We start from the raw sequence: 229,829 nt of genomic DNA on the forward strand, positions 1-229,829 counted from the left end.
TTTTCCTGTACGGCCGTTTCCAGTTTGGATTTCATCCAAGATAAGCATCCAGTCATGTTGTTCACAAAGTTTGACCAGAGAACGAAGATAACTTTCTTCTGCCGCATGGATCCCACCCTCTCCCTGAATTGGCTCAAGCATTACCGCAACAACATCTTCTCTATTTGCTGCAATAGTATGAATGGCATCCAAATCATTAAAAGGAGCGCGAATGAAGCCTGGCACCAAGGGTTCATATCCCGCTTGTACTTTTCGACTTCCTGATGCGGTTAAGGTTGCCATAGTACGGCCATGAAAGGCTCTTTCCATAACAATAATTGAAGGAGTTTCAATTCCTTTTTTGTGGCCAAAAAGACGGGTCAATTTAATCGCTGCCTCATTGGCTTCAGCACCAGAATTAGCAAAAAAAGCCTGCTCCATACCCGTCATGGTTATCAGCTTTTCAGCGAGTAATTCTTGTTGTTTGATATGAAAGGTGTTTGATGTATGGATTAGCTTGGCTGCTTGTTGTTGTATGGTTTTTGTCACATCCGGATGAGCATGTCCTAATCCGCACACTGCTATCCCGCTTAAACCATCAAGATAGGCCTTGCCCTGCTCGTCATACAACCAAACTCCTTCTCCATGTGTAAAAGTTATTGGCATAGGATTGTAACTAGTAATTAAAGCCATAATATTTTCCTTAAAACTGAAGGATCTCCACCCAAAAATATCTCTCCTTATTCATGGAGAGACAGGGGTGGCCACATTATAGCCATAACTTTCTTTGCTGCGCTATACGAATGGAGAAATCCTCAGTAAAAAGAATTGTTTTATTTCATATTGCTGGTTGCAAAATCCCAATTTACCAATTTCCAAAATGCAGAGATATAGTCAGGACGTGCATTACGATAATCAATATAATAAGCATGCTCCCATACATCACAAGTCAATAGTGCATTTAAGTCTTCAGTCATTGGAGTGCCTGCATTACTGGTACTGATTATTTTTAAAGCCTCCGTATTATCCTGCACAAGCCATGCCCAACCCGAGCCGAAAGTAGATATTGCAGTTTGTGTAAATTGTTCTTTAAATTCGCTAAATGAGCCAAAATGCTTGTTAATTGCGTCAGCCAATTTGCCTTTGGGCTCACCACCACCATTAGGACTGAGGCAGTGCCAGTAAAAAGTATGATTCCAAACTTGTGCAGCATTATTAAACATGCCACCTTTTGATTTTTTAATGATCTCTTCCAGTTCCATGGATTCAAATTCGGTGCCAGGAATTAATTTATTTAAATTGTTAACGTAAGTCTGATGATGCTTGCCATAATGATATTCTAGTGTTTCACTGGATATGTGGGGCTCCAATGCATTCTTGGCATATGGTAATTCAGGCAATGTAAATGTCATCCTAATCTCCTATTATTTTATTCTGTGGGATAAGTTTAGCAGGAAGGACATGATATTCAATGAAGATTAATTATAATCCTCATACTAAAAGGTAATTTTACCTATGGAATACTGGATCACTGCAATAAAAATGCATGTTTGTACTTGGAAGAATGCTATTTTCAACTGTTTTTTGATTATTATTAGATCAAATGGGGCATTAGTTGGCTTTTAAGGTAAGATCTGCTATCCTATTCTACTAAAAATTTATTGGTTGCGGGCTTTACAGGTTTTCGCGATAATGGTGATAATTAATTTATTATTTTAAGGTGTGTGAGTGGATACTTTAGAAAAAATTAAAAAGCAAATAGCAGAAAATGCCATCCTGCTTTATATGAAAGGCTCGCCGAAGATGCCGCAATGTGGATTTTCTGCCCGTGCAGTACAATGCATAGAATCTTGTGGCGTAGATTTCGCCTATGTCGATGTTCTTGCTAATCCTGATATTCGCCAAACATTACCGCAGTATTCTGATTGGCCTACTTTTCCGCAACTCTATGTGAAGGGCGAGTTAATCGGTGGTTCTGATATCATTGCTGAATTATTCCAGCAAGGTGAATTAGAAACAATGCTGCGTGATGCGATTGCCGCATAATATAATGAGTTAATACCATAATAATAACTATAATGATGGAGATCATAGAATGAGTGTATTAGTGGGACGAAAAGCCCCTGATTTTACCGTTGCGGCTGTTATGCCAAATGGTGAGATTATGGATAAGTTTAATTTACACGAGCATATAAAAGGTAAGTATGGCCTCGTATTTTTTTATCCTCTAGATTTTACTTTTGTATGTCCTTCTGAGTTGATTGCTTTAGATCATCGTATTGATGAATTCAAAAGCCGTAACGTTGAAGTGGTTACTGTTTCTATTGATTCACACTTTACTCATAATGCATACAGAAGTACTCCAATTAATAAGGGCGGTATTGGTCCTGTTCGATACACTATGGCTGCAGATATGACTCATAGTATTTGTCAATCCTATGGAGTTGAACATCCATCTGCAGGTGTTGCATTCCGCGGTGCATTCATTATTGATACCAATGGAGTAGTTCGTTCACAAATCGTTAATGACTTGCCTATAGGTCGTAACATGGACGAAATTTTAAGAATTATTGATGCAGTTCAGCATTTTGAAGAAAATGGTGAAGTTTGCCCTGCTGGTTGGGAAAAAGGTAAAGCGGGAATGAAGGCATCTACAGAAGGTGTTGCTGCTTACCTAACAGAACATTCTGACTCATTGTAAAATTTAACCCGGGCAGCGCGAAGCGTAGTCCGGGAAATTTCTGCTTTTTTATCTGAATTACTCTTGACCCAAAGGTCTATTTACATTCGCTAGCTTGAGCCAAACTGCCCAGATAAGAAAAATGGAAACAGACCTAAGTATTTTCCTGCATGGTTTTCCACATGTTGGTCATGTGGCAAAATAAATCGGCGGTTTTTTCTGCATCATAAATGGCTGAATGTGCTTCCTGAGCGTTAAAAGGAATTCCTGCTGCTTGTGCCGCTTTCGCTAATACAGTTTGCCCATAAATAAATCCACCTAAAGTTGCTGTATCAAAGCAGGTAAACGCGTGAAAGGGTGATTTGATTCCAGTTCTTTTTATGGCTTCCTTGATAAATAACAAATCAAACCATGCATTATGGCCGACTAAAACAGCACGCTGGCATTGAGTTTTTTTAAGTGCCGCAAAAATGGGATGAAACAAATTTTCTAAAGCAGTTTTTTCATCTAAAGCAAAGCGCAGTGGCTGATAAGGATCAATTTGATTGAACTCTAGAGATTTTTGATCCAGCTCAGCTCCAGGAAAGGGCAAAATATGTTCAAAATAACTTTCTCCACGGTAAAGATTGCCTTGTCTATCCATAAAAACTAATACAATGCACATTTCTAACAATGCATTTCTATAAGGATCTATGCCTGCGGTTTCTACATCAACTACTACAGGTAAAAAACCACGAAATCGTTCTCGTAAATTCATATAAAATAAATTATCGCTTGGGTTCATGAATGCTCCATTGAATGATTTCACCTGCAGCGATTGGAACAACTTGGCTGGAGCCTAATGGCAAATAATTAGGTATTGTTTGTGGGGATTTAATCAATTCAATGTGGTGTTGATTGATGGGTAGTTGATAGAAGTCCGCACCAAAACGACTGAGAAAATGGTTGAGTTGTTTTAATTGATTCAATTCATCAAATACTTGTGCATATAAAGCAAGCGCGAATGGAGCGGAATAAATTCCTGCACAGCCACAGGCACTTTCTTTTGCACTGACACTATGAGGCGCGCTATCTGTTCCGGCAAAAAACTTTGGATTTCCGCTGCAAGCAGCATTTTGTAATGCTTTTTGATCTTTTTCATGCTTTAAAATAGGCAGGCAATAATAATGAGGCCTAAGTCCGCCAACGAGTAATTTATTTCGATTATATAATAAATGATGGGGAGTAATCGTTGCAGCAACCGTTGCAGGGGCTTCTGTAACATATTCGACCGCAGCTTGTGTCGATATATGTTCGAGGACTATTCTTAGTTTGGGAAAATTTTTAACGATTGGTTTTAGATACTCATCAATAAATAAGGATTCGCGTTCAAAAATATCACTATGAGTGACTTCCCCATGAATTTGGAGTACTAGGTTATTATTTTGTAATACTTCAAAAAGAGGATAAAGATCTTTTAGTGATTTTGCTCCTGCTTCAGAGTTGGTTGTGGCGCCGGCGGGATAAAGCTTTGCGCCGAGAATATAAGAAGTATTTGCTGCGTGCTGTAATTCTTCGGCACTTACAGAATCATTTAGGTAAAAAGTCATATAAGGTTCAAAAGCATTGCCTTTAGGCCGTGCAGTTAAAATCCTATTTCTATACTCATTAATGGATGCCAATGTCGTTAGTGCTGGTTTAAGATTCGGCATAACTAACACACGCGCAAAATGTTGCGCGCTGTCTGCCACTGTATGTTGTAACATCTCATTATCCCTAAGATGGACATGCCAATCGTCAGGGCGATTAATCATTAGCGTTTGCATAATAAAGATTCCTGCATTTTTGCCGATAACTAAGAATAACATGAAATAAGTCGCAGGAATGAATAAAAGATGGCATTTGGGGAGCAGAAGGGACAATTTATAGCATGTATTGCACTAAGTGCAGTACTTACAATGGACACTGGATACACAATGACCCAAGTTCATTTTGCAAATCCGCTAGGCGCAAAGGGATGGCGCGTGAGCCGTAACCAAATTCGTTGTGGATTATCCCTTACGATTCCTAATTATGGTATTGCCTATTTTGAACAGTATGCAGCAAAACCGCCTCATTTTATTTTACGTACCTGGGATGAGGTACAACGATTTTTACCTGCAAAAATTATTGTAACAACTCCTAACTGGAAAGCGGAAAGGCCACCTATTCTAGTAGGGCAGCTTACGGTTAAGCCTGGGGAGTATGGAATTTATCTAAGACGAGATGGCGCTTTAAAATTACTTACTTTTCTATCACAAGGCTACGAGCCAAATTTTACTTATCGTGCGGAAACCGGATTTAACACGATGGTTTCATTGTCACCCGTTGGTTTTCAAAAACCATATTCTCGCTATCAAGAATGCATTGGAAATCTATTACCATTTGGTTATGAGCAAGTTAGAGAAAGTATATTTCATTATAAAGAAGATAGCAGAGAATTGACTGATGAAGATAAACAACAATTACGTCGTATTGCTCGATATGTAGAGGCAGATGCACAAATAAAAGAAATACGAGTTATTGGTTATGCTGATGCAAATGGTCGTAAAGGTTATAACAATGCAATATCTGAAGAAAGAGCACGAACTGTTGAAAAATATTTACTAAAACTTGGTGTACCTAAAGAACAACTCTTGGTGACCTGGGTAGGTGAGCTCTATCCTATTGCGAGAAATGATACCGATGCAGGTCGGGCTGCAAATCGAAGAGTCGTGATTACTCTAATAAAGAAATAAAGTTGATTAGCGCATTAATGGAAGCTGGCCTAACTCATTAAATGTAAGGTTGCAGATTTTAATAGATATTTTATATTCCCGAATATATTATTCTTGTTCTTCTTGAAGAGTAGTGAACACAAATCGTTTTTTGCACCCAAAATCAAAAGAATCACCATCCTGCCCAAAAAAGATATTCTTCGTGCAAAAAAGGCATATCTAATTGAAAAATATTAATTTTTTTTTGCAAAATTTCTTGACTTATTCTATTCCACTGCTAATACTCACACTGTTGCATGCATCGACCCTGAAGCGACGAAGGCATGCTAATGACAACTCCTAGTAGAGAGTTATCAATTAAAGAGGAACTAATAATAATTTATGCGGAGACATAAGCATGTTAAGTTTAAAAAAAACCACTTTAGCAATTTTAGCTTTAGGCAGCAGTGCAGTATTTGCTGGCACCATGGGTCCAGTTTGCACTCCCGGTAACGTCACTGTTCCTTGCCCAGCTACTGGGTGGAATGTTGGCGGACAGGCATTAATTTTACAAACAATGACCGATAACGATATTTCATTAGATATCGCTAGTACTCCAACAGGTGTTGCTATTAATACTGAATTGGATGCTCAATGGAACTGGGGATTCCAGATTGAAGGTTCTTACCATTTCAATACTGGAAACGACATCAATGTGAATTGGTATCATTTAGATACAGGTTGGAACAATACTGAATTCGCTCCTGCTTTTGATCCAGAGACATTAATTGGTTTTGGTCACAAAAACAGATGGGATGCAGTAAACGGTGAATTCGGTCAATTTGTTGACTTCAGCGCGAATAAGAAAATCCGTTTCCATGGCGGTTTCCAATTTGCCAGCATCAAGAGAAGCGTACATGCGTTTGCAACAGACTTTGATGGCGGTATCCCTGACTTCACAGTTGGATTCAATGGTAGCACTCAGTACAACGGATTTGGTCCACGTACTGGTATTGATATGAACTACGTATTCGGTAACGGCTTTGGAATTTATGCTAAAGCAGCTGCTGCAGTATTAGTTGGTTCACAAAAACATGGTTATGATGTTGGCTTCGTTGATCCAGATGCTTCTGTTGCTGGCGTTAGTGTTTTCACAGTTGATGTGAGTGGAACCAGAACAGCAATCGTTCCAGAATTAGAAGCTAAATTAGGTGCTAGCTATGCTTATCCAATAGCGCAAGGTGACTTAATTCTGGATGCTGGGTACATGTGGTTTGACTACATCCATGCGTTAAACACAACTGTGTTGCCAGTTACTTCAACTGACTTCGCTGCTGCTGGTCCTTATTTTGGTCTGAAGTATATAGGAAACATTTAATTCGTTATCATTTTAAAAATTTAATCAACACTGTTGACTTTATAAGGGTCAGGTAAGATAATTGAGCAAGGTACGCTCTCGGTATAGAGCGAATATGCGTACCGTTGCTCAATTTAAAATTGGTAACGAACGGAAATAATAATAAAAAAGTGGAGATAAGCATGTTAAATTTGAAAAAAACAGCGTTAGCTGTTCTTGCTTTAGGTAGCAGTGCAGTATTCGCTGGTACCATGGGTCCAGTTTGCACCCCAGGTAATGTCACTGTTCCTTGCCCAGCTACTGGATGGAACATCGGCGGACAAGCGTTAATTTTACAAACAATGACCGATAACGATATTTCATTAGATATCGCTTCTACTCCAACAGGTGTTGCTATTAACACTGAACTGGATGCTCAATGGAACTGGGGATTCCAGATTGAAGGTTCTTACCATTTCAACACTGGAAACGACATCACTCTGACTTGGTATCACTTGGATACAGGTTGGAACAATACTGAATTCGCTCCTGCTTTTGATCCAGAGACATTAATTGGTTTTGGTCACAAAAACAGATGGGATGCAGTAAACGGTGAATTCGGTCAATTTGTTGACTTCAGCGCGAACAAGAAAATCCGTTTCCATGGTGGTTGGCAATTTGCTAGCATCAAGAGAAGCGTACATGCGTTTGCAACAGACTTTGATGGCGGTATCCCTGACTTCACAGTTGGATTCAATGGTAGCACTCAGTACAACGGATTTGGTCCACGTACTGGTATTGACATGAACTACGTATTCGGTAACGGCTTTGGAATTTATGCTAAAGCAGCTGCTGCAGTATTAGTTGGTTCACAAAAACATGGTTATGATGTTGGCTTCGTTGATCCAGATGCTTCTGTTGCTGGTGTTAGTGTTTTCACAGCTGATGTGAGTGGAACCAGAACAGCAATCGTTCCAGAATTAGAAGCTAAGTTAGGTGCTAGCTATACTTATGCAATGGCACAAGGCGATTTAACTCTGGATGCTGGATACATGTGGTTTGACTACATCCATGCGTTAAACACAACTGTGTTGCCAGTTACTTCAACTGACTTCGCTGCTGCTGGTCCTTATTTCGGCCTGAAGTATGTAGGAAATGTTTAATTTCTTAATTGATTAAGATCTTATGAAAGCCCGTCTTCATGATGGGCTTTTTTTTTCTAATGGAGTATTCATGTTTAAGAAAGCAACTATAGCTGTATTGGGATTGGCAGCAAGTGTAGCTACTGCCGGAAGTATGGGGCCAGTTTGTACCCCAGGTAATGTTACAGTTCCATGTGCGACAAATCTTTGGGACTTCGGTGCGCAAGCACTCTATTTAAGATCAATTTATGGCGCTGACAAAGCATTTCAACCTGGGACAGTACCTTTAAATAAAGAATTAAAAAATGATTGGAACTGGGGATATTTTTTAGAAGGTTCCTACCACTTCAATACAGGAAATGATATCACTATCAACTGGATGCACTACAGCACATCCGCAGGGCCAACAGAACTTTTCGGGTTTTTAACTATCCCAGCAGTAGATGTTCCAGAAATACCAGCGCCATTTGAATTCATTAACCGAAATAGAATTGATCAAGTTAATGTAGTGATGGGCCAACATACTGATTTTAGCATAAGAAAAAAAATACGTTTCTATGCTGGTTTGCAATATGCAAATGTACAATCAACGGGTAAAAATTATTATGTGACCTCAATAATTCCTTCACTTGCAAGCAATCCATTTAGTAAATTTGATAATACTGATTATAAAGGTATTGGACCTGTGGCGGGAATTAATTATGCCTATTACATTACGGACTCATTAAGTGTTACCGCAAATGGAGGGGGCTCTATTCTCTATGGAACAAATCGCTATCATGCTGGCTTCGTCGCCTCTCCCGTTCATGCTATTGTTGAACAGGTATCCTTCCGCAAAAATGGTATTGTTCCAAGCTTGGAAGCAAAACTTGGTGTCAATTATGCTCATGCAACTCCTATAGGTCTTGCTAATATTCAAGCAGGTTATCAAGTTGTCAATTATTTTCATGTGTTGGAAGAGCAAGCACTTCCTAATCTATTTGGACCTGTTCGCGCAGTTGATTACGGGGTCTATGGCCCATACTTTGGCCTGAAGTTAATCGGCAACGCATGATCAAATCATCATAGGCAGTATTCACTAGAAAACCCATACTTTGGTATGGGTTTTTTTATACAAAAAAGTTACAAAATTTAAGCAAATTTGTAAAAAAGAGGCTAGCCACTCCTTGTTTACCAAGCTATAATTTTCTGCCATTCCGATGTGGAAGTAAAAATAATGAACAGGAGTACCGCATGCAGTATAAAAAAATAATATTGGCCCTAGTCTGTTTGTCATCGCCACTCTATGCGGAACATGATCAACAGTTGCAACGTCAAATAGCTCATTTACAAAAACAAGCACAACAATTACAAGCTCAACTAGACTCGTTACAAAGGGAAATGGTTTCTCAGAAAGTGAAACACCAACCCAAGTCGAGCAAAAAAGAAACAAAAAAACAAGAGTCCAAACCTCATGTAAAACATGGAAAAAAACATGAGCATGACCAAATAATACAAGATAACATGGTCAAATATCATTCATCGACGCTGTCGATACATACACCTGAAGAGCATCCAGAGTCAGTAAGATTTTATCCAACTGCTTTAGTGGCTGAGGGACGGGTTGTTACCTATATTGCGGGAACACCGGTGGTCGCTTCTCCATACTTGGGGGATAGGCCCGCATTTGATGGATCAGATTATATTGTTAATATCTCGAGTATCAATCGCGATATCCGTTTGATGCAACAACGTCGAAAATTATATAGAGCATATCGGAATATGGGCTACCCAATTCCTGACAGACCAATCATTGCACTTAGTGGTAAAGCCGAACCTGTAGGCATGCTCAATAGTGATTATGTTGGGGGTACAAATGTTGATTTAACTCTTGGCTCTAGTGAACTCGATGTTGCTGCTGCATTAAACCAAAACGTTGAAGCCTACATAGCAATCGCATATGATGCAAGCCCCCCGGAGGTTGGTCCAAGAATTAATAATTCCGCATTTAACCTCAATATGGGTTTTGTCAACATTGGTAATTTGGACAAAACACCATTTTATTTTACCGCAGGGCAGTTGTATGTACCTTTTGGTCGTTATTCCAGCTCTATGATCAGCTCTCCATTAACTTTAGATATGGGGCGAACAAAAACAAGGCCTTTTATAATAGGTTATAAGTCTCAAGAAGATACCGGACCATTTGTTTCAACATACATTTATCGAAGTGATACCACACTGGGAAGAGCTGGAGTTGGTGGTGTGAATGGCGGTTATGTCTTTGGATTTGACAGAATGAGTGGTGAAATAGGTGCCAGTTATATCAGTTCAATTAATGATGCAGCTGGAATGCAAAATACTGCAGCAAACCCTGGGACTTTTGGTGGCTTTGGTTCTTTACTCAATGGAAATGAACTGGTGCGTAAAACGGAAGCTGTAGATGTATACGGCAATATGGCTTACGATCGATTTAACTTTGCCGCTGAGTGGGTTGGAACTATTGAGGCATTCAGAGCTCAGGATTTGAGTTTCAATGGCCATGGTGCAAAACCACAAGCATTACAAACAGAAATTGATATGACATTCAGGGTATTCAATAGACCTGCGTCTGTTGGTGTTAGCTATCAACGGACTCGAGAAGCACTTGCACTCAATTTGCCAGAACACCGATTTATTGGGGTATTTAATATTTCTATTTGGAAAGATACTGTAGAAAGTATTGAATATCGGCATGAAATTGATTATAGCTCCAATGATTTTGCCAATGGCGCTGCGCCTCCTGGCCTTGTAAATGCGCCAACCATAGGAACTGGAGGCAGTGCGGATACAGTTTCTGCACAAATTGGTGTTTATTTCTAAAAAGCAATCCTTATGAATCTGAAGAGGCCCGGGTAATGTGAAGCGGAACCTGGGCTAATCTGCAAGAAGTGCCCAAGTGATACTTTCATTCATGCAGCAAATACATGCATTTATCAGCCCAAGAGCTTACCCATAAATGAGTAATAAATAATGCAAACTGTGCTATCTTTTATCATATAACGTATTTTCATAAAGGAAAGGAGCATGTGTACACCTTACAGCATGCCAAAGTCCATATTCTCACCAGCTCAGAACCTATTTTTATCTCGATTAGGTGTACTTCTTATCCTTTTCGTCATTTATGCTTCCAGTTCTTATGCAGCAAAAATCATCGAACTTAAAATCAAAGGAGCAATCGGACCGGCCACAGCGGATTACATTATTCGTAATATTGATAATGCACAAGATGCAGATTTAATCCTGATTACTCTTGATACTCCTGGTGGGCTTGATGAGGCTACACGAGCAATTATTCAAAAGTTTTTATCATCCAACGTTCCCATCGTGACTTATGTCAGCCCAAATGGCGCGCGTGCTGCAAGTGCGGGAACTTACTTACTCTATGGCAGTACCATAGCAGCTATGGCACCAGGGACTCAATTAGGAGCAGCAAGTCCGGTTAATATTGCCTTGGCTGGTTTTGCTGAGGAAAGCAAATCAAATAAGCAGACAACGATGGAGAAAAAAATAACTAATGATGCGGTGGCAACCTTAAGGTCTCTGGCGCAATTGCGGGGACGTAATCCGGACTTTGCGCAAAAGGCAGTTTTGAACGCTGAGACTTTAACATCCACAGAGGCTTTAAAGGAAGGAGTTATAAATTATATTGCACATGATGAGCATGACTTACTTTCTCAGTTGAATGGCATATCAGTAACGCAAAATAATCAAAAAATAATACTCAACACCAGTAATGCACACATCGAGTTAATCGATCCGGATTGGCGCACACAATTTTTATCAATAATTACTGATCCTACGGTGGCTTATCTCCTTCTTTTATTGGGGATATATGGTATTTTCTTCGAATTAGTGAACCCAGGTCATATATTTCCTGGAGTAATCGGCGCTATATCAATGTGTATCGCGCTCTATGCACTGCAATTATTACCGATTAGCTATGCAGGTTTCTTCCTTATTATATTGGGAATAGGATTTATTATCGCAGAAGCATTTGTCCCTGCATACGGTTCTTTAGGTATCGGAGGCACAATAGCGTTTATTATCGGATCCATTATGTTAATTGATAGCGACAATCAGACCTATCAAATCGCATGGTCGGCAATTGGGGCAATGGCTTTAGTGAATATTCTTTTCTTTGTGATCGTACTTGGGATGGTGGTAAAAGCGCGACGACAAAGTGTGAAACATGGTTTAATTGTTTTGATAGGGGCCAAAGGCCGTACGCTTGGTGATATTAATCTTGACGGGCAGGCGTTTATTCGTGGTGAGATTTGGAGTGTACATTCGAAAAAGTTTATTGCAGCAAGAAAGCCAATAAAAGTAATCGGAACCTCAGGACTCGTGTTAGAAATTGAAGAAGATTTAGATAATCAAGGAGGGTAAAATGGGACCTTTTTTCACGGTGATCATCATTGCAATTGTATTGCTTTTGATCTCAGCAATTAAAGTATTTAGAGAATATGAGCGCGGTGTTGTATTCATGTTGGGGCGCTTCTGGAAAGTTAAAGGACCTGGATTAGTGCTTATTATTCCAGTGATCCAGCAAGTGGTCCGGGTCGATTTACGTACTATAGTTATGGATGTACCAAGCCAAGATGTTATCTCCAAAGATAACGTTTCAGTAAGAGTAAATGCAGTTTTATACTTTCGTGTTGTGATTCCAGAAAATGCAATTATCCAAGTAGAAAATTACTACGAAGCAACCAGTCAATTGGCACAAACGACCCTACGTTCCGTGTTAGGACAGCATGAGTTGGATGAAATGCTTTCTGAACGTGAACGATTAAATAGTGACGTACAAAAAATATTGGATTCACAAACCGATACATGGGGGATTAAAGTGTCCAATGTTGAAATTAAACGTGTTGATTTGGATGAAAGCATGATACGTGCAATCGCAAGACAGGCTGAGGCAGAACGTGAGCGACGCGCGAAGGTGATTCATGCTGAAGGGGAGCTGCAAGCTTCCGCTAAGTTATTACAAGCATCACAAGTTCTGGCACAACAACCTCAGGCAATGCAATTACGTTATTTGCAGACATTAGCCGCTATAGCAAGTAATAATAACTCCACCATTGTGTTTCCAATGCCAATGGAGCTGGGCGATATTTTGTCAAGTATGGCTGCAAAGAAAAAATAGATAAAATGATAAAGCGCCTATTTCTGGACAAAAACAAAGCATTCTTGCTTTTTGTCCAGAATAAGCATCATGGACTAATACACTTTTCGGCATCTTAATATAGGCATCTTAATATAAAAGAAATTCGCAACAAGAAGATTAGAACCGTCCCCTTTCTTGAAAAATATGAAAATTAATCCACAGAAAAAACAGGATTATTAACTTAAACTTTCGTTTAGTTCGCTTTTATGATAGAACACTTATTTTCAAAGAAGTCATGAGGTTTTTATTGTGTCGATTAAATCAGATAGATGGATAGAAAAAATGGCGCTTGAACATGGAATGATATCTCCATTTCAACCCGGACAAGTGCGTGAAAATGACAATGGAAGAATTATTTCATATGGCGTATCCAGCTATGGATATGATGTTCGTTGTGCTAATGAATTTAAAATTTTCACCAACATTAATTCTGCTGTTGTGGATCCTAAAGCTTTTGATGAAAACAGCTTTGTTGATGTGCAGTCAGATGTGTGTATTATTCCTCCCAATTCTTTTGCATTAGCAAGAACCGTGGAATATTTTCGTATTCCACGTAATATACTGACTATTTGTCTTGGTAAATCGACTTATGCGCGTTGCGGCATTATTGTTAATGTGACTCCTTTGGAGCCCGAGTGGGAAGGTCATGTAACTTTGGAGTTTTCAAATACGACGACGTTGCCCGCCAAAATTTATGCGCATGAAGGCGTTGCACAAATGCTATTTTTAGAAGCTACGGAAATTTGTGCTGTTTCGTACCGAGATCGCAATGGAAAATATCAGGGACAAACAGGGGTTACTTTACCTCGTACTTGATATGGATGATAAAAAAATTGATGCCTGGGGGACAGCGTACTCAGGTTTTGGTATGAATTCCTGAGTGCAACAAAGCAGTACCCAGGAACTACCCCATTCGTAATGTGCTCAACCCCAATCGTTCGAGTAAATATTCACATGGGGCCTGAGTTATTACTCTCATTCTTCATCAGGTAATTTATATTTATCACGTGATGCATCGACGCGTTCGCGTAATTCTTTTCCTGGTTTAAAGTGAGGACTGTATTTGGCCTTTGTCACAACTTTTTCCCCAGTTTTGGGATTATGAGCGTTGCGGGGCGGTCTATAATGGAGAGAAAAGCTGCCGAATCCCCGAATTTCTATCCGTTGATTTTTAATGAGTGCTTCACTCATTAACTCCAATATTCTATTTATACCATCAGCCACTTGCTTTTCAGTAAGATGCGTCATTCGAGCAGCGATGTGTTCAATGAGTTCCGATTTGATCATACCCACCTCGTGTTGTCGCGTGTTTCAAAGTCTGCTACCAATACAGATTAGGTGCTGACAATTGTCCTTGTTTTATAAGTATAGACTGGGAAAAAAATTATTCAATATTTTCAAGACAGTTAGTCGAAAGTTGTTTTTCGCGTATGGACATAAGCAAACACAACGCCCCAACTCATTTCAACTTTAGTACGTGTCGTTACAGTAAAATGAGTACTGGATAATGTTTTGCTGGTTGTAATTACTGTGTTGAGATGAGGTAAATGATCCAGTTTAGCACATAGTTTTTCCCATGTTGGACCAAAAAAAGCAGTAGAGTTGATAAAAACAAGCGTAGCATCATCTAAATTCACCTTGAGAAAATCCCCCAAAATAAACTGAATTTTTTTGGTTTGTTCGGCATAGTTTTTCATAGCGGCCAATTGATCACGTCGTTTGCAGGAATCGAGGTAGAGCTCTGGAAATAATTCGATGCCAATACTTTTGCATATTGGGAACACCATACCGCAGGCTAATACTGCTTTACCTGTTCCCGAACCTAAGTCATAGAAAACGGTATTTTTATTGGGGTTCGTTAGGGATAGAAGTGCAATAAATGATAAAAATTCGATCTCTCCATAAGCATATTCCATGGCATCATGTACGTGGCGTGCATTTTGAGACAGCATAAAACCATTAGCATCGGTGTAAATTTGGCGGAAAACTTGCGCGTGTTCTTGTAAATTTAATAATTTTTGCCATCGGAGCACATTGATTTGTTTTCTTTTAAATTTTAAATGAAGAAGTAATGTGAAGAGCACAAGGAGCAAACAAATAAGAAAAGATAGCAAGTGGCTCAAGAGTAAGTCCTTAATTTATGTGCTTGATTTAGCAGTGAACCACCATTTTACTTTCTTGACATATTGAGAAGCTACCTTTTTTAAAAAATTAGGAGCTGTTTGTGGTATCTCTTGAATGCAACCGAATCATTTTCTTGATAATACTCTATAAACATTTCCTTAAGTTGTAAATTCCCTATAAACTTCATGGAGTCATCGCGTATAAAATATAAGCATTGTCTTATCGCAGGGTAATAGAGTAAAATTATTGCATGTAGTATAGAATTATAATGTTAAGTACTATTTTATTACTATAATTGGTTTGAAAAATGGGGTTAACTGTAAATTTATATTTCATAATGTTACTACTAGTTAATATTTCCTTAATTTTGTTTCATTAGAATGAAGTTATATTGAGGTTGGGAGAGCATCATGGCGGGTTTTTTTAGTAATAGAGCTTATGTACAGCATGAACCTAGACCACGTGCAGAATATAGTTTTATCAATGTCGGTAATGAACAATTTCATGCCGTTGCTGTGGCTTTGATTGATTCCTTGCAGAGTAGTAGCCAGCGTGGCAATGATGCAACGTTGAAAAAAATTTTGGAGCGCTTTTATCAGCACTTTCCCAAGTATATAAGCAACCAACCGTATTTAACACTTCCTGAGCGTATGAGCATGTTACTTAATAGTTCTCGTAAGTCAGAGTTAGTGGAGTGTATGGCGTACGTATTACGCCAGTTGGCGGTGGATGAGTTATATACCCATCCTTTAAAGTATATTGAAGTATTTGATGGGTTGAGTGCGGAAACACCCAAAAGTTATTTACGCGATCCTGAAGTCAAGCTACCACCAAGTGCTTTAAATGCCTTGGCTCAGACACTAGGAATTACGGTTACTCTATCTTTTAAAGAACTTGGCAAGGAGCTAAGAAAAAGAGAAGTATATGATGGAGAAGAATAATGGCTAATAAAGTTCATTTAAAGATTCAGATTCAAGATGATAAATATTTCCCGGCTGTAACTGATAAAGCAAGGTTTGCCTATGTTGGTCAATTAGCCATTTCTGGACCTAAGCCTGTTGAAAATACAAATGAACAAGGGGAAACCCTAGGTAGTATTATTAATATGATTGCGGAATATAAGAAACATCGTGCGCAATCTCACGACCAATGGTGTAACACTATTTTAAGCATGGTTGCCGCGGGTGAATTAACGCGTGAACAACTCATGACACTCTACATTAAATTCTTACCTGTTCAATTGAAGAATGCCATATCTGTATCTGACTTAACCCAAACAAGACACAATTCTGCTATTGCGGGAGAGCCACAAGAACAAGAAAAATACACAATTGATCTTTTGGCAGACTCTATTGCGGCGTGGATTGTCACAGGGCAAGTTGAGCCTGATGACTTGTTTGATCAATTGGAAAAAGAAAATCAATCAACTATGTCATTGAGATAAACTGGTAGGCCAATGAAGCAGAATCAATTCGGTTGCTGCAATTCTGCTTCGAATGTTCTTACAAAAACCCGTGTTTTTTCATCCATTCATCATTAGCAAATTTAGACATGTAATTACGAATTGAGTCAGGTAAAATAACCAGGCATTTTTGGCCTTTACCTAAGGATTTTGCAGCATGCAGCGCAGCCCACATTGCCGATCCTGAAGACCCCCCGACTAATAAACCTTCTTCACGAATTAAATCTCTTGCAGTTCGAAATGAATCCAGATCATTCGTTTTAATGTATTGATCAATTAAACTATTATCTAAAACTTCTGGAAAGAAATCATAGCCTATCCCCTCTACTGCATAGGGCTTAATTTCGGTTCCACCACCAAGAATCGAGCCCTCGGGGTCAACGCCAATGATTTTAATTTGCGGATTATATTCCTTAAGCCGTTTGGCAACCCCGGTAATTGTCCCGCCAGTTCCTACTCCGGCAACAACCATATGCAAGTCTTTGCCAAAATCATCAATAATTTCTTGGGCTGTGCCGTGGTAATGGGCATTGGGGTTATTAGGGTTAGCATATTGATCAAGAATATAGGAATTGGGGATTTCTGCATTCAGTTTTTTAGCCAAAGAAATATGGCTTTCTGGATCATCATAGGCTGCTTCGGTTGGGGTACGATAAATCTTTGCTCCTAAACGCTCAAGCACCGATTGTTTTTCTTGGCTCATTTTTTCAGGCATGGTAATGATTACTTTGTAGCCTAATACAGCACCCGCTAAAGCAATACCTATTCCTGTATTTCCAGAAGTAGGTTCAATCAGTGTATCACCAGGCTTGATATGACCATCGCGTTCTGCATTGACCACCATTTCATACCCGATGCGATCTTTAACAGAGCCGCCTGGATTAAAAAACTCGCATTTTGCATACAGCTCGCAATCAAGATCATGGCCGAGACGATTAATTTTTACTACAGGAGTTTGTCCTATGGTGGCAAGGATATTGGGATAGATCATAATAAGTCCTTTATTGAAGAGTGGTTTGATTTGATTATATGTTTTTTTAGGTGAAAAAAAAATTCTTAGTGAATTTGGGTGGTGATTTTAAATTTTTTAATTTATATTTATCTTTTGAACTAACAAAGCAGGGAGCTAAATATGAAACTAAAATCACTTAAGTTGGTTTTTGGTATTGCTTTATCCTTAGGATTGGGTGCATGCATGGACATGCAACGTTCAGAACAAAATACCCAGGGCTATGAGAAAATAAATACTCAGGGTCAACAACAAGCAACAAATAAGTCTAAAGCTAAAGCGCAAAAGACCTATGCCTCAAAAGATCCTACTCAAAGATCAACTCCTGGGCCTAAACGCAATAGTGCACCCCAAATCCCAGTAATACAATAATTTTTTAGTATCTGAATTGGCTTTCCTGCTGCAAATGTGGGAAAGCAATGTCGTCGCTTTTTCATGTACTAATGGGTTCAATGTACGAAGTATTTATTAATGCTTCAGTAGAATTGGGGGGAGCAGGACTCAACCCCCGCATACTACAGAATTACCAGGGAGTAAAATTTTTTGTTTCATCTTCCCTGGCTTTATGAACTTCTTCCATTTCTATTTTTACTTGCATTAAATCCAGCCCGTCTTTAATCATTTCATCCCTCACAAATTGTCTGGAAGCACGATCCCCAAAAAAACTCATTTTTTTATTACTTGCTTTTTCGAGGCGTTGATGCGATGTTCTTGCGTTTTTATGATCCGTTGTTTCAGATTTTTGTGCCAAATGAATAATTATTTTTTGCTTCATACGTGAACCTTATTTTCCTATAAGCTTTTTAAGATGTTCGTCCTTGCATTATTTTATAAAAAGCAAAAATCCAGTTTTGCTCCCAAATGAGTTAAATTGATTCAATTTAGTAACTCTCTCTATACGAGAGAGCATACTTTTAAATTAACAGGACCCACTATGCAATAAAACAGCATAGTTTTTCAAGAAATTTTCCTATTGTGGTCCAATCATCTCTTCTGGTCTTACCAGTTCTGCAAAGCGTTCTGCGGTTAAAAAGCCAAGTTTGACTGCTGCCTCCTGCAAGGAAGAATTGTCTTGATGGGCTGTTTTGGCAATTTTAGCTGCTTTGTCATAGCCTATATGTTGATTGAGGGCGGTGACCAGCATTAAGGAGTGATGTAGATAGTAGTCAATAACTTTATGATTGGCCTCGATTCCTTCTGCGCAAAATTCCTGGAATGATCTGCAGGTGTCTGTCAGTAAATTAAGCGAATGCAGTACATTCAAAATAATCACCGGTTTAAACACATTCAGCTCAAAATTACCTTGGCTGTCGGCTATTCCTACAGTTGCATCATTCCCCAGAACCTGGGCACAAACCATAGTCATCGCTTCACATTGAGTTGGATTGACTTTTCCTGGCATGATGGACGACCCGGGTTCATTTTCTGGAATGATTAACTCACCAATGCCACAGCGTGGCCCCGAAGCTAACCATCGAATGTCATTTGCAATCTTCATTAAGGCACACGCCAGTGCTTTCATGGCACTGTGGGCATTAACTAAAGCTTCGTGGGAGGCCAGGGCAGCAAATTTATTATTTGCAGTAATAAATGGCAATTGAGTGATATGGGCGATGTGTTCTGCTACTTTGGTTGCAAATTGGGGATGAGTATTTAACCCAGTTCCTACAGCAGTTCCTCCCGCTGCCAATTCATATAATTCGGGTAAGGCATCCTCAAGTCGACGGATACAGGCATCAAGCTGGGCAACATAGCCGGAAAATTCCTGACCTAAGGTGAGCGGTACAGCATCTTGTAAATGAGTCCGCCCTATTTTAACGATATCTTTGAATGCCGCCATTTTAACAGCTAGGGCAGCGCGTAAGCTCTTTACTGCAGGGATTAGTTTATTATTGAAGGCAATTGCTGCTGCAATATGCATAGCAGTAGGGAATGTATCATTCGAAGACTGGGACATATTCACATGATCATTAGGGTGAATAGGTGATTTACTTCCCATGGTTCCACCGGCTAATTCAATAGCACGATTTGAAATGACTTCATTGGCATTCATGTTGGATTGAGTGCCGCTTCCGGTTTGCCATACATGTAAAGGAAAATGATCGTCCAACATTCCCTTGCTGACTTCGTCAGCCGCTTGAATGATTAAATCTGCCTTATCCTTCGGTAATTTACCCAAGTCTAGGTTTGTTAAGGCAGCAGCCTTTTTCAAGATACCGAAAGCGTGGGTGACTTCACGCGGCATAATGTCCTTGCCTATATTAAAGTGATGTAGCGATCGCTCGGTTTGTGCACCCCAATACCTATCAGCAGGGACAGCGATTTCACCCATGCTGTCAGATTCAATACGTGTTTTGCTCATTATTTTTAATTTCCTTACAGTGTTTAGGCTCTGTTTACAATTCTACTCCCTTGGCCAAAATGCTGCGATTTCCTGCGCTCCGATACTCACATACTTTGTGTATGCTCCGTTTCAGTGCTCTAAAATCGCAGCATTTGACTCAAGCTAGCGCATTGTAAACAAGACCCTAGTGAAATAAAAAATTCTACCACATAGGGTAAAAATAAGTAATTTTTGTTATAGTATTGGGCAAGTACAAAGAGGTAGTTGAATGCAGCTTCGCCGCACTCCATGAGGGTTACACTACCATTAGTTAAAGCAATGCGCCCTACGTCTCGCGGCTTGTCCGAGATATTATTTCTGGATTCCGCGGACAAGCCGCGGAACGTAGCGAGTAAGTTCAAGAACCATTTTATTTAACGTAGCCTCACTACGTTATAGGTCAAAAACACATGAGAGCAGTACGCATTTATCAACCTGGAAACTACCATACAGGTCAACTTTTAGAATTGTCCCCGGAAGCGAGTCAGCATGTCGGTGTTGTTTTGCGCATGCAGGTTGGTGAGCATATTACTTTATTTTGTGGTGATGATCGTGAGTTTGATGCAACAATAGAAGCCGTGAAGAAAAAACAGGTTACTGTAGTCATAGGCTCAATAAAAGCTGTAAGTCGTGAGTCGCCATTAGCTATCCACTTGGCACAGGCTATTTCTAAGGGAGAGCGCATGGAGTTTGTAATGCAAAAGGCAGTTGAGCTTGGTGTTACCAGTATTACCCCCATTATTACGGAGCGTTGTGTTGTGAAGTTAGATAAGGAACGAATGACAAAAAAACTTCTTCAATGGCAGGCAATTGTCATTGCCGCGTGCGAACAATCGGGTCGTAATACAGTCCCCATAGTCCACCCTTCTGTTACCCTAGAACATTATGTCGGTGAGACTCAGGCTCAATTAAAATTAATTTTGCATCCAGGCGAGCATAAAAACTGGAAAGATTACACAATTGGCCCCTCTACAATTGCTCTGCTTATCGGACCTGAAGGAGGGTTTAGTGACTGTGAAGTTCAATTTGCTAGCAAGTATGGATTTCAGCCTTTATCCCTAGGTCCAAGAGTTTTACGCACCGAAACAGCTGCAATTACTGCATTGAGTCTGTTGCAAGCAGTGGGGGGTGATCTATAATAGGAGTTGCAGCCAGTTTCTCTTAATGCAAAAATCTAAGGGCAGTGGATTTGAGTGCAGCTTGAATGAGCAGCCTTTTGACTGAATAAGTATGGCGTGCGTTTTCAGAGGATTTTTCATTCAAGCTATGCCAAATAGGTATTTTGGAATGCAAAGTGAGTTTGGCAATTAACGAATTTTAAACAACCGAGGTTGATACATGAGTGATCTTATTAAAACGATAACAGATGCAAGCTTTGAACAAGATGTAATCAATGCAAATAAGCCTGTATTAGTTGACTTTTGGGCTGAATGGTGTGGTCCATGTCGTGCATTGACACCTATATTGGAAGAAGTAGCTGCTACTCATGGTGAGCAAGTAACTTTTGCCAAAATTAATATCGATGAGCATCCACAAGCCCCTGCAAAGTTTGGGGTGATGAGTATTCCTACATTGATTTTATTTAAAAACGGCCAAGTCGAAGCAGTTAAAATGGGTTTGCTTTCAAAATCTCAATTAAGTGCTTTTGTTGAGAGTCACGTTTAATTTTTTATTTTTCTACATAAAAATGTTGTATCTTTTAGTAAAGCTGTGATAGCCTGTCTGCAATATGTGATATAATGTAAATATGTCACATAGGCAGCAGAATCCTTAGCTGCATTCTTAATAATATTTTTCCCGGATATCCAATTCAATTAATCAACAAATCAAGTGAGAAGTATGAATCTTAGTGAACTTAAGCAATTGCCTATTGCCGATCTTTTTAACATCGCACAAGAGATTGGTGTCGAGAACCCTTCCCGTATGCGCAAACAAGAAATTATTTTTGCCATTCTTAAAGCGCACGCCTTAAAAGGTGAAGACATTCACGGTGATGGTGTTTTAGAAGTCCTGACTGATGGTTTTGGTTTCTTGCGTTCTGCCGATGGCTCTTATTTGGCAGGCCCTGATGATATTTATGTGTCACCTAGCCAAATCAGACGTTTCGGTTTGCGTTCTGGTGATACTATTTCAGGAAAAATTCGTCCTCCTAAAGACAGTGAACGTTATTTTGCTTTGTTGAAAGTTGATGAAATCAATTATGATTCACCTGATAGTGCCAAACGGAAAATTTTATTTGAAAACCTTACTCCTTTATTTGCTACAGAGCGCTTGGTTATGGAGCAAGGAAATGGCAGTACCGAAGATTTAACCGCGCGGGTAGTTGATTTGTGTGCTCCTTTTGGTCGAGGACAACGTGGTTTGATTGTTTCCCCTCCCAAAGCGGGTAAAACATTAATGCTGCAAAATATCGCACGTTCTATAGAAAAAAATTATCCCGAATGTTATCTCATTGTATTATTAATTGATGAGCGTCCTGAAGAAGTAACTGAAATGCAACGCTCTGTAAAAGGAGAGGTGGTTGCCAGTACTTTTGATGAACCTGCAAACCGCCACGTTCAAGTTGCTGAAATGGTGATCGAAAAAGCCAAGCGTTTGGTGGAACACAAACGTGATGTAGTGATTTTACTTGACTCGATTACTCGCTTGGCGCGAGCTTACAACACAGTGATTCCTTCATCAGGTAAAGTACTGACCGGTGGTGTTGATGCCAATGCATTGCAAAGACCTAAGCGTCTGTATGGTGCTGCACGAAATATCGAGGAAGGCGGCAGCTTGACGATTATCGCTACAGCTCTGGTAGACACCGGTTCTAAAATGGATGAAGTGATTTACGAAGAATTTAAGGGAACAGGTAATATGGAAATCCACTTGAGTCGTAATATCGCTGAGCGTCGTGTCTTCCCTGCGATTAATATTAATCGTTCTGGTACACGTCGTGAAGATCTGTTATTGAGCCCAGAGGATCTCCAACGTACTTGGATATTGCGCAAAATCCTGCAATCTATGGATGAGTGCGATGCAATTGAGTTCTTGCTTGAGCGCATGAAGAATCATAAAACCAATGCCGAATTCTTTGATGCAATGAAACGTCAAGAGTAATTTAAGTATTCTAACTGTCTTAAATACAGCCTGGGAAAATTGATGCGAGCCCGGGTTAGGCTGTGCTCACTGCCATTAAGTTTAGGAACTTTGTCATTCCCGCGTAGGCGGGAATCTATCCCTAAATTGGCTTCGGTATTCGATAAAAGTTGGATCCCCGCCCGCGGGGATGACAATTTTATGGAGACATAAACTGAACTTAATTGGCAAGGCGTCTGTGCCTTCACCCAGGCTACTCTAGGGGATTATTAATGAAATACTCTGATCTAAGAGATTTTATTGCACAATTGGAATCACGTGATTTATTAAAACGTATATCTTATCCCGTATCGCCTTATCTTGAAATGACAGCAGTCAGTGATCGGGTGTTACGTTCAGGCGGCCCTGCTCTTCTCTTTATCAATACTCCAAATCATCAAATGCCGGTTCTGACCAATTTGTTTGGTACCGTTGAACGTGTGGCTATGGGAATGGGTGAAGAAAACATCGGTGCATTGAGAGAGGTGGGCAAATTATTGGCTGCTTTAAAGGAACCTGATCCACCCAAAGGATTCAAAGATGCATTTAATAAGCTCCCTTTGTTAAAACAAGCATTAAATATGGCACCAAAATATGTAAGCGGTGCAGAATGCCAAACTCATGTTTGGGAAAAAGATGAGGTAGATCTGAATTCTTTACCCATTCAAACCTGCTGGCCTAAAGATGCTGCGCCATTAATAACCTGGGGGCTTGTAACCACTAAAGGGCCTCATCAACCACGTGAAAACATGGGAATTTACCGGCAGCAAGTATTAAATAAAAATCAATTAATCATGCGTTGGTTATCCCATCGTGGAGGAGCATTGGACTATCAGGCATGGCAAAAAGCTTATCCCGGCGAACGTTTTCCAGTTGCAGTGACATTAGGTGCGGATCCTGCAACTATCCTTGCTGCGGTGACCCCTGTCCCGGATACTTTGTCTGAATATGCTTTTGCTGGATTATTACGCGGCCAACGCACGCGTCTGACGCGATGTATTGGGCACGAGCTGCATGTTCCAGCGAGTGCGGAAATTATTTTAGAAGGTTATTTAGAGCCTGGAGTAGAAGCACCCGAAGGACCTTATGGGGATCATACGGGCTATTATAATGAAGTACAATCTTTTCCAGTGTTTACTGTGGAACGTATCACCCATCGAGATAATCCCATTTATCATAGTACCTATACTGGTCGGCCTCCTGATGAGCCCGCTATTTTAGGTGTTGCGTTAAATGAAGTATTTATCCCCTTATTACAAAAACAATTCCCTGAAATTGTTGATTTCTATTTGCCCCCAGAAGGATGTTCTTATCGTTTGGCTGTAGTCACAATGAAGAAACAGTATCCTGGGCATGCGAAACGAATTATGATGGCAGTCTGGTCTTTTTTAAGGCAGTTTATGTATACCAAATTTGTCATTGTTTGTGATGATGACATTGATGCGCGTAATTGGAAGGATGTGATTTGGGCAATGACTACACGTATGGATCCTGCACGGGATACCGTCATGATGGAAAATACACCGATTGATTATCTGGATTTTGCTTCACCTGTTTCAGGTTTGGGTTCAAAAATAGGAATGGACGCAACCAATAAATGGCCAGGTGAGACACAAAGAGAATGGGGGGAGCCCATTGTGATGGATGAAGAAATACTAAAAAAAGTCAGTGGTTACTGGTCTTCTCTGGGGTTAGGTGAATGAAGAAAAAAACAATTAAAGCGCTTGTAGAAGACATTTCACCCTTGACAGACAGCATCATGCGTTTGATTTTAACTCCTGAAAAATACATTGATTATCAAGCAGGACAATATCTGCAAATTCTTTTTGGTGAAGAAGCATTTAGTTATTCTATTGCTAATGCGCCATTAGGATCTCATAAATATGAGCTTCACATTCGCCATAGCTTGGAAAATCCCTACAATCAGCGATTATTTGCCCATATCAAGAAATATGGTTTTGTGAATATCTGCCTGCCTTTTGGTGAATGTTCCATTAAACATTTGGATCCGCGACGCCCTATATTATTTATTGCTGGTGGTACAGGGTTTGCACCTGTAAAAGCGATGATCGAACAGTTATTATCTACTGCAGACACTCGGAATTTTGAATTATTTTGGGGCGCACGTTTGCAAAATGACTTATACATGGATGAAAAAGTAACAAGTTGGCAGACCCATGTGAGCCATTTTAAATATTTTTCTTCGGTTTCTGAAGACAATACTGTCCCTCTCGCTTCTATTGTACTAAGCAAGCATCCACAGGATCTTGGTGAATGGCAAATAGTTATTAGTGGACCTTTTGATATGGTATACAGCACTCGTGATGCATTATTAAACAGCGGCGTTTCCTCCGCCCATTTATTTTCAGATGCATTTAGTTTTGAAGCAAAATAAGGAAGAGTTTTATGGAAACTTTATATCAAATTCTAGGTCTTATGGGTGCCGGGCTGATCATTTTCATTTTGTACCGCGCAATCAAAGGAAATCCTGGGCAATTTAGTAAAGAAAATTTGAACAAAAGTTTTTTTACTATGGGGGTTTTGGCTCTTGTTTTGATTGGTTTTATTGCACTCTTGGTTTTAATTGTAAGGAACACGTAGATACTGTCTCATGATTAAAATGCTGCCTATTTTTAAGAACTCAAAGCGGATATGAGCCGGTTGCGTATGACAGCGGTAAAAAATTATTTTAAATAATAGGCTTATTATTTTTTTGCGTACAGCGGTAATAAGGGACAGAGCCCCAAGTCCCGCTTTGTTGCTTCAGAATGTATTCATCAGAAATTAGTGTTTAATGGGTAGGACTTACATTACTGTAATGTCCTTCTTTTTCTTTTAAATAAAAGCGAATATGTGGGTTATTAATTGGCCTTTGGCTTGTGTCCGCAATGAGCATGCACTCTTCAACATAGGTGATTTGGCTACTGTCATCAATCAATAAGCGATACCAAGGATTTCGTGTAGCAAATTCACGTTTATGCGCTTGTGGATTATAACGTCCGGAAGCCTGAAATAAAGGGTCAACATCCACTACGATTGCTCTGTAGCGGCTGTTTTTGTGAATCACTAAATCTCCAATATTAAATTGCGCGATTTTATTCATATAAGCCTCTTTGTTGAGCATCTTGAATAATATATCGGTAAAAGTGAATTAAGCTTGAAGCCTATAGAAAATTTAAAAGGAAAAAATAAAGGAGAGTAATAAATATGAGTTAAATAGATGGGTTGTATCGCGAAAAAACTCCATGATAGAATTTTCATTATATTAATTTTCAAGTTATCTTTATGAATTTTATTAAATTTTCTTTAATAAGCTGTATGCTTGGGGTTGGTTCTTGGTCAACAGCAGCACCTGTTCCAGGTTGGACCGGTTTTTATGTTGGAATTAATGGAGGTTATTCAAATACACATAATAAGGATCATACTGATCTTTCCACGGTTCGTACTTTACCCTCTGCTGCTACCACTTCTGCATTAGCAGCTGCGACGTCAGTAACTGCCGCAACATCTTCTTTCTCAGCAAATAATGACAATTTTATCGGTGGAGGACAAATTGGATATTCATACTCTTTGAATCAATTTGTTTTGGGAGTGGAAGCTGATATTCAAGGTATAACGCCTGAAATTGATACGGTTTCTTCACAACAAGTCGTTGCGATTCCTACTTTTAGGACTTCAAGAATTGCTTCGAATCTGTTTCTGGATCAGAGTATTGATTATTTAGGGACAGTACGAGGGCGTTTTGGGGTGCTTGCTACTTCCTCACTACTTTTAGCTGCAACAGGTGGTTATGCTTATGGAGGGGTTCGCTCAGACACTGATCTAACCCAGAGTTATCTTGGAACTGCGAATAATTTAGTGAGAACATTTACCAGTGATGGAAGCTCTTCCTCAACACGGAATGGTTGGACTGTAGGAGGCACTTTAGAATGGAGATTTCAAGGGCAGTGGAGTACAAAATTGGAGTATTTGTATTATGATTTAGGCTCTTTTACCTGTAACGCTACTCCCCTAACCAGCCTGATTAATGACGGCCCTGATGCAGGAAAACCTTTATTTGTTAATGCAGTAAGTACGACTTCACGTTTCGATGGCCACATTGTCCGTTTAGGTATTAATTATTTATTTGCTTAAATTGCAAGCTGACCCAGTATTCCACTCAGCACGAAGGAGTCACTACAAAGTGAAGGCGTGTTCATTATGGAGGCGTTTTCTTTGACTTTGCCATTCAGGATTTGATTGAAAATCAGTGAGCGCAATCGAGTTTATTCCTTTTGCAGCATAAGATTTTTGAACGGTTGTCCATACTTCATCATAAGAACTCATGTTGGGGATAATCAGGTAATGCACGCAGGGATCAAGTACACTTACCTTTTCGCCTGCGCCTGCCAGACCTTCGGCGGCTTGTTGCACACAAATATTGCCGCAGATCCCGGCAATCAATAGTTCGTTATACGCTTTATTTCGGAAAAATTGGAGGAAAGACAGGGCATATTCATCATAAATATTATTCATCTCTTTTAAAAAGCATGGCTCACTTAAATCAATTCCTTCCTTAAGTTTCATTCCAGCTTCAGGAGCAGAGAAATTAATTTTAGCAAAGCGGTAAATCGAAATTTTTTCTTCCAGAATTTTCAGCCGTTCCTCAATAGGTTGGGAAATGGCGGCCCCTATTGTGCCGCATAGGCAATGGATCCCATATTGTCCATTTTCTGGATTAAGTTGTTGTAATTCATGGTGTTCAATTCTGAGGATTCTCTGCGTATGTATTTGTCCATAACCTTGCTTCATAATTTGTGTATCAATATGCTCCTGGGTTCGTCCAAAAACATGGGCATCCTGAGTGGTAATAAGCTCGATTTGCTGACAAAGCTCAGGGTAGTTTGCAATAAGTTCAATCAGTGCATCAAGTAATGCCATATTGCTGATCAATGTATTTTCGCCAGCGGGGGCATATAAGGCAAAACCATGCAATACGAAGTCATTTTGTATATCGATTAAAATAATGGCTAATTGATGAGTTGCACATAATTTTTTGAGAATAATTTTTTTTAATTCTTCTTTTAAGAGAGAAGCTGATTCAGCATATTTTTTATTGATTTCATTAAAGCGGTGAGCTGTGCTTTGGCGTAGTTGCTCTTGAATTTGCAGATGTGCAGCCAGTCTTAATTTATTGGATGTATTCATTTTTGTAATAAAAAGCATTTTACAATGAATAATACAATATAAACGCTTTATTACCCACGAAAAATTGAATTAAATCAAGCATAGCTCCTAGTGTGGATGATGTTACAGTGACATCTGGTCCCTGAGCGCGCTCCACGCGAAATTTACCCTCTACGTACCGTGCATAAAGTGCCGTACGTAGAACACTGAGTATCGTTCATTTAAAAACATAAAGTGACATTCAAATTCCGCGTGGATCGCTCAGGTTTTGTCCGCGGGACTTCGGAATAAGGCCGGACTAGTTTTTCAGCGATATGTAGAAGATTCAGCCCGTAAGCGGGGATCCATTTTTATAGTGGCAATGTGTTCCATTATAAATGGATCCCTGCCTGTGCAGGAACAACAACATTTGTTGCTCCGCTTGGCAGGTATGCCGCTTTATCCAGACTATGCATTTATTTAGATTGTATTAAGACTTAAAAAATTACCTATATCTTCCAGTACTTCATCAACAGGAGCTTCGATTTCTTTTTGATCTTCGGTTTTATCAAAGAAGAAAGATGCTCTTCCTGTTGTCGCTTTCGTATAAATCAATTTACCTATTGTCACGAGACTCAACAAGATATTGGCTACAACTGTTGGCCAAGACGTATATTCGCTCATCACATCATCTTGACTGTGCAATCGTGCTTTAACTTTCATTTTAAATTTTTGATATGCCTCTTTACCTGGAATCTCATCCCGATTTTGATAGACGAATTGATCTACATCTTTTTTAAGATCATCAGCAAGCTGATTTATGATTTCTTGTTCATGTTCAGATAAGGTTTCTGCATAAGTTTTTATGCCGACAATTTTGTCATATAAACCCCGCATTTTCAGGGCATATTCTTTATATCGGCTTTCTTTGCTTTCAAACGTTAAAAGTACTTGCTCCACTTTTCCAGGCAGATCTTCTACCGCCTCAGGTTTTGCATCTGCTTCCATTAACTTAACTACGATTTTACTCAGAGTGGCTTGCATTTTGACGCCTGGAAATTTATCCACTTCTGCAGTAATGTTCTTAAGCACCGCCTCGCTGTTTCCGGATTCCACATATGCTTTTAATAGGCCATTTTTCGCATTACTAATTTTTTTAATGAATTGATCACGAATATCTCTATCATCAGAAATAAATAAATCCTTAGCATAATAATGCTTGTTACGCTCATTGATGTACGCCTCAAGCATTCTTCTAATCTCTTCAGCAAGGACTTCACGTTGTTCTATCCTTTCTTTTTCTTGTTGTTGTCTTTCTAAAGATATTTTTCGATTGTGCTCTTCCGCTTTTTCCCTTCGCTCCCTTTCTTCTTCTTGTTTTTCTAGAATTTTAATTTGTCGATCCAGTTCTGCTGCCTGGTCTGTAAGTTCTTTAATGGTAACTGTTTCTTTTTGGGTTATCTGTTGAGTAAGTAAAACAACTGTTTCAGCGAGGCTGTTTCTTTCATCATAGTTATTAGATAGTTTTAATTTGAGTTCTTCTAATGCTTCTAAAGCAGATGAAATTTCCCTTAGTGTCAGCTCATCTACCCCAAGTGTAAATTGAATGCTTTTCGCTTTGCGAGAGACAGCGTTTGATAAGTTACGTCTATCGGTTGAGTCTAAGGTCCAAGTATATTTGCTTTTCTCTTCCTCAAGGATCTCCAGTAATAAATCAAATCCTATATTTTTAGGACTCTTAGTACTCGTAATACCTGATTGATTAGCAAATTCTGCAAGTATACTTCTGTCATAACCGACAGTTAGGTGCTGTTCAACATTTTGCAGTAATAAATTTAATTTGTTTGTTTTCTCAAAAAGTTTTTTATTATTTTCTTCTGCGTTACGCAAAGCAATCTCTTGGTCTTGGACGTAGAGCAAAACCGCTTGTTTATCTTCTTTATTTAAACTTACTGAGGTACTGGCATTTATTTGCGCTAGCTTTAAAGCTGCTGGTACTTCGTTTTCGATGATGGCTTTATTTTTTTGATTAAGTACTTCTATGGTCTTTTCTTTTTCGCTTTTTTGTTGCTGCAATTGCAACAGCTGCTCTTTTTGTGCCGTGATTTGTTGCTGTTTTTCCAGATATTGGCGGCTTAACTCTTCTTTACTTATCATTTTTACATCTCACATCTAAATGGTTAAAGCATGAGCATCATAAAACACATTGTCTGATTATTAAATAATCAATTTTTTCAATTAAAAATCAAAAAGTTAAATAAAATAAAGTGCCAAAATAATCCCTATTTCATAAAGAAAACAAAGCGGCAGGGCGAGCATGATTTGTGAGAAAACATCCGGAGGAGTAAGTAACATCCCTATAATAAAAGCCCCAACAATGACATAGGGCCTGATTTTTTTTAGCGTTATCACTTCAATGATTTTTAAACGCACCAGTACAAAGCAAATTAAAGGTACCTGAAAGCAGAAACCAAAAATCATAAGCATTCTGGTGATGAAGTCCAAAGCATAAGCCATATCAGGCATATAGCGCACTCCTTTAGGTAAGGCGTGTGCAAAAAAGTGGAACATGAACGGTAAAACCAAATAAAAGCAAAATAAAACTCCAACGAGAAAAAGTACAAGGCTGAAAATTAGAGCAATACGTAGTGTAGTTTGTTCTCTTTGGTAAAGGCCAGGGCTGATAAAACGCCAAAATTGAAATAAAGCGAAAGGAGTGCTTAGTAATATGGCTGCATCAGCGGCAAGTTTTAGGGGAGTAAATACTGGAGAAGTTACTTGAGTAGCAATTAGACCTTCTTGAGCTGAAAGTGTATGCAGCAGTGGACTAACCAAAGCTTGATATAAATCGTTAGCCAGAAAAAAGAAAACAAGAAATAAGCTGCCAAACCATATTAAGGTTTGCAATCCACGGCGGCGTAACTCTAAAAGGTGATTTAACATGGCTTCTTTGAAAATGGTGAAACTTTTATTTTAATCTCTCAAAATTTGTAATGATTCTTGACCTTCCTCCTACGTACCGTGCATAAAGCACAGTACGTAGAGGGATTTTTTAAACTTCAGCAAGTTCCTTAATTTCTTTGGTTTTAATGCCAACTTTTTCGGGTCGAATTTCTCTTAAGCGGTTGAACTGATCAACAAACACTACAGTAGGAACTATATTGGCACATTCTTCTTCCAAGACTTGGGTAAAGGAAGCGATAATGATTAAATCTCCTGGCGTTACCAAATGCGCTGCTGCTCCATTCACGCAAATTTCAGTAGAACCTGGCCTACCCGTGATGGCATAAGTCTCAAATCGAGTGCCTCCAGTGACATTCCAGACATTGACTGCCTCATAAGGTAATATGTTTGCTGCCTTTAGCAGTTCCGGAGAAATAGTAATACTTCCTTCATAATCCAAATCGGCTTCAGTGACACATGCACGATGAATTTTGGATTTTAACATTTTTCTATAAGCCATAACGATCTCAGCCTTGTTCATAGTGGCCGAATTTTACACCAAATTGAGAAGCTTATGCTATATAAATTTGTCACTTGAGTTGCAGGCATATAACGCAACCAGTAAAGGAAAACCAGAATCCTCCCTCGCTTCACCTGGGCTACTTTTTATTGAGGATGCGCGTTATAATTGGCTTTTATTTTATGGGATGGACAAAGGTGAGGCATAGCCCACGCAAGCGGTTTGGCCAGAATTTTCTACAAAACCGCCATATTATTGATGACATTATCCGAGCAATTAATCCGCAAGCAGAAGATAATATGCTGGAAATTGGTCCGGGTTTGGGGGCGCTAACTGAGCCATTGTTGCATCGCTTAAATCATCTATCAGCAGTTGAAATCGACACCGATTTGCAGCAATACCTGTCAGGGCGGCCTATGGCGCAGAATAAGTTGCATTTAATTGCTGCCGATGCATTAACTCTTGATTACAGTCAATTTGGTCCCCATTTACGTGTGGTAGGGAATTTACCTTATAATATTTCCACACCGTTACTCATTCATTTATTACGCTTTGCGCCATATATAGAAGACATGCATTTTATGTTGCAAAAGGAAGTAGTAGAACGTATGGCAGCACAACCAGGCTGTAAAGCCTATGGTCGGTTAACGGTAATGCTGCAATACCATTGTGCTGTGGAGCATTTGTTTCATGTTCCTCCAGAAGCTTTTGAGCCACAGCCTAAAGTAGATTCAGCGGTGGTTCGCCTTACTCCCCATCGCGTTTCTCCCTTTGAAAAAGTTTCTGTAGCGCAGTTGGAGCGTCTGCTAGCGAGTGCATTTGCCATGCGCCGTAAAACACTTAATAACAATTTAAAGGGAATAGTAACGATTGAGCAATTGAGCACTGTTGGTATTGATGGAAGTAAAAGGCCAGAACAAATTTCTATTGCGGAATATGTTCAACTAGCGAAATTTATTTCCAATTAGTGTAAAATTAATCATCATGGACATAATTTATCAATTTGGAGTTATTAATTATTATGGAGATGGCCTTGTTTCATCGTCAACGTCAGCGTAAAGGTTCCTTGTCTACACACGGTAAATCTTTAAAAGATTTAACACGCATTGTTAATGCGAATCTTTTTTTGTCGGAGGACAAGAGACAAATATTACTAAAAAAGATGAGAATGTTATCTGGCTTGGAAACTGCGCGGTATGATAGCTTATGCAGCACTCTTATCAATAATCTAGTTCACTATTGCCAAAATTTACCTGAGACAGCAAACAGTTATTATTCCCAGCAAGGTGGCTTGGTGGATCATGCATTAAACCGTACAGAAGCCGCGCTGAGCCTTTTTCAGGAATTTATGGTGCAGGATCAGCCTGATTTATTATCTGAAGAACAAAAGCTTTGGCAATATGCACTTTTCTCAGCAGCAGTTCTACAAGGAATAGGTAAATTGTTTGTTGATTACCGTGTTAGTTTTTATGATACAAACGGTCAATTTTTAAAAGAATGGAATCCTTTACTTGAAAATATGACGAGCACCGGAATTTATTACTTTTACGAGTTTGAAAAAGAAGCTGAAATTGAATTTCGACGTCGTCTTAATTTATTGATGGCAAAAACATTAATGCCCACAAGTGGATTTGCTTGGATAGCCTCTAATCCAGAAGTTCTTTCAATATGGCTTGCGTTATTGAATGAAGATGAGCGCTCTGCGGGGACTTTGGGAGCTATATTAATTCGTGCTGAAGCCGTTGCAATTCAACGTTATTTACTTGAGTTTATGGTGAAAGGCACTCCAGCTCATAGTGGGGGGCGTTATCGTGCAGGGACTTTTTCTGGTGGCCAGCCAGAGACCTTATTAGAGAAAGAGCAGGCTGTTGGCATGGAGTTTATCCAATGGATGATTAAAGCATTAGATGGCGGCAAGATTATGATTAATAAAGCCCCCTTATTTATGGTTCCTGGGGGTATGTTGATGTGTGCTGAAATGTTTCAATTATTTGTACGTGAACATCCTGAGTATAAAAATTGGCAAGCAGCACAAAATGGATTTTTATCTTTGGGTTTACATAGTCTCGCTGCGGATGGCGGTGTGTTAAGTCGATTTGAGACAAGAAATCAAATGGAGACTGGAATTGTATTTTCCAAGTATGCCCTTGCTTTACCTGAGTCAGTAAAAGTGGTGCACCCAAGTACTGGAAAAGTAGAATCGATGTCCGCTACGGAATTGATTCATAAAGCACAATTTAACAGCCAGTTTATCCAGAAACAAAACATGAGTTTGGCAAGTTCGTTGCAAAAACTGGATGCAGCAGGGAAATGGCAAGTGGTTGAAAACGAAGGGAGTGCGCTAAGGCCAGGAGCAAAAAACGGTGCCTGATTATGCAATTGGTGATGTGCAAGGGTGTTATGAGCCTTTGCAACGGCTGTTGGATTTAATCGATTTTGATGACAAAAGAGATCGTTTGTGGTTTGTTGGCGATTTGGTGAATCGAGGCCCTGCATCTTTAGCTGTCTTACGTTTTGTCAGCGCCTTACCCATTACGCCCAGGGTGACTTTAGGCAATCATGATTTACATCTATTAGGCTTATTATTTGGTGACAGACCGTGGAAAGGGCATGATGACACGCTGCATGAAGTAATAGACGCTGTTGATGGTGAGGTTTTGGGGCATTGGTTAAGGAAACAATCCATTTTGTATCACTCGCCAGAACTTAATGTGGTGATGTGTCATGCTGGAATTTGTCCTTTATGGGACTTGTCACAGGCGATGGAACACGCTAAAGAACTTGAAGAGGTACTTTCAGGGGACAATTATCGTGATTTTTTATCGCATTTATACGGTAATCAACCCGATATATGGTCTGATGATTTAAGAGGGATGGACCGACTGCGGGTAATTACCAACTATTATACACGCATGCGTTTTTGTGATGCGCAAGGACGGTTGGAGTTGGGTTATAAAGAAACTATTGCTCAAGCGCCAGCAAATCTTTATCCTTGGTATGAAGTACCGCATCGTAAAGAAATTGATGTGGATATTGTTTTTGGGCATTGGGCCGCTTTAATGGGGAAATGTCCCAATCCTAAAATTCATGCAATAGATACCGGATGTCTTTGGGGTGGCCAACTTACTGCATTACGCTTGCAGGATATGCAACGATTTGCAGTCTGGAACAAAAAATAATGATGTTAGTAAAAAACTTTAATTCCATACGTTCATCCTGTATGCTTTTTAGGAGCCGGAAAGGTATAAAAACTTTGTTTTTTTGTAATTATTTATCTCTAAGCTACGTCCCGCGGCTTGTCCGCGGGATCCAGGAATCTCACAACATCATTGGATCCCGCGGACAAGCCGCGGGACGTAGGCGAGGGAGAGCAGTTGCGTTTTTCCTAGTCTATTACCTATTTGGCTTTAATGCGTGGTCACTCCCTACTACTGAAGATTTACAGGTCAAACAAGCAGAAGAGCGCTTGCAAAAAGCGATAGAGAATCCTGAGTTTATGCTGCATAACTGGATAGAATTGCCGACTTCTCCTGCAGCCCGCAATAAAACCGTACATCATTTAAGTTTAAGAGAAGCGATTTTATTGGCTTTACGCTATAACCCTAATATTCAAAATGCCGAACTGGATCGAATTGTACAACGTTATCAATTGCGTTTAGCGCACAATCAGTTTGAACTGCAATATGCTTTGGGAGCTTCTGGGGTAATCCAGAAAAGTAAGTTTAATGGGGTTGGTACCGATACAACACGTACATTCTTAGCCAGTCCCGAGTTTAATTTGAAAACAAAGCTAGGAACAGAAGCTAATTTATCGATAAACAATAACGTCAATGACAATAACAATTACAATCCAGTATTGAATTTTTCCTTAACCCAGCCTTTATTACGCGGCTTTGGCAAAGCAGTAAACGAAGCAGCGCTTTTAGATGCCCAGGATAATGAATGGTTAAACAAATTAAACTTGCAGCAATCGGTCGCAGATCAGGTTACCCAAGTTATTATGGCCTATCGAATGCTTATTTTAAGCGGAAATAATTTACAGAATCAGCGCTTGCAGTTAAAAGAAGCAAAAAAATCATATGAAATTAATGAAAAAAAGATAAAAGCAGGTCAATTAGAACCAACAGGCAACATCCAGCAATCCTATCAAATTGAATCTTTAAGTTTAATGGTGGAACAGGCGGAGAATGAATTTCAAACCGCATCACAAGATCTTTTGCAGACTATTGGCCTCGATCCAGAAATGCATATATCAGTTCCTAGCGATGTTGTTTTAGACAAACTTGCAGTTCCCGATTTGCAGCAGTCTATTGAGCAGGCTTTGAATCATAACACTGTTTATTTGGCACAAAAAATGACATTACGCGCGGATGAGCGCGCTTATAAAGTTGCCAAGAATCAACAGCTATGGCAATTGGATGTGTCAGGGAATGTGCAAAGTGGTGTTTTAAATGATGTGACAGGCGCTAACGGAGGAGTTAGGGGCATTTACAATGGAAATAACATCACCGAGGCAGCCCGTTTGACATTAACTGTTCCTTTGCATGACATCAGTCGCCGCAGTCAGTTAATTAATGCTAAAGTGCGCTTGGAAAAAGACCGTTTAAATTTACTTGCAACGAAACGTGCATTAATAACGAATATAACCAATACCATAAACAATATAAAAAGTTTGGCAAAACGTTACCAATTAGCCTTAAAGCAAGTGAAACTGGCAGAGCAATCTTATGCTTTGGAAAAGAAAAAACAACAAGCAGGTATATCCAGTGCGTTGGATGTAAACAACACGCAAAACCAGCTGATACAGGCGCAGTCTGGATTAATTAATGCAAAAATTGCATATCTTAATCAGATATCAAACTTACAAAGGACTCTGGGAACAACGCTGGAGCATTGGCAAATTAAATTAAGGTATGGTGGATGAATAGGTATTTAAACACATCAAAAGTTGTCATTTTATTATTAGCCGTGTTTCTTTTCTCCTCATGTGATCGTCATGAAAAGAAAAAAACGGTTGCGTTACACCAATATAAAGTCGAGGATCAAACAATCCATAAAACCTTGCATTTTACAGGAACGGTTCAGCCTTTACATGAAAATACTATAGCCAGTCCAATGGAAGCGGTGGTTGAAACAATGAATTTTCATTATGGGCAAATGGTCAAAAAAGGTGATGTGATTTTAACGCTAAACTCAACTGAGTTACAAAGGCAGTTTAATGACACATTAACGGAGTACTTAAAAGCCAAAGACAGCTATACCATAGCAAAAGCCAAGTTTGTTGGGACTCAGGATTTATGGGACTCTGGTTTATTATCCAAAAATAATTACATGAGTGAAAAATCAAATGTGGATACAGCTAGGGTAACTTTAATGCAGTCCACACGTAAACTGACAGAAATGTTAGAAAAACTTGATGAAAATAGCCCCAAAAATTTATCGGCATTAAGTTTGGCTGATTTTGATAAGATAAAAAAAATTTTGGCATCCAAGCATAATGTGATTCATTTAAAGTCACCTAGAGATGGAGTGCTACTATACCCTCCTAAAGCAGGCGAAGATAAAAGTGTACGTGTCAATGTGGGATCTACAGTGAAATCGGGCCAAGTCATTGGATTGATTGGTGATTTATCTGGGATCAGTATCGAAATTGATGTCCCGGAAATTGATATAACCCAAATTCAAGCGGGCATGAATGCTGTAGTGAGTGGAGTCGCTTTTGGTAAATATCCATTAAAAGGGCAATTGGTTGCAGTGAATGCCCAAGCATCAAACAACAATGGACTTCCCTTTTTTACGGCTGTAGTAGAAGTTAAGAAATTAACCCCGGAGCAGCAAAAATGGATCAAAGTAGGTATGAGTGCATCCATTGAATTAAGTGTGGATAATGGCAAGCAACTCATCATACCTATTGCTGCGATAAAGCGAGAAAAAGGACAAAGTATTGTTAATTTGCAAAACGATTCAGGTGCTATTGAAAAGCGAGTTATAACAACAGGTGCGGCGCAAGCAGATTCAGTTGTCGTTGAGACCGGTTTAAAAGCTGGCGATGTGGTGGTTTATGGGTGATCTCGTAATCAATGCAAATCCTTTGTCTGAGGATGCAAGTATTCTTGAACGAATTGTGCATCCTGCGATAAACCCACGGCATAAGGGCAATGTTAAGAAGACTCAGCAATCATTAATGGTGCTGACGGATATTGTAAAAACGTATCATCTCGAAGGAATTAGCAGTACCATCTTAAAAGAAGTATCACTTACGGTATATGAAGGAGATTTGCTTGCTATTGTAGGCGCGTCTGGCTCAGGTAAATCTACTTTGATGAACATTATGGGGCTCCTGGATAAAGCAGATGCAGGAACCTATCTATTGAAGAATCGCAATGTTGCTGCTTTGACCGATGATGAAGCAGCAGAATTGCGGAATCAAAATATCGGTTTTGTTTTCCAGCAATTCAATTTATTACCAAGGTTTAGTGCCATGCAAAATGTGGCATTGCCTTTAATCTATCGCGGCGTTGGACCTGCCGAAACTAAAGAGAGAGTGCTTGCTGCTCTTGAGTGGGTAGGCATGCGTCAATATGCACACCATCGGCCTACACAATTATCCGGCGGACAGCAACAACGGGTTGCCATTGCCCGTGCTTTGGTCACAGAACCCCAAGTGATTTTGGCAGATGAACCTACTGGGGCGCTTGATTCACGTACCGGTAATGAAGTAATGAATTTATTTTTAAGTTTGCACGCCCAGGGGCGTAGTATCATTATGATTACTCATGATGAGCAGATCGCTGCATTGTGTCAGCGAAAAATTACTCTTGTGGATGGTGCGGTCATGACGGAGACAGGGGCATGAATCTTGTCGGACATTGTCAGCAAGCATTGGTTAATTTAACCGCTGCCAAGTTGCGTTCCTTTTTAGCCGTTCTAGGCATTTTAGTAGGTACTGCCGCTGTTGTTGCCTTAATTAGTTGTGGTCAGTTAGCTACAGAAAAGGCATTAGCTCAATTCAAAGCTTTAGGGACGGATTTATTGGCAATTTCTGTTTACCCGAAAACGACAGATAAATCTTCTGGAAGTATGGAATCAATCTCTGCAGATCAATGGGAGCAGTTGCCTGAACGAATACCTTATATTGTCGATATGGCCCCTTACAGCACCGCATATCAACCTTTGAGTTTTCAGGGAAAATTAATGCAGGGCGCAGTTATAGGAGCCAACGAGCATTTACCAAAAATTGTTCATATTAAACTCGCTGCCGGACATTTTGTTTCTTTTGTTGAGTCTTATGAGCATTATTGTGTGATTGGCGCAGGTTTAGCGCGGCAAATCAAAGAGATAAGTTTTGATGATCCCATAGGAAAACAATTACGTATAGGACAATCTTTATATACGATTATTGGAGTGGCCGAACCTTGGAAGGAAAATGGCTTTTTCAATGAAGACATCAATCAGGCGGCAATTATTCCCTTGGCTGGGATTAGTATGATTAGCAAGGATGCCAAGGTAAATAACGTGGTTTTGGAGTTGAAACCGGATAGCCCCATAGATGAAGTGATTGAAGAAATAAAACAAATTATTGGCTCAATGGCTCCTAAATTGAGTGTTTTTTCTCGTAGTGCAAAACAAATTATTGCGAGCATGGAAAATCAGGGACAAATTTTTACCTTATTGCTTGGTGTGATCGGTGGTATTTCGCTTTTGGTTGGTGGAATTGGTGTAATGAATGTCATGTTGGTTTCTGTGAGTGAGCGCAAAAAAGAAATTGGCATCCGTAAAGCAGTAGGCGCTAAAAATAGCGAAATTCAAGCTTTATTTTTAGTTGAATCGGTAATGCTTTCTTTGTTGGGAGGCATACTTGGAGTAATCTTAGGATTAATTTTTACGCGTATTTTGGCCTATTTTAGCGATTGGAATTTTTCAATCTATCTTCTTCCTCCCGTAGCAGGATTTTTGGTATCGGCAGCTACTGGGATTTTCTTTGGTTTTTATCCTGCACGACGTGCTGCAAAATTGGAACCGGTAGTTTCCTTGCGCAGTGAGTAATTGAGTTTTTCTCTCTTAAAGCAATTTTTTTCAATGTTTTAGTTTCTACTGTGATAGCGGGATATTTATTGTACCGTCATGCATCAATAATGCCTGTGGCCGTATGGTATCTGGCTATGATCATCATATGCTTTTCTCGTTGGATTAATAGTAAAAAAGTATTAGAGATTACCTTGTAAACATTATATGAAGCGAAAAGAGCAATTAAAATAATTCAGAATATCTAAGAGAAATTTTCTTCATAATGTCTTCAATGGGCAAACCCATCACATTGTAATAGGAGCCTTTTACTTCTTTTATAAATGTATCATATACATTTTGGATACCATATCCTCCAGCCTTATCAAAAGGATCTCCTGTATCAATATAGTTTTGTATTTGTTGCTCTGTAAGTGTGTGAAATGTAATGTTGCTGGTGACACAATCAATCCACCACTGTTGGTCTGGTAGAAAAATTAGCGCATAGCCTGTATAGACCTCATGAGAATGGCCGCTTAACATGCTTAACATTCTATATGCATCTTGATGGTCGCGGGGTTTTTCTAAAATCTGATCCTGGTAGGCTACTGTAGTATCTGCTGCTAGAATGATGTCTGCGGTACCTGTTTCGACTTGTGCCAAAATAGTCTGTGCTTTTTCTCTAGCAAGTCGTGTGACATATATTTTAGCTTCCTCGTCTTTTTGTTGAATTTCTTCAATGTTGGCAGGCATAACCACAGCAGGCAAACCGTGTTCTTGCAAAATGTGCAAACGTCTTGGAGAGGCGCTGGCTAGAATAATTTTTAATAGATGATTCGGTTTCATAAAAAATAGGTATGGTGTTTTAAAGCTAAATTCTAAAATCACACAGTATTTTGGCTTAATCTAGCGAATTGTCAACAGAACACGAATCAGGCTTAAAAATTTATTATTTGGGGTTTTGTTGTGTTGCTTCCAGATTACAGAGATCTGAATTTTTTGATTCTATTGCACTGAATTTATAAGTATTTTATGATGAAAAAATTCTTTTCATCTAAATGGATTTGCGTATGTTAAAAAAATCTTTGGGAGTGATGGTCTTAATATCAGGCATTTGTTCTTTTGCTTTTGCTGACACAGTTCTGCCACAAACTAATCCTTCTAATACGTCGTCTTCTAGTGCATCAGTACCTTCAAGTTATTTACCTGTAGTGATTCATGAGACTTTTGCAAGCATTTTGCAGCGTATGAGCAGCGAAAAACAAGCGATTAATGAGCGGCAGCAAGAACTGTTAAAACAACGTTATGATTTGAGTAATAAGCCTTCTCAAACAGCAAAGATGTCTAATGGCAAACCTGTGCAAGAAGGAGTTCGAGTGAAGTTGCCAGAGGGAGTAACATGGGACCAGCTTGCCAAAATGAGCCCAGAGGAGATTAAAAACAAAGGCCTTTTCCCTCAGGGTTTCTTACCATTGCCCCATCCTAATCATCCTGAGGGAGGGATGCTCTTTCCCAAATTTTCTATTAATGAAATTAAAAAACAAGAAGACAGAGATTTGACACGATTTGATTTGGATTTTGATATTCCCGATCATTTTTTACCACCTCATCCCGCGCCGATTTTTTTAACTACCAGACCTGATCTTGGCGATGTTTCCCAAGGTAAACTGGTTACCATTGAAAATTATTATGAATTGTTTAACGGCCTATTGAATCCCAAACAACTGGAAGGTTTGCGTCTGCTAGTTACTCCATTCCCACAACAACAATTTAACCAGACTGAAGACCGCCGTACTGTAAGACCCAGTCGTGGAGTAGCTTGTTTTGATTGTCATGCGAATGGTCATACGAATAAAGCAACCCATTTGGTTGGTGATATTAGACCCCAGGAGTTTCGTCATCGAATCAATACGCCAACATTACGTGGCGTGAATATCCAAAGGTTATTTGGATCTCAGCGTGCATTAAAAACAATAGAAGACTTCACTGAGTTTGAACAAAGAGCAGCCTATTTTGATGGAGATCCGGTAATTGCGACTAAAAAAGGCGTTAATATTCTGGAGCGTGGCAGCCAAGTTCACTTCATGGCTGAGTTTCAGGAAATTCTTGATTTTCCTCCCGCACCTAAATTGACCTGGGAAGGTAAATTGGATCCCGCTAAAGCGAGCCCAGCAGAGTTACGTGGGCAGGAGTTGTTTTTTGGTAAGGCAAAATGTGCTACGTGTCATGCTCCTCCTTACTATACTGACAACACCATGCATAATTTACAAACCGAACGATTCTATCAACCACAAATGATTAATGGCATGAAAGCGGTTGGTGATGGGCCTATAAAAACATTTCCTTTGAGAGGAATTAAAGATTCTCCACCTTACTTACATGATGGCCGTTTGTTAACTTTGGCAGATACTGTAGAGTTTTTTAACTTGGTATTGCAATTACAGTTAACTCAAGAAGAAAAGGCAGATTTAACAGCATTTATGGAAGCGCTTTAATACTCACTGTATAATCTCCTTTCGTAGTAGCCTGTATTTACTGTAACCTGGGTAGCGCGTAGCGAAACCCGGGTAACTGCGTTGTACAAATTTCCTGGGTTTCGCTACGCGCTACCCAGGCTACCACGAGGCTACTTGTTTTATGATAAATGGTCTATCTTTAAATATTGAGATGGCAATCAAGGTAATAAAAAATCAGGGGGAAAGGCTATGAAAAAATGGGGACTTGCGATAATCGCATACGTTCTGGTACATCATGTTGCCTTCGCACAACAGAATTGGAATGCTTGGGTCGCTGGAGTTAGAGCAGAAGCCTTGCAACAAGGAATATCACCAGAAGTTTTTGATGAGGCGTTTGCAGGAATCCATGAGCCAAGTCATCAAATTAAAGGATTTTTACGTTCTCAACCAGAACATCGTCTCACGTTCATTAAATACCGCAACACACGTGTTGATAATTACAGGATTGCTATAGGACGCAAGGAATTCAAAAAGAATCAGGCAGTATTAGAAGCTGTAGCCAAGCAATACGGAGTAAACCCTTGCTTCATCGTTTCATTTTGGGGAATGGAAACCAGTTATGGTACTTATATGGGGAATTTCCCTGTAGTGAAAGCGTTAGCTACCTTGGCATATGACTCCAATCGCAAGGATTTTTTCCGTAAAGAATTATTTATTGCCTTGCACATCCTGAGTGAGGGACATGTGAGTCTCGCTGATTTTAAAGGTGAGTGGGCCGGCGCCTCAGGTCAGCCGCAATTTTTACCTTCAAGCTGGGTGAAATACGCTGTTGATTATGATGGTGATGGGCGAAAGGATATTTGGAGAAGTAAACCGGATGTCTTTGCTTCAATTGCAAATTATATGAAACAAAATGGATGGCAAACAGGTGAACCCTGGGCAATCCAAGTCAAATTACCTCGTAAATTTGATATGGCTATGGAAGGAAAAAATATTGTAAAACCTGTGAGTGAATGGAATGCGATGGGTGTGCGTACCGAAGAGGGCGAGTTATTGCCTTTCCAAAATCTGCAAGCGAGTATTGTTCAACCATTAGGCGGACCAACTTTCTTGACCTTCCCGAACTATAAGATGATTTTACATTATAATAATTCCATCTATTATGCAGGAGCTATAGGTTATTTAGCAGATAAAATCTGCCAAGGACAACATAGGTAGGTATCATGAATGATTATCTTGATAAAACTGCCAGTTTAACCCCTTTAGCAAAAAGGATAATCTGTGATAAAGCCACAGAGTATCCTCATACTGGGGCATACAATGTTGTCATAACGCAAGGGACTTATTTATGCAGACGTTGTGGTTTGGCCTTATTTCGTGGGTCAAGCCAATTCAGCTCCGGGTGTGGCTGGCCAAGTTTTGATGATAATATCGTTCATGCAGTGAAACAGCTCCCAGATCGTGATGGCCAACGTACGGAAATCCTCTGTTCGCGCTGTGACGCACATTTAGGTCATGTCTTTACTGGAGAGTATTTTACCCAAAAGAATTTGCGTCATTGTGTCAATTCTGCCTCCATTGATTTTGTTGCAGACAGTCAGGTGTTGGATACTGAAGAAGCAATAATGGCTGGTGGATGTTTTTGGGGAGTCGATCACTTTTTAAAGCAAATCCCCGGAGTTCTTCGTGTTGAAGTGGGGTATACAGGTGGTGTTACTTCAGAACCCAGTTATGACCAAGTGTGTCAGGGCAATACAGGGCATTATGAAGCAGTACGCGTTATTTATGATAAAGCTAAAACTGACTACCACCAAGTGCTAAAACGTTTTTTTGAAATCCACGATCCCACACAAAAATCGGGACAAGGTCCAGATATAGGTCAGCAATACCAGAGTGCGGTATTTTATTATAATCAGGAACAATGGGAAGAAGCGGAAACCTTAATCCAAATGCTGCAAAAAAGAGGCTATCAAGTTGCGACTCGCCTTTTGCCAGTACAATCATTTTGGCCAGCAGAAGAATACCATCAGGATTATTATGCCAAACATCATAAAGCACCTTATTGTCATCAACCCGTAAATCGCTTTGATTAAGGTTTTAGGTTGTGAAGGGGATAATATGGAATTTACTTTTCGAATTGCTAAGAAAAAAGATAAAGAAGAAATTTTTGGTTTAATCAAGAAGCTTGCCCAATATGAAAGAAAGAAACCTGAAGAGATTAATTTGACCCTGGACAAAATTGAATCTCATGGTTTTGGTCGAAATAAATATTTTTATATTTTATTAGCTGAACATAAGAAAAATCCCGCGGGTTATGCTTTATATTTTTTCTCTTATTCCGCTCCATCTGGAGCACCTGTTCTTTATGTTGAAGAGCTATTTGTAGATGAACCTTATCGAAATTATGGCCTGGGTACGGCATTGTTATCTAATCTTGCGCAGTTGGCAATTGAGAAGGAATGTTGTCGTATGGAAGGGCATGCCTTTACTTGGAATAAAAAAGCCATTGAATTCTATGAATTTATAGGCGCTCATCCACGTACGGATTTGTTGCAATTTCGTTTATCAGATGAGCATTTAAGGAGTTTGGCGGAACAAAAATAAAAATTGATACCTCATTTTCCGGCGGAGAATTTCTCAGGACTTCTCTCTGGTTATTTCAATTTTTTCATGACAATACCCAAGAGAGGAATCGCCAGCAATTGGATTCCAATCGAAAAAATCACTAGGGCAGTAATAGAAATATCGTAGAGCACTCCCATTACAACACTACCTAAAAACCAGAAAATACCAAACCCGGTATTGAAAATTCCATAGGCCGAACCACGTTTTTCTTTGGGGATCATACCGGCAACGATTGCACGCATTAGCGATTCATGTGCGCATACGCCAATACTCCATAAAATAACACCGAATAAAGCCAGACTGGAATTACCAAAAAAGACTAAGGGAGCAAAGAAACAGGTTAACAAAGAAACGATGACTAAAATAATAAAGCCATAACGATCATAAAGATGTCCAAGGAGCGGGGCGCTTACTATATTAAATCCTTTTGCTATGGCATAAGAAATTGGAATCCAAAGCGGAGATAAAAGATCTTTCTTTTGAAAGTGGTAAGCGATTAATGGAAAATCAGCATAGCCTGCAGCAATAAGTGCTGCTCCTGATAAGTATATCCAAAAAGCTATATTCATGCTCATCCCAGTGACTTCCAAGGTATCGTGATGTACTTCCAAATCTTGCGGGCGTGGATAGAGCCATCGTGATAGCAATAAAGTGCTTAAGGCAAACAACGCGGGTATTAACAGTAAGGCGAAACAGTAACGATATTCCACTTTAAAATAAAGCGCTAGGGCAAGAATTAAAGGGCCTAACATAGCGCCTGTTTGATCTAGTGCTTCATGTAAGCCAAAAGCCCAACCCATTCCTTTTTGATGTCCTGCATGGGCAAGCATGGCATCGCGCGCAGGCATGCGAATGCCTTTACCTGCTCGCTCAGTGATGATGAGCACGGCAGCCACCCACCAATGCCCTGCTATTGCTAACAAAGGAACAGCTAATAAATTACAGGTATAGCCAAAAATAGTAATGGTCCAATATTTATGGGTACGATCAGCGAGATAACCGGAAACCATCCGTAGTGCATAGCCTAATAGTTCGCCAAAACCGGACACAAATCCCACAACAGCAGCATTAGCACCTAATAATGCCAAATAGGGTCCGGTGATACTGCGTGCCCCTTCATAAGTCATATCCGCAAAGAGACTTACAACACCTATGAGGATGATGAATTTGAGTGCAGCATCTTTTGATAGGCTTTTTTGCTGGCGCATAGGTTTGTCCCTAGAGGAATATAAATAGCCTGGGCGCAGCCGAATACGATTAAGTTAATGATTTTTGACTTTTCTCTACGTCCCGCGAACAAGCCGCGGGACGTAGGTAACTTACTGGAAGTGCGGCTATGTTTTCAACAGGCTACAATTTTACAATTCATAAGCCTATTATAAACATCCTAATGGGTATTTAAATACATATGTTCAAATCCTGAAAAAGACAAACTATGATGCTTTCTTTGGGCAGGTTTGCTTGCATCAAGGCATAAAGAAGGGAATTGTGTCAACAGGGCTTTAAAAATATAGCGCATTTCAATACGCGCCAATTTTGCACCAAGACAAAAATGACTTCCATAACCATAACTGAAATGCTGCGTTTTTTGCTTTTTTTCGAGCGTTATCGTGTCTGGATGATTAAAATAATACGGGTCACGATTAATTGCATGCGTTGATATAAAAATTACCTTCCCTTTTTCAATCAGCTGATCACCAAGCATGGTTTCATTTTTAGTGACTCGAAAAATAAAAGTTACTGCCGGATCAAGACGGTTGCATTCCTCAATATATACATCAAGAGCATCGATGTTACTTTTTATCTGCTTCCAGAGTCCTGGCTCATTAAGCAAAATAAATAAATTATTACACAGTTGATCGGTCGTTGTTACTTGACCTGCAACCAGCATCATAATGGCCTGGGAAATGATTTCATCATCAGTTAATCCAAAATGAGCTTGATGTTCCAACAAGATACTTAAAAAATCTTTCCCAGGCTTTAGCCGGCGGTGCGTCATGAGATCAGAAAAGTAATTATATAATTGTTGGGCGCTATGATTTACCTTGATGCCATCTTCATCTTTATAACTGGTTGAGCCGCCAAAAAACTGGGTCATATTATTAGACCAATGATAAAAATCATTACGTTCACTGTCCGGAATTGCAAACAATTCTGCAAGTGTTACTGAGGGAATGTTTTGGGCAAGTTGGCTTACAAAATCAAAAGGTTGATTTTCAGTAAATTCAGCCAGACAATTTGCTATGGTGCGCTGAATCAATGGCTTTAACTGTTCGAGGCAATGGGTACTCAGTCCATGATAACAAATTCGTCTGCGGTCCGTATGCTCTGGCGCATCACTCATCACCATCATTTGACTAACCACTTTGAAAAAATCAGTGATTAATGACAAATTCATTTCGGGCATACGGGAGATAAAAAAAGGCGAGCGGTCACAACTGAAATCTTCGCTTGTGAGCACTTGTTTGGCTAGTTGATAAGAGGTGATAACAAAAAATTTCCCGGGGTCCCACCAGAATAGCTCCCCCATTTCCCGTAAGTGATGACTGAATTGCTCTGGAGTTGTCGTTTGCTTGAGCTGCATTAACGTATAGGATTTCATAATATTTGGATCCTTCTTAAATGTCTTGGACTATGGTAGTGAAATGAATTGCGGCCATGTAAAAGCGAGAAATTATCCGCGAGTAAAAAATCACCTTCTTGCCATTCGTGCTGGTAGAGGTGTTGAGGGATTCGCATGCTCTGGCTTAAAGAGGATAAAATAGCATGTGATTCGTCCTCGCTTTTACCAATTATTTTGACGTGTACAGGATTTAAATAATCTTCCCCTACAGGTTCAGCAAAGCGTAAAATCACCTGTTTCGTATCGGGATGAATATTGATTAAATGACGCGTAATGGCCCCCCCATAATGTGCTAACTTCTCAGTATGAAATGAGAGAGAATAGTGTTGCCATTCATTTTTTTGTGATTCGCTTGCGGTCTTCCAAACCGTCTCAGTGTTTACAAATACGGTTTCGCCACCGTTTCCAACCTTAGGTGCTTGCAGACAATTAAAGAATAAAAAACGAGGCTCTTGATGAAAAGCTCCGTCCCAGTGCAAGGGGACATCCCCTTCAGTAAATAAATAGTTTTTGGGCTGTTTGTCTACTTTCATTTCCATTACCGGCCCAAAATCCCAGGAAAGTAATTGTGCTTGGCTTTGGCAATAATTAAGTAACGCATCGCGCTCAAGAGGTTTGAAACCACGTAAAAGGACAATTTTATGATGAGTTACCTGATCTAAAAGCTTTTTTAACGGTAGAGCAGTCAAATTTGCATTTGTTTCTGCTTGGATCAGATAGGGGGTAAATAATTTTGCATTATTCATTAGCATGCCTCCAAGACATAATGATCATCATTTAATCGAGCTCCCAGCCGCTCCGCGTCCTCTCTTTTTACTAATTGCCATCCTTGCGCGTTTTTAAGTAAAACACTATGCCAGGGAGTGCTCCAACGATTTGTTACAGGAAGAAAGTGAATTCCCATTTTTTCTGAGCCGCAAGGTTGCGGGTGAATCGATAAACGTACGGATTGGGGAAAATAATGGGCGAGCAATTGTGACCATGCATTCGAGCGGCGGATTACCTCATAAGCAATGTGTTTGGCTTCCTGACGTATTCTGTTTTTCGTTTGTCCTGGCTTCAAGGCAAGTTGATCTTCAACAATAAAACGATGAATACCATTAAATTGATAACGCGCACTCTGTGCGGTTGCTATATGTTTTTTTAATTCGCCTAAAGATTGTCCAAACTCGATCATTAATGATTCACGCATGATTTGATAGTTATGATAGGGATAGACATCATCAAGTGAAAAAGTTGCTAAATGGTTTAGTTGATAATCCGCAATGATGTGTTGAATTCCTTTTTGGTACACATCCACATGCAAATCATTCACTAAAACCAAATCATTAAATACACGACCATCAGAACAAATAATTAACTTTACCCCTACTGGATAAACTTCCTGCATGCTTTGACAGAGTTGGTTCAGATTGCTTAAGCCAATAATTTCACCTCGATCGGGTTTCTCTGACAGAGTTTTCTGCCTGTTGGCTGATTTTGCGGGGAAGGCAGGAAGAATTAAAGTAAGTATTCTTTGCTCAGTGACTGCTTGTTGAATTTTTTGCTGTGGATGGCGCGTGCATTCAGGACATAAAATTCCAGAGCACTGTTTTTCGGTTAATTCACTAACTCGTCTTTGATTGAATAATAAGTTTAATAATGCAGTTGTTGTCTTTTGAACGGACCTCATTGACATATTTTGCCTCCAATTGCTTTCCTTGTAGCCTGGGTGCAGCGAAGCGAAACCCAGGGCGTGGGAGTTAGAGTCGCAACCCGGGTTCCGCTTCACTGCCACCCAGGCTACGTTTTCCATTGGAGTAAACAGATTAGGCAAAATCTTTATAAATTGATAATATTAAGTTTTAATAAACTCTATAATATAAATTTATGGATATTGATTTTGATGCCCTGCGCGTTTTTGTTGTTGTCGTTGAATACGGTGGGTTTAACGCGGCAACGCGCGCTTTATTTAAAACCCAACCGGCAATCACTTCGTCGATAAAAAAGCTGGAGGAACAACTCAATTTGGTATTGTTTGATCGCAGCCACTATCGACCTGTATTAACGGCAGAAGGAGAAAAACTGTTTTGTCGCGCTCAGTCTTTAATTGGCCATTGGAAGAACATTAGCCAATTTGCAGAACAGCTCCAGTCCGAGGCGGAAAGCGATATTACGATTGCTATCGATATTTTTTTCCCTTTAGCAAGCTTGAAAAATCTATTACGGCATTGGATTTACAGTTTTCCTAATACACAATTTCATTTTCTAACAGAATCACTTGGCGGTGCTTGTGAGCGCTTATTAAGAAATCAAGCAGACTTAATTATTAGCGAAAATTTGATCACCAAGAAGGCCGTCGAAGTGATACCGCTGCGTTCTGAGTTCCTAATCGCAGTAGCATCTCCTGAATTTATCCATTATTACGGCAAACAATTAGACGATCTGGATACTCTTTCTGAATGCATGCAAGTTATTCTGCGCGATTCATCACAGTCTGATTTTTCATTTGGGGTTGTTGAGCATGCGCGCCGCTGGACAGTAAGCGATGTTATGGCCAAAAAAGATATTATCGTGGCAGGCCTTGGTTGGGGGCGGTTGCCATTACATATGATTACCCAAGAATTAGCAGATGGTCGACTGCAGTGCTTGCAAGGAAATCATTTTGATAGACGATTAATTACCATGGGTGCAATACGATTGCAAAAACCAGCCCGCGGTCCGGTTGCAGAAAAGTTATGGCAGGATTTGAACAATAAAAATATTGTAAAATTTGAACAGTGAACTATGCTGCCTATATTTTAAAATACTTCAATCGATGAGCCCCCAACGGGAAGCAGAGGCCAAACTCTGAGGGATCCAGTTTTATTGCAAACTTTCTAGATCCCGCGGACAAGCCGCGGGACGTAGGAAGATAAACTGACGATACCCTCAGTGCGAAGCCTCAGTAAGAATAAATTTAAGGTGCTTGTTCTTCTTTTTTATATTGCTCATCTGCTTCTTTTGCCTTGCGTTGATTTTCTTGCAACTGCAGAGCATTAAGCTGCTGTTGCCAGATCAAAGCGGCCTGGGCTTTGAGCTGGTTCAGTTTTCTTATTAATAACCCCAAATGTGTTGCCAGCATGAGAAGTTTCTTAGGCCCAAATACAATAAGGGCAACAATAAAAATGACCAGAAGTTCACCACCGCTCATAAGGATTTATTATCCTCTTTTGGTGGTTCATTTGTTTGCTCTTCATTCAAGGCCTTGCGGAAATTTCTAATTGCCTCACCAAGATCTGTGCCTATAGTTTTTAATTTGGAAGTACCAAAAAGAGCAATAACAATAACCAGAATTAATAATAATGAAAGAGGGCTGATGCCGCTTAGTCCCATGTTAGTTCCTCGCACTACGGTTAAAAAGTACAAACAGCCCCGTTAAAATAGCCCCGGCAAGAGCCAGAGGAGCGAGCTGTTTATGGTGGATAAAATGCAAATAGTCCAGCAGGCTTACTAAAAGAAAAGAAAGTCCTGCACCAATTGCAACGCTGTTCCAGTGTACTGCTGGTTTTTCATTTTCTGACTGTGCATTAGCACGCTCTTTATTTATTATTAATTCTTCTTTTTTAAGCTCTAGAAAATCAAAGAGCAGTTTGGGCATATGCGGTAATTGTTCCGCAAAAAAGGGTAGATTCTTTTTTAATTGCGTAAAGAATGCTTTGGGGCCGATTTGATCTCTCACCCACTTTTCGAGAAAGGGTTTGGCAGTGGCCCATAAATCCAAATCCGGGTAGAGTTGACGTCCTAAACCTTCTACCGCAAGCAATGTTTTTTGCAATAAAACCAATTGGGGTTGTACTTCCATATGAAAGCGTCGAGCAACCTGAAAAAGGCGCAATACAACTTGCGCAAATGAAATATCTTTTAAAGGTCGTTCAAAAATAGGCTCGCATACGGTACGAATACTGCTTTCAAATTCATCAACCCGGGTATCACGGGCAACCCAACCGGACTCAACATGCAACTCGGCTACACGTCGGTAATCGCGATTAAAAAAAGCTAAGAGATTTTCAGCTAAATACCGTTTGTCATTATCGTTTAATGTGCCCATGATCCCAAAATCGATGCAGATATATTGCGGTTCTTTGGGATTTTTATAAGAAACAAAAATATTTCCTGGGTGCATGTCTGCATGAAAAAAACAATCACGAAATACTTGCGTAAAGAAAATTTCTACGCCGCGTTCAGCCAGTTTTTTGATATCAACCCCATGAGCCTGTAAACTGGCTATATCGGATACAGGTATGCCATGGATTCGTTCGAGTACCATGACGTTGGAATGGGAATAGTCCCAATATACTTCGGGAATATACAATATGGGGGAATGTTCAAAGTTACGCCTTAATTGAGCGGCATTGGCTGCTTCTCTTAACAAGTCGAGCTCATCAAGTAAGGTGTGTTCAAACTCTGTTACAATTTCCTTGGGCTTTAAACGTCTAATCTCAGGCCAATAGCGATCCGCCCATTTTGCAATAGTATGCATAATGCTCAAGTCTTGCTCAATAATGCGTCGCATGTTAGGTCGAAGCACTTTGACAATCACCTCTTCCCCTGTTTTCAAGGTTGCCGCATGTACTTGCGCCATAGAGGCCGATGCCAAGGGGATTGAATCAAATTCGGCAAAAACTTCATAAGGCGACAAACCATAGACCTTTTCAATAATCGCCATTGCTTTTTCGCTGGAGAATGGCGGAACTTTATCTTGTAATTTGCTGAGTTCAATTGCTATATCTAGAGGTAAAATATCAGGACGTGTAGAAAGTGCTTGACCGAATTTGATAAAAATGGGCCCCAGCTCTTCCAATGACTTACGAAGTGCTTCACCGTGTGTTAGCTGTTCTTTGCGAAACCAGTTCCAGGGATTTAAATATACAATAAACCGGAGGGGTGCAAACAATCTTAACGACACTACTACATTATCTAGCCCATTTTTGGCCAGGATGTAATTGATATGGATAAGACGAATGAGTTTTTTAATGGATTTCATAGCGGCTTATTAGTTGATTTATATGAGCCTGCAAGCGCTCGACACTTAAGGATAACTCATCGACTTCAACAAAAAAATCTTCCAGTTCATATTTTGTAGGAAACAGTCGCAACTCTTCTTGCAAGTATTCAGACATATTTTGACGCATGGAATCATCCAATCTCTTTTTGAATGCCATTCCTTTACGGACAAAAGAACCAATCTGATGAGCAACCACATCACCGGTAAAGTGAGCCAGATGCCCTTCCCAATCGATATCCATTTCATCAAACAGTTTTTTTACGTGTTGCCCTAATTCGGTATCGCCAGTCATGCGGATCTTATCATTAAATAAAGAGCGTGCCTTAGATGCAGGTAATAAACTTAGCCTGATTAAACCTAAAGGATTGCTATGAATGATTGTGTCTGCTCCTCTATCGTAGCTATCCAGCAAGATGATTTCCCCGTCTTTAAAAAGGATAAAAAAATTGACATTTAACGGGCTTATAATCATCTCAAGAGTTTTATTATCAAGCGCTTGCAGCTTGGCCGGCATGTGTTCATCCAGTCTTGCGGCTTTGTTAATGGCTATTTGAAGCGCCTTTAGAGAATATTTTTTTAACATAATGCACTCAATATTTATAGGCAATGTGCAAGGCAACTATGCCGCCGCTTAGATTATCATAATGACAATCTTCAAATCCCGCATGTTCAATCATTTCTTTTAGTTTGGTTTGATTCGGGTGCATGCGTATGGATTCAGCAAGGTATTGATAACTGGCTTTGTCTTGCGCAATAAACCCTCCTATTTTAGGTAAAATATTAAACGAATACCAGTCATAAATAGGTTTTAAGCCGGGAAATGTGGGGGTTGAGAATTCAAGAATCATTAATTTTCCACCGGGCTTGCATACACGATACATCGAACGAAGCGCTTCTTCCTTATCCGTCACATTTCTTAAGCCAAATCCCATGGTAATGCAATGAAAACTATTATCAGCAAAAGGAAGACATTGTGCGTTACCTTGTACGTAATCAATGTTTTTATATAAGCCTTCATCCAATAGGCGATTACGTCCTACATTAAGCATGGCAGAATTAATATCCGCTAGAACAACACGGCCTGAATCGCCGACTTTTTTGCATAACAAACGGGTTAGATCCCCACTGCCTCCTGCTAAATCCAAAACAAATTGTCCAGGGCGTACTTGGCTACGCTCTACGGTATAGCGTTTCCACAGATGGTGGATACCTAAAGACATTAAATCATTCATCACATCATAGTTTTTTGCTACGGAATGAAAAACTTCTGCTACTTTCTTTTCTTTCTCATCCCAGGCAACCGTAGAGTAACCAAAATGAGTTTCTTTTTCTTGATCAGCCATATAGGAAACACGAATTTGTTATTTAATGCTCCATGTTAACTGATTTTAGTCAAGATACCCAGCCCTATGTCTTAGTGTATTGGGTAAAGTCACAATGGGTTTTGATTTTTGTGCTGATTTTTGTAATGAAATTTCTTTTCATAGAAAAGAATCGGTTTTAGGTATGTATTGCTGTAGTTAAAAATATATGGAATATTTTTTGAATAGATATTCATTTTTTAATCTAATTTAAATATTATTTGCTCAAGTTTTGGGGTTTTTATTTTTTAAACAAAGGCGAGGGTAACATTTTATGAAATCAATTATTGAACTCATTTCCATGATGACTGCGGATGGTTCTTCGGCGATTACCGATGTTAAAATCAGAATCAATCAATTAATGGGATTAACTGAAAGTGGATTTAACATAGGCGAATCAACGAGTCGTTCCCATGAGGATGGGGCGTTAACTGATTTGAGGACTGCACATCCTTTAACAACCTCAGACCCTAAGGCAATAGAAATAAGAAGACGTTTAACCTTATTACAAAATAACTACAATCTCATTAAATTTGAAGAAAAAATTAATGACGAGACCAATCAATCTACATTCATTATTACCGATGTTGCTTATCCTGAATTTCTTAATAATACTAAAATTAATTTTCAACTTCCTACAGAAGATATGCATTCTCAAGAGGTCAATTCTGTTATTATCAGAACAGGATTACATAATATTCGTTGTAGCTATATTAAAGTCCTTGTTGGTCAACAAGTAGTGCATCCCATTCAGGATTTGCAAATGCTCAAAGAACCGCCTTCCGAAGAGGATAAAGATGTAATCACCTATAGCAGAAATAATTCTGGTGATAATTTTTCTATCATAGACTTCATTGCATCTCAAGATCAAAAAGATTTTCATGAGATTAAGAGTATGCTAAATCAATTTTGTGATTTGCCGATGACTAATGAGTTTGCACTTTATTTTCAATCCAGTAGTCCAGAATTTCCAATCGATCTTAGAGTTATTCTCGATAAAGAGGATGTAAAAGGAAAAAATGCTCAATTAAAGCTTTCAGGTTTTGTCCAATTTGGAGGCAGTTTAATTTATGAGGTGAAGTCCTCTGAAGATTCTAATCAAATAGCGATTATTATAAAAGCAATTAATAAAGCTCATTTAGAGAAGTATTTTACCAATAAAGAAAAAGTGCGTTTAGAAGGAGAGCAACTTGAAAGAGCTTTTGCTTTAATTAAAGAGCATTTTCCAAATGATAAACACATTCAGGATTTGGTCATTGTTAGTGGGGAAGGAAGTTATACGAGACCTTTTCCGCATATCCGCACCCAAAAGTTTTGGTCTGTATCAATGGTTGATCCAAAAACAATTGCGGCGCTATCATTCCTTGAAGAGTCTGGTTGTATTGATTTTGATCAGAGACCGGAAAATAGATTTACGGTGGAAAAACGCAATAATGCACGTTACCTTAAAGTAGGCGCCGCTCCTGTTAACTTCCAAAATGATAACTACCAATTTATCGTTGTACCTAAAAATCTAAGTCTTTTGCAAGAAAAACTTGATAGGTTAGCACCAAATACATCACTCACATTCAGTTGAAATACTATTTAGAACTATTATTAGGCTCTCCTCGGTTGTTAGCTGTTATATCATTGTGGAGAGCAGCACATGAATTAATATCTATAATTGAATATATTTTTATTGATAAACGATAAATTTTTGTTATAATTTAACAGGAATTTATCAATAGGTATTTATCATGAAAAAAATAAAAAACACCAGTCATATTCTTTACCTGCTATTTCGTACTCTTTGTTGGCTTATTCCTTTAACTACAACGTTCTTAATCTTATTTGAGTTCGATTGGATGTGTTATATAGGATCCTGGTCTTCTTTAATTTCTGCAGAACAAATTCGTGACCCCTCTCATTTTTCCTGGATGCATCGGGTCGTCATATTGGCGATCGAATGGATGCCGTTGACCATTACTATTTTAATCTGCCATAAATTAGCCAAACTATTTTGGCTTTTTGAAAAGGGAAACCTGTTTGAGGAGGAAAATATCAAATTAATTAAACAAGTAAGTATTTACATGATTTTGGGGGAGGTCGTGCAGCTATTTTATCAACCTTTAATGACTGCAGCACTTACCTTTAATAATCCTAAAGGTGAACGCATTGCCAGTATTACCTTGAATTCAGCGAATTTATCTACTTTAATTACGGCTTTTATCATTTTAGTTGCTTCCTGGATTATCCAAGAAGCACATCAACTAAAATCAGAAACGCAATTAACAATTTAAGGAATATTTTCGTGTCAATTATTGTTAATTTGGATGTAATGATGGCAAAACGCAAATGCCGGCTTAAGGAGTTGGCAGAGGCAATAGGGATTACTGAAGCGAATTTGTCTATTTTAAAAAATGGCAAGGCTAAGGCAATACGCTTCGCGACATTGGAAGCGATTTGTGCTTATCTCAAGTGTCAGCCTGGAGATATCCTTGAGTATCAAACAGAACAGCACGATGATTTAGCAGGGCATAAAGAAAACTCATCTTTTCTGTTGATGAAGGAGGGTTAGCATTACTGCCATTCTCCTACGTACTATACTTTATGCCTGAGTGATCCCTCACAAAAGGGTAAAATTTCAGTCAAATGTGAATCCACCTCCCTGCCTTTGCAGGGATGACAGAATGTTATCAGGCTTTATCCGCGGTATGAGAAGTTAAGGTTTTGAGAGTTCACTTTTCACCCGCTTTTCTACTGAAAAATAATTCAAAGGCTGGCTAATGTTTGCAGATACTGCTGTTCATCAGGGGGCATGTTATTTTTTTGTGAGAGCCACAAACACTCGGCTAATTGCTCCATCATTAAATGCTCTACAGATAATGGATCATTGTATTTTTTAATTAAATTTTTATAGATTTCGTGAATCCCTACAGGACGGTCAGTAGCGATTTGCTCTCTAATGGCAAGATGAAGTCCCATATGCAGGAATGGATTTGCTTCCCCTGACTCGGGAAAATAAGATTGCTGCTGAAATTTATTCTGATTCTCAAGTATCTTATGGTACTCAGGGTGAGCCAATATCACTTGCACAATTTCATTTTCTAAGGGTGATAGCAGTTTTTGATGTTGGTATTTTTCCCAACTGGAAAAAAACATTTGTCGTGTTTCTTGGATGGTGTCGCCGTAAAACATGTATTGCTCAATATTTATAAAAGCTTGAGTTTAACTGAAGTGCGTTAGAACAACAATGGAAAATGCCTTTTTGCCAAGTGCTTCTGATTGACATGAATAAATGATTATGAGATATTCGCGTTGCGAGGTTGGACTTGCTATGTGTCATTCCACTGGGTCAATTGGCGACACACTGATTGGCCCTTTCTATTAAATTGATTTCCCAATTATTTCTGAAATTAAGCTTAAACAATCTGTACCGAGTTTAATACCTATAAAAGCCATGAGCAGGCCGCTAATTAGTTCAATTCCTTTCCATACGTTTGCTTTTGTTAAAACGTCGGAAAAATATCGTGCGGTAAATGTTAATGAACTAAACCAGATAAAGCTTGATGTGAGCACACCCAGCAAAAAAATATGTTCTTTGTCTGGATATCCGCTGCTGCCCCCACCTATAATGACCAGTGAATCAATAATAGCGTGCGGGTTAAGTATACTAAACCCTAAGGCTAAGAGAATGATTTGGGTCCTGTTGCGTGGTGGATGTCCATTTTCTGCGTCTTCTGATTGCTTGGAAAATGCGTTGGTTAATGCTTTCGCGGAATAAAAAAGTAAAAAAAGTGTACCCAACACCATCATCCATATTTGCAAAACCGGGCGAAGCTGAAGCAATTCATGCAAGCCTGCAATACTAGAGCAAATTAAAATAAAATCACAGATAAAGCATATAACCGCAGAAAGAATCGCATGATTTTTTTGTGCACCTTGTTTAATCAAAAAGACGTTTTGTGGCCCTAGAGCGATGATCAAGGATAAGCCTAAAAACAAGCCATTAAGATAAACAAACATAATCACGATATAAAAAAAATCAAAGATAGCGATTATAACATTGCAACTTATGCGTTGTGGAGTATAAAATGCGTCGATTATTCTGTCTCCGCAAGAGAAGCGTACAAAATAAGAACAAATAGGAGGGAGCGTGGGCTCTTTGTTACTAAGAAAGCTAATCGTCACTGCAACATTGACGGTGCTTGGTCTAGCAGGTCAATTATTACATGCAGAAAATGCTGCACCTGCCCAACAGAAATTACAAGTTCATGATGGATATTATCCTGTCTATCCACCTACTGCTCCAGCCACAGGTGAGCAACAGACTTTAATTGAGCGTGGAGAATATTTGGCAAAGATGGGAGATTGTATTTCCTGTCATACAAATGTTAAAGCAGGCACACCCGCTTATGCAGGTGGATTGCCTATCGCAACGCCTTTCGGAACATTTTACAGTCCCAACATTACTCCTGATAAAGAAACAGGTATTGGTAATTGGACTGAAAAAGATTTTATTCGTGCACTTAAAGAAGGGCGCGATCCCAAAGGCAGAAATTATTTTCCAGTATTCCCTTATGTCTATTTTTCTAAAATAACCGAGGAAGATGCGCGTGCTCTTTATGCTTATTTTATGAGCTTGCCGCCTGTTAATTTACCTAACAAACCCTTACCTTTCCCATTTAATGTTCCTGGCGCCCGCTTTACACTTTGGGGATGGAACTTATTGTTTTTCTTTCCTGAAGGACATGAATTTCAATATGAAAAAGGCAGATCTCCTGAGTGGAATCGTGGTAAATATATCGTAGATGGTTTAGGACATTGCAGCATGTGCCATACACCATTAAATCCATTCGGCGCGCCAAAGAACAGATATTACCTGACCGGTGGATTTATTGATGGCTACTGGGCGCCAAACATTACTAAGTATGGCTTGGAAAGTGCAACCCACGAAGAGGTCACTGATGTATTCAAATATGACAAGCTCATTAACAATGCAGGCCCAGTAGCAGGTCCTATGGCTGAAGTAAATCGTAACAGTATGATGTACCTAACCGACGAAGATAGAATGGCTGTCGCTACATACCTTAAAACAGTCGTGAGCGAAGAGCCTTTAGGATTACCACCTTCAAATGATCCTCCTTCACTCGATCGTGGAAAGCAAGTTTATTATACAGCGTGCGTGATTTGCCACCAAGATGGCGCAATGAGTGCTCCTTTGTTGGGAAGTTCGGCAAGTTGGTATGAACGATTAAAAAGCAGCGGATTAACTGGATTATATCGTCATGCAATCGATGGATTTAACTTTATGCCTGTTAAAGGTGCCTGCGTGACGTGTTCTGATAATGACATTATTTCAGCCGTTGATTTCATACTCAATGAATCATTGACGCGTACTCAATTATTGGATCTGAAGTCTGGTGGTGCGAAAAAATATCCTGAAAGTGGTGAAGCCGTTTATAACAAGCATTGTGCAGTTTGCCATAATGACGGAAAAGATGGGGCACCTAAAATTGGTGATAAAGAAGCGTGGAAATCCTTGATTGCGAAAAATATGGATGTATTGATTGAGAATACTGTTCATGGAAAAGATCATCCGAAAAACGGCGGCTGTGATCAATGTACAACAAACGAAATTATCGAGGCAGTAAAATACATGGTCAGTAAATCTAAAACTGAAGGAAACTACTCATTGTGGTAGTCTTATTGATTGAATATAGAGCCCTCACATTATTGTGAGGGAAGATCAAAAATAAAAAATGTATAAAAATAAATTGGAGCCAGCTTAGTCTGGTTTCTTGACAAGACGAGGAATGGGGATGTTAAACAGGTTAAAGATCTGTAGATTATTAACGATGCTAGGTATCTGGGCTGCGAGCCAACCACTATTCGCCGTGGATTTTTGGCAATTAAATATGTATCGAGGGGTCACACCCATCAGTAAAGATGCATATTACCTACATATGGTGTGTATGGCGGTTTGCGCCATTATTGGGGTTGTTGTATTCGGCGTTATGATCTATTCCATGATCCATCATAGGAAATCCAAAGGATATAAGGCCGCATCATTTCATGATAATCCCCGCTTGGAAGTAGTCTGGTCGATTATACCTTTCTTGATTCTCGTTGGACTTGCAATACCTGCTACCCGTGTTTTAATTCGTATGGATGATACAAAACAGTCAGAACTAACGATAAAAGTAGTGGGCTATCAATGGCGATGGCAATATGAGTATCTTGATCAGGGAATTAGTTTCTTTAGCACTTTATCCACGCCTTTTGCGCAAATTCAAAATAAACAGAAAAAAAATGAGTGGTATTTATTAGAAGTAGATAAACCATTGGTTGTACCTGTTAATAAAAAAATTCGCTTTTTAGTGACTTCAAATGATGTGGTTCACTCCTGGTGGGTTCCTGAATTAGGCATTAAGCGTGATGCTATACCCGGCTTTATGTACGAGGCATGGGCTACAATAGATAAACCAGGAACCTATAGAGGGCAATGCGCGGAGCTTTGTGGGGTGAATCATGGATTTATGCCTATCGTTGTTGAAGCAGTAAATCAGGAAGATTTTGATAAGTGGGTTGCTACGCAAACAAAAACCGAAGATCAGTATGCCCAAGGGGAAGCCGTTGCTGCAACCCAGAAGACAATGACCCGGGATGAATTACTTGCTTTTGGCAAGCAAAAATATGAACAGTTTTGTTCTCCATGCCATCAACCTGACGGTAGAGGCATACCACCTATGTACCCAGCGCTTCGAGGCAGTTCTGTAGCAACCGGTCACCCTATTTCACGACATATAGATATAATACTCAATGGTATTGCTGGTTCTGCAATGCAGCCTTATAAAGATCAACTTACAGATGAAGAAATTGCTGCGATTGCGACATATGAGCGTAATGCCTGGGAAAATAATACTAATGATGTAGTTCAAGCCGCAGAGGTTGCTACACAACGTCAGAAAGCTAATCAACAACCAACCATGGTTAATAAAGTTCAAGCTGGAGGTTTGCAATGAGTAGTTATACATTAGCGCACGATGAAAAACATGACGATCATGGTCCTGAACAGGGTAAGGGCGTCTTAGGATTTATAAAACGCTGGTTGTTTACTACAAACCACAAAGACATAGGTACACTTTATTTGTGGCTGGCAATGATCAGTTTCTTTTTAGCTGGCGGTATGGCCTTAATTATTCGGGCTGAATTATTTCAGCCAGGTCATCGTTTCGTTGATCCCAATTTCTTTAACCAAATGACCACCCTCCATGGCTTAATCATGTTGTTTGGTGTGGTAATGCCGGCATTTACTGGCATGGCGAACTGGCAAATTCCAATGATGATCGGTGCCCCAGATATGGCGTTGCCACGCTTAAATAACTGGAGTTTTTGGATTTTACCTTTTGCTTTTACATTATTACTTTCAACCACATTTCATGCTGGCGGCGGCCCTAACTTTGGCTGGACTATGTATGCGCCACTATCGACTACATACGCTCCTCCCAGTACCGATTTTATGATTTTTTCAATCCATATGATGGGTCTTTCATCCATTATGGGTTCAATTAATATCATTGCGACGATATTAAATTTACGAGCACCTGGCATGACCCTGATGAAAATGCCAATGTTCGTATGGACTTGGTTAATTACCGCTTTTTTATTGATTGCAATTATGCCCGTATTGGCGGGAGCGGTAACCATGATGTTGGCTGATCGTCATTTTGGTACCAGCTTCTTTAGCGCAGCAGGTGGCGGTGATCCCATATTGTTTCAACATGTATTCTGGTTTTTTGGACATCCTGAGGTATATGTTCTCGTATTACCTGCTTTCGGCGTTATCTCAGAAGTTATTCCTACCTTTAGTCGTAAGCCTTTATTTGGTTATTACTTTATGGTTTATGCTACAGTCAGTATTGCTGTCTTGTCATTTATTGTCTGGGCACACCATATGTTTACAACGGGTATCCCACTGGGCGCAGAATTATTCTTTATGTACACCACGATGCTTATTGCAGTGCCTACGGGCATTAAAGTATTTAACTGGGTAAGTACTATGTTTCGCGGTTCTATGACTTTTGAAACACCCATGTTATTTGCGTTGGCTTTTGTGTTTTTGTTTACCATAGGAGGATTTACAGGACTGATGCTGGCATTAGTTCCTGCAGATTTCCAGTACCAAGATAGTTATTTTGTTGTAGCTCATTTCCATTATGTTCTAGTTCCTGGTGTAATTTTCGCCTTATTTTCTGCTACATATTATTGGCTTCCAAAATGGACCGGACATATGTATAACGAGCTGTTAGGTAAATGGCATTTTTGGTTGTCTGTTATTTCAGTGAATGTAGCGTTCTTTCCTATGCACTTTTTAGGCTTAGCAGGTATGCCAAGAAGAATCCCAGATTATGCATTGCAATTTGCTAATTTTAATATGGTCTCTTCAATTGGTGCCTTTATTTTTGGATTTACACAGCTTCTATTTTTATATAATGTAATCGCTACCATCAGGAAAAAAGGTACTAAAAAAGATATTGCTGCTGCAAGATCATGGGAAGGTGCATACGGTTTAGAATGGACATTACCCTCGCCACCTCCATACCATACTTTTACCACTCCGCCCAAGTTAGATTTATAGGTTAGCTGTATGAAAAAACAAAAAGGGCATCATCGGCTACTCGTTATATTATCCGGCCTCGTGTTGGGGATGTTTGCCTTTGGATTTGCATTAGTGCCCATTTACAACAGTTTATGTAAGTCATTGGGCATTAATGGTAAAACAAATCCTGAAGCGGTAGCATATGATGTAAGCAAAGCTAAAGTAGACAAAAGCAGAGAAATAACTGTTGAGTTTGTTGCTACAAATAATAGTGGTGTTCCTTGGGCATTCTATCCCAAAATACGAAAAATCAAGGTACATCCTGGTGAAATAGCCAAACTGTCGTTTTATGCAGAAAATAAAACTGATCACCAGATGACAGTTCAGGCAATACCCAGTGTCACACCGGGTATCGCTGCTAAGTATCTGAAAAAGACAGAATGTTTTTGCTTTGCGCGGCAAACATTGAATGGACATGAAGCAATGAATATGCCTTTGTTATTTCATCTGGATGCCGATTTACCCGAAAAAGTACAGACAGTTACATTGTCCTATACTTTATTTGATGTAACAGACAAGGGCTAATATAAGGCTGCACATTTGAATGAACGCAATCTTGTGATTACTATACAAGATAACTATGCTGAAAATCAAATTGGCAGATTGAACAAATTTATGTAGATTACGCTCTTCCATTAAAGAGAGCTTTAAAAACAGATTAGGGTTTATTGATATTTCGCTAGTTTGAGCCAAAATGGTTTGGGTTTGAGTACCGAAGCGCAGCATCCACGAAGTATGGGAGCATCGGAATACAGAAAATCAAACTATTTTGACCAAGGTAGTAGAAATGGAAACAGACCCTATTGAAACAGGAGATTAAAATATAATGGGAGGACATGGTACTTATTATATCCCTAAACCAAGCCATTGGCCTTTGGTTGCATCATGCGGGTTAACCACTACTCTTGTGGGCGCTGCATCTTGGCTTCATAATGACTGGTATGGCCCCTACATATTCACCATTGGTTTGGCAATCATGGTTTTTATGTTATTTGGTTGGTTTGGCCAAGTAATTTATGAGAACTCGAAAGGAGTCTATGACGAGCAAGTGGATAGATCATTTCGTTGGGGTATGTGCTGGTTTATTTTTTCCGAAGTTTGTTTTTTCGGCGCTTTTTTTGGTGCTTTGTTCTATACGCGACTTTGGTCTGTTCCGCTTTTAGGTGGTGAAGTACATCCAATTACCCACTTTACACTTTGGCCTGATTTCGTTGCAAACTGGCCTGTACTTGTTAATCCGGACAATCAAGTTTTTGCTGGAGCCCATGAAGCAATGGGAGCTTGGGGATTAGCAGCAATAAATACACTTATTTTATTAACTTCTGGGGTAACCATTACCTGGGCTCATTGGGCTTTAAAATTGCAGAAGCAAAAACAATTAATTCTCGGAATGATTTTAACCATTGCATTAGGATTGACATTCCTGGCGTTACAAAGTTATGAGTATCATGAAGCATATACCGAGATGAATTTAACCTTAGCTTCAGGTATTTATGGTACGACGTTCTTTATGCTCACTGGATTTCACGGGTTACACGTAACCATTGGTACAATAATGTTGATTGTAATCACGGTTCGTTGTAAACGGGGTCATTTTACGCCTGAACGACACTTTGCATTTGAAGGGGTTGCCTGGTATTGGCACTTTGTAGACGTAGTCTGGTTATTCCTGTTTGTTTTTGTTTACTGGTTATAAATGTCCATTAAGCGAAGCAGTAAGCGGATGTTGTTATTTCTATGCAGACAAGAATCCATCCATAATTGAGTACATTGCCACAATAAAAAAGGATCCCCGCCTGCGCGGGGATGACAGAGTTACTTGCGAATTGAATAAGATTAAACTAATGTTGTCATTCTTGCTCAGACAGGAATCCATTCATGATTGAGCCCATTGCCAATATAGAAAAAATGGCTCCCCGTCCACTCTCGGAGAAGGGCTATTTGCGAATTAAGCAAAATGAAACACAAAATACCCTTGACTTGACGGCTATGGTTGGCAAGTCCAGCATGTAACCGTTGCACATCAAACTCTTTTCTCCTGCAAGAGACTGTTGCGATAAATTAGCAAAGCCTGTTTCCTCATACATTGCTCTTCTGGATCTTAATCATCTTACAAACGTGTATTAATCAATAAACCAGGCTGGAATTGAATCTCTTGAATTGTTAATTGGTAGGTAAAGAACGAATGATCAAATTTAATTTCCTGAATGGTTGCTTGGCCACGAAAATGTTTCGCGAAAAAGGAAACCTCGATATTTTTTTCAATATATGCATCGCATTTAAATTCTAGATTTTCTTCAGATAAACTAAGGAGCTGGCCCGAATATTCAGCTTCGCCAATTTTTATTAGAATGTATACAGGTTGGACTGGCTGAATTAACATTGCAGCCTCCAAGCAATATAACCAGCTTATATAATAATTGTAGCCTAAATATTTATTTCTTTCAGAATTTCATTTTTTTCTAAGCCATATTTGGCTCATATTGGGCGAAAAATGAACTGATAAATGCTCACATGCTGATGTATGCTGAGCTCAAATCTTTCCAATATGATTTAAGCAGGTGCGCTGTACTAACACTCGTTATAAATATCTTTCTCGTGATTACATCTCTGCCTGCGCCTTACGGTTTGTTCCTGAGAGACTCCTACACGTACCACGCATAAAGCCTGTACGATCCCCACAAAATTCAAAGAAAGACTGTAGTGGGGGTCTGTGTTGTGGCATTTAGCTCAGAGAGTAGAGGTAATAAATTTTGAAACTGTTTTACTTTGAGAGAGATTCCTTTTTTGAGAGCTTCGCGCCCTAAATAGACCAGGGATAAAATGTTGGTGAATTTTGAAGAGTGAGCCTGAAAGGAAGATGCATATCCTTTACGCTTGGTAAAAATGCCAGCAAGCCAACAAGCAAAAGTAGAGATAGCAGCAATAAGCAGTAATATGCTCATTCTTTGAGGAGAACGAGAAAGACTTTCTTTCAATCCAAACCCATAACGAGTACATTTTGTATCACGAAAATTTTCTTCTATTTGCATGCGTTGCCGATAAATATTCACAGCGTATTCAGCGGTGTTTGTTGAGGTCAATGAAGTGACCAATAACCAAGGCTCACGATGAGCTCTAGTATATCGTTTACTCATTGCATCACGCCTACCTTTCTTGTATTGATTCACTCTATGACGACCTTTAGAGAGGCCTTTATAGAGTATAAAGTGAGCAGGGATTTGTTCTTTCTCTGTAAGAAGGCCCTGCCCCAAGTAGTTAGGTTTGGCTGTGGCTTGTTCATAATAGATATGACTTAATTGCCAAGTTGCTGTAGCCTCTAAATATATCGCATTCTTATGGCGTAATCGGCCTAAAAAATCCCAATCAAGCGCTCGAACATAGGAAAACCAAGGCGCTCTAAATCCCGCATCGGTAACAATAATAGGTTGTACAGAGCTCGGTAAAATAGCTTTTAGATTATTTAAAAATTCTTTATGAGTTTGATGGTTATTTTGTTTTTTCTGTGGATGACATTCTTCGTAAATCACAATCGAGCGTCCTTGCATCGACAAGGAGGCTCTCAATAAATAGAGTTTAGTCTGCGAACATATACAGCTCCAATCAACATGAATCCAGGGGCGTCTTTGTGCTGCTAGTAGATAATGACTCATTGTCCTATAAAATTCAATCGCTTCTTTTTGTAATCGCGTATTCCCTAATAAGCGGTCTATCCTTTTTATATTGCTGCGAGTCTTAACTTTAGTATGAGGCAAATGACGGCCAAGCGATGTCAGCGTTAATTTATTTACCTTAATTAACGTCGATGAAGCCATGATTAAATTGTGTAAGCGTGATTTATGAATAAAAGGTAATTCTTTTGCTAATGTTTTGTGTAATAATTGCATCAGGTGCATGACGTCGATCTCTTATTGTTGTGGAACTCTATTGGATCATAATCCGTCATGCACTTTCAATACCATTATTCCTATATTTCAATGCCTTAAACCAAATTTTTTTGTCTATCTCTCAGGCATAAAGCGCGGTACGTAGAACGTTGAGTATATTTCATTTAACAACATAAAGTGACATTCAATTTTCGCGTGGATTTCTCAGAGCTTGTCGCGGGAGCCAGTGTTTTAGGGCAGATCTTCCAGATCCCGTAGATAAGCCGCGGGACGCCGGAATAGCTGGACTGGTTTTTCAGCGGTATGTAGAAGATTCAGTTGCAAATACACAGTCAAGCTATAAAGTTAGTATGAACTAATGAGTTGATTAATAATATTTTGCAAACTGTGTTCATTATCATAGTGAATGACTAAGGAGCCTTTACCTGATTTGCCAGGTTTAAGTTTAATTGCTGTTTGCAAATGTTGTGAGAGATTTTTCAATTGATCCTGATAGTGAGAAAGATCGGTATGATGCTGTTCATCTTTAGTTTTGCCTGATTTAATTCGTTCCACCAGCTTTTCAGTTTCCCGTACGGATAAGTTTTTTGCAACTATAAGCTGGGCTACTTGATTTTGCTGCTCTTCCTCTAACATCAATAAGGCACGTGCATGCCCCATATCAATATCTCCATGTTCCAAAAGCTTTTTGACCCCGGGAGACAGAGCCAGTAATCTTAAGTAATTGCTTACCGCAGCTCTGGATTTACACAAAAGATCGGCAACTTGTTGATGTGTCAGGGAAAATTCATGCGTGAGCCTATGCATGGCTCGCGCTTGATCCATCGCATTTAAATCTTCACGTTGTAAATTTTCAACTAATGCCATGGCCATCGCGGTTTCGTCATCAACTTGTTTCAATATAACCGGAACTTCCGTGAGTCCCGCTAATTGACTTGCCCGCCAACGCCGCTCGCCTGCAATAATTTCATAGCGGCCATTATTCAGTTCACGAACCAAAAGAGGTTGCAGCAGTCCCTGTTTTTTGATTGACTGGGCAAGCTCCATGAGCGGCGCTTCTTCCATTTCACCACGGGGTTGATATTTTCCGGGTTGCAAACATTCAACCGCAAGTTTAAGCGTTTCCGTTTGCGGTTTTTCATTTAAAAGACTACCACTTGATTGACTTAATAAAGCGGATAAGTTACGCCCTAAACTACTACGTTTTACTGTCATAAATTACCCCAATTATCCTGCAACAGTCTGTTTATTAATCAACTCAGAGGCAAGTACCATATAGGCTGCTGCGCCCGGAGATGTTTTATCGTAATGTAAGGCCGGCAATCCATGACTTGGTGCTTCAGCAAGTCTGACATTACGTGGAACTACGGTTCTATAGACCTTAGTTGGAAAATGTTCCATGAGTTGTTTTGAGACTTCAGAACACAATCGATTACGAGCATCGTACATGGTTCTCAGTAGTCCCTCAAGATGCAAGCGAGGATTTACTGAAGCTTTAACTTGCTCAATAGTTGAAAGTAGAGCCGCTAGCCCTTCCAGAGCATAGTATTCACATTGCATCGGAATAAGAACGGAATCAGCAGCTACAAAAGCATTAATTGTCAAGGTATTCAAAGCAGGTGGGCAATCAATCAACACAAAGTCATAATTACTTTGAATTGGTTGCAATGCCTTATAAAGGAAGGTTTCACGATGATTGCGTTCCATCAGACTTACTTCCGCAACAGTTAAATCATCATTACCGGGTATTAAATCATAACCACTGGTTGTGGCAAGACATGCCTGATTTGCAAGACAATCATGAAGTAAGACATCATTGGTCGTATGCACCAATTGGCTTTTATCGACGCCGCTACCCATAGTGGCATTGCCTTGGGGATCCAAGTCGATCAGCAAAACCTGCTGTCGATTTGCCGCCAAAGAAGCTGCTAAATTAATCGCTGTAGTGGTCTTGCCTACCCCACCTTTTTGATTGGCAATGGCTATAACTTTTGCCATGATTTATTCCTTGGTTAAACCGGAAGCAGCAAACATCCAGGAGTTTAACATTTCTACTATTTTAGCCAAATTAGCCTGATTTTCTATGCTTCGGTGCTCGAAAATCAGGCTCATTTTGGTTCAAGCTTGCGAAATGTTAACAGATTCCTAGGATATTAACTTCTTATCCAGGTTGATTTTCAATAATGACGCAACAACGCTCGCCTTCAACACCTGCTACAGTATAACGCTCTGTCCTGCAACTTTGCTTGATCTCATGCAATTCTGTATCAGGATAACGCCCCTTCATTGCCAACCAAATTCCATTATCAGCAATAAGATGTTGCGTCCACTGAATCATTTGTTCAAGGCTGCTAAAAGCTCGACTTAATACTGTATCAAAACCTTGAGTTGGACGGTAGTTTTCGACTCTAAATTGAACAATTTCAACATTTTTTAAATTAAGCTGTCGCTTCACTTCCGCCAGAAAACGAGTTTTTTTACCATTAGAATCCAATAAAACAAAATTTAAATCGGGTCTGGCCAGAGCAAGAGGAATGCCTGGTAAGCCTGCTCCTGTTCCTACATCGATGATGTGCTTGCCTTTAAGCCAAGGTAAAATAGCCAGGCTATCCAATATGTGTTTACCGACCATAGACTCAAGATCACGAATTGCAGTGAGATTATAAGCTAAATTCCACTTGTTAAGTAAGAATAAATAATCTGCTAAAGAAGCGCTAAGTGCTTCCTTATCAAATTGTTGCAAGCCCTCTATAAGTAGCGGTTGTATTTGTGTTATTTGTTCTTTCATACCTCAATTCGCTGTTTTTTCAGATGCACTAAAAGTAGCGACAAGGCAGCAGGAGTGACTCCTGAAATGCGACCGGCTTGAGCTAAAGTAGATGGTCTTATCTTGGTCAGTTTTTGAATCACTTCATTAGATAATCCTGTTACTTCACTGTAATCCAATGATTCAGGTAGTAAAGTATTTTCATGTTTTCGCATTTTCTCTATATCGAGCTGTTGTCTCTCGATATAGCCTGCATATTTATTTTGAATTTCTATTTGTTCGCTCACTTCCGCGGATAGCTCGGGCAAGTTTAAATCATCGAGCATTAATAAATGTTGATAATTAATTTCAGGACGTTTGAGAAATTCCGCAGCCCTATTATCATGTTGCATGGGATTAAGCAGGATATCTTTAAAAATCTCATTATGGCCTACACGTACCCAAGTATTATGCAGTAAGGTCTGTGTGGATTCTATGGCTTCGCGTTTTGCAGCAAAATGCTGCCAACGCTCCTCACCCACTATACCTAATTCCCTGCCTTTGGCAGTTAAACGTAAATCGGCATTATCCTCACGCAGAAGCAAGCGATATTCGGCACGAGAAGTGAACATTCGATAGGGTTCTTGGGTACCACAGGTGATTAAGTCATCAATCAAAACACCTATATACGCTTCATCTCGTCGCGGACACCAAAGTTCCCTTTCCTGTATCAGCAAGGCAGCATTCATGCCTGCAATAATTCCTTGTGCCGCAGCTTCTTCATAGCCTGTTGTTCCGTTGATTTGACCTGCAAAAAACAAGTTGGAAATGGGTTTGGTTTGCAAGAATGAAGTTAATCCTCGGGGATCAAAATAATCATATTCTATGGCATAACCAGGTCGAGTGATATGGGCATTTTCAAACCCTTTAATTGTCCGTACAAACTGCACTTGGACTTCAAACGGAAGACTCGTAGAAATACCGTTGGGATAGATTTCTTCCGTAGTTAGTCCCTCGGGTTCGACAAAGATTTGATGGGATAATTTATCCGCAAAACGAACAATTTTATCTTCTATAGAGGGGCAATAACGAGGTCCAACCCCTTCAATAACTCCAGCATACATAGGAGACTGGTGCAGGTTATTACGAATAATTTCGTGTGTTGCTTCGGTTGTATGGGTAATATGACAAGACACTTGTTGGGGATGATCGCTGACATGACCCAAATAAGAAAAAATGGGTATGGGTATATCTCCCGGCTGTTCAGTCATCTGGCTGTAATCTAAAGAACGACGATCGATCCGTGGCGGTGTTCCAGTTTTTAAACGGCCTACAGGCAAATCAAGATCGCGTAAACTTTTTGCCAATGCAATCGCAGGTGGATCACCTGCGCGGCCACCCGCATATTGGTTCATACCTACGTGAATTTTGCCTCCCAAAAAAGTGCCTACGGTCAGTACTACAGCACGAGCTCGTAAGGTAAGGCCCATTTGGGTAACAACAGCAGTTACACGTTCTCCTTCGATCAGTAAATCATCAACTGCTTGTTGAAACAGAGTCAGATTTTCTTGCGTTTGGAGTTGTTCTCTAATGGCTTGTCGATAGAGCACGCGATCAGCTTGTGCACGAGTAGCTCGAACAGCTGGTCCTTTAGAAGCATTAAGGGTGCGAAATTGAATTCCTGCCTTATCAGCGGCTTTTGCCATAGCGCCATCCAAGGCATCAATTTCTTTCACCAAATGTCCTTTCCCTATTCCGCCTATGGCAGGATTACAAGACATCTGGCCGAGCAAATCCATGTTATGAGTAAGTAATAAAGTTTGCGCTCCCATGCGTGCCGCTGCTAAAGCAGCCTCTGTGCCTGCATGTCCACCACCCACAACAATGACATCATATAATTTTTCAAGATTCATGACTGATCAATATTTGTGAAACAAAAAGAGGAATTATACACTTTTTTGTCCATTGTCCCAATATTAAAGAAATAGAGAGGCGTTAATTTTGTTTAAAAACTCCACAAAGATGTGGAATCATTGAATGGGAGTTATTTAAATAACATTCGATGCGCGGGTGAACAAGCATATCTTCCAGAAGTAGTTTTTGTTCATCTTTATATCATAATTGCTTGTTATAATATGAGTTAATAAGTAGGCAATTTTTATTGAGATAAGAGATGTTTTTTAATAAAACTGAAGATGAAATTGAACTCGAAGAATTTTCGGCTGCGTATTTAAGAAAAAAATTAAAATCAATGAAGGGTACTAAAGTTTCGCAAAAGTCCATTGCGGCATCTATATTACGGATGCTTCCTTTTTTTAATAAGTTTATGGACTCTGTAGATGGATCCGGGAGTGCAATTACTCATATGGTACAAGTAGCAGGGCACGTAAGTGATTCTACAGAATCTGCAAGCACAGGGTTTCACGTTATTAAGTTAGTAACGAGTATATTAGATTTTATTTATATCCCATGTATTTATTTGGGAGCCTATATAACCAAGCAAGAATCGCCGATTACTTTGTCTCGTAATGCCCGTCTTTTATATTCAGCAGTGATTCTAGGGCTTACTATAACGGCTATCGCATTCCCTCCTTCAGCGCCTATTATTGCCTTAGTTACCTCCATCGCTGCATTAGGTCTAAGTGTAATCACTTTGGCCAAGCTCTATTACAAACGTTATGAACTAAAAGATCAGTTGGTACAGATAGAAAAAGAGATTGATAGCAAAAAAAATTTAATCAACTATTTAATTGATGATTTAGAAAAACTGGAGACAAAAGCAAAAAAAGTGAAAAAAGAAGGGAAGTTAGAGGAGTATGATTCCTTAGAAGAAGAAATCAGGAATGCAAGAAAAGAAATTAAAGCGGATTTAAGTGTATTAAAAAAATTATACGATGATCAGGAACAATGTAAGCAAAAGATAGAAAAATTGGGAACAATGGCTGTTGTAGATAGAACAGTGGGTATTGCTTTTGCTTCTCTTGCGTTCATTGGCGCAGCAGTCTGTATATTCCTCCCTCCGGTAGGATTTGGAATACTTGCCGCAACGGCTTCTTTGGCGCTTGCTTATGTTGTGGGACGTGTTACTTATCCTCTGCTTAAGTCACTTGGAAAGAAAATAGTGAATGCGGTGACAAAAAAACCTGAAGCCGACGAAGGAGATAGTGAGAGTGAAGGCGAAAAAGAGGATCTGAGCGAATCAGAAATTGAGACTTCAGACAGGAAGATTCATAAGGATAAACATAAACTGGAAATAATTGCAGAACGATTGAAAAAAACCGTAGAAGATTATCCGATTATTCCTACAACAGTACCGTCTGAAGAATCAGATCAAGCTTCTCCACTAAAAATTACAAGACCTGAAAAGAAGAAAGAAGAGGATGAAACATTAAAAGAGAATGAACATCCATCTATGTAATGAGTTACAGGTCCATGAAGCATGTTTGAATCTCAGTGAGGGCGGTTGGGCAAAATGACTCAACCTCCCTCACTGAGATTCGTCAGTTTTTTATCATTCTTTCTTTCTGTCTCGCGGCTTGTTCTTGAGCGTTCTTCTCTTTCAATTTTTATACTTAGGTTTTAAAAAAGTAAATGCAACCTAGGAATTGAGCCTATCAAGAAGGATTAATAGGTGGTAGCGCACTTTCATTTTCCTTTTTGTTCGTGTTATTTTTTTTCATTTGCTCAACACTGCGCCATAATTCATCACCTCGCCACATGGTTTTTTCTTTATTTTTATACAAAACTTGTGAAAGAGCTTGTACTTGTTTTTTGAAAGAAGCATCAGTTGAAAGGCGTATTAAATCAGTGAGATTTAATATAGGAGCATCTGACCAATGTAATCTGGCCCACTTCAATAATGCATCGCGCGCGCGTTGAGGATTTCCCTGCATACATGCTTTATGGAGGGTATTTAGTGCAGTTTTATATTGACCTTTTCCTGCATTTTTATTGCGTTTTTGCAATCCCCATAAGACTAAAGTGAGCAGCCAAGCACAGGCAAAAAGTGCGGCAATTGCCCAAGCCCAAACGAATTGTGTTGGTGAACTGGATTCACTTACTTTTTTTGTTGTAGGTTGGGTTGCAACAGCCTGATTTTTAGTTACGTCAGTTTGGTTTGTATTTACTGAGGGTGCAGTGTTCGATGTAGGGGTAACTGCAAATGTTTTTGCAGGCAAAGTGGCTATTTCTTCTTTTCCTGTTTCCGTATTAAACCAGGGAAGTTTAAGTTCAGGGATCGTAATTTTTCCTGCTTTATTAAATAAATAAGTCACTTTAATCTCAGTGCGGCCAATCAGCTCCCCATAAGTAACTCGATTTTTATCTTTTCCTTTCTCAGGATAAACATTAACACCGTCTATTTCTGCAAAATTGAGTGTGGGCAAAAGCTGAGCAGGAACGCCCACCCCTTCAAGAATCACCGTACGAATTAAGGTGTTGCCTTGAGCAATAGTTTGGTCAGAATTTTCATATTGTTCCATTAGTTTGACTTGTTTTGCCGGCAGCCAAACTTTTCCTGAAAATTCTTTAGGGATGGGCTGTACCTCAATATTCATTGGCTTATCAGTGGCTTTAACCCGCTCAGGATTAAAATCATAAATCAGGGCAGTAAACACTGGTGGTTTTATTTTTAAGGGACCACTTTTTTGTGGAAAAATGGCATAATTTTGTTCTTCAACTAGAAAATTCACGCCATTTTTTTGTGTCTGATAACGCTTTTCCTCACCCAAAGGGACGAGCAAAGCATTTTCTACTTGCGGTCCTTGATAACTTGCGTCCAAAAGGTGTTTGGAATTGTATAAGCTTACTTTATAAATAATTTGTTGATTAACATAAGGATTTTTTTTATCAACCGCGGTAGTCAGATAAAGACTCTGATTTTTCTGCGAACTCGCGGAAGTACTGCTGGGAGCATTCTGTGATGTTGTACCAGTAGTTACATCAATTGTTACAGGTTTGGTATATTCTCTGCCAATCTTAATAGGAGGAATTGTTAATTTACCTTCTTTTTGCGGTTTTAACGTGATAGTCCATTCACTGGATGATTGTGTTTGTCCATTGATAATCGAGTAATTCATACGACGTTCGGTGCCGAGAATCATAAAATTTTTTTGTAATGGAGTCAGATCGGGAACACCCCCGTTTTGTAAATTATCTTGAGTTAAAATCAAACTGAATGAATCATCGATACTGACTTGAGATGGATCGACTTGCACTTGTACTGCAGCATGGGCTAGTGCACTGAATAAACAAAAAAAAGCAATAACTATTATTTTTTTCATTGATACCACCCGCGTTCCCTTCGTAAATGGTCACGTAAGAATTTTTCTCGCATTAATCCACCTGGATCATCTGGAATCAAACGCAACCATTGCTCTTTTGCTTGTTGTTTTTCTCGCTCCGCTTCTGACTGAGCCTCATTATTGTTCTGATTATTTTTTATATTTTGATCTTTATTTTGCTGATCTTTATTTTGCTGATCTTTGTTTTGCTGATCTTTGTTTTGCTGATCTTTGTTTTGCTGATCTTTGTTTTGTTGATCTTTGTTTTGCTGATCTTTGTTTTGCTGATCTTTGTTTTGCTGATCTTTGTTTTGCTGATCTTTGTTTTGCTGATCTTTATTTTGCTGATCTTTATTTTGCTGATCTTTGTTTTGCTGATCTTTGTTTTTCTGATCTTTATTTTGCTGATCTTTATTTTGCTGATCTTTATTTTGCTGATCTTTGTTTTGTTGATCTTTATTTTGCTGATCTTTGTTTTGTTGATCTTTATTTTGCTGATCTTTGTTTTGTTGATCTTTATTTTGCTGATCTTTGTTTTGTTGATCTTTGTTTTGATTTTTTTCTTTATCTTTCTTCAACAGTTCTTCAACTAACTTGCGATTATAAAGAGCATCCTGATTTGTAGAATTGATTGCCAATGCCTTATCATAAGCTTTAATTGCATCTTCATATTGCCCCATATGGGCTAAAGCATTTCCTTGGTTATAATAACCTTGCTCATTTTTTAAATCTTGGTACAACTCAGCTGCTTTTTGGTAATCGCCCGCACGATAGGCTGCGGCAGCAGCCCAATCACTACGTGTAAATGTTTCCTTGGCTTGTTTAAATTGATTTTTTGCCATTAAGTCTTGCCCTTGTTGATCCGGAGTGGACCATAAGTCTTGCCAACTAAAGGCATGGGTAGCAAAGGATAAAAACGAGATGAATAAAAAAATAAGGCAACGCATCATACAATTACCCTCTGCATCCAACCACGTCGAAACACGGGCAAAAGTAACAGTAGGGCAGGAATTAAAAACCACCGTCCTTCATCCCGCCAAAGTGGAATATCTTCATCTTTACTTAAAGCAAATTCATTGTTATTACTGGAATTTAGCCATTGATCGATGTCATTTGAATCTGAAGTGTATTTTACCAATTGTCCTCCGCCTGCATCAGCAAAACGATTAAATAGCGGATTTAGGTTCTTATCCGCTTTGACTGGCATAATAGAGGAGTAAATGCCTGCTTCAGCTAATTTTTTCGCCAAGGCAATTGATGCATCGGAAGGGGCGTCTGCTGTTAATACCAAAATTTGTCCCTGTTTAAAGCCCGCTTGTTTGATTAAGTTACTGGCCTCATTCAAGGCACTATCAAGATTTTGTCCAGTTACCGGCATGATATCAGGAGTTAGTGAAGAAAGTAGAGAGGAAATAGTATGTCCATCATCGGTAAGTGGCGAGACAACAAAAGGTTCACTGGTAAAGACTACAAGACCAAACTGACCTACATCTTTGTGGGCAAATAAATCATGTAATTTAAATTTAGCGCGACTTAAACGATTAGGTGTTAAATCATTAGCCATCATATTGTCTGACATATCCAAAACTAAAATTCGGGGTTGTATCGGTTTATAAATCGCTACGGGCAACTTATACCAAACAGGACCGGCAATACTCAAAATCATAAATAGAATGCTTAAAAACAAACAGAGCATCGAGCCCATACGTTGCCCTTGTCCTTTTTTTTGCATGAGATGGCTGAGCAAATGCTGATCACAAACTTCTGTCCACGCATGTAATTTAGGTTTTTGACGCCAAAAAGCTACAGCTAATCCTAATAAAGGAAATATCATTAAAAGCCACCAAGGTCTTAAAAAATGAAAATCTGCAATCATGACTTTAATGCCTCCTGCTTTGGCATTACAGAGCTTACTTTCAGTCTTAAATCTGCTTTTCTAATTAACCAAGAGAAACAAAGCAATAATGCAAAACCGACAAACCAGGGATAATATTCCTTTTGTGGACGGACTGTTGCTTGCTCCTGATTTATAGTTTCCAACTCGTTAATGGTTTTATAAATTGAATGTAATGTTTCAGTATCCGTAGCACGGAAATAACGACCTCCTGTCATGTCAGACATTTTTTTTAAGGTTTCTTCATCCAAATCTGCTGCAGCATTTTGCATCATAAAATTACCGACTAATGCTCTTGAATCCTCTTCAGATCCTAAACCTATAGTGTAAATTTTAATTCCTTCGTCTCTAGCCAATTCGGCCGCTTTTAACGGAGCCAGTACACCAGAATTATTTGCACCATCGGTTAACAAAATAAGAATTCTTCCTTTTGGAGGTACATTTCTCAACCGTTTTACAGCAAGACCTACGGCATCACCTATAGATGTGGTTTTACCTGCCAGGCCAGCCGTAGCATCCTCAAGACGTAGGAGGATGGTATGTCGGTCATAGGTAAGTGGTGTTTGCAAGTAAGCACGCGTACCAAAAAGGATTAAACCAATTTTGTCAGTAGAACGATCACGTACAAATTGATCGGCTGCATTTTTTACAACACTTAAACGGCTTACAGGTCGGCCATGCAGGAGCATATCAGGAATCTCCATGCTTCCAGACAAATCTAAAGCCATCATGATGTTATAACCCTCACGTTCAATAGGTTTGGGTGCACCAATCCAGCGAGGACCCGCTAAAGCAACAACCAATAATAACCATATAATGACTGGAATAAGTAGTGAATATTGTGCAGAAACAGAACGTTTTTCCTGATCTGCTATGTCGACCATCGCGGCAAAAAAAGGTACTTTCAAAGCAGCAGGCAATTGCACTTTGGCTCTGGGCATCAAGAACCAGAAGATTAAGGGTAAAGGAAAGAGTATTAAAACCCAAGGATTAGCTAATTCGAACATGGCACTCCTCTTTGTTTAATCCAAAGTTGGGCGGTGCTGAACAAAGGTTTGAGATCCATGGTTTCTGCTGTTTTGAAGGGTGCATTTAACAGCAAATCTTTTACTGAATTAAAATCAGTTCCTTTACTTGTTTCATTTAGAAAGTTAAGCCACTTTTCTCCATGCAAACTTGCAACTTGCTCCCGTGGATAATAGACAAGCGCTACACGACGTAATAATTCTGAAATACGGGCACTGCTCTGAGTGCCATTATGTTTTTCTTCATATTCTTTTTGATAGGTATTTAATAAAAGCAGTGCATGTTTTTTGGCCAGAGCGTTGCGATACCTCTTATAGACCCCATAAGCAAGTATGAATGCTAAAAGTAAAACCAAACCCAGGAGCACATACCATCCTGGAGCCAATGGCCACCAACCAATTGGCGGGGGAAGATGGATGTCTTTTAACTGTGCCAAGGGATCAGTGTTAGCCACGGGACCTCCTGGGAAAAGTTTGACGCACTAATGGCGCTAAATCATTGTCTGCTGTAACTTGTACATACTGAATATGTAAGCGGCGAAACTGCTCTTGCAGGTGTGCTATGCGTTGTTGGCAATAGTGCTCGTAAGCACTGTTTACTGAGTGCAGGCTGGTATCGAGTATTATTTCTTGCTGTCCATTAGTCATAGCATATTGCTGAGGCTTAGGTGGAGAAAGTTCTACGCGATCACACACATGGTAAGCCAGAATGTCATTGTGGTAGCGTAATCGTTTTAAATGCTTTTCGCATTCACTATCCATAGAGTAAAAGTCACTGATCAAAACCAGGATGCTTCCTGGTCTGACTACACGGCGTAAGCGCACTAAGGCGTCACTAAGCAGTCTTGGTTGCGCTTCGCGTTGTACCTCTGTCTGATCAGTATATCGACTTAAAGAGGCCAGCAAAGGCAGTACGCCCATATCACGGCTGCGTGGGGTAAATTCGCTGTGATCAGTGGCTGAAAAGAATACTCCGCCCACTCTGTCGCCTTCCTTGATTACTGTCCAGGCAAGAAGAGCTGCTAAGCGCGCAGCAATGACTGATTTAAATGCGATACGCGTACCGAAAATCATTGATGGATTAAAATCAGTGAGAATCACTACCGGCCTTTCTCGTTCTTCCTGATAAATTTTCACATGAGGTCTGCCGGTGCGAGCAGTAACGCGCCACTCCATATGGCGTATTTCATCACCAGCTTGATAATTTCTTACTTCGGCAAAATCCATACCACGACCACGTAATTTGGATAAATGATTGCCTGATCGTATTGCTTTACCTTCGGGGCGATAATGAACGGATTGTACATAACGTCTCAGGTCAATTAATTCATTTAATTCTGCAATAACGCCATTCACCATAAAAACCTCGTGTACCTCATATGATCTGTAAATTGGGACTGAATCATCAAATTCAAGGCTGTTATTTGTTTGGCCAGTTATCCTGGGTTGCGCTGCGCTGCACCCAGGCTACGCTATGGAACAGCAACCAAGCGTAATAAGGAGTCAATAAAATCATCACTATTGATCCCTTCCGCTTCCGCTTCAAAGCTTAATAAAATTCGATGTCGTAACACATCATGAGCAATTACGTGAATGTCATCTGGAGTGACATAATCTCTCCCACAAAGCCAGGCATGGGCTTTAGAACAACGATCTAAAGCAATTGTGGCACGCGGGCTGGCACCAAAGCGCAACCAACGACCTAACTCTTCACTGTATATACCAGGATTGCGTGTTGCCACTACTAACTGGACCAGATAATTTTCTAATGCATCACTCGTATGAACATTAAGAACTTGCTTGCGTGCTTCAAATAATGTTTTTTGTGATAATTTTTCTGATGTAACCGGTTTAGTGGCCATAGCCGCGCCTAAGGCTTCTTTGCGTGATAAAGCTAAAATATCATGCTCGATTTTAGCATCGGGATAACTGATTTTTACATACATCAAAAATCGGTCTAATTGGGCTTCGGGCAAGGGATAAGTTCCTTCCTGCTCAATGGGGTTTTGCGTTGCCATTACCAAAAATAATTCGGGCAAAGGATAGGTTTTGCCTCCTATAGTAACTTGTCGTTCAGCCATTGCCTCGAGTAAAGCAGATTGTACTTTCGCTGGAGCACGGTTTATTTCATCCGCCAAAAGTAAATGATGGAATATAGGGCCTGGTTGAAATACAAAAGAACCATTTTGTGGATGATATACATCAGTACCTGTTAAATCTCCAGGCAATAAATCAGGGGTAAACTGGACGCGATGAAAATTACCTTCAACTCCATCGGACAGTTCTTTAACCGCCCGTGTTTTTGCTAATCCAGGTGCTCCTTCAACTAATAAATGGCCATCAGCAAGTAAGGCAATGAGTAACCGTGAAATTAATCCACTCTGACCTAAAATTTGCGAATTTAAGTGATGACTTAACTGTAATATTTGATGTTGCACCGCATTTCCAGTCTTATTGTCTTCTACTTGCTCCATAGTTTCTACCTTAATATAAATAACATCGACAGGATTTAAATAAAAAAACTATCCTAGCGTGAATTGCACGCGATGCCAAGTACTACAGATGATTTTTTGTTTAAAAATTAAGCAAAAATGATGTATTCAGGCTTACTGAATCTGAATGGGGCAATTGTAGACGCGAAAAGGTAATGCCAAACTTTCTACCGTGCGACGCAAATGGAGCTTGAATTTTACGAGTTTTGTTTTTATTCTTCGCCGGTTAACAACAAATGCTGCTGTTCTAGATGCAGGACCCTAGATAAATACTTTTGTTGAATACGATAAAGGAAAGAGTTAGTTTTCCAGATAAAAAGAACGAACAGGAAAAATTTTGGAGATTTAGGAAGTGAAAACAGAATTGGAAATAGCATTAGAAGCGGAGCTCGCGCGGGCTAATGCAATAATAGATAGCTTAACTGAGACAATTTCTCAGTACTTATCTGATGGTGAAAACCAACGACGAGCACTTCAAGACCGCTTAAATGGTTTAATGGAAGAGCGAGTGGTCTTGGCTGATCGTGTTTCTGCAGCGGAAGCAAAGTATGCGCAATTACAACAGGACGTAGAAAATAATAGCGTTTTTTATCAAAATATTCTTGCACAACAAGAGGAGCTTGCAAATAGACTTAACGAGTCGCTTAAAGAACCAACATTCAAAAAAACAACCGTGGGAGAGTCGCTTTGTAGAAATGGTCTTTATGCTACTTCAAACAAGGACAAGGAAATGGTTGAAGAAAAGCAGCAACTCAATCAGACGCATCAGCCATAATTTAATGAGGCTTCAGCTGCACCTCTAATCGGTTGCAACAAAAAGGTAAAACCCCAAAAAACAATGATATATGTTGTCATGCGAAGGCGAGCTCATCTTCTCTTTGGGGTTTTAAATTGACACCTGGCTTGCTTTTAATGACAACCTCTACATTATTGCTGATAGTCAGGGTGAAGCTCTAGTGGCATCATCATTTGTAATTTCTGATAGAGAGAAAGAATCTGTTCACAAAAAACATGAAATTGCTGCTGATTTTCCCATAAATCATAATCAGTTCCCTTAAGGAAAACCTGTTGTTTTGCCAGGGTCTTTAATAAAACGATTTCTTGGTGAGAAAATCCTAAATGGCTATTTAACTCAACCAGCTCCATAAGATTTTTATGCTCTTTGACTGGACGGTGTTCATGCAAACAATAAGCTTTCAATGTTAGTTGAAAGGCTTGATACATTAACGAGGTTACTGGGGTTAACACACTGAGTGGATCCGTTTGTCTGTATGTCCAGTCGGTGATTTGCTGTAATAAATAATCAGCAGCATAGGCATGTTGTGTTGCAATATTGAGCATTTCCAAAGGGGATAAATAACGTTTGTCCATAAAGGAGTTTTCCTGTTTGATTCGATTTCTATTCAACCTAGAAAAATCGAGCAGGTTCGGATCTCTTAGCTTGCGTAGTAGAACTCAAACTACTTTTTCTAGATTCAAGTATGTTAAAATTGGCCCTCATTATATCCATGAATTAAATTGATGCACGCTTTTATTAACAGTTCTTTGAAAATAGGTTCTTTAACATTGCCTAATCGGTTAATCCAAGGGCCTTTAGCAGGTTACAGCTGCGCCCCATTTAGAACATTATTTAATCATTATCGGGCGCCTGCATATTGCGTGACTGAAATGAGTTCTGCAACAGATATTCTTCATAAACATGCTGCAAACTCACGTTATATTTATCGAGCACCCCAAGAACAAACCCTGGCCTATCAAATAGCAGGTACTGAACCTCATATATTGGCGCAAGCAGCACAGCAATTGCAATTCAATGGTGCGGATATTATTGATATAAATTGTGGCTGCCCCAAACCTAAAATACGTAAGAAAGGAGCAGGAAGTGCTTTGCTTGAGGAACCAGAACAGTTAGTGCGCATCGTTCAAGAAGTACGTGCTGCGATTACTATTCCTTTAACCATAAAAATTCGGATTCAAGGTAATGAAAAGGATTTTCTTTTGGCGGAAAAAATTGAAGATACAGGCGCAGATGCACTGATTGTACATGGTCGACGTTGGATAGATGATTATGATGTTGCATCCGACTTACACCAAATCGCCAAAATCAAACAAAGCGTTTCTATTCCAGTGATTGCCAATGGAGATATTCATGATGTTCGCAGTTTACACCAAGCAATAGAAATAAGCGGTTGTGACGCTTATATGATATCGCGTGCTGGAAGTGGTAAGCCTTGGCTTTATCAGGAGTTACTGCAACAAGAGCGTGTGGTTGTGCGTTTAACCGAAAAAATTAATTTATTTATGAATCACTTACACGAATTGGCAATATTAGAAGATGAATATAAATCGATATTGCAAAGTAAATCTTTAGTCCGATACTATTTTGGTAAATTGCTTGATGCATCATTACTCAATCGTTTTTATCAAGTGGATTCTCTAGATAAAATTCACAGCTTTTTGCACGCGTTACCTCCCGATGTCTAGTCTCGATTATGGAGATTAAAATTTAAAGCAAATCACTATAATCTTGATTATAAACAATGAGATGCTGTAGTCGCTCAGCTGCTTTCTTAGCCCCTTCCTGATCGCCGTTTTTAAAACGAAGTTTGGCCAGATAATTGAGATAAAGCTCTATGTATTCTGGAGGGATAGGATAATGAAGACCGGCTTCTAAAACTTCCTGCGCCGGCTGCAGTTCATTTTGCCCTATTAAAAATTGGACAAAAGTAAGCCGAGCCAAACAATAATGCGGGTTATTTTTTAACGTCTTAAGAAAATATTTTTCGGCTTCCCGGGGCTCATTAAGGATTAAGCTTTGCAACAATGCCATTTGAAAATAAGAATGGGCAAAATAAGGGTTCATGATTATTGTTTGATTAATAGCAGCCACCGCTTTTTCCGTCCAGTAACGACGCAAGTAATCCGATGTTGTTTGTTGAATCAATTGCAGGTAAGCATCTATTTGGAGGCTTTGAATTTCAACAAAATGAAATGACTTTAATGCATGGTTACTGTAATTAACTGCTTTACGAAATTGTTTTGCTTGAAGTGCAGCCTCAGTTTTTCCAATATAGTGTTCTAGGATTAAAAAACGAATGAAGTAGCTGCTTATGAGCAAGAGAAAAACCACTAGGCTACTTTGTAGAATCCAAATGCTTTTGCCAGAAGATAATGAATAAATTCTAATACAGCCTTCTTTTTTAAAGAAATAATAAAGATATCCTAAACAACATCCTATGAGGAGATTCATGGGAAATACATAGAAATTAAAATCAATAAAACTATGACACACTAAAGAACCTAGTGCGGCAAAACAGGCAATACCCTGGATACAGGCGATAGGATTCTTATCTTGGTGCGCTAGGTAACGTCTTAAATAGGCGACGCATGTCACCATAATTCCAAGCAGAATAACAATACCTGGAATGCCTGTTTCAATTAATAATTGTAAAAAGTCATTGTGCGCATATTCGAGATTAGAACCATCACCCGGTAAACTAAACGCGGGGTAGTACTGTTTAAAATTGAAAATGCCTAGGCCATACCAGGGGGTCGCTTGCCATAAGTGCCACGCACCTTCCCAAATAACCAGACGTGATTTCTCATGAGCAAGTAAATCCAACCGATGTTGTATGGCAGGTTGAGCAAACAGATACAATGTAGTTAAAGCCAGAACCAGAATTGCTGATAATTGATAAATATTTTTTCTTTCTATTGCGTGACGACACAAAGCAATTTCTAGTGCAGCAAAGAAAATAAAACAAAGAATCACACCGCGGCTTAACGCAGCGAATAATGCAAATGTTATTATGTAAATACTAATTAAAAGAGCAATGTTTTTTATCGTTTTTTGTACTTTGGATTGGTTTATTGCAATTAATTCAGGATGATTTAGCGTAAAGAATTTCCCCATTAATAATAGGTCAACCATCATGAAAAAGGCGGCGGCAGTATTTTTGCTTGCAAAAAAACCAGCAGGCATTGCATTTTTAACTAAGAGCTGAATTAAAGCATAAATGGCACAAACCAAACCCAATATCCAGAGCACTCTGAGGAAATTATTCCATAACCACTCAGGGAAGCGATTCCCATTAAATAAAACAAAGCCAAATATCCAGGCTGAGCATTGAAAAACGCCGAAAAAAGTGGTATCTGGAACCCAGCCCAGCAGAGGTAAAAGAGTTACCCAGACAAGCCAGATAATCAGCCAAAATGTTAATGTAGTGCATTGAATTAATTTGGAGGGCCAAGCAAAGGAAATAGAGCTTATTAGAGCAACAAGCATAAGGCCGTAGCTGATCAGTAAAATGGAATAATCACTTGTTCCTTTAAACAAAAACGATGCAATCAGAAGAAGGAAAAACAGGATTCCCACTGACTTATGAAGACAAAATGTAATAGCTCACCCCCTGCCTCCCGCTCTGGCGTCCATTCATGAACGCCTGGCACCCCCAGCGAACACGTCGTGGGGGCAGGATATAAATGATTGGAAAAAGGGGCTATTGCACTTATTAAAGTACTTTAACATCCAGAAACCCATTTTCCTTTGATAAAAGGACCATCCAGAGAGAAATCATTCTGAGTTACAATCGTTGCGGGATTAGCGTTTCCTCCCGGAGGCAGGAGAAACATATCAAGATAATGTTGCCACATCCAGCCGGCCATTAAGCTAAATTGTCCGCTGCGGGCATACCATTGATAGCTTACTCCTAGTTTCGCTTCTAATTCGGGAATAATATGGGTTCCTTTGGCTTGCACACTAAAAGGATTAACATTGGGGCCGCTTATGTTTGCTCCAGATAATTTTGCCTTTCTTTCACCAAGGAGTATGGAGGTAGCACTTTGAGCAAATATGGCAAAACCATATTTTAGGTCATGAGACATGTCCAACCCAATGCGAGGACCCGCGCCCTGGAATTTAGTATGAGTTACTGATTTTTGAAAAAGAGTATTGGTGGGTTCGAAATCAGTTACTTCAAACTCATAGTCAGCACGCTTAATCTTGGCGTTGACATATTGTCCTCCACCATAAAAACGAAGATTTGTTTTTTTGCCGAAATGGCTCATTTGTGCCAATTCAAGATTGACAACATCAAGATGCGTATCAAATCTCAAATTAGTAGTCTGACTAATAGCTGGCGTATCTGGGTTTGTATCAAAAAGAGTAACACTACCAGAGTGATTTTCATTGAAGTGTAACCAATTTACATTAAGGTCATTTCCCGTATTAAAATGATAGCCTCCTTCCAGCAAAAAACCCCAATCCCAAGAGGACTTAATGGTACGAAACTTGCCATCAGGTAAAGCCAAGATAGGATTTAGCAGGTCTGAATTAGTGTTTGGCTGTAGATATAAAGCGCTTATACCTATCTCCCAGGCATTGCATGGACAGGGAACGGTTACATTATCGGGATTGCATACTTCTCCCATGGTACCAGCCTGTACCGTATTGATATTCAGGGTAATAAATGTAAGGAGTGCTATTTTTTTCATAAATTGACAACTTATCCTTGTTGTTGGTTTCATCCATTATTAAATAAATGATTTCGTTAATCAATTAGAGGTGCACTATTTGTAGTATTAATTAAGTAAACTTCTTCCCCCATCCACTTTGAGTATTTGACCGGTAATATAAGGATTTTCAGCCAAAGCTAAAATGGCCTGAGCAATGTATTCGGGATCGCCATGTTTTTTTAGTAGTGTTTTCGCAATAATTTTTTCTTGTATTTCTGGAGTTAGAGCATTGGCGTGCTCAGGCCAGATAATGGCGCCTGGAGCAATTGCATTAACCCTGATTTCAGGAGCAAATTCACGTGCTAAGCTTTTTGTTTGCATTTCCAAAGCGGCTTTGCTTTGACAATAAACAGAGTATTCTTTCAGTGGTTTTTCTGCATGGGTGTCGCTAACATTGATAATGACTCCTGAGTGTTTCGCTAATAAAGGACGCGCTGCGAGGCTCAGTAAGAAAGGGGCTTTCACGTGGATATCAAAAAGCTCATTCCAATCCGTTTCAGCAAACGCAGTAAATTCAGTGCGGATAAAAACAGAGGCATTATTCACTAATAAATCCAAACGTCCAGCCCAATCTTGAACTGCAGTCATTATTTCAGCTGCGGCGCACGTTTCAGATAATTCTCTTTGTAGAACAAAGGCGCTGTTTGGTCGTTGCTCGTTTAAATCAGCGGCAAGATTATGGGCTTCTTGCAATGAATGATAGCAATGAATCACGACTTTATATCCTGCTGCATGTAGTTTTTGGACTATAGCTGCGCCGATACGGCGCGCACCACCAGTGACTAAAGCAACTTTCACTTCTTGTTTGTTTGTCGGATTCAAGGTATGTTTCCTATTCTAAAATTATCCTGGAGAAACCGAGCGTAGCCCAGGATTTAGTAACAAAGAATTCCCGGGTTTCGCTGCGCTTCACCCAGGCTACACTTTTTAAGTAATTAATTATGAGTATAATACAAACCCTGCACGCATTATTGACTGAACGCCAGGCCATTCCCTTTGTAGAATTCATGCAACTTGCATTGTACGCTCCTGGTGAAGGATATTACAGTTCTGGGCTGCAAAAACTAGGGAAACACGGTGATTTTATTACCGCTCCAGAACTCACTCCTTTATTTGGCAAAACGCTTGCGAATCAGTGTCAGCAAGTATTAAAAGAGCTTGAGTCTCCCGTGTTATTCGAATTTGGTGCAGGCTCAGGCGCTCTTTGTGTTGCTCTCTTAGAACATCTAGCAGAACATAATTCTTTGCCAGAGGCCTATTATATTTTGGAAGTCAGCGCTAATTTATACCATCGTCAACGCGAACTGATTGCACAAAAAATCCCTCATTTAGCGCACTTGGTTACCTGGCTTGATCGTTGGCCGGAAACTCCTTTTAATGGAGTGGTTCTAGCAAATGAGGTGTTGGATGCCATGCCTGTACACCGTTTTATGAAAACAGAACAAGGCATTATGGAAAGTTATATCGCTTTGAATGAACAACAACAATTAACAGAACTATTTAAACCATGTCATAATCAGCAATTGCTCGATTATATTAATAACAGATTATCGTTGCCTAATACTCCTTATCTTTCTGAGGTGAATCTTTTTATTGATGATTGGATCATGAATAACTATCGCATGTTAAAACAAGGCGTAGTGTTTTTGATTGATTATGGATTCCCTCGCCATGAGTATTATCACCCTGATCGTAATCAAGGGACTTTAATGTGTCATTATCAACATCAAAGTCATCCAGATCCTTTATTGCATCCTGGGGAGCAAGACATAACTGCGCATGTGGATTTTACGCATGTTGCAGAAGCAGGACAGCAAGCTGGTTTTCATATTGCGGGATTTACAAATCAAGCCTCTTTTTTGCTGGCTAACGGTTTGCTAAGCTTAATCAATATCTTGGATAGTGAGTTGGACCAAGTACAAGCAAAACAAGCGATAAAACAGCTTACCCTCCCGAGTGAAATGGGGGAGTTATTTAAAGTAATCGCGCTGAGTAAGAATGTGGAAATTTCCTTAAACGGATTTCTATTAAATGATAAACGAGTGAGTTTATGAACAGAAAAAAATACCTGACCACAGTGGAATTACAAAAAGAGTCCATGAAATTTTCTGCTGGCCACACTACTATTTTCTCTGCAACAGAAAGAGAGCCATTACATGGGCATATGTATGGGGTTTATTTGGCACTCACTACTTGGGTTGAAGAAAATGGGATGACGTTTGATTATCGTTATTATAAAGAACGTATTCATAAATTATGCCGTTATTTAAATCAAACATTCCTGATGCCGCAATTTTCCCCTTTTCTGGAATATGCTGAGGATGAGGAATATTATTATTTTACCTTTAACCACAAAAAAATTCCCTTTTTAAAAGAAGACGTGACTTTATTGCCAGTAACCAATATTACCGTTGAAGAATTATCGCGTTGGTTTGTGCATGAGCTCATTAAAGATAAAGCAGAATTGGATCGGCATCGCATTGATACGGTTTTGGTGAAGGTTTTTTCTGCTCCAGGTCAATCAGCCAGTCATCAATGGCAAAGAGCGAATGAATAAAAACGATCACGCTCATCCTATGGGGCGCTCCCTTTTGCCACTTTCTACCGATACATCCTTGGAAAAGATTCGGGAAGGTGGGAACACAGCACCGGAAAATGAGCAAAATGGAAAGACCGTTTACCACGTCTGTATCCCCCATACACACCGTGATTTTTTTGATTATGCAGCAGCAGAAGAAGTTACCCCTTGCATCGGTGCGCGTGTTTGGGTTCCATTTCGTAAACAAACACGCTTGGGTTTAGTCATTGGTAAAAGCGAACCCTCATATAATGCTGCATCATTAAAAAGCATTGATGCAATCATTGATGAGCAACCATTAATTACCCCAGAGACTTTAACTTTATGTTCGTGGATCGCGAGTTACTATCAATCGCCTTTGTCTGAAGTATTGCCGCTCGCCTTACCTAAAAAATATCGATTGGGACAGCTTTGCCAATTACCTATGGGCGATTTTTATCAATTAGCATTGCCTCTCGATGAGGCCAAAAAGCTTATTCCTGCTCGTGCACGAAAACAACTTGAACTGGTCGAATTCTTGAGTACTCAAAAAGAACCGGTTGCCAAACATTGTTTGACGGGAAAAGGATTTAATTCAAGCCAACTCTGCACTCTGCTTGCCGCACAAATTCTTTCTTTATCCCAGCAAATGATACTGCCAGAAAAAGCAAATACTTCACCATCGCTTCCATTAATGCTGAATCCTGAGCAAGCTGTGGCTGTGGCTGCAATTACAGAGGCGCTGCATCAATATCAGTGCTTTTTATTGCAGGGGGTTACAGGAAGTGGAAAAACAGAAGTCTATTTGCACGTTATTGCTAAGGTGCTCGAACAACAAAAACAAGTTTTGATTCTAGTGCCTGAGATAGGATTAACCCCGCAGTTAGTATCACGATTTACCGCACGTTTTAAACATCCCATCGCGGTGATTCATTCCGGCTTAAATGAATCAGAAAGACAAGTCGCTTGGCAACTGGCAAAAGAAGGCAAGGTTAAAATGGTGATAGGAACCCGGGCTGCAATTTTTACTCCTATGCCTGACTTAGGGTTAATTGTAATTGATGAAGAGCATGATTCGTCATTAAAGCAAATGGAGGGGGTGCGTTACTCAGCGCGGGATAGCGCGTTAATGCGTGCCCATTTAGCGAATATACCCATTATTCTGGGCTCAGCAACCCCTAGCTTGGAAAGCATGTACAACGTCATGCAAAAAAAATATACGGTGTTGCATTTAACTCATAAAGCACTCTCGACAACTCCTTTGCACTATCAATTAGTTGATTTACGTTCACAATCACTTCAACATGGTTTGGCTACTACTACCCTACACGTAATTAAAGAACATTTGCTCAAAAAGAATCAGGTTTTAGTTTTCATTAATCGCCGTGGTTTTTCTCCTGTTCTGTTATGCCACCAATGCGGTTGGATGGCTGATTGCCGCGCTTGCGACAGCCATCTGACGCTCCATAAACAGTTAGGACAAATGATTTGTCATCATTGCGGGTTGACCCAAAAAACTCCTGATCGGTGCTCCAGCTGTAACAGCAGGGAATTGATACCTGTGGGAGCAGGGACACAACGCATCCATGAGTTTTTAAGTGCATACTTCCCAGATACGGAAGTCGTGCGCATCGATCGCGATGCCGTGCGCAAAAAAAATGCTTTAGATGAACATTTGGAGCAAATCCATAAGGGCAAGGCGCAGTTAATCGTCGGCACACAAATGTTAGCGAAAGGACACCATTTCCCTCGTCTTTCTTTGGTTGTTGTTCTGGATGCAGATGCTGGGCTTTATAATCAGGATTTTCGCGCCCTAGAACATTTAGGACAATTATTAATGCAAGTTTCAGGGCGGGCAGGACGGGCAGAGCAAGCAGGTCAGGTTTTGATTCAAACCCACGTGCCTGATCATCCGCTACTGAATTTATTGATTCAGCAAGGATATAATGAATTCGCCGATGCTTTATTAACTACTCGCCAAAAAGCCCAACTGCCCCCTTTTCACTATCTGGCTGTAATTAGGGCACAAGGGAAAGCAGTAGGGAGTGTATTAAGGTTTTTACATGCAGCCAAGGAGCAAATCGTAACACATTCCATTACAGCAATGGGGCCAGCGCCTGCTCCTATGCCTCGGAAAGCCAATCAGTATCGCATGCAGTTGTTACTTAAGTCTCCCTCAAGAAAAACTCTTAAAAGCTCGTTAACACAATTGCGTGAATGGCTGGCAGGAAATAAATTAGGGAATGGGGTGCGTTGGAATATTGATGTAGATCCTATGGATTTATCATAACCCTAGAAAAGCAGTTAAAACGTTCAGTTTTAATGTGCTCGCTACGGTTACTGCTGCTTTTTCTAGGATAATGGAGAGATAGAGAAAATGACTGACTCAAAGGTTGAAGTACATAAAAAAGTTTTTCCCATTGCCTGGGGTGATATGGATGCACTGGGACATGTGAATAATGCCCGCTATTTTGATTATTTTCAGGAAGCACGTATTGACTGGCTAAGAGAGATTAATATTAGAATGACTGGAAAAACGGGTCCAGTAGTGATTCATGTTGCGTGTACCTTTTTAAAACCGGTAGTTTATCCTGCAACAGTGACTTTACATTCCAAAATACACAGCCTTGGAAATTCCAGCATGATGATGGATCATGATCTATATCAGGACGAAATCCTGATGGCACAAGGCAGTTGTAAAATTGTTTGGGTAGATTATACCCAAAATAAATCCGTGCCTTTACCTGATGAGATCCGCAAACTTTTTAATGCAGAATTGTAGTCTGGGGGAAGCGCAGCGAAACCTGGGAATTTCTGAAATTCGGTTATACCCCGGGTTTCGCTGCGCTTCACCCAGGCTACAAGGGTATTTTTAAACAGCAATTGGGGCTTTGATTGCCGGATGCGATTGATAATTTAAGAATTCAAAATCATCATAAACATATTCAAATAACGATTGCGGTTTTCGTTTGATATTTAAGGTAGCTAAGGGCAGGGGCTCTCTGGCTAATTGTGTGCGTGCCTGTTCTAAATGGTTTAGATACAAATGGCAGTCTCCGCCAGTCCAGATAAAATCACCTACATTGAGATTGCATTGCTGAGCAACCATGTGGGTAAGCAGTGAATACGATGCAATATTGAAAGGTACGCCCAAAAATACATCAGCAGAGCGTTGATACAACTGACAAGAAAGCGTTTTATTGGCGACATAAAATTGGAATAAGGCATGGCAGGGCATTAACGCCATTTGATCCAGTTCGCCAACATTCCAAGCGCTGACCAGTAGGCGGCGGGAGTCAGGATTGGTTTTAATTTGTTGGATGACGTCACTGAGTTGATCAATGGTGCGGCCATCAACTGTTGGCCAACTTCGCCATTGTTTGCCATAAATCGGCCCCAAATCACCATGACTATCAGCCCATTCATCCCATATGGTAACTCCGTTTTCATTTAAATAGGTGATATTGGTATCCCCTTGCAAAAACCAGAGTAATTCATGCACGATACTGCGCATATGTAATTTTTTGGTCGTAACTAAAGGAAACCCTTGGCGTAAATCAAAGCGCATTTGATAACCAAAAACCGATAAGGTCCCTGTGCCTGTTCGGTCTGTTTTTTGGGCGCCGTGTTGTAAAATATGTTCTAACAAGTTTAAATAAGTTTTCATCGTTTAGCCCACCATAACCAAAATCCCAGCAAGAGCATGGGAATAGATAAAATTTGTCCCATAGTCAACCATCCGAAGGCAATATAGCCCAATTGCGGATCCGGTTGTCGGAAGAACTCAGCAATAATACGACACACTGCATACCCCATTAAAAAAACAGCGGATATCCGACCAACCGGACGAGGTTTGTGTGCATAAATCCAAACAAGAAGAAACAACCCAATTCCTTCCAGACCAAACTCATAAAGCTCTGAAGGATGACGAGGTTGATTGTCTACGTGGCCATAGACCATCCCCCAAGGCATGTCAGTAACCCGTCCCCATAGCTCACCGTTAATAAAGTTACCGATACGTCCAGCACCTAAGCCTATGGGCACCAGCGGCGCAATAAAATCTCCTATTTCCAAAAACGATTTTTTACTTTTGAGAGAAAAAAGCCACAGTGCAAGAGCGACACCAAGTAAGCCGCCATGAAAAGACATGCCGCCTTGCCAGATTTTAAATAAGGACAAGGGATCATGAAGTAACTCAGGGAAATTATAAAAAAGCATATAGCCAACGCGGCCGCCAATAATGACGCCGAGGGCTGCATAAAAGATTAAATCACTGATTTGTTCCGAGGTCCAATCCAATTGGTAGTGCTTTGCGCGCCAATGACCAAGTAGCCAACCACTTACAAAACCAATCAGATACATTAATCCGTACCAATGAACTTGTAATGGACCTATTGAAAATGCAACAGGATTTATATAAGGAAAGGTGAGCATATCTTTATTAAGTTCCTTTTTTATCTACATGTACGCTTCCATAATTTAAGGGATCGTAATCATCGATAGAACGTAGCCTGGGTGCAACGCAGCGGAACCCGGGACTAACTGAGCTCAAAACTCCCGGGTTTCGCTGCGTTGCACCCAGGCTACAATTTTCAATCAGTCTTCTATTCATAGAGACTTTCCAGCCCTAATGAGACTACCCAATCCTTCTTCCTCTAGAGCTTTTTGTAAATGAAAACGTATTTGGGCGGGGTGTTCAAATTCCAGAACCTCGGCAAGAATTTTGCGGGCAGTCGCAATAGAGAAATTACGAATAACCCATTTTACTCGCGGTAAACTCGAAGAGTTCATGCTTAAGGTATCAAAGCCCATGGCAATTAACAAAATAACAGCTAAAGGATCACTGGCCATTTCGCCACAAATACTCACTTCTACTCCTGCTGCATGGCCTCCTTCAACTACTTTTAGTAAAACACGCAACATGGCAGGATGCATGGCGTCGTAAAGACCCGCAACGCGTGCGTTATTCCTATCTACGGCCAGAAAATATTGGGTCAGGTCATTGCTGCCTACAGAGATAAAATCAACACGTTTGGCGATTTCACGTGCTAAATAAGCTGCTGCGGGCACTTCGATCATAACCCCTAACTTTGGTTTTTCAATGGCACAACCTTCTTCTAGTAATTCAGTGAATGCTTGATCAATAAGGTAGGAAGCTTCCTCGACTTCACTTAAATTGGTGACCATAGGCAACATAATTCGCAAATTATTCAATTCTTCGCTTGCACGCATCATCGCACGGATTTGCATCAGGAATACATCGGGATGATCCAGTGTGACACGAATTCCTCGCCATCCCAAATAGGGGTTATCTTCTGCAACAGGAAAATAGGGCAGTACCTTATCACCACCAATATCAAGGGTTCGCATAGTCACAGGGTGTGGGGCAAAGGCTTTCAGTGTTTGTCGATAAATAATCGTTTGTTCATCTTCTGAAGGAAAATGATCACGACTCATAAAAGGGACTTCTGAGCGGTATAAGCCAACACCTTCTGCACCGACACTCATGGATAAGCCTGCATCCATAGCTAAACCGGTGTTCACTTGTAAAGAAACCTTATAGTTGTCAACAGTTTCTGCAGGTTTATCCCGTAAACTAACCAGACTCTGGTTCAATGCCTGCTCTTCTTGCTCCAGAAGCTTGAATTCTGCAAGTACTGATTTTGATGGGGAAATATAAACTTGTCCATAATACCCATCAACAATAATGGCGCGGCGGGAAATCAAATCTAATTTTAAACCACGAACGCCCATAACTGTAGGCACACCCAACGCACGTGCTAAAATGGCAACATGCGAGTTATTGGAACCTTTGGCTGATATAACTCCAGCCAGGCATCCTTCAGGAACTTCTGCTAATGCTGCAGCGGTTACTTCTTCTCCAACTAAAACTGTTCTTTTGGGATAAACAATTTCTTCTTGTTGTGACCATTGTAACGCTGCTAAAACACGGCGTCCCAAATCACGAAAATCACTGGCTCGTTCCCGGAGGTATGAATCCTCCATACTTTCAAACTGAGCGATGTGTTTTTTAATAACCGCTGCTAAAGCAGCTTGCGCTCCAATTTTTTCTTTACGAATTACCCGCTCTACTTCAGTACCCAAACTGTCTTTATCAAGAATGCGTAAATACACATCAAATAGCGCATGCTCTTCTTCTGCAACAACGGATTTCATGCGTCTACTTAAACGGTGCATGTCATCTCTAGTGGATTCCAGAGCTTCATAAAATGCATTAATTTCCTCATCCAAAGTCTCTACAGGATTTTGTGGAACTGCATCAATATCTGCCTGAGGATATACAACCACAGCGGTACCTATTCCAATACCTGGAACAGAGCCTATTCCTGCCAGGGCGGTGGTACCAGCTTCAACTTTTTTGGTAACACCCATAGGTTTGGGTTGGGTTAGTTCAGCCAGCTCTCCTGTTGCTTCAGCATGAGCGATAATTCCGCCAAGTTGGGCGGCTAAGGTAATTAAAAAAGATTCTTCTGTATCATCGAAGTAACGTTGTTCTGTTTGCTGAACAATGAGAACGCCATAGATCTTTCGATGTTGAATAATAGGGACACCTAAAAATGCTTTAAAACGTTCTTCTCCCAATAAGGGATTATGATAAAAATCGGGATGGGCGGGAGCATCTTCTAGATTAATAGGTTCTTCGCGTCGGCCGACAAGACCTACTAGACCACTATCAAAGGAAATACGAACTCGGAATTGTGCTTGCTTGTTTAAACCTTCGGTTGCAATAAGAACATATTCAGCATGTTTGGTATCGATGAGGTAAACGGAAGCGGCCTCTGCATTAATGGCTTTATTAATTTGGTGCACCAGAATGCCAAGTGCTTCTGAGAGCTGCTTGGCTGCAGTGACTTCTTGAACTATCCGTTTAAGTACTTTGAGCATCTACGCTTATATTACCTCTTTTTTCGTTTAATGCCGTAAGGTGTACGACGATTTTTTTTCAACATAGGTTCCAGTTCTTTTAACGCTTGCATATAAACTTGACGTTTAAAAAAGATCACCTGTCCTTCTGGCTCATGAAAATCAACCCAACGCCAGCTATCAAATTCTGGAGAGTCACTTAGATCCAGTTTAACTTTTTGCTCACTGGTAATGAGCTTTAATAAAAACCATTTTTGTTTTTGTCCTATTACTAAAGGTTCACTGCCATGACGCAGATATTGTTTAGGGAGTCTGTATTTAAGCCAGCGCTTGGTAGAACCAATAACTTCTACATCTTCCTTATTCAATCCTACTTCTTCATGCAATTCCCGAAACATTGCTTCTAATGATGTTTCACCAGCAGCCAATCCGCCTTGCGGAAATTGCCAAGCATCATGACCAGTTCTTCTACCCCAAAAAACTCTGTTTTGTGAGTTGACTAGGACAATACCTACATTCAACCGATAACCGGCACGATCAATTACCATGATGTCACTGTTTAGATTAAACTTCTAATAGCCTGATTTTTCCATAAACAGCGAGACCTTGGCAATTAAATCTGTAATTATTATTGAAAAAAGATAACTACTCAATAAAAACTGACTTATCTTCTTTTTCTAGACTTTGTTTGCAGCATCGGGACACCTTTTTTCACTCATTAAAAGTACTACCCTATTTCAAATCATTTAGTTATATAATTGAGAAAAATAGTCTAATTTATAATCCTATGAAAAAGAGAATTTTAATTATTAATACTGGCGGTACCATCAGTTGTATTAAAACAGAAAATGGTTATGAACCTGCTGCAGGTTATGTGGAAACTGCATTGGAACAAATACCTTTGCTCAAACATAAAGACATGCCTGAGTATTCGGTAAAAGAATACAGTCCTTTGCTTGACTCATCCAATATGACCGTATACGACTGGAACCGAATAGCCAGGGATATAGCGGATGACTATGCGAATTTTGATGGTTTTGTTGTTTTTCATGGTACTGATACCATGGCATATACAGCATCGGCTTTATCCTTTATGCTGGAAAATTTAAGTAAACCAGTAATTATTACAGGTTCCCAAATTCCTTTATCGGAAGTACGTAATGATGCGATAGATAATGTGGTTACTTCATTATGGCTTTGTGCAAATCAGCCCATACATGAGGTATGCATTTACTTTAATCAACATTTATTACGTGGTAATCGGACACAAAAGATTAGTTCGCAAGGATTTAAAGCATTTGATTCGCCGAATTATCCACGTTTAGCAGCGATAGGAATAGATATTAAGGTACAGAAAAATCTTTTGCTCAAACAGTCGCGGAAGTCATTTCACTTACAAACGATCGAACCTCAATTTATTGCCAATTTTAGGTTATTCCCTGGGTTTGCTACCGATGTTTTAGCTTATATTTTAAATCAACCCTTATGTGGTTTGATCTTAGAAACATATGGCGCAGGCAATGCGCAAAATAATGACCCTCGTTTTTTAAAACTGCTTAAAGATGCTTGTGCGCGCGGTGTGATCATTATTAACTGCACTCAATGCCAACAGGGCGGGGTGGAAATGAGTCAATACGCTACGGGGCATTCCTTAAAAAAAGCAGGACTGATTAGCGGCCATGACATGACCCCTGAAGCAGCACATTGCAAGCTACTGTATTTGCTCAGTAAACGGTTAGACATTTCCGAAATAAAAAGATTGATGGAAACTGATCTTTGTGGGGAATTGACTGCGTAATCGCGAATTTGAAGACTGAATGCCACGCGTGGACCCGGATTGAAACATTTTTATTTGGTTTCGAATTCCGGGGGTTCTTTGCAAGATTATTGCGGATGAGTATACAAAGAGTTAAACGGTTAATGAGGTTTTTGCTTCTTCACTTACTGATGGACATCGTTCTTTAATTTCTTCAAGCGCATTGTCCATAGCGACTTTTAACCGTCCTCTGCTGGGCTTTATGGTAGGTGCTTTAACTTTAGCCACTGCAATCAAGGTTACTTGTACAGGTATGGAGTCAATCGGTTTTGACTCTTCACAAATCCCGGCATTCTCTCTTTGAATTGCGTCTATTGCTTCAATAACAAAAGTCTTACGTAACTCTTTGTAATTAGGTTTTTCCTTATCTAAACCGTCTAGTTTTTCCTTACATTTGAGAATGTGTTTCATCAGACACTCTTCTTTTTTAGCTCTGATTTCTATTGCTGTAGAATGACTAATAGTATTGGAAACGGTTTCGTATATTTTAGCAAGCATGCCTTCTCCAGGAGGGCAAATAATGTGTTCACCCAGGTAATAAGCTGCATGAGCACAGAGTAAGTTAAACGGATCATCATCATCAGCTACATCGATAAAACTAAATGCTCTCTCATTAAGTGACCGATAAAATCGGTCTATACTGGAATTAAGTTCACTTAAGGTGTCATTCAAACCACCTCTTTTCCACGATTTTTTTGCGCGCAAAAGTTCCACCGCAGTGTCTATTTTACTGATCTGCTCTTTTATCGTCGCTAAATTATTTTTATCTGTGTCTTCCGTTGCAAAATCTGAAATGCATTTTTGCAGGGTACGGGTTAGGCCTCTTTGTTGTTCGGAGTGTTTCGTATCGCGAAAATATCCATAAAACATCCCGTTATCATCGGCAATCGAATCTTCTATTGATTTATTCAAAACGCGATCTATAAGTGCTTTCACTGTTCTCACTAATATTGATGGCATAGCTCTACTCCTTGAACTGTAATTTAGTTATCATACCTCTTTTACCTATTTAATATTGAGGCAGATTGTTTTATTGAAAATCTTTAACTTAGGAACTCATAACTCCATGAATTTACAAATTATTATTTTAGCTGCAGGTCAGGGCAAACGGATGTATTCCAGTACTCCTAAAGTACTTCACCAAATTGCAGGGAAGCCCATGTTAACTCGTGTAGTGGAAACCGCACAGCAACTAAATCCTGATGTAATCCATGTTATATACGGTCATGGTGGTGAACAACTTAAGAACTCACTCCCTGACTTACCTGTGCATTGGGTACATCAGGCAGAACAACTAGGTACAGGTCATGCTGTAATGCAGGCTTTACCTTTTATTCCACCAAAAACACAAGTACTTGTTCTATCTGCTGATGTACCGCTTATTCAAGCAGATACGCTACGCGCTTTAATTGCGCGCAGCAATACAGCAAACGCTCATCAATCCATTTTGTCACTCTTAGTTGCCCATCTTGAAGATCCTAGCGGTCTTGGACGTATTGTTAGAGACAACCAAGGTGAAGTTTCCATCATTGTAGAAGAAAAAGATGCAAATGAGCAAGAAAAGAATATAAAAGAAATTTATTCAGGGATTTGTTGTGCCATTTCTGATGATTTAGAAAAGTGGCTGCCCAATTTGGGTAATGATAATGCTCAATCTGAGTACTATCTTACTGAAATTATTGCCTTAGCTGTTGCCAGTCAAACACCAATTAGAACACTGAGTGTAAAAGATAGCGCAGAAATTCAAGGTGTAAATAACCGATTGCAGTTGCAGCAATTAGAACGAATATGGCAAGTACGACATGCTGAAAAATTATTGCAACAGGGAGTAACTATAGCTGATGCAAATCGTTTTGATGTACGCGGTGAGTTAATCTGCGGTAAAGACGTATTTATTGATGTGAATTGTGTGTTTAAAGGAAAGGTAATTCTTGGGGATGGTTGCTCTATAGGACCTAATTGCATACTTACTGATGTAAGTATGGATGCTGGGTGTTCGATTTATGCCAACAGTGTCTTGGAAGGTTGCAACATAGCAAATAATTGTACTATTGGTCCTTTTGCTCGATTAAGAGCAGGCACTGAATTAGCTGCACATTGTAAGATAGGTAATTTTGTTGAAACCAAAAAAGCTATATTTGATGAAGGTTCCAAAGCCAGTCATTTAAGTTATTTGGGTGATGTGAGTTTGGGGAAAGAGGTTAATGTAGGAGCAGGCACCATTACTTGCAATTATGACGGAGTTAATAAACATAAAACCGTCATTGAAGATGGTGTTTTTGTCGGTTCAGACACCCAATTCGTTGCCCCGGTGACTGTAGGTGCTTATGCAACTATAGGAGCAGGCAGTACTATTCGCAAAGATGTTCCTCCTGGTGAATTGACCCTTACTGAATCAAGACAAAAAACCGTCTATGGTTGGAAGCGGCCAGTGAAAAAGGAATCATAAACTTTTACGCTGTATGACTGAAAAGCCATATTTGGCTCAGGTTCAACCTGAGCTCAAATCTGACTTTTCACCAGGATTCAAATATATTTCCAGAACAGCAAGATATTTATCCTGATCATTACGGTCTCGCGACTTGTTCCCGAGGAGTTCCCCACAAAATTTAACTAGGAAAATACGTATTCTACCGTCTACAGTGATGTCTAAAGAACTGTCATCCCTACGCAGGGAAGACGGGTTGCAGAAAATTAGAGCACTCAATCATACTGTAAAGTCGATGCTTTGTTTTTTTCCATATAGGCACAGAACCATAGAATTAAAGGTAGAAAAACCATTGTCATAAATAATTTGTAATGCCAAACATTAGCTACCAAACTAATAATTTGATCGTAAGGATAAATGCCACCGAATAGTAAACTGTAGTCAATTAAACACAATAAGGAATTAGAACAAAAATTAGCAATTAAGATACGTAATGGTCGGTGTAAGCCCCACTTTGAGTTCTTTAAGTGATGTAATAGCAAAGCATTACTGATGAAGGCAACAAATAATGTCAGAGAAGCAGTAGGCAGCCTTTTTAACATAATGTAGTTGTAAAAAGGATTCAAATTAAAAAACGTTGGCGATGGCAAAGCAACGATCCCTATAAGCAAAATATCAAAAGTGAATTGAGTGGCAATAAGGATTAGGCATAACTTTAGATTGACTCGATAACCCCACAGTTCACCGAGTATTGTACTAATCAATAAAGTAACGGGAAAAAATAATGAGCTGGCTGATAGCACCATATATTTATTAATAATCGTTACTATTCTGTATTCGCAAGCTAAACAAATGAGCATTATGACGATCGCAACGCAAATAAAGTAATGGTATAAGGGAAGTGCTTCCCTATCTCGCTCGAGGTCTGAGATAATAGGCAAATTCTGGTATTTCAGTAAAAAGGTTAGATAGAATACACCAATAATGAGCAGTATGATGGAAGCGATCATGAATGAATCAATAAAAATGTGTTTGAAGCTATGAAGATGAACCCCTGAAAATAAGAGAAAAAAATCCAATCCAAAAAAGCTGAGGCCTCCTAACAATGCAAGCAGCATACATTGTTTTGGTGAAGGTAAAACTTTAGTGGTTTTAGGATAAAATAATAGATGCGGTAGATAGAAACTCAGTGCAAAAGCAATAGTAGTTGCAAAGAATTTTTTCGGGATGTCTTCAAAAATAATCTGGTAAACAGGATTGTTATGCATGTATTCGGCTGCGGGTAAGTTTATGAGTATATATACGCCAATACAAAATACATATAAGGCCAGTAAAGAGATATTCAGCAAATGTCTTTGTTCTTTAATGGTGCAATTTCTTAATGCTAATAAATACAAACCTGCAATTAATGGGCAGATCAAACAGTTCACAGAGAACATCAGCCCTTCTATGAGAACGATTTTGAACGATACATTAATTAATAAGATAAGGGAGGTAATAACGCTTACAGTCAGAAATAAAAAACAGGACTGCTGTGAAGGCAATGATTGATTCATATGCTTAGGATTTCCATAACTTTGATTTGCCAATAATTGCCTTGTAATGAACTAATTCGCGCGTAAATATAACACTATTGCATTTAATATGGCAAGTAGTTGCGGAAAATCCTGAGTAATTTTTAGACTATGTACTGATTTAAAGAAAACATGCATAGATCAAAACATTCATGAGGGTGAGCGGGGCTCCAATTTTTATAAATTCAAAAAAATCAAAACCTCTAACACGGTGTTTCTCACAGTTTTGAATAATAATGACGTTACTTGCTGCCCCTAAAATCGATAAATTTCCAGCAATAGTACTTCCTGCTGCTAGGGCTAATAAACTTGAATCAGAAACAGAATGTTGCATGAGAAGCGGTAAATATAAAGCCACCATAGGAACATTAGATATAAATTGACTCAGAATAATACTGATTATCAAAATAGTAGGGACATGGGCAATCGAAAGATGAAAATGATTGATGCTGGTTTGAAAAAAACCACTATCCCACACACTTTGCATCAGGATAAAAATACTTGCAAAAAAAATCAAAGTACTCCAATCCAAGCGTTTGATGAACTTTCTTCGCTGTTTACTGAGTAAAATAGGTAACGATGAGACAAGTGCTATATGGCTGAAATTTAAGTGAATGGATGATTGCATGCAATCGAAAACTATTTTAAGAATGATTAAAAGACATAAAATCATTAAGCTCAGTTTAACTAGTATTACTGTATGGTGATCATGTACAGGCGAAGGAGTAGGTTTTTCAATGGGTTCGTTTAAGGTTTTTTTATAAACAAAACATATGAATAGATAAGTAATGGCAAGATTTATTAATGTGGGTATCGCCAGCAATCTTATAAATTGGAAAAAAGGTGATGGCATCTCTGCTTTGACTGCAATTAATAAGTTTTGGGGATTACCGATAGGACTGAAGGTACTGCCGATGGTGATTGAAAATGCCAGTGCAAAAATTAAAGGTTTGATTAGTTTTTTATGTAATTGGCACAATTGAATGATAATGGGCGTACCTATGATTGCAATTGTATCATTCATGAGTAAGGAAGTGCTTAACCCAAGGATGAATATAATAATGACCAAGGCCTGTTTCCCATTGTGCGCGTGATAGAACATTTTGTCAGTGAGTTGTTCTAAATAGCCGCTGTCTTCTGCCGCTTGCGCGATGAGAAAAACACCGAACAAATAAAGCATCACATCCGGTTCAATTGCTGCAATTGCACGAACTGGGGTGATTTGTTTCAATAATAGCGCAGCTGCAGCGCCTGCAGTGGTAATAAGCCAAATTGGAATGATAATTCGTGTCATTCTGCGAACGGCAATTCCAATTAAGGTGATCAAAAGAATCAAGACAGCTACATACATTCCTTCGATCCCCTTAACTTACTAACTGTATTCAAATGATGAAGACAGTTCCTCTATGGTAGATGATGACCCAAGTTCCGTTTTTTTGAGCGGTGGATTGTTTCCGAGCGTAGGGCGCTGTTTGGTAGAAAATAAACTATTTGCTGATATTAAGGGTAACGTTTTTTGAGGGATTAACTTTTTGGCTTCAATCACTGTGGAAGTTCGTGATGTTTTTAACTCATTTGCTGGAGGTAAAACTTTGACTTGAGGTTCTGGAGGAAGTTCAATAATTCTGTCTGTTTCATGCAAGCCTACATTAGGTGTTCCTTTAGTCAAGAGTATCTCATGAGATACATTATTTCGCTCTATCCATAATTTAAGTGCCATAACAAAATCCCAAAAATCTTCTTTTTTGCTCAACGATAAAAGAAACTCGGATAGCTTTATGGGCAAACCAAAGCGGTAGTTTAATACGACTGGGAGCGTATATTTGACCGTAGATGCGATTGCCGTAGGCGCCGTTGTTAGGGTTTTAACTGGTTTTGCCGCTTCAACGATTTCTATAATATAGAGCAAATCAGTGCGGATGTCAGGCCAAAATTCCTTAATTACTGGATCATTAACTGCATTTTTGGGGCTATGAAACATACTGGGCAGCAGATACTTTGTTGTTTTCTTAAAAAAACCAGGCGGCGCAGGTTTAACTTGCTCCAAATCACTTTCAAGTACTCTGGTTAGGAACTTGAAAACAGTTGATAAAGGAATAAATGGTTTTGCACCTGGAGGCGGTTTAAAATCAATGGGTATTCTTTGCATCAGTCCTGCAAATACAACATCAACAGCAAAACGTTTGGTGCGATCATAAAGCACTAAAGGATCGACAGGAATTTTATCTTTTGCCGATCGGACCAACGGCAAAGACATGTGCGATGCGACATTAATGTGTGCTAAAAGTAATAAGTGACGCAATGTTCTAAGGTAAAGATATGGCGGTGTGCCTACAGTGGACTCAAAGGCATAATCCATCAAGTACGAGGTTCCAGTATAAGCTAAACCCAAAGACAATATGGATTCAGATTTCATGGCCTTATGCCGCTCACAGCGTTCTGGCGTTGCCATGCGTGTAATGTATTCCCCATAAAAATAGATGGCTAATATCCATGCGATTTGCTCCCCGTAGGGAAGAGATCTACTAATTCCCCAAAGCACGAGATCATTAAAGGCCAATACTAAGGGCTCGCGCAGTGACCCTTTAAATTTTCGTTTGAAATTACAATCCTCCTCTTTTTCTCCACAGAGTGTTGGGGGAGGTGGGTTGAGCTTTTTTTTATGCTCGTTAAAAGCGGAGGAACCTAATGCATCAAGCGCTAAAGTATGTGCCATTAATTTAGGTACCTGCCTGTACGTAAATCCCCATACTGCGTAATTCATTAAAGTCAAGGTAGGTAGAACTGCATAGGACGTCAACATTGCTGTTGGGTCTGTTGGGCGCAAATAATTTTGAATGCTATTATTTGCGAAATGTACTGCGGCGACTGGCAGAACATCATAAAAAAGTATATTTCCCGCTCCATTGACGATTTTCATCACTGGAGGAGTAACTACTGCAGGAACTGCCTCGCGTAAGGCTAAGATTTGTTCGGCTACATAAAACGCTGTATTTGCAGCGTAGCCTGCGGTTTGTTTTATGGCGTTATTCCAAAGCCATGTTGCTCCATCACCAAGTGACTTGGTTCCATCAACTACAGAAGTCCACCAGTTCATAGTATTGCCCTCCCTGCAACAACGAAATTTTATTGTATGAGTAAAAAATTAGAAATGCTAGTCTTTTTCTCATGAAGCCCAGGAAGATTACATGTTGCTACGATTCTATTAAAATTTTTATCTGAATAAGACAAAGTGGGTTATTTTTCGTCTTTCAATTCGACTATGCCGATATCATCGCTAATAAATTGCTTTTTCCACGGTAAATCACGATAGGTTTGTCCTTTTTTAAGCGGTAAAATAGGATATTTAATTACATCGAAAAAAGGTGAAAGATCAAAATCACTTGGTGTGTAAAGACTAGGATTTCTTTGAATTAATGTATAGCCCGTTTTATCTTTTTTAATCACAGGCAAAATAGGATAATTTACGGATTGAAATACATTGGCAATCATCGAAGAACATATGTCCTCTGTTGGTTGTAATGCATTATGCTGGAATAGTGAGGATCGCCATCTACGAGGAAAGAAACTCCAGGGAAAAATAAATCGTGCCAGATCAAAAAGATGTCGCAAGCTGTAGTTTTTACCAATTTTATTAATCGCTGCAGCAATCACTTTTTCTCTATCTTCCGGCAAAAGAGAAGAGGGCCGCAAAATACGTATGTGGTCATTTTTATATTCATCCACACTGGAAATCTGAGTTCCTTCACCCAGTATGCTTTCTATAATAAACTGCGTTGAGGTGAAATTCTGTGTCTGTTTTTGAACGACCTCGCGTAATGAGGGATTGGTGATGTCTTCAATGCGACCAATGTACAAAGCAGCATGAGTCCAGGTACTCTCGGAAATAAGCCGGATAATATTCCCCATCCGTGTGTGGCTTTCTACTAAGAGTACATCCCCAGGTTGTATCTCTTGGGTCATTTGCTCAAAATCGTATAAATAAGTTCTTTTGATTACCTTATCTTCTTTTGATAAGAAGCGATAAAATTTTAATAAGATAAAATTTATAAAGGCATTTTTCTTCCGCTCTTTCATAGTTGTTATCCATAACAAATATTTCTGAATACAGTTTGAGGTAACAAACTGAATCTTCTACATACTTCTTTTTTATAGGTTTTTATCAGGGTACTCACAAAGATCCTGAATGATGCACGTTTTACATTGAGGACGGCGTGCAGTGCATACATACCGTCCATGTAAAACAAGCCAGTGATGCGCATCTTTTAGAAATTTAGCTTCAATATTTTTTATGAGTGCTTTTTCTACTTCTAAAGGAGTTTTTCCTTTAGCAAGGCCAGTACGATTAGATACCCTGAATATATGAGTATCTACAGCCACTGTAGGTTCGCCAAAAGCTGTATTCAGGATTACATTAGCTGTTTTACGGCCTACTCCCGGCAAAGATTCCAAGTCATTACGTTGATCGGGTACTTTCCCGTTGTACTTTTTGACCAGCAACGCACAGGTTTTCATAATATTTTGTGCCTTGCTATTATAAAGACCTATAGATTTTATATAATCTTTAAGTTTTTCCAAGCCCAATTCAAGAATACCCTGGGGGGTGTTCGCTACTGGAAATAACTTGGCTGTTGCTTTATTTACGCCAACATCAGTTGCTTGTGCTGAAAGAATGACAGCAATTAATAATTCAAAAGGAGAATGGTAAACCAACTCCGTAGTTGGATGTGGATTTTGTTCACGAAAACGCACAAAAATTTCATGGCGCTGCTTTTTATTCATGAGTTTTTTTCGCTTTTACACGTGCCAATGCTTGTTGAATATAGTTTTGCTTGGCTTGTAAGTCTTGAGTCTTATCTGTTTTCAATGCAAGTTGGCGCTTTTCTCTATAAGCCTGTTGTTTTTCATGTTCCTCACGTAATAAACGTGTTTGTTTGGCATTAAAGCGCGTGCGTGCTATGTCTTTATCATAGTGTATATCCGGTAAAGTAACCATCTCAATACAATCTACTGGACATGGAGCAACACACAAGCCACAACCGGTACATTCATGGTTGATAACCGCATGCATTAATTTACCACTGCCAATAATTGCATCTACCGGGCAGGCTTTGATGCATTTGGTGCACCCAATACATTCTGCTTCACGAATGACCGCAACAGAGGGTGCCCGGGTATTCGTGCGTGCACTCTGCAAATAAGGGGCAGGATCAATATTGAGTAAAGCACCTAATGCTTTGACGGTAGTAACTCCTCCGGGAGGGCATTTATTAATTGGAGCTGCCCCTTGAGCCAAAGCTTCGGCATAGGGCAAGCAGCCAGGGTAATCGCATTCGCCACATTGAGTTTGTGGCAAAAGCGCATCAATTTCTTTAACTGAGGCCATGGTACACCTGTTTGGATTGCTCCAGCATGGCTTGTATTTTTTCCTTTTCAACACGAACCATTAAAGGCTGGAAGGTATTGAGATGATGATTGAGCAAAGGCTGATTAATTGATTCCCAGTTAAGGGGTTCGCAATTTAAAAAATCTTCAGAGGCTTTTGCCATCAAAGGCAATACGGGTTTTAAATAAGTGATTAAGATCCGAAATAAATTAATTCCCATGGTACAAATAGCCTGGACTTCGGCTAAGCGTCCTTCTTCTTTTGCTAATACCCAGGGTTTATGGGTATCTATATACTGATTCACTTTATCGGCGCAATCCATAATCTGGCGAATAGCGCGTGCATAATCACGAGAAATAAAAGATTCAATCACTTCAGCGCGCACATCAAGTAGTTCTGCATACAATTGTGGATCACTTAAGCTGCTACTTAAACGGTTATCAAATCGCTTATTGATAAAACCGGCACAACGACTGGCAATATTGACTACCTTACCCACGAGATCTGCATTGATCCTGTTGATGAAATCATCAAAATTTAAATCCAAATCATCAACGCGACCGTTTAGTTTGGCGGCAAAATAATAACGGAGGTATTCGGGATGCAGATGCTCCAGATAAGTCCGTGCTTCAAGAAAAGTGCCACGTGATTTTGACATTTTCTGACCATCAACGGTTAAAAAGCCATGGGTGTACACGGCTGTAGGCATGCGATGGCCGCTAGCAGCAAGCATGGCAGGCCAAAACAAAGCATGGAAGTAAACAATGTCTTTACCAACGAAATGGTATAACTCAGTGGTAGAGTCTTTATCCCAAAATTCTGCAAAAGAAATGCCTTGTTCATCGCAGTATTTTTTAAAACTGGCCATATAACCTATAGGGGCATCAAGCCAGACATAGAAGTATTTGTCTGTAGTCCCAGGAATGGGAAATCCAAAATAAGGGGCATCACGCGAGATATCCCATTGTTTTAATCCTGCGGCAAACCACTCATCCAGCTTATTCGCTACTTCAGCTTGCAAATGTCCGCTACGGGTCCATTCTTTTAAAAGCGACTCATAACGGGGCAGATCAAAGAAGTAATGCTCTGAATCTTTTTCTATAGGTTTGGCTCCTGAAATAGCGGATACCGCATCAATCAAATCCGTAGGTGAGTAGGTTGCACCACAGACCTCACAGTTATCCCCATATTGATCGTGAGCACTACATTTGGGACATGTTCCTTTGACGTAGCGATCAGGTAAAAACATTTGTTTTACGGGATCATAAGCTTGCCGTATGGTTCTTTTAATAATAGAACCATTTGCTTGCAATGACTCGTAAATGCCTGCAGCTAAGGCCTGGTTTTCCGGAGAGTGGGTCGTATGATAACAGTCATAATCGATCGCAAACGCTTTGAAGTCATGTTCATGGCTTTGCTTTATTTCGGCAGTTAAGGCTTCTGGAGTAATCCCTATTTGTTCTGCTTTTAACATAATCGGGGTGCCATGCGCATCGTCACCACAGATACTGATGCAATCGATTCCAGACATTTTGTGGGTACGTACCCAAATATCCGTTTGAATATGCTCTACTAAATGTCCAAGATGTAAATGTCCATTTGCGTAAGGTAAGGCGCTGGTGACCAGCATTTTACGTTGTTTCGCCATTAATTCAGTACCTGCTTGTATGAAAATGACAGATTATAACGCATGTGAGCCATAAATGCTGTAGGTAACTGAGTTATGTTATGGAGCAAATCGTAGTGCCATTGCATAAAAAAGAAAATTCTAAAATGTAGGCCTATCGTTTGGTGTTTATTTCATTCCTTTGGGGTTACGCCGTGTAAGTAATTCATTAGAAATAAAAAACGCGGCATGCGCCGCGTTTTGCATTCCTACTTTAATACAGATTATTGGCTGTTGCTCAAAGAGAGTGTGTCTTTATGAACAACTTCTTCTTCATCTTTCTTCTTAGTAACAGTTGTGCTCAAAGGAGATGAGAATTGAGGTACGTCTTCATCACGTTTCAGAGTAACTACAGTGCCTGATGAGCGCTTCTCTGAGCTTACTTCTGAACGCTTAGTTGAAGTTAAGGTCGTGTATGGGTTGCTGGTAGTAGTAAAAATAGTTTGGTCTAAACCAGTACCTTTACCCAAACTGTGTTCATCATCTTCTTCTTCATCGTGCAGTATTTCAACTCTGCTTTTTTGGCTCTTGCTACGAAGACCCTTGCAGCATTCAGCAAGCCAGTTAATTGCGTTACCAGCAGCAGCAGCTACGTAAGTTGCTACAGAAACAGCAGCAGCAGTTAATGCAGCAGCAAGACCGATTTGTGCAATGGTGCTAGCGCCAGCAATTGCAGCAATAGAAAGACCGGCGATTGAGAAAGTAGCAACTGCAGTTAGAGCAGCAGGCCACAAGAATAAAGTAAGTGCAACTGCGCCGGCAGCAAGTAGAGAAAGCCATGCAGCAGTAGCGATTGCTTTTTTATGGTTAGAGAGGAAATCAGCAGTTGAACGGCTAACAATTTTAATACCGTCAGCTATATAACCTACTAAACCAGGTGTTGTTACAGGTTTACCATTGAGATCTGTTTTAACTCTTTCTACGCCGTCTCTACCTTTTTCTTTTACAGTAGAACCTAATAATAGATTAGACAGACCTGTGAAAGCATTCGCGGGGAGGTACGCAATCGTACTCATAACTTCTTTAAATTTCATGTGTTACTCCAAGGTTATAAATCAGGGCAAATAATAGCAATGATTTTGCTACATGTGAATCAAAAATGCTCAATTTGTTGTAACAAAAGTGTAAAAATATTTGATTTTTTTGCGTGAATAGTGTAATAAATGAACAAGATTTATATTAATAAAACCTTAAGGTTTATTTTTGATCAGAAAGAGGTTTGAGCATATTGTAGAGGAAAGGGAACTACACAATTTAATGATAATTCCCCTGTCATTTTGTCAATGATCGGAACGGCGATATAAAGTAGGATCATCAATTCCAGCACCAAGAAAGCCGCGCTTTCTAAAAGTACAACTATCACATTGACCACATGCTTCACCTGCATCATTTGCCTGATAACATGAAACAGTTAAGCTGTAATCTACACCCAAACTCACCCCCAATTGGATCGTTTCTATCTTGCTTAAATGTTGTAAGGGTGCATGGATGGTGAATTGATCACCGCTTATCCCTGCTTTAGTTGCCAAATTGGCTAAATTTTGAAATGATTGGATAAATTCAGGGCGGCAATCAGGATAATGAGAATAATCAACAGAGCTTGCACCGATAAAAATCTCTCTTGCTCCTATAGATTCTGCGAAACCTAAGGCCATAGCAAGGAAAATAGTATTGCGTGCAGGCACATAAGTAACTGGAATGTCAGAGCCCCCCTGAAAAGATGGTACTTCTATATTAGAATCTGTCAAAGCTGAATTACGAAATAATGCAGTATCTAAGGTGACAATGTGATGTGTCGCAACATTATAATACTGAGCAATGCGTTGTGCAGCGAGCAACTCAGCTGAATGCCTTTGTCCATAAGAAAAGCTGATTGTGTAGCAGGAAAAGCCTTTTGAGCGAGCCAAAGCCAGGCAAGTAGTTGAATCTAGGCCGCCAGATAATAGGACTACCGCTTTTTTCATGATCTATAATTCTCCAAATTTACTCATTTTTGTAACTTCTTAAATAAGTCCGGGTAAGAACTGCTGGCTACGTTCTGCGGCTTGTCCGCAGATCCAGGAATCTTGCTCTGAGTCTAGAGCTCTGGATCCTGCGGACAATCTGTAGGACGTGGGCGATTATAATTGCCCAGACTTCTTGGGTAGTTAGCTTTTTTTAGGTTTAAAATGCTGCTAGAATGCGCGCATTATGCCATAACATGGAACTTTATGACGACTACTCTTTATCCCGTTATCCTTGCAGGCGGTTCTGGAACTCGTTTATGGCCTTTATCTCGTAAAAATTATCCGAAGCAATTCTTGGCTTTAAATGGTGAACTGTCCCTTTTGCAACAAACTGTGCAAAGAGCACAGAATCTGATAAATACTCATGCCCTTATTGTAAGTAATGATGCGCATTATTTTCTTTGTCAGGAGCAATTAAATCATTTAACTCATTCAATGACTTATCTGCTGGAGCCTTGTGCCCGCAATACAGCTCCAGCAATTGCTTGTGCTGCTCATTATTTATCGCAAATCGCCGGTCCTGATGCAGTCATGTTGGTACTTCCATCAGATCATTGGATCGCTGATGATGTAGCATGGCAAGAAGCAATGTTACTGGGAACGCAATTTGCTGCAGAGCATCAGGCTTTAATTACTTTTGGTATCCAGCCGGACAGCCCTAAAACTGGATATGGTTATATAGAAGCAGGGTTGCCATTAACTGATAGAGTACAGCAGGTTTTACGTTTCAGAGAAAAACCGGCACTTGAGCAAGCAAAAGAATTTATTGCCAATGGAAATTATTTTTGGAATAGCGGTATGTTTGTTTGCCGGGCTGGCGTATACCTTCAGGAGTTGGTCGAATATCAGCCAGACATTCATTATTTTAGTCAGCAAGCCGTTTTAAAAGCACAACATCACCATGATTTTTTACGTCTTGATTTAGAATGCTTTTCTCGTTGCGAGGCCGAATCCATTGATTATGCAATTATGGAAAAGACGAATAAAGCTGCGGTTATACCTGTTTCCATGCAGTGGAGCGATTTAGGGTGTTGGTCTGCAGTAGCGGATGCAAATACACCCGATCAAGACGGCAACACGGTTACTGGAAAAGTGATTGCACAGCAGAGTTCTAATTGCCTGATCCACAGCACCGACATTTTAGTGACTGCAATAGGAGTACAAGATCAAATCATTGTTGCTACCCAAGATGCTGTGTTGGTGGCGGACAAGCAATATTCACAACACGTTAAAGATTTAGTGAGTTCTTTAAATAAAGATCATCATCAATTGACCCAAGATCACCAACGCGTGTCTCGTCCTTGGGGATATTATGAAGTTTTGGCTGAGGGGGCTTCTTTTAAAGTAAAACGACTCATGGTAAAACCTGGTGCTCGTTTGTCCTTACAAATGCATCAACATCGGGCCGAACATTGGGTTGTTGTTTCTGGAAAGGCAGAAGTAATTAATGACACGCAAACGATTTATTTATCGGTAAATCAATCAACGTACATCGCACAAAATACGCTTCATCGTTTAAGTAATCCAGGCAATGAACCACTTTATGTTATTGAAGTTCAAAGTGGTGCGTATTTAGGCGAGGATGATATTAAACGCTTTGATGACATCTACGCGCGCGAGCTTTCCTAACAGGGTGCTTAAAAATATTTATAGGATAGGGCTGCGGCGGCTCCCAGAGAATATATGACGGAAAACCTTTGTTTCCTTAAGGTAAGCTTAAGCTCTTATTCCTATTTATTATTTTATGCAAATTTTAGTTTCAATAGTGTAAATCAACGAATGCACATCTTGTTTTTAAAATTAGTGCTATGTTATAAAAAAGAACATATTAATTTTTTTACTGTGATTAAATGAATTAGTCGCCGAAATTCATAAGCACAGAGGTGACATTATGGCAACGAGTAGCGCAGTTCTGCAATCCTTTCTTAGAGATGCATTTAAAGATGACAAGAAATTTGCTGATTTGAGCTTCGAGGACTTGCTACAGTACAACCGCACTGAATGTGGCCTTATTCAGCTTGATTTTCTGCCAACAACATTTGCTGAACTTCCTAAATTTTTTACAGAAGATAGAGAAAATAATGATGTAGTCTTTCTCTATGAAAATACACTTTATTATGGAGATAAAAAAGGTAATCGTATTCGTAAGTTGGAACTTCCCAAGGAGCCTGAGAAACCCCAAGAGCCCCCGGAGCCTGTGGCGTTTGAAGAATCTGATGAATTGGAGCAGTCAAAAGCAAAGAAACAGAGAACAGATCCTGAATACCTTAAATATCTTGAGGAATATACTCAATACGAGTCGGCGTATGCTGAATATATTAAACAGATAAATGCTTATAGTAGCCTAAAGAGCTCATGCTCTGGCACCTACAAACGGGCAAGAGGTGAGGAGCTGGATTATATACGGAAATTAACAAACCGTGCTTATACTGAGCGTCGTAGCAATGATTTTCTTCCTTCATTGAATTTTTATTTAGGGATACTGGCTAATACAGACAGAGCTATGCTCCCATATATAGAGCATATTCCAGAACGAAAAGAAGAGTTGATCTTTAATCTGAGAATTACTCTGTTGCTTTTGCTGGCACAAAAACGACACGAAATAGAATATCAGAAAACTGAAAACGTAAACACTTATAATCAACATATTAAACGATGCTCAGAACTTCTTATGCGCTTGGATTCTGAATATCAACAACGAATCAGGATGCATTATGCAGAGACCCATGAAGCAAAACCAGTAAAATATTTGGGCATTCCCCTTGGGCAATTATTGGCTAAGGATATGGTTGATTTACCTGGGGGTACAACCAAGACCATTAAAGAGTACATGGGTAAAATCAATGAAGGTCGACTTTATTGGGTTTGGGGTTCATCTTTTTTAAAAACAGTAGTTGGCTTGCTGCCTGATTATATGTATGCGGGACAAGGGCCCGAAGCCATGAAAACTCCGGATCCTTTCACGGGAAATTTGAGCTGGACTTTATATTATGCACGTTTTTTCCTGGAGTTGGGTTTATTGCTCAAACATACCATAAAAGGTTCATGGATGAGTGAGGAGGAAGCAAAAATACCTCCGGAAGAACGTTTTCTCACCCAATTCGCACAAAGAAAATTTGCTTTATTGAATGATTTTATTTGGGGAACGGCTAATTTGTTTTGCTTCTTCTGGCTTAACGGAAAAGGTGCGTTGGGTACTGCAGGAGATGTTGTCACTCTTGTTCTTTTAGTTTTTGATATCGCCATGACGGCATGGGAATTTGAGGAGCAAAGAATAAAATATCATAAGGCCATGCTGCAATATGATGAAGATCTTGAACGGTTAGGAAAACAACTTCAAGTTTTTAAAGATATAAAAGATAGGGAGCTTCGAGACAGTGAACGACAGGAAAAACGCCAAATTGAGATACAAATTCGCACCTTGGAACGAGAAAAGTTAAAGTGCTACAGAGATTGGCAACTGCAAAAAGTATCCTTAATCAATAATATTGCCTATGCTGTTGGTCTTATGTTGGCTTTTTTAGTCTTAACTGCGCCATTTATGCCTATATCAGCTCCAGTATTAGGTATCATGGTGATTGTTGGCGCGGCAGCATGTCTTGCATTTACTATTATTAATAATGCAATCAAAGGTGGCATTGAGCTTTATAAAACCTATAAAACAATGCAAGAGCATAAGCAGGATCATGATGCCAAAGTAAAAGAGTTACTGGTCCTATTAAGAAAGCCAAATTTAAAAAAAGATGACGAGAAAAAACTTCTTTATCTTGAAATCAGGCAACTTCAGGCAGAAACAGAATATCAGAAGCAGATGATGATTTATCAATCAGTGAATTTAGCACGACGTATTATGATTGAAGCTTTAGTTCCTGTTGTTGTTTTGGCAAGTGTAGTGGCTATACCTCTGGGAGGGCTTGGTATTATACCTGTACTTATTGCTGCAATAGCGTTAGCAATTGCGACGCAGATGCTCGTGGATGCACTATTTAAACCTGAGGAAAAAAAGGCATTAGAATTTGATGAGGAATCATATGATAAGTTTTGTAAGGAGCTTCTTGAGCAGCCTAAACTTGAACGCGACCGTCTTTTCTCTTCTGGTGAGGAAAGGGAGCCCCTAGTGAATAAAGGAGATAATTCAATAGATCCTACTCCTACAGTTGAATATTAATCGGGGTTCCGATTTAACCGTAACCCCGATTTCGCTGCGTCTCATCCAGACTAGGGTTGATTTAGTATTTGAACTAGACACCTTATTTAAAATTTTTTCATTAAAATTCAATGGGGTTATGTAAAAATAAAAAACTGGCATTCATCATCTTCTTCTGTATAATGTTCAAAAGAAGCCTGACACGGAGTGTCTTAATGAAAAAGCTCCCTATCCTGTTGTTGCTTGTTTTTTCTGTTAACGTTATTGCTTCTGTTGCGCTGGGTGATGCGTGTGATACGCATGCAGGCATGTCTGATTCTTATGTCTTGGCGCTTAGTTCGCAGCCGGGTTTTTGTCAAACATATGGATATGAAGCAGGTAAACCCGAGTGCATGCATTTACCTAAAAATTCCTATCAAGCAAAACATCTGACCTTACATGGTTTATGGCCCAATCAATATGCCTGCGGACAAAGTTATGGATATTGTGGCGTAAAGCAGAAATCCAATCACTGTGCCTATCCTCCATTAAATTTATCATCCTCGGTATCTGAGCATTTGCAAAAGATAATGCCCAGTTATCGTTATGGAAGCTGTTTGGAGCGTCATGAATGGAATAAACATGGCAGTTGTCAAATTTTATCTGCCGATGAATATTTTTCACTGGCCATGCGTTTGACTGAAGCAGTGGATAATTCTGTTTTGGGGCATTATTTAACGGAACATCAGGGGCAAAAGGTTCCTTTAACTGTGTTGCGGAAGATGGTAGGCCAAGCATTTGGTAAAAATAATTCCGGGAAAGTTTATTTAGGATGTAGAAATGGCATATTAGTTGACATTTATATTCAATTGCCTGCATTGATTCCTTTCGATGAATCTTTAGAGTCTCTAGTTGATAGTGCGCCTAATTCTCAAGTGAATGATACTTGTCCTGCCAATGTCATGCTTTCTAATTTTAATAAAGGAAGTTGGTTTTAGTAGCCTTGCACATTGTCAGAACTTCCTCTAATGTAGAGAAATTATTGATACGGGAATGAAGTCTATGCTAAAGCAGTGTTATTTATTGATTCTAATTGTCTTTTTATTAGCTTCTTGCGCGCATCATGCGCCCAGAAATCAACCGCTACCTCCTCCGCAAGCGCTTAAGACAAAACAAGTCAGACAAGTCTCTGCTTTCAATCAGGTTAATGCGCAAGGGCAAATCAATATCAGTTTGCATACAGGTTATAAAAATCCTCAAGTAATTTTATCAGGTGATGCGCGCGATTTGGCGGCGATAAAAGTTGAAGTAATACAAAATACTCTGTATTTGGTTCTAGGCGGTGGTTATCCAAAATTTGGCCCAGTTTATGCTGAGGTTAGAGGCCGGTTTCTTAACCGCTTGACGGCTAATGGTACGCCTTTAATCACAGGGGACAGGCTGCACACCAGTATATTGGATGTTTATTTGGTAAATACTGGAAATGTAAGATTAGGAGGATCTATTGGCTTGCGTGTTCTGGATATAAAAGGCAAAGGGCTTACCCAAATTAGTGGATTAACAAGCCCAAGCTTACAGGTTCATCTGCAGGAAAGTCCAAAGGTACAACTTTCAGGTGTTGCTAATCTATCTAATTTAACCATGCAAGGAAATGCTTGGATCAGTTTTTATTGGGTTAAAACGGATACCTTAACTGTACGTGCGAAACAGAAAACAACAATTCAATTAGCGGGTGCAGTAAATCGACTTGATGTTGAGCTTTGGGGAAATGCACGCTTTAAAGGACGTTATTTGCGTGCGCAACGCAGTTTTGTGAGGACTCATGATCATGCTGTTGCCGAGATTTCAGCGGTGAAACATCAGAGCAATTTGGCTACTGATGCCAGTGATATTTATTATTTTAATTTACCAACCACACGAGCAGATTTTATGGCTTATAATGGTTCCGTATTGGATATGCGTGAGTGGAATCAATATGATCTGAAAGATTTCACACGTTACAACAAGCAGTTTCCTTAAAGTCACACTGACTTTAAGGAGTATGACATCTAAAATCATCTACGTTCTGCGGCTTGTCCGCAGAATCCAGATATCTGTACCTGGGTGGGCCCTGCGGCCAAGCCGCAGACCGTAGGAGAGGGTAGTTCAAAATGGCATCAAATTGTAACGCAACCTTCAGCCGGGGATAACCCTTAGTTTGAGCTGAATAACTTATCGAATTATTAGATCCTGGCTGCAAGCAGCCAGGTCACTATATTCCAGTCGCAAGCATCTCTTCTTCTCCTAACAGAGGAGACGGTTTTTCACCCGGCGTACGTTGATTAATGCACTGCACAATCATATCCAGATCATTATCTAATGGTAAAACATGTGCTGAGTGTGTTAGCCAATGTATGGTCGTGTTAGGTAAATGAGAGAACATTTTTTCTACCTCTTTTGAGGCCACAACACTGTCATGACTCCCCAAAAAGAGATCAATCGGGCAGTTTGGTGTTACCCATTGATATTCATTAATCAGGGTAAACAGTTCAATCAACGCAGGAATTGGAATCTTTCTATAGGATATTTCAGCATATTCATTGGTGGTGAGATTACCTGCCCTACCTCGTAGTTCGCAAAATCCAAGCTTTTGCAGTGCGATAAGAAGTTTTAGATTCTGATGAGTATTCATCTGCAATTTTAACGCAGGGGCTAAAAGAAACATATGATTGAATGTGAAATGCGCACTCAACTGACACGCCAATATACCGCCAAGAGATAATCCGAGTACATCTACTTTTTGATATTCTTTAAATAACACGTCACATTCTTGGGTAGCACACTCAAGCCAATCTTTGGCCTTAGCTTGTGCAAAAGCAGTGATGCTGTCTGCATGCCCTGGTAATGCAGGACAAAATAAAGCATCGTACTGATTTAATTGAGGAATTAGATAGCGATAAACAGCTGGCGAAGAAGTAAATCCATGTAAAAGCAGTAATGCGTGATCTGTTTTTGTTCCCCGTTGCCTAATTGGTTTAAGGAGTGCAACATCTTCTCTTTTTAAATCAAACAATTGTTTGCCGCGGCGCATGAAGCGAAAATCGTTAGGATTCATAATCATTCCGTATAGGTTGCATTTATTAGACTTCTTTCTATACTCTACTAAAGAAGACGAGATGCTTCGTCGATGCGGTGCACAAATCCTCATACTTCCAGTTCTCCGCTTTGTGTCTCTCCGCACTTTTCAAGAAGTCTATTTTGCAAAGTTATTGTAAATTATGGTTGAAAAAAATCATCAAGCAATGAATCTTGCTAAGATTTAGTGTATCTGAAAATATTGGATCTACGCTATCTATTATTAAAGGCAATGTTTCTTATAATGTGCTATCTTTAACGTAATAGGGGTAGATTGTCGAGGTTAAGACTTATGGGTACTGATAAAACTGTAGATGAGAGTTCAAAACCAAATCCTACGCCCCCCCCACAACAGCCGCAAGTTGTTGTTCCTACTGTTGAGGAGCCCAAGCCAAAAGCAACGAAGGGGGACGAAGAGGAAGATAAGAAAAAAGCTCAGCCAGAGGAGCCTAAAAAAACTGCTCCAAAGAAGAAAGAAGAGAGCCAGGAAAAAAACCCTTATCTTGCGCTGAATGAAGATCTGCAGAAGATGGTTGCAGATATTAATGGAAGCATCAACGATGCCTTAAAAGATGTGGCTAAAGCAGGTTGGGATAAAGCTGCAAATACAGAGCTGGGAAAAGCTGTAGGTGGGTTGAAGGATGCAATAGCTGCTAAAGCAGAAGATCTCGGACAACAACTCAAGAAAGAAGCGGGTGACAAACTGGATGACATCGGTAAGAGTATCAGTAATACCGCAATGGGGAAGGCGGTTGGACAGTTTACAGATTCAATAAGTTCTCTGCCTGATATGGTCAGTAAGGGGCTTACAGATGCTATAAACCAGGCTACAAAATCGATTCAAGATAGCATGAAAAAGGATGACGATCTGAAAATGGATGCTCCGAAAAGTACTCAATCTGATGATTTATTGGCGGAAGCGCGTGAAGCATTTGGCGATATGGAGGGCTGGGACGACTTGCTCACAGACAAACCAACCACACCTACGTCTACTTCTGAAAAAGATAAAGATCTCACTAGTGACGTGCAATTTAATATGTAACGAATCAAGCGAAGTTGGAACTCGGGGATTTGTGTTCGATAAACCCGGGTTTCGCTTTGACCCAGGTTTATCATTCTTTATTCTAACCCAATAATTTGTGCGGTAAACTTTCAATGCGTCCAGCTTGGGTGACGACTACATAATTTAATTTACGCTGCAGCTCGCTAATTGTATCAGCGCCAGCATAAGTAAGCCCGGATCTTAAACCACCCACTATATCGGCAATGATTACATCAGGACTTTCTTTGAAGGGAACTTCAGTTGCTACGCCTTCAGCAGTTTTCCATTCATGCATTTGTCCCAAGAAGTTTTCTTGCGCTTCTTTGGAGGCCATTCCACGATAACGCTTCACTTTGCTGCCATCTTTTTTTTGAATGACTTCACCAGGGGTTGGTGATGTACCTGCTAACATTCCACCAATCATGACAAAATCGGCACCAAAAGCCAAAGCTTTAACTATATCGCCAGAGGTTTTTATTCCACCATCAGCTACAATAGAGCGGTCAGCACGGGAACAATCTTGAATACAGGTTAGCATGGGCACGCCAAAACCTGTTTTAATGCGGGTGCTGCACACAGAACCACCGCCAATACCTGCTTTAATGATGTCAGCACCGCATGAAGCAAGATAATCAGCGCCAGCGTAGGTGGCAACATTTCCTGCCATAATACAGCGGTCAGCAAGTATATGGCGTAAGCTTTTTAAAGTTTTTCCTACATATTTGGCATGAGCATGCGCAACATCCACACAGAAATAGTCAGCTCCTGCATCACGTAAGGCTTCTGCTCGTTCCAATTCAGCTGCAGTACAGCCAACTGAAACAAAAACTTTATTGAGACACTTTTTAAATTCTTCGATATTTTCTTCGATGGACATAAAGCGGTGCAAGGCGCCCATCGCCCCTTTAGAGCTCATGAAATTAGCCATATCACTTTCAGTAATCGTATCCATATTCGAGCTGATTACAGGGAGTTCGAGGGTCAATTTACCCAGCCTGTCGGTACTGGTGGTTTCTACTACTCTTCTTGATTCGTGGTGATTGTACGAAGGAACAAGGAGAACGTCATCAAAAGTGATGGCATAGTCAGTCATGGTAAATCCTTAAAGTGCATACTATAAATGTTCTGCGGCATAAAAGGCAAGTCTTGAGCGTTCTCCACGAGTTAAACTCATATGCGCACTATGTTCCCAGTGTTTAAAACGATCTACTGCAAAAGTTAAACCCGAAGTGGTTTCACTCAAGTAAGGGGTATCGATTTGTTTGATATCGCCGAGGCAGATAATTTTGGATCCTGGTCCAGCCCGAGTGACTAAAGTTTTTATTTGTTTGGGAGTTAGGTTTTGCGCTTCATCAATGATAATGTAGCGATTTAAAAAAGTACGCCCACGCATGAAGTTTAAGGAGCGAATTTTAATTTTGTTTTGTAATAAATCCTGAGTTGCCCCGCGTCCGAAGCTGCCTCCTACTTGCGAACTGTGCAGGACTTCTAAGTTATCCATTAAAGCCCCCATCCATGGCGTCATCTTTTCTTCTTCCGTTCCAGGCAAAAAGCCAATGTCTTCACCTACAGGAATCGTCACGCGTGTCATGAGAATTTCAGTGTAACGGTTTTGATCCAGAACCTGAGTTAAGCCTGCAGCAATGGTGAGCAGCGTTTTACCTGTTCCGGCCGGACCCTGTAAGCTCACAAAATCGATATCTGGATCCATGAGCAAGTTTAGAGAAAAGTTTTGTTCACGGTTTTTGGCATGAATTCCCCATACGGAATGCTTTGTGTAATCGCGAATTAACTGAATTACTGCATGATCACTTTCAAGTTTTTTCACAATCGCCTGAAATTGATCGTCCTCAGTACTGATGCAATCATTGGGATTCCATTGATTGATTAAGGGTCCTGTCACTTTATAAAAAGTTTTACCGCTTTCTTGCCATGATCCCATATCTTTAGCATGGGTATCCCAGAAATTATTATCAAGAATGTGCAGGCCCCTATGCAGCAGATTCACATCATCCAATACCTGGTCGCTGTAATAATCTTCTGCAAGAATTCCAAGTATCCCTGCTTTGATACGTAAGTTAATGTCTTTTGACACAATAATTACTTGTTTTTTGCCCGCGTATTTTTTTTGTAAACCCAAAGCAGTTGCAAGAATCGTATTATCTACTTTATGTCCTGGAAGAGTGGAAGGAACCACCTGGTCGAATTCATCGGTTTGAAAAAACAGTTTGCCGCTGCATTTTTTTTTATCTGAGCTGAGATAGTTAGGTATCGTTAATCCGGATACGATTTGTTCGTGAGACGCGTTACTCATGAGCTCCACCAACATGCGGTTGGTTTGACGTACGTTGCGTGCTACTTCTGATGTACCCGTTTTGTGGCTGTCTAATTCCTCCAGAACAACCATCGGCAAATAGATATCATGCTCTTCAAAATGATAAATGGCTGTAGGATCATGCATTAAGATGTTGGTATCCAGTACAAACAGCTTTCGACGGGTATTGCTATTATCCATAAAATTCACCTTGTGATTAAAACGTGTAGCCTGGGCGAAGGCGCAGCCGTACTGCCATTAAGTGAACCCTACGTCCCGCGGCTTGTCCGCGGGATCCAGTGATAATCGAAGGTTCCTGGATTCCGCGGACAAGCCGCGGAACGTAGGTGCAGACACTTAATGGTATTAAGACGTAGCCATAATCCGAGATTTTATCATCAGTCTCGGGTTACGACTGCGCCTTCACCCAGGCTACAATTATTTGATTGCTTCTTTCATTCTGCTTAGGGGAGAAGATTCAGTCAAGAATAAAATTTTTATTTTAATGCACTGAGTACTTCGTCTACATGTCCTTTAACACTCACTTTGCGCCACTCCTTGCTTAATTTTCCTTGAGGGTCAATGATAAAAGTGCTGCGTTCAATGCCGCGAACTTGCTTGCCGTACATGGATTTCATTTTAATCACATCAAACACTTGGCATAATTGTTCGTCCTGATCGCTAATGAGTTCGAAAGGAAAGCTTTGCTTGGCTTTAAAATTTTCATGCGATTTTAAACTGTCGCGGGAAACGCCAAATATCTGGGTATTTAATTCTTGGAACTGAGGATATGCCTCTCGAAAGTCTTGCCCTTCTGTAGTACATCCTGGGGTTGCATCTTTAGGATAAAAATAAAGAACTACATATTGCCCTCGATAATCGCTCAAACGAGCATTGAGTCCATTCGTTGCTGTGAATGCAAAATCGGGTACGGATTCACCTATATTCATTATTCTCTCCCTGTTTTTTTCATAATGCGCGAACGGTCTCTTTGCCATTCACGATCTTTAATGGAGTCTCGCTTATCATGCTCTTTTTTACCTTTGGCCAGAGCTATTTTTATTTTGACTTTATTTTTTTTCCAATATAAAGAAAGGGGAACTATAGTATAGCCTTGGCGTTCGACACTACCGATGAGTTGGTTCAATTCTTTTTTATTCAATAATAACTTGCGTGTACGTGTTGGATCAGGAATAGAATGTGTCGAAGCGGTTATGAGTGGTTGAATCTGGGCACCAAGTAAAAAGGCCTCGCCGTATTTAATAATGATATGTGCATCTGACAGATTTATTTTTCCTGCGCGTAAACTTTTAACTTCCCAACCTTCAAGCACTAAACCTGCCTCGTATTGATCCTCAATAAAATAGTTAAAGCCTGCTTTGCGGTTCAACACAATGGTCGAATCGGATTGTTTTTTATTTGTCATATTTATTCTTTGTTGCGATCATGTTTGTAATCCAGTGGTAATTGAGGATAGACTCGATTTAATTGAGCATCAACTGCTACTCGGTTATCAAAAACAAAACATTGCCCTTCCCAGAGCGATTTTTCTTGGGGCATTTGTTCAATATAATTGAGAATGCCATCATACAAATGATAGACATTTTTGAAACCCAGGTCTTTTAAGTAAGCAGTGGATTTCTCACAGCGTATCCCACCCGTACAAAACATTGCAATTTTTTTATCTTTTTTATCAAGTAAATGTTCACGCACATACTCCGGAAAATCTCTAAAATTTTCGGTGCTGGGATTGATGGCGTTTTTGAATGTACCTAATTCAAATTCATAATCATTACGGGTATCGATTAACACCACATCGGGATCTTGAATTAATTCATTCCATTCTTCAGGGCTTAAATAGGTTCCTGCAGATTTTAAAGGGTCAACATTTTTGATGCCCATAGTTACAATTTCTTTGCGAAGTTTCACTTTAGATTTTTCAAATGGGTTTTCATTATCAAAAGTTTCTTTAAACTTTAAATCGGCTAAACGTTCATCCTGGCGAATGAATTGATAAAATAGATCCATTTGTTCACGAGTACCGGCAAACCCTCCATTGATTCCCTCAGAGGCTAATATAATGGTACCTTTAATTTTGATTTCATGCATTTTAGCAAGCAAAGGTTCGCGCATTGTTTCAAAATTTTCCAAAGAAACAAATTTATAAAATGCAGCGATTACTATTTTTTCCATTGTACTACCTAAAAGAGAAACAAAAATATTCGGCAAAAATTACCATTTACACAGAATTTAATCAATAGGCGTGAATTAAATGCATCCTAGGTTAGGTGCCTTATTGGTTTAAATATGAAGCAAAAATTAACTAAATGCGTTGACAAAAACTAACCAGCGATCATACTGTTATATACCAAAGCTATCTGCTTTCATTTGCGGCTTTATTTTATAAGGAGATAATATGGCCCAGTACATTCGGAAGTTGCGTTGGTTCTTAATCCTTTGTTTATTTGTCCCGTTCATAAGTTTTGCCGCCACTCCTGTAAAGTCTATGGTGGTTTTTGGCGACAGCTTGTCTGATACAGGGAATACCACTCACTTACTTAAAAGTTTACGCCAGGAAGAAGATCCCGCTTTTTTAGTCGCTCCTTTTAAAATATTTGTTCTCAATAAAATGGTTGAGTTTGCCGAAGAATATTATGTACCGCAAATGGTTTTGGATTCAGGTATCGCCATAGTTACCGATTTTTTTGATAATCAATTGGCACCCTATATTGCCAATTTGGTTAGTAAAATCAAATTAGTTCCTGTATTGCCAGGAAAACCTTATTGGAATGCACGTTTCTCCAATGGCCAGGTATGGAACGAATATTTAGCAAAAATGCTTTCCATTGCCCCAGAGGATGAAGAAGTTTATTTAAACCGTGCGTTTGGGGGGAGTTGGACCGCAACTTATGATTATCAATTAACGGTATGGAATTTGATTCGTCATCCATTAGGAACAATCAAAAATCTTATCGTCGGTAAGTTGGTTCCTCCAAGTCTTGGTTTAACTGTCCAAGCTTATTTATTAGAACACCCAGCTTTAAGTAAGGAAACCGTGTTTTTTATTTTCTCAGGGAGTAATGATTACATTAATGTCTTATTCTTTGAAGATAATTACAACACGGAAGTAATGAGTACTTATGTTGATAATGTTTTATCCGGTGCGGGTTCTGCTGTGATGAAATTAATGCAAGCTGGCGCTCGTCGCTTTGTAATCATGGGACTGCCTCATATAGGCGACACACCTCGCGTAGTGCAAACCACTGATAGAGAGGTTTTGAATAATGCTATTGATATGCACAACGACAGGCTTCGAAATCGTATGCAGGAATGGGCAAAAATTTACCCTGATGCAAATTTTCTCTATATCGACATGAGCGATTATTTCGAACGTGCTTTAAAAAATCCGGAAACTTATGGATTTACTAACACTACAGAAGCGTGTATTGATGTGAAACTTCCTATGTATGATGCATTCCGTAGTTCGCCTTTTGCTAACAACTACGTATTACGTTATGCACAAGTGCTTCAATATAGGGATGCAAGCTTTGCTGCAGGAGACAAGAACTATCAAGTATGTGATACTCCGGAGAGTTATTTATTCTGGGATGAAATTCATCCAAGTACACGTGCCCATGGATTGCTTGCTTTTGAAGTATGCAAGGCTATGAAATATCATGGATATGATGTAACGTGTCAAAATCCTATAGAGTAAATAGAATTGTGAGTAGCTAAGAGTTTTTCCAGTATCGCCTGGGTGAAAGCGCTGCCGTAGCCCGGGTTTTCTTTTTGCAGAACTCTCAATTATATCTGCACCTTTCTCTTGGCATTTAATTTTAGAGGAACAATTTGCGGTATCATCCTCTTAGCTCACGATACGGAACATGTTAGTGATTTATAAATGTTTATGGCATAATTGCCCTTTTTTTATTGATATATCGTTCATATGCGGTTGTTGAAACGAGGAGCATAGTATGTGTGGGATTATTGGAGCTGTGTCTGAAAGGGATATCAGTAAAATTTTACTGGAAGGGTTACGTCGTTTGGAATATAGAGGTTATGATTCTGCTGGTATTGCCGTAATCGATAATGACGAACTGTTACAACGTGTGCGAATTCAGGGGAAGGTACAAAATTTAGCGGATGCTATGCAAGAAACAGCTATTGCTGGAAATACAGGCATTGCGCATACCAGATGGGCAACGCACGGTAGGCCTTCAGAACAAAATGCACATCCGCACATATCCCATGGGCAAATTGCATTGGTGCATAATGGGATTATTGAAAATCATGATACTTTGCGCCATGAGTTAGTAATGCAAGGGTATCAATTTACCTCTGAAACAGATACTGAAGTAGCTGCCCATTTAATTCATTACTATTATCTTCAGAGTGAAAACTTGCTTGAAGCAGTACAAACCGCAGCTGCAAAAATGGATGGTGCGTTTGCTTTAGGCGTTATCCATCAACAAAGACCAATGGAACTTGTTGCTGTTCGTAAAGGTAGTCCTTTAGTTCTAGGCTTGGGTATAGGCGAGAATTTTATCGCTTCTGATGGATTGGCATTAAAATCTTTTGCACAATCAGTGATTTATTTAGAAGAGGGTGACAGCGCTTGTATTACCTCAAAAAGTGTAGCAATTTATGATTCATCCAAATCATTTGTTGAGCGCCCGCTTCATCCTTTAACGAGCGATGCTGAAACCGTGAGTAAAGGCCCTTATCGACATTTCATGCTCAAGGAAGTGTTTGAACAATCTAAAGTGCTGACTGATACCTTGGAAGGTCGTGTGAATAGCCTTGAGGTACTTAAATCCAGTTTTGGAGAGCGTGCCTCTCAAATATTTCCTTTGGTAAAGCAAATTCACATTGTTGCTTGCGGCACCAGTTATCACGCCGGAATGATTGCTAAATATTGGCTAGAATCATTGGCTGGATTGCCGACGCAGGTTGAAATTGCGAGTGAGTATCGTTATCGCGATGTAGTTGTACCCAAAGATACTTTATTTATCACCGTTTCCCAATCAGGTGAGACCGCAGATACTCTTGCTGCCTTGCAAAAAGCAAAAGATATGGAGTATTTGGCTAGTTTGGCTATTTGTAATGTGGCAACAAGTACTTTGGTCAGAGAAGCGGATTGTGTCTTTTTAACACGTGCTGGCGTAGAAATTGGCGTGGCATCTACTAAGGCATTTACTACGCAACTGGCTGCTTTTTTAATGTTAGCTGCAGCGCTTTGCCATGATAATCGGGCAAATGAAGTGTTAAAGCAATTACAAGAGCTTCCTGCATGCTGTGAACGCGCATTAAAGATGAACGAGGAAATCGAAGACCTTGCATCCCTTTTTGTTAATAAAGCACATGCTTTATTTTTAGGGCGCGGCGTACAATACCCGGTGGCTCTAGAAGGTGCTTTGAAATTAAAGGAAATTTCCTATATTCATGCTGAAGCATATCCTTCTGGGGAGCTGAAACATGGTCCTTTGGCCTTGGTTGATGAAAATATGCCTGTTGTTGCTGTTGCTCCTAACGATGAGTTATTGGATAAATTAAAATCTAATTTACATGAAGTCAGTGCACGAGGGGGGCAGTTATTTGTTTTTGTTGACGATACCCAAAGTTGGCGTGCAAATGGGGCACGTTTGATTAAGGTCCCTTACTGTGGTTTATGGGTTGCTCCAATCATTTACACGATTCCTTTACAATTACTGGCTTATCATGTTGCGGTTGTAAAAGGTACAGATGTTGATCAGCCACGTAATCTTGCAAAATCAGTGACTGTTGAGTAATAATGTGGCGATTTTTTTAACGACTCACCCTTCATCTGATACAGAAGTGGAGCGATTTCAGTATAAAAATGTGTAACCCTGGGAAGAAGCATCCACGGGTTCAACGATATGCTCTATTCCTGGGCTACGGCAATGCCTTCACCCAGGGTTCAATTCCAGTAAGGTTTAGGGATGAGGTAATCCATTGTTATATATTTATGTTTTACGGGGATGTAAATGACTCAAGAGATGTTGAGATTAGCTGCAATTATTGCGCAAGAGATTAAAGTTAAACCAGCGCAGGTAGAAGCAGCCATTCGTCTGCTCAATGAAGGGGCAACAATTCCTTTCATTGCTCGTTACCGCAAGGAAGCTACTGAAGGACTAGATGATATAAAATTACGTTTTATTGATGAGCGCGTGCTTTATTTGCGTGAACTGGATGAACGTCGCGCTGTAGTTTTGCAGTCTATCCGAGAGCAAGAGAAACTAACTCCAGAACTTGAAAAGAGTATTTTAGCAGCAGACACCAAAACTCGTCTTGAGGATTTATATTTGCCCTTCAGACCAAAGCGTCGTACAAAGGCGCAAATTGCCATAGAAGCAGGCTTAGATCCATTAGCGCAGGCTTTATGGAACAACCCTGAGCTGGATCCTGAAGAACAAGCGGTGCAATTTATTAATCCTGAGGCCGGTATTGAGGATGCAAAAGCAGCCTTAGAAGGTGCGCGCCATATATTAATGGAGCATTTTGCTGAGGATGCGGATTTGATTAATGAACTACGGGAATATTTGTGGCAGCATGGTATTGTCAAATCAACAGGCAGCTCCAAGAAAAAAGAAGCCGTGAATAAGTTTTCCGATTACTTTGATTATTCTGAAGCAATTAAGAAAATTCCTTCACATCGTGCTTTGGCTTTGTTCCGTGGACGGCGAGAAAGTGTTTTGCAAGTGAGCCTTACTTTACCTGAGCATGATTTATCCTATGGTGAAAATAAATTAGCTGCTCATTTCAATATTGTGGATAAGCAAAGAAAAGCAGACAGCTGGTTACTTGAAACAATACGTCTGACCTGGAAAATAAAATTATTTACTAAGTTGGAGCTGGAGTTACTGACTCGCTTACGCGAAATGGCCGACGAAGAAGCAATAAAAGTATTTTCCAGAAATTTACGCGACTTATTACTGGCCGCACCTGCAGGCCCACAAATTACTATTGGACTTGATCCTGGAATTAGAACCGGAGTTAAAGTGGTGGTGGTTGATGCAACAGGCAAGTTGCTGGATTACACTGTTATTTTCCCACTGGCTCCACAAAATGAATGGCATCAAGCAATTACTGATTTGGCTAAATTGGCAGCAAAATATCAGGTCAATTTAATCAGTATTGGTAATGGAACAGGTTCTCGTGAAACAGAGCGCTTGGTTACTGATTTGATAAAAATGTATCCTGATTTAAAACTGACAAAAGTTATTGTAAGTGAAGCAGGTGCATCGGTTTATTCCGCTTCAGAAATTGCCTCTCAGGAATTCCCTGATTTGGACGTCACTTTAAGGGGAGCTGTTTCTATCGCCCGTCGTCTTCAAGATCCGCTTGCCGAATTAGTCAAAATCGAAGCCAAATCCATCGGGGTAGGACAATACCAGCATGATGTGAATCAAGCTCGCTTAGCTCGTTGTCTTGATGGCGTTGTAGAAGATTGCGTGAACGCTGTAGGTGTTGATGTCAATACCGCTTCAGCCGCGTTGTTATCACATATTTCTGGTCTTAATGAAGCTCTGGCCAAAAATATTGTGCTTTATCGCGATGAGCATGGTGCGTTTAAAAACCGGATGGAATTAAAAAACGTAAATCGTATGGGTGAAAAAGCGTTTCAACAAGCAGCAGGTTTTTTACGTATTATGAATGGAGACAATCCACTGGATGCATCTTGTGTTCATCCGGAAGCTTATCCTTTAGTGGAAAAAATTATTGCAGACAAGAAAATTGATATTAAGAACCTGATCGGCAATAAAGAAATATTACATAGTGTGAATGCAGAAGCCTTTATTGATGATCAATTTGGTTTGCCTACTATAAGAGATGTGTTGCGTGAATTGGAAAAACCAGGCCGTGATCCTAGGCCAGAGTTCAAAACAGCACAGTTTAAAGAAGGTGTTGAAGACATCGAACATTTACATGAAGGAATGATCCTTGAAGGTGTTGTCAGTAATGTGACTAATTTTGGTGCTTTTGTGGATATTGGGGTGCATCAGGATGGGCTGGTTCATATTTCAGCAATGACGAACAAATTTATTTCTGATCCACGTACGATAGTAAAAGCCGGTGACATTGTGACGGTCAAGGTTATTGAGGTGGATAAGGAAAGAAAGCGCATTGGTTTAAGCATGAAATTAGAAGACGAACCTGTGAGTCAACCAATAAAAAAACCAGCAAAAACATCTGAAATGAAAAAGCCTCCTCAGGTTAAAAAAACGGAGCATAGGAAAAAACCTGAGGCTAAAAAAGTGGAGCCGGTTAAAAAAACGGTATTTAATACAGCAATGGCAGATGCATTAGCTAAGTTAAAGCGTAATTAAAAATTTTTAACATAGCATTGAGTATTGTAGCCTGGGTGCAGCAAAGCGGAACCCGGGTTTCCGGATATGAATAAATTTCTCAATCCCCGGGTTCCGCTTTGCTGTACCCAGGCTACATAGAGAACAAAGACTAAAATACGATGGTGAATCATGAGCAATACTCCAAAGGGAGAGCTTGCTATCCAGACTTTAGCAATGCCGGCAGATACCAATGCCAATGGTGATATATTTGGTGGATGGATCGTGTCGCAAATGGATTTGGCCACAGGAATATTGGCAAAAAGATTAGCAATGGGACGAGTAGCCACAGTGGCCATACACTCCATGAGTTTTTTAAAAGCAGTCCATGTAGGTGATCTTGTTAGTTGTTATGTCACCTTACTAAAACAAGGTAACACCTCTATGACATTCAGTGTTGAAGTATGGGCGCATCCTGCTACTCAAAATGACGCGTATCAAGTTACTGAAGGCGTTTTTGTTTTTGTTGCCATTGATGAAGAACGCAGGCCAAGACAGGTGCCTAAAAAAATATGACCAGTAATTCGTCAGAGCTGTACCGCTTACTTACTGAAATGGCTACCCTGATTGAACAAAATGCGGAGCCAGATCCCCAGTTATATACTTTATTTTTCCAACAACCTGAACTTGCTTTTAAATTAATTGATATCATCAATAACTTAGAAGAAAATCTGGATGAAGGTCTTTCAGTTTATTCTGCTTGTGTTTTTGCTTTAGATATTTGTGTTGCTCAATTGCAAGGTGCGGCAGAATCCAACAATAAAATTACTGCAAAAACATTAGTCCAATTGATGGATCACTTAGCCGCAATGATCAACTTGCGCAAACATACACTGAGTTTTTGGCTGCCTGTATTAAATTCCTTTTATGAATCACATGTCGAATTGACCGAAGATCTAAAAAATGCCTATTACGAACTTGCCAGCGATGAAGAGGAGCTGCTTCCTGAAGGCGAACCTGTCTCACATTTAGATGCGATTCGTGATTTAATTCATGAATTATCTGATCTTAATGTTTTTGAAATCGCCGAAAACTTTTTCGCTCAAAGTTATGCCATGCCGGCGGATTTTTTTGTCGATCTAATGGCTGATTTGTACAACATTGAAGAAGGTGCTGATATCGCCTTACTTATTTTATTGCATCCCAAAGCAGAGGTTCGCGAAGTTGCTGTTCACACGTTGGATCAAATTATAAGTTTAGTGACGCTTTCTTCTATATCCCTTTCACGGTTGCAGACAATCAAATATTGGTATCCAAAGCATTATCATGAATTGTTTGATTCATGGATAAAAATTCAACGCAAGCGAGGCGTTGTGTTTGCGCCAGAACCTGAAGCAGCTAAAGCAACCATTCGCGCGACAGAAGTAGATGGTACGGGCTCGCAAGGCATTTTTCTTCATGTGCGTAAACACAGGAAAAATAGACTTTGTGGTTTGTTATTAAAGTATGAGTTAGGTCTTAAAGATGCATGGATAACTCCTTCAGTTTCAGCAAAGGATGTGAAGAATTATTATACTCAGGCTTTTGATGAAAATGTGACCTTGCGTGAGGTGAGTCTATCTTATTTTACGATGATGGTAGAACATTTCTTGGCGGTTACCATAGAGAAGGGTGAGATTCCTAATGTCCAGTTTTTAGAAATCCAGGAGCTACTGGGCGTACGTTTGCGACCTATAAAGCTGGATATCGATTATCTCTTTGAACAACTAAGCATACAAGTTACCCCATTTACGCAAGAAGCGATTTCTGAATCCTTGCGCCGTTCAAAATCTTGGCTCAAAACCAAATCATTTACTGAATCCTGGTATTTGGAGAATCCTTTAATTGATAAGATAGTCAACCATAACAGCAGTTTTGTCGACGGGATTAGAGTCTGTCGTATGGAAGACGCCATGGACGCTGTATTTTCCGAAGAAATGGAATTGCATCGTGATAAATGGCAATTTCATTTCTTATGGGTTTCTCTATGGATGAAAGCCAAGGAAAAACGAAATGAGAAAATGTGGCGCGATAGTTTTCTAATTGCTTATACCATTCATGAAGGTACCCCTCTGAAAGAGATTCCTGTCATGCAAGAAATTTGTCGGCAAACAGTGATTAATAGTGTGGAAACCATGCATGAGAGACGAACACATTTGAGTCAGGAATAAGAGAAAGCATGTTTACCGGAATTATTGAAAAAAAAGGCACCGTGATTAGCAATAGTAACCATGATGGTGCGCATCGGTTAGTTATTTCATCTGCTTTTGAACAATTACAAATAGGTGAAAGTATTGCTGTAAACGGAGTATGTTTAACTTTATTGCCTTCTGAAGACACAAAATTGGGTTTTGATGTTTCTCCTGAAACATTGAGTAGGACTACTTTGGGAGAGCTAAGAGCCGGTGATGAAGTGAATTTAGAACGGGCCATGCTTGCATCGACGCGTTTTGGTGGTCATTACGTAAGCGGGCATGTCGATGCGATTGCACAAATTCATTCCATAAACCACATTAATGAATTTGTTGAAGTTGAGTTAAGCGGCTTTGATGCAAACGCGATATTGTATTTAATACCTAAAGGTAGTATTACTGTTGAAGGGGTCAGCTTAACGATTAATTCAGTTGTGAATCAAAGCATTAAATTAATGCTTGTTCCACACACATTACTGAATACTACCCTGAACTTTTTAAAACCTGGACAAAAGGTTAATATTGAATTTGACTATCTAACGCGTATTGTTGCTCATCAATTGCAAGTTGCAGGAAAGTTAAACGATCAGATCCCGTTATGAATTAAGGAGGTAACTATTCAGCACAGTTCACCGAAAAGCCATATTCGGCTCATCTTGAGCGAAAAATATGCTGAAAATTGCTCACATAGCCATCTATGCTGCGCTTTTTCAGCATATTTTTCACCTAACCTGAGCTCAAATCTGTTTTTTCACCAGGATTTTGAATTTGTGATGAATAGATAACTTAAGGAGTAGTTCATGACCAAACATTTAACATCCCGATGGCATCTTCTTTTTATTGCCACAATTTTTATTGGGATTGTTTCTGGTTTTGGAGGGATGTTTTTAGCCATATTGTTGCATTTTATTCAGCACTTAGCCTATGAACATACAGTATTTCCTATTCTGGCAGACGAGCATTTTCTTGAAGTTGTCACTGGTTCGACTGCACCAAGAAGAGTAGTAGCTCTTCTTTTGTGCGGCCTCATTGCCGGTTTTGGTTGGTGGGCGGTTTTTCGTTATGGTAGTCCTTTAGTTAGTATTGCTAATGCAATTAAATCACCCAGGCCGTACATGCCAATAAAAACTACTTTAGTTCATGTACTACTCCAAATTATTACTGTTGCCTTGGGTTCTCCTATGGGACGAGAAGTCGCTCCTCGTGAGTTTGGCGCTACTTTTGCATGTTGGTTGACTAATAAAATGAAGCTGCATCCTAAAGAGAGTCAAATACTTGTAGCGTGTGCTGCTGGAGCAGGATTGGCTGCAGTCTATAATGTTCCTTTTGGTGGTGCTATGTTTACTTTAGAAGTTCTCTTAAGCTCTTTTCACTGGTTTGCAGTAATCCCTGCGATTACTACTTCCGCTATAGCAGTGGTTATCTCCTGGATTGGCCTTGGTAATCAATCATTATATCATATCCCTAATTTAAGACTCGATCCCTCTATAGTCATTTGGGCTATTCTTTCTGGTCCCATTTTTGGTTTTTCTGCTTATTGGTTTAAAGTGATTACGAATAGAGCTCAAAGCCGAGCGCCGCGAAATTGGAAAATAATTGTATCGTGTTTATTTAATTTTTTCATTATCGGTTTATTAGCTATCTATTTCCCGGAGATAATAGGAAATGGGCGCTCTGCAGCGCAATTAGGATTTGATGGGAATATATTAGGACTTGGAATTGCCGTAGCTGTCCTAATACTTAGAATTTTAATTGTCTGTACCAGTGTACAAGCTGGTGCTTCTGGAGGGCTTTTGACTCCTTCTCTGGCAAACGGCGCTTTAATGGCTGTCGTTTTAGGCATTCTTTGGAGTTATTTGCTGCCAGGTGTTCCTATATCTATATCGGCTTTTGCTGTTATTGGAGGAGCAGCATTTCTTGCTGCCGCTCAAAAAATGCCCATCACAGCAATAGTTTTAATCATTGAATTTACTGGGATCAATTTTAGCTTTTTTATTCCAATACTTTTTGCGGTTGCAGGGGCAGTAAGCATGTTTAAATATTGTGACACGAAACATTTAGTTACGCTTATAAGTCGATGATTTAAACTTTTGCCCATATTCTTTTGGCTTTTTTATTTAATGGCACTCTCATTCAATCAATTTAATGCGCTCAACAATATAATGTATAGGACGCTACGCTTTCTTTATACTTTGAGTCAAAACAATTCCATTTGAAAAATTAGGCATTATTCTTTTTCCTAGATCAAAATCTTTTCCACTGCGCAAATATATAGTCTTTTTTATGCTATCAGGAGTTGGTCGTTCTATTTTAGTAAAAATGTTTTTTAATAAAAAATCTAATGGTAAAGCTGCCAGATCATAACCTGGCTCATTAAAAGAGTTTTTTACCACAAAAAAAGCACTATAATTCTTGATAATATTCTCAGGTGTGAATTTATAGTTTAACCTGATGTCCGGTTCTTCTATTCTAGAACCATGATCTCCGTGGATGACAATAATACTATTTTTAGTATTTTGATTTGTCTCCAATGTCTTTAAAAATGCGCCAATTAATTTGTGTGTGCACTCCAGTTGCTCAAAATATGCCTTAGTCTTGTTTTGACTTTCACCAATATATTCACAATTTTTATTAAATACATAAGGAGCATGTGGCAAGAGTAAGTGAATAAAATAGGCATTATTGACTTGTACCGTTTTTGCTAATTTCTCAACCTCGTTAAACGCTTGGTAAGTGGCTGTAGATGGAGTCAATATACTTTGATTTTCCGATTGAGGTAAATGAAGCATAGACCAGATTTTACTTTTCTTAATTTTGGAAAAATTAAATCGTAATTTAGAAAATACTTGTTCCAATATTGCAATAGACTTTGTGCTAGAGCTAAGCACAGGATTTACAGGTACAGGAGCAGTATGTTTATAAGTTATACATTTCACCAAATTAAAGTTTTTATTTTTTGCACACAGATCTAAGTAGGAGCTTTGTATAATGTTGATATCATATCCCTTGTTTGAAAGAGTTTCAAAAAGCGCATTTTGGGTAAGAATATGTCTATCTTCTTCATAGTTATGTAAAATATAATCTTTTAAGTTATCAATAGGTTTGAAGTTTAAAAAACTTGCAAACGAAGCGAGAGAGCGAAAGTCTCGGCTATAAGCTTTACCATACACTCTAAAACCTAGATTGATGTATTTATCCTTTAACACAGAAGCAAGATTATTCTGATCGTCTTTGGGAGATATTCCCTCCAGGCCAATATGCTCATCTAAAACAACTTCAATATAAGGAGGAAGATTCAAATTTGTATGATTTTTTGTTTGATTAAAATTTTGTACTGTTAATAAAGGATGTTTGGAAATGAAAAAGCTTCCTACCCATAGTGTTCCAAAAAAGACAAACAATAGTTTGTCTAAATAATGACGTAAGTAATAGAAAATGCATGCAATAAAAATTGCAGCCAAAAGTATTACATAACGGTATTTTAATCCATAAGGTAAAACAGGAAAACTTTTTATTTGACTTATTATAAACAAAAGTACTAGAAACGTTGCGGTTAAAATTCGGATGTGCACACTAGCAAAAACCATGATGCATCCAGGTATAAGGCTTAATAGCATTAATATGAGATAACTAAATAATGCTTCGGGGCTTAGTATATTTATACTATTATCCGCTAAAAATGCGGTAAGTAATGCTGTTAAAAAGAAAGCAGTTATGAATAAATAGCGCCAGTTTTTATATAAGGTGTCTAACATTTATTTTTCTCATTAGGATAAAAGTGTTTCATTTCTATGTTCCAGCCTTGTCCTATTTCGGCCAAAAAAATAATGCACTTAATTTAAACAGCAAATTAAAAACGAGGGGGTATCTTAACATATTCGGTAACAACTGTGTTGTGTGAAATATGAACTTGCTTTGCTGAGACTGTTGACCCCATTTGCCCCCATTGCAAAATTAATTAGCATACTTTGTCTACTCAAGCTTATAGTAAAATAAGGCCAACCCATGCATAATAGAAGGCCCTTTTAATTATGTACAAATTTATTTTCTGTAATTTGACACCAGATTTATATAAATAGTGGCGGTGACTACGGATATTATAATGTCTTACAATTTATTGGATAAGTTATGTTTCACGTCATAGTCCAAGTATTCTTTTTTATGATTTTTTTTCTTATTGCATTCCTTAGCGTACTTCCTTGGAGATCTTTATTTCATATTGTTGATACGGGTCGCAATAATGAACAAGCGCTGGAGGGATTAAGAGGATTGGCTGCTTTGGCTGTAGTGGCCTGTCATGTCAATCAATTTTTATTATCTTACTTGCAAATTCCTGGCATTCCTCTCACAGGCAACCGAATAGGAGGACTTGGTGTTCAAATATTTTTTGCTCTGACTGCCTATTTATTTACTAAAAAGGCGCTTCAAAGCGGAATTAATCCCACAGATTTTTATAAAAAACGTATTCTTAGAATTGTGCCTCTTTATATCTTCTTATCCCTATGCACCATTTTATTAAGTTTGCATTATATGGGAACTCCTGTATTTATCTGGGATACTTTTATACGATGTATTAATGTCCTAAGTTTCGGTTTCATTGGTCATAATACCGATTTATACTTACCTAATTATGATCTCCTCGTTTTTCAAAAATATAATGCAATGGAGTTAATTGGTATTGCATGGTCATTAAGCTATGAGTGGAGATTTTATTTAGTTTTACCTGTCTTATACTATATATCTTTATATTCGACTAATAAAAGAATTGCCATATTAATTATTGTAATTATTTTGGCTGTGCGTGATTTTTACATTTACAGTTCTTCTAAAGTTGTTTGGCCGTTTTTTATGGGAGGTAGTATCGCTGCTTTAATAGTACATTATTTTCCTAATTTCTCTGTTAACATCCGATTATCAAGATTTTTCTCTTGGTTTTCATTGCCGCTGTTAATAGGCTCAATTTTTACTCCGGAAGTTTATAATTACAAGCATTTCCTTTTAACAAGTTCCCTCTTTATTTGTATTGTTTTAGGAAAGCCCAAACTACTACAATCCAAGCCCTTAGTAGCTCTAGGACAAATTAGCTATAGTATTTATTTAATGCAATATTTAGTATTAAAACTGGTTAATAATGCAGTGTATCCTAATATCTTATATTCTGATCTTATCGTTAAATTTTTAGTAAGTTTTCTAATAATAGGGCTTCTTATTCCTATCGCCTCATGTACGTATAAGTTTATTGAACTGCCAGGGATGCAGGGAGCATTTTTTAAGCAATTCAACGTTGCTTTAAAGAAAGTTAAAAGATCATATTCTATGCAAAGACAATAGATCTATGCTCAGAAAAATAAGCCATTACTTATTCATATCTTAAAGGCACTTTTCTTAAAGGTAGTAAATAAGCTGTGACAGCCCTTTTCAGATTTAAATAGATAACTGTGGCTACATTCTCGCAATAGTCTCGTGAGTTACTTATTTTATCTTTTTCATTAAAAAAATTGTTCGGCAAGTTTCTAAAACAGGACATTCTTCCAAGATATGGTAATAGCGGGAAAAATATTTTTTAAACGAGCTCATCTCATATTGTGGAAAAATGTCTTCTCTACTCGCTAAAAGACGATGTACTTGCGAATCTTCTTTAGGGACAAACTCAATAATTAAATATTCACCTAAATTAGAAAAATATTCTGCAATACGCTCTAAAGGAACATTATTGGATATTGCCAGGTGATGTATCAGAGCCAATGCCATCACTAAATCAGCATTTGCCCTTTCTTGTAAACCACAGCGCTCATTTTGTTCCCAGCCTAATGCAGGGCTTGGGTTGGTTAAATCTTGCAGGAGAGGTAAGATAAGTCCGCTTTTATCTTTTTTTACTTTTTGATAATTCGTTTCCACTGCTACAGGGTCGATATCGAAACATATAGCTTGGGCTCCAAGACTCGAGATGATTCGGCTGTAAAAACCATTATTGCCGCCCATATCCCAAACTAATTTTGCCTGAGTTTCCGCAATAAACTGTTTGATAATTTCAGCCTTGTGCTTCGTTGCAGCATCAGAATAATTCGTCTGATTATAGTAGTCTCCCCATTCTGTTTTAATAGGGGACCATTCTAATTTTTTTATTAATGAGTTCAGATTGTCTAATAATCCTAAGAGACCTAATTTAGTTATTTTACGTTTGTTAATTTTAACAGTATTGATATCGCCATATTTCTGCTGTAATTTTGCATGCGCATGGATATGAGCAAATATAGAAGGAGACAATTTACTTTTAAAAGGCAACATCTGGCTAGCAAAATCAAGTGGTATGCCATCAATATACTGTTTCATCGAGATACCAAGGCGAATATCTACTTTTGCCATGAGCAGCAAGGGAGCTAAAAAATGCTTACAAAATTGGTTGTAGGCGCTCCAAGGTGTTCCTTCCTCATAGATTGTAAAAGAGCCTGTATCAATGAAAATAGGCTTACCCTGATGAAACTGAATATTATAAGCACTCGCATCCTTTAGAATCATCCCATATTGAATGGCAAGTTTTGCAACTGCAAGCGTCAACAATGCAGTATCTTTAAACTGTGAAAAAGACCATTCATAACAATAAGAAATGAATGCAACTTTATCTGGTTTTAGAACAACTAATGCGCGCTCATCTAATGCAAAATCAATTGAAACTTCACGGTGGGGGATAAGATAGTTCAATGACTGAAGTTTATCATAAAGTCCTGATTGCATTAATTGTTGGTAATCAGAGTACCCTGACTGATTAATTTGGCGATAAATCTCATGGTTTATTTTATAAACCTGATTGCCAGGATCGCGAAAGGATGATTTATGGGCATTTTTTTTATAAACCTGCGCACTGCAATTATTCACCATCGTTTGCATCTTTAGCTTTTTCCCTTTTTGAAAATAACTTTGCCTTCAGCTTATGCCAATATGTTTTTAGTATAAAAATCCCGCCAGCAATCGCAGCGATAGTTGACTGAATAAATAAACTACCTGTCCCTGGATCTAAATATGCATAGGCATCAGTAAACCAGATGAAAAATGAGAATGCTAAAATAAATTGCATACTATGCACCTTTAATAAATCTTAATAAAATAACGCAATAGTAACATCAAACCCATTATAAATCTTTAATTTTATTTTTTGATGTATACAGCATAGCTCCTAATATTTAGACCATACGGTACGATTGATGTAATCAATATAGCTCAGAACAATCCTGACTACCTGCTTTGATACCGCTCCTCTATCCTGATAATCAGAAACTACAGGTATGATGCGCTGTGTGGAATCACTTTGACTGGTGACGACATGTACTGCATCTAAGACCTTGTCTTTTTTTAATCCACTCATAATCAATGTACCAACATCCATTCCTTCGGGTCGTTCATGCGCATAACGAATCATTACGGCGGGTAAATTCAAGATGGAGGATTCCTCAGTAATTGTACCGCTATCTGAAAGGATACAAAAAGCATTCATTTGTAGCTTAATGTAATCAAGAAAGCCAAAGGGTTTAACAAAACGAATTAATTCATGATCCTTATAGTCACTAAAAGCTTCTAAGCGTTTCTGTGTGCGCGGATGGGTAGAAACAATAATTGGGTATCTATAGGTTTCAGCAAGTGCTCTTAGGGTTTCAAGAAGATCATGTAAGTTTTCAGGAGTATCAACATTTTCTTCTCGGTGTGCGCTCACAATAAAATATTTATTTTCTGTTAAATGCTCACGAACCAAAACATCAGAAGCCAGAATTTTGGGCTTATAATGCTCTAATACTTCTTGCATATGAGAGCCTGTTTTAATGATGGTTTCTGGCCTGATGCCTTCGGAAATCAGATAACGACGAGCATGTTCGGTCAAGACCATATTTATATCACTTAAATGGTCAAGAACTTTTCGATTTAATTCCTCGGGAACTCGCTGATCAAAACAACGATTACCTGCTTCCATATGAAAGACGGGTATTTTTTTTCGTTTGGCAGCAATTACTGCCAAGCAGGTATTGGTGTCCCCATAAAACAATACAGCATCTGGATTTTCCGCTGCTAACACATCATCTGCTTTGGATATTACATCAGCAATTGCTTTTGCTGCAGTTTCACCAGTAACGCCAAGGAAATAATCTGGCTTACGTATTTCAAGATCATCAAAAAATATTTGATTTAATTCATAATCATAATTCTGGCCTGAGTGAACTAACACATGATGAACTTGATTGTCTAATTCTGCAATAACCCGGCTCATTTTGATTAATTCAGGTCTTGTACCTACTATACTCATTACCTTTATCATTGGAGTTCATTCCTAACATAATCTAGTTGTAAAAGCAGTTTCTTTATACCTGCTACATCCAGTCTCTCAGTATTATGAGACGTGTAATCATCTGACTCAGAAATATGCTCTTCACCTTCAACAAAGTATTTTTTGTAATTCAAATCGCGATTATCAGCAGGGATGCGATAATAGCGCTGCAAATCTTCTGCTTTGGCCATTTCTTCGCGTGACACTAATGATTCATAAAGTTTTTCACCATGACGTGTACCAATAATCTTTATTGGCTTATCGTAATTAAATAATTCTTTTAAAGCCTGAGCAAGATCGCCAATTGTGGAAGCGGGTGATTTTTGTACAAAAATATCGCCTTGTTGCGCATATTGAAAGGCATACAATACTAAATCTACAGAGTCTTCGAGTGACATCAGAAAACGCGTCATATTTGCATCGGTGATGGTTAACGGTTCTCTGGATTTTATCTGATTAATAAAAAGAGGAATGACAGAGCCTCGGGACGCCATAACATTACCATAGCGGGTAGCACAAATGAGTGGGCCTGAGTCAGGTATCATTCGCGATTTCGCAATCATAATTTTTTCTGCAATTGCCTTAGACATTCCCATTGCATTAATTGGATATACTGCTTTATCTGTGCTCAAAACTACCACGCGTTTTATCCCATTTGCAATCGCTGAATTTAGAACATTCTCGGTGCCAATGACATTCGTTTTAACTGCTTCCATGGGGTAAAATTCACAAGAAGGAACCTGTTTTAATGCTGCGGCATGAAATATATAATCTACTCCTGCTGTCGCATGTTGTAAACTTTCGTAATCGCGTACATCACCAAGATAAAATTTGACTTTATCGTTGGCTAAAGCAATACGCATATCTTCTTGTTTTTTTTCATCGCGGCTAAAAACGCGAATTTCTTTTACATTAGTATCCAGGAAACGTTTTAGCACTGTATGCCCAAACGAACCTGTTCCCCCGGTAATCATTAATATTTTATTGTCAAACATGAGATTTGGTATCCAAATTGAAACGGTTAAAAGCCTTCATTTTCAAAATTAAATCCGGCCAAGAAGGAGGAATATAGCCGCTTGCCTCTTTAAAGCGCGTTGAATCAAGTGAGCGATCAATACATAACTGCTCATCAGGAATGATATCAATTACTTTGCCATAGGTCTCTGCTACCAATTTAAGTAAGCTAAATTTGTCAATTGGATCTGCTGATACATGGTATAAACCTGAAAGGTTATCATTAGGAATAACAAACTCGGCAATTACTCGAGCTAACTCGATTGTTGGTAAACCGGAAAAAATTGCCTTTTTATATCCTTTAATACTTCCTTGTTGTGATAAAAACCAATCAATTAATGCGTAATTACTATTTAATTCATGGCCAATTATTGATGTTCTAAGAGTCACGGCATTCGTCAAATCATTTAACTCGCCTATAAATTTAGATTTTCCATATAAATCTTCAGCATCAGACAAATCGGTTTCTTTATACATTCCCTTTCGTCCAGAGAAAACACAATCAGTACTTATATGGATTAAACGCGCAGCGGATAAAGTGCATAATTTAACAAGACGATGCGGCAATATCGCATTAATAGGCAGCGTTATTAAAGGATCTTTTGCAATGGCGTGTTGTTTAATTAAGCCAATGCAATTAATGACAATATCAGGATTAACTTCCGCAAATACATCCATCAATGCATCATTATTAAGCACATCCACATTAGTTATTATGTGATCGTGTAATTCGGTTTCAAAAAATCGTTTATCTTGAGTATGACGCATTGTTGCGAATACCTGAAACTGTTGATTAGTACTTAAAAATCTAAATACAGCATTTCCCAGCATTCCTGTACTGCCTAAAACTAAAATCTTTTTGTTCATCATTTTGCTGATTTTATCCTCTCATTTAAAATCTCAATTAACTTGTTTGCTTGAGTCGGCATGTTAAAGTTCTCGAGAAAATAAGCTCTCCCTGATGCTCCCATTTTATTGCGCTCTATAGGACTCAGCTTATAAATCGTCCGAATACATTGAGCAAGCCCTTGGGAATCTTCAGAAGGACAAGTCAAACCGGCTTCTGCTCTTTCAACAACACGCGCAGCTTCCCCATCCAGAGCAGCAATAATTGGCTTTCCTGCTGCCAGATAAGCCTGAATTTTACTTGGGATAGTATAAGAAAAGATTTCATCTTTTTTTAAACTTACAAGCAATGCTGCTGCACGACTCAATATATGCGGCATTTCCAGGGCAGGAAATCTCCCTGCTATGATAATATTATCTAGCTTTTTTTCCTTTTTTTGCTGGCTGAGCCATTCAGACATACTGCCGCTACCTACAAAAACCAAACGAAAATCGGGTAAGTCTTGCAATTGCTCTGCTGCATCTACTAAAGTAGGTAGGGACTGAGCAATTCCCAAATTTCCTGCAAATACAACACAAAATTTGGAGTTCAATTCATTCAACAGATTTTCTGGTATTTGAGGTACATCCGTTGTTGCACTATTGGAATCATTATACGAGTTAGGATAATAAACTATTTTGTTTTCTTTTGCATAGCGCGAAATAGGTGCTTTGAATGCATGCGACTGAGCTAGAATTGTATCGGAACAATAATAAATTGCGCGCACCAATTGCCCAACCAGCCACAGTAGAAATGGGTTTCGAATAAAACCGGTGGCTTTTAAACTCTCGGGCCATAAATCTTGAATCCATACAGCAAGGTGGCTCTTCAAACGCCATTTCAGGAAAATGGCGGGAATTATGGATGTGATGGGGGATAAACCGAAAGCGAAAACAACATCATATGATTCGCCTTTTATCGCAGAAGGAAAAAAACGCAATCCATTCATCACAAAAGACAAGTAATTTAAAATAAGATTTTTTGCCCCACCCTTACCGCGGCTTCGGAGAGGTGCTCTAAATACGGTGACACCGGGTATAAAACTTTCAGAAACAATTCCTTTTTTTGTATACCCTGCAAAGATTTCTCCATTAGGATAATTGGGTTTGCCCGTTAATACTTTTATTGTATGGCCTTGCTGAGTCAAAGTTTCAACTAACTCATTGATAATAAATGTCTCAGGCCAAAAATATTGTGAAATTAATAAAATCCTCATTAAATCACTTATCCAAATTTAATAAAAAAAAGCCAAATAGAGCTCAATTAACCAGGCAACATACTAGAAATAAAACCAGCAAAAAACAAGCCCTAACGATTAAAATAGAAACAGATACAACAGCATTATCTTTTGGCCAATAATAATCAAGGACACATAAAACTATTTAATTTTCTAGGCATAGTGAGCGCAATTCATTGTGTATTTCTTTATTTATTGCATGATTACAAAGTTTTTCTCATCAGAATTAACTAAAGGCGCATGTTAAGGGAAATGCGTACTTGAACTATGGAGTTACTCAGTATACCCTATCCCACTATTTTCCAGGTGAAGAGATTTTATACATATGGACCGCTTAAAAGGACGCACTAAGTTTTACCTTTTCATTCGTTCATTTCTTGAAAGAGTTTTTTCTTTGTGCATCTTAATTCTATTAAGTCCTGTGTTTTTCGTTATTTCTTTTATTATTTTAATTACTATGGGGCGTCCTATTTTTTTTATACAAGACCGAATGGGGCGAGGCAATCAGGCCTTTAGAATGTATAAATTTAGAACGATGCGTAATGACAATCAAAAGCTAATTTATGCCTCAGAAAATGATCCCAGGGTAACTAAATTTGGCCAAATTATTCGCAAGCGTCGTCTCGATGAGTTACCTCAGTTTTTAAATATATTAATAGGCAACATGAGCTTAATTGGTCCTAGGCCGGAACCGATGCAGCTTGCTGAAAAATATACTAAAACTATTGCAGATTATAATGTAAGACACCTCGTTAAACCCGGAATTACTGGTTATGCCCAAGTTAAAATGGGGTATGCGGATTCTGAAGATGCTACAAAAATTAAAGTATCTTACGATCTGGAATATGTGAAGAATTTATCGCTTTTATTGGACATTCAAATTATTTTAAAAACCATAAGAGTTATATTTACTGGTTTCGGAGCAAGATAATGAAAACAATCCTTATTGGACGAGGTAATCTTTCAAATGCGTTACTAAAAAAATTGGGCAAGACTCAGTGTGTGGTGCTTTCTTCGGCAGACATTGTAGCGACACCATTATTATTAATTGATCTGATCAACAGCACGGATCGTTGTAACGTCATTTTAAATTGTTTTCAAAAATCAACAGAACTTTTCAAAGTAAATTCTGAAACAATAGTAAAGAATTCGATTGCGAATCTTGCTGTTATTTTGGATATTCTTAGTGCTCATGCAACCAAAATTAACAAAATAATTTATACAAGCAGTAGTTCTGTCTATGGCGCTAATTCTAATGAAAATTGCCTTGAAACAATGCCCGCATCGCCTATGAATATGCATGGTGCTTTAAAATTTGCTTGCGAACAATTAATTTCATTTTATTGTAACAAGCATAAAATTGAATATACCCTTGCGCGAATTTTCAATATATACGGTGGGCAAGAGGATACATTTTCAATGATTTTTCGCGTGCTCGATGCCTCCTTTTCAGAAAAAAGAATCACATTATTTAATAAAGGACAAGCCATACGCGATTATATTCATGTTGATGATATCGCTTGGGCTTATGAACGATTATTAACTGTAACGGGTATTCCTGTTTTAAATATTGCCAGTGGTCAAGGTATTTCAACAAGCACACTCATTGCAACGTTACAAAGCAAAGGCATTTCATTGAACGTGGATTATGCAGATAATATCAATGAAATAAGCGTTTCTATAGCCAATGTTAAATTAGCGGAAAAATGTCTTGGGAAACATCATTACATCTCGGTTTTTTCATACTTGGAACAGCAACTATTAAGTAAGGTTAGCGCATGCTAAAAAATAAGTTCCTTTTTAATTTTTCGGTCTCTTATCTTGGTGGGGGGGTCAACAGGCTTGTTGCTTTTGCAAAGTGGTTTAACCAAAATGGGGGCGCTTACTTTATTATTCATCCATTCTGTCAGTATTTGGTAAAACAATTTCCTAATAATCAGTACATCATTGTAAAACAATCCAAATTGCAAAGGTTATTCAATGATTGTTTTTATTTAAACGATTTTCAAAAAGACATAGGGACGCCAGAATTTTATTATTCATATGGTATTCCAATATATTATAAGTTTGGAAAAATAAATTGGTTTCATTTAAGCAATATTTTACCTTTGTGCACCCGTAATATTCCCTTATCTTTATCTGACAAGTTGAAATTTACCTGTCTTGGTTCACGAATTAAAAAAAATTTCGAACATGCGGATGTCATTTCTGCAGAATCAAATTTTTCTTTAAGCTTTATTGATGATAAATATTCATCAAGAAAGGTTTTGTCAATGAATGGGAGTGATCAAGAGTTATCATTTTTAAATTTAAAAGAACAACCAAAAGAAAGAGATAATATTGCGACAGTTATAGGCACCTATCGCTATAAAGCGGTAGAAGATTCGTTCCACGTATATGAAAGCCTTAGAAAAAATAACCCTGAACTGAAGTTGATAATCATTGGTGATGAAAAGTCTATTCCTGCGAGTCTGAAAACGAATAAGAATATTATCATCAAGGGCTTCGTACCAAGAGAAGAGGTGCTCAATAGCCTTTTGAAGACCAAATATTACATTTCAACTACCCACATTGAGAACTCTTCTAACGGCGTATCAGAAGGTGTATTTCTTGCCGAGGAATCATATATTTCAGACATAGGGCCTCATAGAGAGTTATTAAAAGGAATGAGTTTTGAGACGTTGTCTGTTGAAAATTTGCAAAGAACGATGCTCCATATTAAAAAAGATAATATTTCTACCCGCCATTTAAAAACGTGGGATGAAATTATTGAAGAGATGTTGTTTTGGAGAAAAAAGCTGGATAATTCCCCTGGAAACAGCTGGGTTTAAAAGTAGGATTTCCTTACAAAGGAAAGACAGGAGATTCTGCATGATAGATTCCAAGAGATCGTAAAATGAAAGGTAAGTTAGTTCAGACATCAATTTTATCAGGTGCTTCTACATTAATTAAAGTTCTCATTGGTGTTTTGTCCTTGAAAATAGTGGCTCTTTATACTGGTCCAAAAGGGGTTGGTGTATTGGGGCAGTTTATGGCTATTGCTAATGTGATTTCAGTAGTTGCTGGAGGCGGGGTTACATTAGGAGTCATTAAATATGTTGCGGAATATACTAATTTGCCAGAAAAATTTTATTCATTCTTATCTACAGCATTTTGTTATACGCTCTTTTGTTCCTGTCTGGTAATCGGGCTCACCCTTCTTTTTAGCACTTCTCTTGCGCATATGTTTTTAGGGGCAACAGATTATCTCTATTTGCTGCAATGGTTATTGATAGCACAAGCTTTTACTGCAATTTATCTATTCATCACATCAATTATTAATGGGTTAGGCAAAATAAAACTATTGGTTTGTGTTAATGTTTTAAGCAGCATTGTGAGTTTGATTCTAATTGCTTTCTTTACCAACTATTATCAGTTAAAAGGGGCGCTCGGAGCATTTGTTTTATCTCAGGGAATTACTTTTCTTATTGCCTATGGGTTTGTTTATCGTGAAAAATGGTTTCGCTCTTTATTTTCATTTCGCATTGAAAAAGCGCAGTTGGTTAAATTGTTGCATTATTCGTTAATGACCATTGTAAGTACGCTCACTGTTCCATTGTCCCAAGTATTTGTTCGGAACGATATTCATACATTATATGGATGGGATGCCGTTGGCATGTGGCAATCTGTGCTCAGATTATCTGATGCTTATTTATTGTTTGTTACAACGATTCTTACTACTTATTATTTACCCAAATTATCGCAATTAGAAGACAACACTTCTTTAAAAGAAGAAATGAGACGAGTGCAAAAGATATTGTTTTCCTTAATTGCACTCATGCTGTTTGTTATTTATATTTCACGCAAAATAATCCTCTTAATATTTTATGACGATACATTTATTGCTGCTGAGAATTTATTTTTGTACCAATTGATTGGTGATTTTTTTAAAATAGCAGGGTGGACCTATACGTACTTGCTTCTTGCAAAATCTAAAACGAAAGAGTACATTGTCGGGGAATGTATAATTGGGCTAATATTTATACTCCTTGGCCATATATTTTTAAGACAATTTGGATTAGTGGGAGTGACTTATGCTTTTGCCCTGACCTATTTTATTTACTGGGTGTTTATGATGAGTATTTCTTTGTTTTATTTTAAGGGTAGGGAGAAATCATGGGTGATAATGCAGAACAGTTAGTTTCAATAGTTATACCTGCATACAATGCTCTCCCCTATCTTGAAGAGGCAATAGAAAGTGTTTTAGCTCAAGATTATCCTAATATAGAACTGATTGTATTAGACGATGGGTCTACAGATGGAACAGCTGATTTTTTGAAAAAATATCAAGGCCGTTTTTTTTATGAAACCCATGAAAATATGGGACAAGCTCGAACCTTGAATAAAGGATGGGCAATGAGTAAAGGTTCCATTATTGGGTATTTGAGTGCCGATGATACACTCGCGGCGAACGCAGTAAGTCTTTCAGTGCTTGAGTTCAATAAAAATTCAAACATTGTATTAACCTACGGTGATAATCTTTTGATTGATAATCAATCCAAGTTTATAAGAAAACTAACGACACCTGATTACGATTATTATCAAATGCTTATTCGCGGTGGAACGCCAATTGCCGTAGGATCTTTTTTTCTGAAATCTGCGTTTAATAAAATGGGTGGTTGGGATAGTAATTACTCTTTGATTGGTGATTTTGAATATCATACAAGACTGGCAAAGTTAGGAACTTTTATAAGGTTGCCCGTAGTTCTTGGATGCCACCGAGTACATGAACAATCGGCAAGTTTTGCGAATACCTCGCTGGATCGTGCGAATGAGTTTGTAAAATTAATGTCAAATATTTTAAATGATACTACTGATAATAGATTGCTGGAATTGGCCCCATTGATTCTAAGTCAAGCGTATTTAATTTCTGGAAGAACACACTGGCGGTCAGGGCGATATAAATTGGGAATAAAGTATTTTTTCCAAGCGATGAAACTGGCGCCCCAGAAACTTACAAAAATAAACACATACCACATCATTTTTAATGCACTTTTTAATAAAAGTTTGCATCGATGTTTTAGGGCCATAAGAAATATATTCGATCAAGGTATCAGGAAAATTGCTGTTAGCAAAAAAATTGAAAACTGAGGAGTAGATAGTGCTACATGGATAGCCTGAAGAGATGCAGGCATGGTGAGGCACAGACAAAAAAAATCGCTTGAGTGTGCAAGGCAACTATAAAATCATTTAAGGGCCATTTTCTAGTTTCACTGACGCACTTCACGAAGTGAGATGGAGAGAAAAAAATGCAAAGCAAATTGATATCAATGAAGTATTCAATTATTTTAATAATGGGTTTGTTTTTTTTCTCTTTATTTGGCGTTGCTCATTATAAAGGGTCTGACTTCTATTATTTCGTGTTTGATTTAATATGGCTAACCGTATTAATTTCAAGTTTATCCCTGGCGCAAAGCTATATATCTTTCTACTTAAAAATCATGTTATTTTTGGGTGTTTGGCTGAAATTAATGTTTTATTTAGTATTAGGAGTGGAATTTGTAGAGCCTACCGGTTATTGGAACGATGTTCATAACTTGGGATTGTATTGGGATGTAGCTTTAATGGTTGCAAGTTATGCCGCTTTAGGTATTTTAGCCGCCGATGTTTTATTTTATCTCTATCGTCGTTTTTCTTACAGTAGTAATGGCGCTCTATCATTAAAAAGCCAAGTAGAAGTGCCTAAGTGGTATCTGAAGAACCCCAAAAAAATTTGGCTTTTATTACTTCTTATTAGTCTAGGAATCAGCTGTATTAATTTCAAAACCCATTTTTATATGATAGGTCTTTCACCTGCAGTCATTTTTCCTTACCATATTAATTTTCTGTTATCGTGGATCTGGATATTTTTCTTACCCTTATTGATAGCTTATTTAATGGGTTTGGATGCTTTAACGCAGAATTATAAAAATTGGCACTATGCAATAATTATTGCATGTTTGATCTCAGTGGCCACTTTAAGCCGCTCTATTTTAATTATGTGGATAATTCCTTGCTTTTTTATCTTATTCAAAGAGAGTTTTTATTCTCTGGTCACTCAATATAAAAAATTAGTAATCACCTATGTTGTTCTCGCAATTATCTCATTAGGTGCTGTGAGTATGTTGCGAAGTTACTATTTTTATAGCCCCAATAGTTCGCACAAGACTACATCCACAGATAAAAAATCAAGAAAGGCAGAGAAAAAATCTGATGGATTAACGCTGAAAAAGTTAATAGTACATAATAAATCAAATCTGAAATTCCAGTTGCAACAATTGAAGTCATTACCTATTAGCCGTTGGGTAGGTATCGAAGGAATTTTGGCTACAACTGCCTATCCATATGTGGGATGGGATTTGTTTAAAAAGGCCATTTTTCAAAAGCCGACACAAGAAGTCAGTCTTTATTCAAAAATATCCCAGAGTTATATGGACATCAAGGCAGGAACAAAGTTTTCTTCTTTACCTGGCTTGATAGGTCTTTTAAATTATTCTGATAGCTTTCTGATAGTATGTTTTGGTACTTTTGTTATTTGTTTACTGATGTATTTTATACAGTTTTTCTATTATCAAGTGGGGCTAAATATTTATTTCTTATCACAGCAAGGTTTTTTGCTGGCATTTTTTCTAACAGAATTAAATGTTCCCTATTTAGGTGTAATTAACTTCGCTGAATTCATTTTAGCTTCATTATTGTTATTACTCATTCATAAGTGGAATGCTCTGTGTCCAAACGTCACCGCGATGCGGCAAGGAAGGCTAAAAATTGAGGCACAAAACAGCTGTTGAGAGTCGTATGCATCGCACAAGGGATAGTATGATAATTTTGTATCACCCCAATTTTTGGGACAAATCGCTTAAAATGCGGCTCCCGGTACAAAACATAGCGACTTTTAACTCATACTCAATTGTTTGCATGCATAGACTCACCTGCTCAGAAGACTCCAGGGCCGCTTCGAGTAAGGGCCGCGCATAGCCAATGGTTGTTGCACCAAGCGCAAAAAGCTTGGCGGCATTTAAACCATTTACGACACCGCCTGAACCCCAAATTTCGAAAGAAGGATTTAGCGCTGCGGCTTGTTTTACTGAGGTTACAGTATCAATTCCCCAGTTGCGGAAGGTAATTGCCGCCTGTTGACGAATAGGGTCGTGGGCTGCTCTATGCCCTTCAATTCGTCCCCAGTGAGTTCCTCCTAGGCCGCCGACATCAATCGCGGCAATACCGATTTCATTTAAACGTACCATCGTTCCATGAGAAAAACCACATCCTGTTTCTTTGACGATGATTGGGATGGGTAATTTTTTAACCAAGTCTGCCAAAGCCTGCCAGCACCCTTTATAGGTGGTTGTGCCTTCAGGCTGCATGCATTCTTGCAAGGGATTACAGTGGATAATTAATGCATCGGCGTGCAAGGCATCTGTTAAGCGTTGAATCTCACTTAGTGATGTCGTGATTAATTGTGCTATTCCTAAATTGCTGTACAAGCTAACTTGAGGGAAGTTACGACGTAAATCTTGCCACTCAAATGCTGCTTTAGGGTCGGTAAGTTCGCGTCTTTGAGAGCCCACCCCCATTGCCCAACCATTCAATGCACACGCCTCAATCAGGTTATGATTGATATGTTGCGCACGACGATGGCCCGCAGTCATGGAGCTAATAAGAAAAGGTTTTTCAACTGCTTGGCCAAAGCGGGAACCTTTGATGCTGATTTCATCAAAATTTAAATCCGGCAAGGCATCATGAATCAGATTGATGCCATCAAATGTACTGAGCTCTGTAGTTTGATTTTCAGGCATTAAGGCCAATTTGATGTGATCTTGTTTGCGTTGTTCAAACTGCTCATAGTTATTTGTCATCGGTTATATGCCTGTTTTACAGTTGACTTAATGTTTGGTGCAATGAAATAGCAGCGTTGGCTACATCTACGCCTTTATGCCCAGCTTTTCCCCCTAATCTGTCCCATGCTTGTTCTTCATTATCTGTGGTCAGTACGCCAAAAAGAACAGGAATATTATATTCCAATGAGACTTGCAAGCATCCTTGGCTTACCATATCACACACCAGATCATAATGACTGGTTTCGCCACGAATCACTGCACCTAAGCTAATAATTGATTGTACCGCTTTTTGCATGGCCAGACGTTTTGCAACTAATGGAATCTCTACCGCTCCTGGAACCTCAAATGACTTGATGTCTTTTTCGTTAAAGCCACGTTTTAGGAGTTGAGATATCGCTCCTTCTTGCAAGGCTTTTGTAACGTCTCGATTGAAAACACTGGTGATGATCGCAATGGGAAAAGAACTGACAATGGATGTATCTTCTGCGAGCTCTGTATTTTGCATAATTTCTCTCTCTTATTTCTTACTGATAGCGGTAATTCGTGCAATTTACCTCTTTATGTTCCTATTTTCCACCTATTTTACTTTGTGCAGGCTCAGCATATGGGAAATAATTATACTGTTTTTGAATCTGAAAACATACTTAACTCTGTCATAAGGATAGTGAGCCGGCTAAAATGGAAGCTCGGTTTTTATTGCTCCATTTTAGGATACGCAGTGTTTAACGCATCCTTTGCAATTCAGGATAATTGAAAAATATTATTGACTCTATCCAGTGCTAATAAGTTAATATTTATTATGAGTCTCCTATCCAATTCAAAATTTTAATTTCAGATACTTAATTGGTGACGATTGTTGTCAAATAAGTCGAAGTGCATCACAAGGTGTAGAGGCGTAATATTTATGATGAGTTCACTATTCAAACTAATACTCAGGGCATGAAGGAATGCAGCATGAATGAGGACATTTTCCGGTATAAAACGCGATTTATCACGTTTGTTTTACTTCTAGGTTATGCCTACATGCATGTTAAGCTGACTGGGGTTTTTTATAAGGTAGAATTAGATAAGGTAGTTAATTTTTCAACTCCGATGCCTTTTGGGCAACGGCTACTTGTTCCATTGTTGGTTAATTTTTTGACCTATTTTCTTCCTATTGAGCTGGAAAAATTATTTTTCTTAATTGAGTGGATGTTTATCAGCTTATTATATTTTGCCCTGTTGAGATTATTGCAATATGAATTTAGCCTAAAGCAATCACAATTACTGAGCTGGTTATTTCTTCTTTTATTACCTCTAACCACAGTGGTTAATTATCGATATACTACTGATGGCCCTGCCACATTCTTCTTTTATTACGATACACCTACTCTTTTTTTTCTCGCTCTGGGTTTATATCTTTGTCTTCGTTCGAATTGGCTTTATTTTGTTCCTTTACTATTTATCGCTACTATTAACCGTGAAAGCAGTCTTCTGTTGGTCCTAATTATTCCAGCCCTACATTGGAAAAATCTGCATTTGGTTTATAAACAATTGATCTTTGCTTTCGTAGCTTATGTTCTTGCTCGTTGGCTTGTCTTATCCTTTTTGCATGGTACTCCAGGAGTTTTATTGGAATGGTACTTTAGATCGAGTCACTATACCCATTTTCAGGTAAATTTGTTTTGGTTATTAAACTTGCAGCATATTTTATTGTTTATGTTTTGTTTTGCAGGACTGCCTTTATTTTGGTTTGCTTTTTATGATTATATACCTCTTCTATTCAGGCCTTTACGCTATGTTTTATTGTTTTATTTTATTGCTTTACTCATGATAGGCAATTTTCCTGAGATACGACTATTTGGGGAAATTGTGTTGTTACTCTACTTACCGGTATGTATTGCGTTAAAGCGTTGGCTGTGTCATTTAAAACCAATTATTCCTGAAATAAGTTCCGGGGTTGTCTATTATATGGATCGATACGCTGTCTTTATTTCTTTAACCGTAGTTTTGATTTTTCGCCAGCCTCTAAATAAATGGGTGATTTGGTTATCTCATTTGTAAAAAATGAGCATCCAGGCAAGCAAATACATTACTGAAGCTAAAATTAAAGTGATGCTGTAGCCAAATATCATAGACATTGCCATTGCAATGATGGATCCCAAAACTGAAAAGGCACAATTCAACGCCCAAAACCAGGGAATGCTTTTCGTGTTTTGATAACGGGCTAAGCGCATCCCGGAAGGTAAGGCAATTCCCATGCATAGTCCTAAAGGAAAAAGAATGAGGACAATGAGCATCAACTTTAAATACCAGTTGTACCCAAAAGTAACATCCATTAACCAATGCAGATAGAAAGGTAAAACTATAGCCAAGAGTACCACCATAATTAAACCTCTTTTTAAAACGCGATCAGTCTGTTCGGGCTGAGGAGAATTAAATAAAATACTGCCTAGGCCGCCAAAAAATAGCAAACAAAACAAGCCTACGGCCAACCCATAAGTTGGTCCTCCTAAATAAACTGATCCAATTTGGAGGATGGGCATTTCTATTAACATAAAACCTAAGCCTAATAATGAAAAATACAATCCCCATAAGAGAGGTGGCTTAGTTGTAGTCTTGGATAATAACAGCGGCAAAAAATAGAATAATAGAACTAATATGGTAGAAGTTATGAGTAAAATAAACACTATGCTTACGCCATAATAGTTAAATATTTGCCCGGTAATTTTTTTATCTGACAAGAGATCTTTAACCTTGGAAAAATAGAACATTTGAAAGAAGAATGGTCTATCATCGGTAGTTGGCCTAATATCATAGTAATAGTTCTCTGTGAACTGATTAAGATTTTTAGTGGTTAGTGCCGTTTGGAAGAGTGTTTCATTGTTATTCCCAGAAGGAAGATAAACAATATCAAATGCTAATTTATGGGCTATTTCTTTAATCTCATTTATTTCTTGCGCAGAGAAAGGCTTTTTTTTAACCAATACGGTTGCTACATCGATATTATTATTTCCTTTATTTTTAACGATGACTATATTTTTTTCTGGAGAAGTAATCCCGCTTTGTTCAAGAGCAACTCGAGCAAGCAAAACGATTTTGATTGTTTGATTGTCTGGTTGAAAATAGAAACGGGTAACGCTTAATATGCCAGTAGGATTTAAAAATTTTAAATAGGTTTTAAATGCTTCAACCGTGTAAATGCTATTTTCTGCCATAGCAAAAGCACCTGCTACGGTTGCAGCCCAGCTATCAATTAAAGGGATTTGGATAATATCATAGGTTTTTTTCTCAACTTCGAGATAACTGCGGCCTTCAGAAACAGCAACGTGAACCTTGTCATTATTATAAATATTTCCAGCGTATTTAGCATATTTATTTTTGATCAAATCAACCATTACTGGATGAATGTCCACGCCTGTTATCTGTTTGCTATCAAAAGCTAATGCGGTTAATACATCACGGCCACCACCCACACCCAGGATAAATACATCGGCATTGTTTCTTAAATAATAAGGTAATGAAGTAATATCATATTTTAAAAAATCAACTTCTTGGTAATCACCATGAAAGGGAACAATTGGCGTACACGCACTCGCGTCTTGCTGAATCCACAACTGTTTAAATTCGTGTTTTGGTTTATAGGTGCTACTTAGGCCCCACCCGAATGGAGATTCATCATGTAAACCTCTAAAATATATGTCAGATGAGACAGTAATGCGAGACAGTGGGGACCACTTTTCATAAAGATTAGTGTACTGTAACTCGGAATAATTTTTAGTTTGAGTCACTTTAAATAAAGAATTGCCGATGAGGACAAGCAAAAAGCTGGCAACCAGAAGTACTATTGAATAACTACGAATTTTTGGTAGCTCAAATAAAATAGCGGCAATAACAGAGGTTAAGCTTGCAATTAATAAGACTTGTGGTGCTGTAAAACAACTAATCAATAACACACAAGCAATGCAACCAATTGCGGCGCCTTGTAAGTCGAAACTGTAAATTATGTTTGCCTTATCAGGTAAATTTAAAAACAATAGAGAAAGGATCATGCTGCTGAAGACAAAAGGTGCCGTGCATAATAAATACACACCTGTAAATTGTACTATGCTTTGCCAATTGATTGCACTAGGTAAGTGATAAACAATAACTGCATACAAGCTTAAGATGATACTCAATGCAAGAATAATGCTGAGGATGTATAAATTTTTCCTAATGGAGCATTTAAATTGTTCTTCCAAATGATAGACTAACATTCCTCCAAACCCCATACCAAACATCGCTAAAGAGATAACAAAATAAGAGTAGTGGTACCATAAGGTAACAGAAAATATCTTTGTTAAGGTGATTTCCAGGACTAATATGGAGAAGCTAATTAAGAAAACACCAATTAAGGTAGGGTAATTAAGTTGTTTCATATATGAATTCTTTTTCTGTTATTCCCTATTTTTTCATATGGTTAATTGGTGTTTGCATCATAATGGATCTTGGAAAAAAATAAAAATGGGAGCAGGAGTAATTATTAAGTTAATATAATAAAGAATCGCTCTGTAAATGAATTATGAGTTTATTAGGCTATGTTGACATTTCTTTTGGGTGGCTTCCCGGGTATATGAAATGCCAACACACCTAAGCTAACTAGCTAGTCCGCAGTATCATCTGAGTCAACAGTAGTTACGTGAGGGTTTTGGCAAACGACACCTAATTGAGCTTTTGTCCAGGAATCAGGTTCATTACCTGTAGGTTTAGTCGTAAATGCGAAGTCACCAGGATCGCCAATACTTCCCACAATTAACTCTATATTTTTTTTATCTTGCGGACTTATATCACCCACGCAACGGGACATTCCTTCCAAGAAACTATTGGGTGCAAAGGCTTGAACTTTAAAGCCGGTATTACTGGTGTTATTAGATGTTTCATTGACAGTACTGGTAGACTTCCCAGGACCATGGGCAAAAAGGCCTAGTTGCGTGCTTTTCGTGCAATTTGGTACTTTTACTGTTAATGTGTTGCTTTCCGGATATTTTCCATAAGATAGAAGCGGTCCTCCTACTACTTCTTTAACATCAGGATTGGAGATATCGGTGATGATAATAATCCAATTTTTGAAATTAGCCCATTTCGAATTAAATGTTAAATTGAAAGTGCAGTCATCTGCAAAAACGGTTGAAGTAAACAGGAAACAAGAAGCCAATAATATTTTTCTCATAAAACACCTCATTACATTGAAGGTCTACTAACATACATTATGGTTTTAGAATAGTACCTCAATCAACCCAAGGTTCTATAACATACATTATGGCTTTTTAATTCTCACATTTCAAACCATTTATAAGGTGTTTCTGTCAAAAATTGAGGTTTTTGACCTTTAGCAATTCAAAAAACAATTATGGAAACAATAATGCTCTCCAGCTTTTGATCGGCTCAAAACATCAAAAAATTAGTTGCGATGGCATACCAAAAAAGCTATATCCTTTTTGGATTCCTTTAACATGCTTATAAGCGACACAGTGTTTTTGTTGAGAATTAGCCCTTAGTATTTAGTTCAACCCAATCGGCATAAGCATCCATAAATTTTTGCAAGAACTTTTGCGTGTCTTCTTTTTTGATGTTTCCCTGTTCGTCAAATAAATCTGCTGCCATGCCTATATATGTTTCGGGTTGTTGCAGGGTGGGAATATCTAAGAAGACAAATGATTGTCTTAAATGATTGTTTGCTCCAAATCCTCCAATAGCTCCAGGAGAAACGCTGATTACTGCACCAGGTAATTTGCTCCAAATACTTTTACCATAAGGGCGAGAGCCTACATCAACTGCGTTTTTAAGTACGCCAGGAACTGAGCGATTGTATTCCGGAGTAACGAATAACACACCTTGGTATGTTTTCATTTGTTCACGAAATTGAACCCAGGGGGCAGGAGGCCTATTTTCATCATCCAGATCTTGGTTGTATAGTGGCAAATCACCAATTTCAACAATTTGCAGATTTAATGACTTAGGGGCCAGGGAAATCAGTACTTTTGCCATTTTTCTATTGTAAGATTCCTTGCGTAGGCTTCCAACAATAACTGCGATTTTTTTACTCATGTTATAACTCCTTGTATTTTAGGTCCTTTATAGATTAGACCAGATTCTTTATCTAAAATACCCTTAGATTCTTTTTAAACAAGAAGACCATCTAGGATTCGCTTATTACTTCATGTCTGATTTATTTGATTGTTTTTAATTCACTAAAAACGCATTAATGTGTATCATTTTATTATTACTTATTTTATTAATTATTCCAGTCACTTCGGCATTATGATTTCCGAAAATACTCATAACGGTTCGCAACTTTTGGGGTAAGTGTATATAACGAATGAAAATGAAAAAAGAATCAAAACGTTAATGATAAGCAGTAGGGGATAATTTGTTGACTGGGGATTTATTTTACAGAATTTTAAATAAAAAACTCCTCATCCACTTAAATACTGTCATATTTAAGCGAATAAGGAGTTTCAGTAAACTGAGTTAGACTACTTCAACTTCTTCAGCTTGAGGACCTTTTTGTCCATTACTTGGTTTGAACATTACTGTTGCACCTTCAGCAAGAGTTTTAAACCCGGAGCCTAGAATTGCACTGAAATGCACAAAATAATCTTTACCGCCACTTTCTAAAAAACCGAAACCTTTGGACTCATTGAACCACTTTACTGTACCACGAATTTTTTCTGACATGTTAATTTCCTAAATTGTTACCAGGACATTGTAGCATTATTTTATTAATTGTGCTGTTTTTTTATTAAATATTTTAAAATTTTTTTACATTTAATTACATTTAATATGAAAACAGCAAAATAATGCTCCCATATCATAGAGCATTTTGTCTAAAAATTCTAATATTTTGCAATCTTTTAGCCGTATTCATGCAAAAGCAGACATGGCCTTAAGGAAGTAAAAAGACATGACACGAATCAATGTTCAGGAATTTCAATTAACTCAAGACCGTCTTCTTTTTTTAGAAACATAAAAATTATCCCTGAAAAAAAAGTAAGAATTCCAAGCATTAGAAACGTATCATGGAATATTTGGACGGATAAAACATGATTTTCAGAATAGATATATGTGAAAAGACTCAGCAAGATCGCTGATACTGCAACACCAAAGCTTTGGGCCAGTTGTTGCGTTGTACTCATAATGCTGGTCGCTGCGCTCATATTGTTTTCTGTAATGTTGGCATAAGCCAAAGAATTCATACCTGTATACTGAAGCGCAATGAGAAAGCCGTATGCAAAAGTCAAAAATGCAATGCCATATACGGAGGAATGTTGATTAATGGAAAAAAAGGACCAGAGCGAAATACTTACCAGCATTGTATTTAAAATTAATAAATTTTTATAACCAAACCAACGTAATATGTAGACTGATAAAGGTTTAACTAAAAAAACACCTAAGGCAATAGGAGCGAGCAATAGGCCAGATAGACGCGGTGAATAGCCTAAGCCGATTTGTAACAGCAAAGGCAACAAAAAGGGGACTCCTCCAAAACCTAGACGGGCTAATAAATTACCCAAGATGGAGACACAAAAAGTACGTGTATGTAAAAGTTCCACTTTAACAATAGGGTGTTTTCTTTTATAGGAGTGTTTGGTATAGCCGCCTAATAGAAGAAGGGCAATAAAAAAAACAGTGACGATTTGTAATATCGTAACATGTGATTCGCTGACCATAGATAAACTAAAAGTTAAGGTAGCTAATCCGCTGCCAAAAAGAACAAAGCCCAATTTATCGAGAGGAGGGACTGGACGAGGAGGCATGTAAGGCAATAATTTGCTTGATAAAATTACCGCAAGTATCCCAAAAGGAATATTGACCCAAAAGATCCAACGCCAGGAAAAGCGATCGGTAATAATTCCGCCGAGTAACGGCCCAAGCATTAATCCCAAAGAGGCAACCATTACGACGATACTCATTTTTGCAATTAATTCATGTCGTTCACAAGTCCGTAAAATAATGAGACGGCCAATAGGCATGGTGAGTGAACCTCCCAAGCCCTGCATGATGCGCGCGCAAATTAACTCTCCCAAGCTATTAGTGAATCCACACCAAACCGAGCTTAAGGTAAAAACAGAGATCGCTGTAATAAAAACGATTTTCATGCCAAATTTATCAGCGATCCAGCCGCTAATCGGAATAAAAATTGCCAAGCTCAACAGGTAGCTGATCAGTGCTAATTTCAAATCAACTGGATTAACGTTTAAACTCTGCGCCATAACAGGAATAGCGGTGTTAATAATGGTAGTATCCACTGCCTCCATAAACATGGCAAAAGAAACAATGAACAATATGATATTTTTTTTCATAGATTCAGTATAGCAATGAGGAAAGAATTCTGCATAGAGCTGTATTTCTAATGTAGCCGGTGCAGTGCAGCGTAGCCCGGTGTTATGGACATGAATGAGCTTTTCGATCCCGGGTTAAGCTGCGCTGCACCCAGGCTACATTAAGCTCAAATCAGGATTCACTCAGCAAACTTTTCAATCCTGCTAAATGTGATTTAGCCAATTTCTTGGATTGTTCTTCAGAGCGTTCGCTGTTTTTGCCAAACCATTCTAAATGTTCCGTAGGCAATTCATCCAAGAATCTGCTTGGTAAACAATCTTGCAACTCACCCGCACGACGTCTTTGTTTGGCTAAGGTAAAACACAATCCTTTTTGTGCTCGGGTAATTCCAACATAGGCCAGGCGTCTTTCTTCTTCAATTTGATCTTCGTCAATACTCACCCGATGTGGCAATAATTCTTCTTCCATACCCACTAAATAAACGTAAGGAAACTCCAACCCCTTTGATGCATGCAATGTCATGAGTTGCACCGTCTCCTTATCATGTTCGTCTGCTTGTTCAAGAATATCGATCAAAATTAATTTATTAATCACTTCTGCCAAGGTCTGCTCTGGATTTTTTGCTAATAAACGTCCAACCCATTCTAACAATTCCCAGACATTGTCCATCTTTTTTTGCGCCTTTGCCGGGGTGTCGCATTGTTCGTAAATGTAGGCTTCATAACCGCTATCTTCTACCATTTGTTTCAAATGCTCAATAATCGACCCAGTGGCTAAGCGTTTTTTTATTTCTTCTATCCAGGATTTAAAAACTAGCAATGCTGCGCGTGGTTTTTCTGCAATACTTTCATTAAGTGCCAGATGGTCTGCTGCAGTGTAAAGACTTACTCCTCTACTTTGAGCATAATGACCCAACACATCAAGGCTGGCCTCGCCAATGCCGCGTTTGGGGGTGTTAATGACTCTTAAAAAAGCAGCATCATCAGCTTCATTACACAGTAATTTCAGATAGGCAAATACGTCTTTCACTTCTGCCTTGGCAAACCACGATTGGCCGCCACTGATTGTATAAGGGATACTATAATGACGGAGGACTTTTTCAAATACACGGGATTGGTGATTGCCGCGATATAAAATTGCATAATCGCCATATTGAGTTCTGCAGCGCAGTTTATGACTGATTAAATCAGCAACTACTTGTTCTGCTTCATCCTGTTCATCTTTACAACGAATAACGCGTAAGAGCTCCCCTTGCCCAAATTCACTCCATAATTTTTTTTCAAACAGATGTTGATTGTTGGCAATAAGGTGATTGGCAGTATGCAAAATAATATTGGTCGAGCGGTAGTTTTGCTCCAACTTGATTATTTTTAATTGTGGATAATCATGCTGTAATTGTTGCAAATTTTCAGGTTTTGCACCTCGCCAGGCATAAATGGATTGGTCATCATCACCCACCACAGTAAAGCGTGCTTGGATTCCAGTTAATTTTTTTACGAAAAGGTATTGGCTGGTATTTGAATCTTGGTATTCATCTACCAATAAATGACGGATTTTGTTTTGCCAATACTCTAATACGGCAGGATGTTCATTTAAAAGACTGACCGGAAGACGAATTAAATCATCAAAATCGATCGCATTATATGCCTTAAGTGCTTGCTGATAACGTGGATACAACAAAGCAGCTTCTTCATAACAAGGGGTATCTAATCGATTTTTAATGACGTCCTCAGGGGTAAGAAGATCATTTTTCCAGCGCGAAATTTGTTGTTGAATTCGGAAGATAAATTCACGTTCAGTTGCTTTATTTGCAGGCAAAAAACCTCGTATGATTTGCAAACAATCTTCACTGTCAAAAATAGAAAATCCTTTTTTCAGATCGCATAAGGTAAAATCACGTTTGATAATGCTTAAGCCTAATGTATGGAAGGTTGCTACTTTTAAACCGCGGCGACTGGCTGCCGGCAGAACGGCGGCAACGCGAGTACGCATTTCATTGGCTGCTTTATTAGTAAAAGTTACTGCACATATTGTATTGGCGGCATAGCCGCATGTGTTAATTAAATAGCCTATTTTTTGCGTTATTACTCGTGTTTTACCGCTTCCAGCCCCAGCAAGAACTAATAAGGGTCCGTCTATATAACATACTGCTGCCATTTGTTGGCCATTTAACATCTTAAAGATTTCTCACTCAAAAAGAGCGATTATTGCCTGCTTAGGTATTGTGAATCAACTACTAATTAATAGACCGTTCGACATCAAACTCTTCCTCGGTATCTATTTCAATAAAGTCAGGTTTGGTTTCTGGTTCTTTTTGCTCTTTAATACCAAAAACGACTCTGTCAATCGTTTTGAATAAAGGCGCAAGAATGTTTTTATCTATCATGATTTAGTCCTTTAATTTTTTCAGAGGGATGTTTTAAAAGCATAGTCCAAGATAATTTTTTCTCCAGGAAAATTCCAAAAAAATTATGTTATACTTTGCGCAGCCACGAGAGTTACTTTAGGGTCTTTTGAAATTCTACTACCTTGGCCAAAATGGGGTGACTTTATGTGCTCCGCTACTCACATGCTTCATACATGCTGCGTTGCGGTGTTCTAAAATCGCACCATTTTGCCCCGGATCAAGTCCGGGGGAATTGGCAACAGACCTTAGTTCGTTGTAATTTTATTTTGAGTCCATTATGAAAGAATCTGATACCCTTCAACGCTTTATTTTTGAACACGCCAACATTCGTGGTGAAATTGTTCATATTGAAAATACGTACCAAACCATTATGAGCCAACGGAACTACCCGCCAATGGTTAAAAATTTGTTGGGAGAAGCTATAGTTTCGTGTCTGCTTTTGGCATCCAGTATTAAATTTCAAGGCAGTTTAAACTTACAATTTCAAGGTGATAAACGGCTTCCTTTATTATTGGTGCAATGTGATCATGAGTTTAATGTAAGAGGCTTTGCCCAATTTGTTGAAAACTTGGAAACTGAAGAATATGCCTCTGCGTTTCTTAAAGGACAGATGGTTATTACTATTAACCAAAACAACCAAACCAACTCGTATCAAAGTATGGTTCCCATTCAATCAACATCCATGAGTGAGAATTTAATGGACTATTTTGCTCAATCCGAGCAAGTATCCACTCAAGTTTGGTTAGCTGTGAATGATAAGGCTGCAGCCGGAATGTTATTGCAGTTAATGCCTGGTCAAGATACGGTACAAAGAGAGCAATTTTGGGAATATGCGGTGCAATTAGGGCAAACGGTAAGTGGGCATGAATTACTTACATTAGATAACGAAACATTACTTTACCGTCTTTATCATGAAACAGAACTCAGAATATTTGATAGCCGAAAAACTCAATTTAAGTGCCGCTGTAGTTTAGAGAAAATGAAGCAGGTGTTAGCTGTTTTAGGTGAGGAAGATGCAAAAGAATTACTAAAGGAGCAAGGTGAAGTGGCGATTCGATGTGATTTTTGCAATAAGAAATATACTTTTGATCCTATTGATGTAACGATGCTATTTCATAAGGGATGATAAGAGTACAGTTGGGTGTAGCGTAGCGACTTCGGGGTCTGTGATTTGTGTTCGGATTTCCTGGGTTACGGCTTTGCCTTCACCCAGGCTGCAACTACAACAAATTATTTATTGCAAAGTAAATTTTATGGAAGATAAGATGTCCTGGTTTGATTGAATAAGTTCTACACATTCGCCACGCATTGCTTGTAATATTTGTTTTAATGTAAGAAATTGTTCGCTAAGTTGAATGTACAGATCAGCTGTATGCTTTCCTTCTAACTCTCCGATTGTTAAATAAGCTGCTTGTCCCATTTCAGAAAAATAATCAAGGCTGACATGACGTCTCTTGGCAATTCCTGGAAACAGTCCACAAAAGAGTAAGCTTTTATCCCCTACATCGCGTAATAATTCCATTTGCAATGTTCTTGGCCTATGCATTGATTCAAGAAAATCGAGTGCAACAATGGATTCAATGAGTTTAGGTCCTTGGGAAAAGCGCATTAATAAAAATACTAAATAACTTTCAGTATTTTCCGTTAACATCAGCTGCGTTGCAACTTGTGCCTCATTAACTAATGCATGCCATTGGCTAATGTCAGTGGGATGTAAAATTAGTTGTTTCATAGTTACTCCCTATTTTTTACCCCTCACTATTATTTTAGCAGCTAAAAAATAACTTGTAGTCAATGCCTTGCTGCGTGGAAATAGTGAATAAAGTAAAGTCGGCAACTTTATACGTGGAGTCCAGCTCTGGGCTACGCATACGATGGTCTAGATGCTATACATAAAGCATGCCAAGGAGGTAAAAAAGCTGTTTTATGTTCAAAAATAAATATTTTGCTCTATTGAGACTATTGTTGGCTGCTCGACCCTCAGGTTGGACGTGCTGCAATTGAGGTTTTGCTATACTAAAATACACGAAGCAGATAGGTTTTAGCTGGCTATTGATGTATAATGTCAAATCTATGTACAAATACACTGCTTTTTCCTTCAAAGGTTATTTATGATTGATCAGATTCGCAATATTGCCATTATCGCCCACGTTGACCATGGTAAAACCACGTTAGTAGATAAATTACTGCAACAAACAGGCACATTAAATGAGAGAGCGCCCAAAGTTGAGCGCGTGATGGATTCCAATGCTTTAGAAAAAGAACGGGGCATTACTATTCTCGCCAAAAATACTTGTGTGTATTGGAAAAATCATCAAATTAATATTGTTGATACCCCAGGACATGCTGATTTTGGGGGAGAAGTAGAACGTATTTTATCGATGGTTGATAGTGTATTGCTACTGGTGGATGCAGTGGATGGACCTATGCCTCAAACACGTTTTGTAACCCAAAAAGCCTTTGCTCGTGGGTTGCATCCTATTGTGGTGATTAACAAAATTGATCGCCCGGGAGCAAGACCTCATTGGGTTATGGATCAAGTATTTGATCTCTTTGATAATTTAGGTGCAACAGATGCACAATTGGATTTTCCTGTGGTTTATACTTCTGCATTAAATGGTTATGCCAAGTTGAATTTGGAAGATGAAGCTACGGATATGAGTGCTTTATTACAAACAATTATTGATGAGGTTGAAGCACCAAAAGTCGATGCGAATGGTCCTTTCCAAATGCAAATCAGCTCTTTGGATTATTCATCCTATGTTGGTACTATTGGGATTGGTCGAATCACTCGCGGGCAAATTAAAGCAAAATCTGCCGTCAAGATTATTGATAAAGAGGGTAATATTCGTACCGGTCGATTATTGCAATTATTAGGTTTTAAAGGCCTTGAGCGTGTTGAGGTTGAAGAGGCTAGTGCAGGTAATATTATTGCGATTACCGGTATTGAAGGCATCAAAATTTCTGACACGATTTGTGATCCTAATGTTGTTGAAGCATTACCTGTACTGTCAGTGGATGAACCAACAATTAGCATGACCTTCCAAGTCAATGACTCGCCTTTTGCAGGCCAGGAAGGAAAGTTTGTGACCTCACGAAAAATTCGTGAGCGCCTGGAAACGGAATTATTACATAATGTTGCTTTACGCGTTGATGATTGTGATGATCCAGATAAATTCCGAGTTTCTGGCCGAGGAGAACTCCATTTATCCATTCTTATTGAAACGATGCGTCGTGAAGGTTATGAATTGGCGATTAGTAAACCCGAAGTGATTATTCGCGAAGTAGATGGCGAGCAACAAGAGCCTTATGAGCATTTGACTGTCGATGTGGAAGAAAATCACCAGGGCTCTATTATGGAAAAGCTAGGGGAGCGCCGAGGTGAATTACAAAATATGGTTCCCGATGGCAAAGGACGAGTGCGTCTTGACTATATGATTCCTACCCGAGGCCTTATTGGTTTTCATAATGAATTCTTGTCCTCTACCTCAGGTACCGGTTTAATGTATCACGTTTATGATCATTATGGTCCGGCAATTAGAGGACGAATAGGGAAGCGGGCAAATGGCGTACTGATTGCTAATTGTCAAGGAATGGCCCGTGCTTTTGCTTTATTCAACTTGCAGGATCGTGGCAGGTTATTTGTTGAACCGCAAACAGTGTGTTATGAAGGGATGATTGTTGGAATTCATGCTCGCGATAATGATTTAGTGGTGAATGTGACTAAAGAAAAGCAATTAACCAATATTCGTGCTTCAGGTTCTGACGAAAACATTATATTAACTCCTGCTGTAAAACTAACTTTGGAACAGGCGTTGGAATTTATTGATGATGATGAGTTGGTGGAAGTGACTCCTGATTCGATTCGATTAAGAAAAAAATCATTGAAAGAACATGAACGAAAAAAAGCATCAAGAACAGCAAACATTGAAGAGTAACGTTAAATTCAAACGGATCATCTTGTATGCGCGCCAGCACAGGGCAAATCAAGGGGTAAATGAAAGTTTATACCGTTTGATTGATTTTCTTGAAAAACAAGAGGTACAGATCTATCAAGATGTAGATACGTCTACAGGATTTGATGTAAAAATTCCCGTATTACCCAGAGAAGATATGGGTAAGAAGAATGATTTAATCATTGTGGTTGGCGGTGATGGGAGTTTGCTCTCAGCGGCCCGTATGGCGATTAAAGTGGATACCCCGGTAATTGGAATTAACCGGGGACGTTTGGGATTTCTCACCGATATTTTACCTCATGAACTCGAAACGCAATTGAGTGCTGTACTATGTGGCTATTATGAAGAAGAAAAGCGTTTTCTTTTACATACTCGCATTTACGATGAGGATCATACTTATTTTGAAGGAGATGCACTCAATGATGTGGTTTTAGGGCGCGGGAAGGAAACACATCTCATTGAGTTCTCAGTCTATGTCAATCGACAATTAGTGAGTCATTATCGCTCTGATGGTATGATTTTATCGACTCCTACCGGATCTACTGCCTATGCTTTATCTGCGGGTGGTCCTATCATGCATCCTCAGTTAAATGCAATCGTCCTTGTGCCCATGTTTTCGCATAGCTTAAGCTCCCGTCCATTGGTTATTGATGGAGAATCTAAAATTGAGCTGCATATCAGTCGCTTTAATGAATCGGATTTGCGAATAAGTTGTGATGGTCATGAATCCAGAATGGTCAAGCCGGGACAAAAAGTTACTGTTCAAAAAAATGGTCATCAATTACGTCTGTTACATCCTCTTGATTATCACTATTATGATACATTACGATCAAAACTTGGTTGGGAATCCAAACATCAAGGATAGGATAGAACATGCTCACAACTTTGTGCATTGAACAGTTTGCGATTGTGCAACACTTGGAGTTAGATTTTACTCAAGGTATGACTGCCTTCACTGGTGAAACAGGGGCGGGTAAATCGATTATGATTGATGCTTTGATGCTGGCTTTAGGTGATAGAGCAGATGGTTCGGTTATCCGGCCTGGCCAGGAAAAATGTGATATCACCGCCGGATTTTTTGTCAGTCAGGGATCTGAACCGGCGCAATGGCTAGCAGAACACGATCTTCCTTGTGATGATGGCGAAATTTATTTGCGGAGGGTGATTTATGCAGAAGGTCGATCCAAATCTTATATTAATGGGCAACCATTCCCGTTGCAAAAAATAAAAGAATTAAGCGAAAAACTAGTCCATATTCACGGGCAGCATCAGCATCAAACCCTCATGCAGCATGCAACGCATCGTCAACAATTGGATCAATATGGCAAGAATCAGGCGTTACTTGACGAGGTTTCCCGGGCCTATAAACAATGCCAGAAAATTCAGCAAGAAATCGATGTATTACAGGGCCAGGAGCAACAAGAAGACAGAGTCGCATTATTGCAATTTCAAATTGAAGAATTATCCGCATTAAATCTGCATGAAAATGAAATTGAAACTTTGTATCAAGAACATCAAATGTTGCATCATGCAAGAGAGTATTTGCAAAAAAGCCAACAAATACATAGCTTATTAAATTCTGAGGATGAACCCAATATTTGTTCCAGCTTAAATCAGATTTTGCATTTACTGGGTCAATTGCCGCAAGAACAATCCCAAATTAAAAATGCTTTTGAGTTGCTCAATGGTGCGCTGATTCAATGTGAAGAAGCAGTCGATGAAATGCAGCAATTTGCAGAGCGTGTTCATCTTGACCCTGAGCGTTTGCATGAAATAGAAGCGCGTATGAGTGCGATACATCAACTTGCTCGAAAATACCATATTGATAGCAGCACACTGCATGCGCATGCACAAAATTTGCAAAAAGAACGAGACGAGTTGCAAGATGGTGAACGCCGGCTAGCTCAATTAAAAGTACAGCATAGTCAATTGATTGCAAGCTATGAAACAGCAGCTCTTAAATTACGCGAGATACGAAAAATACAGGCAAAAAAATTGGCAAAGGAAATTACAGCCAGTATTCAACAACTTGGCATGCCTAAAGGACGGGTGGAAATTGAAATATCTCCTCTGGAAAAGATGCAGATTCATGGAATGGATAAAGTAGAATATAAGGTGTGTACTAACCCAGGTATGGAGCTTGATTTATTAAGTAAAGTGGCATCAGGCGGTGAACTTTCGCGAATTAGCTTGTCCATTCAAATGATTACTGCCCAACAAGGTACGACACCTACTTTATTGTTTGATGAAGTGGATGTAGGTATTGGTGGGGCTACAGCAGCCCTCGTAGGACAAATGCTTCGTAAATTGGGAGAGCGTTTGCAAGTATTTTGTGTCACACACCAACCTCAGGTCGCTGCCGCTGCCAATAACCATTTTGTGGTTGAAAAGCGGAGCAACAATCAAGAGACCTTTACCCATATTTCTTTACTGCAATCTACTGAAAAAATTGATGAAATAGCGCGTATGCTTGGAGGGTTAAAAATAACAGAGCAAACGCGATCCCATGCTAAGGAATTATTGTTGCAGTGTGAGCAGGCCCTTTTGACTCAAGCTAGCGAAATGTAAGGCCTCAATTTGTTAAAAATCGTAGATACTGTCTTAAAAAACAAGCAAGCTTTTAATGAAAATTTATCTTGCTTTTAAAGACAGTATCTACGATCATTCATTACGATTTTAATGCATCACTAAGCGAAATAAAATGATAGTCATGAGCTTCAAACATGTGCAGCAAATCATCTAAAAAATAAACATTCAGCAAATTGACATGCAGAAGTAAGATTTGTTTTCCAGGAGTATTTTTTTCAGCAGTTAATGTACGTTGCCAAACATATTCAAGATAACGTTTTTTTAAATCAGTTAATGGTGCAGTTGGGTCTTGTCCTAGTTGCTTTATTAATTCTATATTAAATTCAAAATCCCTACTATCAATAGTGACTGGAGCGACAATATAGTTATTGTTACGCAAATAATGTCGAACAATGCTTTTTCGCCACAATGTTCCTTCAGCCAGATAAGGGTAACGAAAATATTTTGGCTGTGACATAAACGGCGCAAGAATTGTATCTGCTTTCATAATATCATGAATGTATTCTTTGCAAGAAACACGTTTTAAATTCACATGGGAATAAGTATGGTTTCCTAACTCCAATCCGTTTTGCTTAAATAACAGAAATTGTTTCATGGTTTCATTATTGACTCGACTACCAATAACAAAACCCATTGCAGGAACTTGATGTTTCACGAAGCTATGAACGATATTTTCAAACATTTCATAGGGAAGTTCAACAAGAGGCAAGTCATCAATTGTAATCGAAATTTCTCGTTGTTGAGCACTGCAGATATTAATAAAGAAAAAAAATAAAGCGACAGTATGGATCAGAATTTTTTTCAATTATTCCTCCCAGAACGTATATCGGGTTAATATCTCCATAACCATATTGCAACGGTATATAAAAAATTTCATGAGCTAATAATCTAGCAGTACAATGATTTCTTATAGCCAAAACATGTTTGTATAGAGAAAAAAATTTATAGCAGTTTATCTGTAAAAGCGCTTTGTTCAAAATATAGGGTCATTATGAAAGGAATTGACTCGAATCGCAAAATTGAAATTTATAGAGAAAAGCGCATTGACTGGTATTATATCTGACCTAGTGCTTAAAAGTTTCATCTTTATGGCAGTTTTGGAGAGGTTTTTTAAGCGCCCCCTGCGGGTCTCTGTTTTATGTCGGATGAGGATAGTGCCATCCCCATGTTTAGTAAATAGGGATGGCAGGAGTGGCGCTTATTAATGAAATTCTTATTAAATTACATTAACGCGTTCAGGTAATGCCTCAATAAACTCTTTAGTCGTAGTTGGTTCATCGTCCTGCATGGCAAATAAACGATGTCGATTATAAACAGAATTATTTTTTGCTTCTGTAAGTACTTTATTTAAAGAATCATTAGATGTTGTTTCGCGAACTTTAGTTTTTAATTGCTGCAGTTCTTCTTTTTTAGCATTTGCGATTTCTTCACCAACCCAGACCGTATCAAGGTGTTTTCTTTCATATTTTTCAATTAGAGAAACTGTATGCTCGACATTCCATTCTTTTGAGGGGCGCTCTGCGTCATTAGCTAATGTTCCATTTTCTTCTTCTGGTATACTCAGCTGTTTATTCCATGCTTGTTTGAAAGTAAGTTTTTGAGGTTGGACGGTTTCACCACCTGGAGCTGAATTCTTTTTACTTGCCAAGCAATCCCAAGCGGCTGCAAGGAAATATAAAGGTGAAGCAATTATTTTGAGAAGCTTGGATGGAATATCTTCATTATGCTCTGCTTCTGAACCCAAACGTTCTTCCAATAATGTCTTTGTTGTAGAACTTGAGCCAATAAAATAGTGCGCATCTTCGAAACCCTCACTGATGATTGCCACAAGAGCAGCTACTATTTGGGGCACCCCAGGCATGCGATCTGAAGTCAGGGCAACGCTTACTAAGTGACCCAAAAAAAGCAGAATACGTAATGGAGTAACTGTTAATTTTAACAGGATACGGAATGGGTTAATCATCTGTAACCAATTTTCAGTATCCCACACATGGGTGAGTCCATCGGCAATGGCTTTGTAGGTGCGTTGAAATATATTGGTGGTATTGGTCTTGGGATCCGTAGCCTCATAGACCATTTCCAGAGATTCAGAAGAGTTTTCTATATTAAACGATATAGCGGATAATCCAGTGATGATGGGATTGATGATCCCCATCACAAAACTGGGTATATTTTTCATCCATTCAAATAAAGGACGGGCACTGGTTGCTACAGTCCACCAAGTACCTGCAGTACAAATAGTAAGTGCGATTGCTAAGCTCACTAAAAATAAAGCAGTGAGTGTCATAAGTACATTACGAGCTGTTAAGCCTTGGCTTAAGTCATTTTTGAGCTTTGTGAACCATTTTTTGATGGTGTCATTATTAATAAGATCGGTGATCGTATTGTAGGTCAACATGCCATAAGCAGCTCCAGCAACTACTGCCATGGGAACAATGAGGATTGGCCAAAAAGCAAAGGGAATGGCGGCCATTAAAGGAATTACGCTAAATGCTTCCACAATGAGGTAGGTACTACCAAGCCCCATGAACATTCCAGCAACCAGACTGAACCCTTTAACAAAATTAAATGTTGATTGCCGTTTTTCTAAGCGTTCTTGCCACTCCTTTTGCCCATGAGCTTCCAGCCAATCTCTTAATGATTTTGTATATTGGGATAGTTTTTCTTCTTCCTCTTCCTTTTGCGTTTTTTTGATTGCAAACAATTGCAAAGCGAACCATTTTTCCATGTCCGTCAGCGTTTTTTCTATTTGCTTTTTGCGTTTTCTGCTTTCTTTATTAAGTTGTTTATGATTAAAGTCCTTCAGGAGATTAAGTTGCGTTTCATAATCTTTGAAAAATTGAGGACACTCTTCAGAATCAGTATTTTGGGGAAAATTTTCCAGCAAATATTCTTTAGCTAAATGATTCTCTAAGTAATTGCTTTTAAATATTTTTTTAAAAGCTCCTTTAATATTTTGTAAATAAACTTCGCCTTCATAGGCTACCGAGAGTCCAAAAGCAGCAAATGCCAAAGGTAAGATAGGATATAATGCATACATCCCACCAAAACTTAGAAAGCCAAGAATTAAACTGGCGCCGATAGTAAGAGACGCCAGAGCAACATAACGAGGAATTTTTTTGAATCTTTTTCTATTTGCTGCCATTTATTTGCTCAACTAATGGATTGGGGTTCAAACTGTAGCGCAAATGAAAATGATTATCAATAGCAAAAAGACCAAAAAAAAGTCATATGGTTATTTTTTTATTGAATAAAACTTAAATTAAACAGTAGATCCAAGCGCAGAATTTAGGTAAAGTGAGTTTTTACGATGTGAATATGCTTAGAATTTAATTTAACATAGGAGTAGAAATGCGTTTGAATCAATGGATGACCTCTATCGCAGTGGGCTCAGTGCTTGCCAGTACTAATGTTTTGGCGGCAAGCGCTCCTGTTCATGAACAGTTGCAAGTGCCTCAATGCCTTGCAGCAAAAATTGCTACTCCGTATGAGGTTTTGGCGGAAAATAAACAATTTAAGATTATTGATATTCCTGCAGCAGATGTGGATGCTCTCAGTCATCTGGCAGATCAAGTAAATTGCGGTCGTTTTGTGAATGTTAGCCACCATATACTCGGTTCTTTGCTGCCAGCGAAAAAACAATCTGCCCAAAGAATCCTGCACAAAAAAACAATTAAAGCAGCACTATCGCAAAGTACTGTATATGAGCTGAAACACCCAGATGAAGTCAATGAAGCATTACAGAATGTAACTCCAGATAATATTTGGAATACGTTGACGAAACTTACTTCATTTCATAATCGTTCAGCAACCAAAGATACAGGTGTGGATGCGGCAAAATGGTTGAAAAAAACTTTTGATGACATGGTTGTTGCAAGTGGTCGTACTGATACAGCAACCTTTTTCGTGAAAACAGGGAGTTATTATAAACAACCTTCGTTAGTAACTGTCATTGGTAAAGACATTAATGCCCCTGCAGTAGTGATTGGAGCACATATGGACACGCTGGATGGACGTATGCCTGGTGCCGGGGATGATGGAAGCGGTTCTTCATCGATTATGGAAATGGCACGCATTTTGTTATCGTCAAAAACAACGTTTAAGCGTCCAATCTATATTATTTGGTATGCCGCTGAAGAGCGAGGTTTAGTAGGCTCCCAGTACGTTGTGGAGCATTTTATGGATAACTCGATTCCGGTAAAAGCTGCTATTCAGTTTGATATGACGGGTTATCGCGTGAATCCCAAAGATCCAACAATGTGGGTATTTACCGATTATACAGACGAGAGTTTAAGTAATTTCGTAGCAGAATTAATCAGTAATTATGTGCAAGTTCCGGTTGCGTATTCAGAATGTGGCTATGGCTGTAGTGACCATGCATCATGGGATGAAGTAGGTATTCCAGCTGCATTCCCGTGTGAGTCTAATTTCGAAGATCACAACCCTTACATTCATAGTTCTAAAGATACTATGGACAGGCTGAGCCTGGAACATATGACTAACTTCTCTAAATTGGCGTTGGCCTTTGCTATTGAAATGGCCTTAGAGTAATTTCCGAATGCCTCTTAGAGTCTGCTTATATTTCTATATCTTGGTCAAAATGGCTTGATTTTCAATCGGGCCCATGTGACTCAAGCGAGCGAAATGTAAACAGACTCTATTTTATGGAGGGCATTTTTTCTTTCTTTAAATAATACGGAAAATCATAATGAATCGAAAAGCAGGGTTATTTCTAGGTCTATTTATTTGTTTTATGTTAAGCAGCGCGACTTCAATTGCCCATGCAGGGAAGCAGATGCTTCTTCCGCCCTGGTATTTGTTGAAAAACCAGTTGAGTGCCACCTTAAAGGCTGATCCTTGTGTGCATGTAGGGGATTTGACCGGCGATGGACTGGAAATGGAAATCAAGGTTACGGTGTGTGATGCGGATAAAGCACGTGCGTTAGCCTCTTTTATTAATCGGGTTCATGATTTCGGTGATAATCTTGCTGTTACAGTAAAAGTTTACTCAATGGACTCCATTCCAGTCGAAGCAATTGTTCCCAGTACCCTCAAGGAAACAGTAGAACTGTTGAATTTGGCGCTTAAAGGGAACAAATATTTTGTGAAAGCAAAACTTGGCACAAGACAGCAGGTTGGCGCGGCATATGCACTCTTTAAGCCTATGATTATTCAATATTACTCTGACGATATTAGTGATTGGTACCTCAATACAAATGAGGTTGCAGCCAAAGTTTTTGCTACAGTGTTTAACCTGGATCCCTATACAGAAGGTGCTGTTAAATTGTATGCAAGTACTACCATCATTGAAAAAGATAAGCAAAAAAATAATACAATAATGTAGCCGGGCTGCAGGCGAAGCCGTAACCCGGGTTCCGCTTCGCTTCACCCAGGCTACATGTATCGATTTGCAATAAGGAAGCCCTAAGCACACAATCTGCATTGAAATTCAACCATTCAAGTCTGCAAGTGGAAAAATACATGAATTTAATTTTGGCCGTGAGCTAATGGTGGGCAATGATATTCTTCAGTAATCTCATTTTCGGAATTTACTGCCTGTAAAACGATAGGGAATTTCCATAAAAAAAAGAGATGTTTCAAAACATCAACTGTAGTTTGCCCCAAAGGTACTCTATTTTGCTGGGTGTACCGTAAAGTCATTGAGCGATCACCTTGTAAGTCAACAGAATAAATTTGAATATCAGGTTCCAAATAACCTAAATTATATTGTCTTGATAATGCTTCTCTTATTTTTTGATATCCCGATTCATTATGAATTGCATTGACGTAAAGATCTGGACTGCGATCATCGTCTACGATATGAAATAATTTTAAATCACGAATTAATTTAGGGGATAAATATTGAGCAATGAAACTTTCATCTTTGAAATGACGCATCGCGTTATCTAAACTGCTTAACCAATCTGTATTGGCTAAATAAGGAAACCATGCTTTATCTTCTTCGGTAGGACTTTCACAAATCCGCTTGATGTCTTGCATCATATGATATCCCAGGGTATAGGGATTTATGCCATTATAATAAGGGCTATTATAAGGCGGTTGCATGATGACATTGGTATGACTTTGCAAGACTTCCAGCATAAATTCATCGGTAACTAGACCTTCATCGTATAATGCATGCAAAAGGGTATAGTGCCAAAAGCAAGCCCATCCTTCATTCATCACCTTAGTTTGGCCTTGAGGATAAAAATATTGGGCCATTTTGCGTACGATACGCACGATTTCTCGCTGCCAAGGCTCTAATAAAGGTGCATTTTTTTCAATGAAATATAAAATATTTTCTTGTGTCTCTTCAGGGAAACGTTTCTGCTGAGCTTGTTCGGCAATTTGTCTACTTTGTGGAATGGTTCGCCACAATTCATTGACTTGAGATTGCAAATAAATTTCGCGGTTTTGTTGGCGAATTTTTTCTTCCTGTATGGATAAAGGGGTAGGATGTTTATAACGATCCACTCCATAGTTCATTAGGGCATGACACGCGTCCAAGACTGCTTCTACTTCATTGATGCCATAGCGTTGCTCGCAATCACTAATGTATTTTCTTGCAAATACCAAATAATCAATGATGGCATCGGCAGAGGTCCACATTTTAAATAAATAATTATTTTTAAAAAACGAGTTATGACCATAACAGGCATGAGCAATCACTAAGGCTTGCATGGCCATGGTATTTTCTTCCATGAGATAGGAAATGCATGGGTTTGAATTAATAACTAATTCATAGGCTAAGCCCATTTGTCCACGTTTATAACTTTTTTCAACACTGACAAAATGTTTGCCAAAAGACCAATGGTGATAACCTATAGGCATCCCCACTGAAGCATAAGCATCCATCATTTGCTCTGCAGTAATGACTTCTATTTGGTTAGGATAAGTATCTAATTTAAAATCTTTGGCTATGCGTGCAATTTCACGATCATAGTCCTGAATCAATTCAAAGGTCCATTCTGCACCCGTGGATAATGGCTTCTTTTTTTTCATGCAGTCTTCCTTTTAAATAGCTCATGAAATACGGGATAGATATCCGCCACTGTATCAATATTTTCCATGGCAAAATTAGGGTAACGCTCTTTTACGAGTTGATAGACTTCCCATAAACTTTGATGATGACGTGGCATAATTTCAATATAAGCAAAATATTGTAATAAGGGCATAATTTTATCTTGCAGCAGCTCCTGACAATAAGGTGAATCCGCATTCCAGTTATCGCCGTCTGATGCTTGCGCCACATAGATATTCCAAGCTTCTGGGGGATAGCGGCTTTCGATAATGGTGCTCAGAAGTTCCAATGCGCTGGAAACCACGGTGCCCCCGGTTTCGCGAGAGTAAAAAAACTCTTCTTCATTCACTTCTTTAGCGGAAGTATGGTGCCGAATAAATACCAGCTCAATTTTTTCATAATTTTTGGTGAGAAACATATAAAGTAAGATAAAAAAGCGTTTTGCAATGTCTTTTTTAGCCTCATCCATTGAACCTGAGACGTCCATAACACAGAACATAACTGCTTGAGTCGAAGGTGATGGAACACGGACGCGAAAGTTATATCGCAGATCAATGGTATCAATAAACGGTACAGTTTGTATTTTCTTCTTTAGATACTCAATCTTTTTTTGCAGACTTTTTAGGGCTTCGGCATCTGGAACAGGTTGGGCTTGCAGTTGTTCTAATTCTTCTTCAGCTTCTTTTAATTGTCTTTTGTAGGGTGATGCCAAAGCAACTCGGCGTCCGGTTGCTTGTTTCATTGAGCGAAGGACATTAATGTTATTAGGAATACCACTCGTAGTCACGCCCGCTCTTATCGTTTTGAAGGTGCTAATGCGCGCCAATTCCTTTTTCACCAAATCTGGTAATTCCAGATCTTCAAAGTACAGATCCAAAAACTCTTCCCGCGATAATTCAAAAACAAAATTATCTTCGCCTTCGCCACTGTCGCTGGCATCTGAGCCATCCCCTCCGCCACCCGAACCGCCACTAGGTCTTCTTATTCTATCGCCAGCAATAAAATTATCATTTCCTGGTAATACACGTTCTATGTGTCCACCTTGTCCTCGATGAAACATAGGTTCAGAAATGTCTTTGGCAGGAATTGTGATTTGTTCGCCCTGGTCAATTTCGGTAATACTTCGCTTGCCAACGGCATCGGAGACAGCACGTTTGATCTGATTTTTGTAACGGCGAAGAAAACGTTGGCGATTAACCGTACTTTTTTTCCCTGCGTTTTGTCGTCTATCAATCAATTGCGACATAATTTAGCCCCACATAAAAACTGTGCACCTATTTGTAGTTTGAGCGAAAAAGCCTAACTCGAGGAAGTACTTATCGTAAATCCTGGGCCATGATTTACTCGTTCGCCCCAAACTACACCAGTACTTTAAGCTTTCTCTCATAGGTGTGAGAGGAAGATTTTTATTATTGTGACTTACGCACTCGCAAATACCATTCACAAAGCAAGCGTACTTGTTTGCGTGTATATCCTTTATCAACCATGCGAGAAATAAACTCTTCATGTTTTTTCTTGTCATCTTCAGATGCTTTGGCATTGAAGGAGATAACGGGCAACAAATCCTCAGTATTAGTGAACATTTTTTTCTCAATTACTGATCTTAATTTTTCATAGCTATTCCACACTGGATTTTTTCCGCGATTATTCGCACGAGCACGTAAAACAAAATTCACCACTTCATTACGAAAATCTTTGGGATTCGAGATCCCTGCTGGCTTTTCTATTTTTTCAAGCTCTTGGTTTAATAAGGCGCGGTCAAAAATTTCACCGGTATCTGGATCGCGATAATCCTGATCTTGAATCCAAAAGTCGGCATAGGTGATATAACGGTCAAAAATATTTTGACCATATTCAGAGTACGATTCCAAATAGGCTGTTTGAATTTCTTTACCAATAAATTCAACATACTTGGGTGCGAGATATTCTTTGATAAAGCCCAAATAGGATTCTTGTACCTCTTGCGGGAATTGCTCTTGTTCAATTTGACGTTCCAACACATACATTAAATGCACCGGGTTTGCGGCTACTTCGCTATGATCAAAATTAAACACTTTAGAAAGGATTTTGAAAGCAAAGCGTGTTGATACGCCACTCATTCCTTCATCGACACCGGCAAAGTCGCGATACTCCTGATATGATTTTGCTTTGGGATCAGTGTCTTTTAAACTTTCTCCATTATACACGCGCATTTTGGAATAAATGCTGGAGTTTTGCGGCTCTTTTAAACGAGTTAAGACTGAAAACTGCGCTAACATGTCCAAAGTACCGGGAGCGCATTGGGCATGAGTCAATGAGCTGTTATCGATGAGTTTTTGGTAAATTTTAATTTCTTCGGAAACGCGCAGACAATAAGGCACTTTGACGATATTAATACGGTCTATAAATGCTTCATTGTTTTTATTGTTTCTGAATGATTGCCATTCGGATTCATTCGAATGCGCTAAAATAATTCCCTCAAATGGAATGGAGGATAAACCTTCAGTCGCATTGTAATTACCTTCCTGAGTCGCTGTTAATAAGGGATGTAATACCTTGATTGGTGCTTTAAACATTTCAACAAACTCTAAGAGACCACGGTTTGCCCGGCATAGTCCGCCAGAATAACTGTATGCATCAGGATCATCTTGAGAATGTTCTTCTAATTTGCGAATATCCACTTTACCTACCAGTGAAGAAATATCCTGGTTGTTTTCATCGCCTGGCTCTGTTTTGGCAACAGCAATTTGTTTTAATCGTGAAGGTCTGACTTTAACTACTCTAAATTGACTAATATCACCATTATATTCATGCAAACGTTTCACTGCCCATGGCGACATCAAATAACGTAGGTATCGAGAGGGGATCCCGAAACGTTCTCGGAGTAACTCCGCATCTTCAATTGGATTAAATAAGGATAAAGGGGACTCAAATACGGGAGAACCTTTAATGGCATAAAAGGGTATTTTTTCCATTAAATCTTTTAATTTTTCAGCAATAGAAGATTTACCACCTCCTACAGGTCCTAAGAGATAAAGAACTTGTTTGGTTTCTTCCAAGCCTTGGGCTGCGTGTTTTAGAAAACCAACGATTTGCTCAATCGGTTCTTCCATGCCATAAAAATCTTGAAATACAGTATATCTTGGGATGATTTTATTGGAGAAAATCCTTGATAAAACAGGATCATGACGCGTATCGATCATTTCAGGCTCGCCTATGGCCATTAACAAGCGCTCCGCTGGATTGGCATAAGCTGAAGGGTCATTTTTACACAATTCCAGGTATTCTTCCAAACTCATCTCTTCTTCTTTGTTATCGACAAAGCGTTTGGTATAACTGGTTAAAAAGTCTTGAGTATTCATATGCCATCCCCTTTATCCTTGCGAAGGATATATTGTGTTTCTTTACATTTATTGCATTTTACTGGTAAAAGCAATAAATGGATTTCCAGCTAACTTCGTAATACTTATAAAGATTGACCTAAGAAGTTACCCCTTTATAATCATTATAGGCTAAACTAAGAAAATTTTTATATAACTCAATAAACTTAATCGCATTTTTCATAGGATGTAATGATCATGCCTGACACAACCGTTTATTTAAAAAACTACCAGCCTCCTTTTTTTACAGTAGAGACTGTGAATTTAAATTTTGATCTCTTTGATGATCATGCTTTGGTAAGTAGTGAGTTGAAATTAATCCGTCAACATGAAGGTCCTTTGCATTTATATGGTGATGAGCTGGAATTGGTTAGTGTCCGCATGAACGGCCAAAAACTGGAATCATCCGCCTATACCCTACAAGCTGATGCGCTTATTATCGAAAATTGTCCAGATAAACTTACACTCGATGTCGTAACGCGAATTTACCCGCAAAAAAACACACAACTATCAGGGCTTTATCGCTCAAATCATCTGTTTTGTACCCAATGCGAGGCAGAAGGTTTTCGACGCATTACTTATTTTCTAGACCGGCCTGATGTTTTAGCCACCTATACCACACGAATCTCAGCGGATAAAAAGCAATATCCTATTTTATTATCCAATGGAAATCTGCTCGAATCAGGTGCGACTGATGATGGACGTCATTGGGTAGTTTGGAATGATCCTTTCAAAAAGCCATCGTATTTATTCGCGTTGGTTGCTGGAGATTTAGCGTGCATTCGCGATAAATTTGTTACCTGTTCTGGCCGTACGATTGATCTCCGTATTTATGTTGAGCCAGGAAATGAAGATAAGTGCGCCCATGCGATGGAGTCTTTGAAAAAATCCATGCACTGGGACGAAGAGGTCTATGGCCGAGAATATGATCTGGATATTTTTATGATTGTAGCGGTTAGCGACTTCAATATGGGGGCTATGGAGAATAAAGGATTAAATATTTTTAACTCCAAGTACATTCTTGCGCGTCCTGATACAGCAACGGATCAAGATTTTGCCGATGTTGAAGGCGTGGTTGCCCATGAATATTTTCACAATTGGACTGGTAATCGAATTACTTGCCGTGACTGGTTCCAGTTAAGTTTGAAAGAAGGCTTAACTGTTTTTCGTGACCAAGAATTTTCTCGGGATATGAATTCACGAGATGTAAACCGAATTATGGATGTCAGGGCATTGCGAAGTGCTCAATTTCCTGAGGATGCTGGAGCAATGGCACATCCAGTGAGACCAGAGTCTTATCAGGAAATAAATAATTTTTATACAGCCACAGTTTATAATAAGGGGGCCGAAGTAATCCGCATGCAACATACGCTCTTAGGTAAAGCGGGCTTTAGAAAAGGTATGGATTTATATTTTAAACGGCACGATGGCCAAGCTGTTACTATTGATGACTTTGTTGCTGCGATGGAAGATGCCAATCATGTTGATCTCACTCAATTTAAGCGATGGTACAGTCAAGCAGGTACCCCAGAGGTAACAGTAGCTAGTGAGTATGCGCAGGGTAAGCTGACTTTAAAAATGCAACAAAAGTGCCCACCAACCCCTGAATGTCAGGATAAAAAGCCGTTTCACATTCCTATTCGTATCGCATTATTTGATACCCAAGGGCATCAGATGTTGATTGAGCAAGAAATTTTAGAATTAAAAGAAGCAGTGCAGAGTTTTACTTTTACCGGTTTAAGTGAAAAGCCTGTTGTTTCATTATTACGCGAGTTTTCTGCTCCGATTAAATTAAAATATGATTTGGCTCAAGAGGAGTTGCTTTTTTTACTGCGGCATGAAACGGATGGTTATGCCAAATGGGATGCAGCGCAAAATCTTGTTCTGAATTGCATTAAAGAATGCTTAAATCAACCATCCAGCACATGGCAAATTCCTTCTGCTTTAGTTTCTGCTTTAAAGCATGTACTGCTAGATGATGCACTAGATGCTGATTTGCGTGCGGAATTACTGACTCCCCCAGGTTTTGAGGATATTGCTACAAGGCTGGATATTGTGGACGTGAGCGCTATAGAAAATGTTCGTGATTTTTTTCACCAGCAATTAGGATGGTACTTGTATGAGACGGCCCAGTCACTGTATCAACAGCTATGGCAAATAGAAGATCACCGTATGAATGGACCCGCTTACGGTCGGAGAAAATTACGTAATGTTTGTCTATGGCTCATGATGAAAGCCAAGGAAGTAACTGCTTTAGATGTATGTGAACAGCAATTTATGGCGGCACAGACCATGACGGATCAAATCGCCAGTTTTTCTTTATTAGTCAATTGCACCAATCAGGGATTGCGAGAGCAAGCAATTGATGATTTTTATAAACAATGGTCTAAAGATGATTTGGTTTTAGATAAATGGTTTGCAATTCAGGCGACCAGTCAATTACCGGAAACCTTGACTCATGTAAAAGTATTATTAAAACATTCAGCTTTTAGTATTAAAAACCCCAATAAAGTCCGTGCGCTGATCGGTGCATTTTGTATGGCAAATCCACGCAATTTTCATGCTCTAGATGGAAGTGGTTACCATTTTTTAACTGAAATGTTAGTAACACTGGATAAAATTAATCCACAAGTTGCCGCGCGTTTAGCGAATCCATTTACGCGCTGGAAACGTTATGACAAGCCCAGACAAGCGTTAATGCGAGAGCAATTGGAGCAATTGGCTAAGCTGGATTTATCGCGTGATTTAGCAGAAGTAGTTTCTAAAAGTTTGATGGTGAGTTAACGAGCAGTTTGTAGCCTGGGTTACGGCTTTGCTTAATCCAGGCGGCAATAGGACTTTGGCTACCCTGGATCTCATTGTTAGAGTGCAACTTTAGCATTTTCAGCGGGAAGTGAACTCAAATTGTTGCAAAAATCAGTGGGGTTTAAAGTGTAATAAAGTCCTAAACCCACTTCACATAAGAAAACAACAAGGACGAGCATACCAAACAGGATGCAAATAAATTGTTTATTTTTTCTCTTTTTTTCATGTATCTTATGTAGAATGGTTTCGTTGCTGTGAAACAAGCGATCGCTTATTATTTGAATTACTGCTTCTACAATCGCATCATAACATTGATGATTTTCCAATGCATGTAATCTGCTTATCGAGGTTTGTAGTACAACGGTAGCTTCGGCTGCGATCACTGTCAGTGCGCACGTACGGTTTTGGATGACCCTTATTTCATCAAGTGTTTCACCTGAGGTCAGGGTGTCGATTAATTCAGGGGAGGCATGTTCATTTTCTTTTTTATAGAGTCCAACTGTTCCAGAGACAATAATAAAAAAATCATCATTTAATTCCCCTTCTCGAAGCAAAATATCACCTTTTCCAAAGGTAACGCGTGATGAAATTGCCATGAAGGCTTGATAGTTTTCCTCAGATAAATGATTTAATAATGGGCTGTTTCTTAGGATATTTTTTTCATTTTCGGAAAAGTCGCTCATTGAATTTTTCCCTTAACTCAAATAAGAGTAACTTATTATGTCTTTTTGTTCTTCGGCATCATTGGGCTGAATTGACAACACATCCTAAGATATTGAAAAACAAAAAAACTCAATTACTTTAATTATTTGTAGAGAGATGCGCTTTTTTCAAGAAAAATTTAGGGCATGTTGGCAATTCATCTCACTGTCTACGTTCTGGGGCTTATTCGCGGGAGAGTATGCTGGATCCCGCGAACAAGTCGCGGAACGTGGGCTAAGGATGATACCCACTAATTTTTATCCAGTGATCACGTTATTGAAAACACAACTAATTCTTGATAATTTGCCCCTGTGCATCAGCCCCGCCCACACCCTATTGCATAAGCAGTATGAATAAATTGTTGCAATGGATCATATAAAAAAATATTTTGCTGTGCTTTAATTGACAGACTTTTGCTGTAGCGATATTGGCAACCAATTAACCATAGGAGGGTAAAGTGTCTCAGCGTTTTGCCGTTATTGGTAATCCTATTGCCCATAGTTTATCTCCGATAATTCATCAGTGTTTTGCCAAACAATTGAATATACAACTGACTTACGAAAAAATTAAGGCAGATGATCCGTCCTTTGAGCAACAAGTATCTGATTTTTTTACTCAAGATGGCAAGGGGATGAATGTTACTTTGCCTTTCAAGCAGCGTGCTTTTGCGATGGCGCAACAGCATAGTTTGCGATGTAAAAAAGCGGGGGCAGCGAATACATTATGGATGCAAGCAAATCAATTGCATGCGGACAATACCGATGGTATTGGGTTAATTCGTGATTTGCATCGACATATCCTGGTAGAAGGAAAGCGCGTATTAATCTTAGGTGCTGGAGGAGCTGCACGCGGAATAGTTTATCCCTTATTGGAACACCATCCTGTAGAACTGCTTATCGCGAATCGTACTTTAGCCAAAGCAGAAGAGTTTCAACGTGCTTTCCCACAAATTCAATGTTTGAGCTTAAATGAGATTGAGGGGGCGTTTGATATCGTGATTAATGCGACTTCTGCCAGTTTGGCAGGAGAATTTGTTGCATTGCCCACGGCATGCATGTCAGCAAAACCATTTTGTTACGATTTATCTTATAAGCAAAACGGCATAACGGCTTTTGTCCAATATGCCAGAGAATCAGGTTGTGACGCAGTGGACGGCTTAGGAATGTTGGTGGAACAAGCAGCTGAGGCTTTTTTCATTTGGCACGGCATTATGCCTGAAACTCAAGAGGTACTGACATTTTTGCGTGCATCGGCATCGCTTTGTTAGGATGAAGCAGCAACCTGACGTTTTCACAAACTCTCCTTCGTTCTGCGCCTGCGTCCAATAATTTGCTGGCAAGAAAAATTATTCAAAAAAAGCCATAACTTCCTTGGCATTATTAATCGTATCTTGAAAACCAAGCTCAAGTAATTCTCTTGTATAGTCGCGTTCGAAAAGCACAAAGCTTAAGAGATCGCCTGAATGCTTTTTCTCACCTAAAAAATTGAGGAGGTAGCGCAGCAATGTAGGCAAGGCTTTAAAATGTATTTGAGCCAAAGGAGCTAAGTCTCTACTGGGGCGTAAATGTAATGTAGTAATAGGGCGCCATGGTGAACGACGTTTTTTCCATATTGACAGAAGCATGGCAATTTCGTTCATTCGATTGACCATTTCAATATCGCGGTCAAGATTGTCTAAAAAAAGTGCATTTAACATATTCCCAAAAATATGAGAAAAAGGAATGTCATCATGATTGCGTAAATTTTCTTGCTCTACAAATGTAGGTAGTGCTCGAGTGCCTAAAATTAGAATTTTATCCACTTCAAAACGAATGGAACCACGAAGAGGAGCTGCTAGACCCACGCTGCCATCGCCATAATGAAAGCCATCGAGCAAAACTGTTGGAAAAAATAAAGGCAAGGCGCTGGATGCTAAAATATGTTCAGCCTCGAGGCGAACGCGTTTGCTGCCGTGTCGCGGGTAATTCCAGTCCGTGAATTCGGGATTGTTGTGTGCATAAAAAGAAATAGTCTGGCGTGTTTCGTAACAATTACTGATTATTTCCAGTGTATTCAGATATCCATCACTTATATTTTGCGCAATTTTGGTGAAATCAAGACCATCTTCGATCATTTCTTTCAGGGGGGTGGTATCAAGTAAATGAGCTGCCTGTCGCTGCTTGAGCATCATTGTGCTCATATTACGCATCACGGATTTGCTTAATGCGAAGTTACTGGCTCTATAGACTTGTTGACAGTGAATTTCACTCCAAATGGTTTCCAGCTTATCAAGTGCTGTTGGGAAATCATCTGCATTTTCTGCAAGTACTGCTGCATTCATACTTCCCACGCTAACCCCGCTGACCATTTCAAAGGGTAATGTTTTAACTTGCAAAATATGACCAATTGCTTTCAGAACACCAGCTTGGTAGGCGCCTCGAGCACCACCACCTGCCAAATAAAGGGCTTTTTTAGACATAATGATTATTTTTATCGCATTTATTTAGTATCTATGTGGAAATATAGTTGAGTTTATGCTGAATTAGCAAGTTCTCGTTTGTATTGTAAAGTTTTTCACCAAAATGGTAGAAAAAATGGTATAGTATGCGCTTTTGTGCAAAATGATCGATTGGTAGACAAGATGAGAGAATTTGAGATTGCAAATACTCTATACGAGGCAACTGAAATACTTGAAGACATACAGCGTCCAATCGATTCTGATTTAGGGTTCTTCACTCATAGGAAAAAGCCGAAGAAGTTCTTAAAAAAAATATTATTTTTAGCACAAATTATCAAAACTACGGGAGATTCAGGTAAGGCAATCATGCAGATTGGGTCTTCCATCAGGGCCTTCAATAACATTAAACCTACGGAATCACTAACACAAGGATTAAATATTGGGACAATTGCTTTTGCTGCATTAGATTTTTTTCTTATCCCTTTCATTTATCTTACCGCGTACCTCCTGGATGGAAAAGCTCCTATTAATCGGAGTAATAATGCTAAATGGCTTTTTTCTGCAATAGTGTTAGCACTGACAATAACCTCAATATGTGTTCCGGCTATAGCAGTAGCAATTGCTTTTACCACTGCTTCAATCTCATTGACTTTAAACCTATTTCTATTAGGGCAGGCACTCTATGAATGCTACCACTTAAGTAAGGAACGAAGAGCAACTAGAAAATTAATCGCCGGTGTCGAATCGCAAATAGAAGAGAGTCAAAACAAAGCATCTCGATTGAGAACTGCATTAGATGATGTGAGCACAGAACAGCAGCTTCTGTTGCAATACAAACAGATTATCTCATTACAAGGAATTTTTAATGCTCAAAAAGAATATTTAATGCAACTGAAGTTAACAGAATTAAAGTTAAGCAAAAAAATAAAAAATGCAGGACTTGTGCAAGTCATGGATAGAAGCGTTGGTTTAAGCTTGTGCACAATGGGTATGATCGGTTTGATTGTGTCTTTATATTTCCCAGTAGTAGGTTTAGGAATATTAACTGCAGTATCCGCTATTTCCCTTGCCTACCTTATAATTCGACTGGCGGTACCGTTGCTGCAACTGCTAGCAGGATGGATTATGAGCAAACTCAGGCCTGGAACTGGTGCGCGCATTTCAAAAGACGAACCGGGACAAGCGCATGAAAATAATAAAGAACCCTCAACCGATTTGATGATAGAACATTTTTTTGGCAGTAAAAAAAATGCAAATGAATTTTTAAAAAGAGGCCCCAAAAAAGATGAGGATTTATCATTAACGAGTACGACCGCAATTTTTCAAATTAAGAAAAGCTCATTGAAAGAAAGAGATAACAAAGAGTTGACTTGTAGTGAGTTTATTATCTGAAAATTAATTTTATAAACTGAAATAGTCGATTTCAGTAAATCTTTTCCCAATTCCTTACCTCATTGCCCAAGCTTGCGACGTGTCGATAGACTCTAATTTTTTAGTCCAAAAGCTCATTGCAAAAAATTGAAAACTCCTTTAACTTAAAAATTTACCCTCAAAGGAAGAATACTCATGCTGAATATACTTCGCGAGCAACCCCGCGCATTTCACATGATTTTTATGTTGGAGTTATGGGAGCGGTTTGGGTTTTATACAGTGCAAGGGATTTTGACTTTGTTTTTTATTCGTTATTTAGGTTACAGCGACACGATATCTTATTATACGTTTGGTGCTTATTCAGCGTTAGTTTATGGTATGGTGGTTGTTGGCGGATATTTGGGAGATAGAATATTAGGTACCAAACGCACCATAGTACTTGGTCTTATTACTTTGGCAACAGGTTATTTTTCTTTAGCGATTACCGATAAAGAACATGTATTTTTTGCATTAGGTTTAATTTGTGTCGGAAATGGTTTATTTAAGGCAAATCCATCGAATTTACTTGCTAAGTGTTATGAGGAAAATGATCCTCGCTTGCATGGCGGTTTTACTTTGTATTATATGGCGATCAATTTAGGCAGTATGATTGCATTATTTGCCGGTCCGGCGATTTCGAGTCGATATGGTTATTCTTATGCTTATATGATGAGTGCAATTGGTTTGCTCATCGGCTTAGCTAATTATTGGCTGCAACACCAATTTGTCGCACACATTAATACCAATGCTGATAGACGAAAAATCTCACTTTCCCAGTGGTTGATGATCGTGTTTGGAATACTCTTGCTCACTGCGTGTTCTTCTTATTTATTACAGCATGTGATGCTTGCTAAAAACTTGTTTTGGTTTATAACCATTGCGGTAATCATTTATTATATATTTATGACTCGTAAAGAAAGTAAAACCTCAAGAATGCGCATGCTCGTTGCCTTGGCGTTGATGCTGGAAGCAATTATTTTCTTTACTTTATATCAACAAATGCCAACTTCGCTGAATTTATTTGCCGTACATAATGTAATTCCGGTTTTCTTTGGAATCACGATTGATGCACAAAGCTTCCAGGCACTAAATCCCATCTGGATAGTGTTAATGAGTCCAGTTTTGGCTTATTTTTATAACTTTCTCCACAGGAAAGGCATAGAGTTTTCTATCCCTTATAAATTTTCTTTAGGCATGACCATGTGCGGTGTGAGCTTTTTAATGCTCTTTTTTGCTCGCTATTTTTATACGGATCAAGGTATGGTTTCTTCCTGGTGGTTAATTATAAGCTATTTATTTCAAAGTCTAGGTGAATTATTGGTATCAGCTCTTGGAGTAGCAATGGTTGCAGAATTAGTCCCTGCGCAAATTGCAGGTTTTGTGATGGGAATGTGGTTTTTAACTTCTGCTATAGCGGGGTTTATTGGTGCCACAGTTGCTTCTTATACCGCACTTCCCGAGCAGATTAAACCGGGGGTTGGATCTTTGATGATTTATACGCACGTATTTGCTTGTATTGGTATCGTCACTTTAATTATTGCATTGTTTATGTGGTTATTATCACCGCGACTAAGCCGTTATATTGCAATAAAGAAAACAGATTTACAGCACGAAGTAAAAGAAGCAGAATATTCTGTATCTAAATGCTTCATGATCCAGACTGGATTAGAGCATCGTTCAAATGCTTCTTAGGACAAAGCAAACCGTGAATAGAACTGTTCAATCTCAGTTACTTACTCATCTCGGAAATTAGTTAACCTAAACTCAACTGGCGACTTTAGGTTAACTAAATCATTAGGTCAAATTGAGTTTGGTTTTTTTATCGCCAATGGCCGTGCCAACCGCCGCCATGCCAGCCTACACCCCGCCAGCCGCCATACCAACCACGGCCACCCCAATAACCCAAGCCTCCATAATTACGCCATCCTGAATAGTAACGAGGATAATAGGAATAACTTGAATAGTAGGAGTAAGGATAATAGCTAGAATAATAATAGCTACTAGGGGTTGCTGTAGTAACATAACAGCCACTTAAAAAAAGTGTAGGTACAAACACTAATACTGCGATAATAAGTTTTTTCATGATCGCTTTCCTTAGTCAATGTTCGCACATTAATTATACTTCATGGTCATATTTTAATCAAAAAATATTTATTTATATTTCAAGCGCTCAGTTGGTAATTGCTTATCAATTAAGGTTTGTTTTAATATCACTTGGATAAACCATGTTCATATCGATAAATTCTATTGTTCTATCGTATGTATTTTATGAAGTACGGTTGTAAGCAGTTATGAGAAAATGAATATTGAAATCAGCCTGCGTTCTCAAAAATTGATAATAAAATATTTATTAGCTTCTGGCGTTCATCCCCGTGAACACCTCTCTATTTCTTTGCCTGCTGATTTTATAACTTTAATGTCTTGGCTCGATGAACAGCAAATAAAAAATTCCGAAGAACCATCAAAGGAAAAAAAACAAAAAATTGAATTTATTCTTGTATCCTTGCGTACTGAGTTATTGCAAGCTCTTTTCCTTTCCATGAAAGGAGATGATACCAATTTGCCTAAAGAAGTTGAAAATAATACGCAGGATAAAATTAAATTTGCATTACTCACCATGGCAGGTATTTTGGTGGCGGCATGCCAGGGATTTGATGGTATCGTGACAATGTTGAGTATTTTCAGTTTACCTTCATCGATAATTCTTGGCATTGGATTTGCGTTTTCAATTCTTTCTGTAGTTGTTTTTTGTGGATTCGATTTAGTAAAAGTTTCGAATGCTTTGGGGATTAAGCTTAGTGATGCGTATAAGTTATTGGATGCATACTTGTTGCAATTGCAAATGATTAAATCCATAAGAAAGAAAATAGATGATTATTATCTTTCAGATTTGTCTTCAAGTGATTTGCAGCAATTGAAGCTTATAATTTCCATGTTGCAAAAACACCTTGCATCACTTACTAAGGCTGGCAAGCAATTTGAAGAGGCGCTAAAGAGTGAACGCATTCAAACGGTTAAAACACTGATTTCAGGCGTCTCCGCTTTACTTTTCTTTGGTGGTGGTTTTTTTACAGGCCAATCAGTAGCTTTTTTTATGTCAGGCCTTATCCTTAATTCAGCAATTCCTGCTTTTTGGCCGGTAATTATTTTTAGTGCCATAGTGGGTTTAGCGGCATTGAGTCTTTATTGGTACGTAGAGCGCCCTGTGCTTGACAAGTTAGTGAGCAGCTGGTTTGGTTTAAATGAAGAGAGTGTACAGAAATTATGTGATAAGCCTCTCATCATTAAAGAAGAAAAAAAGTTAGAAAATTTGCAGGGGAAAGTAACCAGCGCTGCTGCCAGAGTCTCTAAACAAATTGCACAATCAGAGCATCTTATTGATGGCCATGAGGAGCTGGAAAATAATGACTCAGTTCCTAGAAGAGTTGTAATCAGTGCAAGAGTAGGCACTAATTATTACTCTTTTCTTAAACCACCAAAGTCTCCAGCTGCATTACCAACAATTGACGTTGAAGATGAACATTTAGAAAATGCATCATGTTGTTTTATATAAGGCGTAAGAAAATCACGCCCATTGTCTATGTCCCGCGGCTTGTCCGCGGGATCCAATCCCAGTGCTTATGGGGGCTGCGCGTAAAGAAGAGAGGATTAAATATTCAATGTATCTTTTACAAAAGGGATCGTTATTTTTCGTTGCGCGGCAAGGGAGGCATCATCCAATCGATTGAGCAGATTATGCAGATCATGCATATTTCTAGAGCATCTATTGAGCAAAAATTGTCCTACACTTTCTGGTAAGTCAAACCCTCGTTTTAAAGCATGGAGTTTTAGAGTATTAATTTTATCTTCGTCATTTAATTCCATCAACTGAATCACTAATCCCCAACTTAATCTAGAGCGTAAGTCTGCTAGTTGGATGGGAATTGTAGTTGGTGATTGATTTCCAGAAATGATTAAAATACTTTTTTCCATGTCTTTGATTTTATTATATAAGTGGAATAAAGCTTCTTCCCAGGCGGAGTCTTTGGCGATTACATCAATATCGTCAATACAGATTAGTTCTTGCTCTTCCAGCCCTTCTATAGCTTGTGGTCCCCATTCTTTGAGGAGCGTCAAAGGGAGATAGATGGCGGAATGAGTATGGGCTGCTTGGCAACACGCTTGTAACAAATGAGTTTTACCACTACCGGTATTGCCCCAGAGATAAAGCAATCGGTCTTCCCTATTTGTGAGCATGTTATGTAATTGCTGTTGCAGCAATGTATTACTTCCCCAATTAAAATCAGCAAGGGTTGCTTCATCATTTAATTTTATAGCTAATGCTAACTGCTTGTTCATTATGATGGTTCTTTTTTGGGCCATGCTTTTCTGCCCCAGGTCCAAATATAATCAACATAAGTAATTGCGGTAGTAAATGTCGTCAAAATGATCAAAACATTAAGCAGATAGGGAGGAAAATCAAAATAAGCCAATTCAAATAAACAAAAAGTGACTAGAGTCAGTTGTAATGCTGTATTAATTTTACTGAGCAGTGTGGGTTGAAAGTCCAATTTACGACGAATAAATTGATACCAGGCAATTACTCCTAAGGAAATTGTTAAATCCCTGAGGAATACTAGAATTACTAGCCACCAAGGTAATACCCCGAGTAAGGCTAAAGAGATAAAGCTGGAGGCGATTAATAATTTATCAGCCAGCGGATCAACAAAAGAACCAAAAAAGCTTTGCCAGTTAAAACTTCGGGCTAAAAAGCCATCTAATCCATCACTCAAGCCAGCTAAAATAAATAAATAAAAAGCAATAGTATACTCATGACGATATAAATAAAATAGAAAAGGTGCGATCAGTAGGAGTCGCAATAAAGTCAGAGCATTTGGAATGTATTTTAATATCATAGGCCATACGATAATTTAATTAATCCCTTATTTGCCCAGTACCTTTTCAATGTTAAATTTAGGGATTGGCTTTTTGAAGGGAATATACGTTTGCGAAACAATATAGTCTAGTGTATACAATACTCGCAGTCCTGTCACTTATGTTTGTCTTCATTTTTACGATACATAATTACGGTGTTGCCAATCATTTGGACGAGTTCAGCATGAAGTTGTTCACATAATTCAGCAGCCATAATGACTCGGTCTTCTTTTTCTGCACCATTAATTTTTACTTTTATTAATTCATGGGCAAGCAATGCGATATCTGTTTCCGCAATAACGGCTTCAGTTAACCCTTTGGTTCCAAGAAGCACAACGGGTTTTAGATGATGCGCTTGGGCTTTAAGCGATTTTTTGAATGAAGTATCCACGTAATGTTCCTTATATAAACAGACCCTAATGCACTGATTTTGGAGACTGAATGATAAAATGGTAAATTATTGCACGTTTTGCTGGGAAAAGGTAGTAAAATTCAGTATCATAGATCAAATTAATACTCCATATAAATTTATGAAACGTACTAAAAGCAGCAAGCGATGGTTGCAAGAGCACTTTGATGATGTTTATGTAAAAAAAGCACAAGTAGAGGGCTATCGCAGTCGTGCGGTATACAAGTTAAAAGAAGTAGATGAGAAAGAGTCATTGCTCAAACCCGGGATGACTGTGGTTGATCTCGGTGCAGCCCCAGGAGGATGGACTCAATATGTCTCTGAACGATTACAAGGTCGCGGGCGTATAGTCGCATTGGATATTTTGCCTATGGATGCCTTGCCTGATGTGGATTTTGTTCTTGGTGATTTCCGGGAAGATGAGGTGTTGCAAGAGCTCATAGACTTAATCCCAGAACACAGCGTCGACTTGATATTATCAGATATGGCCCCAAATATGAGTGGAACCACGGCAATTGATATTCCACGTGCAATGTATTTGGTGGAGCTGGCCTTTGATTTTGCAGAGAAAATGTTAAAGCCTGGTGGCTCTATGCTGATTAAAATTTTTCATGGGGCTGGTTTTGATGAGTTAGTAAAGCAGGCGAGATCTTCTTTTGAAAAAGTCGTAATTCGAAAGCCTTCCGCTTCTCGTGCTCGCTCAAAAGAAACCTATTTGCTGGCAAAGGGATACAATTTATAGTAACTTTATGATCTAAGAATTTCGATCATAAAATAATGGCTGTACGTCACTAACGAGGTTAATACTTTGAACGACATGGTTAAGAATTTGTTTTTATGGCTGATTATAGCGATCGTGCTTGTTTCAGTTTTCAGTAATTTCGGCCCTCGAAACTCGGCAGCTGAGAAACTTTCTTACAGCCAGTTTTTGAAAGAAGTCGATCAAGGTATGGTTAATTCAGTCACCATCGAGGATGACAAGATCATCAAAGGGATGACTAAAAATAACAAGCGCTTCATTACTTACATGCCCATGCAAGATAATGCTTTATTAGGTGAATTATTGAAAAGCAAAGTCGATGTAAGTGGTCAAGAAAAACAACAAGAAAGTTTCCTCCTCCATTTATTTATTAATTGGTTCCCGATGCTGCTTTTAATTGGTGTTTGGGTATTTTTTATGCGCCAGATGCAAGGTGGGGGTGGCCGAGGTGCTATGTCGTTTGGTCGTTCACGAGCACGCTTGCTTGGTGAGGATCAAGTTAAGGTAACTTTTGCGGATGTTGCTGGTGTAGATGAAGCTAAAGAGGAAGTTAAGGAATTAGTTGACTTTTTACGCGATCCTACCAAATTCCAAAATTTGGGCGGACGTATTCCTCGCGGCGTATTATTAGTTGGCTCTCCAGGAACAGGTAAAACCCTTTTAGCGCGTGCTGTTGCTGGTGAAGCGAAAGTCCCCTTCTTTACAATTTCAGGTTCTGATTTTGTTGAAATGTTTGTTGGTGTGGGCGCATCCCGTGTCCGTGATATGTTTGAGCAAGCAAAAAAACATGCTCCTTGCATTATTTTCATTGATGAAATTGATGCAGTAGGTCGCCATCGTGGTGCTGGTCTTGGTGGGGGGCATGATGAGCGTGAGCAAACGTTAAACCAATTACTGGTTGAAATGGACGGCTTTGAAGGGAGTGAGGGGGTTATTGTTGTTGCGGCAACAAACCGCCCGGATGTTTTGGATCCTGCATTATTACGTCCAGGTCGTTTCGATCGCCAGGTTGTGGTCCCTTTACCGGATATTCGTGGACGCGAACAAATATTAAGAGTGCATTTGCAAAAGGTTCCAGTAGATAGCAATGTGGACATTATGGCGATTGCCCGAGGCACTCCAGGATTTTCTGGGGCAGATCTCGCAAATCTGGTAAATGAAGCGGCTTTATTTGCTGCGCGTGCAAATAAACGTAAAGTCAGCATGATAGAACTGGATAAAGCAAAAGATAAAATTATGATGGGAGCTGAACGGCGCTCCATGGTGATGGATGACAATGAGAAAAAACTGACTGCATATCATGAAGCAGGTCATGCGATCGTTGGTTTATCTGTACCGGAACACGATCCTGTTTATAAAGTTTCTATTATTCCGCGGGGCCGTGCTCTTGGTGTGACCATGTTTCTACCGGAACAAGATAGGTATAGTCATAGTAAACGTCGTTTGGAAAGTCAATTATCCAGTCTGTTTGGTGGCCGCATTGCAGAAGAGCTTATCTTTGGTCCGGAAAGCGTAACCACGGGGGCATCGAATGACATTATGCGTTCTACTGAAATAGCACGCAAAATGGTTACCACTTGGGGGTTGTCGCCTTTGGGCCCACTGACTTTTGGTGAAGAAGAAGAAGAAGTATTCTTAGGCCGCTCAATGAATAAACATAAAGAAATGTCAGATAGAACTGCACAACAAATTGATGATGAAGTGCGGGCAATTATTGACAGAAACTACCAGCGCGCTAAAGAAATTCTTGTTTCCAATATGGATAAGTTGCATTTAATGGCTCAAAGTTTAATTAAATACGAAACTATAGATTTCAAGCAAATACAAGAGATTATGTCTGGGAAGGAACCTTCTCCGCCCGAAGATTGGGGTTCATCTAAACCTCTGGATGGGGCTGAAGTGATTAATAACTCACCAGATAAACCAACAGAGCATGAAGTAAGTGTAAACCCTGCCGAAGAGCACTGAAATTATTAGTGAGAGAAGCAGGTGAATTCACAGCAATTTTCAGGTTGGCTTGCGTGTCAATGCCAACCTTCCTCAGATAATCTGTCGAAAAAACCCTTAATTATGGGTATATTGAATGTCACTCCGGATTCTTTTTCCGATGGCGGTAAATTTTTATCCTCGGACAGAGCCTGCGAACATGCATTCCATCTTATAAGCCAAGGGGCTGATTTAATCGATATTGGGGGGCAATCTACCAGACCAGGTGCACAGCATGTTCCGCTGGATGTAGAATTGAGCAGGGTTATTCCTGTCATTGAACAAATTCGCATGAGTTCAGATATTTGTATCTCGATTGATACAAATAAACCTGAAGTGATGGACGCTGCTGTAAGTGCCGGTGCCAACGTAATTAATGATATTTACGCCTTACGCACTGTGGGGGCTCTCGAAATGGCTGCAAAACTAGCAGTTCCTGTTTGTTTGATGCACATGCAAGGAACACCACATGATATGCAACAAAATCCATATTATCCAGATGGTGTGCTTACCGAAGTGACACGTTTTTTTATAGAGCGTATTACAGAGTGCGCGCGTGTTGGTATTAAAAGAAACAACATAATTTTGGATCCAGGCTTTGGATTTGGAAAACAAATACGAGATAATTTGCTCTTAGTCAAAAATCTTGATAGCTTTGCAACATTTAAAATGCCCCTGCTTTTAGGGGTATCGCGTAAAAGCACTATTGGAGCGGTGCTGGCTAAAGAGGTGGATGAGCGTTTAATAGGGAGTATAGCGGTCGCAGTTTATGCTGCAATGAAAGGTGCTGGGATCATTAGAACGCATGATGTTGATGAAACAAATCAAGCGTTGCATATGATCACCATGTTAGAGAAGGCCAATATATCAGCTCATGCGGGCTAAAAATTCTTGATAAGAGGTGGTTAAGGATGAGTCAACGTAAATATTTTGGTACGGATGGTATACGCGGACACGTGGGTTTATCAAATATTAATCCTGAGTTTGTATTGAAACTGGGTTGGGCGGTTGGTCGAGTGCTTGCTAATGGTCAACGCAAAAAAGTAGTGATTGGAAAAGATACAAGAGTATCCGGTTATATGTTGGAATCTGCTCTTGAAGCAGGGCTATCTGCTGCCGGTGTTGACGTGGCTTTACTTGGACCGATGCCAACACCCGCTATAGCCTACCTAACGCAAACGCTAAGAGCCAATGCAGGTATTGTCATCAGCGCATCCCATAATCTGTTTGAAGATAACGGGATCAAGTTTTTTTCCTCTGATGGCGGTAAATTACCGGATAGCGTTGAACTAGCAATTGAAGCGGAGTTGGAAAAGAAAATGCAAACAGTGCCTTCGCAGAACTTAGGGAAAGCAACACGGATTAACGATGCAAGCGGGCGATATATAGAGTTTTGTAAATCCACTATTCCGTCATTAACACGTTTGTCTGGCCTAAAAATTGTAGTTGATTGTGCAAATGGTGCGACCTACCATATTGCCCCCAATGTATTTTCTGAGCTTGGCGCTCAAGTTATTTCCATTGGTAATCGTCCTGATGGTTTTAATATTAATGAAGATTGCGGTTCAACCTCTCCTGAATTACTAAGACAAAAGGTCATGAGTACTGGTGCAGACATTGGTGTTGGCTTGGATGGTGATGGCGATCGCGTCATACTCATTGATTCGGATGGTCGTTTAATTGATGGGGATCAAATCCTTTATATTATTGCTAAAGATAGGCATCAGCGAGGTGTACTAAATGGTGGGGTAGTTGGGACCCAGATGAGCAATTATGGCTTGGAAATCGCTATTAAGAGTTTAGGTATTCCCTTTGTCCGAACACGAGTAGGCGATCGATATGTTTTAGAGGCCTTACGGGAAAAAGATTGGAAAATAGGTGGTGAAACTTCGGGACATATCGTCTGCTTGGATAAAACTACAACAGGAGATGGGATAGTTGCTGCCTTACAAGTATTATCAATTATGGTGAAGCAAGGTAAAACGCTACAGCAATTAATTGAGGGTATCAATCTGTTACCACAAAGCTTAGTGAATTTAAAAACCAATTACGCTACCTTACTTGCAGAACATTCACAAGTAATCGACGTAGTGAGGGCTTTAGAATCAAGTCTAAATGGAGAAGGAAGAGTGTTACTCAGACCTTCAGGGACTGAACCTTTATTACGTGTTATGGTAGAGGGTATGGATGAGTCTATAGTCAAACAACATGCGCAAAAGCTATGTGATGATATAAGTCAGATTGAAAGAAATTTAAACATTCAGTGATAAATCAGACTTATCTATTGAACCTTTTGATAAAAAAATCGCAATAGGACTACACATCAGCATTTAGTTTGGGTATAGTCCGCAGTTGAAAATAAAGGGGCATCCTGATGAGACACAAAATAGTTGCTGGCAACTGGAAAATGAATGGGCAGCTGCAGCAGGTAATTCAATTAAGTAATGAGCTTAAAGAATTACTTTATTCTATGAACAATGTGCAAGTAATCGTAATGCCTCCTGCAATTTATATTCCGCAAGTAAGAGATATTCTTGTTGAGTGTGCAATTGATTTAGGTGCCCAAAATGTGTACCCAAAGGATTTTGGTGCTTACACTGGTGAGATCTCGGCACCTATGTTAAAAGATTTTAACTGTCGCTATATTTTGGTAGGGCACTCTGAGAGAAGACATTGTTTTCACGAAGATGAAAATTTTGTAGCGCAAAAATTCCACCATGTGAAAGAACATGGTATGATACCGATTCTTTGTGTCGGTGAAACCTTGGCTGAACGTGAAAAGGGTCAAACAGAGCAAGTAATTGCTAAGCAATTGCTTGCGGTAAGTGGACACGATAAAAGTTGCTTTAGTGATTGTGTTATAGCTTACGAACCCGTTTGGGCAATAGGTACAGGAAAAACTGCATCACCAGAACAGGCACAGGAAGTACATCAGTTCATTAGAAAGCTGGTTGCTGAGATAAATCATAGCGATGCTGAGCGTTTGTCACTTCTTTACGGAGGGAGTGTAAACGAAAATAATGCCAGGGCGTTATTTTCTATGCCCGACGTAGATGGTGGCTTGGTTGGCGGTGCGTCGTTGAACGCGAAACAGTTTGTGGAAATTGTGAAATGTATCAATTGATATTAATGATTCATGTAATTGTTGCTGTAGTCTTAATAGGCTTGGTCCTTATCCAACATGGTAAAGGTGCTGATATTGGTGCAGCATTTGGCTCAGGAGCTTCCAATACTTTCTTTGGAAGCCAGGGTACAGGTGGGTTTTTATTTAAATTAACCGGTGGTTTGGCGTTGACCTTTTTTATCACCAGTTTATTGTTATCCTATTTGGTGTCTGTTCAATATCAAAAAGCGGATCAGCAAATAATTCCTCAACAAACTAGTGTACCTGCGAATTCAGTTCCAGTACCAGTAGATAACGGTAAGAAAAATAAATAAAATATCTTTCTCTGCACTTAAATAGAGAGAAGATTTGGAATGAATAATTATTAATAATAAAGAATTGCCGAAGTGGTGGAATTGGTAGACACGCCGTCTTGAGGGGGCGGTGGCGAAAGCCGTGCCGGTTCGAGTCCGGCCTTCGGCACCATTTTAATCCGTACAAGGTGAAAAAATGCTATCTCAATATTTACCTGTTCTTATTTTCATAATTATCGGAGTGGCATTGGGCTTAGCAATGTTAGGGGCAGGTTCTCTTCTTTCAAAGCACAACCCTGATAGCGCCAAGAACGCTCCCTACGAATGTGGATTTGGTGCCTTTGAGAGCTCCCATATTCCATTTGATGTTCGTTTTTATCTGGTTGCAATATTATTTATTATTTTTGATTTAGAAACCGCATTTTTCTTTCCATGGGCTTTAGCTTTACGCAAAATTGGTTGGTTTGGTTTTGCTGGAATGATGTTATTTTTAGGATTATTAGTGATTGGCTTTATTTATGAATGGAAACGAGGCGCGCTAGATTGGGAATAATCTAAGAGTGTGCAAAAGAGCTTGTTTGCAATTCTACTGTCTTGACTGCAAGGCTTCAATTTTCTGAGCCCCGAGATGCACCTATCTTTACGGATGCTGCGCTTCAGTGCTCGAAAATCCACACCTTGCGACTTAATTAAAGGAATTGCAAACAGGCCTAAATTCACTTCTGATCGTAACTTCATAAAGAAGGAATCAATCAGGGGTGGTATTTTTTTATTAATATTTTAACTGCTTAGAGGCTAGCTATGGCGGTTGCAGAATTGCAAAAAAGTGGCTTTGTAACGACTTCAGTCGAAAAACTTCTCGGATGGGCACGTAGTGGTTCTATGTGGCCTATGACTTTTGGATTGGCATGTTGTGCAGTAGAAATGATGCACGTAGGTGCAGCACGCTATGACTTAGATCGGTTTGGAATTATTTTTCGCCCCAGTCCACGGCAATCGGATGTAATGATAGTGGCTGGTACTTTGTGCAATAAAATGGCTCCTGCTTTGCGCAAAGTGTACGATCAAATGCCTGAACCACGATGGGTTATTTCCATGGGCTCTTGTGCAAATGGCGGTGGCTATTATCATTACTCTTACTCTGTCGTTCGAGGGTGTGATCGTATTGTTCCTGTCGATATATATGTGCCAGGTTGTCCTCCAACTGCTGAAGCACTGTTGTATGGCATCATTCAATTGCAGAACAAAATCAGGCATAAAAAAATCTTAGAAGCTTAAGCTCATCAAAGGTGCAAAATAGATGACAAAAAATGATTATTTGGTTGAACAACTCAAAACGGAACTGGCGACACAAATTAATGATCTTGCTGTCGCGTATGATGAGATAACCATTGAGTGTGATGCATCAAATTTAAAAGCAATAATGCTGGAGCTGCGCGATCTAGAAGTATTTTGTTTTGACCAGCTTATTGATCTTTGCGCCGTAGATTATTTGCTTTATGGTGAATATGATTGGGAAACTGATTCAGCGACTGAAAGTGGATTTTCTCGAGGCGTAGAGCGTCAAGAATTTAAAGCGTATGCTCTGAATAAGCCACGTTTTGCTGTAGTATATCATTTGCTTTCAACGAAAATGAATCACCGATTACGTGTTAAGGTATTCGTTGATGAGTCTCATTTAATTGTTCCGTCAGTACATCATTTATGGAAAGGCGCCAATTGGTTTGAGCGCGAAGCCTATGATTTATATGGCATTTTATTTGAAGGACACCCTGATTTAAGACGTATTTTGACAGATTATGGATTTATTGGACATCCATTCCGTAAAGATTTCCCGCTCAGTGGTCATGTTGAAATGCGCTATGATGCAAAATTCGAAAAAGTCATATACGCTCCAGTAGATATTGAGCCCAGAGTTTTAGTGCCCAAGGTTATTCGTAATGATAACCGGTATATTGGTGATGAAAGGGGCGAATAATGATTGAATTAAAGAATTATACATTGAACTTTGGTCCACAACACCCTGCCGCGCATGGTGTTTTGCGTTTGGTTCTTGAGCTTGAAGGTGAAACCATAGTTCGCGCAGACCCCCATATAGGATTGTTGCATCGTGCTACAGAAAAACTAGCAGAAACAAAACCTTATATTCAATCTATCGGCTATATGGACAGACTCGATTACGTGTCCATGATGTGTAATGAGCATGCATATGTGCGCGCAATAGAAAAACTTTTAGGCATAGAAGCTCCAATTCGAGCTCAATACATTCGTACCATGTTTGATGAAGTAACTCGCATTTTGAATCATTTATTATGGCTAGGTGCTATAGCACTGGATATCGGTGCGATGACTGTATTTTTATATTGCTTTAGAGAGCGTGAGGATTTATTTGATTGCTATGAAGCAGTATCAGGAGCACGAATGCATGCTACCTATTATAGACCAGGGGGGGTCGCCCGCGACTTACCTGATACCATGCCTAAGTATAAAGCATCGAGATGGCATAGTGAGCGTGAAGTTGAAAAACTTAATGAAGATCGAAGCGGTAGCTTGCTGGATTTTCTCTGGGCATTTACTGAACGGTTCACTCGCTGTGTCGATGAATATGAAACTTTATTAACCGATAACCGAATTTGGAAACAGCGTACTGTAGATATTGGTATTGTTTCACCAGAAGAGGCGTTGCAATGGGGATTTACAGGACCAATGCTTCGTGGTTCTGGTATTGCATGGGACTTACGTAAAAAACAAAGTTATGCAGCATATGACCGCGTGGATTTCGATATTCCAGTAGGTAAAACTGGAGATTGTTATGACCGCTATTTAGTGCGTGTTGAAGAATTAAGGCAATCAAATCGCATTATTAGACAATGTATCGAATGGCTCAGAGCGAATCCTGGTCCTGTTCGCCTCCATGATTACAAAATTACACCGCCACGTCGTGTAGTAATGAAAGAAGATATGGAGCCATTAATCCACCACTTTAAACTGTTCACGGAAGGTTTTTGTGTGCCGCGCGGGGAGGTCTATAGTGCGGTTGAGGCACCAAAGGGTGAATTTGGTATTTATATGGTTTCAGATGGCGCCAATAAACCTTATAGACTCAAAATTCGTGCTCCTGGATTTGCCCATCTGTCCAGCTACGATGCAATGACTCGAGGGCATATGATCGCTGATGGGGTCGCTATTTTAGCGAGTCAGGATATAGTATTTGGTGAAATTGATCGTTAATTTGTGACATGTCAGTCTTTACAATTATTAAAATGACATTCCAGAAAATTGCAATTTAAATTAATAAAGGTTTAGAAATGTCTGATAATTCAGCAAAAATATTACATCAATTGGTGTCCGCTCCAAGAATAAAGGACATTGATCACTGGATAGCAAAATATCCAAAAGAGCAAAAGCAATCAGCTGTAATGAGTGCTCTGCGCATTGTCCAGGAAGAGCATGGTCATCTAACGACGGAATTAATGGATGCTGTAGCTGACTATCTTGACATGCCTTCTATTGCGGTATATGAGGTGGCTAGTTTTTACACTATGTACGAACACGAACAGGTTGGCAGGCATTCGATAAATATATGTACCAATATCTCGTGCATGCTGCGTGATTCCGCTGCAATTGTTAGCTATTTGGAAAAAAAATTGGGCATAAAATTAGGCGAAACCACAGATGATGGGCGTTTTACTTTAAGATCTGTTGAATGTTTAGGGGCCTGTGTTAACGCACCAATGATGCAGGTGGACAAGGATTATCATGAAAATCTGACTCCTGAATCTATAGATAAAGTGTTGGAAGAATACCAATAAAAGATAGAGGTGGTTACCGTGGTTGAATTAAATCAAGTTTGTTATCGAACATTTCATCTACCAGAGCCTTGGACGCTATCCGCTTATGAAAGTGTTGGTGGGTACAGTGCATGGAGAAAAATACTAAAAGAACAAACTTCTCCACAGTCAATTATTGATGAGTTAAAAACATCTGCCTTGCGAGGTAGGGGGGGAGCAGGATTCCCAACTGGATTAAAATGGAGTTTTATGAACCGTAATAGTCCGGTACAGAAGTATGTAGTATGTAATTCTGACGAAGGTGAACCAGGTACATGTAAGGACCGTGAAATTCTTACATTAAATCCACATCAACTTATTGAAGGAATGGCGATTGCCGGATATACCATGGGCTCCACTGTGGGATATAACTACATTCGTGGTGAATTTTGGTTACCTTATGAACGTACGGAGGCTGCGCTGAAAGAAGCTTATGCAGCTGGTTTGCTTGGTAAAAATATTTTAGGTTCCGGTATTGATTTTGATTTGTATAATCATTTGGGTGCCGGCGCTTATATTTGTGGAGAAGAAACTGCATTGCTTAATTCCTTAGAAGGGAAAAAAGGTCAGCCGAGGTTTAAACCTCCATTTCCTGCTAACTATGGTCTATATGGCAAACCTACAACCATAAATAATACAGAAACTTTTGCTTCTGTTCCGGTCATTATGGAGAAAGGCGGCGAATGGTTCTTAAAAATTGGCAAGCCCAATAATGGGGGAACCAAATGCTTTAGTGTGAGCGGTCATGTCAATAAACCTGGAAATTACGAAATTCCTTTGGGAACCCCATTTAAGACACTTCTTGAGTTAGCTGGTGGAGTGATTAAAGACCGAAAAATTAAAGCAGTAATCCCTGGCGGTACGTCCATGCGTGTATTACCTGGTGACGTCATGATGGAGCTTGATATGGATTATGACAGCATCCAAAAAGCAGGTTCAGGATTAGGTTCTGGTGCGGTAATTATTATGGATGAAACAACCTGTATGGTTGATGCATTATACCGTATTTCTGAATTTTATATGGATGAGTCTTGTGGCCAATGTACTCCATGCCGCGAAGGTACAGGCTGGTTAGTCCGCTTGTTACACCGTATTAAAGAAGGCCATGGTGAACCTGGGGATGTGGAAAAACTAGTCAATGTTGCGAATAATATCGAAGGACGCACTATTTGTGCACTCGGTGAGGCAGCAGCTTGGCCTGTACAAAGTTTTGTTAAGCATTTCCGCGATGAATTTGAATATTTCGTTAAGCATAAACGCTCGATCGTCGCAGCATAATTAAAAAGGTTTAACCATGACTACTACTATTGAAATCGACGGTAAAACATTTGAAGCAGAAAACGGGAAAATGATCATCGAAGTTGCCGATGAGGCGGGTATTCATATCCCACGTTTTTGTTATCATAAAAAATTATCTGTGGCTGCAAATTGTCGCATGTGTTTAGTTGAAGTAGAAAATGGCCGCAAGCCAGTTCCTGCATGTGCGACTCCAATTACCGATGGGATGAAGGTATTTACCAAATCGAAAGAAGCATTGCATTCTCAAAAAGTAGTCATGGAATTTCTTCTTATTAACCACCCATTGGATTGTCCAATTTGCGACCAAGGCGGAGAGTGTGAGCTGCAAGACATATCGATGGGGTATGGTGCGGATGAGTCTCAATACAGAGAAACCAAACGCTCAGTAGATGATGACAACTTAGGTACGTTGATTTCAACTGAAATGACCCGCTGTATCCATTGTACTCGCTGCGTTCGTTTTGGTGAGGAAATTGCAGGATTAAGGGAGTTGGGTGCAACAGGCCGTGGTGAGCACATGCAAATTGGAACCTATGTTCAGCACAGCATGAAGTCGGAAGTTTCTGGTAATATTATTGATTTATGCCCTGTTGGTGCGTTAACTTCAAAACCTTTTCGTTTTACAGCAAGAGCTTGGGAGCTCACCCAGCATGAAGGGGTAGCACCACATGATTGCCTCGGTTCAAATATTTACCTGCATACACGTCGCAACAAGTTAATGCGTATTGTTCCTAAGGAAAATGAGGCAATTAATGAAACCTGGCTTGCTGACAGAGATCGATTTAGTTATTTGGGATTAAATAGCCCATTAAGAGCCAATCAACCCCAGATTAAACGTAATGGGCAATGGGAAGTTGTTGATTGGGAAACTGCTCTAAAATTTACTGCAGAAGGATTGGCTCGTGTCATAAAACAAAATGGCACCGAGCAAGTGGCGGCTTTTTCTTCAAGTTCTTCTACATTGGAAGAAATGTATTTGTTGCAAAAATTAATGCGTGACATCGGTGTTCATAATCTCGATCACAGATTGCAGCAAGTAGATTTTAAGGATCAGGATCATCAGGCGACTACACCAAAAAGTTCATTACCTTATGCGGAAGTTGAATTACAAAATACAATAGTGCTTGTTGGATGCAATATTGATCGTGAGGTTCCTCTGGCTGGTGTAAGAGTACGTAAAGCTGCTCGTAATGGCGCTAAAATTTACGCTATAAATCCAGTGGATTTTGAATATCGCTTCGACCTTAATGACCGATTCATTATTTCGCCTTTAGAAATACCAATGCAACTTGCCAAGATTGCTCTAGCACTTGCTGGCGATATAAAGAATTTACCTACAGAAGTGCAAAAATTAGTGATAGGCCTTGAGTCAGATAAAGCAATTCAACGAGTTGCCAAGGCATTGAAAGAGGAAAAAGCCTGCTTAATTACTGGTGCTCTTTGTGAAAATCACCCCGAAGCCGCTTTATTGCGTACCTTAGTTTTCCATATCGAGAAATTAAGTGGTGCTAAAGTTTTAAGGCTCACCCAGGGTGCAAACACAGCAGGTGCTTGGATGGCAGGTATGGTCCCTCACCGAACCACTGCCGGCAAGACAGACTCTACTCCAGGTATGGATGTACAGGCAGCACTAAACGCGAAACTTAAAGCTTATTTTTTAATGGGTGTAGAACCAGGCTTTGATTTTGCAAATCCTTATGGTGCAAGGCAATCCATGCTGGGTGCGGAATTTGTTGTACTGATGTCTGCTTATAATCATGAGTCAATGCACGATTATGCAGATGTTATTTTACCCATGGCGCCCTATGCTGAAACCTCAGGGACATACATTAATATTGATAATACCTGGCAAACAGTAAAAGGTGCTTTGACTCCTCATGGAGAATCTCGGCCTGCATGGAAAATATTGAGAGTACTCGGTAACTTATTGCATTGTGATGGCTTTGAATATCTGTCAACCGAAGATATCTTGTCAGAAATTAAAAATAGTGTTGCAATCACAATGGAGCAAGAATATAAACCGTATTATCCTGAGAGCTTGCCTCTAATTAATCAATCATTGATTCGAGTAGGTGAGTGGCCACTCTATCGTAGTGATGCAATTGTTAGAAACGTCAAAGAGTTGCAATTATGCGCCGCTGCTGAATCAGCATGCATTCGTATCAATCCTACAACAGCAGATAGATTGAAATTAGACGATGTTGCTACTGTATCTCAGGGAGATATTGAGATAACATTGCCGCTTAAACGTGATGAACGCATTGCGGCAGATGTTGTATGGGTAGCAAACGCGATGCCTGAAACAGTTGATTTGGGTCATTCATTTGCTGCAATAACTATTAAGCGCTAGGCAGGTAAGAAAATGCTGCAAGATATTGGCATATTAATTTGGATCATCATTAAAATATTAGTAATCGTAGTACCATTGCTACTATGTGTCGCATATTTAATTTACGCAGAGCGTAAGGTTATTGGTTACATTCAAGCACGAATAGGACCCAATCGTGTAGGTGTACGTGGATTGCTCCAGCCAATTGCGGATTTAATAAAGCTAATTACTAAAGAAATTATTATACCTACACGTTCTAATAAATATCTTTTTATAGCCGCACCGTTGTTTGCTTTGGTTCCTGCTTTGGCAGGTTGGGCAGTTATTCCTTTTCAGGAAGGCATGGTCTTGGCAAATATTAATGCAGGGGTGCTTTATATTTTTGCAATGAGCTCGCTTGGTGTCTATGGCGTTTTAATTGCTGGATGGGCGTCTAACTCCAAATATGCAATGTTTGGTGCTTTAAGAAGTACTGCTCAAACTGTATCTTATGAGATTGCTATGGGTTTTGCTTTAGTGGGTGTACTGCTGGCCGCAGGCAGCATGAATCTCACGGATATTGTTAATTCACAAAAAGGCGGGATTTTACATTGGTGGTTTATTCCCCTGCTTCCACTGTTTTTTGTCTTTTGGATTGCCGGAATCGCTGAAACAAATAGAGCCCCTTTTGATTTAGCTGAAGGGGAGTCCGAAATTGTTGCAGGATTCCATGTGGAATATTCCGGAATAGGGTTCGCACTATTCTTCTTATCTGAATATGCGAGCATGATCCTTATCTCTGTGCTCCTCAGCATCCTGTTTTTGGGTGGCTGGATGTCGCCATTTGAAGGGATTCCATTTTTAGAGAACATATTTTTTGTTGTACCTGGATTTATTTGGTTAATCGTAAAAGTTTGCTTTTTCCTATATGTGTATTTATGGATAAGAGCTACTTTTCCTCGTTATCGTTATGACCAGCTTATGCGTTTAGGCTGGAAGGTACTCATTCCGGTCACCATTGTTTGGATTATTGTAACTGCGTTAATGGTTGTTACACATGTTAAACCTTGGTTTTAATGATTAATAGAGAAGCCGATGAAAAAAGCATATCAATATATTAAATACTACGTACGCAGTTTTCTTTTCATAGAATTATTGCAGGGTTTAAAGCTAACTGGTAAATATTTTTTTAAGAAAAAAGTAACGGTACAGTTTCCAGAGGAACAAACCCCAATTTCTCCACGTTTTAGAGGAGCACTTGCTTTACGCCGTTATCCCAACGGCGAAGAACGTTGCATTGCTTGCAAATTATGTGAAGCAGTTTGTCCTGCATTGGCAATCACCATAGAATCAGAACCTCGCGAGGACGGATCTCGTCGTACAACGAGATATGATATTGATGTGTTTAAATGCATTAATTGTGGTTTATGTGAAGAATCTTGCCCTGTAGATTCCATAGTTGTTACGCCAATACATCACTACCATGTCAGTGAACGAGGTCAAAATATTATGACTAAAGAGAAGCTCCTTGCGCTTGGTGATTTGATGGAGCCGAAACTCGCAGCAGATAGAGCTGCTGATGAAAAATACCGATAACGGGGTAAAGTATGCATGAGTTACTAATTCAAATTATTTTTTATGTTTTTGCGGCTATAGCAGTAGGTGCTGCGTTTATGGTAATTATTCAAGACAACCCTGTTCGCAGCGTTTTATCTCTTGTAGTTACTTTTTTTGCGAGTGCAGTATTATGGATACTTGCCCAAGCAGAGTTTCTCGCACTGATTTTAGTGTTGGTGTATGTAGGCGCCGTGATGACACTGTTCCTGTTTGTTGTGATGATGCTTAATATTGACGTTGAAATAATTAAGAGTCATTACAAACGTTACTTACCTTTTGGCTTAATTCTTGTTGCTTTATTAACAGGGCTCTTAATGGTATCCATTCCCGCAGGCACATTTAAGGCAAATGTTGAAACAAAAAGCAACGAGGTAGTGAGTACACAATTACTTAATGCCAGCCAAAACAATTCTGAAATACAGCCCGTATCAAATACTGAAGCCTTGGGTATGGTTCTGTATACAGATTATTTGCTGGCTTTTGAAATTGCAGCTGCACTGTTGTTAATTGCAATTATTTCTGCAATTACTTTGGTGCATAGAGGTCCCAGAAAATCGAAAAGGCAGGATGTAAAACAACAAATTCTAACACGTAGAAATGAGCGGGTTGAATTAATTAGTATGAAAGCAGAAAAATAAGGTTGGGGAATTCCATATGATACCTGTTAATGATTATTTGATTCTGGGAGCGATTTTATTCGGCTTTGGTCTTATCGGCATAATGATGAATCGTAGAAACATCATTTTATTGCTAGTATGTATCGAATTAATGTTACTTGCAGTAAATACTAATTTCGTAGCATTTTCCCATTATTATAACGAAATTAGTGGTCAAGTTTTTGTCTTTTTTATTTTAACAGTTGCTGCTGCAGAAGCGGCAATAGGATTAGCCATAGTGATGCTGCTTTTTAGAAATAGAGGCAACATTAACGTTGATAAGATGAATCATTTAAAAGGTTAACATTGTGAGTATCCAACAACTTTGTCTAATAATCGTTTTAGCTCCCTTGGCAGGTTCCATAATTGCTGGTTTTTTCCGCAATCAAATCGGACGAGTTGGAGCCCACTCGGTTACTATTTTTGGAGTTACCATTTCTTTTGCTGTATCACTGTATATTGCATGGCAACTATTCTCGGGAGCTATTTCAACTGAAAGTACGGTGGTCTATCATTGGGCTGATGGCGGTTTGATACTACCATTTGAATTTAATATAGGCTTTTTGATTGATCCCTTAAGTGTGATCATGCTTCTGATTGTTAATTTCATCTCTTTGCTGGTGCATATCTACAGTATTGGATATATGGCAGATGACGATGGTTATCAGCGCTTTTTTAGTTATATTTCCCTATTTACTTTCATGATGTTGATGTTAGTGACTGCCAATAATTTCTTACAGTTATTTTTCGGCTGGGAAGGTGTAGGTCTTGTTTCATATTTGCTTATCGGGTTTTGGTACCAAAAAGAATCAGCCATAGAAGGTAGCTTAAAAGCATTTATTGTGAATCGTGTAGGGGATTTTGGTTTTCTGATAGGTATAGCCCTGGTTTTTGCATATACCGGCAGCATCGATTATGAGACTGTTTTCAAAAGTGTAAACTACCTGGCAAGTCAAAATATAGAATTATTTCACGGACACCCATGGTCATTAGTTACCGTGATTTGCTTGGCCTTATATGTTGGTGCCATGGGTAAATCGGCACAAGTACCATTGCATGTTTGGTTACCTGAATCAATGGAAGGTCCAACACCTATCTCTGCCCTGATTCATGCTGCAACCATGGTTACCGCCGGGGTATTTATGATTGCACGTATTTCCCCTCTAATTGAGTTTTCCACTACAGCATTAAGTGTTGTTCTGGTTATTGGTGCAACCGGAGCACTCTTTACAGGAATTCTAGCGCTAGCAATGAACGACATTAAACGTGTAGTGGCTTATTCAACACTATCCCAATTAGGTTATATGATGGTTGGAATGGGTGCTTCTGCTTATAGTGCAGGAATGTTTCACCTGCTTACACATGCTTGTTTTAAAGCGCTCTTGTTCCTTGGCGCCGGTTCAGTAATTATTGGAATGCATCATGAGCAAGATATGCGAAAAATGGGTGGCTTATGGAATAAAATGCCAATTACCTATGTGACCTTCATCATTGGCTCCTTGGCTCTTTGCGCGTTCCCTCCATTCGCGGGTTTTTATTCAAAGGATACTATTATTGAAGCGACTCAATTATCACAAATTCCAGGCAGCGGTTATGCCTATTTCTGTGTGGTAGTTGGTGCTGGTGTTACTGCACTGTATACATTTAGATCATTATTTATGACGTTTCACGGTAAGCCGCGAATGGACGAGCATACCTTAAGCCATATTCATGAGTCTCCATGGGTAGTATGGCTACCACTTGTTTTGCTTGCTATTCCTTCAATTATGTTGGGCTATGTGTTGTATATGCCCATGCTTTTTGACAATCCAACTATTTTGAGTTCTTCTTTGTTTGTTCTTCCGCAACATAATGTTTTGGCAGAACTTGCGCATGAAATTACTTCACCGTTTGAAAGCATGTTGCACTCAGTATTTTCACTTACGTTTTGGATTACTATAGCGGGGATTTTTATTGCCTGGTTTTGTTATATCGCTGTTCCTTCGATTCCTGGTTATTTGGCACGTCATTTTTCACTTATCTATAAAATACTCGTCAATAGATATGGATTTGATGCATTTAACAACATAGTTTTTGTAAAAGGTTCTAAGGGTATAGGAACTGTATTTTACAGTGTGGGTGATCAAAAGCTGATTGATGGTATGGTTGTAAATGGCAGCAGTCGACTTATTAGATGGTTCTCAGCTAAAGGTCGTGCGATGCAAAGTGGTTATCTATATCATTATGCAGCGGTAATGATTTTTGGATTGCTTGGATTTTTATGCTGGTTGATACTCGGCTGAATATAGGGTGAAGGTATGCATTATTTGCTCAACTTACTAATCTGGTTGCCGATAATAGGCGGTGTTTTTGTTCTTCTCGCTGGAGACGATCGTAACCCGAATATTTCACGTTATTTGGCTTTGTTTACCATAATACTTTGTTTGCTACTTTGTATTCCGCTTGTTGCAGGTTTTGATCCTAAAGTATTAGGAATGCAATATTTGGAGGAATTTCAATGGATGCCGGCTTTAGGAATTAGCTATAGCTTAGGCATTGATGGCATGTCTTTACTTTTGATTGTCCTTACTGTTTTTACGAATTTGGTTGTGATTCTGGCAACGTGGGAGAGTATAACTAACAGAGTTTCTCAATACCTGGCTGCATTTTTAATTATGCAGGGATTGTTGGTTGGTGTTTTCTCAGCGTTAGATGCAATTGTATTCTACGTATTCTGGGAAGCTACGCTAATCCCAATGTACTTGATCATTGGGATTTGGGGCTCTGACAATCGCGTCTATGCTGCAATTAAATTCTTCTTATATACTTTTTTAGGCTCAGTGCTTATGTTGGCGAGCTTTTTATACATGGGCTATATAGCAGGCACATTTAACATTGAAGCATTTTATGCCATAAAACTGGGAATGACTGCACAAACATTGATTTTTATTGCGTTTTTCCTTGGTTTTGCAATTAAGATACCGATGTTTCCTGTGCATACCTGGTTGCCTGATGCACATACTGAGGCTCCAGCAGGCGGCTCAATAGTATTGGCAGCAATTTTATTAAAGCTCGGTGCTTACGGATTTATCCGTTTCTCCTTGCCCATAGTTCCGGATGCCTGTAGCCGTTATGCGGGTATTATGATTGCCTTGTCTTTAATTGCAGTTGTTTATATTGCCCTGGTTGCAATCATCCAAAAGGATATGAAGCGTTTAATTGCATATTCTTCAATTTCACATATGGGATTTGTGACTTTGGGTTCCTTTGCCATTTTTGCAATTGCAAAACAAACAGGATTGAGTGCTGCGGGCCTAATATTGGAAGGTGCAATTGTAGTCATGATTTCTCATGCCTTCGTCTCCAGTGCTCTTTTTGCCGGTGTAGGCTATATATATGATCGCATGCATACTCGTCGTTTAGTCGATTTCGGCGGAATAGTGAATACCATGCCAATCTTTGCATCGTTCTTTATGCTTTTCTGTATGGCGAATGCAGGGCTACCAGGTACTTCCGGATTTGTTGGTGAGTTTATGGTGATTCTAGGCTCACTTAAAGCAGGGTTCTGGGTAACATTTTGGGCAGCTACTACGCTAATTACAGCGGCTGGATACAATCTTTGGATGTACAAACGTGTTATTTTTGGTCCTGTAGCAAATGAAAAAGTTGCAGCATTAAAAGATCTTTCGGGCTATGAGTTAAGTGCTTATATCCTACTTGCTTTGATGGTTATCGCTATGGGCGTTTATCCTAAGCCAATGTTAGAGTACATACATCAAACAGTAAGTCATACTCTGGCATTAGCAAGTCAATCAAAATTGTAATCAAGGTTAATCAATATGACAGCATTACTTGAAAATATCCATGTAGCCCTTCCGGAAATAATTCTGTTAACTGCAGCATGCATTGCGTTGCTTGCTGATTTATTTCTACGGGAGCGGTGTAAATCAATTGCCTATTTCATATCATGTATCGGCTTGATTTTAGCTGCTATTGTTAGTTTCCTTTATATTGGTACGTTTAAGGTTATTACACTGAATGGTCTATTTATCAGCGATGATATTGCAAATTTAATGAAGGTTTTTATATACCTTTCGGTATTATTGAGCTTTATTTATTCAAAAAATTATATAGATGAACGGCAAATGCCTTCTGGTGATTACTATATTTTGGGAATGTTTTCTACCTTAGGAATGATGATTCTTGTTTCAGCACATTCATTACTCACTGTTTTTCTTGGTTTGGAATTATTGTCATTACCTTTATATGCCATGACTGCTATTCGTAGAACAGATGGTGATGCTTCTGAAGCAGCAATAAAGTACTTTGTAATGGGCTCAATTGCCTCGGCCATGCTCTTATATGGTATTTCTTTAATTTATGGTGCAACAGGGAAACTCGATTTACTTGAAGTTGCAAACGCAATTGCTGCGAACTGGCAACAACAAAACACGTTACTTGTTTTCGCGCTGGTCTTTATCCTGTCTGGAGTTGCGTTTAAATTGGCAGCAGTCCCTTTCCATATGTGGGCGCCCGATGTATACCAAGGAGCTCCAAGTTCAGTTACCTTATTCATTAGTGCTGCGCCAAAGATCGCAGCATTAGGGATGGCCTTCAGATTGTTGACTATTGGTTTGGTGGATATTAGTGCTCAGTGGCAACAAATTTTGCTGGTAATTACCTTGCTTTCAACGGGCTTGGGGAACTTATTTGCTGTGGTACAAAGCAGCATTAAACGCTTACTTGCTTATTCAGCAATATCACATATTGGCTATGCCCTGTTTGGTATTTTAGCTGCCACCAGCGCAGGTTATTCCGCAGCACTCTATTATATTTTGGTTTATGGAATAACTTCCGCAGCTGCATTTGGCCTAGTTGTCTTAATGTCTACCCAAGGAATGGAAATTGACAATATTGATGATTTAAAAGGTCTTAACAAAAGAAACCCTTGGCTCGCATTTTTGATGTTAATTATTATGTTTTCGCTTGCAGGTGTTCCACCTACTGTTGGTTTCTTTACTAAATTACTTGTACTCAAAGCACTGGTTGATGCGCAAATGACTTGGGTTGCTGTACTTGGTTTATTCTTTACTGTAATTGGTGCCTATTACTATTTAAGAGTTGTTAAAATCATGTATTTTGACAAACCCATACAGGCTGATTCAGTAATTGTGAGTAAAGGAAATCTCTTAGTACTTTCTCTCAATTGTTTATCGCTACTTTATTTAGGTATTTTTCCAAGTGCCTTAATCGTGGCTTGTATTAATGCTTTTGGTAGCTAAAAATAAATAATTCTGTGTTCTAACACTACGGAATACATATTTATTTATAATCTTAAGCGAAAGTACTTGCTAAGAGTACTGACTCTCAGTATACTTGCCATCAGTTGACGCGGGGTGGAGCAGCCTGGTAGCTCGTCGGGCTCATAACCCGAAGGTCGTAGGTTCAAATCCTGCCCCCGCTACCACTTATTAAGAACCCCATTTATGGGGTTTTTTATTATGTATAATTTGTAACTGCACTAAAAGATAGTAGTAGCCCAGTAAAGCTAAGGCCATGCTCGGAACTAATTGCTTTAAAGAAATCACTTCCCGAGTTTAGTCCTTGTCCAAGCTCAGGTTACCCTATTGTATTTGTATCGCGTCATCCACTAAGTTCTAGACAAGGCGCAAGTAAAGTGAGGTGAAGGAGTGTACAAAAGTATATGATTGAACCGAACGAGTTGGCAACGATGAATAGAACTTAGCGGGTGGCGCTATATTAGGCATACGTGCCCTTTTTAGTTTGTGAATACTATGATACAAGATGAATTGGAACATTTATTAGCGCCTACGATTTCAGATATGGGCTATGAGCTTTGGGGGTGTGAATATCTTTCACAAGGTAGGCATTCCTTGTTGCGTATATATATTGACAAGGCTGATGGGATAGGCATTGAAGACTGTGAAGCTGTAAGTCATCAAGTTAGTGCTTTGCTTGATGTGGAAGATCCTATTTCTGGAAATTACAGTTTGGAAGTATCATCACCCGGCATTCCAAGGCCTTTATTTAAAAGTTGGCAATATCAGCATTATATAGGGCATGAAGTACAAGTAAAAACTTTTAAACCGGTAGACGGTAAACGTAAATTAATAGGTACTATTGTCTCAGCATCTGAGAATTCTTTAGTACTTAACATAAATAACGAAGATCAAGAGTTACTTTTTTCAAATATTGTGAAAGCAAATTTGACAGTATAGAGAGGCGAACAATGAGCAAAGAATTGTTACTGGTTGCAGAGGCGTTATCAAACGAAAGAGGTGTAAGTAAAGATGTTATTATACTTGCCATTCAGGCCGCATTGGAGTCTGCAACTCGCAAGATCTTTGGTTTGGATATAGGTGTAAGAATTAAATTAGATCCTCGTACAGGTGAATATGAAACCTTTAGGTATTGGGATGTAGTTAATGAGGATGAGCTAGAACACCCTGATCGTCAATTAACTGTTGAACAAGCAAAAGAGCGTAATCCAGCTGCAAAAGTAGGTGATCGTATAGAAGAATCAATACCTTCAATTGAATTTGGAAGAATTGAAGCTCAAACTGCTCGCCAAGTTATTATGCAAAAAGTTAGAGAAGCTGAGCGTGAGCTCGTCATCGATCAATTCAGAAGCAAACTAGGTCAGTTGATTTATGGAACTGTTAAGAAAGTAACTCGTGATAATATTATTATTGATTTAGGTGGTAAAGCAGAAGCATTTTTACCACGAACTGAGATGTTGCCGCATGAAATGTTCCGTCCAAATGATCGAGTCCGTGCCTATTTATATGAGATCACACCTCAAGCTCGTGGACCACAATTGTTTGTAAGCCGTACACGCAATGAAATGCTTATTGAGCTTTTCCGCATTGAAGTTCCTGAAATAGGCGAGAATGTTATTGAAGTTAAAGCTGCAGCTCGCGATCCAGGAAACAGAGCTAAAATTGCCGTTAAAACCAATGATGGACGAATTGATCCTGTAGGTGCTTGCGTTGGTATGCGTGGCGCACGAGTTCAGGCTGTTTCCAGTGAACTTGGCGGGGAGCGAGTGGATATAATTCTATGGGATGATAACCCCGCTCAGTTAGTAATTAATGCGATGGCTCCAGCAGAAATTTCTTCTATTGTTGTTGATGAAGACACGCATACCATGGACTTAGCTGTAGAAAAAGATCAATTGTCCCAGGCAATTGGTCGAAATGGGCAAAATGTTCGTTTGGCAAGTCAATTAACAGGCTGGACCTTGAACGTTATGACCACGGACGAGTTTGAAAATAAAAATTTGGAAGAGTCAAGTAAAATTGTTAAATTATTTACTTCTGCGCTGGAAATTGATGAAGAAATTGCTACATTATTAGTAGCACATGGTTTTTCTTCACTTGAAGAAGTTGCTTACGTACCTAAGGAAGAATTACTTGCTATAGAAGAATTTGACGAAGAAATTGTTGAAGAATTAAGAAATAGAGCAAACGATAAATTACTCACTATGGCTCTTTCTTCAGGAAAAGAGCTGTCTGGTTCACCTGACGAATCACTACTTTCAATGGAAGGCATGACCAACGAGTTAGCTAATAAACTAGCTGCGAAGGGGATTACTTCTATGGAAGACTTAGCTGAGCAATCTGTAGATGAGTTGTTAGAAATTGAAGGAATGACTGAAGAAAAGGCCGGTGCTTTAATTATGAAGGCTAGAGAACCATGGTTTTTATAAGGCTATGGATTTATTATAAATTAATGTAGTGCAAATATGCAGTTCGTTCTTAAATAATGAATAGAACTGCTGAAAGGGGATTAAAATATGGCGGATGTGACGGTTAAACAATTAGCTCAAGTCGTTGGTATTCCGGTTGAACGCTTATTGAACCAGTTACAGGAAGCAGGGTTGTCTTTTTCTGATGACCAACAGACTGTGAATGAAGAGCAAAAACGGATCCTACTTAATCATTTGAAGAAAACTTCTCTGCGCGACGTAAATGTTTCGCCGGAAAGAATTACTTTGAGAAGGAAAAGCTTATCACAAGTTACTGTTGGCCATGATGCTCATAGTGGAAAAACTGTGAATGTTGAAGTACGTAAGAAAAAGGTATTTGTAAAACGTGCCCCGGTAGTAGAGCAGCCTGAAATTGAAGAGCCTGCTGTTATGCCGGAAGAAAATCAGCGTGTACTCGAGCAACATTCTGCTGAAGTTGTTCTTGAAACTGTGCCTGTGTCTGAAACTGTTTCTGAGAAAGAGGAGCATGTTGTTGAAACTGAAACTGCTGAACCAGTTGAAGCAAAGGTTGAAACAAAAGAACAACTTGAATCAGAAGAGAAGCCAGGAGATGAGGCGGCTGCAGAGCGTCCGGAATCTTATAATGCAGAAGTTTTTGAAAATATAAGTACACTTGAAGAAATCGAAGAGTCTCCAAGAAAAGAAGAGCCTAAGCTTGAAAAGCAATCTAAAAAGAGACATGCAGAGCAAGGAGTTGAATCGGATACGTCAGACTTTAGAAAAGCTAAGAAAAAGCCTAAATATCAATCTACTTATGATCGAGATGAGGAAGAGCAAGAAATACATAGACGCGGTGGACGTAGTAAATTTAAAAAGCGTAAGAGTGTTGAGAAGTCAGACAAATTAAGAGAAGCTGAAGAATCATTAAAACATGGTTTTGCATTACCAACTGCGCCTGTCGTAAGAGAGGTTTTAGTACCAGAAACCATTACTGTTGCTGAATTGGCAAAAAGAATGTCTGTAAAAGCTGCTGAAGTGATTAAAGTGATGATGTCACTTGGAGCAATGGCAACCATAAACCAGGTTATTGACCAAGAAACTGCAGTTATCGTAGTAGAAGAAATGGGCCATAAGGCACGAGTCATTAAAGAAGATGCAATTGAAGTAGGTTTAGGCGAATCGATTACTAAGGGTAGCCGTACAGAATCCAGAGCACCTGTAGTTACGATTATGGGACATGTGGACCATGGTAAGACTTCTTTACTTGACTACATTCGTCGAACCAAAGTTGCTATTGGTGAAGCAGGCGGTATTACGCAACATATTGGTGCATACCACGTCAGTACGCCGAAAGGTAACATTACTTTTTTAGATACTCCAGGCCATGCTGCATTTACGGCAATGAGAGCTCGAGGTGCACAGGTCACTGATATTGTTATTTTGATTGTTGCCGCAGATGATGGAGTTAAGCCCCAAACTATAGAAGCAATTCAACATGCGAAAGCAGCAAAGGTACCGATTATTGTTGCAATTAATAAAATGGATAAACCAGATGCTGATCCTGACCGTGTCATGAATGAATTATCCGGACATGAAGTAATTCCAGAAGCATGGGGTGGTGATACCATGTTTATCAATATTTCTGCCAAGTCAGGTATGGGTATTGACGATCTGCTTGATGCAATATTGTTGCAATCTGAAGTTTTAGAACTGAGTGCGGTTACTGACGGTGCCGCCAAAGGTGTAGTTATTGAATCACGGTTGGACAAAGGTAGAGGTCCTGTAGCAACAGTATTAGTACAAAGTGGAACGTTGCACAAAGGGGATATCTTGCTTGCCGGGTTCCAATATGGTCGCGTACGTGCTCTTGTTGGTGACAATGGGGATATGGTTGATCATGCTGGTCCTTCAATTCCAGTTGAGGTGCTTGGTTTATCAGCAATTCCTCACGCTGGAGATGAAGCAGTTGTTGTTCCTGATGAGAAAAAAGCAAGAGAAGTAGCCTTGTTCCGCCAAGGTAAATTCCGTGATGTAAAACTTGCCAGACGTCAGAAATCAACTATTGAAGGCATTATGGAAAATATGGCCGCTGGCGAGTCCAAAGTGCTTAACGTTGTACTTAAGGCAGATGTTCAGGGCTCCCTTGAAGCTATTTCAGACGCCTTAGTGAAGTTATCTACCGATGAAGTTAAGGTTGAAGTTATTTCAAGCGGTGTTGGTGGTATCACCGAATCTGATGTTCACTTAGCTATAGCATCTAGTGCGATTTTGGTAGGTTTTAACGTCAGAGCAGATAGCAGCGCTAAGAAATTAGCTGAACATGAATCAGTGCAGCTGCATTATTACAGTGTTATTTACGATATTGTGGATCAGATTAAAGGTGCATTAACTGGTATGCTTGCTCCGCAATTTAAAGAAGAAATTATTGGTATTGCTGAGGTTCGTGACGTATTCAAATCACCTAAAATTGGTGCGATTGCGGGTTGTATGGTCGTTGAAGGGGTTATTAAGCGAAATAACCCTATTCGTGTGCTGCGTGCCAATGTAGTTATCTATGAAGGAACTTTGGAGTCATTACGAAGATTTAAGGATGACGTGGTAGAGGTTCGCCAAGGGTTCGAGTGCGGTATTGGAGTCAAAAATTACAATGATGTGAAACCAGGTGACCTAATTGAAGTGTATGAAACAGTAGAAATTAAGCGTGATTTATAAGATGGGCCATAATTTTAAACGTACAGATCGGGTCGCTGAGATGATTCAGCGGAAGCTAGCTCAAATAATACCTAAAGAAGTCAAAGATCCGCGCTTAACAGGTTTCGTGACCATATCAGCAGTGAAAGTTGCTGCTGATTTGGGACATGCTAAAGTATATTTTACTGTCCTTAATGATGATAAAAAAATAGCAGAAACTATTTTAAATGCTGCTGCGAGCTATTTACGTAGTGCTTTAGCGCGAAGTATTACATTGCGTACAGTTCCTCAGCTTCATTTTGTATATGATGAATCAATAGAATATGGACAACGCTTAAGCCGTCTCATCGATAAAGTGAATCCACCAACCTCCGATGATAATGAAAATGAATGACCCTTTGGCAATAGATGGAGTTTTATTGCTGAATAAATCGGAAGGAATGACCTCAAATACGGCTCTTCAGAAAGCAAAAAAACTGTTAGGAGCGCCAAAAGCAGGTCATACCGGCAGCCTAGATCCTCTCGCTACTGGAATGTTACCCCTTTGCTTTGGTGAAGCGACCAAAGTATGTCAGTTTTTGCTTGATGCAGATAAATGTTATCAGACTACTGGTTTATTAGGCATCAAAACCAATACTGCTGATGCAACAGGTGAGGTAATTGCTCAAGCGGAAGCATTTAATATTTCCGAAGAAAACTTACTGCACGTATTGATGCAGCATACAGGTCATATAAAGCAGACTCCTTCTATGTTTTCCGCGTTAAAACATAATGGAGTCCCTCTTTATCGTTTGGCCAGAAAAGGGATCAATATTGAAAGAGCAGCACGTGAGATCCTGATTCGTAATTTACAACTTAATGCATTTGATGGAATTCAATTTTCATTAACTGTGACGTGCAGCAAAGGAACTTATATTCGTAATTTAGTTGAAGACATTGGCGAGGCTTTAGGTGTAGGGGCTCATGTGACGCAGTTGCATCGAGTTTATACATCTGGTTTGGAAAATATGCCCATGTATTCGCTAGACGAATTAGAGAGCATGTCGATGCCCGAGAGGGTTGCTTGCTTAATTCCTATGGATAGAGCAGTTGCCTATTTAGAGTCAGTGACTCTTGCGGACGATGAAATAGTCGCAATTCGCCAAGGTAGAATAGTAGCAAATAGAGTAGATGTTGAAATAACAGATTGTGTTCGTCTTTATGATAAAAAAGCACAATTTATTGGGTTAGGTGAACGAAATACACAAGGCAGTATTAAAGCGAAACGATTACTTTCTTTTTAATCTTTTTAAGATTAAAAAAGAGATTTTAACCAAAATATGAAATTTTTTGCACAAAAATATTTTTCAGTACTTGTTTCATTGGACATGCCTTGGTAAAATGTTCGCCTTTAAATGAATACTTAGTAGTTCCAGGAGTGTATAATGTCGCTAAGCAGCGCAGATAAAGCAGCAATTGTTAATGAATACAAACGTTCTGATAAGGATACAGGTTCACCTGAAGTTCAGGTTTCTATCATTACAAGCCGTATCAAATATTTAACTGAGCACTTTAAAGAACACAAAAAAGATTTTCATTCTCGACGTGGGCTGCAGGAACTCGTTAATAAGCGTCGTAAGTTGTTAAAATATTTAAAGCGTAACGATGAAGCTCGCTATCAAAAGTTGATCCAAACTCTGGAACTTAGAGATTCTTATTGATTGCTAAGCAAATACATTTCTTTAGAAATAGAAATGTACTTTTACAAAAATACTTTAAATAAAGGCGCAATTCTCTGCGCCTTTTTTTCGTTATAATTACTTGATGAGGAAGATTTCGTGGCTAAGTTTACAAAAGAAATAGCATTTGGTGACCACACCCTTATATTGGAAACTGGTGAAATTGCACGACAAGCTGATGGAGCAGTATTCGCGAGTATGAATGGTACTCAAGTATTAGCTACTGTAGTTGGCAAAAAAGAAGGTGGCGAAGAAAATGGATTTTTTCCATTAACAGTGAATTACCAGGAAAAGTTTTATTCAGTAGGTAAAATACCTGGTGGATTTAACAAACGTGAAGGGAGGCCAACAGATAATGAAACATTGATTTCACGACTTATTGATCGCCCTATTCGTCCTTTGTTCCCAGATGGTTTTTGTAACGAAGTACAAGTCATTGTCACGGTTCTTTCTTTAAACCCAGAAGTTTCTCCTGATATTGTGGCAATGGTAGCTTCCTCTGCAGCGTTAGCTCTTTCTGGTGTCCCTTTTAATGGACCAATAGGCGCTGCTCGTGTTGGCTATAAAGAGGGTATTTACTTATTAAATCCAAGCCGCAAAGATTTAGAGCAATCAAGATTGGACTTGGTTGTTGCCGGAACTAAAGATGCTATTTTGATGGTTGAATCAGAAGCAAAAGAATTAAGCGAAGATATTATGCGCGGTGCAATCATGTTTGGTCATGAAATGATGAAAAACGTGATCAAAGCAATCGAAGAGCTTGCTGCACAAGCAGGAAAAACCCGTTGGGAATGGAACCCTCCTGAAGTAGATTCTTCTTTACAAGCACGAGTTGCAGACATGGTGAAACAAGAAGTTGAATCTGCATATCTGATTAAAGACAAGCAAGAGCGTTACCAGCGCCTTGATGAATTAAAAGAGCAAGCAATCGCTGCGTTACAAGCTGAGAATGATGAGTTAAAGGCAGATGTTATTGGCAATATGTTTGTTGAAATAGAGCGTGCTACAGTACGTAATCGAATTCTTGATGGTGAGCCGCGAATTGATGGCCGCGATCATAAAACAGTGCGCCCTATTGCTATCCGGACAAAACTTTTGGAAAGAACACATGGTTCTGTTTTGTTTACTCGTGGTGAAACACAGGCTATTGTCGTCGCTACCTTAGGTAATGAGCGTGATGCACAAATTTTAGATAATATTGCTGGCGAAACAAAAGACCGCTTCATGTTGCATTATAATTTCCCTCCTTATTCAGTAGGGGAAACGGGCATGGTTGGTAGTCCTAAGCGTAGAGAAATTGGACATGGCCGTTTGGCAAAACGAGCAATCATGGCTGTGTTGCCTGAACCAAATGAATTTCCCTATGTGTTACGAGTTGTTTCCGAAATCACAGAATCGAATGGCTCAAGCTCAATGGCTACAGTATGTGGAACCAGTCTTGCGTTGATGGATGCAGGTGTTCCATTAAAAGCACCTGTTGCTGGAGTCGCAATGGGTTTGATTAAAGACGGTGATCGTTATGCTGTGTTAACTGATATATTAGGTGATGAGGATCATTTAGGGGATATGGATTTCAAAGTAGCTGGTACTGAATATGGAATCACCGCATTACAAATGGATATCAAAATTCACGGAATTACCAATGAAATTATGGAGCAAGCTTTAGACCAAGCCTTAGCTGGCCGCTTGCATATTCTTGGTGTCATGAATAATGCCTTATCTGAGCATCGAGAGGAATTATCTCAGCATGCACCACGCATTACTACGATGAAGGTTGCTGAAGACAAAATACGAACTATTATCGGTAAAGGTGGAGCAACGATTAAGGGGTTAATTGAGAGCACAGGTGTGTCTATAGATATAGATGATACCGGTGTAATTCAATTATTCTCTCCAGATATGGACGCATTGGAAGAAGCACAAAAACAAATTAAAGCATTAATTGCAGAAATTGAAGTGGGCCAAACCTATCAAGGCAAAGTAAGTAAGATTGTTGATTTCGGTGCTTTTATTAATCTTTTACCTGGAAAAGATGGGTTACTCCATATTTCCCAAATCTGCAATGATCGATCACAAAAAGTCGAATCTGTATTGCAAGAAGGCCAAGAGATCGAGGTGTTCGTTGCTGGCATTGATAAGCAAGGTCGTGTGAAGCTTGAGTGGAAAGATAAGCCGCAACAAGCCGAAGCAACAACCACCGCTCCTGCTGAAGAAAAACATCATGAAGAAGAACATCATGAAGCAGCAGATATGAATAATCGTGGAGAAGAAGAATAAGGCAGCAGCTTGCCCTTGTGGGAATAATTCAATTGTAGCCTGGGCGACGTGAAGTGTAGCCCAGGGGTTATATTGGATAATTTTCCCGGGTTATGCGTTGCTTCACCCAGGCTACAATATTTAGGGGGCAGACACTTCACCCCGGCTTATAAATGGGATTAGTTATTATGCGTTAAGGTTAAAAATTCAGCTCGACTTGTTGGATTATTACGCATATCGCCAAGCATCACTGAAGTAGTCATTATTGAGTTTTGTTTTTCAACGCCACGCATCATCATGCACAGATGTTTTGCTTCAATAACTACAGCCACACCACGTGCGCCGGTAATAGATTCCAAGCAGCTTGCTATTTCTGAAGTTAATCGTTCCTGAATTTGCAAGCGTCGAGCAAAATAATCAACGATACGTGCTACTTTTGATAAGCCTATTACTTTTCCATTGGGTATGTAGCCCACATGACATTTACCAAGAAAAGGAAGTAAATGATGTTCGCACATGGAGTACATTTCGATATCCTTCACGATGACCATTTCACTCATGTCAGAGTCAAAAAGCGCACCGTTAATAATTTCTTCCAGGCTCTCATTATAACCCTTGGTCAAATAGCGCATGGCATTAGCAGCACGTAAAGGAGTGTCAACTAGTCCTTCTCGAGTTACATCTTCACCTAATTGTATTAGCAGTTCTTTATATAATTTTTCCATAGTTTTTTCCTATCCCGGGGGCCAAGTCATGTGACGTCCGCCCAGTAAATGTAAATGAATGTGAAATACTGTTTGGCCGCCATCGGGATTAATGTTAAAAACTAATCGGTATCCTGCGTCACTTATTCCTTCAGTTTGAGCAATTTTTTTTGCCCCTAAAATCATTTTTCCCAACAGGGCCTGGTTTTCATCGCTGGCATCATTCAGCGTCGCAATATGTTGCTTCGGAATAATCAGCAGATGTTTAGGAGCTTGCGGGTGGAGATCACGAAAAGCCATTATCTCGTCGTCTTCAAAAACCACTGATGCAGGGATCGCACCTTGTGCAATTTTGCAAAACAAGCAATTCATAAGTAATCTCATTTTAATTAAAAGAGATATTATACATTGCATTCCTTATAATGCGACAGCTTCTCTTTGCCTTTTGATGTGTTTTTTCGCATAATAGCCGCTTTGTATTGCAATTGTATTTGTGCAATGATTTTTTTAAATAAGTAAAATTCAGCGGGTTAAGAATTGTTTTATTTTTAAATCATTCCTGATGCTTTTTTACAGGACAATGTGTGTTGAATAATCTAAAAAGCAGATTTCCTGCTCTTTAGTTTTAGCTAAATTAAAATGTCGTTATATAGTTTTATTTCGATTAGAGGGGAGAAAAATAAATGAGTTTAATGAGAATTAGTAGTGGTCGTGATTTGCCAAAAGAAATTAATGTAATTATTGAAATCCCTATGCACAGTGAACCTGTAAAATATGAAGTCAATAAAGAATCTGGAGTGTTATTTGTTGATCGCTTTTTAACTACTCCCATGTTCTACCCCGTCAATTACGGTTATATCCCTCACACTCTGTCAGAAGATGGAGACCCTGTTGATGTTCTTGTGGTGACACCTGTTCCTCTTGTAGGTGGATCAGTAATCCCATGCCGACCAGTAGGTATGTTAAAAATGACTGATGAGTCAGGTATCGATGCTAAAATTCTGGCTGTTCCTACGAACAAGCTAACTAAAATTTATGAGCCAATTAAGTCACATGAAGACATGCCGCAACATCTACTAAATTCTTTAGAGCACTTTTTCAGTCATTATAAAGACTTAGAAGAAGGTAAATGGGTTAAACTAAATGGTTGGGTTGGTCCTGATGCTGCGTTTGAAGAGATTATGTCCAGCGTAGCTCGTTTTAATAATAAAGAGCAAAAATAGGAAGGTTATTTTTTGCTTAAGGCGAAGAAAATTACTGGCTCTGGGTTAAAGGCATTTGCCTTTGCCCTACTTGCCGACCACGGATCTCTTGCACTTTTAGCAAATTACAAATATACCTTGAAAAGGCTGCAAAGTTGACTCTATCTCGCTTTCTTTGAAACCATATGATACTTTATTTCGTGTTATAAAAGCTTGAGGAAATTAGGTGGCATACCATCTTTCTACATTGTTTATCATCCTACTTTTTTTAATTCTCTTGGCTGCTTTTTTTGCAGCCACTGAAATCGGTATGATGTCGATTAATCGCTATAAGTTAAAACATCTAGTCAAGAAAGAGAATAAACAAGCAACAAGAGTGAATCAGATACTCTCTCGACCCGATCGACTGTTGAGTGTTGTATTAATCGGTAATACTTTGGCGAATATTCTTGCCTCAACAATCGCAACGTTGATTGGCCAGCATATTTATGGAGATGCGGGTATTGCTATAGCTACCGCACTTTTAACATTGATCATTTTGGTATTTGCTGAAATGATACCCAAAACATTTGCGGCGATTTATCCGCAGCACGTTGCATTTGCTACTTCACTGCCTCTACAAATACTCCAATTGATTTTTGCGCCTGTAGTATATCTCTGTGTTTCCATGTCAAATGGGGTGCTGCGTTTATTTCGCGTCTCAATTGACAAAATACAAAAGGAATCACTGACAGGCGAAGAGTTACGCTCCGTAGTGCATGAGGCAGGAGGGTTATTGCCAGTCGAACATAAAAGTATGCTGATTAGCTTATTGGATTTGGAGCAAGCTACTGTAGAAGATATTATGATTCCTAAGTCAGATATTGTAGGTATCGATATAGAAGAACCTTGGGCAGAAATCTTATATCAATTGGAAACAGCAAAACATACTCGTCTGCCTTTATACCGCGATTCAATTGATGATTTAGTAGGAATGATCCATGTACGCGATGTGTTAAATCTAGCTATAGAAAATGAGTTAGATCTTAATAGCTTATTGAAAGCCGCAGATGAACCTTATTATATTCCTGAGGCTACTTCCCTCAACATTCAGATTTTAAATTTTAGAAAAATGAAAAAACGCAGTTCTTTTGTAGTCGATGAATATGGGAATATTCAGGGTTTAGTCACTATGGAAGATATACTTGAAGAAATTGTAGGCGAGTTTACTACTGACGTGGCTGCACTTAGTCGTGATATCATCCCGCAAAGTGATGGCTCAGTTATAGTTGATGCTGGTCTAACATTGCGCCATTTAAACCGATTAATGGGATGGAACTTACCCATGATAGGGCCCAAAACGTTAAGCGGTTTAATTGTTGAACATCTTGGATACATCCCCCCAGCGGAGTCATGTTTAACTATAGAAAATTATCGCATGGAAATATTAAAAGTCGGAGACAATACCATTAAAAGCATTAAGGTATTTAAAATAAGTAAGAAGCGTAAATAAATGCTTTATCCTAGAAAAATCCAGCAGAATCGGTACCTTTAGCTTGTGCAGTAAGCTTCAAAGAGCTTTTCCTAAGATGATGCATCACTTTCTTTTAAGGTGGTTACTTGTGCAGTAAACATATAACCACCATTACGAATGGTTTTAATTAATGCGGGTTTTTTTGCATCAACCTCTATTTTCTGGCGAAGCCGACTAATTTGTACATCAATTCTGCGATCAAAGGGATTTAGATCACTGTTTTTAGTGATGTGCAATAGAAGTTCTCTATCCAGGACTCGTTGAGGTTGCTGTACAAAAGTAAGTAGCAAGTCATATTCACCAGCGCTTAGTGATAATTCTTCATTGGTATTATCACGAAACACTTGTCTTGATGCAGGATAAAGCCGCCAATTGGCAAAAAGAAGAATTTCTTTTTCATGTTCAGGTTGTTGCTGTGCCCGTAAGACGCGCCGGTTAATTGCGCTGACTCGTGCATGAAGCTCTCTGGGTAATAGCGGCTTTATAATGAAGTCGTCCGCTCCAGCTTCAAGTACTTTGATACACGCTTCTTCATCAGGTGCATCATTTATAATTAATAAAGGTACAGGATAGTTTGTATAGAATTGATGAAGTGCCTGGGGGTCATTTTTTAAAATAGACCAATTAATCAGAATTGCAATAGGTTTCCCTAGTCCATTTTGAATGGGAATTAATTGCTTTTGTTGTACGATGTTTATATTAAATTGTGCAAAATATTTCTTGAGATCCTCACTCACAGGATCGTTATCAATAAATAAAAGATAACTCGGTAATGGCATTAATTTAATTCCAGTTTGCTTCGTAGTATTTCGCTATAATTTTGGCAAGATTAGTATCGACTTGCAATTATTTTCGCTATTATTCTAAGAGTTATTGGCTCTATTTTCTATCCCCGCTGGATAGGGGGTTTATCATAAAATATTTCAGATTGATTCGATAGAGTAATAAAGATCCAGTTGAAACACAGTCAACATCAGGATGATGTTTAGGAGAAAGGATGATGCAAAATAGGGCTAAGTTTTCAATTTCCACGAATCAAGATCATCTACCTGCAAAACAATTACAGCAATTATTTTCCAAGTTGGAGTTTAGTGTCTGGTTGGAGGGATTCGTTAATTTTTTAAATAAAAGTAAGGTGACACCCCTTGAATCCGTAGCTGTAGTGCATGACTGGAGTATGGATGAGTTGCATGCTGCATTGGATTATTTTTCTAATTCAAAATTCGTTGGTTTGGTTAATGCAATTTTCTTCTACAAGATGCATCCGGATCAATTATTTACTGATGCAATCCATCCTGAAAAGTTAGTTTCAATTCAGATGCGTTTGGAAGTATTACATTATTCTATCGAATTAGTGCAACAACAACTGTATGAGGTTGCTTTGCAAAATGCATTAACTCCAAAAATCGATTATTTTTTGCATGGTGAAGAATTGCCTCCAGGTGTCATGATCGAAACAAATGAAGAGCTTAGGCAAATGATTCAAACAGCTGTTAAAGGATTAAAACTTAACTCGAGTTTAACGAACCCAAAACGAGTAATTGATAGTTTGTATGACCTTAGGCGGGCTTATAAATTTTGCTTTAATCCAAATCGTTTTATTGATGCAGTGATGTTGTTACACCAAAATTTGTTACCCGAGGCCTTGCAGCAAGAGCAAAACTCAATTATTTTTCAAGAAAAAATGATGGACTTATACAGCCAGCTGACTACTGTGGAATGCTTGGATTTATATGGGTATTTTGCCAATAATGATACGCACAATTTACTCTATACGTTTTTTAATATCGTTCGAGGAGACACTTTTGACTGGTTACCTTTATTGAATAACGAAGAAAAAACGGCGGTAATTGAGGTATTTAATGCCATGTGCTGCGTTATGGAGGCATTGCGTATCGAATTAAGAAAGAGGCATCTGCTTACGGAGCCTTATCAGTATGATTTAACAAAGCCCAACATGGAAATAGAGCAGCAAAATCGTAATGCAGTATTTAGAGTAATTAAAATTTATAAACGCACCCATGTAATTTCTGAAGATGTTATTGAACAGTTATTTCAATATATGGAGGAGACGGATTGAGTTTTAATATCAGTCTTTTCAAAAAAGGAGCAAAATTGAAATAAAAAAGATAAATTCTTCGTTTAGAGCTTGCGGTTAATGTCTTACTAGAACATTTTTAATTCCAAGTTCCTTCGAGATGATTAGGAGGCTTTTTCTTATGCAGTATGATTCTATAAGATGAATTAACGCTTTTTTCTTTTTTTCTCTAAAAAGAATGAACGTAAATATTTAATGATTAAGGCGCCCAGTTTTCTTTCCCTGCCTGATTGCGTCAGTGGAATACCAATCTTCCGCGATATTTTGGCTTTAAGGGCAGAAATACCAATAAGTCTTTTCCATGAAAATCCACCACGATTCATTTTTTAACTCTCATCATAACAAGAAGCCGAGTATACTCTTGTTTTTTTCAGTTTAAAGTAGAAATGAAATAATTATCTAGTGTTTTTATTCGTGATCATCAGTAGATGGACTATTTATATGCCAATTATAAATATAACTGTCGATGCTATTGATGTGTTTCAGTTGGCTTAATAAAGGTTCTTTTGCATATTGCAATAAATGAAAGATTACATCTTGTTTGGTTCCGCCAAAATCCTCTTCATACCAGTCGTATAATTTGGAGATAATCAGCTTTCCTTCGATGACATTTACTCCCCTAAGTGAATTAATGTAAGTAGAGGCAGCTTGGTTTAATTGTTCTTCAATGAGTTTACCCTGATAGATTTTTCTACTAAGATTTGGAGCACCAATAGTACCATTGTTTACGGCATAATGGGTGCGGGGATCATTCCAAATCGCGCGAATAATGCGATTATTAATGTCATCTAAAGTTAAAGTAGTATCTTTAATGGTGAATAGATTCGCTCCCCAAGGGCCGATACTGAATAAGCCTGGTGAAATATTAATTTCTTGAACCGAAGTAACTGGATAGTAATTGGCTATAACTTGTACGGTCAGAGCATTGTATACATTAATCCAAAAGGCTAATTGCTCATCTCGGTTGTAGTTATTAATATTGATTTCTGACATACTTTTTAAGTAATCTTTAAGCAAATTCAGGTCTGTTTGTGTCATATGAGTGTAATCAACCAGATTGATATTTTCTTCACTTGTGACAATGCGGCGATTTAGAAAATCTTGCCACAGTTTATGAGAAATAACTTCTGTTGATAAGGGGTTATTCACCTCCCATTTTGGCCATAAGCTTTTGTAAAAAGATGCATTTGCTAACCCAGAAATGAGGAGCATCAATATGAAAATATATTTATTGCGTTTGTGGAGTACGGTTTTAAACATGAATTATTGCTCTATTGCGAAGGGCATTTCCTATAGTATTGCCATCCAAAAACTCTAATTCTCCTCCAGAAGGAATACCATGCGCCAGTTGGGTAATGTTTATTGACAAATCACGCAAAAGCTGGTGAATAAAATGAATGGTGGTTTGCCCTTCTACACTAGGGCTTAATGCCAATATCACTTCTTTGATTTCTTCTTGAATGATGAGATTTTTAAGTCGTGGTAATCCTATGTCTTCTGGGCCCAAGCCATCTAAGGGAGATATTTTTCCCATGAGAACAAAATACTTACCTTGAAAGGCATTGCTTTGTTCTATGGCAGATACATCTGCAGGGCTTTCTACAACACAAAGCAAGGACGAATCCCGATTTGGATTTTGACAGAGGCTACACACTTTTTGTTCTGTATAGTTTGCACAACGTTCACAATGATGTATGTTGTTCATTGCTTGCTCTAGACAGGATGCAAGGTATAACCCTCTCTGTCTTTGATGCTGGAGTAAATGAAACACCATACGCTGTGCTGATTTTGGACCTACGCCTGGCAGACAGCGGAGCGCTTCTACCAAGCGGTTTAACATATCCATCGTTAGGACTATTCCTTATCGCCCTTATCGCCGCCCATTAAATCAGTTGGGATATTTAGACCAGCTGTTAATTGACTGATTTTTTCTTTAGATGCTTTTTCAATTTTTCGAACTGCATCGTTAATTGCTGCGGCAACTAAATCTTCTAACATTTCTACATCTTCTTCCATCATTGTAGGTTTGATTTTCACTTCAGTGGCGTCATGTCGGCCATTCATTTTAATAACTACCATACCACCACCTGCTTCACCAGTGACAACTAATTGACTTAGTTGTTGTTGCGCTTCTTGCATACGTTGTTGCATTTTTTGCGCTTCTTTCATCAGGTTGCCAAGATTTTGATTCATATCCATTATTAAGGCCTCGTATGTTTAGATTTAAATTCGATATATTATAAGTCATCTTTCAGCGGGACAATAGAATTTTTGACCAATTCTGCTGAAAATTCTTGTTGAAGTTGCTGAAACATGGGGTCATTGTTTAATGCAGCTTCTGCTTTGAGCTGTTTTTGTTGTGTTGCCTGCTCTTTTTGCTGCGCTGGGGAGGATTGAACTGACTCATCACTGTTAAGAATAATTTTCACCGGATTTTGGTAATATTGGCCTAGTGCCATTTCAATACGCGAGAGTATCGTCGGAGTAAACAGAGATTGGTGTCCTTTGGCCACACGTAACGTGATCTCTCGTCCATCTTTTGCAACTAATTCTGCATTTTCTGCTGCATTAAGCGCTAAACCGGTAAGTTTGAGATGAGGAATAATATCTGCCCAATCTCCCTCCATCTGGTTAGTGACCTGCATTTGTTCTTCTTTTTCTTTATCATCTGAATTCGGAACAGAGTTTGTGCGATGCGGGATTTGCTTTTCCGGAACGCTTAAAGGGGCTTGTTCTTGTGCAGAAAGAGGCAACTGCAGCGAAGATGGCAAGGAAGTTTTATAAGGTGCTAAAGGTGGAGGTGTTTCTTTAGGCACTGGCCTAAAAGTTAGCATCCGTAGCACAGTCATATTAAAGCCAATGATTAAGGTTGGAGCAAGATGAATTTCCTCGCGCCCTTTAAGTCCAATTTGATAAAACAGCTGGATGTCTTCAGCTGAAATGTGTTGTGCCAGAGTTTTAATTTCTGGTGGAGGGCTAATTAGCGGATTATTATCTCCAATGGTTTGATATATAGCTATTTGGTGAAGGTGGTGAAGCAGCTCATCCAGAACATACTGAAAATGCCCTCCTTCAATGGAGATACATTGGCTGATTTTTAATACAGCAGAAGCATTTTGCTCTGCCAAAGCGCATAGCATCTGTAAGGCATAATCTTGTTGAGTATAACCTAGGATCATTTTGACATCATTTGCACGTAATTGGGTATCACAGCCCGTAATGGCTTGATCCAAAAGACTTAACGCATCACGCATACTGCCCCGAGCAGCTTGGGCCAATATATCTGCGGCTTGAATTTCAAAATCAATTTGTTCTTCTTTAAGAATCAGCTGTAAATGATGGCTGATTAACTCCGTAGCTAAGTGCTTTAGATTAAATTGTAAGCAACGAGATAATACCGTTACGGGAAGCTTTTGTGGATCTGTTGTAGCTAAAATAAATTTAACATGCGCTGGTGGTTCTTCCAAAGTTTTGAGCAGTGCGTTAAAACTATGCTGGGAAAGCATATGTACTTCATCAATTAAGTAGATTTTAAAACGGCCAATAGCTGGTGCGTACTGTACATTATCCAATAAATCACGGGTATCCTCAACTCGAGTTTTAGATGCGCCATCAATTTCGATTAAATCGATAAAACGGCCTTGTTCAATTGCATTACAAATAGCGCATTGTAAGCAGGG

208 protein-coding genes, 2 tRNA genes and 3 pseudogenes (2 of these 213 cut by a window edge) are annotated in these 229,829 nt (G+C 39.1%); 115 read left to right on the top strand and 98 right to left on the bottom strand.

Annotated features, from left to right (window positions below):
• Both DY223_RS00265 and sodB read right to left on the bottom strand, forming a co-directional pair.
• Window positions 1-672, bottom strand: the 5' portion of a protein-coding gene (locus DY223_RS00265) for an aspartate aminotransferase family protein (protein ID WP_058459027.1). 498 nt of this gene lie to the left of the window's left edge; the window shows 672 of its 1,170 coding nt (coding positions 1-672); its start codon is at window positions 670-672; its stop codon lies beyond the left edge, outside the window.
• 140 nt (window positions 673-812) lie between these two features.
• On the bottom strand, window positions 813-1,391 hold the full coding sequence (gene sodB / locus DY223_RS00270; RefSeq protein WP_058459026.1) for a superoxide dismutase [Fe]: 579 nt from the start codon (window positions 1,389-1,391) through the stop codon (window positions 813-815).
• A gap of 316 nt (window positions 1,392-1,707) precedes the next feature.
• On the opposite strand from sodB, the gene grxD reads away from it, so the two are divergent.
• Together grxD and DY223_RS00280 are read left to right on the top strand one after the other, a co-directional pair.
• Window positions 1,708-2,025 carry a Grx4 family monothiol glutaredoxin gene (gene grxD, locus DY223_RS00275; RefSeq protein WP_058459025.1) on the top strand — a complete coding sequence of 106 codons (318 nt, stop codon included), beginning with the start codon at window positions 1,708-1,710 and terminating at the stop codon, window positions 2,023-2,025.
• A 49-nt stretch (window positions 2,026-2,074) separates the two neighbouring features.
• Window positions 2,075-2,680, top strand: a complete 606-nt coding sequence (locus tag DY223_RS00280; protein ID WP_058459024.1) for a peroxiredoxin — start codon at window positions 2,075-2,077, stop codon at window positions 2,678-2,680.
• Between the two features lie 133 nt (window positions 2,681-2,813).
• On the opposite strand, the gene rnt is transcribed toward DY223_RS00280, so the two are convergent.
• Together rnt and pyrC are read right to left on the bottom strand one after the other, a co-directional pair.
• A complete protein-coding gene (gene rnt / locus DY223_RS00285; RefSeq protein ID WP_058459023.1) occupies window positions 2,814-3,443 on the bottom strand; it encodes a ribonuclease T in 630 nt (209 codons plus the stop codon).
• A complete protein-coding gene (gene pyrC, locus DY223_RS00290) occupies window positions 3,427-4,464 on the bottom strand; it encodes a dihydroorotase (protein ID WP_058459022.1) in 1,038 nt (345 codons plus the stop codon). The genes rnt and pyrC overlap by 17 nt, the downstream gene beginning before the upstream one ends.
• A gap of 69 nt (window positions 4,465-4,533) precedes the next feature.
• Here pyrC and DY223_RS00295 point away from each other — a divergent pair, with 69 nt between their 5' ends.
• The 8 genes from DY223_RS00295 to dcd all read left to right on the top strand — a co-directional run bounded on the left by DY223_RS00295 (window position 4,534) and on the right by dcd (window position 13,849).
• Window positions 4,534-5,415, top strand: coding sequence for a flagellar protein MotY (locus DY223_RS00295; protein WP_058459021.1), 882 nt, complete (start codon window positions 4,534-4,536; stop codon window positions 5,413-5,415).
• Window positions 5,416-5,791: 376 nt separating this feature from the next.
• Complete coding sequence (locus DY223_RS00300) at window positions 5,792-6,751, top strand: Lpg1974 family pore-forming outer membrane protein (protein ID WP_115684248.1); 960 nt, start codon at window positions 5,792-5,794, stop codon at window positions 6,749-6,751.
• A 161-nt stretch (window positions 6,752-6,912) separates the two neighbouring features.
• Window positions 6,913-7,872: an Lpg1974 family pore-forming outer membrane protein gene (locus DY223_RS00305; RefSeq protein ID WP_115684249.1), complete on the top strand. Its 960-nt coding sequence runs from the start codon at window positions 6,913-6,915 to the stop codon at window positions 7,870-7,872.
• 70 nt (window positions 7,873-7,942) lie between these two features.
• On the top strand, window positions 7,943-8,905 hold the full coding sequence (locus tag DY223_RS00310) for an Lpg1974 family pore-forming outer membrane protein (protein WP_058459020.1): 963 nt from the start codon (window positions 7,943-7,945) through the stop codon (window positions 8,903-8,905).
• 179 nt (window positions 8,906-9,084) lie between these two features.
• Window positions 9,085-10,689 (top strand): LbtU family siderophore porin, encoded by a 1,605-nt coding sequence (locus DY223_RS00315; protein WP_058459019.1) that lies wholly within the window; start codon window positions 9,085-9,087, stop codon window positions 10,687-10,689.
• A gap of 222 nt (window positions 10,690-10,911) precedes the next feature.
• Entirely contained in the window at window positions 10,912-12,255 is a 1,344-nt protein-coding gene (locus DY223_RS00320) for an NfeD family protein (protein WP_058459053.1), read from the top strand.
• 1 nt (window position 12,256) lies between these two features.
• Window positions 12,257-13,012 carry a slipin family protein gene (locus DY223_RS00325; RefSeq protein WP_058459018.1) on the top strand — a complete coding sequence of 252 codons (756 nt, stop codon included), beginning with the start codon at window positions 12,257-12,259 and terminating at the stop codon, window positions 13,010-13,012.
• A gap of 270 nt (window positions 13,013-13,282) precedes the next feature.
• Window positions 13,283-13,849, top strand: a complete 567-nt coding sequence (gene dcd / locus DY223_RS00330) for a dCTP deaminase (RefSeq protein ID WP_082642424.1) — start codon at window positions 13,283-13,285, stop codon at window positions 13,847-13,849.
• A 159-nt stretch (window positions 13,850-14,008) separates the two neighbouring features.
• On the opposite strand, the gene DY223_RS00335 is transcribed toward dcd, so the two are convergent.
• A complete protein-coding gene (locus tag DY223_RS00335; RefSeq protein WP_058459016.1) occupies window positions 14,009-14,320 on the bottom strand; it encodes an integration host factor subunit beta in 312 nt (103 codons plus the stop codon).
• Window positions 14,321-14,439: 119 nt separating this feature from the next.
• Window positions 14,440-15,156 (bottom strand): class I SAM-dependent methyltransferase, encoded by a 717-nt coding sequence (locus DY223_RS00340; RefSeq protein WP_082642423.1) that lies wholly within the window; start codon window positions 15,154-15,156, stop codon window positions 14,440-14,442.
• A 411-nt stretch (window positions 15,157-15,567) separates the two neighbouring features.
• Here DY223_RS00340 and DY223_RS00345 point away from each other — a divergent pair, with 411 nt between their 5' ends.
• Window positions 15,568-16,098, top strand: coding sequence for a hypothetical protein (locus DY223_RS00345; RefSeq protein ID WP_058459014.1), 531 nt, complete (start codon window positions 15,568-15,570; stop codon window positions 16,096-16,098).
• A complete protein-coding gene (locus tag DY223_RS00350; RefSeq protein ID WP_058459013.1) occupies window positions 16,098-16,601 on the top strand; it encodes a hypothetical protein in 504 nt (167 codons plus the stop codon). The genes DY223_RS00345 and DY223_RS00350 overlap by 1 nt, the downstream gene beginning before the upstream one ends.
• A gap of 58 nt (window positions 16,602-16,659) precedes the next feature.
• On the opposite strand, the gene DY223_RS00355 is transcribed toward DY223_RS00350, so the two are convergent.
• On the bottom strand, window positions 16,660-17,610 hold the full coding sequence (locus DY223_RS00355) for a pyridoxal-phosphate dependent enzyme (RefSeq protein ID WP_058459012.1): 951 nt from the start codon (window positions 17,608-17,610) through the stop codon (window positions 16,660-16,662).
• 141 nt (window positions 17,611-17,751) lie between these two features.
• Here DY223_RS00355 and DY223_RS00360 point away from each other — a divergent pair, with 141 nt between their 5' ends.
• Window positions 17,752-18,000, top strand: coding sequence for a hypothetical protein (locus tag DY223_RS00360; RefSeq protein WP_058459011.1), 249 nt, complete (start codon window positions 17,752-17,754; stop codon window positions 17,998-18,000).
• A gap of 151 nt (window positions 18,001-18,151) precedes the next feature.
• Here the strand turns inward: DY223_RS00360 and DY223_RS00365 are convergent, their stop codons facing one another.
• Both DY223_RS00365 and fumC read right to left on the bottom strand, forming a co-directional pair.
• Window positions 18,152-18,403 carry a hypothetical protein gene (locus tag DY223_RS00365; protein WP_058459010.1) on the bottom strand — a complete coding sequence of 84 codons (252 nt, stop codon included), beginning with the start codon at window positions 18,401-18,403 and terminating at the stop codon, window positions 18,152-18,154.
• Window positions 18,404-18,598: 195 nt separating this feature from the next.
• Complete coding sequence (gene fumC, locus DY223_RS00370) at window positions 18,599-19,990, bottom strand: class II fumarate hydratase (RefSeq protein WP_058459009.1); 1,392 nt, start codon at window positions 19,988-19,990, stop codon at window positions 18,599-18,601.
• A 431-nt stretch (window positions 19,991-20,421) separates the two neighbouring features.
• Here fumC and DY223_RS00375 point away from each other — a divergent pair, with 431 nt between their 5' ends.
• The 6 genes from DY223_RS00375 to DY223_RS00400 all read left to right on the top strand — a co-directional run bounded on the left by DY223_RS00375 (window position 20,422) and on the right by DY223_RS00400 (window position 25,732).
• Entirely contained in the window at window positions 20,422-21,150 is a 729-nt protein-coding gene (locus DY223_RS00375) for a 16S rRNA (uracil(1498)-N(3))-methyltransferase (RefSeq protein ID WP_058459008.1), read from the top strand.
• A gap of 199 nt (window positions 21,151-21,349) precedes the next feature.
• Window positions 21,350-21,676 carry a thioredoxin gene (gene trxA, locus DY223_RS00380; protein WP_058459007.1) on the top strand — a complete coding sequence of 109 codons (327 nt, stop codon included), beginning with the start codon at window positions 21,350-21,352 and terminating at the stop codon, window positions 21,674-21,676.
• 174 nt (window positions 21,677-21,850) lie between these two features.
• On the top strand, window positions 21,851-23,113 hold the full coding sequence (rho, locus tag DY223_RS00385; protein ID WP_010652211.1) for a transcription termination factor Rho: 1,263 nt from the start codon (window positions 21,851-21,853) through the stop codon (window positions 23,111-23,113).
• Window positions 23,114-23,364: 251 nt separating this feature from the next.
• The gene (ubiD, locus tag DY223_RS00390; RefSeq protein ID WP_058459006.1) at window positions 23,365-24,834 is read left to right on the top strand and encodes a 4-hydroxy-3-polyprenylbenzoate decarboxylase; all 1,470 of its coding nucleotides are present in this window, start codon (window positions 23,365-23,367) and stop codon (window positions 24,832-24,834) included.
• Window positions 24,831-25,526 carry an NAD(P)H-flavin reductase gene (locus DY223_RS00395; protein WP_058459005.1) on the top strand — a complete coding sequence of 232 codons (696 nt, stop codon included), beginning with the start codon at window positions 24,831-24,833 and terminating at the stop codon, window positions 25,524-25,526. The genes ubiD and DY223_RS00395 overlap by 4 nt, the downstream gene beginning before the upstream one ends.
• An 11-nt stretch (window positions 25,527-25,537) precedes the next feature.
• Window positions 25,538-25,732 (top strand): hypothetical protein, encoded by a 195-nt coding sequence (locus DY223_RS00400; RefSeq protein WP_058459004.1) that lies wholly within the window; start codon window positions 25,538-25,540, stop codon window positions 25,730-25,732.
• Between the two features lie 190 nt (window positions 25,733-25,922).
• Here DY223_RS00400 and hspQ read toward each other — a convergent pair whose 3' ends face one another.
• Window positions 25,923-26,234, bottom strand: coding sequence for a heat shock protein HspQ (hspQ, locus tag DY223_RS00405; protein WP_058459003.1), 312 nt, complete (start codon window positions 26,232-26,234; stop codon window positions 25,923-25,925).
• A gap of 182 nt (window positions 26,235-26,416) precedes the next feature.
• On the opposite strand from hspQ, the gene DY223_RS00410 reads away from it, so the two are divergent.
• A complete protein-coding gene (locus DY223_RS00410) occupies window positions 26,417-27,265 on the top strand; it encodes an outer membrane protein (protein ID WP_058459002.1) in 849 nt (282 codons plus the stop codon).
• A gap of 42 nt (window positions 27,266-27,307) precedes the next feature.
• On the opposite strand, the gene DY223_RS00415 is transcribed toward DY223_RS00410, so the two are convergent.
• From DY223_RS00415 to panD, 4 genes are all read right to left on the bottom strand, one after another.
• A complete protein-coding gene (locus tag DY223_RS00415) occupies window positions 27,308-28,336 on the bottom strand; it encodes a cysteine hydrolase family protein (RefSeq protein ID WP_235810491.1) in 1,029 nt (342 codons plus the stop codon).
• Window positions 28,337-28,756: 420 nt separating this feature from the next.
• Window positions 28,757-30,433 carry a hypothetical protein gene (locus tag DY223_RS00420; protein WP_058459001.1) on the bottom strand — a complete coding sequence of 559 codons (1,677 nt, stop codon included), beginning with the start codon at window positions 30,431-30,433 and terminating at the stop codon, window positions 28,757-28,759.
• Window positions 30,434-30,529: 96 nt separating this feature from the next.
• Window positions 30,530-31,219, bottom strand: a complete 690-nt coding sequence (tatC, locus tag DY223_RS00425) for a twin-arginine translocase subunit TatC (RefSeq protein ID WP_058459000.1) — start codon at window positions 31,217-31,219, stop codon at window positions 30,530-30,532.
• Between the two features lie 109 nt (window positions 31,220-31,328).
• Window positions 31,329-31,739: an aspartate 1-decarboxylase gene (gene panD / locus DY223_RS00430; RefSeq protein ID WP_058458999.1), complete on the bottom strand. Its 411-nt coding sequence runs from the start codon at window positions 31,737-31,739 to the stop codon at window positions 31,329-31,331.
• 197 nt (window positions 31,740-31,936) lie between these two features.
• On the opposite strand from panD, the gene rsmA reads away from it, so the two are divergent.
• The 7 genes from rsmA to DY223_RS00465 all read left to right on the top strand — a co-directional run bounded on the left by rsmA (window position 31,937) and on the right by DY223_RS00465 (window position 39,785).
• Window positions 31,937-32,707, top strand: coding sequence for a 16S rRNA (adenine(1518)-N(6)/adenine(1519)-N(6))-dimethyltransferase RsmA (gene rsmA / locus DY223_RS00435; RefSeq protein ID WP_058459051.1), 771 nt, complete (start codon window positions 31,937-31,939; stop codon window positions 32,705-32,707).
• Between the two features lie 53 nt (window positions 32,708-32,760).
• Window positions 32,761-34,110, top strand: a complete 1,350-nt coding sequence (locus DY223_RS00440; RefSeq protein ID WP_058458998.1) for a conjugal transfer nickase/helicase domain-containing protein — start codon at window positions 32,761-32,763, stop codon at window positions 34,108-34,110.
• A complete protein-coding gene (locus DY223_RS00445) occupies window positions 34,103-34,918 on the top strand; it encodes a symmetrical bis(5'-nucleosyl)-tetraphosphatase (RefSeq protein ID WP_058458997.1) in 816 nt (271 codons plus the stop codon). Before DY223_RS00440 ends, DY223_RS00445 begins: the two co-directional genes overlap by 8 nt.
• The gene (locus DY223_RS00450; protein WP_115684250.1) at window positions 34,918-36,663 is read left to right on the top strand and encodes a TolC family protein; all 1,746 of its coding nucleotides are present in this window, start codon (window positions 34,918-34,920) and stop codon (window positions 36,661-36,663) included. Before DY223_RS00445 ends, DY223_RS00450 begins: the two co-directional genes overlap by 1 nt.
• Window positions 36,660-37,808 carry an efflux RND transporter periplasmic adaptor subunit gene (locus tag DY223_RS00455; RefSeq protein WP_058458517.1) on the top strand — a complete coding sequence of 383 codons (1,149 nt, stop codon included), beginning with the start codon at window positions 36,660-36,662 and terminating at the stop codon, window positions 37,806-37,808. The genes DY223_RS00450 and DY223_RS00455 overlap by 4 nt, the downstream gene beginning before the upstream one ends.
• Before the next feature lie 115 nt (window positions 37,809-37,923).
• Window positions 37,924-38,595: an ABC transporter ATP-binding protein gene (locus DY223_RS00460; protein ID WP_058458520.1), complete on the top strand. Its 672-nt coding sequence runs from the start codon at window positions 37,924-37,926 to the stop codon at window positions 38,593-38,595.
• The gene (locus tag DY223_RS00465) at window positions 38,592-39,785 is read left to right on the top strand and encodes an ABC transporter permease (RefSeq protein WP_058458516.1); all 1,194 of its coding nucleotides are present in this window, start codon (window positions 38,592-38,594) and stop codon (window positions 39,783-39,785) included. Before DY223_RS00460 ends, DY223_RS00465 begins: the two co-directional genes overlap by 4 nt.
• A 204-nt stretch (window positions 39,786-39,989) precedes the next feature.
• Here the strand turns inward: DY223_RS00465 and DY223_RS00470 are convergent, their stop codons facing one another.
• A complete protein-coding gene (locus DY223_RS00470; protein ID WP_058458515.1) occupies window positions 39,990-40,589 on the bottom strand; it encodes a Maf family protein in 600 nt (199 codons plus the stop codon).
• A 224-nt stretch (window positions 40,590-40,813) separates the two neighbouring features.
• Here DY223_RS00470 and DY223_RS00475 point away from each other — a divergent pair, with 224 nt between their 5' ends.
• From DY223_RS00475 to DY223_RS00490, 4 genes are all read left to right on the top strand, one after another.
• Window positions 40,814-42,238 carry a hypothetical protein gene (locus DY223_RS00475; RefSeq protein ID WP_058458514.1) on the top strand — a complete coding sequence of 475 codons (1,425 nt, stop codon included), beginning with the start codon at window positions 40,814-40,816 and terminating at the stop codon, window positions 42,236-42,238.
• 210 nt (window positions 42,239-42,448) lie between these two features.
• Window positions 42,449-43,417: a lytic murein transglycosylase gene (locus DY223_RS00480; RefSeq protein WP_058458513.1), complete on the top strand. Its 969-nt coding sequence runs from the start codon at window positions 42,449-42,451 to the stop codon at window positions 43,415-43,417.
• 5 nt (window positions 43,418-43,422) lie between these two features.
• Window positions 43,423-44,292: a bifunctional methionine sulfoxide reductase B/A protein gene (locus DY223_RS00485; RefSeq protein ID WP_058458512.1), complete on the top strand. Its 870-nt coding sequence runs from the start codon at window positions 43,423-43,425 to the stop codon at window positions 44,290-44,292.
• Between the two features lie 25 nt (window positions 44,293-44,317).
• Window positions 44,318-44,803, top strand: a complete 486-nt coding sequence (locus tag DY223_RS00490; protein ID WP_058458511.1) for a GNAT family N-acetyltransferase — start codon at window positions 44,318-44,320, stop codon at window positions 44,801-44,803.
• A 50-nt stretch (window positions 44,804-44,853) separates the two neighbouring features.
• Here DY223_RS00490 and DY223_RS00495 read toward each other — a convergent pair whose 3' ends face one another.
• From DY223_RS00495 to DY223_RS00510, 4 genes are all read right to left on the bottom strand, one after another.
• Window positions 44,854-46,032, bottom strand: a complete 1,179-nt coding sequence (locus tag DY223_RS00495) for an MFS transporter (protein ID WP_058458510.1) — start codon at window positions 46,030-46,032, stop codon at window positions 44,854-44,856.
• A gap of 179 nt (window positions 46,033-46,211) precedes the next feature.
• Window positions 46,212-47,426, bottom strand: a complete 1,215-nt coding sequence (locus DY223_RS00500; protein ID WP_058458509.1) for a cytochrome P450 — start codon at window positions 47,424-47,426, stop codon at window positions 46,212-46,214.
• Complete coding sequence (locus tag DY223_RS00505) at window positions 47,423-48,193, bottom strand: TauD/TfdA dioxygenase family protein (protein ID WP_058458508.1); 771 nt, start codon at window positions 48,191-48,193, stop codon at window positions 47,423-47,425. Before DY223_RS00505 ends, DY223_RS00500 begins: the two co-directional genes overlap by 4 nt.
• Entirely contained in the window at window positions 48,193-49,125 is a 933-nt protein-coding gene (locus DY223_RS00510; RefSeq protein WP_082642405.1) for an isocyanide synthase family protein, read from the bottom strand. The genes DY223_RS00505 and DY223_RS00510 overlap by 1 nt, the downstream gene beginning before the upstream one ends.
• 191 nt (window positions 49,126-49,316) lie before the next feature.
• On the opposite strand from DY223_RS00510, the gene DY223_RS00515 reads away from it, so the two are divergent.
• Complete coding sequence (locus DY223_RS00515) at window positions 49,317-50,210, top strand: LysR family transcriptional regulator (protein WP_058458507.1); 894 nt, start codon at window positions 49,317-49,319, stop codon at window positions 50,208-50,210.
• Window positions 50,211-50,385: 175 nt separating this feature from the next.
• Here DY223_RS00515 and DY223_RS00525 read toward each other — a convergent pair whose 3' ends face one another.
• From DY223_RS00525 to ubiE, 5 genes are read right to left on the bottom strand one after another with little or no spacing between them, the layout of a single operon-like run.
• Window positions 50,386-50,619 (bottom strand): Sec-independent protein translocase subunit TatA/TatB, encoded by a 234-nt coding sequence (locus DY223_RS00525; RefSeq protein ID WP_058458506.1) that lies wholly within the window; start codon window positions 50,617-50,619, stop codon window positions 50,386-50,388.
• Window positions 50,616-50,801, bottom strand: coding sequence for a twin-arginine translocase TatA/TatE family subunit (gene tatA, locus DY223_RS00530; RefSeq protein ID WP_058458505.1), 186 nt, complete (start codon window positions 50,799-50,801; stop codon window positions 50,616-50,618). Before tatA ends, DY223_RS00525 begins: the two co-directional genes overlap by 4 nt.
• A 1-nt stretch (window position 50,802) precedes the next feature.
• A complete protein-coding gene (ubiB, locus tag DY223_RS00535) occupies window positions 50,803-52,452 on the bottom strand; it encodes a ubiquinone biosynthesis regulatory protein kinase UbiB (protein WP_058458504.1) in 1,650 nt (549 codons plus the stop codon).
• Window positions 52,439-53,056: a ubiquinone biosynthesis accessory factor UbiJ gene (locus DY223_RS00540; protein ID WP_058458503.1), complete on the bottom strand. Its 618-nt coding sequence runs from the start codon at window positions 53,054-53,056 to the stop codon at window positions 52,439-52,441. The genes ubiB and DY223_RS00540 overlap by 14 nt, the downstream gene beginning before the upstream one ends.
• A gap of 7 nt (window positions 53,057-53,063) precedes the next feature.
• Window positions 53,064-53,816: a bifunctional demethylmenaquinone methyltransferase/2-methoxy-6-polyprenyl-1,4-benzoquinol methylase UbiE gene (ubiE, locus tag DY223_RS00545; protein WP_058458502.1), complete on the bottom strand. Its 753-nt coding sequence runs from the start codon at window positions 53,814-53,816 to the stop codon at window positions 53,064-53,066.
• Window positions 53,817-54,108: 292 nt separating this feature from the next.
• On the opposite strand from ubiE, the gene DY223_RS00550 reads away from it, so the two are divergent.
• The 3 genes from DY223_RS00550 to DY223_RS00560 all read left to right on the top strand — a co-directional run bounded on the left by DY223_RS00550 (window position 54,109) and on the right by DY223_RS00560 (window position 56,391).
• Window positions 54,109-55,410 (top strand): hypothetical protein, encoded by a 1,302-nt coding sequence (locus tag DY223_RS00550; protein ID WP_058458501.1) that lies wholly within the window; start codon window positions 54,109-54,111, stop codon window positions 55,408-55,410.
• 160 nt (window positions 55,411-55,570) lie between these two features.
• Window positions 55,571-56,113, top strand: coding sequence for a DUF2975 domain-containing protein (locus DY223_RS00555; RefSeq protein WP_058458500.1), 543 nt, complete (start codon window positions 55,571-55,573; stop codon window positions 56,111-56,113).
• Window positions 56,114-56,124: 11 nt separating this feature from the next.
• A complete protein-coding gene (locus tag DY223_RS00560; protein ID WP_058458499.1) occupies window positions 56,125-56,391 on the top strand; it encodes a helix-turn-helix domain-containing protein in 267 nt (88 codons plus the stop codon).
• A 194-nt stretch (window positions 56,392-56,585) separates the two neighbouring features.
• Here the strand turns inward: DY223_RS00560 and DY223_RS00565 are convergent, their stop codons facing one another.
• Both DY223_RS00565 and DY223_RS00570 read right to left on the bottom strand, forming a co-directional pair.
• A complete protein-coding gene (locus tag DY223_RS00565; protein ID WP_058458498.1) occupies window positions 56,586-57,011 on the bottom strand; it encodes a DUF1841 family protein in 426 nt (141 codons plus the stop codon).
• A gap of 189 nt (window positions 57,012-57,200) precedes the next feature.
• On the bottom strand, window positions 57,201-57,839 hold the full coding sequence (locus tag DY223_RS00570) for a LysE/ArgO family amino acid transporter (protein WP_058458497.1): 639 nt from the start codon (window positions 57,837-57,839) through the stop codon (window positions 57,201-57,203).
• Window positions 57,840-57,969: 130 nt separating this feature from the next.
• On the opposite strand from DY223_RS00570, the gene DY223_RS00575 reads away from it, so the two are divergent.
• From DY223_RS00575 to DY223_RS19360, 6 genes are all read left to right on the top strand, one after another.
• Window positions 57,970-59,517: a c-type cytochrome gene (locus tag DY223_RS00575; protein ID WP_058458496.1), complete on the top strand. Its 1,548-nt coding sequence runs from the start codon at window positions 57,970-57,972 to the stop codon at window positions 59,515-59,517.
• 118 nt (window positions 59,518-59,635) lie between these two features.
• Window positions 59,636-60,838: a cytochrome c oxidase subunit II gene (gene coxB, locus DY223_RS00580; protein ID WP_058458495.1), complete on the top strand. Its 1,203-nt coding sequence runs from the start codon at window positions 59,636-59,638 to the stop codon at window positions 60,836-60,838.
• On the top strand, window positions 60,835-62,454 hold the full coding sequence (gene ctaD, locus DY223_RS00585) for a cytochrome c oxidase subunit I (RefSeq protein WP_058458494.1): 1,620 nt from the start codon (window positions 60,835-60,837) through the stop codon (window positions 62,452-62,454). Before coxB ends, ctaD begins: the two co-directional genes overlap by 4 nt.
• A 9-nt stretch (window positions 62,455-62,463) precedes the next feature.
• Window positions 62,464-63,000, top strand: coding sequence for a cytochrome c oxidase assembly protein (locus tag DY223_RS00590; protein WP_058458493.1), 537 nt, complete (start codon window positions 62,464-62,466; stop codon window positions 62,998-63,000).
• A gap of 301 nt (window positions 63,001-63,301) precedes the next feature.
• Window positions 63,302-64,171 (top strand): cytochrome c oxidase subunit 3, encoded by an 870-nt coding sequence (locus DY223_RS00595; RefSeq protein ID WP_058458492.1) that lies wholly within the window; start codon window positions 63,302-63,304, stop codon window positions 64,169-64,171.
• Window positions 64,172-64,353: 182 nt separating this feature from the next.
• On the top strand, window positions 64,354-64,488 hold the full coding sequence (locus DY223_RS19360; protein ID WP_259293092.1) for a hypothetical protein: 135 nt from the start codon (window positions 64,354-64,356) through the stop codon (window positions 64,486-64,488).
• 97 nt (window positions 64,489-64,585) lie between these two features.
• On the opposite strand, the gene DY223_RS00600 is transcribed toward DY223_RS19360, so the two are convergent.
• The 6 genes from DY223_RS00600 to mnmG form a co-directional block, all read right to left on the bottom strand.
• Complete coding sequence (locus DY223_RS00600) at window positions 64,586-64,858, bottom strand: hypothetical protein (protein WP_058458491.1); 273 nt, start codon at window positions 64,856-64,858, stop codon at window positions 64,586-64,588.
• Between the two features lie 304 nt (window positions 64,859-65,162).
• The gene (locus tag DY223_RS00605) at window positions 65,163-66,362 is read right to left on the bottom strand and encodes an IS4 family transposase (RefSeq protein WP_160116260.1); all 1,200 of its coding nucleotides are present in this window, start codon (window positions 66,360-66,362) and stop codon (window positions 65,163-65,165) included.
• A gap of 345 nt (window positions 66,363-66,707) precedes the next feature.
• Window positions 66,708-67,577: a ParB/RepB/Spo0J family partition protein gene (locus tag DY223_RS00610; RefSeq protein ID WP_058458282.1), complete on the bottom strand. Its 870-nt coding sequence runs from the start codon at window positions 67,575-67,577 to the stop codon at window positions 66,708-66,710.
• Window positions 67,578-67,589: 12 nt separating this feature from the next.
• Window positions 67,590-68,360 carry a ParA family protein gene (locus tag DY223_RS00615; protein WP_058458283.1) on the bottom strand — a complete coding sequence of 257 codons (771 nt, stop codon included), beginning with the start codon at window positions 68,358-68,360 and terminating at the stop codon, window positions 67,590-67,592.
• Between the two features lie 163 nt (window positions 68,361-68,523).
• Window positions 68,524-69,150: a 16S rRNA (guanine(527)-N(7))-methyltransferase RsmG gene (rsmG, locus tag DY223_RS00620; protein WP_058458284.1), complete on the bottom strand. Its 627-nt coding sequence runs from the start codon at window positions 69,148-69,150 to the stop codon at window positions 68,524-68,526.
• The gene (gene mnmG, locus DY223_RS00625) at window positions 69,147-71,021 is read right to left on the bottom strand and encodes a tRNA uridine-5-carboxymethylaminomethyl(34) synthesis enzyme MnmG (protein WP_058458285.1); all 1,875 of its coding nucleotides are present in this window, start codon (window positions 71,019-71,021) and stop codon (window positions 69,147-69,149) included. The genes rsmG and mnmG overlap by 4 nt, the downstream gene beginning before the upstream one ends.
• A gap of 260 nt (window positions 71,022-71,281) precedes the next feature.
• Here mnmG and DY223_RS00630 point away from each other — a divergent pair, with 260 nt between their 5' ends.
• On the top strand, window positions 71,282-72,526 hold the full coding sequence (locus DY223_RS00630) for a hypothetical protein (RefSeq protein WP_058458286.1): 1,245 nt from the start codon (window positions 71,282-71,284) through the stop codon (window positions 72,524-72,526).
• A 196-nt stretch (window positions 72,527-72,722) separates the two neighbouring features.
• Here DY223_RS00630 and DY223_RS00635 read toward each other — a convergent pair whose 3' ends face one another.
• Window positions 72,723-74,390: a BatD family protein gene (locus tag DY223_RS00635; protein WP_058458287.1), complete on the bottom strand. Its 1,668-nt coding sequence runs from the start codon at window positions 74,388-74,390 to the stop codon at window positions 72,723-72,725.
• Window positions 74,391-74,487: 97 nt separating this feature from the next.
• On the opposite strand from DY223_RS00635, the gene DY223_RS19760 reads away from it, so the two are divergent.
• Window positions 74,488-75,015, top strand: coding sequence for a pentapeptide repeat-containing protein (locus DY223_RS19760; protein WP_420812527.1), 528 nt, complete (start codon window positions 74,488-74,490; stop codon window positions 75,013-75,015).
• A 19-nt stretch (window positions 75,016-75,034) separates the two neighbouring features.
• Here DY223_RS19760 and DY223_RS19765 read toward each other — a convergent pair.
• The 6 genes and pseudogenes from DY223_RS19765 to DY223_RS00665 all read right to left on the bottom strand — a co-directional run.
• Window positions 75,035-75,340: pseudogene (locus DY223_RS19765) on the bottom strand (tetratricopeptide repeat protein); the annotation flags it as partial.
• Entirely contained in the window at window positions 75,337-76,266 is a 930-nt protein-coding gene (locus tag DY223_RS00645; protein WP_058458289.1) for a vWA domain-containing protein, read from the bottom strand. The gene DY223_RS00645 and the pseudogene DY223_RS19765, both read right to left, overlap by 4 nt.
• A complete protein-coding gene (locus DY223_RS00650) occupies window positions 76,263-77,291 on the bottom strand; it encodes a VWA domain-containing protein (protein WP_058458290.1) in 1,029 nt (342 codons plus the stop codon). Before DY223_RS00650 ends, DY223_RS00645 begins: the two co-directional genes overlap by 4 nt.
• A complete protein-coding gene (locus DY223_RS00655) occupies window positions 77,279-77,764 on the bottom strand; it encodes a DUF4381 domain-containing protein (protein WP_058458291.1) in 486 nt (161 codons plus the stop codon). The genes DY223_RS00650 and DY223_RS00655 overlap by 13 nt, the downstream gene beginning before the upstream one ends.
• Entirely contained in the window at window positions 77,757-78,668 is a 912-nt protein-coding gene (locus DY223_RS00660) for a DUF58 domain-containing protein (RefSeq protein WP_058458292.1), read from the bottom strand. Before DY223_RS00660 ends, DY223_RS00655 begins: the two co-directional genes overlap by 8 nt.
• Window positions 78,669-78,781: 113 nt before the next feature.
• The gene (locus tag DY223_RS00665; protein ID WP_058458293.1) at window positions 78,782-79,783 is read right to left on the bottom strand and encodes an AAA family ATPase; all 1,002 of its coding nucleotides are present in this window, start codon (window positions 79,781-79,783) and stop codon (window positions 78,782-78,784) included.
• Between the two features lie 370 nt (window positions 79,784-80,153).
• Between DY223_RS00665 and DY223_RS00670 the strand changes: the two genes are divergently transcribed.
• Complete coding sequence (locus DY223_RS00670; protein ID WP_058458294.1) at window positions 80,154-80,576, top strand: hypothetical protein; 423 nt, start codon at window positions 80,154-80,156, stop codon at window positions 80,574-80,576.
• Between the two features lie 152 nt (window positions 80,577-80,728).
• Here the strand turns inward: DY223_RS00670 and DY223_RS00675 are convergent, their stop codons facing one another.
• Window positions 80,729-81,172 carry a hypothetical protein gene (locus tag DY223_RS00675; protein WP_058458295.1) on the bottom strand — a complete coding sequence of 148 codons (444 nt, stop codon included), beginning with the start codon at window positions 81,170-81,172 and terminating at the stop codon, window positions 80,729-80,731.
• Between the two features lie 150 nt (window positions 81,173-81,322).
• On the opposite strand from DY223_RS00675, the gene DY223_RS00680 reads away from it, so the two are divergent.
• Window positions 81,323-82,285 carry a tRNA dihydrouridine synthase gene (locus DY223_RS00680; RefSeq protein ID WP_058458296.1) on the top strand — a complete coding sequence of 321 codons (963 nt, stop codon included), beginning with the start codon at window positions 81,323-81,325 and terminating at the stop codon, window positions 82,283-82,285.
• Between the two features lie 22 nt (window positions 82,286-82,307).
• Here the strand turns inward: DY223_RS00680 and DY223_RS00685 are convergent, their stop codons facing one another.
• The 3 genes from DY223_RS00685 to DY223_RS00695 form a co-directional block, all read right to left on the bottom strand.
• Window positions 82,308-84,137: an O-antigen ligase family protein gene (locus DY223_RS00685; RefSeq protein WP_235810465.1), complete on the bottom strand. Its 1,830-nt coding sequence runs from the start codon at window positions 84,135-84,137 to the stop codon at window positions 82,308-82,310.
• 185 nt (window positions 84,138-84,322) lie between these two features.
• A complete protein-coding gene (locus DY223_RS00690) occupies window positions 84,323-85,294 on the bottom strand; it encodes an Lpg1974 family pore-forming outer membrane protein (RefSeq protein WP_058458297.1) in 972 nt (323 codons plus the stop codon).
• 87 nt (window positions 85,295-85,381) lie between these two features.
• The gene (locus tag DY223_RS00695) at window positions 85,382-86,137 is read right to left on the bottom strand and encodes a pteridine reductase (RefSeq protein ID WP_058458298.1); all 756 of its coding nucleotides are present in this window, start codon (window positions 86,135-86,137) and stop codon (window positions 85,382-85,384) included.
• Window positions 86,138-86,256: 119 nt separating this feature from the next.
• Between DY223_RS00695 and DY223_RS00700 the strand changes: the two genes are divergently transcribed.
• The 4 genes from DY223_RS00700 to DY223_RS00715 all read left to right on the top strand — a co-directional run bounded on the left by DY223_RS00700 (window position 86,257) and on the right by DY223_RS00715 (window position 90,654).
• Window positions 86,257-87,369: a class I SAM-dependent methyltransferase gene (locus DY223_RS00700; protein WP_058458299.1), complete on the top strand. Its 1,113-nt coding sequence runs from the start codon at window positions 86,257-86,259 to the stop codon at window positions 87,367-87,369.
• Complete coding sequence (locus DY223_RS00705; protein ID WP_058458300.1) at window positions 87,366-87,872, top strand: 6-pyruvoyl trahydropterin synthase family protein; 507 nt, start codon at window positions 87,366-87,368, stop codon at window positions 87,870-87,872. Before DY223_RS00700 ends, DY223_RS00705 begins: the two co-directional genes overlap by 4 nt.
• Window positions 87,865-90,162, top strand: coding sequence for a primosomal protein N' (locus tag DY223_RS00710; protein WP_058458301.1), 2,298 nt, complete (start codon window positions 87,865-87,867; stop codon window positions 90,160-90,162). The genes DY223_RS00705 and DY223_RS00710 overlap by 8 nt, the downstream gene beginning before the upstream one ends.
• 87 nt (window positions 90,163-90,249) lie before the next feature.
• The gene (locus tag DY223_RS00715) at window positions 90,250-90,654 is read left to right on the top strand and encodes an acyl-CoA thioesterase (protein ID WP_058458302.1); all 405 of its coding nucleotides are present in this window, start codon (window positions 90,250-90,252) and stop codon (window positions 90,652-90,654) included.
• A gap of 90 nt (window positions 90,655-90,744) precedes the next feature.
• Here the strand turns inward: DY223_RS00715 and thyA are convergent, their stop codons facing one another.
• The 4 genes from thyA to DY223_RS00735 form a co-directional block, all read right to left on the bottom strand.
• Window positions 90,745-91,539, bottom strand: coding sequence for a thymidylate synthase (thyA, locus tag DY223_RS00720; protein ID WP_058458303.1), 795 nt, complete (start codon window positions 91,537-91,539; stop codon window positions 90,745-90,747).
• Window positions 91,536-92,306: a prolipoprotein diacylglyceryl transferase gene (gene lgt, locus DY223_RS00725; protein ID WP_058458304.1), complete on the bottom strand. Its 771-nt coding sequence runs from the start codon at window positions 92,304-92,306 to the stop codon at window positions 91,536-91,538. The genes thyA and lgt overlap by 4 nt, the downstream gene beginning before the upstream one ends.
• A 174-nt stretch (window positions 92,307-92,480) precedes the next feature.
• Window positions 92,481-94,778, bottom strand: a complete 2,298-nt coding sequence (gene ptsP, locus DY223_RS00730; protein WP_058458305.1) for a phosphoenolpyruvate--protein phosphotransferase — start codon at window positions 94,776-94,778, stop codon at window positions 92,481-92,483.
• 11 nt (window positions 94,779-94,789) lie between these two features.
• Complete coding sequence (locus tag DY223_RS00735) at window positions 94,790-95,305, bottom strand: RNA pyrophosphohydrolase (protein ID WP_058458306.1); 516 nt, start codon at window positions 95,303-95,305, stop codon at window positions 94,790-94,792.
• 239 nt (window positions 95,306-95,544) lie between these two features.
• On the opposite strand from DY223_RS00735, the gene ansA reads away from it, so the two are divergent.
• Window positions 95,545-96,555 (top strand): asparaginase, encoded by a 1,011-nt coding sequence (gene ansA / locus DY223_RS00740; protein ID WP_058458307.1) that lies wholly within the window; start codon window positions 95,545-95,547, stop codon window positions 96,553-96,555.
• Window positions 96,556-96,666: 111 nt separating this feature from the next.
• Here ansA and DY223_RS00745 read toward each other — a convergent pair whose 3' ends face one another.
• Window positions 96,667-97,533: a hypothetical protein gene (locus tag DY223_RS00745; protein WP_058458308.1), complete on the bottom strand. Its 867-nt coding sequence runs from the start codon at window positions 97,531-97,533 to the stop codon at window positions 96,667-96,669.
• Between the two features lie 106 nt (window positions 97,534-97,639).
• Here DY223_RS00745 and glmU point away from each other — a divergent pair, with 106 nt between their 5' ends.
• Complete coding sequence (gene glmU / locus DY223_RS00750; protein WP_058458309.1) at window positions 97,640-99,022, top strand: bifunctional UDP-N-acetylglucosamine diphosphorylase/glucosamine-1-phosphate N-acetyltransferase GlmU; 1,383 nt, start codon at window positions 97,640-97,642, stop codon at window positions 99,020-99,022.
• Window positions 99,023-99,276: 254 nt separating this feature from the next.
• Here glmU and DY223_RS00755 read toward each other — a convergent pair whose 3' ends face one another.
• The 9 genes from DY223_RS00755 to queC form a co-directional block, all read right to left on the bottom strand.
• Complete coding sequence (locus tag DY223_RS00755) at window positions 99,277-100,557, bottom strand: VUT family protein (RefSeq protein ID WP_058458310.1); 1,281 nt, start codon at window positions 100,555-100,557, stop codon at window positions 99,277-99,279.
• Between the two features lie 139 nt (window positions 100,558-100,696).
• Window positions 100,697-101,926, bottom strand: a complete 1,230-nt coding sequence (locus DY223_RS00760) for an SLC13 family permease (RefSeq protein WP_058458311.1) — start codon at window positions 101,924-101,926, stop codon at window positions 100,697-100,699.
• 21 nt (window positions 101,927-101,947) lie between these two features.
• Window positions 101,948-103,672: a hypothetical protein gene (locus DY223_RS00765; protein ID WP_058458312.1), complete on the bottom strand. Its 1,725-nt coding sequence runs from the start codon at window positions 103,670-103,672 to the stop codon at window positions 101,948-101,950.
• Window positions 103,673-103,812: 140 nt separating this feature from the next.
• Entirely contained in the window at window positions 103,813-104,652 is an 840-nt protein-coding gene (locus tag DY223_RS00770; protein WP_058458313.1) for a YiiX/YebB-like N1pC/P60 family cysteine hydrolase, read from the bottom strand.
• A gap of 72 nt (window positions 104,653-104,724) precedes the next feature.
• Window positions 104,725-105,357, bottom strand: a complete 633-nt coding sequence (nth, locus tag DY223_RS00775) for an endonuclease III (RefSeq protein ID WP_058458314.1) — start codon at window positions 105,355-105,357, stop codon at window positions 104,725-104,727.
• On the bottom strand, window positions 105,350-105,961 hold the full coding sequence (locus tag DY223_RS00780; RefSeq protein WP_058458315.1) for an RnfABCDGE type electron transport complex subunit B: 612 nt from the start codon (window positions 105,959-105,961) through the stop codon (window positions 105,350-105,352). Before DY223_RS00780 ends, nth begins: the two co-directional genes overlap by 8 nt.
• Window positions 105,948-107,609 (bottom strand): methionine--tRNA ligase, encoded by a 1,662-nt coding sequence (gene metG / locus DY223_RS00785; RefSeq protein WP_058458316.1) that lies wholly within the window; start codon window positions 107,607-107,609, stop codon window positions 105,948-105,950. The genes DY223_RS00780 and metG overlap by 14 nt, the downstream gene beginning before the upstream one ends.
• Window positions 107,610-107,851: 242 nt before the next feature.
• Entirely contained in the window at window positions 107,852-108,661 is an 810-nt protein-coding gene (locus DY223_RS00790; RefSeq protein WP_058458317.1) for a hypothetical protein, read from the bottom strand.
• Window positions 108,662-108,907: 246 nt separating this feature from the next.
• Window positions 108,908-109,591 (bottom strand): 7-cyano-7-deazaguanine synthase QueC, encoded by a 684-nt coding sequence (gene queC, locus DY223_RS00795; RefSeq protein ID WP_058458318.1) that lies wholly within the window; start codon window positions 109,589-109,591, stop codon window positions 108,908-108,910.
• A 246-nt stretch (window positions 109,592-109,837) separates the two neighbouring features.
• Between queC and DY223_RS00800 the strand changes: the two genes are divergently transcribed.
• The 4 genes from DY223_RS00800 (at window position 109,838) to DY223_RS00815 (ending at window position 115,778) form a co-directional block, all read left to right on the top strand.
• Window positions 109,838-111,262, top strand: coding sequence for a mannose-1-phosphate guanylyltransferase/mannose-6-phosphate isomerase (locus DY223_RS00800; protein WP_058458319.1), 1,425 nt, complete (start codon window positions 109,838-109,840; stop codon window positions 111,260-111,262).
• Window positions 111,263-111,524: 262 nt separating this feature from the next.
• Window positions 111,525-113,801, top strand: a complete 2,277-nt coding sequence (locus tag DY223_RS00805) for an AAA family ATPase (RefSeq protein ID WP_058458320.1) — start codon at window positions 111,525-111,527, stop codon at window positions 113,799-113,801.
• A 194-nt stretch (window positions 113,802-113,995) separates the two neighbouring features.
• Complete coding sequence (locus tag DY223_RS00810; protein ID WP_058458321.1) at window positions 113,996-114,757, top strand: ribonuclease T2 family protein; 762 nt, start codon at window positions 113,996-113,998, stop codon at window positions 114,755-114,757.
• A 64-nt stretch (window positions 114,758-114,821) separates the two neighbouring features.
• Window positions 114,822-115,778 (top strand): GIN domain-containing protein, encoded by a 957-nt coding sequence (locus tag DY223_RS00815; protein ID WP_058458322.1) that lies wholly within the window; start codon window positions 114,822-114,824, stop codon window positions 115,776-115,778.
• 232 nt (window positions 115,779-116,010) lie between these two features.
• On the opposite strand, the gene DY223_RS00820 is transcribed toward DY223_RS00815, so the two are convergent.
• A complete protein-coding gene (locus DY223_RS00820; RefSeq protein WP_082642398.1) occupies window positions 116,011-116,853 on the bottom strand; it encodes an alpha/beta hydrolase in 843 nt (280 codons plus the stop codon).
• 312 nt (window positions 116,854-117,165) lie between these two features.
• Here DY223_RS00820 and DY223_RS00825 point away from each other — a divergent pair, with 312 nt between their 5' ends.
• A complete protein-coding gene (locus DY223_RS00825) occupies window positions 117,166-117,915 on the top strand; it encodes a hypothetical protein (RefSeq protein WP_058458323.1) in 750 nt (249 codons plus the stop codon).
• Window positions 117,916-117,997: 82 nt separating this feature from the next.
• Here DY223_RS00825 and DY223_RS00830 read toward each other — a convergent pair whose 3' ends face one another.
• From DY223_RS00830 to trhO, 5 genes are all read right to left on the bottom strand, one after another.
• Window positions 117,998-119,008 (bottom strand): guanosine monophosphate reductase, encoded by a 1,011-nt coding sequence (locus tag DY223_RS00830; protein WP_058458324.1) that lies wholly within the window; start codon window positions 119,006-119,008, stop codon window positions 117,998-118,000.
• A gap of 21 nt (window positions 119,009-119,029) precedes the next feature.
• Window positions 119,030-120,430, bottom strand: a complete 1,401-nt coding sequence (locus tag DY223_RS00835) for a PhoH family protein (RefSeq protein ID WP_058458325.1) — start codon at window positions 120,428-120,430, stop codon at window positions 119,030-119,032.
• A gap of 296 nt (window positions 120,431-120,726) precedes the next feature.
• On the bottom strand, window positions 120,727-121,179 hold the full coding sequence (locus DY223_RS00845) for a peroxiredoxin (protein ID WP_058458907.1): 453 nt from the start codon (window positions 121,177-121,179) through the stop codon (window positions 120,727-120,729).
• The gene (gene smpB, locus DY223_RS00850) at window positions 121,179-121,655 is read right to left on the bottom strand and encodes an SsrA-binding protein SmpB (RefSeq protein WP_058458908.1); all 477 of its coding nucleotides are present in this window, start codon (window positions 121,653-121,655) and stop codon (window positions 121,179-121,181) included. The genes DY223_RS00845 and smpB overlap by 1 nt, the downstream gene beginning before the upstream one ends.
• 2 nt (window positions 121,656-121,657) lie before the next feature.
• Window positions 121,658-122,422: an oxygen-dependent tRNA uridine(34) hydroxylase TrhO gene (gene trhO, locus DY223_RS00855; protein ID WP_058458909.1), complete on the bottom strand. Its 765-nt coding sequence runs from the start codon at window positions 122,420-122,422 to the stop codon at window positions 121,658-121,660.
• Between the two features lie 223 nt (window positions 122,423-122,645).
• Between trhO and plaC the strand changes: the two genes are divergently transcribed.
• The 7 genes from plaC to DY223_RS00890 all read left to right on the top strand — a co-directional run bounded on the left by plaC (window position 122,646) and on the right by DY223_RS00890 (window position 132,847).
• Entirely contained in the window at window positions 122,646-123,944 is a 1,299-nt protein-coding gene (gene plaC, locus DY223_RS00860) for a lysophospholipase/glycerophospholipid:cholesterol acyltransferase PlaC (RefSeq protein WP_058458910.1), read from the top strand.
• Between the two features lie 259 nt (window positions 123,945-124,203).
• Window positions 124,204-126,018 (top strand): glutamine--fructose-6-phosphate transaminase (isomerizing), encoded by a 1,815-nt coding sequence (glmS, locus tag DY223_RS00865; protein ID WP_058458911.1) that lies wholly within the window; start codon window positions 124,204-124,206, stop codon window positions 126,016-126,018.
• 216 nt (window positions 126,019-126,234) lie between these two features.
• Complete coding sequence (locus DY223_RS00870) at window positions 126,235-128,577, top strand: Tex family protein (protein ID WP_058458912.1); 2,343 nt, start codon at window positions 126,235-126,237, stop codon at window positions 128,575-128,577.
• Window positions 128,578-128,727: 150 nt separating this feature from the next.
• Window positions 128,728-129,111 (top strand): acyl-CoA thioesterase, encoded by a 384-nt coding sequence (locus tag DY223_RS00875; protein ID WP_058458913.1) that lies wholly within the window; start codon window positions 128,728-128,730, stop codon window positions 129,109-129,111.
• Window positions 129,108-130,745 carry a hypothetical protein gene (locus DY223_RS00880; RefSeq protein ID WP_058458914.1) on the top strand — a complete coding sequence of 546 codons (1,638 nt, stop codon included), beginning with the start codon at window positions 129,108-129,110 and terminating at the stop codon, window positions 130,743-130,745. Before DY223_RS00875 ends, DY223_RS00880 begins: the two co-directional genes overlap by 4 nt.
• 8 nt (window positions 130,746-130,753) lie before the next feature.
• Window positions 130,754-131,368 (top strand): riboflavin synthase, encoded by a 615-nt coding sequence (ribE, locus tag DY223_RS00885; protein ID WP_058458915.1) that lies wholly within the window; start codon window positions 130,754-130,756, stop codon window positions 131,366-131,368.
• 198 nt (window positions 131,369-131,566) lie between these two features.
• Complete coding sequence (locus DY223_RS00890) at window positions 131,567-132,847, top strand: chloride channel protein (protein WP_058458916.1); 1,281 nt, start codon at window positions 131,567-131,569, stop codon at window positions 132,845-132,847.
• A gap of 93 nt (window positions 132,848-132,940) precedes the next feature.
• Here DY223_RS00890 and DY223_RS00895 read toward each other — a convergent pair whose 3' ends face one another.
• Window positions 132,941-134,521, bottom strand: coding sequence for a sulfatase-like hydrolase/transferase (locus DY223_RS00895; RefSeq protein WP_058458917.1), 1,581 nt, complete (start codon window positions 134,519-134,521; stop codon window positions 132,941-132,943).
• 373 nt (window positions 134,522-134,894) lie between these two features.
• On the opposite strand from DY223_RS00895, the gene DY223_RS00900 reads away from it, so the two are divergent.
• Window positions 134,895-136,097 carry an acyltransferase family protein gene (locus DY223_RS00900; RefSeq protein ID WP_058458918.1) on the top strand — a complete coding sequence of 401 codons (1,203 nt, stop codon included), beginning with the start codon at window positions 134,895-134,897 and terminating at the stop codon, window positions 136,095-136,097.
• Between the two features lie 141 nt (window positions 136,098-136,238).
• Here DY223_RS00900 and DY223_RS00905 read toward each other — a convergent pair whose 3' ends face one another.
• The 6 genes from DY223_RS00905 to DY223_RS00930 form a co-directional block, all read right to left on the bottom strand.
• Entirely contained in the window at window positions 136,239-137,654 is a 1,416-nt protein-coding gene (locus DY223_RS00905; protein WP_244944208.1) for an SAM-dependent methyltransferase, read from the bottom strand.
• Complete coding sequence (locus DY223_RS00910; RefSeq protein WP_058458920.1) at window positions 137,635-137,841, bottom strand: hypothetical protein; 207 nt, start codon at window positions 137,839-137,841, stop codon at window positions 137,635-137,637. Before DY223_RS00910 ends, DY223_RS00905 begins: the two co-directional genes overlap by 20 nt.
• A 99-nt stretch (window positions 137,842-137,940) precedes the next feature.
• A complete protein-coding gene (gene wecB, locus DY223_RS00915; protein ID WP_058458921.1) occupies window positions 137,941-139,071 on the bottom strand; it encodes a non-hydrolyzing UDP-N-acetylglucosamine 2-epimerase in 1,131 nt (376 codons plus the stop codon).
• Window positions 139,068-140,075 carry a polysaccharide biosynthesis protein gene (locus DY223_RS00920; protein WP_058458922.1) on the bottom strand — a complete coding sequence of 336 codons (1,008 nt, stop codon included), beginning with the start codon at window positions 140,073-140,075 and terminating at the stop codon, window positions 139,068-139,070. The genes wecB and DY223_RS00920 overlap by 4 nt, the downstream gene beginning before the upstream one ends.
• A complete protein-coding gene (locus tag DY223_RS00925; RefSeq protein ID WP_235810490.1) occupies window positions 140,068-140,964 on the bottom strand; it encodes a dTDP-4-dehydrorhamnose reductase family protein in 897 nt (298 codons plus the stop codon). Before DY223_RS00925 ends, DY223_RS00920 begins: the two co-directional genes overlap by 8 nt.
• The gene (locus DY223_RS00930; protein ID WP_058458923.1) at window positions 140,961-142,196 is read right to left on the bottom strand and encodes a glycosyltransferase family 4 protein; all 1,236 of its coding nucleotides are present in this window, start codon (window positions 142,194-142,196) and stop codon (window positions 140,961-140,963) included. The genes DY223_RS00925 and DY223_RS00930 overlap by 4 nt, the downstream gene beginning before the upstream one ends.
• Before the next feature lie 346 nt (window positions 142,197-142,542).
• On the opposite strand from DY223_RS00930, the gene DY223_RS00940 reads away from it, so the two are divergent.
• From DY223_RS00940 to DY223_RS00965, 6 genes are all read left to right on the top strand, one after another.
• The gene (locus tag DY223_RS00940; protein ID WP_058458925.1) at window positions 142,543-143,148 is read left to right on the top strand and encodes a sugar transferase; all 606 of its coding nucleotides are present in this window, start codon (window positions 142,543-142,545) and stop codon (window positions 143,146-143,148) included.
• Window positions 143,148-144,002, top strand: a complete 855-nt coding sequence (locus DY223_RS00945; protein WP_058458926.1) for an NAD-dependent epimerase/dehydratase family protein — start codon at window positions 143,148-143,150, stop codon at window positions 144,000-144,002. Before DY223_RS00940 ends, DY223_RS00945 begins: the two co-directional genes overlap by 1 nt.
• Window positions 143,996-145,048, top strand: a complete 1,053-nt coding sequence (locus tag DY223_RS00950; protein WP_058458927.1) for a glycosyltransferase — start codon at window positions 143,996-143,998, stop codon at window positions 145,046-145,048. The genes DY223_RS00945 and DY223_RS00950 overlap by 7 nt, the downstream gene beginning before the upstream one ends.
• 65 nt (window positions 145,049-145,113) lie before the next feature.
• On the top strand, window positions 145,114-146,397 hold the full coding sequence (locus DY223_RS00955) for an O-antigen translocase (protein ID WP_058458928.1): 1,284 nt from the start codon (window positions 145,114-145,116) through the stop codon (window positions 146,395-146,397).
• Entirely contained in the window at window positions 146,373-147,347 is a 975-nt protein-coding gene (locus DY223_RS00960; protein WP_064115082.1) for a glycosyltransferase, read from the top strand. Before DY223_RS00955 ends, DY223_RS00960 begins: the two co-directional genes overlap by 25 nt.
• A gap of 158 nt (window positions 147,348-147,505) precedes the next feature.
• On the top strand, window positions 147,506-149,026 hold the full coding sequence (locus DY223_RS00965) for a hypothetical protein (protein WP_058458929.1): 1,521 nt from the start codon (window positions 147,506-147,508) through the stop codon (window positions 149,024-149,026).
• A gap of 42 nt (window positions 149,027-149,068) precedes the next feature.
• Here the strand turns inward: DY223_RS00965 and fni are convergent, their stop codons facing one another.
• On the bottom strand, window positions 149,069-150,094 hold the full coding sequence (gene fni, locus DY223_RS00970) for a type 2 isopentenyl-diphosphate Delta-isomerase (protein ID WP_058458930.1): 1,026 nt from the start codon (window positions 150,092-150,094) through the stop codon (window positions 149,069-149,071).
• Between the two features lie 16 nt (window positions 150,095-150,110).
• Complete coding sequence (gene ribH / locus DY223_RS00975) at window positions 150,111-150,581, bottom strand: 6,7-dimethyl-8-ribityllumazine synthase (RefSeq protein WP_058458931.1); 471 nt, start codon at window positions 150,579-150,581, stop codon at window positions 150,111-150,113.
• A 449-nt stretch (window positions 150,582-151,030) separates the two neighbouring features.
• On the opposite strand from ribH, the gene DY223_RS00980 reads away from it, so the two are divergent.
• Window positions 151,031-152,119 (top strand): hypothetical protein, encoded by a 1,089-nt coding sequence (locus DY223_RS00980; RefSeq protein ID WP_058458932.1) that lies wholly within the window; start codon window positions 151,031-151,033, stop codon window positions 152,117-152,119.
• Here the strand turns inward: DY223_RS00980 and DY223_RS00985 are convergent.
• The 7 genes from DY223_RS00985 to DY223_RS19190 form a co-directional block, all read right to left on the bottom strand.
• Window positions 152,110-154,473 (bottom strand): spermine/spermidine synthase domain-containing protein, encoded by a 2,364-nt coding sequence (locus DY223_RS00985; RefSeq protein ID WP_058458933.1) that lies wholly within the window; start codon window positions 154,471-154,473, stop codon window positions 152,110-152,112. The two genes, DY223_RS00980 and DY223_RS00985, sit on opposite strands and share 10 nt — an antisense overlap.
• A gap of 224 nt (window positions 154,474-154,697) precedes the next feature.
• On the bottom strand, window positions 154,698-155,264 hold the full coding sequence (locus DY223_RS00990) for a hypothetical protein (protein ID WP_058458934.1): 567 nt from the start codon (window positions 155,262-155,264) through the stop codon (window positions 154,698-154,700).
• A 317-nt stretch (window positions 155,265-155,581) separates the two neighbouring features.
• A complete protein-coding gene (locus DY223_RS00995) occupies window positions 155,582-156,142 on the bottom strand; it encodes an NADPH-dependent FMN reductase (protein WP_058458935.1) in 561 nt (186 codons plus the stop codon).
• A 423-nt stretch (window positions 156,143-156,565) separates the two neighbouring features.
• Window positions 156,566-156,772, bottom strand: a complete 207-nt coding sequence (locus DY223_RS01000; RefSeq protein ID WP_028382507.1) for a cold-shock protein — start codon at window positions 156,770-156,772, stop codon at window positions 156,566-156,568.
• Between the two features lie 236 nt (window positions 156,773-157,008).
• Window positions 157,009-158,397 carry a DHA2 family efflux MFS transporter permease subunit gene (locus tag DY223_RS01005; RefSeq protein WP_058458936.1) on the bottom strand — a complete coding sequence of 463 codons (1,389 nt, stop codon included), beginning with the start codon at window positions 158,395-158,397 and terminating at the stop codon, window positions 157,009-157,011.
• 151 nt (window positions 158,398-158,548) lie between these two features.
• Window positions 158,549-160,552: a UvrD-helicase domain-containing protein gene (locus DY223_RS01010; protein WP_058458937.1), complete on the bottom strand. Its 2,004-nt coding sequence runs from the start codon at window positions 160,550-160,552 to the stop codon at window positions 158,549-158,551.
• Window positions 160,553-160,613: 61 nt separating this feature from the next.
• Window positions 160,614-160,763, bottom strand: a complete 150-nt coding sequence (locus tag DY223_RS19190) for a hypothetical protein (protein WP_165482448.1) — start codon at window positions 160,761-160,763, stop codon at window positions 160,614-160,616.
• A 298-nt stretch (window positions 160,764-161,061) separates the two neighbouring features.
• Between DY223_RS19190 and hslO the strand changes: the two genes are divergently transcribed.
• On the top strand, window positions 161,062-161,910 hold the full coding sequence (hslO, locus tag DY223_RS01015; protein ID WP_058458938.1) for an Hsp33 family molecular chaperone HslO: 849 nt from the start codon (window positions 161,062-161,064) through the stop codon (window positions 161,908-161,910).
• Window positions 161,911-162,018: 108 nt separating this feature from the next.
• Here hslO and DY223_RS01020 read toward each other — a convergent pair whose 3' ends face one another.
• Window positions 162,019-162,516 carry a hypothetical protein gene (locus DY223_RS01020; RefSeq protein ID WP_058458939.1) on the bottom strand — a complete coding sequence of 166 codons (498 nt, stop codon included), beginning with the start codon at window positions 162,514-162,516 and terminating at the stop codon, window positions 162,019-162,021.
• A gap of 379 nt (window positions 162,517-162,895) precedes the next feature.
• Between DY223_RS01020 and typA the strand changes: the two genes are divergently transcribed.
• Genes typA through recN form a run of 3 tightly spaced genes read left to right on the top strand, consistent with a single transcriptional unit; the run spans window position 162,896 to window position 167,308 of the window.
• Window positions 162,896-164,722, top strand: a complete 1,827-nt coding sequence (gene typA, locus DY223_RS01025; protein ID WP_058458940.1) for a translational GTPase TypA — start codon at window positions 162,896-162,898, stop codon at window positions 164,720-164,722.
• Complete coding sequence (locus tag DY223_RS01030; RefSeq protein ID WP_058458941.1) at window positions 164,679-165,605, top strand: NAD(+) kinase; 927 nt, start codon at window positions 164,679-164,681, stop codon at window positions 165,603-165,605. Before typA ends, DY223_RS01030 begins: the two co-directional genes overlap by 44 nt.
• Window positions 165,606-165,613: 8 nt before the next feature.
• Window positions 165,614-167,308 carry a DNA repair protein RecN gene (gene recN / locus DY223_RS01035; RefSeq protein ID WP_058458942.1) on the top strand — a complete coding sequence of 565 codons (1,695 nt, stop codon included), beginning with the start codon at window positions 165,614-165,616 and terminating at the stop codon, window positions 167,306-167,308.
• 100 nt (window positions 167,309-167,408) lie between these two features.
• Here recN and DY223_RS01040 read toward each other — a convergent pair whose 3' ends face one another.
• Together DY223_RS01040 and DY223_RS01045 are read right to left on the bottom strand one after the other, a co-directional pair.
• Window positions 167,409-168,134 (bottom strand): polysaccharide deacetylase family protein, encoded by a 726-nt coding sequence (locus DY223_RS01040; RefSeq protein ID WP_058458943.1) that lies wholly within the window; start codon window positions 168,132-168,134, stop codon window positions 167,409-167,411.
• Window positions 168,135-168,545: 411 nt separating this feature from the next.
• The gene (locus DY223_RS01045; protein ID WP_058458944.1) at window positions 168,546-170,474 is read right to left on the bottom strand and encodes a hypothetical protein; all 1,929 of its coding nucleotides are present in this window, start codon (window positions 170,472-170,474) and stop codon (window positions 168,546-168,548) included.
• Window positions 170,475-170,680: 206 nt separating this feature from the next.
• On the opposite strand from DY223_RS01045, the gene lapA reads away from it, so the two are divergent.
• Together lapA and DY223_RS01055 are read left to right on the top strand one after the other, a co-directional pair.
• Window positions 170,681-171,880 (top strand): aminopeptidase LapA, encoded by a 1,200-nt coding sequence (lapA, locus tag DY223_RS01050; protein WP_058458945.1) that lies wholly within the window; start codon window positions 170,681-170,683, stop codon window positions 171,878-171,880.
• 157 nt (window positions 171,881-172,037) lie between these two features.
• The gene (locus DY223_RS01055; RefSeq protein WP_174223896.1) at window positions 172,038-172,673 is read left to right on the top strand and encodes a group-specific protein; all 636 of its coding nucleotides are present in this window, start codon (window positions 172,038-172,040) and stop codon (window positions 172,671-172,673) included.
• 143 nt (window positions 172,674-172,816) lie between these two features.
• On the opposite strand, the gene DY223_RS01060 is transcribed toward DY223_RS01055, so the two are convergent.
• From DY223_RS01060 to DY223_RS01070, 3 genes are all read right to left on the bottom strand, one after another.
• Window positions 172,817-174,331, bottom strand: a complete 1,515-nt coding sequence (locus tag DY223_RS01060; RefSeq protein ID WP_058458947.1) for a SpoVR family protein — start codon at window positions 174,329-174,331, stop codon at window positions 172,817-172,819.
• Window positions 174,328-175,596 (bottom strand): YeaH/YhbH family protein, encoded by a 1,269-nt coding sequence (locus tag DY223_RS01065; RefSeq protein WP_058458948.1) that lies wholly within the window; start codon window positions 175,594-175,596, stop codon window positions 174,328-174,330. Before DY223_RS01065 ends, DY223_RS01060 begins: the two co-directional genes overlap by 4 nt.
• Before the next feature lie 163 nt (window positions 175,597-175,759).
• Window positions 175,760-177,691, bottom strand: coding sequence for a PrkA family serine protein kinase (locus DY223_RS01070; protein ID WP_058458949.1), 1,932 nt, complete (start codon window positions 177,689-177,691; stop codon window positions 175,760-175,762).
• Window positions 177,692-177,907: 216 nt separating this feature from the next.
• Here DY223_RS01070 and pepN point away from each other — a divergent pair, with 216 nt between their 5' ends.
• The gene (gene pepN, locus DY223_RS01075) at window positions 177,908-180,493 is read left to right on the top strand and encodes an aminopeptidase N (RefSeq protein WP_058458950.1); all 2,586 of its coding nucleotides are present in this window, start codon (window positions 177,908-177,910) and stop codon (window positions 180,491-180,493) included.
• Window positions 180,494-180,570: 77 nt separating this feature from the next.
• Here pepN and DY223_RS01080 read toward each other — a convergent pair whose 3' ends face one another.
• Complete coding sequence (locus tag DY223_RS01080; protein ID WP_058458951.1) at window positions 180,571-181,197, bottom strand: Crp/Fnr family transcriptional regulator; 627 nt, start codon at window positions 181,195-181,197, stop codon at window positions 180,571-180,573.
• Between the two features lie 476 nt (window positions 181,198-181,673).
• On the opposite strand from DY223_RS01080, the gene aroE reads away from it, so the two are divergent.
• On the top strand, window positions 181,674-182,483 hold the full coding sequence (gene aroE / locus DY223_RS01085) for a shikimate dehydrogenase (RefSeq protein ID WP_058458952.1): 810 nt from the start codon (window positions 181,674-181,676) through the stop codon (window positions 182,481-182,483).
• 78 nt (window positions 182,484-182,561) lie between these two features.
• On the opposite strand, the gene DY223_RS01090 is transcribed toward aroE, so the two are convergent.
• Window positions 182,562-183,674, bottom strand: a complete 1,113-nt coding sequence (locus tag DY223_RS01090; RefSeq protein ID WP_058458953.1) for a patatin-like phospholipase family protein — start codon at window positions 183,672-183,674, stop codon at window positions 182,562-182,564.
• Between the two features lie 162 nt (window positions 183,675-183,836).
• Here DY223_RS01090 and DY223_RS01095 point away from each other — a divergent pair, with 162 nt between their 5' ends.
• Complete coding sequence (locus tag DY223_RS01095; RefSeq protein ID WP_058458954.1) at window positions 183,837-185,045, top strand: hypothetical protein; 1,209 nt, start codon at window positions 183,837-183,839, stop codon at window positions 185,043-185,045.
• 174 nt (window positions 185,046-185,219) lie between these two features.
• Window positions 185,220-186,755: an oligopeptide:H+ symporter gene (locus DY223_RS01100; protein ID WP_058458955.1), complete on the top strand. Its 1,536-nt coding sequence runs from the start codon at window positions 185,220-185,222 to the stop codon at window positions 186,753-186,755.
• A 127-nt stretch (window positions 186,756-186,882) separates the two neighbouring features.
• On the opposite strand, the gene DY223_RS01105 is transcribed toward DY223_RS01100, so the two are convergent.
• Window positions 186,883-187,146 (bottom strand): hypothetical protein, encoded by a 264-nt coding sequence (locus DY223_RS01105; RefSeq protein ID WP_064115081.1) that lies wholly within the window; start codon window positions 187,144-187,146, stop codon window positions 186,883-186,885.
• A gap of 216 nt (window positions 187,147-187,362) precedes the next feature.
• On the opposite strand from DY223_RS01105, the gene DY223_RS01110 reads away from it, so the two are divergent.
• The gene (locus tag DY223_RS01110; protein WP_058458956.1) at window positions 187,363-188,616 is read left to right on the top strand and encodes a hypothetical protein; all 1,254 of its coding nucleotides are present in this window, start codon (window positions 187,363-187,365) and stop codon (window positions 188,614-188,616) included.
• A 95-nt stretch (window positions 188,617-188,711) separates the two neighbouring features.
• Here DY223_RS01110 and hda read toward each other — a convergent pair whose 3' ends face one another.
• The 3 genes from hda to yhbY form a co-directional block, all read right to left on the bottom strand.
• Complete coding sequence (gene hda, locus DY223_RS01115; protein WP_058458957.1) at window positions 188,712-189,401, bottom strand: DnaA regulatory inactivator Hda; 690 nt, start codon at window positions 189,399-189,401, stop codon at window positions 188,712-188,714.
• Window positions 189,401-189,958 carry a CDP-alcohol phosphatidyltransferase family protein gene (locus tag DY223_RS01120; RefSeq protein ID WP_058458958.1) on the bottom strand — a complete coding sequence of 186 codons (558 nt, stop codon included), beginning with the start codon at window positions 189,956-189,958 and terminating at the stop codon, window positions 189,401-189,403. Before DY223_RS01120 ends, hda begins: the two co-directional genes overlap by 1 nt.
• 134 nt (window positions 189,959-190,092) lie before the next feature.
• Window positions 190,093-190,368, bottom strand: coding sequence for a ribosome assembly RNA-binding protein YhbY (gene yhbY / locus DY223_RS01125; RefSeq protein WP_058458959.1), 276 nt, complete (start codon window positions 190,366-190,368; stop codon window positions 190,093-190,095).
• Between the two features lie 139 nt (window positions 190,369-190,507).
• On the opposite strand from yhbY, the gene rlmE reads away from it, so the two are divergent.
• The 30 genes and pseudogenes from rlmE (at window position 190,508) to pnp (ending at window position 220,653) form a co-directional block, all read left to right on the top strand.
• Window positions 190,508-191,128, top strand: coding sequence for a 23S rRNA (uridine(2552)-2'-O)-methyltransferase RlmE (gene rlmE, locus DY223_RS01130; protein ID WP_058458995.1), 621 nt, complete (start codon window positions 190,508-190,510; stop codon window positions 191,126-191,128).
• 75 nt (window positions 191,129-191,203) lie between these two features.
• A complete protein-coding gene (gene ftsH / locus DY223_RS01135) occupies window positions 191,204-193,114 on the top strand; it encodes an ATP-dependent zinc metalloprotease FtsH (protein WP_058458960.1) in 1,911 nt (636 codons plus the stop codon).
• A 21-nt stretch (window positions 193,115-193,135) separates the two neighbouring features.
• On the top strand, window positions 193,136-194,017 hold the full coding sequence (gene folP, locus DY223_RS01140) for a dihydropteroate synthase (RefSeq protein WP_058458961.1): 882 nt from the start codon (window positions 193,136-193,138) through the stop codon (window positions 194,015-194,017).
• Window positions 194,018-194,043: 26 nt separating this feature from the next.
• Window positions 194,044-195,399 (top strand): phosphoglucosamine mutase, encoded by a 1,356-nt coding sequence (gene glmM / locus DY223_RS01145; protein WP_058458962.1) that lies wholly within the window; start codon window positions 194,044-194,046, stop codon window positions 195,397-195,399.
• Window positions 195,400-195,506: 107 nt separating this feature from the next.
• Window positions 195,507-196,256: a triose-phosphate isomerase gene (gene tpiA, locus DY223_RS01150; protein WP_058458963.1), complete on the top strand. Its 750-nt coding sequence runs from the start codon at window positions 195,507-195,509 to the stop codon at window positions 196,254-196,256.
• Window positions 196,244-196,570, top strand: a complete 327-nt coding sequence (gene secG, locus DY223_RS01155; RefSeq protein ID WP_058458964.1) for a preprotein translocase subunit SecG — start codon at window positions 196,244-196,246, stop codon at window positions 196,568-196,570. Before tpiA ends, secG begins: the two co-directional genes overlap by 13 nt.
• A 66-nt stretch (window positions 196,571-196,636) precedes the next feature.
• Window positions 196,637-196,721 (top strand) — tRNA-Leu (locus DY223_RS01160).
• Window positions 196,722-196,745: 24 nt separating this feature from the next.
• On the top strand, window positions 196,746-197,102 hold the full coding sequence (locus DY223_RS01165; RefSeq protein ID WP_058458965.1) for an NADH-quinone oxidoreductase subunit A: 357 nt from the start codon (window positions 196,746-196,748) through the stop codon (window positions 197,100-197,102).
• A 248-nt stretch (window positions 197,103-197,350) separates the two neighbouring features.
• Window positions 197,351-197,827 carry a NuoB/complex I 20 kDa subunit family protein gene (locus DY223_RS01170; RefSeq protein ID WP_058458966.1) on the top strand — a complete coding sequence of 159 codons (477 nt, stop codon included), beginning with the start codon at window positions 197,351-197,353 and terminating at the stop codon, window positions 197,825-197,827.
• A 22-nt stretch (window positions 197,828-197,849) separates the two neighbouring features.
• Entirely contained in the window at window positions 197,850-198,527 is a 678-nt protein-coding gene (locus DY223_RS01175) for an NADH-quinone oxidoreductase subunit C (RefSeq protein WP_058458967.1), read from the top strand.
• Window positions 198,527-199,780, top strand: a complete 1,254-nt coding sequence (locus DY223_RS01180) for an NADH-quinone oxidoreductase subunit D (protein WP_058458968.1) — start codon at window positions 198,527-198,529, stop codon at window positions 199,778-199,780. Before DY223_RS01175 ends, DY223_RS01180 begins: the two co-directional genes overlap by 1 nt.
• Before the next feature lie 77 nt (window positions 199,781-199,857).
• Entirely contained in the window at window positions 199,858-200,361 is a 504-nt protein-coding gene (gene nuoE / locus DY223_RS01185) for an NADH-quinone oxidoreductase subunit NuoE (protein ID WP_058458969.1), read from the top strand.
• A gap of 18 nt (window positions 200,362-200,379) precedes the next feature.
• Window positions 200,380-201,657, top strand: a complete 1,278-nt coding sequence (gene nuoF / locus DY223_RS01190; RefSeq protein ID WP_058458970.1) for an NADH-quinone oxidoreductase subunit NuoF — start codon at window positions 200,380-200,382, stop codon at window positions 201,655-201,657.
• 16 nt (window positions 201,658-201,673) lie between these two features.
• Window positions 201,674-204,028, top strand: a complete 2,355-nt coding sequence (gene nuoG, locus DY223_RS01195; protein WP_058458971.1) for an NADH-quinone oxidoreductase subunit NuoG — start codon at window positions 201,674-201,676, stop codon at window positions 204,026-204,028.
• 12 nt (window positions 204,029-204,040) lie between these two features.
• Window positions 204,041-205,063: an NADH-quinone oxidoreductase subunit NuoH gene (gene nuoH / locus DY223_RS01200; RefSeq protein WP_058458972.1), complete on the top strand. Its 1,023-nt coding sequence runs from the start codon at window positions 204,041-204,043 to the stop codon at window positions 205,061-205,063.
• Between the two features lie 18 nt (window positions 205,064-205,081).
• Entirely contained in the window at window positions 205,082-205,582 is a 501-nt protein-coding gene (gene nuoI / locus DY223_RS01205) for an NADH-quinone oxidoreductase subunit NuoI (RefSeq protein WP_058458973.1), read from the top strand.
• Between the two features lie 11 nt (window positions 205,583-205,593).
• A complete protein-coding gene (locus tag DY223_RS01210; RefSeq protein WP_058458974.1) occupies window positions 205,594-206,241 on the top strand; it encodes an NADH-quinone oxidoreductase subunit J in 648 nt (215 codons plus the stop codon).
• A gap of 16 nt (window positions 206,242-206,257) precedes the next feature.
• A complete protein-coding gene (nuoK, locus tag DY223_RS01215) occupies window positions 206,258-206,563 on the top strand; it encodes an NADH-quinone oxidoreductase subunit NuoK (protein ID WP_058458975.1) in 306 nt (101 codons plus the stop codon).
• A 4-nt stretch (window positions 206,564-206,567) separates the two neighbouring features.
• A complete protein-coding gene (gene nuoL / locus DY223_RS01220) occupies window positions 206,568-208,541 on the top strand; it encodes an NADH-quinone oxidoreductase subunit L (protein ID WP_058458976.1) in 1,974 nt (657 codons plus the stop codon).
• 15 nt (window positions 208,542-208,556) lie between these two features.
• Window positions 208,557-210,062, top strand: coding sequence for a complex I subunit 4 family protein (locus DY223_RS01225; RefSeq protein ID WP_058458977.1), 1,506 nt, complete (start codon window positions 208,557-208,559; stop codon window positions 210,060-210,062).
• Window positions 210,063-210,077: 15 nt separating this feature from the next.
• Entirely contained in the window at window positions 210,078-211,520 is a 1,443-nt protein-coding gene (nuoN, locus tag DY223_RS01230; RefSeq protein WP_058458978.1) for an NADH-quinone oxidoreductase subunit NuoN, read from the top strand.
• A 108-nt stretch (window positions 211,521-211,628) separates the two neighbouring features.
• Window positions 211,629-211,705, top strand: a tRNA-Met gene (locus DY223_RS01235).
• Between the two features lie 328 nt (window positions 211,706-212,033).
• Complete coding sequence (rimP, locus tag DY223_RS01240) at window positions 212,034-212,477, top strand: ribosome maturation factor RimP (protein ID WP_058458979.1); 444 nt, start codon at window positions 212,034-212,036, stop codon at window positions 212,475-212,477.
• A gap of 11 nt (window positions 212,478-212,488) precedes the next feature.
• Entirely contained in the window at window positions 212,489-213,967 is a 1,479-nt protein-coding gene (gene nusA, locus DY223_RS01245) for a transcription termination factor NusA (protein WP_058458980.1), read from the top strand.
• Window positions 213,968-214,054: 87 nt separating this feature from the next.
• A pseudogene (locus tag DY223_RS19770) lies at window positions 214,055-214,403 on the top strand (translation initiation factor IF-2 associated domain-containing protein); the annotation flags it as partial.
• Between the two features lie 260 nt (window positions 214,404-214,663).
• Window positions 214,664-216,679 (top strand): annotated as a pseudogene (gene infB, locus DY223_RS01250) (translation initiation factor IF-2); the annotation flags it as partial.
• 1 nt (window position 216,680) lies between these two features.
• The gene (gene rbfA / locus DY223_RS01255; protein WP_058458982.1) at window positions 216,681-217,052 is read left to right on the top strand and encodes a 30S ribosome-binding factor RbfA; all 372 of its coding nucleotides are present in this window, start codon (window positions 216,681-216,683) and stop codon (window positions 217,050-217,052) included.
• Window positions 217,039-217,941 carry a tRNA pseudouridine(55) synthase TruB gene (gene truB / locus DY223_RS01260; protein ID WP_058458983.1) on the top strand — a complete coding sequence of 301 codons (903 nt, stop codon included), beginning with the start codon at window positions 217,039-217,041 and terminating at the stop codon, window positions 217,939-217,941. Before rbfA ends, truB begins: the two co-directional genes overlap by 14 nt.
• A gap of 141 nt (window positions 217,942-218,082) precedes the next feature.
• The gene (rpsO, locus tag DY223_RS01265) at window positions 218,083-218,358 is read left to right on the top strand and encodes a 30S ribosomal protein S15 (RefSeq protein ID WP_058458984.1); all 276 of its coding nucleotides are present in this window, start codon (window positions 218,083-218,085) and stop codon (window positions 218,356-218,358) included.
• Window positions 218,359-218,475: 117 nt separating this feature from the next.
• The gene (gene pnp, locus DY223_RS01270) at window positions 218,476-220,653 is read left to right on the top strand and encodes a polyribonucleotide nucleotidyltransferase (protein ID WP_058458985.1); all 2,178 of its coding nucleotides are present in this window, start codon (window positions 218,476-218,478) and stop codon (window positions 220,651-220,653) included.
• Between the two features lie 158 nt (window positions 220,654-220,811).
• On the opposite strand, the gene folE is transcribed toward pnp, so the two are convergent.
• On the bottom strand, window positions 220,812-221,357 hold the full coding sequence (gene folE / locus DY223_RS01275; protein ID WP_058458986.1) for a GTP cyclohydrolase I FolE: 546 nt from the start codon (window positions 221,355-221,357) through the stop codon (window positions 220,812-220,814).
• Between the two features lie 9 nt (window positions 221,358-221,366).
• The gene (locus DY223_RS01280; protein ID WP_058458987.1) at window positions 221,367-221,708 is read right to left on the bottom strand and encodes a histidine triad nucleotide-binding protein; all 342 of its coding nucleotides are present in this window, start codon (window positions 221,706-221,708) and stop codon (window positions 221,367-221,369) included.
• A 311-nt stretch (window positions 221,709-222,019) separates the two neighbouring features.
• Between DY223_RS01280 and ppa the strand changes: the two genes are divergently transcribed.
• Both ppa and DY223_RS01290 read left to right on the top strand, forming a co-directional pair.
• Complete coding sequence (gene ppa / locus DY223_RS01285; protein ID WP_058458988.1) at window positions 222,020-222,559, top strand: inorganic diphosphatase; 540 nt, start codon at window positions 222,020-222,022, stop codon at window positions 222,557-222,559.
• A 205-nt stretch (window positions 222,560-222,764) separates the two neighbouring features.
• Window positions 222,765-224,030 (top strand): HlyC/CorC family transporter, encoded by a 1,266-nt coding sequence (locus tag DY223_RS01290; RefSeq protein WP_058458989.1) that lies wholly within the window; start codon window positions 222,765-222,767, stop codon window positions 224,028-224,030.
• Between the two features lie 71 nt (window positions 224,031-224,101).
• Here the strand turns inward: DY223_RS01290 and DY223_RS01295 are convergent, their stop codons facing one another.
• Window positions 224,102-224,830: a winged helix-turn-helix domain-containing protein gene (locus DY223_RS01295; RefSeq protein ID WP_058458990.1), complete on the bottom strand. Its 729-nt coding sequence runs from the start codon at window positions 224,828-224,830 to the stop codon at window positions 224,102-224,104.
• Between the two features lie 218 nt (window positions 224,831-225,048).
• Here DY223_RS01295 and DY223_RS01300 point away from each other — a divergent pair, with 218 nt between their 5' ends.
• A complete protein-coding gene (locus tag DY223_RS01300; protein ID WP_058458991.1) occupies window positions 225,049-226,131 on the top strand; it encodes a hypothetical protein in 1,083 nt (360 codons plus the stop codon).
• Between the two features lie 426 nt (window positions 226,132-226,557).
• On the opposite strand, the gene DY223_RS01305 is transcribed toward DY223_RS01300, so the two are convergent.
• The 4 genes in view from DY223_RS01305 to dnaX are tightly spaced (at most 38 nt apart) and all read right to left on the bottom strand, a layout consistent with a single transcriptional unit that may run on beyond the window.
• Window positions 226,558-227,409: a DUF547 domain-containing protein gene (locus DY223_RS01305; protein ID WP_058458992.1), complete on the bottom strand. Its 852-nt coding sequence runs from the start codon at window positions 227,407-227,409 to the stop codon at window positions 226,558-226,560.
• Complete coding sequence (gene recR, locus DY223_RS01310) at window positions 227,402-227,995, bottom strand: recombination mediator RecR (protein ID WP_058458993.1); 594 nt, start codon at window positions 227,993-227,995, stop codon at window positions 227,402-227,404. Before recR ends, DY223_RS01305 begins: the two co-directional genes overlap by 8 nt.
• Window positions 227,996-228,003: 8 nt before the next feature.
• Window positions 228,004-228,348, bottom strand: coding sequence for a YbaB/EbfC family nucleoid-associated protein (locus tag DY223_RS01315; protein ID WP_019232941.1), 345 nt, complete (start codon window positions 228,346-228,348; stop codon window positions 228,004-228,006).
• 38 nt (window positions 228,349-228,386) lie between these two features.
• Window positions 228,387-229,829: the 3' portion of a DNA polymerase III subunit gamma/tau gene (gene dnaX / locus DY223_RS01320; protein WP_058458996.1), read on the bottom strand. It continues 213 nt past the right edge of the window; the window shows 1,443 of its 1,656 coding nt (coding positions 214-1,656); the start codon falls outside the window, past its right edge; it ends in the stop codon at window positions 228,387-228,389.

Source organism: Legionella bozemanae, assembly GCF_900450575.1.
Taxonomy (GTDB): Bacteria; Pseudomonadota; Gammaproteobacteria; order Legionellales; family Legionellaceae; genus Legionella; species Legionella bozemanae.

Coding starts and splice junctions, on each gene's coding strand:
- DY223_RS00590 (WP_058458493.1), top strand. CDS start 62,464: ATGAAAAAACAAAAAGGGCATCATCGGCTACTCGTTATATTATCCGGC.
- DY223_RS00940 (WP_058458925.1), top strand. CDS start 142,543: ATGGACCGCTTAAAAGGACGCACTAAGTTTTACCTTTTCATTCGTTCA.
- DY223_RS00365 (WP_058459010.1), bottom strand. CDS start 18,403: ATGAAGCAAAAAATAATTATTCATTTGGCACAAAAATCTGAAACAACG.
- rnt (WP_058459023.1), bottom strand. CDS start 3,443: ATGAACCCAAGCGATAATTTATTTTATATGAATTTACGAGAACGATTT.
- DY223_RS01165 (WP_058458965.1), top strand. CDS start 196,746: ATGCTATCTCAATATTTACCTGTTCTTATTTTCATAATTATCGGAGTG.
- glmM (WP_058458962.1), top strand. CDS start 194,044: ATGAGTCAACGTAAATATTTTGGTACGGATGGTATACGCGGACACGTG.
- coxB (WP_058458495.1), top strand. CDS start 59,636: ATGTTAAACAGGTTAAAGATCTGTAGATTATTAACGATGCTAGGTATC.
- rho (WP_010652211.1), top strand. CDS start 21,851: ATGAATCTTAGTGAACTTAAGCAATTGCCTATTGCCGATCTTTTTAAC.
- DY223_RS00490 (WP_058458511.1), top strand. CDS start 44,318: ATGGAATTTACTTTTCGAATTGCTAAGAAAAAAGATAAAGAAGAAATT.
- DY223_RS00805 (WP_058458320.1), top strand. CDS start 111,525: ATGGCAACGAGTAGCGCAGTTCTGCAATCCTTTCTTAGAGATGCATTT.
- DY223_RS01105 (WP_064115081.1), bottom strand. CDS start 187,146: ATGAAAAAACTTATTATCGCAGTATTAGTGTTTGTACCTACACTTTTT.
- DY223_RS01060 (WP_058458947.1), bottom strand. CDS start 174,331: ATGAAAAAAAAGAAGCCATTATCCACGGGTGCAGAATGGACCTTTGAA.
- pepN (WP_058458950.1), top strand. CDS start 177,908: ATGCCTGACACAACCGTTTATTTAAAAAACTACCAGCCTCCTTTTTTT.
- DY223_RS00295 (WP_058459021.1), top strand. CDS start 4,534: ATGGCATTTGGGGAGCAGAAGGGACAATTTATAGCATGTATTGCACTA.
- tpiA (WP_058458963.1), top strand. CDS start 195,507: ATGAGACACAAAATAGTTGCTGGCAACTGGAAAATGAATGGGCAGCTG.
- DY223_RS00810 (WP_058458321.1), top strand. CDS start 113,996: ATGAAAAAGCTCCCTATCCTGTTGTTGCTTGTTTTTTCTGTTAACGTT.
- wecB (WP_058458921.1), bottom strand. CDS start 139,071: ATGATAAAGGTAATGAGTATAGTAGGTACAAGACCTGAATTAATCAAA.
- DY223_RS00480 (WP_058458513.1), top strand. CDS start 42,449: ATGAAAAAATGGGGACTTGCGATAATCGCATACGTTCTGGTACATCAT.
- DY223_RS00635 (WP_058458287.1), bottom strand. CDS start 74,390: ATGAAAAAAATAATAGTTATTGCTTTTTTTTGTTTATTCAGTGCACTA.
- DY223_RS00895 (WP_058458917.1), bottom strand. CDS start 134,521: ATGTTAGACACCTTATATAAAAACTGGCGCTATTTATTCATAACTGCT.
- DY223_RS00505 (WP_058458508.1), bottom strand. CDS start 48,193: ATGAATAATGCAAAATTATTTACCCCCTATCTGATCCAAGCAGAAACA.
- plaC (WP_058458910.1), top strand. CDS start 122,646: ATGGCCCAGTACATTCGGAAGTTGCGTTGGTTCTTAATCCTTTGTTTA.
- DY223_RS00665 (WP_058458293.1), bottom strand. CDS start 79,783: ATGGAGCAAGTAGAAGACAATAAGACTGGAAATGCGGTGCAACATCAA.
- DY223_RS00735 (WP_058458306.1), bottom strand. CDS start 95,305: ATGGTAATTGATCGTGCCGGTTATCGGTTGAATGTAGGTATTGTCCTA.
- DY223_RS00920 (WP_058458922.1), bottom strand. CDS start 140,075: ATGTTTGACAATAAAATATTAATGATTACCGGGGGAACAGGTTCGTTT.
- DY223_RS00955 (WP_058458928.1), top strand. CDS start 145,114: ATGAAAGGTAAGTTAGTTCAGACATCAATTTTATCAGGTGCTTCTACA.
- DY223_RS00410 (WP_058459002.1), top strand. CDS start 26,417: ATGAATTTTATTAAATTTTCTTTAATAAGCTGTATGCTTGGGGTTGGT.
- mnmG (WP_058458285.1), bottom strand. CDS start 71,021: ATGAATCTTGAAAAATTATATGATGTCATTGTTGTGGGTGGTGGACAT.
- panD (WP_058458999.1), bottom strand. CDS start 31,739: ATGGCTTATAGAAAAATGTTAAAATCCAAAATTCATCGTGCATGTGTC.
- DY223_RS00300 (WP_115684248.1), top strand. CDS start 5,792: ATGTTAAGTTTAAAAAAAACCACTTTAGCAATTTTAGCTTTAGGCAGC.
- DY223_RS01305 (WP_058458992.1), bottom strand. CDS start 227,409: ATGTTTAAAACCGTACTCCACAAACGCAATAAATATATTTTCATATTG.
- hslO (WP_058458938.1), top strand. CDS start 161,062: ATGAAAGAATCTGATACCCTTCAACGCTTTATTTTTGAACACGCCAAC.
- DY223_RS01280 (WP_058458987.1), bottom strand. CDS start 221,708: ATGAATTGCTTGTTTTGCAAAATTGCACAAGGTGCGATCCCTGCATCA.
- DY223_RS01210 (WP_058458974.1), top strand. CDS start 205,594: ATGCATGAGTTACTAATTCAAATTATTTTTTATGTTTTTGCGGCTATA.
- DY223_RS01010 (WP_058458937.1), bottom strand. CDS start 160,552: ATGTTAAATGGCCAACAAATGGCAGCAGTATGTTATATAGACGGACCC.
- nuoG (WP_058458971.1), top strand. CDS start 201,674: ATGACTACTACTATTGAAATCGACGGTAAAACATTTGAAGCAGAAAAC.
- DY223_RS00755 (WP_058458310.1), bottom strand. CDS start 100,557: ATGAATCAATCATTGCCTTCACAGCAGTCCTGTTTTTTATTTCTGACT.
- tatC (WP_058459000.1), bottom strand. CDS start 31,219: ATGTTAAATCACCTTTTAGAGTTACGCCGCCGTGGATTGCAAACCTTA.
- DY223_RS00280 (WP_058459024.1), top strand. CDS start 2,075: ATGAGTGTATTAGTGGGACGAAAAGCCCCTGATTTTACCGTTGCGGCT.
- DY223_RS00705 (WP_058458300.1), top strand. CDS start 87,366: ATGAACAGAAAAAAATACCTGACCACAGTGGAATTACAAAAAGAGTCC.
- DY223_RS00325 (WP_058459018.1), top strand. CDS start 12,257: ATGGGACCTTTTTTCACGGTGATCATCATTGCAATTGTATTGCTTTTG.
- DY223_RS01175 (WP_058458967.1), top strand. CDS start 197,850: ATGACAAAAAATGATTATTTGGTTGAACAACTCAAAACGGAACTGGCG.
- DY223_RS01180 (WP_058458968.1), top strand. CDS start 198,527: ATGATTGAATTAAAGAATTATACATTGAACTTTGGTCCACAACACCCT.
- DY223_RS01100 (WP_058458955.1), top strand. CDS start 185,220: ATGCTGAATATACTTCGCGAGCAACCCCGCGCATTTCACATGATTTTT.
- DY223_RS00470 (WP_058458515.1), bottom strand. CDS start 40,589: ATGAAACCGAATCATCTATTAAAAATTATTCTAGCCAGCGCCTCTCCA.
- rlmE (WP_058458995.1), top strand. CDS start 190,508: ATGAAACGTACTAAAAGCAGCAAGCGATGGTTGCAAGAGCACTTTGAT.
- queC (WP_058458318.1), bottom strand. CDS start 109,591: ATGAAAAAAGCGGTAGTCCTATTATCTGGCGGCCTAGATTCAACTACT.
- DY223_RS00305 (WP_115684249.1), top strand. CDS start 6,913: ATGTTAAATTTGAAAAAAACAGCGTTAGCTGTTCTTGCTTTAGGTAGC.
- DY223_RS00475 (WP_058458514.1), top strand. CDS start 40,814: ATGTTAAAAAAATCTTTGGGAGTGATGGTCTTAATATCAGGCATTTGT.
- DY223_RS00995 (WP_058458935.1), bottom strand. CDS start 156,142: ATGAGTAAAAAAATCGCAGTTATTGTTGGAAGCCTACGCAAGGAATCT.
- DY223_RS00980 (WP_058458932.1), top strand. CDS start 151,031: ATGAATGAGGACATTTTCCGGTATAAAACGCGATTTATCACGTTTGTT.
- DY223_RS01080 (WP_058458951.1), bottom strand. CDS start 181,197: ATGAGCGACTTTTCCGAAAATGAAAAAAATATCCTAAGAAACAGCCCA.
- DY223_RS01170 (WP_058458966.1), top strand. CDS start 197,351: ATGGCGGTTGCAGAATTGCAAAAAAGTGGCTTTGTAACGACTTCAGTC.
- nuoK (WP_058458975.1), top strand. CDS start 206,258: ATGATACCTGTTAATGATTATTTGATTCTGGGAGCGATTTTATTCGGC.
- pyrC (WP_058459022.1), bottom strand. CDS start 4,464: ATGCAAACGCTAATGATTAATCGCCCTGACGATTGGCATGTCCATCTT.
- typA (WP_058458940.1), top strand. CDS start 162,896: ATGATTGATCAGATTCGCAATATTGCCATTATCGCCCACGTTGACCAT.
- DY223_RS01070 (WP_058458949.1), bottom strand. CDS start 177,691: ATGAATACTCAAGACTTTTTAACCAGTTATACCAAACGCTTTGTCGAT.
- trhO (WP_058458909.1), bottom strand. CDS start 122,422: ATGGAAAAAATAGTAATCGCTGCATTTTATAAATTTGTTTCTTTGGAA.
- DY223_RS00460 (WP_058458520.1), top strand. CDS start 37,924: ATGGTGCTGACGGATATTGTAAAAACGTATCATCTCGAAGGAATTAGC.
- DY223_RS00485 (WP_058458512.1), top strand. CDS start 43,423: ATGAATGATTATCTTGATAAAACTGCCAGTTTAACCCCTTTAGCAAAA.
- DY223_RS19190 (WP_165482448.1), bottom strand. CDS start 160,763: ATGATAGATAAAAACATTCTTGCGCCTTTATTCAAAACGATTGACAGA.
- smpB (WP_058458908.1), bottom strand. CDS start 121,655: ATGACAAATAAAAAACAATCCGATTCGACCATTGTGTTGAACCGCAAA.
- DY223_RS00965 (WP_058458929.1), top strand. CDS start 147,506: ATGCAAAGCAAATTGATATCAATGAAGTATTCAATTATTTTAATAATG.
- ppa (WP_058458988.1), top strand. CDS start 222,020: ATGAGTTTAATGAGAATTAGTAGTGGTCGTGATTTGCCAAAAGAAATT.
- nuoE (WP_058458969.1), top strand. CDS start 199,858: ATGTCTGATAATTCAGCAAAAATATTACATCAATTGGTGTCCGCTCCA.
- hspQ (WP_058459003.1), bottom strand. CDS start 26,234: ATGAATAAAATCGCGCAATTTAATATTGGAGATTTAGTGATTCACAAA.
- DY223_RS00350 (WP_058459013.1), top strand. CDS start 16,098: ATGGCTAATAAAGTTCATTTAAAGATTCAGATTCAAGATGATAAATAT.
- DY223_RS00820 (WP_082642398.1), bottom strand. CDS start 116,853: ATGAATCCTAACGATTTTCGCTTCATGCGCCGCGGCAAACAATTGTTT.
- DY223_RS00815 (WP_058458322.1), top strand. CDS start 114,822: ATGCTAAAGCAGTGTTATTTATTGATTCTAATTGTCTTTTTATTAGCT.
- ctaD (WP_058458494.1), top strand. CDS start 60,835: ATGAGTAGTTATACATTAGCGCACGATGAAAAACATGACGATCATGGT.
- DY223_RS00465 (WP_058458516.1), top strand. CDS start 38,592: ATGAATCTTGTCGGACATTGTCAGCAAGCATTGGTTAATTTAACCGCT.
- fni (WP_058458930.1), bottom strand. CDS start 150,094: ATGACAAATAACTATGAGCAGTTTGAACAACGCAAACAAGATCACATC.
- recN (WP_058458942.1), top strand. CDS start 165,614: ATGCTCACAACTTTGTGCATTGAACAGTTTGCGATTGTGCAACACTTG.
- tatA (WP_058458505.1), bottom strand. CDS start 50,801: ATGGGACTAAGCGGCATCAGCCCTCTTTCATTATTATTAATTCTGGTT.
- ubiD (WP_058459006.1), top strand. CDS start 23,365: ATGAAATACTCTGATCTAAGAGATTTTATTGCACAATTGGAATCACGT.
- DY223_RS00420 (WP_058459001.1), bottom strand. CDS start 30,433: ATGATAAGTAAAGAAGAGTTAAGCCGCCAATATCTGGAAAAACAGCAA.
- DY223_RS00595 (WP_058458492.1), top strand. CDS start 63,302: ATGGGAGGACATGGTACTTATTATATCCCTAAACCAAGCCATTGGCCT.
- DY223_RS01020 (WP_058458939.1), bottom strand. CDS start 162,516: ATGAAACAACTAATTTTACATCCCACTGACATTAGCCAATGGCATGCA.
- DY223_RS00990 (WP_058458934.1), bottom strand. CDS start 155,264: ATGAGAAAAATATTATTGGCTTCTTGTTTCCTGTTTACTTCAACCGTT.
- ftsH (WP_058458960.1), top strand. CDS start 191,204: ATGGTTAAGAATTTGTTTTTATGGCTGATTATAGCGATCGTGCTTGTT.
- DY223_RS00905 (WP_244944208.1), bottom strand. CDS start 137,654: ATGCAAACGATGGTGAATAATTGCAGTGCGCAGGTTTATAAAAAAAAT.
- rimP (WP_058458979.1), top strand. CDS start 212,034: ATGATACAAGATGAATTGGAACATTTATTAGCGCCTACGATTTCAGAT.
- sodB (WP_058459026.1), bottom strand. CDS start 1,391: ATGACATTTACATTGCCTGAATTACCATATGCCAAGAATGCATTGGAG.
- DY223_RS00555 (WP_058458500.1), top strand. CDS start 55,571: ATGAAAAAAATAAAAAACACCAGTCATATTCTTTACCTGCTATTTCGT.
- DY223_RS00930 (WP_058458923.1), bottom strand. CDS start 142,196: ATGAGGATTTTATTAATTTCACAATATTTTTGGCCTGAGACATTTATT.
- DY223_RS00550 (WP_058458501.1), top strand. CDS start 54,109: ATGAAATCAATTATTGAACTCATTTCCATGATGACTGCGGATGGTTCT.
- rbfA (WP_058458982.1), top strand. CDS start 216,681: ATGGGCCATAATTTTAAACGTACAGATCGGGTCGCTGAGATGATTCAG.
- hda (WP_058458957.1), bottom strand. CDS start 189,401: ATGAACAAGCAGTTAGCATTAGCTATAAAATTAAATGATGAAGCAACC.
- DY223_RS00310 (WP_058459020.1), top strand. CDS start 7,943: ATGTTTAAGAAAGCAACTATAGCTGTATTGGGATTGGCAGCAAGTGTA.
- DY223_RS00845 (WP_058458907.1), bottom strand. CDS start 121,179: ATGAATATAGGTGAATCCGTACCCGATTTTGCATTCACAGCAACGAAT.
- DY223_RS01005 (WP_058458936.1), bottom strand. CDS start 158,397: ATGAAAAAAAATATCATATTGTTCATTGTTTCTTTTGCCATGTTTATG.
- ribE (WP_058458915.1), top strand. CDS start 130,754: ATGTTTACCGGAATTATTGAAAAAAAAGGCACCGTGATTAGCAATAGT.
- DY223_RS19360 (WP_259293092.1), top strand. CDS start 64,354: ATGATTGAGCCCATTGCCAATATAGAAAAAATGGCTCCCCGTCCACTC.
- DY223_RS00440 (WP_058458998.1), top strand. CDS start 32,761: ATGGAGATGGCCTTGTTTCATCGTCAACGTCAGCGTAAAGGTTCCTTG.
- ansA (WP_058458307.1), top strand. CDS start 95,545: ATGAAAAAGAGAATTTTAATTATTAATACTGGCGGTACCATCAGTTGT.
- ribH (WP_058458931.1), bottom strand. CDS start 150,581: ATGCAAAATACAGAGCTCGCAGAAGATACATCCATTGTCAGTTCTTTT.
- DY223_RS00675 (WP_058458295.1), bottom strand. CDS start 81,172: ATGGACAAACGTTATTTATCCCCTTTGGAAATGCTCAATATTGCAACA.
- DY223_RS01110 (WP_058458956.1), top strand. CDS start 187,363: ATGAATATTGAAATCAGCCTGCGTTCTCAAAAATTGATAATAAAATAT.
- DY223_RS00320 (WP_058459053.1), top strand. CDS start 10,912: ATGCCAAAGTCCATATTCTCACCAGCTCAGAACCTATTTTTATCTCGA.
- DY223_RS00870 (WP_058458912.1), top strand. CDS start 126,235: ATGACTCAAGAGATGTTGAGATTAGCTGCAATTATTGCGCAAGAGATT.
- nusA (WP_058458980.1), top strand. CDS start 212,489: ATGAGCAAAGAATTGTTACTGGTTGCAGAGGCGTTATCAAACGAAAGA.
- nuoH (WP_058458972.1), top strand. CDS start 204,041: ATGCTGCAAGATATTGGCATATTAATTTGGATCATCATTAAAATATTA.
- DY223_RS00660 (WP_058458292.1), bottom strand. CDS start 78,668: ATGGTGAATGGCGTTATTGCAGAATTAAATGAATTAATTGACCTGAGA.
- DY223_RS00345 (WP_058459014.1), top strand. CDS start 15,568: ATGGCGGGTTTTTTTAGTAATAGAGCTTATGTACAGCATGAACCTAGA.
- DY223_RS00960 (WP_064115082.1), top strand. CDS start 146,373: ATGGGTGATAATGCAGAACAGTTAGTTTCAATAGTTATACCTGCATAC.
- DY223_RS01090 (WP_058458953.1), bottom strand. CDS start 183,674: ATGTCTAAAAAAGCCCTTTATTTGGCAGGTGGTGGTGCTCGAGGCGCC.
- DY223_RS00690 (WP_058458297.1), bottom strand. CDS start 85,294: ATGAAAAAAATAGCACTCCTTACATTTATTACCCTGAATATCAATACG.
- DY223_RS01295 (WP_058458990.1), bottom strand. CDS start 224,830: ATGCCATTACCGAGTTATCTTTTATTTATTGATAACGATCCTGTGAGT.
- DY223_RS00900 (WP_058458918.1), top strand. CDS start 134,895: ATGTTTCACGTCATAGTCCAAGTATTCTTTTTTATGATTTTTTTTCTT.
- rpsO (WP_058458984.1), top strand. CDS start 218,083: ATGTCGCTAAGCAGCGCAGATAAAGCAGCAATTGTTAATGAATACAAA.
- DY223_RS00615 (WP_058458283.1), bottom strand. CDS start 68,360: ATGGCAAAAGTTATAGCCATTGCCAATCAAAAAGGTGGGGTAGGCAAG.
- secG (WP_058458964.1), top strand. CDS start 196,244: ATGTATCAATTGATATTAATGATTCATGTAATTGTTGCTGTAGTCTTA.
- ptsP (WP_058458305.1), bottom strand. CDS start 94,778: ATGCTCAAAGTACTTAAACGGATAGTTCAAGAAGTCACTGCAGCCAAG.
- truB (WP_058458983.1), top strand. CDS start 217,039: ATGAAAATGAATGACCCTTTGGCAATAGATGGAGTTTTATTGCTGAAT.
- DY223_RS00945 (WP_058458926.1), top strand. CDS start 143,148: ATGAAAACAATCCTTATTGGACGAGGTAATCTTTCAAATGCGTTACTA.
- DY223_RS00600 (WP_058458491.1), bottom strand. CDS start 64,858: ATGTTAATTCAGCCAGTCCAACCTGTATACATTCTAATAAAAATTGGC.
- trxA (WP_058459007.1), top strand. CDS start 21,350: ATGAGTGATCTTATTAAAACGATAACAGATGCAAGCTTTGAACAAGAT.
- DY223_RS00515 (WP_058458507.1), top strand. CDS start 49,317: ATGGATATTGATTTTGATGCCCTGCGCGTTTTTGTTGTTGTCGTTGAA.
- DY223_RS01065 (WP_058458948.1), bottom strand. CDS start 175,596: ATGTCGCAATTGATTGATAGACGACAAAACGCAGGGAAAAAAAGTACG.
- fumC (WP_058459009.1), bottom strand. CDS start 19,990: ATGAGCAAAACACGTATTGAATCTGACAGCATGGGTGAAATCGCTGTC.
- DY223_RS01045 (WP_058458944.1), bottom strand. CDS start 170,474: ATGGCAGCAAATAGAAAAAGATTCAAAAAAATTCCTCGTTATGTTGCT.
- DY223_RS01030 (WP_058458941.1), top strand. CDS start 164,679: ATGAACGAAAAAAAGCATCAAGAACAGCAAACATTGAAGAGTAACGTT.
- DY223_RS00710 (WP_058458301.1), top strand. CDS start 87,865: ATGAATAAAAACGATCACGCTCATCCTATGGGGCGCTCCCTTTTGCCA.
- DY223_RS00825 (WP_058458323.1), top strand. CDS start 117,166: ATGGGTACTGATAAAACTGTAGATGAGAGTTCAAAACCAAATCCTACG.
- DY223_RS00765 (WP_058458312.1), bottom strand. CDS start 103,672: ATGAACTGGTGGACTTCTGTAGTTGATGGAACCAAGTCACTTGGTGAT.
- DY223_RS00880 (WP_058458914.1), top strand. CDS start 129,108: ATGACCAGTAATTCGTCAGAGCTGTACCGCTTACTTACTGAAATGGCT.
- DY223_RS00335 (WP_058459016.1), bottom strand. CDS start 14,320: ATGATCAAATCGGAACTCATTGAACACATCGCTGCTCGAATGACGCAT.
- DY223_RS00760 (WP_058458311.1), bottom strand. CDS start 101,926: ATGTATGTAGCTGTCTTGATTCTTTTGATCACCTTAATTGGAATTGCC.
- glmU (WP_058458309.1), top strand. CDS start 97,640: ATGAATTTACAAATTATTATTTTAGCTGCAGGTCAGGGCAAACGGATG.
- DY223_RS00645 (WP_058458289.1), bottom strand. CDS start 76,266: ATGATTGCAGATTTTCATTTTTTAAGACCTTGGTGGCTTTTAATGATA.
- DY223_RS00355 (WP_058459012.1), bottom strand. CDS start 17,610: ATGATCTATCCCAATATCCTTGCCACCATAGGACAAACTCCTGTAGTA.
- DY223_RS01120 (WP_058458958.1), bottom strand. CDS start 189,958: ATGATATTAAAATACATTCCAAATGCTCTGACTTTATTGCGACTCCTA.
- DY223_RS00455 (WP_058458517.1), top strand. CDS start 36,660: ATGAATAGGTATTTAAACACATCAAAAGTTGTCATTTTATTATTAGCC.
- DY223_RS00890 (WP_058458916.1), top strand. CDS start 131,567: ATGACCAAACATTTAACATCCCGATGGCATCTTCTTTTTATTGCCACA.
- nuoN (WP_058458978.1), top strand. CDS start 210,078: ATGACAGCATTACTTGAAAATATCCATGTAGCCCTTCCGGAAATAATT.
- DY223_RS00495 (WP_058458510.1), bottom strand. CDS start 46,032: ATGCGCCAGCAAAAAAGCCTATCAAAAGATGCTGCACTCAAATTCATC.
- ubiE (WP_058458502.1), bottom strand. CDS start 53,816: ATGGCTGATCAAGAAAAAGAAACTCATTTTGGTTACTCTACGGTTGCC.
- DY223_RS01055 (WP_174223896.1), top strand. CDS start 172,038: ATGAATCGAAAAGCAGGGTTATTTCTAGGTCTATTTATTTGTTTTATG.
- lgt (WP_058458304.1), bottom strand. CDS start 92,306: ATGCTCACCTTTCCTTATATAAATCCTGTTGCATTTTCAATAGGTCCA.
- DY223_RS00315 (WP_058459019.1), top strand. CDS start 9,085: ATGCAGTATAAAAAAATAATATTGGCCCTAGTCTGTTTGTCATCGCCA.
- DY223_RS00925 (WP_235810490.1), bottom strand. CDS start 140,964: ATGATGAACAAAAAGATTTTAGTTTTAGGCAGTACAGGAATGCTGGGA.
- DY223_RS00450 (WP_115684250.1), top strand. CDS start 34,918: ATGATGTTAGTAAAAAACTTTAATTCCATACGTTCATCCTGTATGCTT.
- DY223_RS00570 (WP_058458497.1), bottom strand. CDS start 57,839: ATGTTTGTTTATCTTAATGGCTTGTTTTTAGGCTTATCCTTGATCATC.
- DY223_RS00830 (WP_058458324.1), bottom strand. CDS start 119,008: ATGACTGACTATGCCATCACTTTTGATGACGTTCTCCTTGTTCCTTCG.
- DY223_RS00525 (WP_058458506.1), bottom strand. CDS start 50,619: ATGAGCGGTGGTGAACTTCTGGTCATTTTTATTGTTGCCCTTATTGTA.
- metG (WP_058458316.1), bottom strand. CDS start 107,609: ATGGCGAAACAACGTAAAATGCTGGTCACCAGCGCCTTACCTTACGCA.
- DY223_RS00875 (WP_058458913.1), top strand. CDS start 128,728: ATGAGCAATACTCCAAAGGGAGAGCTTGCTATCCAGACTTTAGCAATG.
- DY223_RS00680 (WP_058458296.1), top strand. CDS start 81,323: ATGCACGCTTTTATTAACAGTTCTTTGAAAATAGGTTCTTTAACATTG.
- DY223_RS01315 (WP_019232941.1), bottom strand. CDS start 228,348: ATGGATATGAATCAAAATCTTGGCAACCTGATGAAAGAAGCGCAAAAA.
- DY223_RS00770 (WP_058458313.1), bottom strand. CDS start 104,652: ATGAAAGAGCGGAAGAAAAATGCCTTTATAAATTTTATCTTATTAAAA.
- nuoI (WP_058458973.1), top strand. CDS start 205,082: ATGAAAAAAGCATATCAATATATTAAATACTACGTACGCAGTTTTCTT.
- DY223_RS00650 (WP_058458290.1), bottom strand. CDS start 77,291: ATGTTCGAATTAGCTAATCCTTGGGTTTTAATACTCTTTCCTTTACCC.
- nth (WP_058458314.1), bottom strand. CDS start 105,357: ATGAATAAAAAGCAGCGCCATGAAATTTTTGTGCGTTTTCGTGAACAA.
- DY223_RS00910 (WP_058458920.1), bottom strand. CDS start 137,841: ATGCAATTTATTTTAGCATTCTCATTTTTCATCTGGTTTACTGATGCC.
- DY223_RS01095 (WP_058458954.1), top strand. CDS start 183,837: ATGAGAGAATTTGAGATTGCAAATACTCTATACGAGGCAACTGAAATA.
- DY223_RS00745 (WP_058458308.1), bottom strand. CDS start 97,533: ATGCCATCAATATTAGTGAGAACAGTGAAAGCACTTATAGATCGCGTT.
- DY223_RS00605 (WP_160116260.1), bottom strand. CDS start 66,362: ATGCAATTATTACACAAAACATTAGCAAAAGAATTACCTTTTATTCAT.
- DY223_RS00630 (WP_058458286.1), top strand. CDS start 71,282: ATGTTTTTTAATAAAACTGAAGATGAAATTGAACTCGAAGAATTTTCG.
- DY223_RS00835 (WP_058458325.1), bottom strand. CDS start 120,430: ATGGATAATAGCAATACCCGTCGAAAGCTGTTTGTACTGGATACCAAC.
- DY223_RS00415 (WP_235810491.1), bottom strand. CDS start 28,336: ATGCTTTTTATTACAAAAATGAATACATCCAATAAATTAAGACTGGCT.
- DY223_RS00950 (WP_058458927.1), top strand. CDS start 143,996: ATGCTAAAAAATAAGTTCCTTTTTAATTTTTCGGTCTCTTATCTTGGT.
- ubiB (WP_058458504.1), bottom strand. CDS start 52,452: ATGAAATCCATTAAAAAACTCATTCGTCTTATCCATATCAATTACATC.
- DY223_RS00715 (WP_058458302.1), top strand. CDS start 90,250: ATGACTGACTCAAAGGTTGAAGTACATAAAAAAGTTTTTCCCATTGCC.
- DY223_RS00565 (WP_058458498.1), bottom strand. CDS start 57,011: ATGTTTTACGGCGACACCATCCAAGAAACACGACAAATGTTTTTTTCC.
- recR (WP_058458993.1), bottom strand. CDS start 227,995: ATGGATATGTTAAACCGCTTGGTAGAAGCGCTCCGCTGTCTGCCAGGC.
- DY223_RS00500 (WP_058458509.1), bottom strand. CDS start 47,426: ATGAAATCCTATACGTTAATGCAGCTCAAGCAAACGACAACTCCAGAG.
- DY223_RS00985 (WP_058458933.1), bottom strand. CDS start 154,473: ATGAAACAACTTAATTACCCTACCTTAATTGGTGTTTTCTTAATTAGC.
- DY223_RS00360 (WP_058459011.1), top strand. CDS start 17,752: ATGAAACTAAAATCACTTAAGTTGGTTTTTGGTATTGCTTTATCCTTA.
- DY223_RS01300 (WP_058458991.1), top strand. CDS start 225,049: ATGATGCAAAATAGGGCTAAGTTTTCAATTTCCACGAATCAAGATCAT.
- DY223_RS00780 (WP_058458315.1), bottom strand. CDS start 105,961: ATGGCCTCAGTTAAAGAAATTGATGCGCTTTTGCCACAAACTCAATGT.
- DY223_RS00800 (WP_058458319.1), top strand. CDS start 109,838: ATGACGACTACTCTTTATCCCGTTATCCTTGCAGGCGGTTCTGGAACT.
- glmS (WP_058458911.1), top strand. CDS start 124,204: ATGTGTGGGATTATTGGAGCTGTGTCTGAAAGGGATATCAGTAAAATT.
- DY223_RS00375 (WP_058459008.1), top strand. CDS start 20,422: ATGAGAGCAGTACGCATTTATCAACCTGGAAACTACCATACAGGTCAA.
- folE (WP_058458986.1), bottom strand. CDS start 221,357: ATGGAAAAATTATATAAAGAACTGCTAATACAATTAGGTGAAGATGTA.
- DY223_RS00700 (WP_058458299.1), top strand. CDS start 86,257: ATGAGTATAATACAAACCCTGCACGCATTATTGACTGAACGCCAGGCC.
- DY223_RS00610 (WP_058458282.1), bottom strand. CDS start 67,577: ATGACAGTAAAACGTAGTAGTTTAGGGCGTAACTTATCCGCTTTATTA.
- DY223_RS01225 (WP_058458977.1), top strand. CDS start 208,557: ATGCATTATTTGCTCAACTTACTAATCTGGTTGCCGATAATAGGCGGT.
- DY223_RS00540 (WP_058458503.1), bottom strand. CDS start 53,056: ATGTTAAAAAAATATTCTCTAAAGGCGCTTCAAATAGCCATTAACAAA.
- lapA (WP_058458945.1), top strand. CDS start 170,681: ATGCGTTTGAATCAATGGATGACCTCTATCGCAGTGGGCTCAGTGCTT.
- DY223_RS00790 (WP_058458317.1), bottom strand. CDS start 108,661: ATGAAATTTAAAGAAGTTATGAGTACGATTGCGTACCTCCCCGCGAAT.
- DY223_RS00510 (WP_082642405.1), bottom strand. CDS start 49,125: ATGTCAATGAGGTCCGTTCAAAAGACAACAACTGCATTATTAAACTTA.
- rsmG (WP_058458284.1), bottom strand. CDS start 69,150: ATGAAAGAACAAATAACACAAATACAACCGCTACTTATAGAGGGCTTG.
- DY223_RS00395 (WP_058459005.1), top strand. CDS start 24,831: ATGAAGAAAAAAACAATTAAAGCGCTTGTAGAAGACATTTCACCCTTG.
- thyA (WP_058458303.1), bottom strand. CDS start 91,539: ATGAAAACTTATTTAAACTTGTTAGAACATATTTTACAACACGGCGCC.
- DY223_RS01000 (WP_028382507.1), bottom strand. CDS start 156,772: ATGTCAGAAAAAATTCGTGGTACAGTAAAGTGGTTCAATGAGTCCAAA.
- DY223_RS00400 (WP_058459004.1), top strand. CDS start 25,538: ATGGAAACTTTATATCAAATTCTAGGTCTTATGGGTGCCGGGCTGATC.